Source organism: Rhizobacter sp. Root404 (assembly GCF_001425865.1).
Lineage (GTDB): Bacteria > Pseudomonadota > Gammaproteobacteria > Burkholderiales > Burkholderiaceae_C > LMDS01.
Map to the genome: position 1 here is coordinate 1 of NZ_LMDS01000007.1, position 225,675 is coordinate 225,675.

At 70.1% G+C, this 225,675-nt stretch carries 200 protein-coding genes, 3 tRNA genes, 1 pseudogene and 1 riboswitch; of the genes and pseudogenes, 91 read left to right on the forward strand and 113 right to left on the reverse strand.

Translation table 11 applies throughout. The annotated features are described in order from the left end of the window. From tuf to trpE, 11 genes and pseudogenes are all read right to left on the reverse strand, one after another. The coding region (tuf, locus tag ASC76_RS22310) for an elongation factor Tu (protein ID WP_056472193.1) at positions 1-1,142 on the reverse strand (1,142 nt) is incomplete at its 3' end. Positions 1,143-1,155: 13 nt separating this feature from the next. Beyond that, positions 1,156-1,290 (reverse strand): annotated as a pseudogene (locus tag ASC76_RS22315) (GTP-binding protein); the annotation flags it as partial. 16 nt (positions 1,291-1,306) lie between these two features. After that, positions 1,307-1,381, reverse strand: a tRNA-Thr gene (locus tag ASC76_RS22320). Between the two features lie 66 nt (positions 1,382-1,447). Next, a tRNA-Gly gene (locus ASC76_RS22325) sits at positions 1,448-1,521 on the reverse strand. Positions 1,522-1,562: 41 nt separating this feature from the next. Then, a tRNA-Tyr gene (locus ASC76_RS22330) sits at positions 1,563-1,648 on the reverse strand. A 51-nt stretch (positions 1,649-1,699) separates the two neighbouring features. After that, the gene (locus ASC76_RS22335) at positions 1,700-2,458 is read right to left on the reverse strand and encodes a uracil-DNA glycosylase (protein WP_371262167.1); all 759 of its coding nucleotides are present in this window, start codon (positions 2,456-2,458) and stop codon (positions 1,700-1,702) included. Further along, positions 2,455-3,243 (reverse strand): indole-3-glycerol phosphate synthase TrpC, encoded by a 789-nt coding sequence (gene trpC / locus ASC76_RS22340; protein ID WP_056472198.1) that lies wholly within the window; start codon positions 3,241-3,243, stop codon positions 2,455-2,457. Before trpC ends, ASC76_RS22335 begins: the two co-directional genes overlap by 4 nt. Further along, positions 3,240-4,274 carry an anthranilate phosphoribosyltransferase gene (gene trpD / locus ASC76_RS22345; protein ID WP_056472201.1) on the reverse strand — a complete coding sequence of 345 codons (1,035 nt, stop codon included), beginning with the start codon at positions 4,272-4,274 and terminating at the stop codon, positions 3,240-3,242. Before trpD ends, trpC begins: the two co-directional genes overlap by 4 nt. Continuing rightward, entirely contained in the window at positions 4,271-4,855 is a 585-nt protein-coding gene (locus ASC76_RS22350; protein WP_056472204.1) for an aminodeoxychorismate/anthranilate synthase component II, read from the reverse strand. The genes trpD and ASC76_RS22350 overlap by 4 nt, the downstream gene beginning before the upstream one ends. Positions 4,856-4,866: 11 nt before the next feature. Further along, positions 4,867-5,367, reverse strand: coding sequence for a DinB family protein (locus ASC76_RS22355; protein ID WP_056472206.1), 501 nt, complete (start codon positions 5,365-5,367; stop codon positions 4,867-4,869). 1 nt (position 5,368) lies between these two features. After that, positions 5,369-6,853, reverse strand: coding sequence for an anthranilate synthase component I (trpE, locus tag ASC76_RS22360; RefSeq protein ID WP_056472209.1), 1,485 nt, complete (start codon positions 6,851-6,853; stop codon positions 5,369-5,371). A 312-nt stretch (positions 6,854-7,165) separates the two neighbouring features. On the opposite strand from trpE, the gene ASC76_RS22365 reads away from it, so the two are divergent. Beyond that, on the forward strand, positions 7,166-7,780 hold the full coding sequence (locus ASC76_RS22365) for a chalcone isomerase family protein (protein WP_056472213.1): 615 nt from the start codon (positions 7,166-7,168) through the stop codon (positions 7,778-7,780). Here the strand turns inward: ASC76_RS22365 and gph are convergent. The 4 genes from gph to ASC76_RS22385 are packed head-to-tail and all read right to left on the reverse strand — an operon-like array spanning position 7,771 to position 10,757. Continuing rightward, entirely contained in the window at positions 7,771-8,433 is a 663-nt protein-coding gene (gene gph / locus ASC76_RS22370) for a phosphoglycolate phosphatase (RefSeq protein ID WP_056472216.1), read from the reverse strand. The two genes, ASC76_RS22365 and gph, sit on opposite strands and share 10 nt — an antisense overlap. Next, positions 8,430-8,738: a chaperone modulator CbpM gene (locus ASC76_RS22375; protein ID WP_056472219.1), complete on the reverse strand. Its 309-nt coding sequence runs from the start codon at positions 8,736-8,738 to the stop codon at positions 8,430-8,432. Before ASC76_RS22375 ends, gph begins: the two co-directional genes overlap by 4 nt. Before the next feature lie 19 nt (positions 8,739-8,757). Continuing rightward, positions 8,758-9,738 (reverse strand): DnaJ C-terminal domain-containing protein, encoded by a 981-nt coding sequence (locus ASC76_RS22380; protein WP_056472221.1) that lies wholly within the window; start codon positions 9,736-9,738, stop codon positions 8,758-8,760. A gap of 20 nt (positions 9,739-9,758) precedes the next feature. Then, positions 9,759-10,757, reverse strand: coding sequence for a cation diffusion facilitator family transporter (locus ASC76_RS22385; protein ID WP_056472223.1), 999 nt, complete (start codon positions 10,755-10,757; stop codon positions 9,759-9,761). Between the two features lie 146 nt (positions 10,758-10,903). On the opposite strand from ASC76_RS22385, the gene ASC76_RS22390 reads away from it, so the two are divergent. Genes ASC76_RS22390 through ASC76_RS22400 form a run of 3 tightly spaced genes read left to right on the forward strand, consistent with a single transcriptional unit; the run spans position 10,904 to position 13,427 of the window. Further along, complete coding sequence (locus ASC76_RS22390; protein WP_056472225.1) at positions 10,904-11,950, forward strand: DUF2157 domain-containing protein; 1,047 nt, start codon at positions 10,904-10,906, stop codon at positions 11,948-11,950. Continuing rightward, on the forward strand, positions 11,947-12,942 hold the full coding sequence (locus ASC76_RS25800; protein WP_056472231.1) for a DUF4401 domain-containing protein: 996 nt from the start codon (positions 11,947-11,949) through the stop codon (positions 12,940-12,942). The genes ASC76_RS22390 and ASC76_RS25800 overlap by 4 nt, the downstream gene beginning before the upstream one ends. After that, a complete protein-coding gene (locus tag ASC76_RS22400) occupies positions 12,939-13,427 on the forward strand; it encodes a GDYXXLXY domain-containing protein (protein WP_082549396.1) in 489 nt (162 codons plus the stop codon). Before ASC76_RS25800 ends, ASC76_RS22400 begins: the two co-directional genes overlap by 4 nt. Before the next feature lie 7 nt (positions 13,428-13,434). Here ASC76_RS22400 and rpe read toward each other — a convergent pair whose 3' ends face one another. Continuing rightward, positions 13,435-14,121, reverse strand: a complete 687-nt coding sequence (gene rpe / locus ASC76_RS22405; protein ID WP_056472235.1) for a ribulose-phosphate 3-epimerase — start codon at positions 14,119-14,121, stop codon at positions 13,435-13,437. A gap of 65 nt (positions 14,122-14,186) precedes the next feature. Here rpe and apaG point away from each other — a divergent pair, with 65 nt between their 5' ends. The 4 genes from apaG (at position 14,187) to msrB (ending at position 18,410) form a co-directional block, all read left to right on the forward strand. Continuing rightward, positions 14,187-14,573 (forward strand): Co2+/Mg2+ efflux protein ApaG, encoded by a 387-nt coding sequence (apaG, locus tag ASC76_RS22410; RefSeq protein WP_056472238.1) that lies wholly within the window; start codon positions 14,187-14,189, stop codon positions 14,571-14,573. Next, the gene (locus ASC76_RS22415) at positions 14,573-16,579 is read left to right on the forward strand and encodes a site-specific recombinase (RefSeq protein ID WP_056472242.1); all 2,007 of its coding nucleotides are present in this window, start codon (positions 14,573-14,575) and stop codon (positions 16,577-16,579) included. The genes apaG and ASC76_RS22415 overlap by 1 nt, the downstream gene beginning before the upstream one ends. 109 nt (positions 16,580-16,688) lie before the next feature. Beyond that, a complete protein-coding gene (locus ASC76_RS22420) occupies positions 16,689-17,876 on the forward strand; it encodes a murein transglycosylase A (protein ID WP_082549397.1) in 1,188 nt (395 codons plus the stop codon). 60 nt (positions 17,877-17,936) lie between these two features. After that, positions 17,937-18,410 carry a peptide-methionine (R)-S-oxide reductase MsrB gene (gene msrB, locus ASC76_RS22425; protein WP_056472245.1) on the forward strand — a complete coding sequence of 158 codons (474 nt, stop codon included), beginning with the start codon at positions 17,937-17,939 and terminating at the stop codon, positions 18,408-18,410. Here the strand turns inward: msrB and ASC76_RS22430 are convergent. The 4 genes from ASC76_RS22430 to ASC76_RS22445 form a co-directional block, all read right to left on the reverse strand. After that, a complete protein-coding gene (locus ASC76_RS22430; RefSeq protein ID WP_056472248.1) occupies positions 18,368-19,855 on the reverse strand; it encodes a UdgX family uracil-DNA binding protein in 1,488 nt (495 codons plus the stop codon). The genes msrB and ASC76_RS22430 overlap by 43 nt on opposite strands. Beyond that, positions 19,855-21,114: a putative DNA modification/repair radical SAM protein gene (locus ASC76_RS22435; protein WP_056472251.1), complete on the reverse strand. Its 1,260-nt coding sequence runs from the start codon at positions 21,112-21,114 to the stop codon at positions 19,855-19,857. Before ASC76_RS22435 ends, ASC76_RS22430 begins: the two co-directional genes overlap by 1 nt. A gap of 81 nt (positions 21,115-21,195) precedes the next feature. Then, positions 21,196-21,609 (reverse strand): globin family protein, encoded by a 414-nt coding sequence (locus tag ASC76_RS22440; RefSeq protein WP_056472255.1) that lies wholly within the window; start codon positions 21,607-21,609, stop codon positions 21,196-21,198. Positions 21,610-21,710: 101 nt separating this feature from the next. Further along, positions 21,711-22,631, reverse strand: a complete 921-nt coding sequence (locus ASC76_RS22445) for an alpha/beta fold hydrolase (RefSeq protein WP_056472258.1) — start codon at positions 22,629-22,631, stop codon at positions 21,711-21,713. 107 nt (positions 22,632-22,738) lie between these two features. Between ASC76_RS22445 and ASC76_RS22450 the strand changes: the two genes are divergently transcribed. Together ASC76_RS22450 and ASC76_RS22455 are read left to right on the forward strand one after the other, a co-directional pair. Beyond that, a complete protein-coding gene (locus ASC76_RS22450; protein ID WP_056472260.1) occupies positions 22,739-23,662 on the forward strand; it encodes a LysR family transcriptional regulator in 924 nt (307 codons plus the stop codon). A gap of 59 nt (positions 23,663-23,721) precedes the next feature. Next, a complete protein-coding gene (locus ASC76_RS22455) occupies positions 23,722-24,024 on the forward strand; it encodes a DUF1330 domain-containing protein (protein ID WP_056472263.1) in 303 nt (100 codons plus the stop codon). Here ASC76_RS22455 and ASC76_RS22460 read toward each other — a convergent pair. Continuing rightward, positions 24,021-24,983 carry a GlxA family transcriptional regulator gene (locus ASC76_RS22460; RefSeq protein WP_056472265.1) on the reverse strand — a complete coding sequence of 321 codons (963 nt, stop codon included), beginning with the start codon at positions 24,981-24,983 and terminating at the stop codon, positions 24,021-24,023. The genes ASC76_RS22455 and ASC76_RS22460 overlap by 4 nt on opposite strands. A 126-nt stretch (positions 24,984-25,109) precedes the next feature. Here ASC76_RS22460 and ASC76_RS22465 point away from each other — a divergent pair, with 126 nt between their 5' ends. Beyond that, complete coding sequence (locus tag ASC76_RS22465; RefSeq protein ID WP_056472269.1) at positions 25,110-25,412, forward strand: putative quinol monooxygenase; 303 nt, start codon at positions 25,110-25,112, stop codon at positions 25,410-25,412. A 19-nt stretch (positions 25,413-25,431) separates the two neighbouring features. Here the strand turns inward: ASC76_RS22465 and ASC76_RS22470 are convergent, their stop codons facing one another. Then, positions 25,432-26,712 carry an NRAMP family divalent metal transporter gene (locus ASC76_RS22470; RefSeq protein WP_056472271.1) on the reverse strand — a complete coding sequence of 427 codons (1,281 nt, stop codon included), beginning with the start codon at positions 26,710-26,712 and terminating at the stop codon, positions 25,432-25,434. Positions 26,713-26,769: 57 nt separating this feature from the next. On the opposite strand from ASC76_RS22470, the gene ASC76_RS22475 reads away from it, so the two are divergent. Further along, positions 26,770-28,725, forward strand: coding sequence for a bifunctional 2',3'-cyclic-nucleotide 2'-phosphodiesterase/3'-nucleotidase (locus tag ASC76_RS22475; RefSeq protein ID WP_056472272.1), 1,956 nt, complete (start codon positions 26,770-26,772; stop codon positions 28,723-28,725). Beyond that, complete coding sequence (locus ASC76_RS22480) at positions 28,722-29,162, forward strand: nuclear transport factor 2 family protein (RefSeq protein WP_056472275.1); 441 nt, start codon at positions 28,722-28,724, stop codon at positions 29,160-29,162. Before ASC76_RS22475 ends, ASC76_RS22480 begins: the two co-directional genes overlap by 4 nt. A gap of 12 nt (positions 29,163-29,174) precedes the next feature. Here the strand turns inward: ASC76_RS22480 and alkB are convergent, their stop codons facing one another. Next, positions 29,175-29,828 carry a DNA oxidative demethylase AlkB gene (gene alkB / locus ASC76_RS22485; protein WP_056472279.1) on the reverse strand — a complete coding sequence of 218 codons (654 nt, stop codon included), beginning with the start codon at positions 29,826-29,828 and terminating at the stop codon, positions 29,175-29,177. 143 nt (positions 29,829-29,971) lie between these two features. On the opposite strand from alkB, the gene ASC76_RS22490 reads away from it, so the two are divergent. Further along, on the forward strand, positions 29,972-30,664 hold the full coding sequence (locus ASC76_RS22490) for a PEP-CTERM sorting domain-containing protein (RefSeq protein ID WP_056472282.1): 693 nt from the start codon (positions 29,972-29,974) through the stop codon (positions 30,662-30,664). Positions 30,665-30,679: 15 nt separating this feature from the next. Here the strand turns inward: ASC76_RS22490 and ASC76_RS22495 are convergent, their stop codons facing one another. Further along, positions 30,680-31,855, reverse strand: a complete 1,176-nt coding sequence (locus ASC76_RS22495) for an MFS transporter (RefSeq protein WP_056472283.1) — start codon at positions 31,853-31,855, stop codon at positions 30,680-30,682. A gap of 79 nt (positions 31,856-31,934) precedes the next feature. Between ASC76_RS22495 and ASC76_RS22500 the strand changes: the two genes are divergently transcribed. Then, positions 31,935-32,903 (forward strand): LysR family transcriptional regulator, encoded by a 969-nt coding sequence (locus ASC76_RS22500; RefSeq protein WP_082549398.1) that lies wholly within the window; start codon positions 31,935-31,937, stop codon positions 32,901-32,903. Here the strand turns inward: ASC76_RS22500 and ASC76_RS22505 are convergent. Further along, positions 32,848-33,405, reverse strand: coding sequence for an Lrp/AsnC family transcriptional regulator (locus ASC76_RS22505; RefSeq protein ID WP_082549399.1), 558 nt, complete (start codon positions 33,403-33,405; stop codon positions 32,848-32,850). The genes ASC76_RS22500 and ASC76_RS22505 overlap by 56 nt on opposite strands. 175 nt (positions 33,406-33,580) lie before the next feature. Between ASC76_RS22505 and ASC76_RS22510 the strand changes: the two genes are divergently transcribed. The 6 genes from ASC76_RS22510 to ASC76_RS22535 all read left to right on the forward strand — a co-directional run bounded on the left by ASC76_RS22510 (position 33,581) and on the right by ASC76_RS22535 (position 42,781). Continuing rightward, positions 33,581-37,144 carry an indolepyruvate ferredoxin oxidoreductase family protein gene (locus ASC76_RS22510; RefSeq protein WP_056472287.1) on the forward strand — a complete coding sequence of 1,188 codons (3,564 nt, stop codon included), beginning with the start codon at positions 33,581-33,583 and terminating at the stop codon, positions 37,142-37,144. Next, positions 37,141-37,734, forward strand: a complete 594-nt coding sequence (locus tag ASC76_RS22515) for a YceI family protein (RefSeq protein WP_235580561.1) — start codon at positions 37,141-37,143, stop codon at positions 37,732-37,734. The genes ASC76_RS22510 and ASC76_RS22515 overlap by 4 nt, the downstream gene beginning before the upstream one ends. A 221-nt stretch (positions 37,735-37,955) precedes the next feature. After that, a complete protein-coding gene (locus ASC76_RS22520; RefSeq protein ID WP_056472291.1) occupies positions 37,956-40,109 on the forward strand; it encodes an Ig-like domain-containing protein in 2,154 nt (717 codons plus the stop codon). Positions 40,110-40,248: 139 nt separating this feature from the next. Continuing rightward, a complete protein-coding gene (locus ASC76_RS22525; protein ID WP_056472295.1) occupies positions 40,249-41,706 on the forward strand; it encodes a sensor histidine kinase in 1,458 nt (485 codons plus the stop codon). Then, positions 41,703-41,939: a hypothetical protein gene (locus ASC76_RS22530; RefSeq protein ID WP_056472298.1), complete on the forward strand. Its 237-nt coding sequence runs from the start codon at positions 41,703-41,705 to the stop codon at positions 41,937-41,939. The genes ASC76_RS22525 and ASC76_RS22530 overlap by 4 nt, the downstream gene beginning before the upstream one ends. Next, positions 41,936-42,781, forward strand: coding sequence for a LytTR family DNA-binding domain-containing protein (locus ASC76_RS22535; protein WP_056472302.1), 846 nt, complete (start codon positions 41,936-41,938; stop codon positions 42,779-42,781). The genes ASC76_RS22530 and ASC76_RS22535 overlap by 4 nt, the downstream gene beginning before the upstream one ends. Here the strand turns inward: ASC76_RS22535 and ASC76_RS22540 are convergent. After that, the gene (locus tag ASC76_RS22540) at positions 42,768-43,490 is read right to left on the reverse strand and encodes a lysoplasmalogenase (protein WP_056472305.1); all 723 of its coding nucleotides are present in this window, start codon (positions 43,488-43,490) and stop codon (positions 42,768-42,770) included. The two genes, ASC76_RS22535 and ASC76_RS22540, sit on opposite strands and share 14 nt — an antisense overlap. Before the next feature lie 183 nt (positions 43,491-43,673). Here ASC76_RS22540 and ASC76_RS22545 point away from each other — a divergent pair, with 183 nt between their 5' ends. The 5 genes from ASC76_RS22545 (at position 43,674) to ASC76_RS22565 (ending at position 53,866) form a co-directional block, all read left to right on the forward strand. Next, the gene (locus tag ASC76_RS22545; protein WP_056472308.1) at positions 43,674-45,506 is read left to right on the forward strand and encodes a DUF1800 family protein; all 1,833 of its coding nucleotides are present in this window, start codon (positions 43,674-43,676) and stop codon (positions 45,504-45,506) included. 1 nt (position 45,507) lies between these two features. Continuing rightward, on the forward strand, positions 45,508-46,950 hold the full coding sequence (locus ASC76_RS22550; RefSeq protein WP_056472311.1) for a DUF1501 domain-containing protein: 1,443 nt from the start codon (positions 45,508-45,510) through the stop codon (positions 46,948-46,950). A gap of 202 nt (positions 46,951-47,152) precedes the next feature. Beyond that, positions 47,153-49,705 carry an EAL domain-containing protein gene (locus ASC76_RS22555; protein ID WP_056472314.1) on the forward strand — a complete coding sequence of 851 codons (2,553 nt, stop codon included), beginning with the start codon at positions 47,153-47,155 and terminating at the stop codon, positions 49,703-49,705. Between the two features lie 10 nt (positions 49,706-49,715). Then, entirely contained in the window at positions 49,716-51,767 is a 2,052-nt protein-coding gene (locus ASC76_RS22560) for a diguanylate cyclase (protein ID WP_082549402.1), read from the forward strand. Next, a complete protein-coding gene (locus ASC76_RS22565) occupies positions 51,764-53,866 on the forward strand; it encodes a GGDEF domain-containing protein (RefSeq protein WP_056472319.1) in 2,103 nt (700 codons plus the stop codon). Before ASC76_RS22560 ends, ASC76_RS22565 begins: the two co-directional genes overlap by 4 nt. Before the next feature lie 16 nt (positions 53,867-53,882). Here the strand turns inward: ASC76_RS22565 and ASC76_RS22570 are convergent, their stop codons facing one another. Continuing rightward, the gene (locus ASC76_RS22570) at positions 53,883-55,961 is read right to left on the reverse strand and encodes an ATP-dependent helicase (protein ID WP_235580562.1); all 2,079 of its coding nucleotides are present in this window, start codon (positions 55,959-55,961) and stop codon (positions 53,883-53,885) included. Between the two features lie 44 nt (positions 55,962-56,005). On the opposite strand from ASC76_RS22570, the gene ASC76_RS22575 reads away from it, so the two are divergent. Next, positions 56,006-56,980 carry an AEC family transporter gene (locus ASC76_RS22575; RefSeq protein ID WP_056472321.1) on the forward strand — a complete coding sequence of 325 codons (975 nt, stop codon included), beginning with the start codon at positions 56,006-56,008 and terminating at the stop codon, positions 56,978-56,980. Here ASC76_RS22575 and ASC76_RS22580 read toward each other — a convergent pair. From ASC76_RS22580 to ASC76_RS22655, 16 genes are all read right to left on the reverse strand, one after another. Beyond that, positions 56,937-57,425, reverse strand: a complete 489-nt coding sequence (locus ASC76_RS22580) for a response regulator (RefSeq protein WP_056472323.1) — start codon at positions 57,423-57,425, stop codon at positions 56,937-56,939. The two genes, ASC76_RS22575 and ASC76_RS22580, sit on opposite strands and share 44 nt — an antisense overlap. A gap of 118 nt (positions 57,426-57,543) precedes the next feature. Continuing rightward, positions 57,544-57,702, reverse strand: a complete 159-nt coding sequence (locus ASC76_RS25620; protein WP_157615978.1) for a hypothetical protein — start codon at positions 57,700-57,702, stop codon at positions 57,544-57,546. Between the two features lie 111 nt (positions 57,703-57,813). After that, a complete protein-coding gene (locus ASC76_RS22590; RefSeq protein WP_056472329.1) occupies positions 57,814-58,230 on the reverse strand; it encodes a F0F1 ATP synthase subunit epsilon in 417 nt (138 codons plus the stop codon). 13 nt (positions 58,231-58,243) lie between these two features. Next, positions 58,244-59,656, reverse strand: a complete 1,413-nt coding sequence (atpD, locus tag ASC76_RS22595; RefSeq protein ID WP_056472332.1) for a F0F1 ATP synthase subunit beta — start codon at positions 59,654-59,656, stop codon at positions 58,244-58,246. Positions 59,657-59,685: 29 nt separating this feature from the next. Then, positions 59,686-60,567 (reverse strand): F0F1 ATP synthase subunit gamma, encoded by an 882-nt coding sequence (atpG, locus tag ASC76_RS22600; protein WP_056472334.1) that lies wholly within the window; start codon positions 60,565-60,567, stop codon positions 59,686-59,688. A gap of 17 nt (positions 60,568-60,584) precedes the next feature. Next, positions 60,585-62,138 (reverse strand): F0F1 ATP synthase subunit alpha, encoded by a 1,554-nt coding sequence (atpA, locus tag ASC76_RS22605; RefSeq protein ID WP_056472337.1) that lies wholly within the window; start codon positions 62,136-62,138, stop codon positions 60,585-60,587. A gap of 31 nt (positions 62,139-62,169) precedes the next feature. Beyond that, entirely contained in the window at positions 62,170-62,703 is a 534-nt protein-coding gene (locus ASC76_RS22610; RefSeq protein ID WP_056472340.1) for a F0F1 ATP synthase subunit delta, read from the reverse strand. Positions 62,704-62,706: 3 nt separating this feature from the next. Beyond that, the gene (locus ASC76_RS22615) at positions 62,707-63,177 is read right to left on the reverse strand and encodes a F0F1 ATP synthase subunit B (RefSeq protein ID WP_056472343.1); all 471 of its coding nucleotides are present in this window, start codon (positions 63,175-63,177) and stop codon (positions 62,707-62,709) included. A gap of 63 nt (positions 63,178-63,240) precedes the next feature. Beyond that, positions 63,241-63,504, reverse strand: coding sequence for a F0F1 ATP synthase subunit C (gene atpE / locus ASC76_RS22620; RefSeq protein ID WP_047487532.1), 264 nt, complete (start codon positions 63,502-63,504; stop codon positions 63,241-63,243). 81 nt (positions 63,505-63,585) lie between these two features. Next, the gene (gene atpB / locus ASC76_RS22625; protein WP_056472345.1) at positions 63,586-64,446 is read right to left on the reverse strand and encodes a F0F1 ATP synthase subunit A; all 861 of its coding nucleotides are present in this window, start codon (positions 64,444-64,446) and stop codon (positions 63,586-63,588) included. A 7-nt stretch (positions 64,447-64,453) separates the two neighbouring features. Continuing rightward, positions 64,454-64,963: an ATP synthase subunit I gene (locus ASC76_RS22630; protein ID WP_235580563.1), complete on the reverse strand. Its 510-nt coding sequence runs from the start codon at positions 64,961-64,963 to the stop codon at positions 64,454-64,456. Positions 64,964-65,059: 96 nt separating this feature from the next. Continuing rightward, positions 65,060-66,649 carry a glycerol-3-phosphate dehydrogenase/oxidase gene (locus ASC76_RS22635; RefSeq protein WP_056472348.1) on the reverse strand — a complete coding sequence of 530 codons (1,590 nt, stop codon included), beginning with the start codon at positions 66,647-66,649 and terminating at the stop codon, positions 65,060-65,062. A gap of 16 nt (positions 66,650-66,665) precedes the next feature. Continuing rightward, complete coding sequence (locus ASC76_RS22640) at positions 66,666-67,580, reverse strand: SMP-30/gluconolactonase/LRE family protein (protein WP_371262169.1); 915 nt, start codon at positions 67,578-67,580, stop codon at positions 66,666-66,668. After that, positions 67,580-68,440 carry an aldose 1-epimerase gene (locus ASC76_RS22645; RefSeq protein WP_056472351.1) on the reverse strand — a complete coding sequence of 287 codons (861 nt, stop codon included), beginning with the start codon at positions 68,438-68,440 and terminating at the stop codon, positions 67,580-67,582. Before ASC76_RS22645 ends, ASC76_RS22640 begins: the two co-directional genes overlap by 1 nt. Before the next feature lie 105 nt (positions 68,441-68,545). Then, positions 68,546-69,043 (reverse strand): GNAT family N-acetyltransferase, encoded by a 498-nt coding sequence (locus ASC76_RS22650; RefSeq protein ID WP_056472356.1) that lies wholly within the window; start codon positions 69,041-69,043, stop codon positions 68,546-68,548. A gap of 33 nt (positions 69,044-69,076) precedes the next feature. After that, positions 69,077-69,778 (reverse strand): cytochrome b/b6 domain-containing protein, encoded by a 702-nt coding sequence (locus tag ASC76_RS22655; RefSeq protein ID WP_056472360.1) that lies wholly within the window; start codon positions 69,776-69,778, stop codon positions 69,077-69,079. A 174-nt stretch (positions 69,779-69,952) separates the two neighbouring features. On the opposite strand from ASC76_RS22655, the gene ASC76_RS22660 reads away from it, so the two are divergent. Together ASC76_RS22660 and ASC76_RS22665 are read left to right on the forward strand one after the other, a co-directional pair. Beyond that, positions 69,953-70,417, forward strand: coding sequence for a cytochrome c (locus ASC76_RS22660; RefSeq protein ID WP_056472365.1), 465 nt, complete (start codon positions 69,953-69,955; stop codon positions 70,415-70,417). 212 nt (positions 70,418-70,629) lie between these two features. Further along, positions 70,630-73,293: an SLBB domain-containing protein gene (locus ASC76_RS22665; protein ID WP_157615980.1), complete on the forward strand. Its 2,664-nt coding sequence runs from the start codon at positions 70,630-70,632 to the stop codon at positions 73,291-73,293. Between the two features lie 304 nt (positions 73,294-73,597). Here ASC76_RS22665 and ASC76_RS22670 read toward each other — a convergent pair whose 3' ends face one another. From ASC76_RS22670 to ASC76_RS22690, 5 genes are read right to left on the reverse strand one after another with little or no spacing between them, the layout of a single operon-like run. Further along, a complete protein-coding gene (locus ASC76_RS22670) occupies positions 73,598-74,554 on the reverse strand; it encodes a threonine dehydratase (RefSeq protein ID WP_056472371.1) in 957 nt (318 codons plus the stop codon). Positions 74,555-74,556: 2 nt separating this feature from the next. After that, entirely contained in the window at positions 74,557-75,234 is a 678-nt protein-coding gene (locus ASC76_RS22675) for a VOC family protein (protein WP_056472374.1), read from the reverse strand. A 14-nt stretch (positions 75,235-75,248) separates the two neighbouring features. Next, complete coding sequence (locus tag ASC76_RS22680) at positions 75,249-76,085, reverse strand: PhzF family phenazine biosynthesis protein (protein ID WP_056472377.1); 837 nt, start codon at positions 76,083-76,085, stop codon at positions 75,249-75,251. Further along, complete coding sequence (locus ASC76_RS22685) at positions 76,085-77,266, reverse strand: PLP-dependent aminotransferase family protein (RefSeq protein WP_056472380.1); 1,182 nt, start codon at positions 77,264-77,266, stop codon at positions 76,085-76,087. The genes ASC76_RS22680 and ASC76_RS22685 overlap by 1 nt, the downstream gene beginning before the upstream one ends. Beyond that, entirely contained in the window at positions 77,266-78,183 is a 918-nt protein-coding gene (locus ASC76_RS22690) for a DMT family transporter (RefSeq protein WP_371262170.1), read from the reverse strand. The genes ASC76_RS22685 and ASC76_RS22690 overlap by 1 nt, the downstream gene beginning before the upstream one ends. A gap of 94 nt (positions 78,184-78,277) precedes the next feature. On the opposite strand from ASC76_RS22690, the gene ASC76_RS22695 reads away from it, so the two are divergent. Next, positions 78,278-79,717, forward strand: a complete 1,440-nt coding sequence (locus ASC76_RS22695) for a PLP-dependent aminotransferase family protein (RefSeq protein ID WP_056472384.1) — start codon at positions 78,278-78,280, stop codon at positions 79,715-79,717. Positions 79,718-79,803: 86 nt separating this feature from the next. Next, positions 79,804-80,559: a hypothetical protein gene (locus ASC76_RS22700; protein WP_235580564.1), complete on the forward strand. Its 756-nt coding sequence runs from the start codon at positions 79,804-79,806 to the stop codon at positions 80,557-80,559. 15 nt (positions 80,560-80,574) lie between these two features. Here the strand turns inward: ASC76_RS22700 and ASC76_RS22705 are convergent, their stop codons facing one another. The 9 genes from ASC76_RS22705 to ASC76_RS22745 all read right to left on the reverse strand — a co-directional run bounded on the left by ASC76_RS22705 (position 80,575) and on the right by ASC76_RS22745 (position 92,692). Then, complete coding sequence (locus ASC76_RS22705) at positions 80,575-82,479, reverse strand: ATP-binding cassette domain-containing protein (protein ID WP_056472387.1); 1,905 nt, start codon at positions 82,477-82,479, stop codon at positions 80,575-80,577. 71 nt (positions 82,480-82,550) lie between these two features. Then, positions 82,551-83,501, reverse strand: a complete 951-nt coding sequence (gene gshB / locus ASC76_RS22710; protein ID WP_082549417.1) for a glutathione synthase — start codon at positions 83,499-83,501, stop codon at positions 82,551-82,553. After that, complete coding sequence (locus tag ASC76_RS22715) at positions 83,498-84,691, reverse strand: benzoate/H(+) symporter BenE family transporter (protein WP_056472393.1); 1,194 nt, start codon at positions 84,689-84,691, stop codon at positions 83,498-83,500. The genes gshB and ASC76_RS22715 overlap by 4 nt, the downstream gene beginning before the upstream one ends. Before the next feature lie 63 nt (positions 84,692-84,754). Beyond that, positions 84,755-86,602, reverse strand: a complete 1,848-nt coding sequence (locus ASC76_RS22720) for a potassium transporter Kup (RefSeq protein WP_056472396.1) — start codon at positions 86,600-86,602, stop codon at positions 84,755-84,757. Positions 86,603-86,705: 103 nt separating this feature from the next. Next, the gene (locus ASC76_RS22725; RefSeq protein ID WP_056472399.1) at positions 86,706-88,583 is read right to left on the reverse strand and encodes a potassium transporter Kup; all 1,878 of its coding nucleotides are present in this window, start codon (positions 88,581-88,583) and stop codon (positions 86,706-86,708) included. 28 nt (positions 88,584-88,611) lie between these two features. Then, positions 88,612-89,907 carry a glutamate--cysteine ligase gene (gene gshA / locus ASC76_RS22730; protein WP_056472402.1) on the reverse strand — a complete coding sequence of 432 codons (1,296 nt, stop codon included), beginning with the start codon at positions 89,905-89,907 and terminating at the stop codon, positions 88,612-88,614. Between the two features lie 103 nt (positions 89,908-90,010). After that, positions 90,011-91,537 (reverse strand): ammonium transporter, encoded by a 1,527-nt coding sequence (locus ASC76_RS22735; RefSeq protein ID WP_082549403.1) that lies wholly within the window; start codon positions 91,535-91,537, stop codon positions 90,011-90,013. Between the two features lie 20 nt (positions 91,538-91,557). Further along, entirely contained in the window at positions 91,558-91,896 is a 339-nt protein-coding gene (locus tag ASC76_RS22740; protein ID WP_056472405.1) for a P-II family nitrogen regulator, read from the reverse strand. A gap of 61 nt (positions 91,897-91,957) precedes the next feature. After that, a complete protein-coding gene (locus ASC76_RS22745; RefSeq protein ID WP_056472408.1) occupies positions 91,958-92,692 on the reverse strand; it encodes a TorF family putative porin in 735 nt (244 codons plus the stop codon). Between the two features lie 310 nt (positions 92,693-93,002). On the opposite strand from ASC76_RS22745, the gene ASC76_RS22750 reads away from it, so the two are divergent. Further along, positions 93,003-94,529: a YifB family Mg chelatase-like AAA ATPase gene (locus ASC76_RS22750; RefSeq protein WP_056472411.1), complete on the forward strand. Its 1,527-nt coding sequence runs from the start codon at positions 93,003-93,005 to the stop codon at positions 94,527-94,529. Positions 94,530-94,533: 4 nt separating this feature from the next. Here the strand turns inward: ASC76_RS22750 and ASC76_RS22755 are convergent, their stop codons facing one another. The 4 genes from ASC76_RS22755 to ASC76_RS22770 all read right to left on the reverse strand — a co-directional run bounded on the left by ASC76_RS22755 (position 94,534) and on the right by ASC76_RS22770 (position 102,043). Then, complete coding sequence (locus ASC76_RS22755; protein WP_056472414.1) at positions 94,534-96,039, reverse strand: DUF1501 domain-containing protein; 1,506 nt, start codon at positions 96,037-96,039, stop codon at positions 94,534-94,536. A 17-nt stretch (positions 96,040-96,056) separates the two neighbouring features. Continuing rightward, positions 96,057-97,859: a DUF1800 family protein gene (locus ASC76_RS22760; protein ID WP_235580565.1), complete on the reverse strand. Its 1,803-nt coding sequence runs from the start codon at positions 97,857-97,859 to the stop codon at positions 96,057-96,059. Positions 97,860-98,095: 236 nt separating this feature from the next. Continuing rightward, positions 98,096-100,822, reverse strand: a complete 2,727-nt coding sequence (gene metH / locus ASC76_RS22765; protein ID WP_256364468.1) for a methionine synthase — start codon at positions 100,820-100,822, stop codon at positions 98,096-98,098. A gap of 50 nt (positions 100,823-100,872) precedes the next feature. Further along, positions 100,873-100,961, reverse strand: a riboswitch (S-adenosyl-L-homocysteine riboswitch). Between the two features lie 14 nt (positions 100,962-100,975). Further along, on the reverse strand, positions 100,976-102,043 hold the full coding sequence (locus ASC76_RS22770; protein ID WP_056472417.1) for a homocysteine S-methyltransferase family protein: 1,068 nt from the start codon (positions 102,041-102,043) through the stop codon (positions 100,976-100,978). A 44-nt stretch (positions 102,044-102,087) separates the two neighbouring features. Here ASC76_RS22770 and ASC76_RS22775 point away from each other — a divergent pair, with 44 nt between their 5' ends. Beyond that, a complete protein-coding gene (locus tag ASC76_RS22775) occupies positions 102,088-102,480 on the forward strand; it encodes a rhodanese-like domain-containing protein (RefSeq protein ID WP_056472419.1) in 393 nt (130 codons plus the stop codon). Between the two features lie 20 nt (positions 102,481-102,500). Here the strand turns inward: ASC76_RS22775 and ASC76_RS22780 are convergent, their stop codons facing one another. The 3 genes from ASC76_RS22780 to ASC76_RS22790 all read right to left on the reverse strand — a co-directional run bounded on the left by ASC76_RS22780 (position 102,501) and on the right by ASC76_RS22790 (position 106,292). Next, a complete protein-coding gene (locus ASC76_RS22780; RefSeq protein WP_056472421.1) occupies positions 102,501-104,810 on the reverse strand; it encodes an ATP-binding protein in 2,310 nt (769 codons plus the stop codon). Positions 104,811-104,967: 157 nt separating this feature from the next. After that, positions 104,968-105,261 (reverse strand): DUF3567 domain-containing protein, encoded by a 294-nt coding sequence (locus tag ASC76_RS22785; RefSeq protein ID WP_056472422.1) that lies wholly within the window; start codon positions 105,259-105,261, stop codon positions 104,968-104,970. 125 nt (positions 105,262-105,386) lie between these two features. Beyond that, positions 105,387-106,292, reverse strand: a complete 906-nt coding sequence (locus ASC76_RS22790) for a DUF3108 domain-containing protein (protein WP_157615983.1) — start codon at positions 106,290-106,292, stop codon at positions 105,387-105,389. A 240-nt stretch (positions 106,293-106,532) separates the two neighbouring features. On the opposite strand from ASC76_RS22790, the gene ASC76_RS22795 reads away from it, so the two are divergent. The 8 genes from ASC76_RS22795 to glcF all read left to right on the forward strand — a co-directional run bounded on the left by ASC76_RS22795 (position 106,533) and on the right by glcF (position 114,954). Then, entirely contained in the window at positions 106,533-107,516 is a 984-nt protein-coding gene (locus tag ASC76_RS22795) for a fumarylacetoacetate hydrolase family protein (protein ID WP_056472425.1), read from the forward strand. A gap of 31 nt (positions 107,517-107,547) precedes the next feature. Next, positions 107,548-108,039 (forward strand): TIGR02281 family clan AA aspartic protease, encoded by a 492-nt coding sequence (locus ASC76_RS22800; protein ID WP_056472428.1) that lies wholly within the window; start codon positions 107,548-107,550, stop codon positions 108,037-108,039. Between the two features lie 38 nt (positions 108,040-108,077). Then, entirely contained in the window at positions 108,078-109,058 is a 981-nt protein-coding gene (locus tag ASC76_RS22805) for a TraB/GumN family protein (protein WP_056472430.1), read from the forward strand. Further along, on the forward strand, positions 109,055-109,720 hold the full coding sequence (locus tag ASC76_RS22810; RefSeq protein WP_056472432.1) for a PhaM family polyhydroxyalkanoate granule multifunctional regulatory protein: 666 nt from the start codon (positions 109,055-109,057) through the stop codon (positions 109,718-109,720). Before ASC76_RS22805 ends, ASC76_RS22810 begins: the two co-directional genes overlap by 4 nt. Positions 109,721-109,791: 71 nt before the next feature. Beyond that, positions 109,792-111,048, forward strand: a complete 1,257-nt coding sequence (locus ASC76_RS22815; protein ID WP_056472435.1) for an FIST N-terminal domain-containing protein — start codon at positions 109,792-109,794, stop codon at positions 111,046-111,048. Beyond that, positions 111,045-112,550 carry an FAD-linked oxidase C-terminal domain-containing protein gene (locus tag ASC76_RS22820; protein ID WP_056472438.1) on the forward strand — a complete coding sequence of 502 codons (1,506 nt, stop codon included), beginning with the start codon at positions 111,045-111,047 and terminating at the stop codon, positions 112,548-112,550. Before ASC76_RS22815 ends, ASC76_RS22820 begins: the two co-directional genes overlap by 4 nt. 11 nt (positions 112,551-112,561) lie before the next feature. Further along, complete coding sequence (gene glcE / locus ASC76_RS22825) at positions 112,562-113,680, forward strand: glycolate oxidase subunit GlcE (protein ID WP_082549405.1); 1,119 nt, start codon at positions 112,562-112,564, stop codon at positions 113,678-113,680. A 23-nt stretch (positions 113,681-113,703) separates the two neighbouring features. Beyond that, entirely contained in the window at positions 113,704-114,954 is a 1,251-nt protein-coding gene (gene glcF / locus ASC76_RS22830; RefSeq protein ID WP_056472441.1) for a glycolate oxidase subunit GlcF, read from the forward strand. Positions 114,955-114,964: 10 nt separating this feature from the next. Here glcF and ASC76_RS22835 read toward each other — a convergent pair whose 3' ends face one another. The 3 genes from ASC76_RS22835 to ASC76_RS22845 are packed head-to-tail and all read right to left on the reverse strand — an operon-like array spanning position 114,965 to position 117,835. Next, the gene (locus ASC76_RS22835; protein ID WP_056472445.1) at positions 114,965-115,633 is read right to left on the reverse strand and encodes a hypothetical protein; all 669 of its coding nucleotides are present in this window, start codon (positions 115,631-115,633) and stop codon (positions 114,965-114,967) included. A 10-nt stretch (positions 115,634-115,643) separates the two neighbouring features. Beyond that, positions 115,644-116,390, reverse strand: a complete 747-nt coding sequence (locus tag ASC76_RS22840) for a glucose 1-dehydrogenase (protein WP_056472448.1) — start codon at positions 116,388-116,390, stop codon at positions 115,644-115,646. A 17-nt stretch (positions 116,391-116,407) separates the two neighbouring features. Next, a complete protein-coding gene (locus ASC76_RS22845) occupies positions 116,408-117,835 on the reverse strand; it encodes an aldehyde dehydrogenase family protein (protein ID WP_056472725.1) in 1,428 nt (475 codons plus the stop codon). Positions 117,836-117,919: 84 nt separating this feature from the next. On the opposite strand from ASC76_RS22845, the gene ASC76_RS22850 reads away from it, so the two are divergent. Then, the gene (locus ASC76_RS22850; protein WP_056472451.1) at positions 117,920-118,882 is read left to right on the forward strand and encodes an ABC transporter permease; all 963 of its coding nucleotides are present in this window, start codon (positions 117,920-117,922) and stop codon (positions 118,880-118,882) included. Beyond that, positions 118,879-119,712 (forward strand): ABC transporter permease, encoded by an 834-nt coding sequence (locus tag ASC76_RS22855; RefSeq protein WP_056472452.1) that lies wholly within the window; start codon positions 118,879-118,881, stop codon positions 119,710-119,712. The genes ASC76_RS22850 and ASC76_RS22855 overlap by 4 nt, the downstream gene beginning before the upstream one ends. Positions 119,713-119,730: 18 nt before the next feature. Here the strand turns inward: ASC76_RS22855 and ASC76_RS22860 are convergent, their stop codons facing one another. Both ASC76_RS22860 and ASC76_RS22865 read right to left on the reverse strand, forming a co-directional pair. Beyond that, complete coding sequence (locus tag ASC76_RS22860; protein ID WP_056472455.1) at positions 119,731-121,011, reverse strand: diguanylate cyclase; 1,281 nt, start codon at positions 121,009-121,011, stop codon at positions 119,731-119,733. Between the two features lie 125 nt (positions 121,012-121,136). Beyond that, on the reverse strand, positions 121,137-122,411 hold the full coding sequence (locus tag ASC76_RS22865) for a GGDEF domain-containing protein (RefSeq protein WP_056472458.1): 1,275 nt from the start codon (positions 122,409-122,411) through the stop codon (positions 121,137-121,139). 140 nt (positions 122,412-122,551) lie between these two features. On the opposite strand from ASC76_RS22865, the gene ASC76_RS22870 reads away from it, so the two are divergent. The 7 genes from ASC76_RS22870 to ASC76_RS22900 all read left to right on the forward strand — a co-directional run bounded on the left by ASC76_RS22870 (position 122,552) and on the right by ASC76_RS22900 (position 132,278). Beyond that, entirely contained in the window at positions 122,552-123,562 is a 1,011-nt protein-coding gene (locus tag ASC76_RS22870; RefSeq protein WP_056472460.1) for an ABC transporter ATP-binding protein, read from the forward strand. Next, positions 123,559-124,389, forward strand: coding sequence for an ATP-binding cassette domain-containing protein (locus ASC76_RS22875; RefSeq protein WP_056472462.1), 831 nt, complete (start codon positions 123,559-123,561; stop codon positions 124,387-124,389). The genes ASC76_RS22870 and ASC76_RS22875 overlap by 4 nt, the downstream gene beginning before the upstream one ends. Positions 124,390-124,393: 4 nt before the next feature. Next, a complete protein-coding gene (locus ASC76_RS22880; RefSeq protein ID WP_056472465.1) occupies positions 124,394-125,902 on the forward strand; it encodes an ABC transporter substrate-binding protein in 1,509 nt (502 codons plus the stop codon). Positions 125,903-125,906: 4 nt separating this feature from the next. Further along, positions 125,907-127,307, forward strand: coding sequence for an amidase (locus ASC76_RS22885; RefSeq protein WP_056472468.1), 1,401 nt, complete (start codon positions 125,907-125,909; stop codon positions 127,305-127,307). After that, positions 127,277-128,650, forward strand: coding sequence for a tetratricopeptide repeat protein (locus ASC76_RS22890; protein ID WP_235580566.1), 1,374 nt, complete (start codon positions 127,277-127,279; stop codon positions 128,648-128,650). Before ASC76_RS22885 ends, ASC76_RS22890 begins: the two co-directional genes overlap by 31 nt. Before the next feature lie 24 nt (positions 128,651-128,674). Further along, positions 128,675-129,007, forward strand: a complete 333-nt coding sequence (locus ASC76_RS22895) for a DUF1992 domain-containing protein (RefSeq protein ID WP_056472471.1) — start codon at positions 128,675-128,677, stop codon at positions 129,005-129,007. A 73-nt stretch (positions 129,008-129,080) separates the two neighbouring features. Beyond that, positions 129,081-132,278, forward strand: coding sequence for an adenylate/guanylate cyclase domain-containing protein (locus tag ASC76_RS22900; RefSeq protein WP_162247156.1), 3,198 nt, complete (start codon positions 129,081-129,083; stop codon positions 132,276-132,278). Here the strand turns inward: ASC76_RS22900 and ASC76_RS22905 are convergent. Then, positions 132,265-133,842: a hypothetical protein gene (locus tag ASC76_RS22905; protein ID WP_162247157.1), complete on the reverse strand. Its 1,578-nt coding sequence runs from the start codon at positions 133,840-133,842 to the stop codon at positions 132,265-132,267. The genes ASC76_RS22900 and ASC76_RS22905 overlap by 14 nt on opposite strands. Before the next feature lie 18 nt (positions 133,843-133,860). Here ASC76_RS22905 and ASC76_RS22910 point away from each other — a divergent pair, with 18 nt between their 5' ends. Further along, positions 133,861-134,307: a hypothetical protein gene (locus ASC76_RS22910; protein WP_157615989.1), complete on the forward strand. Its 447-nt coding sequence runs from the start codon at positions 133,861-133,863 to the stop codon at positions 134,305-134,307. A gap of 19 nt (positions 134,308-134,326) precedes the next feature. On the opposite strand, the gene ASC76_RS22915 is transcribed toward ASC76_RS22910, so the two are convergent. The 4 genes from ASC76_RS22915 to ASC76_RS22930 form a co-directional block, all read right to left on the reverse strand. After that, positions 134,327-135,037: a YafY family protein gene (locus ASC76_RS22915; protein WP_056472483.1), complete on the reverse strand. Its 711-nt coding sequence runs from the start codon at positions 135,035-135,037 to the stop codon at positions 134,327-134,329. Further along, complete coding sequence (locus ASC76_RS22920; RefSeq protein WP_056472486.1) at positions 135,030-135,461, reverse strand: EVE domain-containing protein; 432 nt, start codon at positions 135,459-135,461, stop codon at positions 135,030-135,032. The genes ASC76_RS22915 and ASC76_RS22920 overlap by 8 nt, the downstream gene beginning before the upstream one ends. Positions 135,462-135,532: 71 nt before the next feature. Then, on the reverse strand, positions 135,533-137,035 hold the full coding sequence (gene glpK, locus ASC76_RS22925; RefSeq protein WP_056472489.1) for a glycerol kinase GlpK: 1,503 nt from the start codon (positions 137,033-137,035) through the stop codon (positions 135,533-135,535). Beyond that, entirely contained in the window at positions 137,032-137,808 is a 777-nt protein-coding gene (locus tag ASC76_RS22930) for a DeoR/GlpR family DNA-binding transcription regulator (protein ID WP_056472492.1), read from the reverse strand. Before ASC76_RS22930 ends, glpK begins: the two co-directional genes overlap by 4 nt. A gap of 162 nt (positions 137,809-137,970) precedes the next feature. Here ASC76_RS22930 and glpD point away from each other — a divergent pair, with 162 nt between their 5' ends. The 7 genes from glpD to ASC76_RS22965 all read left to right on the forward strand — a co-directional run bounded on the left by glpD (position 137,971) and on the right by ASC76_RS22965 (position 145,515). After that, a complete protein-coding gene (glpD, locus tag ASC76_RS22935) occupies positions 137,971-139,602 on the forward strand; it encodes a glycerol-3-phosphate dehydrogenase (RefSeq protein ID WP_082549409.1) in 1,632 nt (543 codons plus the stop codon). Next, complete coding sequence (locus ASC76_RS22940; protein WP_056472497.1) at positions 139,593-140,657, forward strand: ABC transporter ATP-binding protein; 1,065 nt, start codon at positions 139,593-139,595, stop codon at positions 140,655-140,657. The genes glpD and ASC76_RS22940 overlap by 10 nt, the downstream gene beginning before the upstream one ends. A 2-nt stretch (positions 140,658-140,659) precedes the next feature. Then, positions 140,660-141,691, forward strand: a complete 1,032-nt coding sequence (locus ASC76_RS22945; RefSeq protein ID WP_056472499.1) for an ABC transporter ATP-binding protein — start codon at positions 140,660-140,662, stop codon at positions 141,689-141,691. After that, on the forward strand, positions 141,688-142,569 hold the full coding sequence (locus tag ASC76_RS22950) for a carbohydrate ABC transporter permease (RefSeq protein WP_056472501.1): 882 nt from the start codon (positions 141,688-141,690) through the stop codon (positions 142,567-142,569). Before ASC76_RS22945 ends, ASC76_RS22950 begins: the two co-directional genes overlap by 4 nt. Continuing rightward, positions 142,562-143,374, forward strand: a complete 813-nt coding sequence (locus tag ASC76_RS22955) for a carbohydrate ABC transporter permease (RefSeq protein ID WP_056472505.1) — start codon at positions 142,562-142,564, stop codon at positions 143,372-143,374. The genes ASC76_RS22950 and ASC76_RS22955 overlap by 8 nt, the downstream gene beginning before the upstream one ends. A 12-nt stretch (positions 143,375-143,386) precedes the next feature. Beyond that, entirely contained in the window at positions 143,387-143,695 is a 309-nt protein-coding gene (locus tag ASC76_RS22960; protein WP_056472508.1) for a DUF2160 domain-containing protein, read from the forward strand. A gap of 86 nt (positions 143,696-143,781) precedes the next feature. Beyond that, positions 143,782-145,515: an ABC transporter substrate-binding protein gene (locus tag ASC76_RS22965; protein ID WP_056472511.1), complete on the forward strand. Its 1,734-nt coding sequence runs from the start codon at positions 143,782-143,784 to the stop codon at positions 145,513-145,515. 102 nt (positions 145,516-145,617) lie between these two features. Here ASC76_RS22965 and ASC76_RS22970 read toward each other — a convergent pair whose 3' ends face one another. Then, complete coding sequence (locus tag ASC76_RS22970) at positions 145,618-146,298, reverse strand: TetR/AcrR family transcriptional regulator (protein WP_056472513.1); 681 nt, start codon at positions 146,296-146,298, stop codon at positions 145,618-145,620. A 226-nt stretch (positions 146,299-146,524) separates the two neighbouring features. On the opposite strand from ASC76_RS22970, the gene ASC76_RS22975 reads away from it, so the two are divergent. From ASC76_RS22975 to ASC76_RS23005, 7 genes are all read left to right on the forward strand, one after another. Continuing rightward, the gene (locus tag ASC76_RS22975) at positions 146,525-147,751 is read left to right on the forward strand and encodes an efflux RND transporter periplasmic adaptor subunit (RefSeq protein ID WP_082549410.1); all 1,227 of its coding nucleotides are present in this window, start codon (positions 146,525-146,527) and stop codon (positions 147,749-147,751) included. Positions 147,752-147,765: 14 nt separating this feature from the next. After that, the gene (locus tag ASC76_RS22980) at positions 147,766-151,026 is read left to right on the forward strand and encodes an efflux RND transporter permease subunit (RefSeq protein ID WP_056472516.1); all 3,261 of its coding nucleotides are present in this window, start codon (positions 147,766-147,768) and stop codon (positions 151,024-151,026) included. A gap of 17 nt (positions 151,027-151,043) precedes the next feature. After that, the gene (locus ASC76_RS22985; RefSeq protein WP_056472517.1) at positions 151,044-152,474 is read left to right on the forward strand and encodes an efflux transporter outer membrane subunit; all 1,431 of its coding nucleotides are present in this window, start codon (positions 151,044-151,046) and stop codon (positions 152,472-152,474) included. Between the two features lie 29 nt (positions 152,475-152,503). After that, positions 152,504-153,484, forward strand: a complete 981-nt coding sequence (locus ASC76_RS22990; RefSeq protein WP_056472736.1) for a DMT family transporter — start codon at positions 152,504-152,506, stop codon at positions 153,482-153,484. A gap of 709 nt (positions 153,485-154,193) precedes the next feature. Continuing rightward, positions 154,194-154,688, forward strand: coding sequence for a DUF2938 family protein (locus ASC76_RS22995; RefSeq protein ID WP_056472521.1), 495 nt, complete (start codon positions 154,194-154,196; stop codon positions 154,686-154,688). 73 nt (positions 154,689-154,761) lie between these two features. Further along, positions 154,762-155,841 carry a sensor histidine kinase gene (locus ASC76_RS23000; RefSeq protein ID WP_056472522.1) on the forward strand — a complete coding sequence of 360 codons (1,080 nt, stop codon included), beginning with the start codon at positions 154,762-154,764 and terminating at the stop codon, positions 155,839-155,841. 25 nt (positions 155,842-155,866) lie between these two features. Further along, the gene (locus ASC76_RS23005; protein ID WP_056472739.1) at positions 155,867-156,673 is read left to right on the forward strand and encodes a LytTR family DNA-binding domain-containing protein; all 807 of its coding nucleotides are present in this window, start codon (positions 155,867-155,869) and stop codon (positions 156,671-156,673) included. Between the two features lie 6 nt (positions 156,674-156,679). On the opposite strand, the gene ASC76_RS23010 is transcribed toward ASC76_RS23005, so the two are convergent. Genes ASC76_RS23010 through ASC76_RS23020 form a run of 3 tightly spaced genes read right to left on the reverse strand, consistent with a single transcriptional unit; the run spans position 156,680 to position 158,736 of the window. Then, on the reverse strand, positions 156,680-157,183 hold the full coding sequence (locus ASC76_RS23010) for a TPM domain-containing protein (protein WP_056472525.1): 504 nt from the start codon (positions 157,181-157,183) through the stop codon (positions 156,680-156,682). Further along, a complete protein-coding gene (locus ASC76_RS23015) occupies positions 157,183-158,073 on the reverse strand; it encodes a YgcG family protein (protein ID WP_082549412.1) in 891 nt (296 codons plus the stop codon). Before ASC76_RS23015 ends, ASC76_RS23010 begins: the two co-directional genes overlap by 1 nt. Positions 158,074-158,091: 18 nt before the next feature. Continuing rightward, entirely contained in the window at positions 158,092-158,736 is a 645-nt protein-coding gene (locus ASC76_RS23020) for a LemA family protein (RefSeq protein WP_056472529.1), read from the reverse strand. Positions 158,737-158,847: 111 nt separating this feature from the next. Between ASC76_RS23020 and ASC76_RS23025 the strand changes: the two genes are divergently transcribed. Genes ASC76_RS23025 through ASC76_RS23035 form a run of 3 tightly spaced genes read left to right on the forward strand, consistent with a single transcriptional unit; the run spans position 158,848 to position 160,611 of the window. Next, positions 158,848-159,648 carry a hypothetical protein gene (locus tag ASC76_RS23025; RefSeq protein ID WP_056472531.1) on the forward strand — a complete coding sequence of 267 codons (801 nt, stop codon included), beginning with the start codon at positions 158,848-158,850 and terminating at the stop codon, positions 159,646-159,648. A gap of 55 nt (positions 159,649-159,703) precedes the next feature. Continuing rightward, positions 159,704-160,027: a DUF4326 domain-containing protein gene (locus ASC76_RS23030; RefSeq protein ID WP_056472743.1), complete on the forward strand. Its 324-nt coding sequence runs from the start codon at positions 159,704-159,706 to the stop codon at positions 160,025-160,027. Continuing rightward, complete coding sequence (locus tag ASC76_RS23035; protein ID WP_056472534.1) at positions 160,024-160,611, forward strand: MOSC domain-containing protein; 588 nt, start codon at positions 160,024-160,026, stop codon at positions 160,609-160,611. The genes ASC76_RS23030 and ASC76_RS23035 overlap by 4 nt, the downstream gene beginning before the upstream one ends. Here the strand turns inward: ASC76_RS23035 and cysK are convergent. After that, positions 160,575-161,495: a cysteine synthase A gene (gene cysK / locus ASC76_RS23040; RefSeq protein WP_056472536.1), complete on the reverse strand. Its 921-nt coding sequence runs from the start codon at positions 161,493-161,495 to the stop codon at positions 160,575-160,577. The genes ASC76_RS23035 and cysK overlap by 37 nt on opposite strands. Positions 161,496-161,557: 62 nt before the next feature. On the opposite strand from cysK, the gene hemE reads away from it, so the two are divergent. Further along, complete coding sequence (gene hemE / locus ASC76_RS23045) at positions 161,558-162,628, forward strand: uroporphyrinogen decarboxylase (RefSeq protein ID WP_056472539.1); 1,071 nt, start codon at positions 161,558-161,560, stop codon at positions 162,626-162,628. 340 nt (positions 162,629-162,968) lie between these two features. After that, a complete protein-coding gene (locus ASC76_RS23050) occupies positions 162,969-165,080 on the forward strand; it encodes a primosomal protein N' (protein ID WP_235580567.1) in 2,112 nt (703 codons plus the stop codon). Here the strand turns inward: ASC76_RS23050 and ASC76_RS23055 are convergent. Next, positions 165,069-165,779, reverse strand: a complete 711-nt coding sequence (locus ASC76_RS23055; RefSeq protein WP_056472542.1) for a YecA family protein — start codon at positions 165,777-165,779, stop codon at positions 165,069-165,071. The genes ASC76_RS23050 and ASC76_RS23055 overlap by 12 nt on opposite strands. A 354-nt stretch (positions 165,780-166,133) precedes the next feature. Here ASC76_RS23055 and ASC76_RS23060 point away from each other — a divergent pair, with 354 nt between their 5' ends. Next, positions 166,134-167,654: a CoA-acylating methylmalonate-semialdehyde dehydrogenase gene (locus ASC76_RS23060; RefSeq protein WP_056472545.1), complete on the forward strand. Its 1,521-nt coding sequence runs from the start codon at positions 166,134-166,136 to the stop codon at positions 167,652-167,654. Between the two features lie 10 nt (positions 167,655-167,664). Here the strand turns inward: ASC76_RS23060 and ASC76_RS23065 are convergent, their stop codons facing one another. Continuing rightward, the gene (locus ASC76_RS23065) at positions 167,665-168,045 is read right to left on the reverse strand and encodes a VOC family protein (RefSeq protein WP_056472549.1); all 381 of its coding nucleotides are present in this window, start codon (positions 168,043-168,045) and stop codon (positions 167,665-167,667) included. A gap of 74 nt (positions 168,046-168,119) precedes the next feature. Here ASC76_RS23065 and ASC76_RS23070 point away from each other — a divergent pair, with 74 nt between their 5' ends. Then, a complete protein-coding gene (locus ASC76_RS23070; protein WP_056472551.1) occupies positions 168,120-169,493 on the forward strand; it encodes an amidase family protein in 1,374 nt (457 codons plus the stop codon). 3 nt (positions 169,494-169,496) lie between these two features. Here ASC76_RS23070 and ASC76_RS23075 read toward each other — a convergent pair whose 3' ends face one another. From ASC76_RS23075 to ASC76_RS23085, 3 genes are read right to left on the reverse strand one after another with little or no spacing between them, the layout of a single operon-like run. Beyond that, positions 169,497-171,428: a PhoX family phosphatase gene (locus tag ASC76_RS23075; protein WP_056472552.1), complete on the reverse strand. Its 1,932-nt coding sequence runs from the start codon at positions 171,426-171,428 to the stop codon at positions 169,497-169,499. A 16-nt stretch (positions 171,429-171,444) separates the two neighbouring features. Continuing rightward, entirely contained in the window at positions 171,445-172,248 is an 804-nt protein-coding gene (locus tag ASC76_RS23080) for an ABC transporter permease (protein ID WP_056472555.1), read from the reverse strand. 16 nt (positions 172,249-172,264) lie between these two features. After that, on the reverse strand, positions 172,265-173,080 hold the full coding sequence (locus tag ASC76_RS23085) for an ABC transporter ATP-binding protein (protein WP_056472558.1): 816 nt from the start codon (positions 173,078-173,080) through the stop codon (positions 172,265-172,267). Positions 173,081-173,255: 175 nt separating this feature from the next. On the opposite strand from ASC76_RS23085, the gene ASC76_RS23090 reads away from it, so the two are divergent. The 4 genes from ASC76_RS23090 to ASC76_RS23105 all read left to right on the forward strand — a co-directional run bounded on the left by ASC76_RS23090 (position 173,256) and on the right by ASC76_RS23105 (position 177,726). Beyond that, positions 173,256-174,347: a sensor histidine kinase gene (locus tag ASC76_RS23090; RefSeq protein ID WP_056472560.1), complete on the forward strand. Its 1,092-nt coding sequence runs from the start codon at positions 173,256-173,258 to the stop codon at positions 174,345-174,347. Further along, positions 174,344-175,462, forward strand: a complete 1,119-nt coding sequence (locus ASC76_RS23095) for a sensor histidine kinase (RefSeq protein WP_056472563.1) — start codon at positions 174,344-174,346, stop codon at positions 175,460-175,462. Before ASC76_RS23090 ends, ASC76_RS23095 begins: the two co-directional genes overlap by 4 nt. A gap of 24 nt (positions 175,463-175,486) precedes the next feature. After that, positions 175,487-176,227 carry a LytTR family DNA-binding domain-containing protein gene (locus ASC76_RS23100; protein WP_056472565.1) on the forward strand — a complete coding sequence of 247 codons (741 nt, stop codon included), beginning with the start codon at positions 175,487-175,489 and terminating at the stop codon, positions 176,225-176,227. A 143-nt stretch (positions 176,228-176,370) separates the two neighbouring features. Continuing rightward, a complete protein-coding gene (locus ASC76_RS23105) occupies positions 176,371-177,726 on the forward strand; it encodes a vanadium-dependent haloperoxidase (RefSeq protein ID WP_157615991.1) in 1,356 nt (451 codons plus the stop codon). A gap of 16 nt (positions 177,727-177,742) precedes the next feature. On the opposite strand, the gene ASC76_RS23110 is transcribed toward ASC76_RS23105, so the two are convergent. Then, complete coding sequence (locus ASC76_RS23110) at positions 177,743-178,768, reverse strand: ABC transporter substrate-binding protein (protein ID WP_056472748.1); 1,026 nt, start codon at positions 178,766-178,768, stop codon at positions 177,743-177,745. 115 nt (positions 178,769-178,883) lie between these two features. Here ASC76_RS23110 and ASC76_RS23115 point away from each other — a divergent pair, with 115 nt between their 5' ends. The 3 genes from ASC76_RS23115 to ASC76_RS23125 are packed head-to-tail and all read left to right on the forward strand — an operon-like array spanning position 178,884 to position 182,016. Then, entirely contained in the window at positions 178,884-180,215 is a 1,332-nt protein-coding gene (locus ASC76_RS23115; RefSeq protein WP_056472571.1) for a S1C family serine protease, read from the forward strand. After that, on the forward strand, positions 180,203-181,216 hold the full coding sequence (locus ASC76_RS23120) for an FHA domain-containing protein (protein ID WP_082549414.1): 1,014 nt from the start codon (positions 180,203-180,205) through the stop codon (positions 181,214-181,216). The genes ASC76_RS23115 and ASC76_RS23120 overlap by 13 nt, the downstream gene beginning before the upstream one ends. A 32-nt stretch (positions 181,217-181,248) precedes the next feature. Beyond that, the gene (locus ASC76_RS23125) at positions 181,249-182,016 is read left to right on the forward strand and encodes an SDR family oxidoreductase (RefSeq protein ID WP_056472577.1); all 768 of its coding nucleotides are present in this window, start codon (positions 181,249-181,251) and stop codon (positions 182,014-182,016) included. Positions 182,017-182,020: 4 nt separating this feature from the next. Here ASC76_RS23125 and ASC76_RS23130 read toward each other — a convergent pair whose 3' ends face one another. The 7 genes from ASC76_RS23130 to ASC76_RS23160 form a co-directional block, all read right to left on the reverse strand. After that, positions 182,021-188,095 (reverse strand): CHAT domain-containing protein, encoded by a 6,075-nt coding sequence (locus ASC76_RS23130; protein ID WP_056472580.1) that lies wholly within the window; start codon positions 188,093-188,095, stop codon positions 182,021-182,023. A gap of 6 nt (positions 188,096-188,101) precedes the next feature. Continuing rightward, on the reverse strand, positions 188,102-189,010 hold the full coding sequence (locus ASC76_RS23135) for a caspase family protein (protein ID WP_056472583.1): 909 nt from the start codon (positions 189,008-189,010) through the stop codon (positions 188,102-188,104). Positions 189,011-189,077: 67 nt separating this feature from the next. Next, entirely contained in the window at positions 189,078-189,677 is a 600-nt protein-coding gene (locus ASC76_RS23140) for a hypothetical protein (RefSeq protein ID WP_056472586.1), read from the reverse strand. A gap of 1 nt (position 189,678) precedes the next feature. Next, positions 189,679-191,238, reverse strand: coding sequence for a hypothetical protein (locus tag ASC76_RS23145; RefSeq protein ID WP_056472588.1), 1,560 nt, complete (start codon positions 191,236-191,238; stop codon positions 189,679-189,681). A gap of 75 nt (positions 191,239-191,313) precedes the next feature. Then, complete coding sequence (locus ASC76_RS23150; protein ID WP_056472591.1) at positions 191,314-191,736, reverse strand: hypothetical protein; 423 nt, start codon at positions 191,734-191,736, stop codon at positions 191,314-191,316. Positions 191,737-191,850: 114 nt separating this feature from the next. Continuing rightward, positions 191,851-192,927: a septal ring lytic transglycosylase RlpA family protein gene (locus ASC76_RS23155; protein WP_056472594.1), complete on the reverse strand. Its 1,077-nt coding sequence runs from the start codon at positions 192,925-192,927 to the stop codon at positions 191,851-191,853. Continuing rightward, positions 192,927-193,550, reverse strand: coding sequence for a flavin reductase family protein (locus tag ASC76_RS23160; protein ID WP_056472596.1), 624 nt, complete (start codon positions 193,548-193,550; stop codon positions 192,927-192,929). Before ASC76_RS23160 ends, ASC76_RS23155 begins: the two co-directional genes overlap by 1 nt. Positions 193,551-193,761: 211 nt before the next feature. Here ASC76_RS23160 and ASC76_RS23165 point away from each other — a divergent pair, with 211 nt between their 5' ends. The 3 genes from ASC76_RS23165 (at position 193,762) to ASC76_RS23175 (ending at position 196,723) form a co-directional block, all read left to right on the forward strand. Continuing rightward, positions 193,762-195,672: a radical SAM protein gene (locus ASC76_RS23165; protein WP_056472599.1), complete on the forward strand. Its 1,911-nt coding sequence runs from the start codon at positions 193,762-193,764 to the stop codon at positions 195,670-195,672. 110 nt (positions 195,673-195,782) lie between these two features. After that, positions 195,783-196,199 carry a VOC family protein gene (locus ASC76_RS23170; protein ID WP_056472603.1) on the forward strand — a complete coding sequence of 139 codons (417 nt, stop codon included), beginning with the start codon at positions 195,783-195,785 and terminating at the stop codon, positions 196,197-196,199. Further along, on the forward strand, positions 196,196-196,723 hold the full coding sequence (locus ASC76_RS23175) for an SRPBCC family protein (protein WP_056472606.1): 528 nt from the start codon (positions 196,196-196,198) through the stop codon (positions 196,721-196,723). The genes ASC76_RS23170 and ASC76_RS23175 overlap by 4 nt, the downstream gene beginning before the upstream one ends. Before the next feature lie 7 nt (positions 196,724-196,730). On the opposite strand, the gene ASC76_RS23180 is transcribed toward ASC76_RS23175, so the two are convergent. Further along, positions 196,731-197,855, reverse strand: coding sequence for an MBL fold metallo-hydrolase (locus ASC76_RS23180; RefSeq protein WP_056472608.1), 1,125 nt, complete (start codon positions 197,853-197,855; stop codon positions 196,731-196,733). Positions 197,856-197,934: 79 nt separating this feature from the next. On the opposite strand from ASC76_RS23180, the gene ASC76_RS23185 reads away from it, so the two are divergent. After that, positions 197,935-198,225 carry a hypothetical protein gene (locus tag ASC76_RS23185; RefSeq protein ID WP_056472611.1) on the forward strand — a complete coding sequence of 97 codons (291 nt, stop codon included), beginning with the start codon at positions 197,935-197,937 and terminating at the stop codon, positions 198,223-198,225. 4 nt (positions 198,226-198,229) lie between these two features. On the opposite strand, the gene pcaF is transcribed toward ASC76_RS23185, so the two are convergent. The 4 genes from pcaF to ASC76_RS23205 form a co-directional block, all read right to left on the reverse strand. Next, the gene (pcaF, locus tag ASC76_RS23190; RefSeq protein ID WP_056472614.1) at positions 198,230-199,435 is read right to left on the reverse strand and encodes a 3-oxoadipyl-CoA thiolase; all 1,206 of its coding nucleotides are present in this window, start codon (positions 199,433-199,435) and stop codon (positions 198,230-198,232) included. 22 nt (positions 199,436-199,457) lie between these two features. Next, positions 199,458-200,093, reverse strand: coding sequence for a 3-oxoacid CoA-transferase subunit B (locus ASC76_RS23195; RefSeq protein ID WP_056472618.1), 636 nt, complete (start codon positions 200,091-200,093; stop codon positions 199,458-199,460). Positions 200,094-200,103: 10 nt separating this feature from the next. Beyond that, positions 200,104-200,805: a 3-oxoacid CoA-transferase subunit A gene (locus tag ASC76_RS23200; RefSeq protein ID WP_056472621.1), complete on the reverse strand. Its 702-nt coding sequence runs from the start codon at positions 200,803-200,805 to the stop codon at positions 200,104-200,106. A gap of 61 nt (positions 200,806-200,866) precedes the next feature. Beyond that, complete coding sequence (locus ASC76_RS23205) at positions 200,867-201,550, reverse strand: dihydrofolate reductase family protein (protein WP_056472624.1); 684 nt, start codon at positions 201,548-201,550, stop codon at positions 200,867-200,869. A gap of 115 nt (positions 201,551-201,665) precedes the next feature. Between ASC76_RS23205 and ASC76_RS23210 the strand changes: the two genes are divergently transcribed. Together ASC76_RS23210 and ASC76_RS23215 are read left to right on the forward strand one after the other, a co-directional pair. Then, the gene (locus ASC76_RS23210) at positions 201,666-202,157 is read left to right on the forward strand and encodes a Cache 3/Cache 2 fusion domain-containing protein (protein ID WP_056472626.1); all 492 of its coding nucleotides are present in this window, start codon (positions 201,666-201,668) and stop codon (positions 202,155-202,157) included. Positions 202,158-202,194: 37 nt separating this feature from the next. After that, entirely contained in the window at positions 202,195-203,778 is a 1,584-nt protein-coding gene (locus ASC76_RS23215) for a methyl-accepting chemotaxis protein (RefSeq protein ID WP_056472629.1), read from the forward strand. Here ASC76_RS23215 and ASC76_RS23220 read toward each other — a convergent pair. The 16 genes from ASC76_RS23220 to ASC76_RS23295 form a co-directional block, all read right to left on the reverse strand. Continuing rightward, on the reverse strand, positions 203,759-204,466 hold the full coding sequence (locus ASC76_RS23220; RefSeq protein WP_157615993.1) for a cysteine hydrolase family protein: 708 nt from the start codon (positions 204,464-204,466) through the stop codon (positions 203,759-203,761). The two genes, ASC76_RS23215 and ASC76_RS23220, sit on opposite strands and share 20 nt — an antisense overlap. Continuing rightward, a complete protein-coding gene (locus ASC76_RS23225; RefSeq protein ID WP_056472632.1) occupies positions 204,463-206,061 on the reverse strand; it encodes an ABC transporter ATP-binding protein in 1,599 nt (532 codons plus the stop codon). Before ASC76_RS23225 ends, ASC76_RS23220 begins: the two co-directional genes overlap by 4 nt. Next, entirely contained in the window at positions 206,058-206,750 is a 693-nt protein-coding gene (locus tag ASC76_RS23230) for a cysteine hydrolase family protein (protein WP_056472634.1), read from the reverse strand. The genes ASC76_RS23225 and ASC76_RS23230 overlap by 4 nt, the downstream gene beginning before the upstream one ends. Before the next feature lie 5 nt (positions 206,751-206,755). Further along, positions 206,756-207,673, reverse strand: a complete 918-nt coding sequence (locus ASC76_RS23235) for an ABC transporter permease (RefSeq protein WP_056472638.1) — start codon at positions 207,671-207,673, stop codon at positions 206,756-206,758. Between the two features lie 7 nt (positions 207,674-207,680). After that, positions 207,681-208,772, reverse strand: a complete 1,092-nt coding sequence (locus ASC76_RS23240) for an ABC transporter permease (RefSeq protein WP_056472641.1) — start codon at positions 208,770-208,772, stop codon at positions 207,681-207,683. 394 nt (positions 208,773-209,166) lie between these two features. Beyond that, positions 209,167-210,282, reverse strand: coding sequence for a BMP family ABC transporter substrate-binding protein (locus ASC76_RS23245; RefSeq protein ID WP_056472644.1), 1,116 nt, complete (start codon positions 210,280-210,282; stop codon positions 209,167-209,169). Between the two features lie 149 nt (positions 210,283-210,431). Next, positions 210,432-211,145 (reverse strand): GntR family transcriptional regulator, encoded by a 714-nt coding sequence (locus ASC76_RS23250; protein ID WP_056472647.1) that lies wholly within the window; start codon positions 211,143-211,145, stop codon positions 210,432-210,434. A 20-nt stretch (positions 211,146-211,165) separates the two neighbouring features. Beyond that, on the reverse strand, positions 211,166-211,543 hold the full coding sequence (gene hpxZ, locus ASC76_RS23255; protein WP_056472651.1) for an oxalurate catabolism protein HpxZ: 378 nt from the start codon (positions 211,541-211,543) through the stop codon (positions 211,166-211,168). Beyond that, complete coding sequence (locus ASC76_RS23260; protein ID WP_056472653.1) at positions 211,543-212,955, reverse strand: AtzE family amidohydrolase; 1,413 nt, start codon at positions 212,953-212,955, stop codon at positions 211,543-211,545. The genes hpxZ and ASC76_RS23260 overlap by 1 nt, the downstream gene beginning before the upstream one ends. Next, positions 212,952-213,158 (reverse strand): AtzG-like protein, encoded by a 207-nt coding sequence (locus tag ASC76_RS23265; protein WP_056472658.1) that lies wholly within the window; start codon positions 213,156-213,158, stop codon positions 212,952-212,954. Before ASC76_RS23265 ends, ASC76_RS23260 begins: the two co-directional genes overlap by 4 nt. Before the next feature lie 199 nt (positions 213,159-213,357). Continuing rightward, positions 213,358-215,193 carry an allophanate hydrolase gene (atzF, locus tag ASC76_RS23270; RefSeq protein WP_056472662.1) on the reverse strand — a complete coding sequence of 612 codons (1,836 nt, stop codon included), beginning with the start codon at positions 215,191-215,193 and terminating at the stop codon, positions 213,358-213,360. A gap of 74 nt (positions 215,194-215,267) precedes the next feature. Continuing rightward, positions 215,268-216,299: a beta-propeller fold lactonase family protein gene (locus ASC76_RS23275; RefSeq protein ID WP_200947205.1), complete on the reverse strand. Its 1,032-nt coding sequence runs from the start codon at positions 216,297-216,299 to the stop codon at positions 215,268-215,270. Continuing rightward, positions 216,272-217,555, reverse strand: a complete 1,284-nt coding sequence (locus ASC76_RS23280) for a TRAP transporter large permease (protein WP_056472666.1) — start codon at positions 217,553-217,555, stop codon at positions 216,272-216,274. Before ASC76_RS23280 ends, ASC76_RS23275 begins: the two co-directional genes overlap by 28 nt. After that, a complete protein-coding gene (locus ASC76_RS23285; RefSeq protein WP_056472669.1) occupies positions 217,546-218,034 on the reverse strand; it encodes a TRAP transporter small permease in 489 nt (162 codons plus the stop codon). The genes ASC76_RS23280 and ASC76_RS23285 overlap by 10 nt, the downstream gene beginning before the upstream one ends. A 9-nt stretch (positions 218,035-218,043) precedes the next feature. Beyond that, the gene (locus ASC76_RS23290; protein ID WP_056472672.1) at positions 218,044-219,009 is read right to left on the reverse strand and encodes a TRAP transporter substrate-binding protein; all 966 of its coding nucleotides are present in this window, start codon (positions 219,007-219,009) and stop codon (positions 218,044-218,046) included. 49 nt (positions 219,010-219,058) lie between these two features. After that, positions 219,059-219,880, reverse strand: a complete 822-nt coding sequence (locus tag ASC76_RS23295) for an NAD(P)-dependent oxidoreductase (protein ID WP_056472675.1) — start codon at positions 219,878-219,880, stop codon at positions 219,059-219,061. Positions 219,881-220,036: 156 nt separating this feature from the next. Here ASC76_RS23295 and ASC76_RS23300 point away from each other — a divergent pair, with 156 nt between their 5' ends. The 6 genes from ASC76_RS23300 to ASC76_RS23325 all read left to right on the forward strand — a co-directional run. Beyond that, positions 220,037-220,771 carry a FadR/GntR family transcriptional regulator gene (locus ASC76_RS23300; protein WP_056472679.1) on the forward strand — a complete coding sequence of 245 codons (735 nt, stop codon included), beginning with the start codon at positions 220,037-220,039 and terminating at the stop codon, positions 220,769-220,771. Positions 220,772-220,850: 79 nt separating this feature from the next. After that, the gene (locus tag ASC76_RS23305; RefSeq protein WP_056472681.1) at positions 220,851-221,831 is read left to right on the forward strand and encodes a tripartite tricarboxylate transporter substrate binding protein; all 981 of its coding nucleotides are present in this window, start codon (positions 220,851-220,853) and stop codon (positions 221,829-221,831) included. A 2-nt stretch (positions 221,832-221,833) separates the two neighbouring features. Then, positions 221,834-223,162 (forward strand): glucarate dehydratase, encoded by a 1,329-nt coding sequence (gene gudD, locus ASC76_RS23310; protein WP_056472684.1) that lies wholly within the window; start codon positions 221,834-221,836, stop codon positions 223,160-223,162. Positions 223,163-223,201: 39 nt separating this feature from the next. Continuing rightward, positions 223,202-224,176 (forward strand): tripartite tricarboxylate transporter substrate binding protein, encoded by a 975-nt coding sequence (locus tag ASC76_RS23315; RefSeq protein WP_056472687.1) that lies wholly within the window; start codon positions 223,202-223,204, stop codon positions 224,174-224,176. A gap of 15 nt (positions 224,177-224,191) precedes the next feature. Continuing rightward, positions 224,192-224,980 carry a 2-dehydro-3-deoxyglucarate aldolase gene (gene garL, locus ASC76_RS23320; RefSeq protein WP_056472689.1) on the forward strand — a complete coding sequence of 263 codons (789 nt, stop codon included), beginning with the start codon at positions 224,192-224,194 and terminating at the stop codon, positions 224,978-224,980. Between the two features lie 27 nt (positions 224,981-225,007). After that, positions 225,008-225,675 (forward strand): NAD(P)-binding domain-containing protein (locus ASC76_RS23325; protein ID WP_056472692.1); only part of this gene is annotated, 668 nt, incomplete at its 3' end.

Genomic DNA, 225,675 nt, shown 5'->3' on the forward strand with positions numbered 1-225,675 from the left:
TCACGGATGGCGAAGCGCAGGCCTTCTTCCATCGCGATCGGGTTGATCAGCTTCACGGTGATGCTGACGTTGTCGCCCGGCATGACCATTTCCTTGTCCTTCGGCARCTCCACCGCGCCGGTCACGTCCGTCGTGCGGAAGTAGAACTGCGGGCGGTAGTTGTTGAAGAACGGCGTGTGGCGACCGCCCTCTTCCTTGCTCAGGACGTAGATCTCGGCCGTGAAGTGGGTGTGCGGCTTGACGCTGCCCGGCTTGCACAGCACTTGGCCGCGCTGCACGTCTTCGCGCTTGGTGCCGCGCAGCAGGATGCCGACGTTGTCGCCCGCTTGACCTTGGTCGAGCAGCTTGCGGAACATCTCGACACCGGTGCAGGTGGTCTTCTGGGTCGGGGTGATGCCCACGATCTCGATTTCCTCGCCGACCTTGACGATGCCGCGCTCGACGCGACCGGTCACCACGGTGCCGCGGCCGGAGATCGAGAACACGTCTTCGACCGGCATCAGGAACGCGCCGTCAACGGCACGCTCGGGCGTCGGGATGTAGGTGTCGAGGGCTTCGGCCAGCTTCAGGATCGCGCCTTCGCCGAGCTCGCCCTTGTCGCCTTCCATGGCAAGCTTGGCGCTGCCGTGGATGATCGGGGTGGTGTCGCCGGGGAACTCGTACTTGTCGAGCAGCTCGCGCACTTCCATCTCGACCAGCTCGAGCAGTTCGGCGTCGTCGACCATGTCGCACTTGTTCAGGAACACGATGATGTACGGCACGCCGACCTGGCGGGCCAGCAGGATGTGCTCACGCGTTTGCGGCATCGGGCCGTCGGCGGCCGAGCACACCAGGATCGCGCCGTCCATCTGGGCAGCGCCGGTGATCATGTTCTTGACGTAGTCGGCGTGCCCGGGGCAGTCGACGTGGGCGTAGTGCCGGTTCTTGGTCTCGTATTCGACGTGGGCGGTGTTGATCGTGATGCCGCGCGCCTTCTCTTCGGGGGCCGCGTCGATCTGGTCGTACGCCTTGGCCTCGCCGCCGAACAGCTTGCTCAGCACCGTCGTGATCGCTGCCGTCAGCGTGGTCTTGCCGTGGTCCACGTGACCGATCGTGCCCACGTTGACGTGCGGCTTGGTCCGCTCGAATTTGCCTTTTGCCATTTCAATATCTCCNGGTGTTCGAGCCCTATTCGATTCGCTCCAGCACCGTCGTGATCGCTGCCGTCAGCGTGGTCTTGCCGTGGTCCACGTGACCGATCGTGCCCACGTTGACGTGCGGCTTGGTCCGCTCGAATTTGCCTTTTGCCATTTCAATATCTCCTGTTTGGTGCCCATGGCGCGGATCGAACGCGCGACCTCTCCCTTACCAAGGGAGTGCTCTACCACTGAGCCACATGGGCACTGATCACAATCAAATCAGTACAGGTTTGGCGGCCGCGGCGACCAAACCTGTGCTGACGAGACCTTGGAGCGGGAGACGGGAATCGAACCCGCGTCATCAGCTTGGAAGGCTGGGGTTCTACCATTGAACTACTCCCGCCCGGGAGCCACTCGCTTCACCTCTTCAATACACGCGCATCCTGGTGGAGGGGGCTGGATTCGAACCAGCGTACTCGTAAGAGGGCAGATTTACAGTCTGCTGCCATTAACCACTCGGCCACCCCTCCAAGACGAACCGCGGAGTATAGCAGGGAAAAATGGCGTCACTGGGCGCCCCCTCACCAGCGGATCGCTGATCCGCGACGATTGGAAGCCAGAAAAGCGTTCGCCCGGCTGAAGTGCCGACAGCCGATGAACGGAACGGGCGGTCGATTGGCCGATAGCGGCGAGGGGTGATTGGCCTCCAGCACCAGGTGGGCCGCCGGCCCCGGCCGTTCCACCAGCGCGCGCTTGCGCTGCGCCGAGGCACCCCAGAGCATGAACACTGTCGGCTCGGGCTGCGCGGCGACGCGGGCGAGCAACGCATCGGTCAGCACCTCCCAACCCCGACCCGCGTGACTGGCCGGCGCCCCGTCTTCAACCGTCAAGGCGCTGTTGAGCAGCAGCACGCCCTGACCCGCCCACGGGCTCAGATCATCGACACATCTTGACGCGGCACCAGTGTCCGCACTCACTTCCTTCAGGATGTTGCGCAGACTGGGCGGCAATTTGCGCTGCCCGGGCTCCACCGAAAACGCCAGACCCTGCGCCTGCCCGGCACCGTGGTACGGATCCTGCCCGACGATCACGACGCGCATCGCCTCGGGGGGGCCGTACTCGAGCGCACGCAACACATGCTGCGGGTAGATGACGGCTCCCTCGTGCAGGCGCTGGTCGACGAACGCAGCGAGGGCGCGGCCGGCATGGCTCTGGATGAACGGGTCGGTGACACCGCGCCAGGCGGCCGGCACGCGGTCGAACACCGCCTCGAGCGGCTCGCGCAGACGGTTGTCGGGCGCGGCCTGCGTGTCGAACAGGCCGGTCTGCGACACGCTCAACCGAACAGCCCCGCCAGCGCTCGGCCCGGATCGGGCGCGCGCATGAACGCCTCGCCGACGAGGAACGCGTGGACGCCGGCATCGCGCATGCGCTGCACATCTTCCTGCGCCAGGATGCCGCTCTCGGTTACCAACAGGCGTTCGGCCGGCACGCGAGGCAGCAGGTCCAGCGTGGTCTGCAACGTCACCTCGAAAGTGCGAAGGTTGCGGTTGTTGATCCCCAACAACGGCGTCTTCAGGCGCAGTGCGCGGTCGAGTTCGGCGCCGTCGTGCACCTCGACCAGCACCGTCATGCCGAGTTCGTGGGCCTGGGCTTCCAGATCGGCCATCAGTGCGTCGTCGAGGCAGGAGGCGATCAGCAGGATGCAGTCGGCGCCCATCTCGCGGGCCTCGAAGACCTGGTAGGCGTCGACCATGAAATCCTTGCGCAGGACCGGCAGGCTGCAATTCGCGCGCGCCTCTCGCAGGTAGGCCGCGCTGCCCTGGAAGAAGTTGAAATCGGTCAGCACGCTCAGCGTCGCGGCGCCGTGCGTCTCGTAGCTCTCGGCGATCGCGGCCGGCACGAAGTTGGCGCGCAGCACGCCCTTGCTCGGGCTGGCCTTCTTGACCTCGGCGATCACGCCGGCCCGCCCGGCGGCGATCTTGCCGCGGACCGCGCCGACGAAGTCGCGCTGCCCGCCGAGTTGCTCGGCATCGCGCCGCAGCGAGGGCAGATCGCGCTTGCGCCGCGCCAGCGAGATCTCGTCGCGCTTGACCGCGACGATCTTGTCCAGGATGTCGCTCATGCCGCCGCCAGTTCCTTCGTCCGCGCGACGAACTGGTGCATCTTGGCCAGCGCCTTGCCCGTGGCCAGCGCATCGCGCGCCATCGACACCCCGGCGAGCATCGACGGAGCGACATTCGCGGCGTACAGCGCGACGCCGGCGTTGAGGATCACGATGTCGCGCGCCGGACCGGGCTCGTTGTCGAGCACCGACTGAAGCAGCGCCATCGATTGCGCCGGCGTCTCGACCTTCAGCGCCCGGTTGCTCGCCATCGTCAGGCCGAAATCCTCCGGGTGGATCTCGTACTCGTGGATGCCGCCGTCCTTGTACTCGCCGACCATCGTGGCGGCGCCAAGCGACACCTCGTCCATGCCATCGCGCCCGTAGACGACCACGGCGTGCTCGGCGCCCAGCCGCTGGAGCGCGCGGACCTGGATGCCGACCAGGTCGGGGTGGAACACGCCCATCAGGATGTTCGGTGCGTCGGCCGGGTTGGTCAGCGGCCCGAGGATGTTGAAGATCGTGCGGATGCCGAGCTCCTTGCGCACCGGCGCGACGTTCTTCATCGCCGGGTGGTGATTCGGCGCGAACATGAAGCCGATGCCGGTCTCGGCGATGCACTGCGAGATCGCCGCCGGCGTCAGCGTGAGCGGCACGCCCAACGACTCCAGCACGTCGGCGCTGCCCGACTTGCTGCTGACGCTGCGGTTGCCATGCTTGCTGACCCGGGCGCCCGCGGCCGCGGCGACGAACATGCTGCAGGTCGAGATGTTGAAGGTGTGCGAGCCGTCGCCGCCGGTGCCGACGATGTCGACCAGGTGCGTGCGGTCGGCGACCTCGACCTTGGTCGAGAACTCTCGCATCACCTGCGCCGCGGCGGTGATCTCGCCGATCGTCTCCTTCTTGACCCGCAGGCCGACCAGCAGCGCCGCCATCATCACCGGCGACATCTCGCCGCTCATGATGCGCCGCACCAGCGACAGCATCTCGTCGTGGAAGATCTCGCGGTGGTCGATGGTGCGTGTCAGCGCGTCGAGGTTGTTGATCGTCATGGCCGCAACTCCAGGAAGTTCTTCAGCATCGCATGACCGTGCTCGGTCAGGATCGATTCGGGGTGGAACTGCACGCCTTCGAGCGGCGTGGCCGTGCCGGCCAGTTCGCGGTGGCGCACGCCCATGATCTCGCCGTCCTGCGAGGTGGCGGTCACGTCGAGCACGGCCGGCAACGTGGCGCGCTCGATCACCAGCGAGTGGTAGCGGATCACCGTGAACTCGCGCGGCAGCGCGGTGTAGACGCCGCGCTCGTCGGTCGTGATCACGTCGGTCTTGCCGTGCATTTGGGTCTGCGCGCGGATCACCTTGCCGCCCAGCGCCGCGCCGATCGCCTGGTGGCCCAGACACACGCCGAGGATCGGCAGTCGGCCGGTGAACGCCTCGATCGCGGCGACGCACACGCCTGCCTCGGCCGGCGAGCACGGGCCCGGCGAGAGCACCAGCCTGTCGGGCATCAACGCGCCGATGCCGGCCACGTCGATCTCGTCGTTGCGCAGCACCTTCACGTCCTCGCCGAGCTCGGCGAAATACTGCACCAGGTTGAAGGTGAAGGAGTCATAGTTGTCGATCATCAGCAGCATGGTCGACTCCGTCAGACAGGCAAGCGCCGCTGCGGCTCGGCGCGGTGCAGGTAGGCGGTGAATAGCTCCCGCGGCGGCGCGGCGGCGATGCGTTTCAGCATCTGGCCGACTTCGCCGCGGTGATAGCTGCCATGCGTGAGCACGTGGCCGAGCATCTCCTCGCGCGTCATGCGGCCATGCTGGCCGTCGGTGAACGCGAAATCGACCGCCTGCGCGAGCTGCGGCGGCGTCAGCGCATCGACGAGTTCGAGGTAGCCCTGGTCGGACGCGCGCACGGCCTCGCGCAAGGCGTCGAGTTCCGGCGTCTCCGGCGTGTTGGTCGCGGCGTACCCGTGGGCCTCGCCGCGCAGGTGGGCGGCGAAGATCCGGTCGACGACGTGGATGTGGTTCAGCAGCCGGACGATCGCGTGGCGTTCGGTGGCGTGCGCCTCGGCGTCGAGCTGGCCGACCACGTCGAAGAACGCCTGGCTGATCGTCGCCTTCTGGCGGAACAACGATTGCAGCAAGCTCATGTCAGAAGCCCTCCTCGACCAGCTCGGCGGCACGGATCAGCGCGCGCGCCTTGGCTTCGGTCTCGCGCCATTCCATCTCCGGGACCGAATCGGCGACGACCCCGGCGGCCGCCTGCACGTACAGCACCTGGTCCTTGACGATACCGGTGCGGATCGCGATCGCCACGTCCATGTCGCCGGCGAAGCTCAGGTAGCCGCAGGCGCCGCCGTAGATGCCGCGCTTGACCGGCTCGAGCTCGTCGATGATCTCCATCGCACGGATCTTCGGCGCGCCGGTCAGCGTGCCGGCCGGGAAGGTCGCGCGCAGCACGTCGAGGTTGGTCATGCCGTCCTTCAGCAGGCCTTCGACGTTGCTGACGATATGCATCACGTGCGAGTAGCGCTCGACCGTGAATGCCTCGGTCACCTTGACGGTGCCGGTCTTCGCGATGCGGCCGATGTCGTTGCGCGCCAGGTCGATCAGCATCACGTGCTCGGCGCGCTCCTTCGGGTCGTCCTTCAGCTCGACCTCGAGCGCCTTGTCGAGCTCCGGCGTCGCGCCGCGCGGGCGGGTGCCGGCGAGCGGTCTGATGGTGACCTTGTCGCCCTCGGGCACGCGCTCGTGGCGCACCAGGATCTCTGGCGATGCGCCGACGATCTGGAAGTCGCCCATGTCGTAGAAGTACATGTACGGCGACGGGTTCAGCGATCGCAGCGCCCGGTACAGGCTCAGCGGCGACTCGGTGTAGCGCTTGCGCAGCCGCTGGCCCACCTGCACCTGCATCATGTCGCCGGCCGCGATGTACTCCTTGGCGCGCAACACCGCGGCGATGTAGGCCTCCTTGCCGAACTCGCGCTCCACGCCGTGCGCTGCGCCGCGCTTTACTGCCGGGGCGGTGACGCTGTACCTCAGCTTGTCGCCGAGGTCGGCCAGGCGCCGCTTGGCGTGGTGGAAGGCTTCGGGCTCGGCCGGGTCGGCGTAGACGATCAGGTACAGGCGGCCGGACAGGTTGTCGATCACCGCGAGCTCTTCGCTTTGCAGCAGCAGGATGTCGGGCGTGTCGATGCCGCCGGTCTTCTCGATCTTCGCCAGCTTGGGCTCGATGAAGCGGACCGCGTCGTAGCCGAAGTAGCCGGCCAGCCCGCCGCAGAAGCGCGGCATGCCCGGGCGCAGCGCGACCTTGAAGCGCTGCTGGTACGCGGCGATGAAGTCGAGCGGATTGCCCGCATGCGTCTCGACGACCACGCCGTTCGTCACGACCTCCGTATTGAAACCGGTCGCGCGCAGCAGCGTCTTCGCCGGCAGGCCGATGAACGAGTAACGCCCGAAGCGCTCGCCGCCAACGACCGATTCGAGCAGGAAGCTGTGTTTGCCGCCGCCCGAGCCGTAGGCGAGCTTGAGGTAGAGCGAGAGGGGCGTCTCGAGGTCGGCGAAGGCCTCGGCGATCAGCGGGATGCGGTTGTAGCCCTGGCTGGCCAGGCTCTTGAATTCGAGTTCGGTGATCATGATGTTCAGGGGCCTTCCACGGGCCGGAGAGGTCGGGGCCGGCTCGGCGGCCCGGGGTGGAGTCGGCGCCCGCCTGCGTCGCGACGCAGGCTGCCGACCGCAGCGAGTGACAGGCGCGACGCGCAGCGCGTCAGCGCAAACGGCTCAGCCCCGCCAGGGCCAGGCTCCCCGGTCGATCGACCCTGCAGCAAGCATGCGTGGAGTGAACATCGCCAAAAGTGTAGCAGGGCTAAAGTCGCATGCCGGGCCGACCGATACGCTCTCCATCACCTCCGTTGTCCGCAGGCGCTGCCGTCCGCGGACCCACCGACCATGCGCCGATTCCTTTCGCTGCTCGCCGTTGCCGGCGCCCTCGCCCTGCCGCAGGCCGGCCAGGCCCAGACCACCGACGTCGCCGGGGTCAAGTTCGCGAACACCGCCCAGGTGGCCGGCACCAGGCTGACGCTGAACGGCGCCGGCGTGCGCTTCAAGGTCGTGTTCAAGGTCTACGCCGCCGGCCTGTATCTCGCCGAGAAGGCGGCCACGCCCGAGGCGGTGCTCGCCGCGCCGGGCCCCCAGCGGCTGCAGATCGTGATGCTGCGTGACATCGATGCCAACGAACTCGGCAAGCTCTTCACCAAGGGCATGGAGCAGAACGCGGCGCGCGACGAGTTCTCGAAATCGATCGCCGGCATCCTGCGCATGAGCGACATCTTCTCGAGCCACAAGAAGCTGCTGGCCGGCGAATCGTTCGCGGTCGAGTGGGTGCCCGGCACCGGCACGGTGATCTCGGTCAACGGCAAGCCGGAAGGGGCGCCGATCAAGGAGCCCGAGTTCCACGCCGCGCTCATGAAGATCTGGCTCGGCAAGGCGCCAGCCGATCCGCAGCTGAAGGAAGCGCTGCTCGGCCGCGCGCCGACCGCCAGCGCAGGCACCAGCTACAACTGATCGAGGCGGTCGACGACGCCGTCGGCATCGACCGCGGCGACCGGTTCGCCGTGGTTGTAGCCGTAGCTGACCAGCACCACCGGACAGCCCGCCGCGCGCGCGGCGCGCGCATCGTTGCTCGAGTCGCCGACCATCAGCGTGCGTGACGGCGGCAGGCCGAGCGCCTCGCAGGTCTTGCGCAGCGGCAGCGGATCGGGCTTCTTGCGCTCGAACGCATCACCGCCGAAGACCACGTCGAAGAAACCGTCGAGTCCCTTCTTGCGCAGCAGAGGCCGCGCGAACGCGGTCGGCTTGTTGGTCAGGCAGGCAAGCTTCCAGCCGCGCGCGCGCAGGCGCTCCAGCCCGTCGACCACGCCCGGGTAGACGGCCGAGTGGTCGCCGTTGACCGCGAGGTAGTGGTGCTGGTACAGCGCCCAGGCCCGGTCATAGAGCGCGGGCTCCGCATCCACTTCGGCCAGCGTGCTGCGGATCAGGTGCTCCGAGCCCTTGCCGACCGTGCGGCCGACGAATTCACGCGTGACCCGGCTCAGGCCCAGGTCGTCGAGCACGGTGCCGAGCACGACGACGAAGTCGCCGAGCGTGTCCACCATCGTGCCGTCGAGGTCGACGATCGCCGCGCCGAGACCGGCCTGGTTCGGGATCGCGACCCTCATCCACGCACCGTCGCGCGGCGCAGCTGCGCGTTGAGCGCGTCGATCTGCTCCATCAGGTCGAGCGCGAGCGCGATGCCGGGGGTGTTGACCTCCAGGTCGCGCGACAGCGAGATCGCCAGCCGGGCCCGGCGCAGCGCGGCGCCGGAGAAGCGCCAGTCCTGCGGCGCCCCGCCGGTCGGCTGAAGCACGCCCTCGACGACCCAGACCTGGACCTGTTCTTCCCGTGCGCGGCAAGCGCGGGCGAGTTCCGCGAGCGTCATCGACGGGGCGTCGTCGATCAACGTGGCGGCCAATGAGCGGCTCATGCGTCCATCCTTTCGATCGTCATGGCGTGGCGGCGCGCGGGTCGAACCCGCCGAACGCCGCGCCGAATGCGGTGTAGGCCGCCTGGGCGGCCGGGCCTTGCGCCGGGGGCAGCGCGATCGACAGCACCGCGTACAGGTCGCCCGCGGGGTTGCCGGGAATGCCGCGGCCCTTCAGGCGCAGCTTGCGCCCGGCGGCGGAGCCCGGCGGGATCGTCAGCGTGAGCTCGCCGTCGGGGGTGACCACCGGCACACTGGCGCCGAGCGCGGCCTCCCACGGCGCGAGCGGCAGGTCGACGTACAGATCACGGCCGTCGACGCGGAAGCGCGGATGCGAGCGGAACATGATCTCCAGGAACAGGTCGCCGGCCGGCCCGCTTCCCAGGCCCGGGCCGCCCTGCCCGGCCAGGCGCAGGTGCTGGCCCTCGCGGATGCCCTTCGGGATGTTGACGTCGAGCGTGCGTTCGCGCATCACGCCGTGGCCCTCGTCGTCGAACGCCGGCATGCGCAGCGAGATGCTGCGCTGGGCGCCCCGGAACGCGTCTTCCAGGTCGATCATGACCTTGGCGTGGTGGTCCTGCCCAGGCATCGAGGCGTCGCGACGCGGCCCGCCGCGGGCGCCGCGGGCGGCGCGGCCGAACAGGGCCTCGAAGAAGTCGCTGTGGTCGGCCCCGGCGAACGGGTCGTCAGCGCCATCGCCGCGACCGCTGAATTCGAAGCCGGTGTCCCAGCCCGGCGGCGGATGGAAGCCTTGCGCCCCGGCACCCCCGGCGGCACGCTGGCGCTCCCACTGGCTGCCGGCGGCGTCGTAGGCGGCACGCTTCTCGGGGTCGCGCAGCACCTCGCTGGCCTCGCCGAGCTCCTTGAAGCGGGCCTCCGCATCGGGCTCCTTGCTCACGTCCGGGTGGTACTTGCGGGCCAGCTTGCGGTAGGCGCTCTTGATGTCGTCGACCGACGCATCGCGGGCGACGCCGAGGGTCTTGTAGTAGTCCTTGAACTCCATGGCAGGGTCTCGCTGATCGATCAGTGGTGGTGCGCGGGTGCCACTGCATGTGCGGTCGGCGGCGTCTCGCACAAGGTCATGAAGGGCTCGCGCACGACCTGCAGCGTGACGTGGCCAATCTTGAAGCGCTCGCGCAACTGGGTGGTCGCGTGCTCGAAGAAGGGGTCGTCAGGATGGCCGTCCGGCATCACCAGGTGCGCCGTCAGCGCCACATCGGTCGTGCCGGTGGCCCAGACATGCAGGTCGTGCACCCGCGCGACGCCGGGCAGCGCCTGCAGTGCGGCGCGCACCGCGGCCAGGTCGATGTGGTGCGGCACGCCGTCGAACATCAGCCGCAGCGACTGGCGGAACAACCCCCAGGTGCCGACCACGATCACCAGCGCGATCACCAGGCTCGCGGCCGGGTCGAGCCAGGTCCAGCCGGTCCACAGCGCCAGCGCGCCGACCACGACGACACCGGCCGAGACCAGCGCGTCGCTCGCCATGTGCAGGTAGGCACCGCGGATGTTCATGTCGTCGTGGCGGCCGCGCATGAACAGCAGCGCGGTGCCCAGGTTCACGACGATGCCGATGGCCGCGACGACCATCACCGTGCCGCCCTGCAGTGCCTCGGGCGTGTGCAGCCTGCCGACCGCCTCCCACGCCAGCGAGCCCATCGCGACCAGCAGCAGCAGCGCGTTGAAGAACGCCGCGAGGATCGATGCGCGCTTCCAGCCGTAGGTGTAGCGCGCGTCGGGCCGCAGCTTGCCGGCGAGCGCGCCGCCCCAGGCCATCACGAGGCCGGCCACGTCGCTCAGGTTGTGGCCGGCGTCGGCCAGCAGCGCCAGCGAGTCGACCTTCCAGCCGTAGAACGCCTCGATCGCCACGAACAGCACGTTGACGGTGATGCCGATCGCGAACGCGCGATCGAAGTCGGCCGGCGCGTGGTGGTGGCCGTGCGCGTGGTCGTGCCCGTGTGCATGGCCCGGTTGGTCGTGATCGTGGTGGCCATGGCCTGAATGCGCGTGCGTGTCTGCCATGTCGACAGTGTGACTCAGCCGCGGCCGCCCCGGCGCGACGATGGACGTCGCCGGCCGGCATCGCCCCGCGGTACCGCCGGGCGCAACGCCCGATGCCGCCGCAGCCGGCACTCGAAGCGCGCGATGGCGGCGGGTAATCTCGCGCCATGGACCGACCCGCACTCGACGCCTTCGCCCGCCAGCACAGCCTGACATCCGCCGCGGTCGACGCGGCGCTGGCGCTCACCGGCGCCCGCCCGGATGCGACCGCGTGGCGCGCCTTCGCCGCCGCGCTGCTGCATGCGGCCGGCCTGGGCGCGCTCGGTGCCGGCGTGCTGTTCTTCGTGGCCGCCAACTGGCAGGACTACGGCGTGTTCGGCCGCTTCGCGCTGCTGCAGGGGGCGCTGCTCGCGAGCATCGCCGTCGCGCTGTGGCGGGTGCCGCCGGCCCCGGTCGGTCAGGCCGCGCTGATCCTCGCGACGCTGCTGACCGGCGGGCTGCTCGCGCTGTTCGGCCAGTCCTACCAGAGCGGCGCCGACGTGCACGAGCTGTTCTTCGCCTGGGCGCTGCTGGCGCTGCCGTTCGCACTGGCGGGGCGCTCCGGCGCGCTCTGGGCGGTGTGGTGGGCGGTGCTGAACATCGCGCTGGCGCTGCTGTGCGGCTGGCTCGGGCCGGACCACTTCTTCTGGCGCTTCGTCGACGGCCGCCACCTCGATCAGGCCGTGCTGCTGATGCTGCCGAGCGTGGTGAACCTGCTCGGCGCGGCGGTGTTTCTTGCGCTGCGCGGCACCGGCGCGTCGCCGGCCGCGCCGCTGTGGTTGTTGCGCGGTCTGGCGAGCGCAGCGTTCGCCTACGGCACCGCGGCGGTGATCGCGGTCGTGAGCCGGCACCACCGCCATGGCAGCCCCGACGACGCGGTCGGTGGCGCCGATGCCGCCGTCGTGCTGCTGTTCGCGGCGATCTCCGCCGGCCTGGCGTTCGCCACCTGGCGCCGCCGACGGGACGTGTTCCCGATGGCGCTGATTGCCGCCGCGTGGATCGCGATCTCGACGACCTGGCTCGCGACGACGCTGCGCCTGAACGACATCGGCGCGTTCTTCCTGATTGCGGCGTGGCTGGTCGGCACCTCGACGGCAAGCGGCCTGCTGCTGATGCATTGGGTGCGCACGTGGCGTGCGACGTCCACGACTTCCCCCACCGGAGTGACCGCGTGATCGCCACGACGACCGAACTCCACGACGCGCTCATCACGCGCGGGTTGACCGAGACCACGGCGCCGGTCGCCGAATCGGGCGCCAATCCGGCGACCGCGCGGCCCTGGTACATCGGCCTGCTGCTCGGCGTCAGCGGCTGGCTGGCCGGGCTGTTCCTGCTCGGCTTCGTCGGCCTGCTGTTCCGGCCCGACACACCGGCCGCCGCCGGCCTCGCCGGTGCGGTGCTGCTTGCATCGGCCTGGGGCCTCTACATGGCGGACCGTGAAGGCGCGTTCGTCGCGCAACTGGCGCTGGCGCTGTCGATTGCCGGGCAGTGCCTGCTGCTGTTCGCGTTGAATCACGGCGCGCGCGGCATCGGCGGCATTGCGGCGAGCGCCTTGCTGCTGCAGGCCGTGCTCGCGCTGCTGATGCCGAACCCGCTGCACCGCGCGCTCTCGGCCTTCTTCGCGACGATCGCGTGGGCACTGACGGTGCGGTTCGCGTTGTTCGGCGAACCGGAGTTCTGGCATGGCGACCGCGAACGCGCGGTCTCGCTCGGGTCGTCGCTGATCGGCTGGGCGCTGGCTTGGCTGCCCGTCGGCGCCGGCATCGCGCTGCTGATCCGCCACGAGGCGGGCTGGATCGCCCGCGGCCGGGCCGGCGCGCTGCGGCCGGTGCTGACCGGGCTGATCATCGGCCTCGCGTTCGCGACCCTCGCATCGCAACCGTTCGAGTCGTTCCGCTGGTGGGGCGGCGGCGAAGTCGCGCAGGGGTGGCTGGCGCTGTGGCCGCTGTTGTCGGCCGGCGCGGCGCTTGCGGCCGTGGCCGCGGCGTTCGCGCTGGGGCAGCGGGCGCTGCTCGGCGCGGGCGCGCTCGCGGCACTGCTGCACGTCTCGCACTTCTACTATGCGCTCGGCACCGGCCTGCTGCTGAAGTCGCTGCTGATGCTGGCGATGGGCGCCGCGATGCTGCTCGCGGCACGCGCGCTCGCGCCAACGGGAGAAGCCGCATGAACACGTCTCTGGTGCGGGTGTCGATTGCCCTCGGCGGGCTGCTGGTGCTCGGCGCCGTGAATCTCTCGATCATCGGCAAGGAGCGCATCCGGCGCGACGGCGAGATCGTCTACCTCGAGCTCGCGCCGGTCGACCCGCGCTCGCTGATGCAAGGCGACTACATGGCGCTGCGCTTCGCGCTGACCCGCGACCTCGACCGCCTGGCCGGCCCCACGCCGGCGCGCGAGGGCGAGACGCGCCTGGCGCCGGTGACGCTGGATGCGCGGCGCGTCGCCCATTCCGTCAACGGCGAGGGGGGCGCCGCGCTGAACCTGCGCTACCGCATCCGCGGCGGCCAGGTGTGGCTCGGCACGAATGCGTTCTTCTTCGAGGAGGGCACGGCCGAGCGCTACACAGGGGCGCGCTACGGCGAGTTCCGGGTCGATCGCGCCAGCGGCGAGGCGGTGCTGGTCGGGCTTCGCGACGCCGCATTCGCGCCGCTGTAGCGCCGGCTCAGCGCGCGAGCTGCGCGCGCATCGCGTCGATCACCGCCTTGTAGTCCGGCTGGCCGAAGATCGCACTGCCGGCGACGAAGGTATCGGCACCGGCATCGGCCACTGCGCGGATGTTGTCGGCCTTGATGCCGCCGTCGACCTCGAGCCGGATGTCGCGGCCGCTGGCCTCGATCAGCCGGCGGATCTTCTCGATCTTCTTCAACGCGCCCGGGATGAAGCTCTGCCCGCCGAAGCCCGGGTTCACGCTCATCACCAGGATCACGTCGAGCTGGTCGATCGTCCAGTCCAGCACCTCGAGCGACGCGGCCGGGTTGAACACGAGCCCGGCGCTGCAGCCCTCGGCGCGGATCAGCTGCAGCGTGCGGTCCACGTGCAGGCTGGCCTCGGGGTGGAACAGGATGTGGTCGGCACCGGCCTTCGCGAACGCGACCGCGAGCACATCGACCGGCTGCACCATCAGGTGCACGTCGATCGGCACCTTGGCGCCGTCGGCGCGCACCGCGTGCTTGCGCAGCGCCTCGCAGACCATCGGGCCGAAGCTCAGGTTCGGCACGTAGTGGTTGTCCATCACGTCGAAGTGGATCCAGTCGGCGCCGGCCGCGATCACCTCGCGCAGCTCGTCGCCCAGCTTCGCGAAGTCGGCGGCAAGGATGCTCGGGGAGATGCGGTAGGTGCGTGTCGACATGAGGGTCCGTCCGGTTTCGGCGGGATTCTAGGTGGCCGCATCGCGTTGCTGCCAGAATCGCCCGCATGTCGAACGACCCCTCGAAAGCCGAACTGACCAGCACGGTCAGCGTGCGCCATCTGCCCGAACAGTCGGACGCGTCGACCGGCCGAAACGCCTTCGCCTACACCGTGACGATTCGTAACACGGGCGAGGTCACCGCGCAGTTGATCGCACGGCACTGGATCGTCACCGATGCGAACGGCCAGGTCGACGAGGTGCGCGGCCTCGCGGTCGTCGGCCACCAGCCGCTGCTCAAGCCCGGCGAGACCTTCGAGTACACCAGCTGGACATTGCTCGCGACGCCGCAGGGCACGATGCGCGGCACCTTCTTCTGCATGACCGAGGACGCCCACCCGTTCGACGCGCCGGTCGAAGAGTTCGGCCTGACCCTGGCGTCGGCACTCCACTGATGGCGAAAGGCAAAGGCGGCGTCTCCCACTGGGACCTCACGGCGCTGCTCAACGCGGCCGACCCGAAGGCCGGGCTCCCTGAACGCCACCTGTGGTTGATCCGCCTGCTGGAGTGGCTGCGCCACGCGCCGGTCGATGCGCCGCCTCGCGCCGAGGCCACCACGCCGATGCCGGTGCTGCGTTTGAAGCACCTGCTGGGCGTGCTCGACCGCCACCCCGAGCACCACGAGCGCGTGACCGGGCTGCTGCGCCGGATCTGGGCCGAGGTGGACAACGCTGCGCTGCTGGCCGATTTCGGTTTCGCCCCGCGGATGGACCTGTGGGGCGAGCTCGGCCGGCGCCTGCGCGCCCGCGTGCTGCCGCTGACGCCCGCGACCACCGACCTCGGCGAACTCTTCGCGCTGCTGTTCCCCGACAAGAACGACGCCGCCTGGTTGCTCGCGATCGACAACGGCACGCTCGAACGCCTGCGCACCTACGTCGCGCCGGTGCGCGGCACGCTGGTGTGGCGCCATCCGTTCCTCGACGCCATCGTCTTCCTCGCGAGCGCGGTGCGGGCCGCGGGCTTCTCGCCGGCGCTGCGCCAACGCATGAGCGCCGAGCTGCTGGTGAACCAGCCGTTCCGGCAGCTCGCGCGCGTGGCCGAGCAGTTCAGCGACCACGCGCAGGCCGCCGATGCCAGCAGCGAGGCCGCGCTGCTGCAGGAGGCGCAGTACCTGCGTGCGCTGCTCGACCAATGCCGGCGTTGCGCCGAGAGCGTGCACGAGCACCTCGAAGCACACGGCGTCTCGGTGGATGTCGTGTTCGAGGTCGATCAGCTGCGCGAGCGCACCCACCGCATCGACGCGTTGCTCACCTGCGTGATCAGCCCCGAGCCGGCGCGCGAGATCACGCGGCTGATCGCCAACCTGGTGCAGGTGGCCGACGACGGGCGCAGCATCCGCGGGCTGATGTCCAGCCACTACTCGCTGCTGGCGCGCAAGGTCGCCGAGCGCAGCGCCGAGACCGGGCAGCACTACATCACCCGCGACATGCCCGAGTACCGGCGCATGCTGCGCGCGGCGGCCGGCGGCGGCTCGGTGCTGGCGGCCACCACCTTCATCAAGTTCGCGGTGCTCGCGCTCGCGCTGTCGCCGTTCTGGGGCGGTTTCTGGGCCGGCGTCAACTACGCGGCCAGCTTCGTGCTGATCCAGCTGCTGCACTTCACGGTCGCGACCAAGCAGCCGGCGATGACGGCGCCGGCGATGGCCGAGAAGCTCGCCGACCTGTCGAGCGACGAGAACGTCGAGGGGTTCGTCGACGAAGTCGCGCAGCTGATCCGTTCGCAGGCCGCCGGCATCTTCGGCAACCTCGCGCTGGTGGCGCCGATCGTGCTCGCGGTGCAGCTCGGCTGGCAGGCCGCGTTCGGTGCGCCGCTGGTCGGGCACCGGGATGCGCAGCATGTGCTGGAGTCGCTGACGTTGCTGGGCCCGACCGCGCTGTTCGCCGCGTTCACCGGCGTGTTGCTGTTCGCGAGTTCGCTGATCGCCGGCTGGGTCGAGAACTGGTTCGTCTGGCACCGGCTCGACAGCGCGATCGCGTGGAACCCGCGCATCGTCGCGCGCCTGGGCGCCCGCCGCGCGGCGCGCTGGGGCGCGTACTGGCGCGCCAACATCTCGGGCTTCGCGTCGAACACGTCGCTGGGCATGATGCTCGGCGTGCTGCCTGTCGTCGCGCTGTTCTTCGGCGTGCCGCTCGAAGTGCGGCATGTCACGCTGTCGACCGGCCAGGTCGCTGCGGCGGTCGGCGCCGAAGGGGTCGGCCTGATGGCGACCGCACCGTTCTGGTGGTGCGTCGCCGGCATCGCGGTGACCGGCGTGCTGAACCTGACGGTGAGCTTCCTGATGGCCTTCCGCGTCGCGCTGCGCTCGCGCGGCATCCGGCTGGTCGACCGCAGCCGGATCTACCGCGCGATCCGGGCCCGGCTCTGGCACCGGCCGCTGTCGTTCATCTGGCCCACGCGGTGATCACGTGTCGCGATCGCGCTCGCCCTTGCTGCGCCCGTGGAACATCGTCCACCAGACGATCAGCACGAGCAGCGCGACGGCGCCGAGCGCTTCGAGAAAGAGTACCCACATGTCCCACATCCTTCGCCGCCTGCCGGCGTCATTGATCATCAAGCGCCTGCTGGCGCCGGCGATTCTAGGCACGCTCGTCGCCTGCTCCACGCCGCTGCCGCCGGTCGCACCGGTGCCGCGGCCGGTCGACCCGAACGTCGTGCCGACCAACCCGTTCCCGGTGCCGATGGTCAACGCGACGATCGTGCGCGCGAAGGCGCGCTGGGTGCCGGTGGACTGGGCCGAGCTGCCCGGCTTCGAGGCCGACCGCAGCAGCGAGCTCTGGCCGGCGCTGTTGCGCGGCTGCGAGCGCCCGGCGTTCGACTGGGCCGCGCTGTGCGAGCAGGCGCGGGCCGCGTCCACGCCGGCGTTCAGCGACGACGCGACGCGGACCTGGCTGCGGCAACGCCTGCAGCCGTACCGCGTCGAGTCACTCGACAGCGCACCCGAGGGCCTGATGACAGGCTACTTCGAGCCGCTGGTCGACGCGGTGCGCAAGCCGCGCGGCGCGTTCCGCGTGCCGCTGTACGGCCCGCCGGCCGACCTGGCGACGCGCAAGCCGTACTGGACGCGCCAGCAGATCGATTCGATGCCGGCTGCCCAGGCCAGCCTGCGCGGTCGCGCGATCGCCTGGGTGGCCGACCCGCTCGATGCGCTGATCCTGCAGATCCAGGGCTCGGGGCGGCTCAACATCGTCGAGCCGAACGGGCGCAAGACGCTGGTGCGCGTGGCGTTCGCCGGCCACAACGACCACCCGTACAAGTCGGTCGGCCGCTGGCTGATCGACCAGGGCGAGCTGACCGCCGCGCAGGCCTCGTGGCCCGGCATCAAGGCCTGGGCGCGCGCGAACCCGAAGCGCATCAACGAGATGCTGTGGGCCAATCCGCGCACCGTCTTCTTCCGCGAGGAGCCGCTGCCCGACCCGCAGGCCGGCCCGAGAGGCGCGCAGGGTGCGCCGCTGACGCCGGGCCGCTCGATCGCGGTCGACCCGCTGGCGATCCCGTACGGCACGCCGGTCTGGCTCGACAGCACCGAGCCGCTGTCCACCACGCCGCTGCGCCGCCTGGCGATGGCGCAGGACACCGGCAGCGCGATCACCGGCGCGGTGCGCGCCGACTACTTCTGGGGCTGGGGCGAGACCGCCGAGAACCAGGCCGGGCGCATGAAGCAGCCGCTGCGGATGTGGGTGCTTTGGCCGAAGCCGTGACGGCGTGAAAGATTCGCCGGCAGACTGCGACCTAAGGCCTCATTTCGAAGGAGACACGTCATGACCCGCCGCCCCCTGCTCGCCCTGCTCGGCACGTTCGGCTTCGCCGCGAGCGCCGCTCGCGCGCAATCGTCGGGGCCGAAGATCGAACCGCTGCGCCTGACCGACGCCGAGTGGCAGAAGCGCCTGGCGCCCGCCGCGTACCAGGTGCTGCGCCACGAAGGCACCGAGCGCGCCGGCACCAGCCCGCTCGACCACGAGAAGCGCAAGGGCGTGTTCCATTGCGCCGGCTGCGAGCTGGCGTTGTTCTCGTCCGACACCAAGTTCGACAGCGGCACCGGCTGGCCGAGCTTCTTCGCGCCGCTGCCCGGCGCGGTCGCGACCAAGACCGATTTCAAGCTGATCGCGCCGCGCACCGAGTACCACTGCGCGCGCTGCGAAGGCCACCAGGGCCATGTGTTCGACGACGGCCCGCGGCCGACCGGCAAGCGCTACTGCAACAACGGCGTGGCGCTGAAGTTCGTGCCGGCCTGACGCAGGTCCTCGAGCCAGCGCTCGAACGCCGCGTCGCGCTCGTCCGGCGGCATGCGCAGCAGCGCCGACGGGTGCAGCGTGACCAGCACGCGCAGGCCGTCGGCGCGCGCCAGCCACCGGCCGCGCTCCTTCATCACCGCGACCGGCCGTCCGAGCAGCGCGCGCGCCGCGGTGGCGCCGAGCGCGACGATCGCCTGCGGCGCGACCAGGGCGATCTCGCTCTCCAGCCAGTGCAGGCACGCCGCGACCTCCTGCTGCGCCGGCGTCTTGTGGATGCGCCGCTGGCCGCGCAGCTCGTACTTGAAGTGGCGCACTGCGTTGGTCAGGTAGAGCGCGTCGCGCGGCCAGCCGAGCGCCGCGAGCGCGCGGTCGAGCAGCTGGCCGGCCGGGCCGACGAACGGGCGGCCGCGCAGGTCTTCCCGGTCGCCCGGCTGTTCGCCGACCAGCATCAGCTGCGCCTGCGCCGGCCCTTCGCCGTTGACGACCTGCGTCGCGAGCGCGCCGAGCGGGCACTCGCGGCAGTACGAGGTCGCGTCGAACAGCGCGGGCAGCGAGCCCGGCGCATGGGCCCCGACCGGGCGCTGGTCGACACGCAACGCCGTGGAGGCGGCCGGCCGTCGCCTGCTCGGCTCGCTCGCGGCCTTTTCGACCATGCGGTGGCTGCGTTCGGCAGAAGACGCCGACAGCGGATGGATCAGCGCGGCCTCGGGCAGGTTCTTCCAGTATCGGCGCGGCATTTCCTTCTCCATCATCGCGACCTTCAGGCGCGCCGGGTTGAAGATGTTCGCGTAATAGGTGAGCCACAACTGCTCGGCCGCATCGGCCGGCGGCGCGTCCTCGCGGCGCGCGCCGGGGCCGTACACGAGTCCGGTGCCGTCCCAGCGCACGCAGCGCTCGGGCGTCAGGATCGCCCAGTGCATCTGCGCGAAGCGGCGCGCGAAGAACGGAGCCGTGGCCTCGACAATGTGGTGCGCCGGCTCGAACCACGCGACGTGCTGCAAAGCGGCGCCGCCTTCGCCGGTCGACGGCAGCGGGCGGAAACGCACGAACGCGGTCATCTTGTGCATCTCGCGCCGCACCGTGCGCGCCATCTGCTCGACCGACATGCGGTCGGGATCGAGCGGGTCATCGCGCAGCGCGGGCTCATGCACCAGGCGCCAGAGCAACCGGTACAGCAACCCGAAGCGGTTCGGGTCGGCGTGCAGCGCGGCGCGCTCGCACAGCGGCACGAAGAACGCGGGCACGCGGACGGTCGGTGACGGCGCGGCTGGCGCCGCCGACGGAGGTTCGACGGGTGCGTCGGCGAACAGGTCGCCGTCCGCCCGCGACCGCACCTGCCACTCGACCCGCTCCGGTGCCACGCCGTCGACCAGCAGGCCGCGCGCCGCGTCGCGAAAGCCCGCGACATCGGCCTCGCCCGCGAGCACGACGACCCGCTCAGCCATCAGAACAGCGATTGCTGCTGCGGCTTCGGCCGCAACCGAGCCGCGAGGTCGGCAGCGTCCAGGCCGTGCGCGGCGCCGTGCCCCGGCAGCGTGACGAACGGCAGCACCTGGCGCAACGGAACGTTCAGCCGCGACAGGTCGTCCATCCGCAGCGCACGCGCGCGCCGCGCCTGCAGCAGCCGCTTGACCGAGGTCACGCCGAGCCCGGGCACGCGCAGCAGCATCTCCTTCGGCGCGCGGTTCAGGTCGACCGGAAAACGCTCGCGGTGCGCCAGCGCCCAGGCCAGCTTGGGGTCGATGTCGAGCGCCAGCATGCCGTCGGCGGCACCGACAATCTCGTCGTGCGCGAAGCCGTAGAAGCGCATCAGCCAGTCGGCCTGGTACAGGCGGTGTTCGCGCACCAGCGGCGGCGCGGCCAGCGGCAACTCGCGCGAGGCGTCGGGAATCGGGCTGAAGGCCGAGTAGTAGACGCGCCTGAGGCGGTACGAGCCGTACAGCGTCGCGCTGGTGCTCAGGATGCTGCGGTCGTCGGCCGCGTCGGCACCGACGATCATCTGCGTGCTCTGCCCGGCCGGCGCGAAGCGCGGCGGCTTCGCACGCTTCGGCTGGATGGCCGGTTGCGACGCGGCGGGCTGCGGCCTGGCGGCCTCCTTGGCGTCGTCGATGTGGATGCGCAGGCGCGCCATCGAACGGCGGATCGCCGGGCCGTCCTTTTCGGGCGCCAGCGCGACCAGACCGGTGTCGGTCGGCAGTTCGATGTTGATGCTCAGGCGGTCGGCGTAACGCCCGGCGCGCGCCAGCAACTCCGGGCTGGCCTCGGGAATCGTCTTCAGGTGGATGTAGCCTCGGAAGTCGTGGTCCTCGCGCAGCACCCGCGCGACCTCGACCACCTGCTCCATCGTGTAGTCCGGGCTGCGGATGATGCCGGAGCTCAGGAACAGGCCCTCGATGCAGTTGCGGCGATAGAAGTCCAGCGTCAGCGCGACCACCTCATCGACCGTGAAGCGCGCGCGCGGCACGTTGCTGGTGACCCGGTTGATGCAGTACAGGCAGTCGTACAGGCAGTGGTTGGTCAGCAGGACCTTCAGCAGCGAGATGCAGCGGCCGTCCGGCGCATAGCTGTGGCAGATGCCGGCGCCCTCGGTCGAGCCGATGCCGCGGCCGCCGCGCGAATCGCGCGTGGTCGTGCCGCTGGACGCGCACGAGGCGTCGTACTTGGCGGCGTCGGCCAGGATGGCGAGTTTGCGGTCGAGTTCCAAGGCGGGTCAGGCGAAAAGCTGTACGAATATACAGTTCCCGACCGACCCTTGACGGTGCGCGGGTTCACCGCGCGCACACCTTCAGGCGGGCACCGAGGCCGCGTCCTTCATCGTCGAGGCGAGCACGCCGTACACGTCGATCCAGGCGGTCTCGACTTCCGGCGTCCACGCGGCGCCGAGGCCTTGCTGCAGGGTCTTGAGCAGCGCGTCGCCGACGACCTCGTAGTGCTCCTCCTTCACGCCGTAGCCGGCGTGGCGCTGGCCGAGCTGGCGCAGCGTGGGCAGCAGCACCTCGGGCGTATCCAGCGTCGCGACGGCCACACCGATCATCTGCATCAGCTTGGTGCCCTGCTCGACCATGTCGCCGCGGAACAGCGCCCGCAGCACCGGATCGGCCTCGAACAGGTTGGCGTAGAACAGCTCGGCCGCCTGCGGCGCGATCGGTTCGACGAGGTCGAAGCTCTCCCTCACCAGCGAGATCGTGTGGTCGTTCATCGCAAATCCTCCGAACGGTGCGTGGGGACGGTGTCGCCGCGTTTGCATGCAAGCGCGATGCCGCCCCGGCGCGGTGCGCGGAGGAAGGTGCGTCGGGCGCGTCAGCGGGCGAGGAAGTCGCGCACCAGCGCGGTGGTCGCGCGCGGGTTCTCTTCCATGATCCAGTGGCCTGAATCGGGCACGATGCCTTCGGTCACGTTGTCGGCCCCGGCGCGCATCACGGTGGCCATCATCGGCCCGAACGACTTCTCTCCGCCGACCGCAAGCACCGGCATCTTCAACCGGTCGCGCGCCAGCCAGGCCCGGTTGTCGATCGCGTCCTGGTCGAACGCCGCGAACTGCGCGAAGCCGGCGTGCATCGCGCCCGGCTGCGCGTACAGCGCGGCATAGTGGCGGCGCGCCGCTTCGCCGAAGCGCGCCGGCGTGGCCGAGAACTCGTTCCAGAACCGGTCAAGGTAGATGCGCTCGCGGCCGGCCACCAGACGCTCCATGTCCGGCCCGCCGAAGCGGAAGTGCCACAGCAGCGGGTTCTTGAGAATCTCCTCCCACGGCCCGACGCCAGGCACCGGCGCATCGATCAGCACCAGGCGGCGCACCCGCTGCGGGTTCTGGGCCGCGAACTGGAACGCGACCATGTTGCCGATGTCGTGCGCCACCACGTCGGCCTCGCGCACCCCGTACGCCTCGAGCACGCCCGCGATGTCGACCGCCTGGGTCTTCTTGTCGTAGCCACCGGCGGGACGGGCCGAGCGGCCCATGCCGCGCAGGTCGGGCACGATCACGGTGTGGTCGCGGGCCAGGTCCGCCGCCAGCGGCACCCACATATCGCCGGTCTCGCCGTAGCCGTGCAGCAGCACGACGGCCGGGCCGCTGCCGCCCGAGCGCACATGGAGCGTGGTGCCGTTGGCCGCGACCTCGCGCAGCTTGAATCCGGTCGGGAAGGCGAAGCCGGCATCCGCGGCGGACGCCGGCATGGCCAGCGTGACGAGGCAGGCGGCCCAGAGGGACAACAGGTGGCGCATCGGATTCTCCTGAGTGATGAAACTGCCGCGAAGTCTGCGCCGCACGCTCGCGCTCGACCAGCCCGGACAGGATTCAATCAGCTTCAACCAGCGGTTTAAGATGCCGCATGTCCAACCTGCAGCACCTGATCTCGTTCGTGCAGACGGCCGAGCACGGCAGCTTCTCCGCGGCCGCACGCAGCCTGGGGCTGACGCCCGCCGGCGTCAGCAAGAACGTCGCACGGCTCGAAGCCGGGCTCGGCGTGCGGCTGTTCCACCGCAGCACGCGCCGGCTGTCGCTGACCGAGAGCGGCGAGCGCTTCCTGCGCCAGGTCGATCAACCGCTCGGTGCGCTGCGCGGCGCGATGACCGGCGTGCGCGAGCGCGACGAGGCCCCGGCCGGCACCCTGAAGGTCAGCATGGGCCAGGCCTTCGGGCGCCGCTTCGTCGTGCCGCTGCTCGGCGAGTTCCTGCAGCGCTACCCGGCGATCGTGCCGGACTGGCATTTCGACAACCGCGCCGTCGACCTGATCGGCGAAGGCTTCGACGCGGCGATCGGCGGCGGCTTCGAACTCACCCCCGGCGTCGTCGCGCGCGAGCTGGCGCGGGTGCACATCGTCGCGGTCGCGTCGCCCGGGTACCTCGCCGGCCGACCGACGCCGCGCCAGCCGGAGGACCTGGCCGGGTTCGACGGCATCATGCGCCGCTCGTCGCCCACCGGCCGCGTGCGGCCCTGGACGCTGCGCTCGCGCCGCGGCGTCGACCAGCCGGTGCCGTGCCGCCCGCGCGTCGTGTTCAGCGACCCGGAGGCCATCGCCGAGGCGGCCTTGCTCGGCCTCGGCGTCGCGCTGCTGCCGATGCCGTTCGCGTTCGCGGCCATCGCCGGCGGCACCCTGGTGCGGCTGCTGCCCGGCTGGTACCACGATGCCGGCCCCCTCTCGCTGTACTACCCGACCCGCCGGCTGCTGCCGGCGAAGACGCGCGTGTTCGCCGACTACCTCACCGAGCGCTTCCGCGACGCCGGGTTCGCACGGCTGGTCGACGGCCGCTGAGGCCGGCGGCCGCCGTTTCGAGAAGCGACAATCCGCGTCTCGCCACCAAGGAGCAGGCAATGGCCAAGGGCTACTGGATCGCGCGGGTCGACGTGAGCGACCCCGAAGGCTACAAGGCCTACGTGGCCGCGAACGCGGCGCCGCTGCAGCGCTTCGGCGCGCGCTTCCTGACGCGCGGCGGCCGCTACGAGGCCCCGGAGGGCGCGAGCCGCAGCCGCAACGTGGTGATCGAGTTCCCGTCGTACGACGCGGCGCTCGCGTGCTGGCGCTCGGCCGACTACCAGGCGGCGCTGGCGCTGCGCCAGCCGTTCTCGACCGCCGAGGTCGTCATCGTCGAAGGCTACGACGGCCCGCAGCCCTAGGCGCGCGCCCGCAGTTCGCGCACGCCCTTGCCGAGCCGGCGGCGCAGCAGGCTGCGCAGGGTCACGCCATCCGCATAGCCGATCTGCGCGGCGATCTGGTCGACGCTCTCGCTGCCGGTGCGCAGCAGGTGCAATGCACGCTCGACCCGCAGGTCCTGGAAGTACGACAGCGGCGTCTTGCCGAGCACGGCATGCATCCGTCGCGCCAGCGTGCGTTCGCTGGCACCGACCGCGCGGGCCGCGTCGTTCAGCGAGAAGCCGTGCGCCAGCCGATGGCGCGCCCAGCCCTCGAAGCGTTCGACCAGCGGGTCCGCATGTGCCAGGTGATCGGGGATCACGAACTCGGCCTGCGAGCCGCGCGGCTCGACGAGCAGGTAACGCGCGGCCAGCGCGGCCAGCGCCGGGCTGCGCTGGCGCAACACACCGAGTGCCAGGTCGAGATGCGCCATCGCCGCGCCCGCGGTCGTGAAGCCGGCCGAGTTCACCAGCATGCGGGATTCGTCGAGCGCCACCTTCGGGTAACGCTGGCGGAACATCGGCGCGAGCCACCAGGAGGTGGTCGCGCGCTGGCCGTCGAGCAGGCCGCTCTCGGCGAGCACGAAGGTGCCGGTACACGCCGCACCGAGCACCGCGGCCCCGCCCGACCAGCGCTGCAGCAGCGTCACCGCATCCGCGACGTCGGGCCGTGCGAGCCGCGCGGCGAGCGTGTCGGGCATCTTGGCGCCGAGCGCCGGCACCAGCACGACATCGGGCGGCGGCAGCGCATCGGCCGGCACGACCGGCACCGTGAGCCCCTGCGCGGTGTGCACGCGCCGCCGCACGCCGGCGAACGCGAGCTCGATCGGCGCCGGCGCATCGGGCAGCGTGGCGGCGAGTTCGTTGGCGGTGGCGAAGGTGTCGCCCAGCGCCGCGAGGCCGAGATCGAACACGCCGTCGAGGACGAGCAGGTGCAGTCGCATGGGGTCGATCGTAACGCGAGGTCGATGGCAGGAATGACATCAACGTTGTCTTTCCTGCCACTGGTCTCCAGCGCGCCGCGACACCAGACTGCACTCCTCCCCCAAGTTCACCGAAAGGAATACACCATGGTCAAGCTCGCATTGTTCGTCCGCCTCGAAGCCAAGCCCGGCCAGGAGGCGGCGGTGGCCGACTTCCTCGCCGGCGCGCTGCCGCTCGCGAATGCGGAAGCCGGCACCACGGCCTGGTTCGCGCTGAAGTTCGGCCCGTCGACGTTCGGCGTGTTCGACGCCTTCGCCGACGAAGCCGGCCGGCAGGCGCATCTGGACGGCCCGATCGCCGCGGCGCTGATGGCGAACGCCGCAGCGCTGCTCGCCGAACCGCCGAAGATCGAGAAGATCGACCTGCTCGCCGCCAAGCTGCCGGGTTGAGCCGGCGCCGGGGCGGGGCTCAGCGGGCCAGGTCCCAGAACATCATCGCGACCGCCACCGCCATCACCGCCACCGCCCCCCAGCCGAAGAAGCGGGTCTTGCGCTTGACCGGCAGCACGCCCATCACGGTCGGGTTGCCGGCCAGCAGCATCATCGCGACCATGATCGGCACCGCGACCACGCCGTTGATCACGGCGCTCCAGTAGAGCGCCTGCATCGGATCGATCGGCGTGAAGTCCAGGCCGGTGCCGACGATGGTCGCGATGCCGATGATCGCGTAGAAGCCCTTCGCCTCGCGCCAGTGGCGCTCCAGCCCCTCCGGCCAGCCGAAGGCCTCGGCCACCGCGTAGGCGGCGGACGACGCGAGCACCGGCACCGCGAGCAGCCCGGTCGCGATGATGCCGAGCGCGAACAGCGTGAATGCGAAGTCGCCGGCCAGCGGTCGCAGCGCCTCGGCGGCCTGCGCGGCGCTCTGCACGTCGGTGACGCCGGCGCCGTGGAGCACGAGCGCCGCGGTCAGCATCACGAAGAACGCGATGCCGTTCGAGAAGGTCATGCCGATCACCGTGTCCAGCCGCATGCGGCGCTTGGCGCGGCGCAGCGTCTCGCGGCTCTCGCCGCCGGCCTGCACGCCATGAAGGCGCATCTCCTCGACCTCCTGCGAGGCCTGCCAGAAGAAAAGGTAGGGCGAGATCGTGGTGCCCAGGATCGCGACGATCATCATCCAGAACGCCGAGGTCGGAATGATCTGCGGCAGCACCAGGTCGTGCAGCACCTTGGCCCACGGAATGTTCACCGTGAAGGCCGCCGCGACATAGACGAACAGCGTCAGCGTCAGCCACTTCAGGATCGGCGCGAGCCGGCGGTACGGCACGAACACCTGCAGCAACAGCGTGATCACGCCGAACGCGACCGCGTGGAAGTGCGCCCCGCCGCCGACGATCAGTTGCAGCCCCTCGCCCATCGCGGCGATGTCGGCCGCGATGTTGATCGTGTTCGCGACCAGCAGCAGCGTGACGATCGCGAACAGTAAGAACTTCGGCGTGTGCAGCCGCAGGTTCGCCGCGATGCCCTGACCCGACTGCCGGCCGATGCGCGCGCTGACCAGCTGGATGCCGATCATGAACGGGATCGTCAGGAACACGGTCCACAAGACACCCGTGCCGAACTGCGCGCCCGCCTGGGTGTAGGTGGCGATGCCGGAAGGGTCGTCGTCGGCCGCGCCGGTCACCACGCCGGGGCCGACATGGCGCAGGAAGGAAGGGATGCGGCGGTGCTGGATGGGCTGGGCACGGGACATGCGAGATGATCCCATGCAGTCGCCGGCTCCCTTCATTGCCGTGAGTAAAACTGACCCATGACGACCTCGTTGCACGCCCGCGCGCTCGGTATCGCCTTCACACTCGCCCTCGGCTGCGCCGCCGCGCCGGCGGCCGAGGTGAAGCTGCGCATCCTGGAGACCACCGACCTCCACATGAACCTGCTCAGCTACGACTACTACCAGGACGCGCCGACCGACCAGTACGGCCTGGCGCGCACGATCACGCTGATCAAGGCGGCGCGCGCCGAGGTGCCGAACAGCCTGCTGTTCGACAACGGCGACCTGCTGCAGGGCAACCCGCTCGGCGACGTGGTCGCCAAGGTCGCGCCGCTGCGCGACGGCCAGGTTCACCCGGCCTACAAGGTGATGAACCGGCTCGGCTACGACGCCGCGAACCTCGGCAACCACGACTTCAACTACGGCCTGCCGTTCCTGCGCCGGGCGCTCGCCGGCGCGGCGTTCCCGTACGTCAACGCCAACGTCTACGTCGACGACGCACAGAAGAACGGCCCGGACGCGCGCCACGCGTTCACGCCGTACGTGCTGCTCGCGCGCGAGCTGGTCGACGCGGCCGGCGCGAGGCACACGATCACCGTCGGCGTGATCGGCTTCGTGCCGCCGCAGATCATGCAGTGGGACAAGACGAACCTGGAGGGCCGCGTCGTCGTGCGCGACATCGCCGCGACCGCGCGTCGCTACGTGCCCGAGATGCGGGCGAAGGGCGCGCAGCTCGTGATCGCGATCCCGCACTCGGGTTTCGAGCGCGTCGCCGGCGGCGAGCTGGCCGAGAACGAGGTGGCCCAGCTGTCGCGCATCGCCGGGATCGACGCGATCCTGTTCGGCCACTCGCACGCCGAGTTCCCGGGCCCCGACTTCGCCGGCCGACCGAACGCCGACATCGTGCGCGGCACGATCAACGGCGTGCCCGCGGTGATGCCGGGCCGCTGGGGCGACCACCTGGGCGTGATCGACCTGACGCTCGACGACGCCGGCGGCGCCTGGAAGGTGACCGCGAGCCAGGCCTCGATCCGCCCGATCTACGACAAGGCCGCGAAGCGTTCGCTGGCCGCCGCCGACCCGATGGTCGAGCAGGCGATCGGCGCCGAGCACGCGCGCACGCTCGAGCACATCCGCGGCCAGGTGGCGGTCAGCAGCGCGCCGATCTACAGCTACTTCGCGCAGGTGGCCGACGACCCGTCGGTGCAGGTGGTCGCGAACGCGCAGCGTGCCTACGTGACCCGCGCGATCCAGGGCACCGCCTACGAGAAGCTGCCGGTGCTGTCGGCGGCCGCGCCGTTCAAGACCGGCGGGCGCCAGGGCTGGGGCTACTACACCGACATCCCGGCCGGCCCGCTGGCGTTCCGCAACGCGGCCGATCTGTACATGTACCCGAACACGCTGAAGGCGGTGCTGCTGACCGGCGCGCAGGTGCGCGAGTGGATCGAGATGTCGGCCGGGCAGTTCCGGCGCATCGACCCGGCCGGCCCGCCGCGGCAGACGCTGCTCGACGAAAGCTTCCGCTCGTACAACTTCGACACGCTGGACGGCGTGAGCTACCGCTTCGACCTGACCCGGCCGGCGCGCTACGACGGCAACGGCAAGTTGATCCACCCCGAATCCCATCGCGTGCAGGACCTGCGCTTCCAGGGCGCACCGGTGGCGCCGGAGGTGAAGTTCATCGTCGCGACCAACAACTACCGCGCGTTCGGCGGCGGCAACTTCCCCGGCCTGGACGGCAGCAACGTCGTCGTCGACTCGCCCGACGAGAACCGCCAGGTGCTGATCGACCACCTGGCGCGGACCGGCGCGGCCACGGCGGGCGGGCAGGTCAACCCGAGCGCCGACGGCAACTGGTCGATCGAGCCGGTCCCGGGCGTCGCGCTGACCTTCCGCACCGGCAGCGGGGCACTTAAGTACCTGGCGCGCCACCCGTCGATCCGGCTCGTCAAGGACAACGGCGACGGCTCGGCCACGTTCGAGATCACGCCATGAGGGCGCCTTGCACCGGGCTCCTTCTCGCGGGCCTTCTGGCCGGCTGCGCGGCGCCGCCGGACCGCGGCGCGACGATCGCGCAACTGACACGCCAGGCCGACGCCTGGGACCGCGCGATCGTCGCGAAGGACCGCGCCGGCATCGCCGCCAACATGTGCGACGACTTCCGCCAGATCGGCCCCGGCGGCGAGGTCGAGGACCGCGAATCGTTCATCCGCGACCTGCTGGCGCCCGAACTGCAGATCGACCCGTACACGGTCGAGGACTTCGAGGTCCGTCTGTACGGCGACACGGCGCTGCTCAGCGGCACGACCCGCATGACCGGCCGCTATGCCGACAAGCCGTTCGCGAGCCACTACCGCTACATCGACGTCTACGTGCGCAGCGACGGGCGCTGGAAAGTCTGCAGCGTGCAGACGACGCGGATCGCGAAGTGAGCCACGCGCCGCTCAACCCGCGCGGCGGAAGGTGAGGTTGATCCGCTGCCGCCCCAGCAGCGGATGTTCGCCGTCGGCCAGCGCCAGCACGCCGTGGAAGCGCAGCCGCGAGGGGCCGCCCCAGACGACGACATCGCCGTGGCGCAGCGACAGGCGCTGGGCCCTGTCGGTGCGCTTCAACCCGCCGAACAGGAACACCGCCGGCAGGCCGAGCGACACCGACACGATCGGCGCGCCGTGGTCGCGCTCGTCCCGGTCCTGGTGCAACGACAGCTTGGTGCCGGGCACGTAGCGGTTGATCAGGCAGGCGTCGGGCGTGAAACCGGCGAAGCCCGCGGCCGCGGCCGCCTCGCGGGCAAGTCGCATGAACGAGTCGGGCATCGGCGGCCACGGCACGCCACGATCCGGATCGACCGCGTCGTAGCGGTAGCCGCGCCGGTCGCTGAGCCAGCCGAGCGCGCCGCAATTGGTCATCGCCACCGACATGCGCAGCCCGCCCGGGGTGACGAGGTGGCGCAGCGGCGCGGCAGCGATCACCGCCGTCACGTCCGCCAGCAACCCGCCCGGCACCGCGCGGGCGAAGGCGCGCAACACGACCGCGCCGTCCGCGATCGGCTCGGTCGCCGGCTCGACATCGTCTTGTGCATCGAACAGATCGAAGGTCATGACGCCATTGAAGCATCGACGAAACGCCTCGCGATGTAACCCGACGTTTCCAGCGCGGCGCTAGGGATTGCGACCGGTCGACCCGCGGCGAACACTGCGCCGGCTCGACGCACGCGTCATTCACACACCCCAGGAGTTGCCGCATGAACCACCCGCCCCGATCCGCCGCGTTCGCCCTGACCGGCCTCGCCTTCGCCTTGCTCTGCGCGCTGCCGGCCCGCGCCGTGCCGGTGACGCCGGGCGCGGGACCCGTCGCGCTGCCGGGCACCACGGTCGCCGTCGATCCGTCCCTCGCCGGCACCGTGCTGGCGGATGTGCAATCGCACTGGGTGTCGGCGATCGATCCGTTGTACGGGTTCCCGGGTGCCGAAGGCGAACTGTTCTCGCGGGTCGTGCGCCAGACCGGCAGCGGGACGCTCGATTTCTACTGGCGCATCACCGTCGAGCCGCCGTCGTACCCGAACTTCGTGCCGACGTCGCTCGCGATCACCGGTCTCTCGCTCGCGAACTTCCTGACCGGCGCGAGCTTCGACGCGAACTACCGCACCGACGGGCTCGGCACCACGGCCCCGTCCGGCGCGTTCTCGACCGATGCCGGCAGCTTCACCTACACCTTCAGCAACCTGAGTTTCGGGCCGGGCTCGCAGAGCTATTTCCTGCTGCTGCACTCGGCCGCCACGAGCTACGACGCCTCGGCGCTCGCGACGCTCGGCGTCACCACAGTCGCGACCTTCGCGCCGACCGCGCCAATCCCCGAGCCGCAGACCTGGGCGCTGATGACCGCCGGCCTGGTCGCACTCGGCGTCGTGCGCCGGCGCACCGCGACGCGCGGCTGACGCCACCTGCGCCGGTCAGGCACCGGCCAGCGCCCGCCCCGCGCCGGTGCGCCGCTCGAGCGCCCGGCTCCCCAGTGCGACCGCGAGGCCGGCGAGCGTCAGCAGCGCCGCGACCCAGCCGAGCGCCGCCAGGCCCGGGCCGTGATCGATCACCAGCCCGCCGACCCAGGCGCCGAGCCCGTTGCCGAGGTTGAACGCCGCGATGTTCAGGCTCGACGCCAGGTTCTGGCCTGCGCCGGCGGCGTTGTCGAGCACCCGCATCTGCAGCGGTGCGACCGTCGCGAACGAGGCGATGCCGAGCAAACCGACGAACGCGATCGCCGTCACCGCGTGGCCGATCACGAACTGCATGCTGCCGAGCACCAGCGCCATCGCGACCAGGGTGCCAAGCACCGCCTTCATCGGCCCGCGGTCGGCCAGCTTGCCGCCGAGCAGGTTGCCGATCGCGAGACCGCCGCCGAACAGCAGCAGCACCGGCGAGACCGCGCCCGCCGACAGGCCGGTGAGGCGGGTCAGCAGCGGCTGGATGTAGGTGTAGACCGCGAACAGGCCGGCGAAGCCGAGCACCGTCATCGCCAAGCCGAGCCAGACCTGCGGCCGGGCCAACACGGCGAGTTCGTCGCGCAGCGGCGTCGGCTGCTCGGGCGCGCTGCGAGGCACGAACGCGGCGAGCACCGCGAACGCGATCACGCCGATCGCGGTGACGGCCCAGAAGGTCGAGCGCCAGCCGTGGTGCAGGCCGAGCCATGCGCCCGCCGGCACGCCGAGCAGCGTGGCCGCGGTCAAACCGGTGAACATGATCGCGATCGCCGAGGCGCGCCTGCTCGGCGGCACCAGCCCGGTCGCGACGACCGAGCCGACGCCGAAGAAGGTGCCGTGCGCGAGCGAGGTCAGCACTCGCGCGGCCATCAGCGCCTCGTAGGTCGGCGCCAGGGCGCAGGCCGCGTTGCCGAGCACGAAGATCGCCATCAGCGCGAGCAGCACGGTCTTGCGCGGCAGCCGGCGGGTCGCGAGCGTCAGCACCGGCGCGCCGACCGCGACGCCGAGCGCATAGCCCGAGATCAGCAGGCCGGCGCCGGCGATGGAGGTGTGGAGATCCGTCGAGACCTGCAGCAGCAGGCCCATGATGACGAATTCGGTGACGCCGATCCCGAAGGCGCCGGCGGTGAGGGCAAGGAGTGCGATGGGCATGATGCGCCGTACTTTGGGGCGCCCGCCTTGCGATGACTAGAATGCCCGCAGGACTTGCATCTGTGATTCCAATTCATCAATGCCGCGCCTCGACCTGAATCGCTCCGGCGAGATGGACGCCTTCGTCCAGGTGGTCGAGCGCGGCGGTTTCTCGGCGGCAGCGCGGCACCTGTGCATGACGCCGTCGGCCATCAGCAAGCTGATCGCGCGGCTCGAAGCGCGCCTGGCCACGCGGCTGCTGCACCGCTCGACCCGCAAGCTCACGCTGACGCCCGAGGGCCGCGAGTTCTACGAGCGCAGCACGCGCGTGCTCGCGGACATGGACGAGGCCGAGCGCCACGCTTCGGCCGGCGCCGCGCCGCGCGGGCGGGTCAGCGTAAACGCCAGCGTGTCGTTCGGCCAGCACGTGCTGATCCCGCTGGTGCCGCAGCTGCTGGCGCTGCACCCCGAGATCACGCTGGACATCGTGCTGACCGACCGCGTCGTCGACCTGATGGACGAGCGAACCGACATCGCGATCCGCTGGGGCCGCCTGCCGGCCTCCGACCTGATCGCGCGGCGCATCGGCGAGACCGGGCAGGCGATCGTCGCGTCGCCAGCGTACCTCGCACGCTGCGGCACGCCGAAGACGCCGGCCGACCTCGAATCGCACAACCGGCTCGGCTCGAACTACCGGCGCCAGGTGCCCGACTGGCCGCTGCGCGTCGACGGCCGGCTGACCGCGGTGCCGCTCGTCGGCAACGTGCGCGCCGGCGATGGCGAGACGCTTCGCCGACTGGTGCTGGAAGGCGTCGGCATCGGGCGGCTATCGCTGTATCACATCCGCGCCGATCTCGAGGCGGGCCGGCTGGTGCCGTTGCTCGGGGCCTTCAACCCGGGCGAGGTCGAGCCGATCCACGCGGTCTGCCTCGGCAAGGCCGGCCGGCTGCCGGCGCGGGTGCGTGCGGTGCTCGACTTCCTGGTCGCGAACGCGGGCGTGGAGGAGCCCGCGATCAGGCGCGGACGCGGCTCCGCAGGTGGGTCAGCGGCAGCGCGGCGCCGGCCTTGACCTCGCCGAGCGAGAAGCTGGTGTGCAGGTCCTTCACGTGCGGCAGGTGCAGCAGCGTGTCGCGCGAGAACTTCGAGAACGCGTCGAGGTCGGTCGCCATCACCTGCAATTCGAAGGTGCCCGAACCGGAAATGTAGTGACACGCGATCACCTCCGGGATGCGGCGGATCTTCTCCTCGAGCTCGCGGGTCGATGCGGCGTTGTTGCGGTCGGCGTCGATGCGCACGAACGCGAGCACGCCCAGGCCGATCTTGCGGCGATCGATCTCGGCCCGGTAGCCGGTGATGAAGCCCTGGTCCTCCAGCCACTTCACGCGGCGCCAGGTCGGCGCGGCGGACAGGCCGACCCGCGCCGCGAGCTCGGTGTTCGACAGCCGCGCGTCGTGCTGCAACTCGTGCAGGATCAGCAGGTCGTAGCGGTCGAGGTCGGCACCGTGTGCCTCTGCCGCCGGCGCCTCCAGGGCCGGGGGGGACTTACCCGAAGTCGGCTTTTTCAGCGCCATTTGCTTTCCCTTCGTCCAATCACCGCAAGATTATTGCTTGAACACCCCATTTCAGGACAAAGATAGAAAAGACACGCCGCGGGCGATTCCCTAAACTGTGCCTCGCGCACCCCGTCGCCACGAGCGGCGGCGCGTGCGCCCGAACGAACCCCGTCACTGCTGGAGTATCGAGAAGATGAACGCACCGCTGCCCGAGTCGATCCGCAAGGCCATCGAGACCGTGTCGCTCGACGACAAATACGCCCTCGAGAACGGCCGGGCCTTGATGAGTGGCGTGCAGGCGCTGGTGCGCCTGCCGATGCTGCAGAAGAAGCGTGACGCGTTCGCCGGGCTGAACACCGGCGGCTTCATCAGCGGCTACCGCGGCTCGCCGCTCGGCGGCTACGACCAGGCCCTGTGGCAGGCCAAGAAGCACCTGGCGGCGCAGAACATCCAGTTCGTGCCCGGCGTCAACGAGGAACTCGCGGCCACCGCCGTCTGGGGCTCGCAGCAGCTCGACCTGTACCCGCAGAGCAAGAAGTTCGATGGCGTGTTCGGCATCTGGTACGGCAAGGGCCCCGGTGTGGACCGCTGCTCCGACGTGTTCAAGCACGCCAACATGGCCGGCACGTCGAAGCACGGCGGCGTGATCGCGCTGGCCGGCGACGACCACATCGCGAAGAGTTCGACCGCGGCGCATCAAAGCGACCACATCTTCAAGGCCTGCGGCCTGCCGGTGTTCTTCCCGTCGAGCGTGCAGGACATCCTCGACATGGGGCTGCACGCGTTCGCGATGAGCCGCTTCGCGGGCGTGTGGTCGGGCATGAAGACGATCCAGGAGATCGTCGAATCGACCGCCAGCGTGTTCGTCGACCCGGACCGGGTCGACATCGTGCTCCCCGAGGACTTCCCGATGCCCGAGGGCGGCCTGCACATCCGCTGGCCGGACGCGCCGCTGGAGCAGGAAGCGCGTCTGATGGACCACAAGTGGTACGCGGCGCTGGCCTATGTGCGCGCCAACAAGCTGAACCACAACGTGATCAGCGGCCCGAACGACCGCTTCGGCCTGATCGCCAGCGGCAAGGCCTACAACGACACCCGCCAGGCGCTGCACGACCTGGGCCTGGACGACGCCGAGTGCCGGCGCCTGGGCATCCGGCTGCACAAGGTCAACGTCGTGTGGCCGCTGGAGGCGACGATCACGCGCGACTTCGCGCAGGGCCTGCAGGAGATCCTGGTCGTCGAGGAGAAGCGCCAGGTCATCGAGTACCAGCTGAAGGAAGAGCTCTACGGCTGGCGGCCCGACGTGCGCCCGAACGTGCTCGGCAAGTTCGACGAGGCCGAGGGCGACGACTCCGGCGGCGAGTGGAGCCGCCCGAACCCGAGCCAGAACTGGCTGCTGCGCGCGCAGGCCGACCTGACGCCCGCGATCATCGGCAAGGCGATCGCCAAGCGCCTGAAGAAGCTCGGCGTCGACATCGACACCGCCGCCCGCATGGACGCCCGCATCGCGCTGATCGAGGCCAAGGAGCGCTCGATGGTCGTGCAGGCGATCGACACCAGCGACCGCACGCCGTTCTTCTGCAGCGGCTGCCCGCACAACACCAGCACCCGCGTGCCCGAGGGCTCGCGCGCGGTCGCCGGCATCGGCTGCCACTACATGACGGTATGGATGGACCGCAGCACGACCACGTTCAGCCAGATGGGCGGCGAAGGCGTGTCGTGGGTCGGCCAGTCGGCGTTCACGACCGACAAGCACGTGTTCGCGAACCTCGGCGACGGCACCTACTACCACTCCGGGTTGCTGGCAGTGCGGCAGTCGATCGCCGCCAAGGTCAACATCACCTACAAGATCCTGTTCAACGACGCCGTCGCGATGACCGGCGGCCAGCCGGTCGACGGCACGCTGAAGGTGCCGGAGATGACCCGCGAGCTCGACGCCGAAGGCGCCGTCAAGATCGTCGTCGTCACCGACGAGCCCGAGAAGTACGAGGAGAGCGACATCGCCGCGCGCCTCGCGAAGGGCGTGACCGTGCACCACCGCGACGACCTCGACGCGATCCAGAAGCAGCTGCGCGAGATCGAGGGCTGCACGATCATCATCTACGACCAGACCTGCGCGACCGAAAAGCGCCGCCGCCGCAAGCGCGGCACGATGGTCGATCCGGCCAAGCGCGTCATCATCAACGAGCTGGTCTGCGAGGGCTGCGGCGACTGCTCGGTGCAATCGAACTGCCTGAGCGTCGAGCCGGTCGAGACCGAGTTCGGCCGCAAGCGCCGCATCAACCAGAACACCTGCAACAAGGACTACTCCTGCGTGAAGGGCTTCTGTCCGAGCTTCATCACCGTCGAAGGCGGGCAACTCAAAGGGAAGAAGAAGGACACGTCGCGGCCGAACCCGTTCACGCTGCCGCCGCTGCCCGAGCCCGCGCTGCCGCTGGCCGAGACGCCGTGGGGCATCGTCGTCGCCGGCGTCGGCGGCACCGGCGTGATCACGATCGGCCAGCTGCTCGGCATGGCCGCGCACCTCGAGGGCAAGGGCATCGTCACGCAGGACGCGGCCGGCCTGGCGCAGAAGGGCGGCGCGACCTGGAGCCACATCCAGATCGCGAACCGCGCCGACGCCATTCTGACCACCAAGGTCGGCACGGCCGAGGCCGACCTGGTGATCGGCTGCGACCCGATCGTCACCGCGAACAAGAGCACGCTGGTGGTGATGCGCGAAGGCCGCACGTACGTGGCTATGAACACCCACGGCACGCCGACCGCGGCGTTCGTGACCAACCCGAACTGGCAGTTCCCGGCCGCGAACTGCGACGCCGCGGTGGCGAACGCGGCCGGCGGCAACGTCGGCACGCTGGACGCCGATGCGCTCGCGGTGCAGCTGGTCGGCGACTCGCTGTACACGAATCCGCTGATGCTCGGCTACGCGTGGCAGAAGGGCAAGGTCCCGCTGTCGCACGCCGCGATGATGCGGGCGATCGAACTGAACAACGTCCAGGTCGAGAACAACAAGCTGGCATTCGAGTGGGGCCGGCGCGCGGCGCACGATCTCGCAGCGGTGCAAGCGCTGCTCAAGCCCACCAACGTGATCGAGTTCGTCAAGAGGACCACCAACCTCGACGACATGATCACGAAGCGCGTCGAGTTCCTGACGGCTTACCAGAACGCCGCGTACGCCCAGCAGTACAAGGCCTTCGTCGAGAAGGTCCGCGCCGCGGAAGCACCGCTGAACACGAAGAAGCTGAGCGAGGCCGTCGCCCGCTACCTGTTCAAGCTGATGGCCTACAAGGACGAGTACGAGGTCGCGCGCCTGCAAAGCGACCCGGCCTTCCTCGCGAAGATCGCCGCGCAGTTCGAAGGCGACTACACGCTGAACTACCACCTCGCGCCGCCGCTGACCGCGAAGAAGAACGCGGCCGGCGAATTGCAGAAATCGAAGTTCGGCCCGGCCATGCTGACCGGCTTCAAGTGGCTCGCGAAGTTGAAGGGCCTGCGCGGTACCGCGTTCGATGTGTTCGGGCGCACCGAGGAGCGCAAGACCGAGCGCGCGCTGATCGACGAGTACAAGGCGTCGATCGACGAGTTGCTCGGTTCGCTGAACGCCGGCAACCTCGCCCTCGCCACCGAGATCGCGCGCATTCCCGAAGACATCCGCGGCTATGGCCACGTGAAGGAGCGCCACCTCGCAGCCGCGCGCCCGAAGTGGGCCGCGCTGATGACCGAATGGCGCGCCGGCCGGCAGCAGCGCGCCGCTTGAGCGCGACCGCGGCACTGGGCGCGCTGGTGCTCTGCGGCGCCGCGTCCGTGGCGTTCGCGCAGGCGTCGGCGCCGGCTGCCGCCGCGCCGACCTGGACGCTCGATCCCACGCACACCTTCGTCCATTGGGAGGTCGTGCACATGGGCACCTCGACCATCCGCGGCCGCTTCGACAAGGCGGCCGGCAGCGTGCAGTTCGATCCGAAGGCGCAGCAGCTCGATGTGAGCATCGCGGTCGACACCGCCTCGGTCAGCAGCGGCGTCCCGATCCTGGATGCGTTGCTGAAGGGCCCGTCGATGCTCGACACCGCGGCGAACCCCCAGGCCTTTTTCGTCGCCCGCGGCGCGACCTTCGACGGCGACCGGCCGCGCGAATTGCGCGGCGAGTTCACGCTGCGCGGCGTCAGCCAGGCCCTGACGCTGCGCTCGCTGCGCTGGAACTGCGGCCTGAACCCGCTGTTCCGCCGCACCGTCTGCGGCGGCGACTTCGAAGCGCAGATCGTGCGCAGCAGCTTCGGCATCACGCACAGCCTGCCGTTCGTCGCCGACACCGTGCGGCTGGTCGTGCAGGTCGAGGCGATCTCCCCCTGATCAGCGTGGCCAGCGCCGGGCCGCTCCCAAGCGGCCACGCACCCGCCCCGTGGGTGGTGCGGTACCCGCGCCGGGTGCTCCGTCTGCCACCCCCGGCTTGCGGGGCGGAGTATCCCTAGCCTGCCGCGCAGCGTCGGCGGCTATAACCGCACACCGGCCCGCCGAGGCCAGTGCACGCGCGTTCGCGCGTCGGCGACAACAACCCGCAGGAGACTTTCAGAATGAACTTCCGCCTTTCAAGGACGTCCGCCATGTTCGTCGCGCTGGGCCTGGCCCCCGCCCTGGCGCTGGCCGCCGGCGTCGCCGTCCGCTTCGACGTGTCCGACCCGGCCGCCAGCCCGTTCCCGAGCGACCGCTTCACGCAGCCCGACTTCACGAACAACACGCTCAAGCGCGTGGCGCTGCCCAAGCCCAACTGCGCGGTGCGCGTGTCCGACTGCGCCGACATCGACGTGATCAACACGCTCGACGGCTTCAACACCCAGCCGCGCATCACGATCCCGTTCACCGGCAGCATCGACATCGCCTCGGTCAACAGCAACACCGTCTACCTCGTGAACCTGGGCGACGCGCTCAGCGGTGCGGGCGCAGGCCACAAGGTCGGCATCAACCAGATCCAGTGGGACAGCGCCGCGAAGACGCTGGTGGTCGAATCCGACGAGTTGCTCGAAGAGCATTCGCGCTACCTGCTGGTCGTGACCGACGGCGTGCGCGACGCCGCCGGTGACCCGGTCGAGGCCGGCGACTTCGGCCGTTTCCGCCATGACCTGAACTACGGCCAGACCAAGGACCGCGCGCTCGCCGACTACCGCAAGACGCTGCTCGATGCCGCGAACGCCTCGGGCGCGCCGCGCCAGCAGGCCGTCGCGCTCAGCGTGTTCACGACCCAGAGCATCAGCGCCGACCTGCTGAAGATCCGTGCCCAGATTCAGGCCGCGACGCCGGCGCGCGCGAACTTCATGATCGGCAACGGCGGCGCGGTGCGCGCCGTGTTCCCGGTCGCGGGGCTGCAGGGCATCCAGTGGCAGCAGCAGACCGGCACCGCACCGTCGTTCACCGCGTCCTTCGTGCCGACGCCGGCGCTGCAGGTCTATCCCGGCGCGGTCGCGAGCGTGGCGTTCGCCAAGTTCCGCTCGGCCGACTACACCAACGCCGCGAAAGTGATCCCGGTGACCGGCACGATGACCGGGGTGCCCCAGCCGCAGGGCGTCAACGACCTGGTGATGGAAGTGTTCCTGCCGAGCGGCCCGCGCCCGGTGGGCGGCTGGCCGGTCGCGATCTTCGGCCATGGCTTCACCGACAGCATGTACGGCGCGCCGTGGACCGTCGCGTCGACCTTCGCGCACTACGGCATCGCCACCGTCGCGATCAGCGTCGCCGGCCATGGCGGCGGCGCGCAGGGCGTGCTGAACGTGCTGCCGACCGCCGGCGCACCGGTGGTCGTGCCCTCGGGCGGGCGCGGCGTCGACCAGGACGGCAACGGCAAGATCGACTCGACCGAAGGCGTCGGCGCGGTCGGGGCGCTGTCGATCGTCTCCAGCCGCGACGGCCTGCGCCAGACCGTGGCCGACCTGATGCAGCTGGTGCGGCAGATCCAGGTCGGCGTCGATGTCGACGGCGACGGCGCGGCCGATCTCGATGCAAACCGCATCTACTACGCCGGCCAGTCGTTCGGCGGCATCTACGGCACGATCTTCCTCGGCGTCGAAGGGGCGGTGAAGGCCGGCGTGCCGAACGTGCCGGGCGGTTCGATCACCGAGGTCGCACGACTCGGCGCCTTCCGCGTGCTGACCGGCCTGGCGCTCGCGACGCGCCAGCCGCAATTGCTGAACCTGGCGCCGACCGCACAGCTGCCGGTGCCGTACAACTTCAACGAGAACATCCCGCTGCGCAACCTGGGGCCGTCGATCAACGCGGTGCCGGGCGCCAGTGCGATCCAGGAGGTGCTGGAGCGCAACGAGTGGGTGCAGCAGGCCGGCAACCCGGTCTCCTACGCCGCGGCGATCCGCAAGCAGCCGTACGCCGGCAACGCGCCGAAGCCGGTGATCCTGCAATTCGCCAAGGGCGACGGCACGGTGCCCAACCCGACGACGACCGCGATCGTCCGCGCCGGCGCGCTGGCCGACCGCACGCTGCTGTTCCGCAACGACCTGGCCTATGCGGCGACCGGCGGCGCGATCCCGAAGAACCCGCACACCTTCCTGACGAACATCGGCTCGGCGGCCGGTGCGCCGTTCGCGGTGGCGGCGCAGACGCAGATCGCGCTGTTCTTCCAGTCCTTTGGCGCGCTGACGATCGACCCGGACGGTGCGAGCCCGATCTTCGAGATGCCGATCGTGCCGCCGCTGCCGGAGACGCTGAACTACCTGCCGTAAGCGGCGGGCACGCACCGGCCCGTCGGTGGCCGGTGCAGCCTGTCGCACCGCCGGCGCAGGCCATCGCAGTGCGGTCGCCCGCGGCCGGCGGGCCGCCTACAGTGCGGGCCATTGCACCCTTGCGCCCCGGCCCGCTCCCATGTCCGATTTCGCCACCACCGTCGCCAGCACCTGGAAGACCGTTTCCGCCACTGCGGTCCGGCTGTTCCACCAATACGGCAACTGGCTGGTCGGCATCAGCTGGTGGCGCTTCGGCGCCTTCGCGCTGCTGCTGCTGATCCTGACCAGCATCCTGCAGAAGCTGCCGCCGTTCCGCACCTCGTGGAGCGAGATCGTCGAGGAGATCCCGACGGTCACGGTGCCGCCGATCCCGCCGATCCCGCCGATCAAGGTGCCGAAGATCCGCATCGAATCCCCGACCACGCCGTCCAATCCGGCCAGCGGTGGCCAGGACGACGACGTGCTGATCTCGATCGACGGCAAGGGCGTGCGGATCACGTCGCGCAGCGCACCGGCGGCGGCATCGGCGCCCGCATCGGGCGCGGCGAGCGCGGCCAGCCCGGCCCCGGACCCGGCGTCGGCGGCATCGACCGCCGCCGATGCCGGCAGCTCGATCCAGATCGCGCTGCCCGGCGCGACCCGCGAGACGATCCGCGAGGCGGTGCGGGCCGCCCGCGAGGCGGCGCGCGAGGCCACCCAGGAGGCGCGCCAGCAGGCCGAAGAGGCCCGCCGCGAGGCGCAGGAGGCGATCGAGGAGGCGCAACGCGATGCCGAGGAGGCACGCCGCGAAGCCCAGGAGGCGCGCAAGGTCAAGCGCACCCGGGTCGTCCACCTCGGCGATTCGCTGACCGACCTGGCGTTCTTCTGGATCGTCGCCTCCGCGCTGCTGAAGATCACCTACAAGGGCCGCATGCAGGCCGAGGTCAAGGCCGCCGAGGCGACCGAGACCGCCGAATCCGAGCAGCTCAAGCGCCAGGTCGTCGAGGCGCGGATGGCGGCGATGCAGGCGCAGGTCGAGCCGCATTTCCTGTTCAACACGCTGGCCAGCATCGACCACCTGATCGAGACCGATCCACCGCGCGCGAGCCAGATGCAGAAGAACCTGATCGCGCTGCTGCGGGCCTCGATGCCGACGATGCGCGAGAACCACCCGACCGCCCACAACCTCGGCCGCGAGATGGCGGTGATCCGGCCCTACCTCGAGATCCTGAAGGTGCGGATGGAGGACCGGCTGCAGACCGAGATCGCGGTGCCGGACGGGCTGCTGTCCGCCGACTTCCCGTCGATGATGATCCAGAGCCTGGTCGAGAACGCGATCAAGCACGGCCTCGAGCCGAAGGCCGAGGGCGGCAAACTCACGGTGCGGGCCGAGATCGTCCACGGCAAGCTCGCGGTGACGGTGGCCGACACCGGCCTGGGCTTCGGCCGCGCCGCGACCGCCGGCACCGGCGTGGGCCTGAACAACATCCGCGAGCGGTTGCAACTGCTTTACGGCAGCAAGGCCTCGATGACGGTCGCAGAGAACAGCCCGAGCGGCACCGTCGTGACGCTGACCGTGCCGTACCAGGCCCAGACCCGTGAAGGAGAGTCCGCATGATGCTCACGCTGTTGGTGCTGCTGATCGTCGCGTTCGTGATTCCGCTGGCGGTCCTGCTGCCGCTGGTGATCGCCGCGGTGGTCGTGGTGGCCGTGCTGCTGGTCGTGGCCGGCGTGCTCGTGACGGTGTTCTCGCCGCTGATCCTGCTGGCGCTGTGCATCTGGCTGCTCGTGAAGCTCGTGCGCGGCAGCCCGCGCAGCCGCACGCCGGCGGGCGCTACGATGGCTGGATGAACACCACGCCGAACCCTTCACCGACGCGCGCCCCGCGTGCGCTGATCGCCGACGACGAACGCCTGATGCGCGAGCAGCTGCGCGCGCGCCTGGCCGAGGTCTGGCCCGAACTCGAGATCGTCGCCGAGGCCAAGAACGGGCTGGAGGCGGTGTCGATGACCGAGTCGGAGCACCCCGACCTGGTGTTTCTCGACATCCGCATGCCGGGCATGACCGGCGTCGAGGCGGCGCGGGCCATCGCGCAGTTGCCGGTCGACGAGGAGGGCGAGGGCTGGCCCGGCTGCGAGATCGTCTTCATCACCGCGTACGACCAGTACGCGATCGAGGCGTTCGAGCAGGGCGTGGTCGACTATGTGCTCAAGCCCGCCGAGCGCGAGCGCCTGACGGTCACGGTCGAGCGCATCCGCAAGCGTCTGGCGCAGCGCGCCAGCGGCAACCCCGCCACCGACGATCCGCCGCCGGCGATGCAGCAGCTGCTGCAGAAGCTGGCCGCGAAGATGGACCCGGCGAAGGCGCCGACGCTGCGCTGGATCCAGGCGACGGTCGGCCAGAACATCCAGATGATCCCGGTCGACGAGGTGCTGTTCTTCATCTCCGACGAGAAGTACACCCGCGTGCAGACCGCGACGATCGAAGCGCTGATTCGCAAGCCGATCAAGGAACTGATCGAGGAGCTGGACGCCGACATGTTCTGGCAGATCCACCGCTCGACGCTGGTCAACACCAAATTCATTGCCGGCGTCAGCCGCGACCTGCGCGGGCGTCAGCTGGTCGCGGTGAAGGGGCACCCCGAGAAGCTCGAGGTGAGTCGCAGCTTCACCGGGTTGTTCAAGGGGATGTAGCCGGTCGCAGGGCCGCCGCGATGCACCCCTGTGCGACCCAGTAGGTCGCGAGGATCCACAACGACGCCAGCGGCAGCGCCGACGCGAACTTGTTGATCGCGAGCAGGCTGTCGGAGACCATGAACAGCGCTCCGCCGAGCGCGGCCGAGCGCGCGAACGCCGCGTCGGCCGAGCCCCGGGCGACACTGCTGCGCCACCACGCGCCCGCCTGCGCCGCCATCGTCGCCAGGCACACGACGTAGGCCACGACCGGCGCGCGCAAGGCGGTCGGGATGCCCGGCCACAGCTGCGTGAGGATCAGCGCCGCGACGCCGCCGTATACCGCGAACACCACCGGTCGCGCCGCGAGCCGCAGCGGCACGCAGAACGCCGCGATGTAGGCCAGGTGCGCGAGCAGGAAGGCGACCAGGCCGGGCAGGAAGCCCTCCTTCGGCCACAGCAAGGCCACGTCGCCCGCGAGCGACAGCACCAGCCCGACGAGCACGAGCCGGCGCTGCTTCGGTGCGTCGGCCCCGCGCGGCCAGGCGTACGCGATGACCAGGGCGGTCGTCAGCGGCTTCAGCACGAACAGCCAGGACGGCGGCAGCGTGCCCAGCGCCGCGAGGATCGCGCCGATGCCGCTCGCGAGCGCGAGCCCCGCCAGCGTCGGCAGCGCTCGCGCCGGCGTCATGCGCGGGCCTTCGCCGGCAGCTTCGTTCGTCGTCCTCATCAAGTTCGGGGCTCCTCGCGCCGCGATTGTGCGTCCGTCGCGCGGGCCCCGATCCTGCTGCTTGCGGGGTGACCCCGGTTCCATGGGTGCGGGTGGTCGCAGACGGTGACAACCGCGACCTGCGTGGTCGGTTGTGTAACCGGCGCGCGCCAGGATTCAAGCTCTTCGAAAGCAGTTGAAACGATGAATTCAGCTCAAGACACGATGCTGCGCCGCTTCGGTATCGCACTGACCTGGCGCCGGACCAGCGCACTGCTCGGCACCGCGGTATTGCTCAGTGCGTGCGGCGGCGGCAGCACCGGCGACGCGGGCAGCACCGACAGCACGCTCGCCGCCGGCACGACCGACCAGGAAGCGCTGAAGAAGCGTGCACCGGCGCCGTCTCCCGCGCCGTCCCCCGCGCCGGCACCTGCCCCGGGCCCCGCTCCCGCCCCCGCCCGCGCGATGACGACCGCCGATGCGGTGCGCCTCGCGGCCCAGGCGAGCTTTGGCCCGACCGAGGCGCTGGTCGCGTCGATCAGGAGCCAGGGCGCGCAGGCGTGGCTCACCGCGCAGCTGGCCTCGAGTGCATCCCGCTACAGCGGCGGCAATGGTGGCGAGGTGCACCAGTACACCGGCAGCGGCGACTTCTGCGACGGCAAGGGCAGCAACTGCTGGCGCGACTGGTCATCGACCGAGCCGCTGCTCTGGGACTTCTACCGCAACGCCGTCAACCAGCCCGATCAGCTGCGCCAGCGCGTCGCGTTCGCGTTGCAACAGATCGTGGTGATCAACAACCTCGAGGTCAGCGGCACCTACGGCTTCCGCCTCTACTACAACAACCTGCTCGACAACGCCTTCGGCAACTACCGCCAGGTGCTGACGAAGGTGGCGCTGTCGCCGGTGATGGGCGACTTCCTGAACAACGCGAACAACGACAAGGCCGCGCCGAACGAGAACTTCGCGCGCGAGCTGCTGCAGCTGTTCAGCGTCGGCACCTGCGAACTGAACGCCGACGGCAGCCTCAAGGGCGGCGTTTGCACCGCCACCTACGGCAACGGCACGGTGCGCTCGTATGCCTACGCGATGACCGGCTGGACCTACCCGGCCGGCGGCGCCACGGCGTGGGGCTGCTGGCCCAAGGGCCTGAACTGCCGCTACTACGGCGGCGACATGGTGCCGGTCGCGAGCTTCCACGACACGGCCGAGCGCAAGCTGCTGTCCGGCATCACCGTCGCCGCCGGCACGGCCGCCGCGCCCGCGCTCGAAGCGGTGCTCGACAGCCTGATGGCGCACCCCAACATCGGCCCCTTCATCGGCAAGCAGCTGATCCAGCACCTCGTCGCGAGCAACCCGTCGCCGGCCTACGTGGGCCGCGTCGCCGCAGCGTTCAACGCCGGCAAGTACGGCAGCGTCGGGACCGGCGTGAAGGGCGACCTTGCCGCCACCGTCAGCGCTGTACTGCTCGACGCCGAAGCGCGCAGCGCGACCCCCGCCCGCAACGCCGGTCGCCTGCGCGAGCCGGCGCTGATGTTCGCGGGCGTGCTGCGCGCGCTGAACGGCCAGACCGACGGTCATGCGCTGAGCTGGTGGTGGGGCGCCAGCCTGCGCCAGCATGTGTTCCGCCCGCCGTCGGTGTTCAATTTCTACCCGCCGGATTACCCGGTGCCCGGCACCGCGCTGGTCGGTCCGGAATTCGGCGTCCACAGCGCCAACGCCGCGCTCGAGCGCCTGAACTACCTGACCTACCTGCTCGACTGGGGCGGCTCGCCACCGGAGGCGGACGTGCCGAACGCGGTCGGCAACAAGGTCGATCTCAACGCCTTCACGACCAGCGCGGCCGACGCTGCGGGGCTGGTCGACCGGCTCTCGGTGCTCGCCACCGGCGCGCCGCTGCCGGCCGCGCCGCGCGACAAGGTGATCGCCGCCGTCGCCTGGTGGACCGATCAGAACGACCCGACGAACTGGAAGACGAACCGGGTCAAGGCCGCCGCCTACCTCGTGTTCGGCTCGCCCAACTACCAGGTGATGCGCTGAGATGAAGACCACCTCCACGACCCCGACCACGACCCGCCGCCGCTGGCTGCTCGGCAGCGGCGCCACGCTCGCCAGCGCGCTCGGCGCCGGCACACTCGCCAACCTGATGCACGCGCGCCCGGCCTACGCCGCCGACTACAAGGCGCTGGTCTGCATCTTCCTGTACGGCGGCAACGACGGCATGAACATGATCGTGCCGACCGACACCGCCCGCTACGACCAGTACGCGACGGTCCGCAAGGGCCTGGCGATCCCGAAGGCCAGCCTGGTGCCGCTGGCCGGCGTGAACTACGCGCTGCATCCGGCGATGTCCGCGCTCGCTGGCGCGTGGAGCGCCGGGCGCCTGGCGCCGGTGTTCAACGTCGGCCCGTTGGTGCAGCCGCTGACCAAGGCCCAGTACCGGGCCGCGGCGGCCAACTCCGAGGTGCTGCCGGACAGCCTGTTCTCGCACTCCGATCAGCAGATCCTGTGGGAATCCGGCACCGGCGACGCGCTGGCCCGCACCGGCTGGGGCGGGCGCGCGTCGGAGACGCTGGCCACGGTCAACCCCGTGATCTCGGTCGCCGGCAGCGCGCGCTTCGGCCTGTCGACCTTGCAGACGCCGCTGCTGCTGCCCGGCCCGGGATCGACCTTCGGCGCCTACGGCCTGCAACCCGGCGACACCTGGGCGCCGCAGCTCGCCCGCAAGGCCGCGATCGACGCGCTCTATGCCGCTCCGCAGGACGTGGCGCTGGCCGACGCCTACACCGCCGCGCAACGCGACGCGTTCGCGATGTCGGCCCGCCTCGGCGCACTGGTCAAGACGAAGCCCGGTGACCCGGAGGCGATCGCCGCGATCGACACCGCGTTCGCGCCGATCACCGCGGCCGGCAAGATCACCAGCGGCCTGGGCAACCAGCTCTACCAGCTCGCCAAGCTGATCGCCGGCAACGCCACCGTGCAGGGCAACCGGCAGCTCTTCTTCGCGTCGATGGGCGGCTTCGACACCCACGGCAACCAGCTCGTCACCGGCAGCCCGCTGGAAGGCGACCACGCCCGGCTGCTGAAGGAACTGGGCGACGCGCTGGCCGCCTTCAACGCCGCGCTGACCAACCTGGGCCTGGCCAACGCGGTCACGACCTTCACGCAGAGCGATTTCGGCCGCACGTTCGCGCCGAACAACAGCACCGGCACCGACCACGCCTGGGGCAACCAGCACCTGGTGATGGGGGGCGCGGTCAGGGGCGGGCTGACCTACGGCAGCTACCCGGAACTGGTGCTCGGCGGGCCGAACGACGTCGGCCAGGAGGCGTGGGAGCTGCAGGGCCGCTGGATCCCGACCACCGCGGTCGACCAGTACGCCGCCACGCTGCTCGGCTGGTTCGGCGCCACCGACGCCCAGCTGGACACGGTGCTGCCGAACCTGAAGAACTTCGGGACGGCCCGGCGGCTGGCGTTCCTCTGAGGCCGCCGGCGCGCGACACCCAAATAGTTAACGGATGAATTCACATTTCCCTCAAGCGCCCGGGGGTCCGGCCGAAGACGGTTGACCGCGAGCTGCCATCGCCCCTGACGGCCGGCTCGCGGGCGGCGCTCGACGCGCCGCGACTGCAACCGGGCACCAGGCGATGACTTCTTTCCCCCAGGGCAACGATCCAGCGAGCGCCATGCCGGGCACCGCCGTGCCCTCGATCAGCGCGGTGCACGGCCGCCGCCAGGCCGTCCTGCTCGCGCTGGCGCTGGTGCCGATGTTCGCGCTCTGGTGGTCCCCGGTGCGCCTGCCCGACGTCTGGGGCGGCCTGACCTACATCCAGTGGCACACCCTGCTCGAGCTCAGCTCGATGCTGGTCTGCGGCGCGATCGCCGCGGTCGCGTGGAACGCCCGCGAGCTCGAGGTGCCGCGCAGCGTCAACGTGCTCGGCAGCGCCTGCGGGGGCGCGCTGCTGCTCGACCTGGCCCACACGCTGTCGTTCCCCGGCATGCCCGATCTGGCCGGCGTCAACGACGCAACCCGCGCGGCCGCGCTGTTCATGGCCGGCCGGCTGCTGATCGCGGCGGCGATGCTGTGCGTCGCGGCGCTGCCCTGGCGCGCCGACGACCAGCCGCGCTGGACGCGGCACGCACCGCTGGCGGTCGTGGCCTACGTGCTGATCGTGCTCGGCTGGGTGTTCGGCTGGCGCGAGAGCCTGCCGGCGCTGGTGATCGAAGGCCAGTCGCTGACCTTCCTGAAGCATGCCGGCGAGGGCGTGCTGGTCGCGATGTTCCTCATTGCCGCGGCGCTCTTGGTGCGTCGCACCACGGCCGCCGCGCCGCCGCCGTTCGACGTGCCCTCGCTGCTGTGCGCCGCCGCGCTGATGGCCATCGGCGAAGCGGTGTTCACGATGTTCACGCGGCTGAGCGACCTCGCGCTGGTCGCGGGCCACCTTTACAAGGTCGCGGGCTTCTGGATGGTCTACCGCACCATCGTCGCCGACAGCATCCGCTCGCCCTACCAGCGCCTGCTCGACTCGCGCCACCGCCTGCGCCACAGCGAGGAAGAGCTGCGCACGATCACCGACAACATCCCGGCGATGGTCGCATTCGTCGACAACGAGCAGCGCTACCAGTTCGTCAACCGCAACTACCAGCGCTGGCTCGGCAAGTCGCCCGAGCAGATGCTCGGCCGCACCGCGCTCGAGATCTTCGGCGAGGAGCACTACAGCATCCTGCGCCCGCACATCGAGCGCGCGCTCGCGGGCCAGACCTTCGCGATCGACCACCGGGTGACCGGCACCGAGCTCTCGCGCGGCCGCTGGTTCAACATCATGTACATGCCGAAGGTGCGCGCCGACGGTGGCGTCAGCGGCGTCTACATCCTGACCAGCGACGTGACCGACGTGATGGTCGCCGAGCGCCGCGCGCTGTTCCTGGCCGAGCACGACGAGCTGACGACGCTGCCGAACCGCGCGACCTTCCAGTTCGCGGTCGGCAAGGCGCTCGACCACAGCACGCGCGATTCGAGCCAGTTCGCGGTCATCTTCGTCGACGTCGACCGCTTCAAGGTCATCAACGACACGCTCGGCCATGCCGCCGGCGATCACCTGTTGCAGGAACTCGCGAGCCGCATGAAGCACGTGGTGCGCGGCCGCGACCTCGTCGCCCGCATGGGTGGCGACGAGATGTGCCTGTTGCTGCACGACGTGCGCGACGCGTCCCATGCGGCCGAGATCGCCGAACGCATCCTCGGCGCGCTGCGCGTGCCGGTGGAACTGCGCAGCGGCATCCAGCACCACGTCACCGTGTCGGCCGGTATCGCGGTGTTCCCGCAGGACGGGACCGACGTCGAGACGCTGCTGCGCCACGCCGACATCGCGATGTACCGCGCCAAGGCCGCGGGCCGCGACGGCTTTGCGCTGTTCGGCGCGCACGACGGCGGGCCGGCCGAAGCGCGCCTGAACCTCGAACTCGAACTGCGCACCGCGATCGACCTCGGCCAGCTCGTGCTGCACTACCAGCCCCGCGTCGACGTGATCACCGGCCGCCCGGCCGGCATGGAAGCGCTGGTGCGCTGGCAGCACCCGGAGCGCGGCCTGCTGGCGCCCGGGCACTTCATCGACATCGCCGAAGAGACCGGCCTGATCGTGCCGATGGGCGCGTGGGTGATGCGCCAGGCCGCCGCCGCGCTGCGACGGCTGCACGAGTCCGGCGCGACCGGCCTGACGATGTCGGTCAACGTCAGCGCGCGCCAGTTCAAGAACCCGCGGCTGGTCGACGAGGTCGCCGAGATGCTGGCGATCGCCGGCTGCGCGCCGCACCAGATCGAGCTCGAACTGACCGAGAGCGCGGTGATGGACCAGCCCGACGCGGCCGAGGCGACCATGCGCCGGCTCAAGGCGATCGGCGTGCGACTGGCGATGGACGATTTCGGCACCGGCTACTCGTCGCTGGCGGCGCTCAAGCGCTTCCCGGTCGACTGCGTGAAGATCGATCGCTCGTTCGTCAATGACATCCCCGCCGACAGCGACGACGCCGCGCTGACCCGCGCCATCATCGCGATGGGCCACTCGCTCGGCCTGCATGTCGTCGCCGAGGGCGTCGAGCGGCGCGACCAGCTCGACTTCCTGCGCCGCGAGGGCTGCGACGAATACCAGGGCTACCTGTTCGGCAAGCCGATGCCCGAAGCGGCGCTGGTCGCGCTGCTGGCCCAGACGATGCGCCCCGTCCTGGTGGCGGTGAGCTGAGGCCCCGACGATGAGCCGCGCCGCCACCCTCCGCCGCTGGTGCCTTGGCTTGGGCTGGTGTGCAGCGCTGACGCTGGCAGGTGCCACGCTGGTGCCGGCGCGCGCGCAGTCGTTCGACAGCGTGACCGCCCGGATCCTCGCGCTGGAGGACAGCGGCCGCGGGCGCCCGTTCGACGCCGCGCAGGCGCTCGAAGCGCTGCTGCCGGCGACCGCCCCGCACGGTGCGCAGCGCCTGGAGCTGTTGACCGTCCAGGGCCTCGTGCTGGCCGCCGGGGCGCCCGCCGACAGCATCGAACCCGCGGCCACCCGGCTCGAGGCCTGGGCCCGCGAGCCGGGCGCCCCGAACGCCGCCGCGGCCGGCTCCGCCGCGAAACTGGTACGGGCCCGCTCGGTCGCGCGCGACGGCAACCTGCAGCGCGCCGACGCGATGATGCAGGAGGTGATGGCCACGCTGCCGACGATGCTGCTGCCGCGCGAGCGCTTCCGCTACATCTTCACCCACGGCTACATCAAGGACCACGCCGGCCAGCTCGAAGCGGCCGTGCGGATGCACCACGAAGTGCTCGCGATCGCCGACGCGCAGGGCGATCCGTGGCGGCAGTCCGAGGCGCGCAGCGCGCTCGCGTACAGCTACTACGGCGCCAAGCAGTTCGAGCGGGCGCGCGCGATCGGCGGCGAGGCGGTGGCGATCGCCGAGAAGGCCGACGATCCGGTGTCGCTCGGGCGTGCCCTGACCGTCGTCGGCATCGTGCTCGACAGCCTGGGCGACCAGCTCGGCGAACGCCGCTCGTTCGAGGCCGCAATCGTCGCGGCACGCCGCGCCGGCGCGAAGGCCGACGAAGCGCGCTACCTCGCGAACCTGGCCGACTTCTTCCTGAAGAACGGCGAGTACCGGATCGCCCTGACCCGCGCCGAAGCGGCGCTGCCGCTGGCCCGCGACCTCAAGGACGCCAACATCGAGATGGTCGCGCTGGCCAACATGGGGCTGGCGCACATCGCGTTGCAGCACCTCGAGCTCGGCAAGCGCTACGTGCGCGACGCGATCGCGATCGACGAGGGGCGCGGCTCGCTGACCGGCGTGACCGACACGCTGGAGGAACTCGGCACCTACCTCGAGAAGGCCGGCGACCTCGCGGGCGCCGCCAGCGCCTACCACCAGCACCGCCGGCTGGCGACGACGCTGCTGCGCGACGACCAGCAGAAGTCCATCCTCGCGATGCAGGAGCAGTACGACGCCGACCGGCGCAGCCGTGAACTGGCCTTGCTGAACCGCGAGAACGAGATCAAGGCCGAGCAGTTGCACCGGCGCGACCTGCAGCAGCACCTGTGGTGGCTGCTGGCGGCGGCGTTCGTGATGTCGTTCGCGGTCGTCGGGCTGCTGTACCGCCGCGTGCGCCAGACCAACCGACAGCTCACGACGAGCAACGAGATGCTCAAGGTGCAGGGCGAGCGCGACCCGCTCACCGGTCTGGCCAACCGCCGCCACTTCCAGAGCGTGATGCGGCAGCTCGCCGACGACGGCAAGCTGACCGGCACCGTGTACCTGGTCGACATCGATCACTTCAAGCACGTCAACGACCGCCACGGCCACAGTGCCGGCGACGCGGTGCTGGTCGAAGTCGCGAAGCGCCTGCGCGAGACGCTGCGCGAGGAGGACCTGATCGTGCGCTGGGGCGGCGAGGAGTTCCTCGTCGTCGTGCAGGCACTCGCGCCGGACCAGGTCGACACGCTGGCGCAGCGCATGCTCGGCGCGCTCGACCGCACGCCGGTGGTCTGCGAGAAACAGCGCATCGCCGTGACGGCCTCGATCGGCTACGCGACGTTCCCGATCGGCCCGGCCCTGGTGCGCGTGACCTGGGAGCGCGCCATCAACCTCGTCGACACCGCCATGTACCTCGCCAAGGCCCACGGCCGCAACCGGGCCTACGGCGTCCGCCTGCTCCATGCGCGCGACGAAGCGTCGATCGAGGCGATCACGTGCTCGCTGGAAACTGCCTGGCGCGACGGCCAGGTGGCGCTCACGCTGCTCCAAGGGCGCACCCCACTGGCGGTGGCCGCATGAAGCCGCGCCTGGCCCTCTTCGCGTGCGCGCTGGCGCTGGCAGCGACGGCACTGCCCGCCGCGGCGAATGCGCCCGGCGCGGCGAAGACCACGGTGGCCGCCCCCAAGGATGATCCGGTGGCGCAGCGCATCGACGCGATCGTCACCGCCGGCTACGAGCGCCCCGCCCAGGCGATCGCGACGCTCGAGGCGATGCGCCGCGACCCGGGGCTCTCGGCTGCCGCCGACCAGCGCGCGGTGCTGCTGGGCATGGGACTGGTCGAGGCGCAGACGGGCCATGCAGCGCGCGCGAGCACGATCGCCGAACAGCTTCTCGCCAGCGCTGTCGAGGACCCGCAGGGCCGCTGGATGGCGGCATCGAACCTCGTGCGCGCCGCGTTGGCGGAGAACGCCGGGCAGCTGGACGTCGCCGCGGCGCTGGCGCAGTCGGCGCTGCCGGCACTCCACGCCGGTTGCCCCGGCGGGCCGCCGGCAGCGAGCGCGCCCGCGCCGGAGTGCGACTACCGCGCCGCCTGGCGCGTCCTCGCCATCCTCGAAGGCCGCGCGCTCAGCCAGGGCCTGTCCGTCACCGTCCAAAGCATGGCCCAGAGCGCGCTGGTGCTCGCCGAATGGGCCGCCGATGCGCGCCGCCGCATCGCCAACCTCGGCTCGCTGGCCCTGGCGGCACAGGTGCGGGGCGAACGCGAACGGGCGCAGCAACTGGTTCAGCAGGCCCGGCGACTCGCCAACGACAGCGACGACCAGGCGCTGCAGGCGCGGGTCAGCAATGTCGAGGCCCGCCTGGCGAACATGCAGGGCGACCGCCGCGCCGGCCTGCGGCACCTCGAGGAGGCGCTCGCGCTGGCCGTACTGGCCCAGGCGCCGCGCCTCGAAGCCATGCTGCTGAACAACCTCAGCGACGCTTACGCGCGCCTGGACCGCCCGGCCGATGCGCTGCGCGCGGCCGACCGGGCGCTGGTCATCGTGCGGCGCCACAACGACGTGCGCAACGAACGCGTGCTGCTCAACAACGCCGGCATCGCGAAGATCGGCCTGGGGCGCCTGGCCGAGGGCAAGCGCGACCTGGCCGAACTGCTCGAACTCTGGCAGCGCAGCGGCGAGACCGGCCGCCAGGTCGGCACGCTGCAGGAGTTCGGCGAGGCCCTCGCCGCCGCCGGCGATGCACGGGGCGCACTGGAGCTCTACCACCGCGAACGCGCCCTGAGTGCCGAAGTGATGAGCGCGAACCGCAGCATCGCGCTGAAGGAGATGCAGAGCCGCAACGATGCCGATGCGCGCCAGCGCGACATCGAACTGCTGGCCCGCGACAACGCGCTGAAGACCGAGGCGCTCGCCAGCCGCGACCTGCAGCAGCGCATCTGGTGGCTGCTCGCGGCGGTGATGCTGCTGGCGATCGTGCTGGTCGTGATCCTGTACCGGCGCGTGCGCGACACGCATGCCCGCCTCGCGGCGAGCCACGTGCAACTGCAGGCGCAGAGCGAACGCGACCCGCTGACCAACCTCGCGAACCGGCGCCACTTCCATGCCGTGATGTCCCGGCTGTGCAGCAGCGGCGGCTTCGACGGCGCGCTGCTGCTGGTGGACATCGACCACTTCAAGCGCGTCAACGACGTGAGCGGCCATGCCGCCGGCGACCAGGTGCTCATCGAGGTCGCGCGGCGCCTGAACGAAGCGGTGCGCAGCGACGACCTGGTCGTGCGCTGGGGCGGCGAGGAGTTCCTGATCCTCGCGCCGCGCGCGGCCCCCGAGCAGGCCGAGCAGATGGCAGCGCGGGTGCTGCGCATCATCGGGCAGACGCCGGTGACGGTCGGCGCCCAGGCGCTGCGCGTGACGGCCTCGATCGGCTACGCGCGCTTCCCGCTGCCGCCGTACGGCGCCGAGGTGCCGTGGGAGCAGGCGGTCAATCTGGCCGACATGGCCCTCTACACCGCGAAGAACCAGGGCCGCAACCGCGCGGTCGGCATCGCGTCGTCGACCGCGGCGACACGCGAGGCCTTGCACGACATCGAGTCCGACTTCGACCGCGCCTGGCGCGACGGCCGCGTGACGCTGCTGCAGACACCCGGGCCGGACCTGCGCGAGACCCTGCACGCCGCCTGACGCCGCGCAATGCGCGTCAGCGCAGCGGCGCCTCGGCAGCCGCCTTTTGCGCCCGCGCCGCAGCGGCCGCGCGCAAGGCCTTCAGCTTCTCGCGCGGATCTTCCTTCGCGGTGACCTCGTCGAGCTTCATCTCCTTGACGAAGCGGCTCGGCACGCCGGCGATGAACTCGCGCCCGCGCTTGCGCCGCCGCAGCACGCTCACGCCCAGCGTGGTGCGCGCGCGCGTGATGCCGACGTACATCAGCCGTCGTTCCTCTTCCAGCCGCTCGACGGTCATGTCGTCGTCCTCGCTGCGGAACGGCAGCAGGCCTTCGTTGACGCCGGCCAGCACGACGTGCGGCCATTCCAGTCCCTTGGCGGCATGCAGCGTCGACAGCGTGACGACGTTCTGGTCGTCGCCGCGCTCGGCCAGGCTGATGATCACCGAGATCGTCTGCGCGACCTCGAGCACGCTCTTCTTCTCGCTCTCGATGGCCAAGCCGCCATCGTTCTCCAACTCGCCGCCGCAACGCTTGGCGATCCAGTCGACGAAGTCGAGCACGTTGCTCCAGCGCGCGGCGGCGAGCTTCTCGCTGTCCTCGCCGTCGTGCAGATGCTTCTCGTAATCGAGGTCCTTGAGCCAGCCGGACAGCAGCACCTTCGCGTCCTCGGCACCGGTGGTCTGACGGCCGCGGAACTCGAAGTCGTTCACGTAGCGGCCGAACTCGTGCAGCGAGCCGAGCGCGCGGCCGCTCAGCACCGAACCGAGGCTCTCGGCGAACAGCGCCTCGTACAGGCTGGTCTTCCACTTGCCGGCGAACTCGCCGAGCGTGGCGAGCGTCTGGTGGCCGATGCCGCGCTTGGGCGTCGTCACCGCGCGCAGGAACGCGGGGTCGTCGTCGTTGTTGACGATCAGGCGCAGCCAGGCGCACAGGTCCTTGATCTCGGCGCGGTCGAAGAAGCTCTGCCCGCCCGAGACCTTGTACGGGATGCCGGCCTTGCGCAACGCCTTCTCGAACACGCGCGCCTGGTGGTTGGCGCGGTACAGCACCGCGAAGTCCTTGAACTCGACGGTGCCGGCCGCCTGCAGGGCCTGGAAGCGCGCGACGACCCGCTCGGCCTCGTGCTCCTCGTTGTCGCACTCGATCACGCGTACCGGTTCGCCGTCGCCGAACGCGCTCCACAGCTTCTTCTCGAACAGCTTCGGGTTGTTCCCGATCACCATGTTCGCGGCGCGCAGGATGTGGCCCGTCGAGCGATAGTTCTGTTCGAGCGCGATGACCTTCAGGCTGGGATAGTCCTGCGGCAGGCGCTTCAGGTTGTCGATCGTCGCACCGCGCCAGCCGTAGATGCTCTGGTCGTCGTCGCCCACGGCGGTGAACATGGCCCGCTCGCCGGCCAGCGACTTCAGCATCTCGTACTGGATCGCGTTGGTGTCCTGGTACTCGTCGACCAGCAGGTAGCGCAGCGTGTCCTGCCATTTGGCGCGCACCTCGGCGTCGCGCTGCAGCAGGCGGTGCGGCAGGCCGATCAGGTCGTCGAAGTCGACCGCCTGGTAGGCGGCGAGCCGCTCCTCGTAGCGCTGCATCACGCGCTGCGCGACCTGCTCGTCGGCGTTCGCCGGTTCCACGGTGCCGCTGTGCAGGCCCTCGTTCTTCCACAGGCTGATCGTCCACTGCCAGCGGCGCGCGAGGGCGTTGTCGCTGCTCGCGCCGGCTTCCTTCAGGATGCCGAGCACGTCGTCGCTGTCGAGAATGCTGAACTGCTGCTTCAGCCCGAGCTTCTCGTACTCGCTGCGCAGGATGCGCACACCCAGCGAATGGAACGTGCTGACGACCAGGTGCTTGGCCGCGCGCGGGCCGATCAACGCCTTCGCGCGCTCGCGCATCTCCTGCGCCGCCTTGTTGGTGAACGTGATCGCAGCGATCTGGCCCGGCGCGTAGCCGGCCTGCAGCAGCCGCGCGATCTTGTGCGTGATCACGCGTGTCTTGCCCGAGCCGGCACCCGCGAGCACGAGGCAGGGTCCGCTCAGGTGGTGCACGGCGTCGAGCTGCGCAGGGTTGAGGGGATCGGGGGCGGAGGACACGTCGTTGGCGGGGCGGAAGGGCGCCATCATAGCCACCGCTCCCCGCGCAAATCGCTTGCGATACTCGCCGGAACATGCAAGCGATCCTGACCGTCACGATCCCGTTTTTCGCGCTGGTGTTGCTGGGCTTCGTGGCGGCGCAGCGGCGGCTGCTGCCCGAGGCCGCGATACCCGGCCTCAACGCCTACGTGCTGTACTTCGCGCTGCCCTGCATGCTGTTTCGCTTCGGCGCGAGCATGCCGTTCGCGCGGCTGATCGACCCGGCGCTGATCGCGGTCTACGCGTTGTGTGCGCTGGGGATCGTCGGCCTCACGGTCGCGCTGACGCTGCGCCGCGTGGGCTTGAAGAACGGCGCGTTCGGCGCCCTGGTGGCGGCGTTCCCGAACAGCGGCTTCATGGGTGTGCCGCTGCTCGTCGCGCTGTTCGGCGATGCGGCATCGGGCCCGGTCATCGGCACCCTGCTGGTCGACCTGTTCCTCACCAGCACGCTGTGCCTGGCACTCGCGCAGGCGCACGGACACGGGGCGCGGGGCGATGCGGCGTGGCCGGTGGTTGCCCTGCGCGCCCTGCGCGGCGCGGCGACCAACCCGCAACCCTGGGCCATCGCGCTGGGGGCGCTGGCGGCCGCGACGGCGCTGCAGTTGCCCGCGGCCGCCGCGCAGGTCGTGAAGATGCTCGCCGATTCGGCGTCGCCGGTGGCGCTGTTCACGATCGGCGCCGTGCTCTGGCGGGCCGGTCAGCACGCCCACAGCCGCACGGCGCTGGGCGACTATCTGCCGGCGGCGCTGATCAAGCTGCTGGTGCATCCGCTGCTGGTGGGCGCCGTCGGTCTGGGCCTGCGGGCGACTGGCGTCGATGTGCCGGCGTTCGGCCTGACCATCCTGGTGCTCGCGGCTGCGCTGCCGAGCGCCAGCAACGTGTCGCTGCTGGCCGAGCGCTACGGCGCCGACAACGGCCGCGTGGCGCGGATCATCATGGCCTCGACCGTGCTTGCGTTCGCGAGCTTCACGCTGGTGGCGTGGCTCCTGCATCCGGCGGCAGCCACTTGAGCAGGGCCGCGTAGAGATCGTCGGGTCGAAACGGCTTGATCACGAAATCGTCCATGCCGGCTTCGCGGCAGTCCTGCCGGCTCGCGTCGAACAGGTCCGCGGTCATCGCCAGGATCGGAGTCGCCCACCCGGGCCAGGCACGCAATGCGCGGGTCGCGGCCAGGCCGTCCATCACCGGCATGTGCACGTCCATCAGGATCAGGTCGTAGCGGCCTTCGCGGGCCAGCTTCACCGCTTCGCCGCCGTTGGCGGCCATGTCGACCGTGCAGCCAGCGGCCTCCAGCAGCTCCTGCACGACGATCTGGTTGACCTCGTTGTCCTCGGCCACCAGGATGCGTGCGCCACGGTGCCGGTCCAGCAGGGCGCGCCGAGGGTCCGCGCTGTCTCTGCGGTCGGCGTCTCCGACGTCGTGGCGGATCGGGGGTCTGTCGTTGAACGCGTCCATGCTGCCACCGTGTGCGGCTTGCGGGATGTCCGGGCTGGGTCGCGTTACTTTGTCACTTCTGATACACGAGATCAATAACCACCTCACTCGCCAGGCGGCGAGCGAGGATGGCGAGCCTTTACTTTCCGTTCTCAGCGAAGGCGAGGCGAACGGCCTGGTGGGCCTTGAGCCGCTCTGCCGCTCCCGGCAGCTTGCGCTTCACATCGCGCTTGGCGCGATGGACGTTGTCGCGGAGAACATGAAGTCGTGCTCGATTGCGTTGTGCCTGGATGGCCATGCGATTCTCCGTTGGTGGGGTCGCAGGGTAACGCATGCGGGTCGTTTGCGCGCGCCCACGAAAAAGCCCGCTCGACGCGCGGCGCCGGCGGGCTTCTGATCAAGGCCGGGATTACTTGCCGCGGAACTTGCGGATCGCCGCGATCTGCGCTGCCATCGCCGCGAACTCGCCTTGCGCTTTCGCGAAGTCGATGTCGCTCTTGGCGTTCTTCATCGCGTCCTCGGCCAGGCGCTTGGCTTCGTTCGCCTTGGCTTCGTCGAGGTCGTGGCCGCGGATCGCGGTGTCGGCCAGCACGGTCACCGTGCCGGGCTGCACCTCGAGGATGCCGCCGGCGACGAACACGAATTCTTCCTCGCCATTGTCGGCACGCTCGATGCGCACCGCGCCCGGCTTGATCCGGGTGATCAACGGCGTGTGGCGCGGCAGGATGCCGAGCTCGCCGCCCTCGCCCGGCAGCGCGACGAACTTCGCCTCGCCTTCGAAGATGCTGCCTTCGGCGGAGACGACACTGACTTGCAGGGTGGCCATCGTGATGCTCCGATCAGTTGATCTTCTTGGCCTTCTCGATGGCCTCGTCGATGGTGCCGACCATGTAGAACGCCTGCTCCGGCAGCGAATCGCACTCGCCGGCGACGATCATCTTGAAGCCGCGGATGGTTTCCTTCAGCGGCACGTACTTGCCCGGCGAGCCGGTGAAGACTTCGGCGACGTGGAACGGCTGGCTCAGGAAGCGCTGGATCTTGCGCGCGCGGGCCACGGCCAGCTTGTCTTCCGGCGACAGCTCGTCCATGCCCAGCACGGCGATGATGTCGCGCAGTTCCTTGTAGCGCTGCAGCGTGCCCTGCACCGCGCGGGCGGTGTTGTAGTGGTCTTCGCCGACGACGTTCGGGTCGAGCTGGCGCGAGGTCGAGTCGAGCGGGTCGACCGCCGGGTAGATGCCCAGCGAGGCGATGTCACGCGACAGCACGACGGTCGAGTCGAGGTGGGCGAAGGTCGTCGCGGGCGACGGGTCGGTCAGGTCGTCCGCCGGCACATACACGGCCTGGATCGAGGTGATCGAGCCGACCTTGGTCGACGTGATCCGCTCCTGCAGGCGGCCCATTTCCTCGGCCAGCGTCGGCTGGTAGCCCACCGCGGAAGGCATCCGGCCCAGCAGCGCCGACACTTCGGTACCGGCCAGCGTGTAGCGGTAGATGTTGTCGACGAAGAACAGAACGTCCTTGCCTTCGTCACGGAACGATTCGGCGATCGTCAGGCCGGTCAGCGCGACGCGCAGGCGGTTGCCCGGCGGCTCGTTCATCTGGCCGTAGACCATCGCGACCTTCGACTCGGGCAGGTTCTCGAGGTCGACGACCTTCGAGTCGGCCATCTCGTGATAGAAGTCGTTGCCCTCGCGGGTGCGCTCGCCGACGCCGGCGAACACCGACAGGCCGCTGTGCGCCTTCGCGATGTTGTTGATCAGCTCCATCATGTTGACGGTCTTGCCGACGCCGGCGCCGCCGAACAGGCCGACCTTGCCGCCCTTGGCGAACGGGCAGATCAGGTCGATCACCTTGATGCCGGTCTCGAGCAGGTCTTGCGACGGGCTCAGCTCGTCGTATGCCGGCGGCTTGCGGTGGATCGACATCGTCAGCTCTTGCGAGACCGGGCCGCGCTCGTCGATCGGGCGACCGAGCACGTCCATGATGCGGCCGAGCGTCGCGCGACCGACCGGCACCGAAATCGGCTTGCCGGTGTTCGTCACCATCAGGCCGCGGCGCAGGCCGTCGGACGAGCCGAGCGCAATGGTGCGCACCACGCCGTCGCCGAGTTGCTGCTGGACTTCGAGGGTCAGCTCGCCGCCGTCCATCTTCAGCGCGTCGTAGATGTGCGGCATCGCGTTGCGCGGGAATTCGACGTCCACGACAGCGCCGATGCACTGGACGATCTTGCCTTGGGTTTGCACGTCAGCCATGATTTTTCCTTTGACTCAATTCGGGATGCTCAAACCGCCGCTGCACCAGCGACGATCTCGGACAGTTCTTTGGTGATCGCGGCCTGGCGCGTGCGGTTGTAGATCAGCTTGAGTTCGCCGATCAGGTTGCCCGCGTTGTCGGTCGCGGCCTTCATCGCGACCATGCGCGCCGAGTGCTCCGAGGCCATGTTCTCGGCCAGGGCCTGGAACACGAGCGCCTCGGTGTAGCGCAGCAGCAGTTCGTCGATCACCGTGGCCGCGTCGGGCTCGTAGATGTAGTCCCAGCCGTGCGTCTGGCCGTCGGCGTTCTTGTCGGCGGCCAGGCTCTCGGCCGAGAGCGGCAGCAGTTGCACGACCACCGGCTCCTGCTTGATCGTGTTGATGAACTTGGTGTAGCTCAGGTACACGGCCGACAGCTTGCCCTCGGCATACGCGTCGAGCAGCACCTTGACCGGGCCGATCAGCTTCTCGAGCGTCGGCTTGTCGCCGAGCTGCGTGGCGTGCGAGACGACACGCGCGCCGATGCGGTTCAGGAAGCCGTAGCCCTTGTTGCCGATCGCGACCGCTTCGATCTTCTGGCCGGCCGCTTCGAGTTCCTTGAACTTGTTGGTGACCGCGCGCAGCACGTTGGTGTTCAAGCCTCCGCACAGGCCCTTGTCGGTCGTGACGAGGATCATGCCCGCGGTCTTCGCGGACTCGTTCTTCACCATGAACGGGTGCTTGTACTCGGGCGTGGCGGTCGACAGGTTGGCCGCCAGGCTGCGAATCTTCTCGGCGTACGGGCGCGCCGCGCGCATGCGGTCCTGCGCCTTGCGCATCTTGGCGACCGAGACCATTTCCATGGCCTTGGTGATCTTCTTCGTGTTCTCGAAGCTCTTGATCTTGCCGCGGATTTCTTTGCCTGCTGCCATGACGGCTCCTAGTTAGATCAGGCGAAGGACTTCTTGAACGCAGCGATCGCGCCGGACAGCTCGGCCTCGGCATCCTTGTCGAGCGCCTTGGTGTCCTCGATCTTCTTCAGCATCGCGGCGTGGCTGGTCTTCAGGTGCGTGTGCAGGCCGTGCTCGAACGCGAGGATCTTCTTCACGTCGATGTCGTCCATGAAGCCCTTGTTGACCGCGAACAGCGTCGCGCCCATCAGGCTGATCGGCTGCGGCGAGTACTGGTTCTGCTTCAGCAGTTCGGTCACGCGGGCACCGCGGTCGAGCTGCTTGCGGGTCGCTTCGTCGAGGTCGGAGGCGAACTGCGCGAACGCGGCCAGCTCACGGTACTGCGCCAGGTCGGTACGGATGCCGCCCGACTGGCCCTTGATGATCTTGGTCTGCGCCGACGAGCCGACGCGCGACACCGAGATGCCGGCGTTGATCGCCGGGCGGATCCCGGCGTTGAACAGCGAGGTCTCCAGGAAGATCTGGCCGTCGGTGATCGAGATCACGTTGGTCGGCACGAACGCCGACACGTCGCCGGCTTGCGTTTCGATGATCGGCAGCGCGGTCAGCGAGCCGGTTTTGCCCTTGACGGCGCCGTTGGTGAACGCTTCGACATAGTCGGCATTCACGCGCGCGGCGCGCTCCAGCAGACGCGAGTGGAGATAGAACACGTCGCCCGGATACGCTTCGCGGCCCGGCGGGCGGCGCAGCAGCAGCGAGACCTGGCGGTAGGCGACGGCCTGCTTGGACAGGTCGTCGTACACGATCAGCGCGTCTTCGCCGCGATCGCGGAAGTACTCGCCCATCGTGCAGCCCGAGTAGGCCGACACGTACTGCATCGCGGCCGATTCGGCGGCCGACGCGGCGACCACGATGGTGTATTCCATCGCGCCGTTGGCTTCGAGCGCGCGCACCACGTTCTTGATCGACGAGGCCTTCTGGCCGATCGCGACGTAGATGCAGGTCATGTTCTGACCCTTCTGGTTGATGATCGCGTCGATCGCCACGGCGGTCTTGCCGGTCTGGCGGTCGCCGATGATCAGCTCGCGCTGACCACGGCCGATCGGCACCATCGAGTCGATGGACTTCAGGCCGGTCTGCATCGGCTGGTCGACCGACTTGCGGGCGATCACGCCCGGCGCGATCTTCTCGATCGGCATCTGCATCTTGGCGCCGACCGGGCCCTTGCCGTCGATCGGCTGGCCCAGCGCGTTGACGACGCGGCCCTTCAGCTCGGGGCCGACCGGCACTTCGAGGATGCGGCCCGTGCACTTGACCACGTCGCCTTCGGAGATGTGCTCGTATTCGCCCAGAATCACGGCGCCGACCGAGTCACGCTCGAGGTTCAGCGCCAGGCCGAAGGTCGGCGAGCCATCGGGTGCCGGCGCGAACTCGAGCATTTCGCCCTGCATCACGTCGGACAGGCCGTGGACGCGGCAGATGCCGTCGGTCACGGACACCACGGTGCCCTGGTTGCGAATGTCGGTCGCCGCGCCGAGACCCTCGATGCGGCTCTTGATCAGTTCGGAAATTTCTGCGGGATTCAGGTTCATTGCTCTCTCCGGTGGACGTCGCTCACAAGCCTCAGGCCGTGAGCGCCGCCTTCATTTGTTCGAGGCGTGCCTTCACCGAGGTGTCGAGCACTTCGTCGCCGACGACGACACGGATGCCGCCGATCAGATCGGGTTGCACCTGCACGGTGGCGTTGAGCTTGCGCTTGAAGCGCGTCTCCAGCGAGGCGATCACGTCGGCCAGCTGTGCCGGCTCGATCGGGAAGGCGCTGTAGACGACCGCGTCCGACACGCCCGAGCGTTCGCTCACCAGCGCGTGGAACTGCGCGGCGATCTCGGGCAGCACGCTCAAGCGGCCGTTGTCGATCACGGTGCGCAGCAGGTTCTTCGATGCGTCCGACAGCGGCACGTTCGCCACACCGGTGATCACGTCGAACACCTGTTGCGCGCCCGACTTCGGCGCGTCGGCGAACTGTCGCAGCTGCGGATTCGCGGCGACCTGCGCGAGTGCGTCGAGCTGGGCGCTCGCCTGCTTCAGATCGCCTTTCTCGGCGACCTGGAACAGCGCTTCGGCATACGGCCGGGCAAGGGTTGCAAGCTCAGCCATCGTTCAGAGCTCGGTCTTGAGTTGCGACAGCAGCGCGGCATGGACGGTCGGGTCGACCTCCTTGCGCAGGATCTGCTCGGCACCCTTGACGGCCAGCGCGGCGACCTGATCACGCAGCGTTTCGCGCGCCTTGATCGACTCCTGCTCGGCCTCGGCCTTGGCCGAGGCGATGATCTTCGCGCCCTCTTCGGTCGCGCGGCCCTTGGCCTCTTCGATCATCGACTGCGCCAGCCGCTCGGCATCGGCCAGGCGTTGCGCGGCGTCCTTGCGGGCGCTCGACAGCTGCTCTTCGACACGCTTGTTGGCGTTGGTCAACTCGGCCTTGGCCTTGTCGGCGGCCGACAGGCCGTCAGCGATTTTCTTCGCGCGCTCGTCGAGTGCCTTGACGATCGGCGGCCACACGAATTTCATCGTGAAACCGACGAGGATCAGGAACACGATCATTTGCACGATCAGCGTTGCGTTGATGCTCACGTTCTTGCCTTTATGGGAAGAAAGGGGGATTGCGAAGCGCCGTTCACGCGGCGCCGCAATGGCTTACTTCGGCAGGTTGGCGATCTGCGCCAGGAACGGGTTGGCGGTGGCGAACCACAGCGCGATACCGGTGCCGATGATGAACGCGGCGTCGATCAGGCCGGCCAGCAGGAACATCTTGGTCTGCAGCTCGTTCATCAGTTCGGGTTGGCGGGCAGCCGACTCGAGGTACTTGCTTCCCATGATGCCGATGCCGATACAGGCGCCGACGGCACCCAGACCAATGATCAGGCCAGCGGCGAGGGCAACAAAGCTAATGACTTCCATGATGACTCCAGTTGAGGTTTGTTAGAAAGGAAAAATGAAATCTCGAGAAATGAGATGCCGCGGGAAAAACCGTTTCAAGGCTCAGTGATGGTCGTGCGCCTGGCCGACATACACCAGCGTCAACATCATGAACACGAACGCCTGGAGCGTGATGATCAGGATGTGGAAGATCGCCCAGACCGAGCCGGCGATGATGTGGCCGATGGTCAGCAGGATGCCGGTGGCGCTGAGCGCGAAGGCACCGCCCATCAAGGCGATCAGCATGAATATCAATTCGCCGGCGTACATGTTGCCGAACAGTCGCATGCCGTGCGAGACGGTCTTGGCGACGAACTCGATGATCTGCATCAGGAAGTTCACCGGGTACAGGAACCACTTGTCGCCGAAGGGCGCCGAGAACAGCTCGTGCACCCAGCCTCCCGCGCCCTTGATCTTGACGTTGTAGATCAGGCAGACGATCAGCACGCCGAGCGACAGGCCCATCGTGACCGAGAGGTCGGCGGTCGGCACGACGCGCAGGTGCGACAGGCCGAACACATGCTCGCCGATCCACGGCAGCAGGTCGACCGGCAGCAGGTCCATCGCGTTCAGCAGGAAGATCCACACGAACACCGTGAGCGCCAGCGGCGCGACGAGCTTGCGGCTCTGCGCGTTGTGGACGATTCCCTTGGCCTGGCTGTCGACCATCTCGACCAGCAACTCGACGGCCGCCTGGAAACGGCCCGGCACGCCCGAAGTCGCCTTGCGCGCGGCCAGCCAGAGCAGCCAGCAGCCGAGCACGCCGATCACGATCGTGAAGAACGTGGAATCGAGGTTGACGACCGAAAAATCGACCACGCCATGCTGGTGATCGTTCTGCAGATGCTGCAGATGGTGAATGATGTATTCACCTGCGGTGGGGGCATGCGCCGCGCCTTCTTTCGCCACTGCCTCTGCTGCCATCTTGTTGCTACGCCTTGTTGTCCGCACGCCGGCCACGCCACAGCAGCGCGACCCAGTTGACCTTGATGCACACGACCATCGTGACCAGCAGCGCCGGCCAACTCAGGTTCGGTACAACCCTCACGGCGATCGCCAACATCGCGATCGCCACCCCGATTTTCAGCATCTCCCAGAACATGAAGCCCGCGGCCATGGCCATCGGGTTTCGCGCTCTCTTCGTCATCCCGCGCGCCAGCAAGGCACTCGGCAAGACGACAGCGGCCGCGCCGTACAGCGCCGACCAGGCCGTCACGCCTTGGCGGGTGAATGCCCAGGCGACTGCGGCACACCCCAGCCCCACCACGGCCTGGGCCGCGACGACCCGCCAGGGCGATGACGACGGGTTGGACTTTCTCCAGGCCTCGGCCTCTTCTCGGGACCAGGGCTTGGATGCCGCCGCGGGCGCTTCATCGCCCCAGTCTTCGCCGGAGTCGACGGCCTTGCCATGCGCACCAGCCGTACCGATCGAGTTCATCATGGTCCAACAGGGTGCGCGCGCAGCAAAGCCTCGGAATTATATGGGGAAACCACCGAGGCTCCAGACTGCCCCACCACACCAGGAGGACTTGACGGGTCAGGGCAATTGAAGGTAGCGCGCCGCGAGCGCCCGGAACGACGCGGCGGAGGCGGCCGCATCGGAATCGGCGCCCAGTTCCTGGCTCAGGATCGCGGCCACGGCGTCGGCCAACGCGGCCGCGCGCCGCGCGTCGAGGAACAGCAGCCGACAGCGCCGGGCGAGCACGTCCTCCACGCTGCGCGCCATCTCGACGCGCGCGGCGAAGCGCACCATCGCAACGCTGAGACCGCCGCCTTCGTCGCGCCACAGCCAGTCGTCCGCACCCGGCAGTGCGCGCAATGCCGCGAGATCGGCACCGTACTCGTGCTCGCCCGGCGCCTGCGTCAAGGTCTCGCCCGCACCGGCGGGCGCGCCCGCGAGCCGGAGGTGCGCGGTGATGCCCGCGCCGCGCTGCGGCAACAGGCCGGCGGCCATGCAATGGCTCAGCACGTCTTCCGCCATCGCCCGGTAGGTCGTCCACTTGCCGCCGGTGACCGTGACGAGGCCGGACGGGTCGACGAGGACCGTGTGCTCGCGCGACAGCGCCTTGGTCTGCGTGTGGCCGTCGTCGTCCTGCGGGGGGCGCACGAGCGGCCGCAGCCCGACCCAGACCGACAGCACGTCGGCGCGCGTCGGTTGCTTGCTGAGGTACTTGCCCGCCTCGCGCAGGATGAATTCGACCTCGTCCTTGAACGGCGCCGGTTCGGCGACCACATCGTCGCGCGGCGTGTCGGTCGTGCCAAGGACGGTCTTGCCGAGCCACGGCACCGCGAACAGCACGCGACCATCTTCGGTCTTCGGGACCAGCAGCGCGTGGTCGGTCGGCAGGAACGTGCGGTCGACGACCAGGTGCACGCCCTGGCTGGGCGCGACCATCGGCGGACGCTGCGCGGCGCCGTCGTCGGCGTCCATGTCGCGAACCGCGTCGACCCAGACGCCGGTCGCGTTGATCACGCACTTCGCGCGCAGCGTGAAGCGCTCGTCGGTCTCGGCGTCCTGCGCGACCAGGCCGCGAACCTTGCCGTCCTCGCGCCGCAGTGCTGCGCAACGCACGTGATTGACGACACAGGCGCCGCGCGACACGGCGGTGCGCGCCAGCGCGACCGCGAGCCGCGCGTCGTCGAACTGGCCGTCCCAGTACTTGACGCCACCCGACAGACCGCGCGTGCGCACGGTCGGCACCAGCGCCTTCACCTGCGCGGTGGACAGCAGCTGCGTGCTGCCCAGGCCGCGGCTGCCGGCCAGCGCGTCGTAGGCCTTCAGCCCGACGCCGTAGAAGCCGCGCTCCCACCAGGTGTACCCGGGCATCACGAACGCGAGCGGCTGCGCCAGGTGCGGCGCGTTGGCCAACAGCGTGGAGCGCTCGTGCAGCGCCTCGCGCACCAGCGCGACGTTGCCCTGCGCCAGGTAGCGCACCCCGCCGTGGACCAGCTTGGTGCTGCGCGACGAGGTGCCCTGCGCGAAATCGCTGGCCTCGACCAGCACGACGCGCCAGCCGCGCGCGGCGGCATCGAGCGCGACACCGAGCCCGGTCGCGCCGCCGCCGATCACCGCGACGTCCCAGTCCTCGTCGGCACGCAGCCGGGCGAGTTGCTCGTCTCGGTTCATCCGCGCACCCCGCGTCTCATCGGGCGAAGTTGGCCGGCAGCCCCGGCACGTCCACGTCGAGCGCGAGTACGCACCCGGCATATGGCTGCTCGATCAGTTCGGCCGCGGGACGGTTCTCGCGCGCGGTCGTGATGTAGAGCGTCTTCAGGTCCGGCCCGCCGAAGCACGGCATGGTCGGGCAGCGGACCGGCAATTTCACCTCGCCGATCAGTTCGCCATCGGGCGACAGGCGCACCAGCCGCTGGCCCTCGAACATCGCGGCCCAATAGCAGCCTTCCGAATCCATCGCCGCGCCGTCCGGCCGGCCGCCGTAGGTGGCGAGGTCCTGGCCCGGCTGCTTCGGCGCAAAGCTCGCGAACACCCGCTGCCGGCTCAGGCCGCCGGTCTGCGGATCGAAGTCGGCAGCGAAGATCGTGTGGCTGGTCGTGTCGCTCCAGTGGATAGTGCGCCCGTTGGGGCTCCAGGCGAGTCCATTGCCGACCGTCAGGCCCTCGGCCTTCCTGGTGAGCTGACCGTTCGCGAAGCAGTTGAGCGTGGCGCGCGGCGGCTGGCGCGGCTCGTAGATCGTGCTGACCCAGAAGCGGCCCTGCGCGTCGCACTTGCCGTCGTTGAAACGCTCGACGCTCGGGTCGTACGGCGGTTCGGCGGCGCGGCGGCGCTCGCCGGTCGCCGGGTCGAAGCGCCAGATTCCGTCGCGCATGGCCAGCAGCAGTCGGCCGTCGAGCATCGGCGCGAAACTGGACACCTCGGTATCGAACGCCCAGTGGCGCAACTCGCCGCTGCGCGGGTCGAAGCGCTGCAGCCGGCGGCCGGGAATGTCGGCGTAGTAGAGCACCTGTTCGCGCGGGTGCCAGACCGGTGATTCGCCCAGCACGGCAGCCGATGCAACCGCCACGCGCACCTCGCCGTGCGCCAGATTGCCCATCGCCATCAGACCACCGCGACCTCGAGCTTCATCGACACGTCCAGACTCTCGCCCGGCGCGATGGTGCGCAGGCCGTGTGCCGCCGGGTCGGCCATGTGGATCGCATTGGAGACGTGGCTCACCGGCTCGACGCAGAAGTAGTCGCGGTCCTGCGGCGTGAACACTACCAGGCGGTTCAGCGAAGACGTCAGCTGCAGCGAGAACTTCTCGTCGCGGATGCGGGCCGGGCCCTTCCAGCCGTCGAAGCAGTTGTCGAAATCGAGGTGCGACACGTCGCTGTCGATGCCGGGCTGCGCGACCTTGCGCACCGGCAACTGGTTCGCGTCCGCATCCCAGCGGTCGGTCAGCTCGATGTGCAGGCGGCTGCGCGAGCGCTTGTTGAAGTACGGGTGCCAGCCCAGGCCGACGGGTTGCGCGATCTCGCCGGTGTTGGTGAACACCATCTCGACGCTCATCGACTGCGGCGTCAGCGTGAAGTACTGCGTCGCCTCGAACGGGAACGGCCAGTCGGCATCGCCGGGGTGCATGAGCTTGATCACGACCTCGAGCACGCTGCTGGAGACGATCTCCCACGGCCGCTGCCAACCCATGCCGTGCACCGAGTGCGGGTTGTCGTCGAAATTCGGCTGAGTCGTGTAGTCGTGGCCCTTCCAGCGGAACTTGCGGAACGCGAGGCGGTTCGAGTACGGCACCAGCGGATAGCAAGCCGACGGCCGCGATGCCTGCAGCGCGTCGGGCTCGGTCGAGCGCAGGATCGGCGTGTCCCGGTGCCACAGCCCGGCAATGCAGCCGCCCAGGTCCGGGCGCAGCGCCAGGCGCAACGCGCCGGCATGGAGTTCGAACGATGGCTTGGGTTTTCCCGTCATGGCGCTTCCGGTGGTGGTGGCACGGCAGGAGTCGCGCCGACACGGCGCGCATCCGCCACGCGCCGATCCTACGCCGCCCGGCGCTCCGGACGAACCCGCGGTGGCTCAGTCCAGTTCCACCTTCAGGTAGTGCGCGCCGGGGATCGGGTTGAAGTAGTAGGGCGCGCATTCCTCGAAGCCCAGGCTGGCGTAGAGCTCGCGGGCCGATTCCATCTCGTCGAGCGTGTCGAGCAGCATCGTCGAATACCCCGCACGGCGCGCCTCGTCGAGCAGCGCCTCGGCCAGCGTGCGGCCGAGGCCGAAGCGGCGGAACGCCGGGCGCACATACAGCCGTTTCATCTCGCAGGCGTTCGCATGGTCCACGTCGTCGAGGCCGCGCAGCGCCCCACACGCCGCGAGCGCGCCATCGACGTAGGCCAGCAGCAATTGCCCGGTCGGCGGCGCATACGCACCCGGCAAGCCGGCGAGTTCCTCGTCGAAGTTCTGGAAGCACAGGTCGACCGCGAGGCTGGCCGCGTACTCGCGCAGGATCTCGCGCGCCGGCTCGAGCCACGGCGGCGCGGCGGCGTGGATCAACTCGATGCGGGGCGGTTCGTCGGCCATGCGGGAACGATCATGCCATCGACCCGGCGCCGTTCAGCCGGCCAGGCTGACGACCCAGGCCACACCGCCGGCACACAGCCCGACCAACAGCGCGGCGAGCAACCGGGTTGCGGCGTTGTCGCGCGCCGCCGGCGCGGCCACCGTCAGTTGCTTGTCGCCGTGCAGCATCGGTCGCACCAGGTCGCGGCGCTTGGCCAGCAGGTAATACAGGATCGCGGCGATGTGCAGCACCACCATCGCGATGATCAGCCACTGCCCGTAGCCCTTGTGCCAGCGCGTCAGCGCCAGGCTGGTCTCGCCCGTCACGAAGCGGATCAGCGGGCCGGTGTTCGAGATCTCGTCGTCCGCGAACAGGCCCGTGGCGACCTGCGCCGCCAGCAGCGCGAGCAGGCCGAACACCGAGAACGCGCCGATCGGGTTGTGCCCCACCTCGTGGTGCTCCTCGGGCCGGCCGCCGCCCCGAAGATAGCGCAGCGTGGTGGCCGGCGGATAGGCGAAGGTCGCGAACCGCGACCAGTGCCCCCCCACGATTCCCCACAGCAACCGGAACGCGAGCAGCGTGAACACCACGTAGCCGAGCCGGAAGTGCCAGACCATCGCGTTGCCGCCGATCCAGGCGCTGGCGATCGAGGCGCACACGCAGACCGCGAGGAGCCAGTGGAAGATGCGGGTGGGAAGATCCCAGACGCGCACGGTGGAAAGCGGCAGGCTGGCCAAGGGGTCGACAGCAGTCATGGCGCGAAGATACCTGCAATCGCCGCCGCGGCAACTGCACCTCGGGGATTCCCGAGGTCGGGAATTCGCGCGCACCCCGCTGCGTACACTCGCCAGCGCCGGGTCATGGGGGGACCGCAGTGTCCCGGCGCCCCACCCGACCCACCACCGCCACCGGCGAGGAGAACCGACCGCATGAAACGCTTTGTCCCGACACTGCTGATGACCGGCGCCGCGCTGCTGGGCAGCGCCATCGCCCTGCCCGCCGCCGCCCAGTTCGCCAAGCCCGAAGACGCGATCAAGTACCGCAAGGCCGCCTTCACGGTGATGGGCACGCACTTCGGCCGCGTGGCCGCGATGGCGAACGGCCGCATCCCGTTCGACGCGAAGGCCGCGGCGGACAACGCCGAGATCGCGACCGTGATGTCCAAGCTGCCGTATGCCGGCTTCGTGCCCGGCAGCGACAAGGGCGAAACCAAGGCCGAGTCGAAGATCTGGACCGAGATGGACAAGTTCAACGCCGCTGCCACGAAGATGCAGGAAGAAATGGCCAAGCTGAACGTCGCGGCCAAGGGCGGCAACCTCGACGCGATCAAGGCCGCGGTCGGCGAGACCGGCAAGAGCTGCAAGGCCTGCCACGACAACTACCGCAAGGAGTAGGCCGCTTCGGCGCACCGGGCCTGCGTTGCGTGAGCGGCGCAGGCTTTACTTTTTGGGCCCGCCCGCGGGCCGAGGCCGGCCCCGGCCTTCCGCTAAACTCGCGCGCTGACCCGATCTGCGGTCGAAAAACAACGTGCTGCCGCGACCGTGGATCGACTCCCCGACGCAGCGATCGCGTCGGCCGCGTGCGGCCGGCGCCCGACACCGAATCCGTGGCCGACACCCTCATGACAGTCTTCCGTCCTCGCTTCCCCGCCGCCCCTGGCCGTCGGCTCTTCGCCCACCTGCTGTGCGGCCTCGCGCTCGCAGCGGGTCTCGCGCATGCTGCCGACGATCCGCAGAACGGCAGCGGCAGCTTCGGCACGCCGGGCTATTCGGGCTCGACGCAGCAGGGCGGCGCCCTGCAAGGACAGGGGCAAGGGTTGCCACTGGGAATGCCGAGCATCACAGGAGGCTCGCGCTCTTCCATCGGCTCGGCATTCGATTTCCGCGATCTGTATCGCCAATCGACACGCCCTGAACTGACGGTGCGTCGAACCGACCTGCCGCCGCCGAAGCCGGGCGAATTCCAGAAGTTCGTTGAAGGCGCGACCGGTCGACTGCTGCCTCTGTTTGGCACCAGCTTCTTCGCCGACGCGACCGACCCGTCGACACCCCTGGACAACGTGCCGGTGTCGGCCGACTACACCGTCGGGCCCGGGGACGAAGTCCTGATTCGCGCGTGGGGCTCGATCGACGTCGACTACCGCAGCACCGTCGATCGCAATGGCCTGCTCAACCTGCCGAAAGTCGGCAGCTTCAACGTCACCGGCGTGAAAGCCGCCGACCTCGAGAAGCACCTGCGCACCCAGATCGGACGGCTGTACACCAACTTCGACCTGAGCGCCTCGCTCGGGCAGCTGCGCGGCGTCAAGGTGTTCGTCGTCGGCCCTGCTCAGCAGCCCGGCGTCTTCACGTTGGCGAGCCAGTCGACCTTGCTGTCGGCGGTCGTGATGGCGGGCGGCCCGGCGCCGAACGGCTCGATGCGCAAGGTGCTGCTGCGACGCGACGGCAAGGTGATCTCGGAACTCGACATCTACGAATTCCTGGTGCAAGGGGACAAGTCCAAGGACGTGCAGCTCGTTGCGGGTGACGTGGTCGTGTTCCAGCCGGCCGGCGCCCGGGTCGCGCTCAATGGCGCGCTCGACACGCCCGCGATCTACGAATTGAAGACGCCGCAGGAGCCGGTGCGCGAAGTGCTCCGCTACGCGGGAGGCACGCCGGCGTTGGCGAACCCCAATCGCGCGCAACTCGAGCGGATCGATGTGGCGCAGCGCGCCGCCCGTTTTGTCGAGGAGTTCAAGCTCGACGGCGCTGGCCTGCAGAAGCAGCTGCGCGACGGCGACGTGCTGACCCTGTTGCCCATCTCGCCCCAGTTTGCGAATGCGGTGACCTTGCGCGGTCACGTGGCGCAACCGCTGCGCTACCCCTTCACGCCCGGCATGCGCATCCGCGACTTGATCCCGGACCGCGACGCGCTCATATCCCCCGACTTTTACCGCCGCAAGAACCTGCTGGTGCAGATCGTCGACGAGGACGTCGATCTGCGGCCCAACGACACGCGCTACCGCAACGGGCGCCCCGTGCTGGACGCCAACAATCGCCCCGTGCAGAGCGGCCCCAGGATGAACGAGGCGAATTCCGGCGGTCTGGCCGGGACCGCCGGCGCAGCCGCCGGCGGCGCGAACAACAACGCGTCGAACCGCAACGATGGCACGAGCGGAAACGCCCGGGACGATCAAGCCGCCGGCAACGCCCCATCGATGGACAACTCGGGCATGCAGCGCAGCCGCGCCGAGCGCCAGCGGCGGGCCGACGACCTGGCGATCGTCGCTGCGTCGAAACGCGCGCCGACGCCGCTCTTCGACGAATTGAACTGGGACTACGCAGTGATCGAGCGGCTCGACACCCGCACACTGAGCACCCAGGTCATCCCGTTCAACCTCGGCAAGGCGGTGCTGCAGGGCGACGACGCCAGCAACGTCGAGCTGATGGCCGGCGACGTGGTCACGGTCTACAGTCAGAAGGACATCCGCGTGCCGGTATCGCGCCAGACGCGCCTGGTCTCGCTCGAAGGCGAAGTCTCATCCCCCGGCGTCTACCAGTTGCAGCCGGGGGACACACTGCAAAGCCTCATCGCACGCGCCGGCGGCTTCACCCCGCAAGCCTACCTCTACGGTCTTGAATTCAGCCGCGAGGAGACGCGGCTGCGTCAACGCGAAAACCTGACGGCGGCGATCGCGCGGCTGGAGGCGCTGTCGGCAGTACAGGCGGCGCGCGACGCGGCCAACCGGCGCGACGATGCGCAAGGCGCGGCAACCACCGCGGCAGTCAGCAATGCCGCCACGCAGGCGCAACTCGGCCGGCTGCGGAATGTGCAGCCCAACGGGCGCATCGCCCTGGAGCTGTCAGCCGAAGCCTCGACGCTGGCCGAACTGCCCGCCGTTCCTCTGGAAGCGGGTGATCGCATCACCGTGCCGGCACGCCCGGGCTTCGTGACCGTCGCCGGCGCGGTCGTCAACAGCAATGCGTTCCTGTGGAAGCCAGGCCGGACCGCGGGGGAATACCTGAAGCTGGCCGGCGCCGACGAGGCCGCGGAGCCTGCCAACATGTTCATCCTGCGCGCCGATGGCACCGTGAGCCATGCGAACGACAATCGCGGCTTCTGGGGCCGAAACAAGCTGGAGTCGCAGGTCATGCAACCGGGCGACGCGTTGATCGTTCCGAATCAGCTCGACTTCGAGACCTGGGGCCGCGCGTTCGTGCGCAACATGAAGGACTTCGCGCAAATCTTCACAGGATTCGGGCTGGGGCTCGCCGCGATCCATTCGCTTTGACACAGGGCACTTCATGACGGGGACGACCTGCGACCGGACGCCCTGGCCGCCGGCGTCGACTGCAACGGCGAAGACGTCGGCCCCAGCGTCAGCCTGACCTATCGGCTGGGCTGGCTCGGCCAGGACAAGCGCGCGATCGCGAACGTGACGATCATCACCGCGGTGGCGGCGATACGCGGCGCTACCGCATGGTCACGCGCGCAATCCCCGCAGGACGCAGCCGCACGCGCTGCCCTGGCTCGCGCGTGGCGCTGGCGCTGGCGCAGCTGACGCGTTGGCGGCGTGCGAAGCGCCACTGTCGCCCTCAGCCCCCGCCCAGGACCCGCGCGAACACCGCGCTGTCGACATTGCCGCCTGTGAGCGGCAGCCCGATGCATCGACCGGCCCAGCGCTCGCGCTGCTGCAGCGCGGCGGCGAGCGATGCGGCTCCCGCGCCTTCGGCGACGTTGTGGGTGTCGGCGAACAGCACGCGCATCGCGTCCGCCACCTGCCCGTCGGTGACCGCCACCACGTCGTCGACTTCGCGGCGGATGATCGCCAGCGCCTGCTCGTCGGGCACGCGGCAGGCCATGCCGTCGGCGAGGTCGGTCGTGACCGGCGCCTCGATCGCGCGGCCCGCAAGAAACGACTGCTGGTACGCGGTCGCATGCGCCGAGACCACGCCGATGATCCTGGTCTTCACGCCCGCATGAGCGCGCGCCAAGGCGCAGGCGCAGATGCCCGAGCCCTGGCCGATCGGCACGAACACGACCTCGGGCTCGACCGCGTCGAAGAACTCCAGCCAGTAGCTCGCTACACCGTGCACCAGATCGTCATGGTACGACGGCACCATGTGCAACCCGCGGTCGCGAGCGAGTGCCGCCGCATGCTCGCGCGCGGCCTGGAAATCGTCACCGTGCTCGATCAACTCGACGCCGAGCGCGCGCATCGCGGCGTTTTTCTCGACCGAGTTGCCGCGCGGCACGACGATGGTCGCTTGCAGGCCGTGGCGGCGCGCCGCGAAGCCGACCGACTGGCCGTGGTTGCCGCGCGTCGCACTGACGACGCCGCGCCACTGCGGCTCGCGGCGCCGCAGCGCGTCGAAGTAGACCAGCCCGCCGCGCAGCTTGAATGCACCGACGGCGGTGTGGTTCTCGTGCTTGACCCAGGCCTGCGCGCCGAGGCGCTGGTCGAGCAGGGGCCAGCGCTGCTGCGGCGTCGGCGGCATGGCGTCGCGGACGAGGCGGCGGGCGCGGTCGAGGGGATGGCGGTCGTCGTTCATCGTCAGGCGTTCAGGCGAGGTGAGCGGAGGGTGACGGCGCCGCGCGGCGTGTCCAGTTCGACGCAGAGCGGGGCCGCCTCGGCGGACCCGTCGGGCGTGACCGCGCGCGGCAGCCATGCGGACAGCGTCGGTGGCCAGCCCGACACGCTCAGCGACCGCAGCACCACGCCGCTTGACGGCATCGCGTCGGTCGGGTGCGCGTCGCCCCACGCGATCAGCGCCGGCACCGCACCTTGGCACGGGCGCCGGCCGTCGGCGCGCACGCTGATCCGCCAGCGCAGCAGGCCCTGCGGCGTCATGCGCTCGGCGTCCGTCAACTCGCCGCATTCGATGCCACCGGCACGCAGCGCATCGCGGGTGGCGGTGACGTCTTCGCAGCGCATGACCCAGTGCACGAGCTGGGGTCCGGCGCTGGCCAGCGAGCGCTGCAGCGCCGCATCGTCCAGATCGAACCAGCGCGCATGTCCCGTCGGCGGCGGCGCTTCGACGTCGATCGCGATGATCTCTGCATAGGCGCGCGGAAACGACGCCGAGCCGATGGTGAACACGCGGTTGTGGGTGGCCATGAAGGTGTGCCGTCCGCCGCCCCCGGGCCGCAGGCCCAACGTGGCCTCGCACCACGCCACGCCCTCGGCCAGCGTGCGCGCGGCGATCACCAGGTGGTCGAGCGCGAGCGTCATTGCGTCGCCCGCGCTTACAACGTCAGCTCGCCGTGGATGCAGTCGACGCTGTGCCCGCCGACCCAGACCTGCCCGTCGACACGCTCGATGAACAGGCGGCCGCGGCGCTGCAGGCAGCTGCCCTGCGCGGCCACGTAGCGCTCGGGTGCGGCGCCGCTGGCGATAAGCCACTGCGCCAAGCTCGCGTTCAGGCTGCCCGTGACCGGGTCTTCATAGCCCGGCCCTTCGCCGATCAGCGCGCGCACTTCGAACTGCGCGTCGTGGCCGGGCGCATGGGCGCCGACGACGCCGAGCTTGATGCCCTTCAGCGCCGGCCAGTCCGGCCGCAGCGCCAGCACCGCGTCGGCCGAGGCCAAGCGGATCGCGCTCCAGCCTGGGCCGTTGTCGACCCACTGGTGATCGACCACCTCCTCGCGCCGCAGGCCCAATGCCGCGGCGATGCGCGCCAGCAGTTCGTCCTCCAGCGGGCCGCTGCGCACACACGGCGGCGCCGCGAACGCGAGCCGCGCGCCGCCACGCCGCACGCGGATCAGGCCGGCACTGCACTGCTGCACGACCTCGGCGGCAGCGCGCGCCCTGCCGCCGGCGGCGAGCCAGGCATGGCAGCTCCCCAGGGTCGGGTGGCCGGCGAAAGGCAGCTCGCGCTGCGGCGTGAAGATGCGCACGCGGTAGTCGGCGGCCGGATCGGTCGGCGGCAGCAGGAAGGTGGTTTCGCTCAGGTTGGTCCAACGCGCGAACGCGGCCATCTGTGCATCGGTCAGCGCGTCGGCGTCGTGGACGACCGCGAGCGGGTTGCCGAGCAGCGCGGTGTCGCTGAACACATCCAGCTGCGTGAAGCGAAGCGTGCTCATCAGTCGCCCTTCAACGCCTGCGCCAGCAGCGCCACGCCGCGCTCGATCTCCGCCGGCGACACGGTGACGAACGACAACCGCAACGTGTTCGGCTTCGGGTCGGCGGCGAAGAACGCGGCGCCGGGCACATAGGCCATGCCGAGGTCGACCGCTTTCGGCAGCAGCGCGGTGGCGTCGACGCCGGCGGGCAGTTCGACCCAGAAGAACATTCCGCCGCTCGGCACGTTCCAGCGGCAACCGGGCGGCAGATGCGCCTCGAGCGCCGCACGCATCGCATCGCGCTGCTGCTTGTAGCGCGCGCGGATCGTCGGCACGTGGTCGCGCAGGAAACCGTCACGGATCACCTCGTGCACGACGCGCTGGTTGAAGCCGGGCGTGTGCAGGTCGGCCGCCTGCTTGGCCTGCAGCAGCTTCGGCATCATCGCCGGCGGCGCGATCACGTAGCCGAGCCGCAGGCCGGGCGCCAGCACCTTCGAGAACGAGCCGAGGTAGACCGTCCCCTCGGGCCAGCGCGACGCGAGCGACGGCGGCGGCTCGGCGTCGAACCACAGGTCGCCGTACGGGTTGTCCTCGACGATCGGCAGCCCGATCGCGCGTGCCGCGTCGACCAGCGCGGCGCGGCGCGCCTCGCCCATGCAGCGACCGCTCGGGTTCTGGAAGTTCGGCAGCATGTACAGGAAGCGGGCGCCTTGCGCGACGGCCAGGCCTGCGGGCAGCGGGCCGTCGTCGTCGCAGGGCACCGTCACGACCTCGGGTTCGTAGGGCGCGAACGCCTGCAACGCGCCGAGGTAGGTCGGCGACTCGACGGCCACCGTGCTGCCGGCATCGATCAGCACCTTGCCGACCAGGTCGAGGCCCTGTTGCGAGCCGGTCGTGATCAGCACCTGGGACGCATCGACGCGAAGACCCTGCGCCGCCATCTGCGTGGCGACCCATTCGCGCAGCGGCCCGTAGCCTTCGCTCGCGGCGTACTGCAACGCCTCGCGCGGGCTGTCGCGCAGCACGCGGGCGCTGGCCTCGCGCATCGCGTCGATCGGGAAGCTGTCCGGCGACGGCAGGCCGCCGGCCAGCGAGATGATCCCCGGCCGCTCGGTGACCTTCAGGATCTCGCGGATCACCGACGGGTTCATGCGCTCGGCGCGGCGTGCGAGCCGCCAGGGACTGGAAGAGGGGGTCGTCATCACGGAATCCGGGGTTGGAGCGATGGGGAATGGGCCGGCATCTTCTTGCCGACGAACACGACGGCGATCACCGCCAGCGAGAACATCACGGTCACGGCATCGAGCGTCTCGCCGAGCACCGGCACCGCGAACAGCAGCGCCAGGAACGGCTGCACCAGCTGCACCTGGCTGACGCGCACGGTGCCGCCGAGCGCCAGGCCGCGGTACCACGCGAAGAAGCCGAGCCACATCGAGAACAGCGTGACGTAGGTGAAGCCGCCCCACGCGCTGGCCCGTACCGGCGCCGTCGGCCAGGTCGCGAGCATCGCGGGCAAGGTGAGCGGCAGGCTCAGCACCAGCACCCAGCAGATCACCTGTTCGGCCGGCAGCTCGCCCGCGACACGCGCGCCGGACACATAGCCCACCGCGGTGAAGAACACCGCCAGCAGCAGCAGCCCGTCCGCGGCGCTGACGTGCCCGGCGCCGCGGTACGTGGCGAACGCGAGCACCATCGCACAGCCCAGGCCGGCGCAAATCCAGAACCCGTTCGACGGGCGCTGGCGGAACCACAGGGCCGCGCCGACCGCGGTCGCCAGCGGCATCAGCCCGGTGACGACTGCCGCGTGCATCGCGTCGACCTGGCGCAGTGCCAGGCTCAGGAACAGCGGGAACCCGACCACCGTGCCGAGCGCCGACGTGAACAGCGCCGGCAGGTGGCGGCGCTGCACTCGTGGCGCGCCCGTGATCCAGAGGTAGGCAATGCTCAGCAGGCCGGCGACGGCGGCGCGGCCGGCGGTCACGAACAGCGGCGGCAGTTGAGGGTCGGCCGCCGGGCCGACGGCCAAGCGGGTCATCGGCAGCGTCATCGCGAAGATCACGACACCCAGCAGGCCGAGCCACAGGCCCCGGGTTTCGTCGTGCGCGGTCATCGTGCCCATGCCGGCAGTCTACGTCCACACACCAGCACAGAACCAGTACACTTTGCGATACGTCAAGCGCATCTGTATCGGACCTCCCGTCGGCACAAGCCCCATGAACGACGTCTTCACCCTGTCGCTCCCGCTCACGCGCGCGGCCGACACCACGCTGACCGAGCAGCTGGCCGCCCGCTTCATCGAGCGCATCCGGCAGCGCCTGCTCTCCCCCGGGGCGCGGCTGCCATCGGTGCGCGAATGCGCGCGTCGCCACCAGGTCAGCCCGCACACCGTGGTCGCCGCCTACGACCAGCTGCTGGCGCTCGGGCTGGTCGAGGCCCGCAAGCAACGGGGGTTCTTCGTGCGGGAAACGCCGGTCGCGCGCACCTCGAGCATCACCGCACCGTCCGCCGGGCGGGCGCCGGCGATGCCGCTGCCGGTCAGCGCGACGGCGCTGATCCGTGGCATGTTCCAGCCGCCCGGCGCGCGCCCGATGCCCGGGCTGGGCACCCTGCCGGCCGACTGGCTCGACCTGCCGCTGCTGACTGCGGCGCTGCGCAAGGTCAGCAGCGGCGCGCAGCTCGGCGCGGTGTCGCTGCAGTACGGCGAGCCGGCGGGTGAGTTGCGGCTGCGCACGGCGCTGTCGGCCAAGCTCGCGGATTTCGGCGTCACCGCCTCGCCGCAGCAGATCGTCACGACGATCGGCGCCACCCACGCGCTCGACGTGCTGACGCGCACGCTGCTGCGCGCCGGCGACAGCGTGCTCGTCGACGAGCCCGGGTGGTCGGTCGAATACGCGCGCCTGGCGGCCCTCGGGATGCGCGTGCTGCCGGTGCTTCGCGGCGACGACGGGCCGGACCTGGTCGCGATGCAGCACCTGATCGACGCGCAGAAGCCGGCGCAGCGGCCCCGGCTGTATGTCACCGTCTCGGTGCTGAACAACCCGACCGGCGCCTCGCTGTCGCTGCAGGCCGCACACCGGGTGCTGCAACTCGCGCAGGCCAACGACCTCCACATTGTCGAGGACGACACCTACGCGCACCTGGCGCCGGCGCACCTGCCGCGCCTGGCCGCCCTCGACGCGCTGGAGCGCACGGTCTATGTCTCGGGCTTCTCGAAGATCCTGGTGCCGAACTGGCGCGTCGGCTTCATCGCGGCCCCGCATGCGCTGGTCGACCGGCTGATCGACACCAAGCTGCTGACCACGTTGACCACACCCGGCCTCACCGAACTGGCGCTGGCGCACTGCCTGGAACAGGGCGGCCTGCGCCGCCACACCGAGCGCGTCGCCGACAAGCTCGCCCAGGCGCGCGAACGGGCGATCGCGCTGGTCGAAGCCCACGGTTGCAGCTTCGCGGCGCCACCGCGCGGCCTGTTCGGCTGGGTCGATGTCGGCACCGACACCGAGCGCCTGGCGCAGGTGTTGCTGGACGACTGGTTGATCGCCCCCGGCGCGCTGTTCCACGCCACGCATCGCCCGACAACCCTGATGCGCATCAACTTCGCCACGTCCCAGGACCCGCGCTTCTGGCGCGCGCTGGACGCCGCGCGCGGCTGAACGGCCGGCGCGGTGACCGGTTACATCGCAAGGTCAAGTCGACGCGAAGTTGCGCGTAAGCAGGGGTTACAGGTGAAAATACGGTCGTGATCAAAGGTGAACTCTTCGATTCGACCATTCCGTTCGGCGAACCCGAACTGTTGAAGGCGAGCTCATACCAGCGCTACCTCGAGGAACTCGACGCCGACTCGGTGCCGGGCAGCCCCGCGACGCGCCTGTCCCAGTTGAGTTCGTCGCTGCAAGCCGACCTCTGGCGGCATGAACAGCGTACCGGCAGTTACGAGATCGTGGAAGTGATGGCGGCGTGCCTGCGGCACTCGTCCCGCGTCACGGTCCACCTGCAATGCGGCGCCCGGGTGGTGCCGTTGACGGTCTTCCCGTACGAGCGCCTCGTGCACTGCCCGATCGACCTGGACGAACTCGTGGAGCGCCACCTGCAGCACCTGCACGTGATGCATCTCGAGCCGGCCACCCTCCGGCCGCCCGGCGATCCGGTGCGCGAGTTGATCGGCGAGCCGCGCCTGTACCGATCGTTGGCGCCGCTGCTGTGGGTGCTGGCGCTGCGCGGCCCGCGTCGCGACCTGCTGCCGGAGATCGCCGGGCCCGCGGTCTACCGGGTCTCGCCAGCGCTCGACCTGGACACGGCGCCGATCAGCGGCAGCCTGCGCGCGGCGATCGAGCGCCTGCGCCTGCAGGCAATGCCCCTCAGCGCCATCGCGGCGTGGCCGGCCTTCGACCGCGAGCGCGCGGCGCGCATGCTCAACGCGCTGTACCTGCAGGCCGGGCTGATCGTCAGCCGCTCGCACCCCGACGCGGTGCGCGAGAGCTGGTTCGGCGGCTGACCGTACCGGGCGCGCTCAGCGCGCGCCGAGTTCTTCCCACCGCTCCATCGCGGCCAGCAGCTCGTCGTCGATCGCCGCAACGCGCGTCTGCGCCTTCATCGCGCGGTCGGCCTCCTTGGCGTAGGACTCGGGCTGAGCGAGGAACGTCGCCAACTCTTTCTGCTCGGCCTCCAGCGCCTCGATGCGCTTGGGCAGTTCGTCGAGTTCGCGCTGTTCCTTGTAGCTGAGCTTGCGCGGCTTGACGGCCGGCGCAGCGGGCGCGGGCGCGGGCGCGGCCGGCCTGGCGGCGGGCGGGGTGTCCTTGGTGCGGGCGGCACGGGCGGCCTGCTCGCGGATCGCATTGGCGCGATCGCGCTGGATCTTCCAGTCCTCGTAGCCGCCTTCGTACTCGCGCCAGCGACCCGGCGACTCGTCGCCCTCCCAGACGATCGTGCTGGTCACGACGTTGTCGAGGAAGCGCCGGTCGTGGCTGACGAGGAAGACCGTGCCCTTGTACGACTGCAGCAGCTCCTCCAGCAGTTCGAGCGTGTCGATGTCGAGGTCGTTGGTCGGCTCGTCGAGCACCAGCACGTTGGCCGGCAGCGCGAACAGGCGGGCCAGCAGCACGCGATTGCGCTCGCCGCCACTGAGCGTGCGCACCGGCGAGTTGGCGCGCTCGGGGGAGAACAGGAAGTCGTTCAGGTAGCTCATCACGTGCTTGCGCTGGCCCGCGAATTCGACCCACTCGCTGCCCGGGCTGATCGTGTCGGCCAGCGTCGCGTCCAGGTTCAGCGTGCTGCGCATCTGGTCGAAGTACGCGACCTCGAGCTTGCTGCCCTGGCGGATCTTGCCGCTGTCGGGCTGCAGCTCGCCGAGGATCAGCTTCAGCAGCGTCGTCTTGCCGGCGCCGTTCGGGCCGATCAGGCCGACCTTGTCGCCGCGCAGGATCGTGGCGCTGAAGTCCTTCACGATGACCTTCTCGCCGAAGCGCAGCGACACCTCCTTGAGCTCGGCGACGATCTTGCCGCTCGGCGCGCCGGAGTCGACTTCCAGGCGCACCTGGCCGAGCGAATCGCGGCGCTTCTGGCGCTGGTCGCGCAGCACCTCCAGGCGCTGGATGCGCGCGACGCTGCGCGTGCGGCGGGCCTCGACGCCCTTGCGGATCCAGACCTCTTCGGCGGCGAGCAGCTTGTCGGCCCGCGCATTGGCGAGCGCGTCGGACGCGAGCTGCTCTTCCTTCATGCGCTCGTAGGCCGTGAAGTTGCCGGGGTAGCTGCGGATGATGCCGCGGTCGAGCTCGATGATCCGCGTGGCCACGCCGTCAAGGAACGCGCGATCGTGGGTGATCAGCATCACGGCGCCCTTGAAACCGCGCAGCAGCTCTTCGAGCCAGGCGATCGAATCGAGGTCGAGGTGGTTGGTCGGCTCGTCGAGCAGCAGCACGTCGGGCACCGCGACCAGCGCCTGCGCCAGCGCCACGCGCTTCTTCATGCCGCCCGAGAGCTCGCTGATCTCGCGTGTGCCGTCGAGGTGGAGCTGGTGCAGCGTGGTGTCGACCCGCTGCTCCCAGTTCCATGCATCGAGCGCCTCGATGCGGGTCTGCAGCGCGTCGAGATCGACGCCGTCGGCGTGTTCCTCGTAGGCCTGGCGCGCATCACGCGCCTCGGCCACGCCCTCGCTGACCGCCTCGTAGACGCTGTGCCCGGGCTCGAAAGTCGGCTCCTGCGGCACGTAGCAGATGCGCACGCCCTGCGTCATCTGCAAAAGCCCGTCGTCGAGCTTCTCGAGCCCGGCGATGATCTTCAGCATCGACGACTTGCCGGCGCCGTTGCGACCGATCAGCCCGAGCCGTTCGCCGATCTCGAGCGAGAACGCCGCGTTGTCGAGCAGGGCCACGTGGCCGAAGGCGAGGTGGGCGTTGGAGAGGGAAAGAATGGCCATGGGGTCACGCGTGTGCCGCCGCGCATCACGCGCGCACGACTCTCAGGGAAAACGCGGATTATCCCCGTGACTCAGTTCTTCAGCGCGGACTCCAGCGCATCGACGAACATCTTCGCCACGTCGAACCCGCTCTGCTGCGTGATCTCCTGGAACCCGGTCGGGCTGGTCACGTTGATCTCGGTCAGGCAATCGCCGATCACGTCCAGGCCGACCAGCAGCAGTCCGCGCTTGGCGAGCACCGGGCCGATCGCTTCGGCAATCTCGCGGTCGCGCGCGCTCAGCGGCTGCGCCACACCCTTGCCGCCGACGGCCAGGTTGCCGCGGATCTCGCTGCCCTGCGGGATGCGCGCGAGCGCATGCGGCACCGGCACGCCGTCGATCACGAGGATGCGCTTGTCGCCCTTGACGATCTCGGTCAGGTACTTCTGCACCATCACGGTCTCGGCGCCGCCCTTGTTCAGCGTCTCGGTGATGCTGCCCAGGTTCAGGCCGTCGGGCCCGACGCGGAAGATGCCCATGCCGCCCATGCCGTCGAGCGGCTTCAGGATGATGTCCCGGTGCTCGGCGTGGAAGCGCTTGATGTCAGCCTCGCTGCGCGTCACCAGCGTGGGCCCGATGAACTGCGGGAACTCGAGGATCGCGAGCTTCTCGGGGTGGTCGCGCAGCGCGCGCGGGCTGTTGAACACGCGCGCGCCTTCGCGCTCGGCCTGGCCGAGCAGGTGGGTGGCGTAGAAGTATTCGCTGTCGAACGGCGGGTCCTTGCGCATCACGATCGCGTCGACATCGGCGAGCGCGCTCACCTGCGGCTCGCCTTGCGGCTTGAACCAGTCGTAGGCGTCACCGGTGAGCGTGAACGCCCGCAGCGGCGCGCTGACCCGGCCGCCGCGCTGCCACATCACGTCCTGCGGCTCGCACGCGAGCAGTTCATGGCCGCGCGACGCGGCCTCGCGCATCATCGCGAAGGTCGAGTCCTTGTAGGTCTTGAAGCTGGCGAGCGGGTCGGCGACGAAGAGCAGTTTCATGATCGGAGACGGGAGGCGCGGGGCCGCCACTGTTGCACAAAAAGCGCCAGCGCGCCGGCGACGACGCCCCAGAACGCCGAGCCGATGCCGGCCAGGCTCACGCCGCTGAGCGTGACGAGGAAGGTGATCAGCGCGGCCTCGCGGTACGCGTCGTCGGCGAGCGCCACCGCCAGCCCGCCGCCGATGCTGCCGAGCAGCGCCAATCCCGCGATCGCGACGACGAGTTCGCGCGGGAACGCGGTCAGCACGCCCGTCACCGCGGCACCGAACAGGCCGACGATGCAGTACAGCACGCCGCACGCGACCGCGGCCATGTAGCGCTTGTCCGGATCGGGATGCGCCTCGCGGCCCATGCAGATCGCCGCGGTGATCGCCGACAGGTTCAACGCAAAGGCACCGAACGGCGCGAGCACCAGTGTCGCCAGGCCGGTCAGCGTGATGATCTTCGAGATCGGCATGTCGTATTTCGCGGCCCGGATCGCCGCGACGCCGGGCAGGTTCTGCGAGGCCATCGTCACGACGAACAGCGGCAGCGCCAGGCTCACCATCGCGCGCCACGTGAATTCGGGGCTCGTGAACACCGGCAAGGTCAGTCCCCACTGCACGCCGCCCAGGTGCAGCCGGCCTTCGACCGCGGCATAGCCGATCCCGACCAGCAGCACCACCGGCACCGCGTAGCGCGCCCACAGGCGGCGCCCGACGAGGTAGGCCAGCAGCATCGCCAGCACGAGGCCGAGGGCCGATTTCAGCGCCACGAACGCATCAAGCCCGAAGCGCGTCAGCACGCCGGCGAGCAACGCGCTGGCGATCGGCATCGGGATGCGGCCCAGCAGCTTCTCGAACCAGCCGGTCACGCCGAACAGCGTGATCAGCGCCGCGCAGGCGATGAACGCCCCGGTCGCCTCCGCCATGCCGAAGCCGCCGGCGACACCCGCCGTCGCGAGCACCGCCGCGCCCGGCGTGCTCCACGCCACCATCACCGGCTGGCGCAGCCACAGCGACGGCAGCGCGGTGCACAGCCCCATGCCCAGGCCGAGCGCCCACATCCACGAGCTGATCTGCGCCGGCGTGGCACCGAGCGCGGTCGCGGCCGAGAACACGATCGCGACCGAACTGGTGAAGCCGACGAGCACCGCGACGAAACCGGCTGTCGCCGCCGAGAGGGAGAGATCTTGGAAAAGCGAGCGCATCGGCAGGAGGATAGCGTCGGCCCGGTCGGCCGGATCGTGGCGCCGCGCGGCGCCGCCGCCGGGTCAGATCTCGACCTTGGACCCCAGCTCCACCACCCGGTTGGTCGGCAGGCTCAGGAAGTCGGCCGCGGCGGCGGCGTTGCGGTGCATGCTGGCGAAGAGCTTCTCGCGCCAGTCGGCCATGCCGCCGCCGATCGTCGGCATCACGATGTCGCGCGACAGGAAGTACGAGGTGTCCATCTCGTCGATCACGCAGCCGCGACGCTCCAGCAGCGCCAGCGCCTCCGGCACGTCCGGCTCGTTCTTGAAGCCGAAGTTCAGCGTGACCTGCCAGCAGTCGTGGCCCAGCGCTTCCATCTCGCAGCGCTTGTCGAAGCCGATCCACGGCACCTCGTGCTGCTTGACGGTGACGAACAGGTTGGTCTCGTGCAGCACCTTGTTGTGCTTGAGGTTGTGCAGCAGCGCATTGGGCGTGATGCCCTGGTCGCTGACCAGGAACACCGCAGTGCCCTGCACGCGCGTCGGCGGGCTCACGAACACCGCCTCGAGGAAGCTCTTCAGGTCGATCGCGTCCTCGCGCAGCCGGGCCGACATGAGCTTGCGGCCCTGCTTCCAGGTCATCATCAGCGTGAACATCACGCCGCCGATCGCGACCGGGAACCAGCCGCCGTCGAACACCTTGACCACGTTGGCGCTGAAGTAGACGAAGTCGACGATGAAGAAGAAGAAGGTCGCGCCAAAACACAGCGACCACGGGTACTTCCAGCCGTAGCGGATCACGAAGAAGGTCATCGTGGTCGTGATCAGCATGTCGATCGTCACGGCGATGCCGTAGGCCGCGGCCAGCTTGGTGGTCGAACCGAACACCACGACCGCGATCACGATGCAGACGTACAGGCTCCAGTTGATGAACGGCACGTAGATCTGGCCGGCCTCGCGAACGGAGGTGTGCAGGATGCGCAGCCGCGGCAGGTAGCCGAGCTGCGTGGCCTGCTTGGTGACCGAGAACGCCGCGGTGATCAGCGCCTGGGAGGCGATCACGGTGGCGCAGGTGGCCAGCACGATCAGCGGGAACAGCGCCCACTCGGGCGCCATCTCGAAGAACGGGTTCTTCACGCGGCTGGGGTGCTCGAGCAGCATCGCGCCCTGGCCGAAGTAGTTCAGCACCAGCGCCGGCATCGCCAGGCTGAACCAGGCCAGGCGGATCGGACGCTTGCCGAAGTGGCCCATGTCGGCGTACAGCGCTTCGGCGCCGGTCACGCAAAGCACGACCGAGCCGAGCGCGATGAACGCGACGCCCGGGTTGCCGACCAGGAAGATCAGCGCGTAGTGCGGGCTCAGCGCCCACAGGATCGCCGGGTTCTCGGCGATGTGGATCACGCCGAGCAGCGCCAGCACCAGGAACCACGTCACCATCACCGGGCCGAACATCTTGCCGACGCTGGCCGTGCCGTGGCGCTGCACCATGAACAGCGCCGTCAGCACCATCAGCGTGATCGGGATGATGTACTTGTGCAGCGCCGGCGCCGCCACCTCGAGGCCCTCGACCGCCGAGAGCACCGAGATCGCCGGGGTGATCACGCCGTCGCCGAAGAAGATCGCGGTGCCGAAGATGCCCAGCAGCAACAGCTTGCGGCGCAGCGCCGGCCGGCCGCGCACTGCCGTCGAAGCGAGCGCCAGCATCGCGATCAGGCCACCCTCGCCGTTGTTGTCGGCGCGCAGGATCAGCACCACGTACTTGATCGAGACGACGACGGTCAGCGTCCAGAACACTAGCGACAGCACGCCGTAGATGTTCTCGGCGGTCAGGATCACGTGGCCGTGCGCGAACACCTCCTTCAGCGCATAGAGCGGGCTGGTGCCGATGTCGCCGTAGACGACCCCGATGGCGGCGAGCATGAGCCCGGCCATGCCGGACTTGTGGGACGAGGAAGAGGAGCTCAAGCGGACTGCCGGAAATTCTTGTCGGGTGATTGTGCGCCCACGGCAGCGCCCAAACCGCCACGGGCCGTCGTCAGATCTGTACCTTGGTGCCGAGCTCGACCACCCGGTTCGGGGGCAGGTTCAGGAAGTCCGCGGCCGATGCGGCATTGCGGTGCATGCTGGCGTACAGTTTCTCGCGCCAGGGGGCCATGCCGGCGCCCAGCGACGGAACGATCGTCGCGCGCGAGAGGAAGTACGAGGTCGTCATCGGGTCCAGTTCGAAGCCGTGGCCCTGCAGCAGCTCGAGCGCGGCGGGCACGTCGACATCGTTCTTGAACCCGAAGTTCAGCGTGACTTCCCAGCAGCCCTTGCACAGCTGGCGCGCGCGCGCCCGTTCCGCGAACGGCACCCAGGGCACGTCGTGGGTGTGCACGGTGACGAACAGGTTGAGTTCGTGAAGCACGTTGTTGTGCTTCAGGTTGTGCAGCAGCGCGGTGGGCGTCAGGTCGGCGACCGCGTTCATGAACACCGCGGCACCGGGTGCGCGCATCGGCGGGTCGGACAGCACGCTCTTCAGGAAGGGCTGGAGTTCAATCGCGTCGGCGCGCAGGCTGGCCGACAGCAGCTCGCGGCCGCGCGCCCAGGTGACCATGCCGGTGAAGATCAGCGTACCGATGACCAGCGGGAACCAGCCGCCCTGCACGATCTTCAGCAGGTTGGCCGAGAAGAACACCACGTCGATCGCGAAGAAGAAGCCGGTGGCCAGCAGTGCCGGCAGCAGGCTGAATTTCCAGGCGTAGCGCAGCACGTAGAAGGTCAGCAGCGTGGTGATCAGCATCGTGCCCGTCACCGCGATGCCGTAGGCCGCGCCGAGCGCGGTCGAGGAGCCGAAGCCGAGCACCGCGGCGATCACCGCGACCAGCAGCGCCGCGTTGACGGCCGGCACGTAGATCTGCCCGGCCTCCTTGGCGGAGGTGTGGACGATGCGCATGCGCGGCAGGAAGCCGAGCTGGATCGCCTGCTTGGTCATCGAGAACGCGCCCGAGATCACGGCCTGCGAGGCGATCACCGTCGCGGCGGTCGCCAGCAGCACCATCGGCACCAGCGCCCAGCCCGGGAACATGCGGAAGAACGGGTTCTCGATGGCCGTCGGGTGCGCGAGCAGCAGCGCGCCCTGGCCGAAGTAGTTGAGCGCCAGCGCCGGCAGCACGAAGGCGAACCAGGACAGCCGCACCGGTCCGGCGCCGAAGTGGCCCATGTCGGCGTACAGCGCCTCGGCGCCGGTCAGCGCGAGCACGACTGAGCCGAGTGCGATGAACGCCAGCCAGCGGTGGTGCAGCGCGAACGCCAGCCCTTCGAGCGGATTCAGGGCCGCGAGGATCGCCGGCGCCTCGAGCAGGTGGAAGAGACCCATGCCGGCCAGCACCGCGAACCACACGACCATCACCGGCCCGAACACCTTGCCGATGCCTGCGGTGCCGTGCTTTTGCAGCAGGAACAGCGCGATCAGCACCGCCACCGCGATCTCCTCGACATACGGCGTCAGCGACGGCGTCGCGAGCTTCAGCCCCTCGATCGCCGAGAGCACCGAGATCGCCGGCGTGATCACGCCGTCGCCGTAGAACAGCGCGGCGCCGAACACGCCGATCAGCAGCAGCCCGGCACGCAGGCGCGGCCGGTCGGACACGGACGAGGCGGCGAGCGACAGGAGGGCCATGATGCCGCCTTCGCCGTGGTTGTCGGCGCGCATGATCAGGGTCACGTACTTCAGCGTGACGACCACCATCAGCGACCAGAAGATCAGCGAGACGATGCCGGTCAGGTTGGCCGGCGTCAGCGCCAGGCCGTTGGCGGGGTCGAACACCGTCTGCATCACGTACAGCGGGCTCGTGCCGATGTCGCCGTAGACAACGCCGAGTGCGCCGAGGGTCAGCGCCGCGGTGCGCGACGGGCCGGGTTTGCTTTTCACGGGTTGGGGCCGCGGCGGCGCGACGGACTTACTCGTAGACCTCGGCGTTCGGGTCGGTCGCTTCGAGCTCGTAACTGGCCGCCACCATGGCCAGGCGCGCGATCACGCCGTACATGTAGAAGCGGTTCGGCGCGCTCGCGCCGGGCTTGGCGCCGGGCTTGGGCAACTGGTTGTGCTCGGCGAACGCGAGCGGTGCGAAGTGCGCGCCCGGGGCGTTCAGGTTCTCGTCGATGCCGCGCTCCGCATTGACGCGGTAGAAGCCGCCGACGACGTAGCGGTCGATCATGTAGACCACCGGCTCGGCGACCGCGTCGTTGACGCGCTCGTAGGTCGGCACGCCTTCCTGCAGGATGACCTCGTGGACCTCACGGCCGTCCTTGCCGACGCTCATCTTGTTGCGCGTGCGGCGCGACAGGTCGGCCAGGTCCTTCGGGTCGCGCACAGTCATGATGCCCATGCCGTAGGTGCCGGCGTCGGCCTTGACGATGATGAACGGCTTCTCCTGGATGCCGTACTCCTTGTACTTGCGGCGCACCTTGCCGAGCAGCGCCTCGGCGTTGGTCATCAGGCATTCGTCGCCGGTGCCGTCCTCGAAGTTGACCTCGCCGCACTTGGTGTACATCGGGTTGATCAGCCACGGGTCCATGCCCAGAAGCTTGGCGAACTTCTTCGCGACCTCCTCGTAGGCGTGGAAGTGGTTGGTCTTGCGCCGCATCGCCCAACCGGCATGCAGCGGCGGCAGCAGGTACTGCTCGTGCAGGTTCTCCAGCACCTTCGGCACGCCGGCCGAGAGGTCGTTGTTGAGCAGGATCGTGCACGGGTCGAAGTTTTTCAGACCGAGCCGGCCCCGGGTGCGCAGCAGCGGCTCGAGCGTCAGCGTGCTGCCGTCGGGCAGCGCCAGCTCGGTCGGCTGGGTGATGGTCTCGTCGAGCGTGCCCAGGCGCACGTTCAGGCCGGCCATGTGGAAGATCTGCATGAGCCGCTGCACGTTCGCGAGGTAGAACGTGTTGCGGGTGTGCTTCTCGGGGATCAGCAGCAGGTTCTTGGCTTCGGGGCAGATCTTCTCGATCGCGGCCATCGCGGCCTGCACCGCCAGCGGCAGCATCTCGACCGTCAGGTTGTTGAAGCCCCCGGGGAACAGGTTGGTGTCGACCGGCGCCAGCTTGAAGCCGGCGTTGCGTACGTCGACCGAGGTGTAGAACGGCGGCGTGTGCTCCATCCACTCGAGCCGGAACCAGCGCTCGATCGCGGGCAGCGACTCGAGGATGCGCTGCTCGAGTTCGTTGATCGGGCCGTTCAGGGCGGTGATGAGGTGGGGAACCATGGTGGGATTCTAGGCATCTGGGGGCGCCCATCGCGCCACGCAACCCGCCGCGCCAACGAAAAAGGGCCGCCTCACGGCGGCCCCCGGTCACGCGCGGAACGCGTCAGTTGTGGTACGCGGTCTCGCCGTGGGCGCTGATGTCCAGGCCCTCGCGCTCGTCTTCCTCGTTGACACGCAGGCCGATGACCTTGTCGACGATGAAGTAGGCGACGATCGACACGACACCCGACCAGACGACGGTCAGCAGCACCGCCTTCAGCTGGATCCAGACCTGCGCGCCGATCGCGTTGGAGGTGACCGAGGCCGTGACCCAGTCGCCCACCAGCCCCGGGCCGCCGAGCGACTGCGCATTGAACACGCCGGTCAGCAGCGCGCCGACGATGCCGCCGACACCGTGCACGCCGAACACGTCGAGCGAGTCGTCCGCGCCCAGCATCTTCTTCAGGCCCGTCACACCCCACAGGCAGGCGAAGCCGGCGATGAAGCCGACGACGATCGCGCCCATCAGGCCGACGTTGCCGGCCGCCGGCGTGATCGCCACCAGACCGGCGACCGCACCCGAGGCCGCACCCAGCATCGAGGCCTTGCCCTTCATCAGCATTTCGCCGAGGCACCAGGCCAGCACCGCCGCGGAGGTGGCGCTGAAGGTGTTCATGAAGGCCAGGACGGCGCTGTTGCCGGCTTCGAGCGCCGAGCCGGCGTTGAAGCCGAACCAGCCGACCCACAGCAGCGAGGCACCGACCATCGTCAGCGTCAGCGAGTGCGGCGTGAACGCCTCCTTGCCGTAGCCGACGCGCTTGCCGATCATGTACGCACCGACCAGACCGGCGACGGCCGCGTTGATGTGCACGACCGTGCCGCCTGCGAAGTCGAGCGCGCCCATCTGCCACAGGTAGCCGGCCTTCGCGTTCATCGCGTCGACGACTTCCTTGCCGGTGTACGCGTCCGGGCCCATCCAGAACCAGACCATGTGCGCGATCGGCGCATAGCTGAAGGTGAACCACAGCACCATGAACGCGAGCACCGCGGAGAACTTCGCGCGCTCCGCGAACGCCCCGACGATCAGGCAGCAGGTGATGCCGGCAAAGGTTGCCTGGAAGGCGGTGAACAGCATTTCAGGGATGTAGACGCCCTTGCTGAACGTCGCGCCCATCGCGAACGTACCGGTCGCGGGATCGAACAGGCCCTTCAGGAACAACCGGTCGAAGCCGCCGATGAACGCGTTGCCTTCGGTGAACGCCAGGCTGTAGCCGTACACGCACCACAGCACGACGATCATCGAGAACGTGACCATCACCTGCATCAGCACCGACAGCATGTTCTTGCTGCGCACCAGGCCGCCGTAGAACAGCGCCAGGCCCGGCACCGTCATCATGATGACGAGCAGCGTGGCGACGATCATCCAGGCCACGTCGCCCTTGTTGGCGACCGGGGTCGAGGCGGCGGCGGCCGGGGCCGAAGCCGCTTCCGCGCCGGAAGCAGCCGCCGCAGGCGCTGCGGCCGAGGCGGCCTCGGGAGCGGCGGCGGCGGACGCAGCCGCAGGCGCCGAAGCGGCGTCCTGCGCCAGCGTGACGCCGGACAGGCCCAGGGCGGCGAAGCCCAGGACCATCGAAGCAATGAGTTTTCTCATGGTTGTAGTTGTCCTGTGCTTCAGAGAGCGTCTTTGCCGGTCTCGCCGGTGCGGATGCGGACCACCTGCTCGAGCGCCGACACGAATACCTTGCCGTCGCCGATCTTGCCGGTGCGCGCCGCGCCTTCGATCGCCTCGATGACCCGGTCGACGATCGCGTCGTCGACGGCGGCCTCGATCTTCACCTTCGGCAGGAAATCGACGACGTACTCCGCGCCGCGGTACAGCTCGGTGTGGCCCTTCTGGCGGCCGAAGCCCTTGACTTCGGTCACCGTGATGCCCTGGACGCCGATGGCGCTGAGGGCTTCGCGGACTTCGTCAAGCTTGAACGGCTTGACGATGGCGGTCACCATCTTCATGGTCGAACCTCTTTCTGATCGGAGAGTGAAAGCAACGGCGGCGCAGCGGCCGCCGACCGGATTACAGGGACTTGGTCAGGGTCGCGACGAAGCGGACCTTGTTGATGTCGCCGTAGAAGTCCTTCTTGTTCGCACCGACGACGGCACCGGAGATCGACACGCCCGAGCCGGCGAACTTGCTCAGGTCATAGGTCACGCCGACCTTGTAGTCGTAGTAGTTCGGCACCGAGACGTTGTTGCGCAGGTCGCTCGAGTAGCGCGTGTAGCCGACGTGGGTGTTCAGCGTCAGCGCGTCGACGAGCGGGAAGTTGGCCGACAGGTCGATGTAGCCGGTGTTGCGGCCGCTGTAGGTGCCGCCGCCCCAGCCGAAGTAGTCCTTCGACACGGTGTGCGAGTACTTCAGCGTGGCCGGGCCGTAGCTCAGGGCGCCGTAGATCTCGGTCGTGTTGAAGTCGACCGTCTTGTCCTTCTGCGGGTAGTAGTACTGCAGGATGCCGACGTCGTAGGTGAACTCCTTGGTGATCTCGCCCTTGTAGCCGGCGTAGAAGTCCATTTCGACACCGGCGTTGGTGAAGCCGATGCTCGAGTTCCAGTTGCCGATGTAGAAGCCGTTGGCCGACCAGTCGAAGCCGCCCTGGACGGCCGGCTTGTTGTTGCCCTGGTCCTGGCCGCGGTACTTGTAGTTGCTGGTCAGGCTGATGTTGGCGGTCAGCGGGAACGGCGCCGCCGGGTCTTCGGCATAGGCCGCGCCGGTCAGGGTCGTGGCGATCGCGAGAAAGAGAATCGACTTGGTCATCGTGGAGCTCCGTTGGGGGTTTTCTGAGGGGATGCCCCGGTTTTGCACGATGTGTGCCAGCGGCCTTGCAGCTCGTTACGGCCGGGCGGACCCGATGGCTGACCTCCTCGTGGGGCTTTTCCGCACCAAAGAGATGCATCCGACTCGGCCGCACCAATTCCGTGCCGTGGCTGCAGTCGAATGCATGAAAGTGCACGGGTCGCACGAACTTGACACGTCAAAAGCCCGACCTGCGACATTTCGCAGCGCCGGGGGCACAGCGTGAACGCGCAACCCGATAGCTTGCCCGGGTCGCATTCCGGGCCCGCCCATGTCCCTGTCCGTCATCCACAGCCGCGCGCTGCACGCTCTCGATGCGGCCGAAGTCACCGTCGAAGTGCACCTGGCCAACGGGTTGCCGAGCTTCACGCTCGTCGGGCTCGCGGACACCGAGGTCAAGGAAGCGCGGGAACGCGTGCGGGCGGCGATCCAGAACAGCGGGCTCGATTTCCCGACGAACAAGCGGATCACCGTCAATCTGGCCCCGGCCGACCTGCCCAAGGAATCCGGCCGCTTCGACCTGCCGATCGCGCTCGGCATCCTCGCCGCCAGCGGGCAGATCGACCCGGCGCGACTCGGCGGCTTCGAGTTCGCCGGCGAGCTCTCGCTCGGCGGCGAACTCCGCCCGGTGCGGGGCGCGCTCGCGATGGCGCTTGCGCTGCAGCGTCACCGCGCCGGCCCCCTGCGCGCACTCGTGCTGCCGCAGGCGAGCGCGCGCGAGGCGGCGCTGGTGGACGGCCTGGCGATCCACGGCGCCGCGCACCTGCTCGAGGTCGTCGCCGCGATGCGCCCGGCCGGCGACGCGGCGCCGGCACCGCTGCCGCTCGTCGTCGCCAGCCCGCAGCCCACCGCGGCGGCCGGCCCGGACCTGCGGGACGTGAAGGGGCAGGCCGGTGCCAAACGTGCGCTCGAGGTCGCCGCCGCGGGCTCGCACAGCGTGTTGATGGTCGGATCGCCCGGCACCGGCAAGTCGATGCTGGCGCAGCGCTTCGCCGGCTTGCTGCCGCCGCTTCCGCATGCACAGGCGCTGGAATCGGCAGCCGTGCTGAGCCTGGCAGGGGCGTTCGCACCCGAACGCTGGGGCCGGCGCGTGCTGCGCACCCCGCACCACACCGCGTCGGCCGCGGCGCTGGCCGGGGGCGGCTCGCCGCCGCGGCCGGGCGAGATCTCGCTCGCGCACCACGGGGTGCTGTTCCTCGACGAGTTGCCGGAATTCCGCCGCGGCGCGCTGGAAGCGTTGCGCGAGCCGCTCGAGACCGGGCGCATCGTGATCTCGCGCGCCGCGCGCCAGGCGGAGTTCCCGGCGCGCTTCCAGTTGCTCGCGGCGATGAACCCCTGTCCTTGCGGTCATCTTGGCAGTTCGCTGAACAGCTGCCGCTGCGCGCCCGATGCGATCGCGCGCTATCAGGGCAAGTTGAGCGGCCCGCTGCTCGACCGCATCGACATCCAGGTCGAGGTGCCTGCCGTCGCGCCCGAGGCGTTGGCCGCCGCGCCCGACGGCGAGCCGAGCGCCGCGATCGCCGCGCGCGTGCAGGTGGCGCGCGCGCGTGCCCTGGCACGCCAGGGCTGCGTCAACGCCGATCTCGCCGGCGCAGCCCTCGACGCGCACACCGCGCTCGACGAGGCCACCGCTTCGATCCTCCGCAGTGCCGCGGCGCGCCTCGGCTGGTCGGCGCGCGGCTTTCACCGCGTGCTGCGCGTGGCGCGCAGCGTCGCCGACCTGGCGGCCAGCGAGTCGATCGGCATCGCCCACCTCGCCGAGGCGATCCAGTACCGGCGCGTGCTGGGCGCCGGTTGAACGCTCAGGTCGCCTTCAGGAACCCCAGGTCGCGCGGGAAGTTGCGCAGGTTCGGGAACACCGTGTCGAGCTGCGCGTCGCTGGCGCCGAACCACTTGCCCAACGTGCTGCCGATCGTGTCCACCGACGTGACCGGCAAGTAGGCGTTGTTGGCCGAGTCGTTCAGGTTGAGACCGAACTGCGGGAAGCGTCCGAAGATCTCGCCGCCGTTGACCGCACCGCCGCTGACGAAGTGGTGGCTGCCCCAGCCGTGGTCCGTGCCGTCGCCGTTGCTCGTCAGCGTGCGGCCGAAGTCGGACGCGGTGAACAGCGTGACGTTGTTGCGCATGTCGCCACCGGCGAGCCCGGCGAGCGCGCCGTCGAAGTAGCCGAGCGCGTGCGACAGGCGGGCCAGCAGGTCGGCCTGGTTGGCGTTCTGGCCGTCGTGGGTGTCGAAGCCGCCCATCGAGACGAAGAACACCTGCCGCTTGGCGCCCAGGCCGCTGCGCGCGCCGATGATCCGCGCGACGGTCTGGAGCTGCTGCGCCAGGCTGTTGTTCGCGAGGTTGTTGGTCGACGGTTGCACGTACTGGGTCGGTGCCGTCACGGTCGATGCGTTGTACGCGACCTGGAACGCCGCCTGCGCGTCGACCGAGCGCTTGACGATCGCGCCGTACTCGTTCGCGAACAGGTGCTGGTTGCTCGCGGTGACGATGCTCTTCAGCGTCGCGGCCGCCGTGCTCGAGCCGAACAGGTTGCCGCTGAGCCCGCCGATCTGCGTCGCGCCCCCGCTGCCGACCTGGTACTGGAATACCGTCTCGCCCGCCGAGAAGACGGCGTTGCCGGACACCGAGATGCTGGTGAACACCGTGTTCGCGTTGCTGCTCGCGACCAGGTCGCCGAGGTGGCCGCCCCAGCCGATCTTCACGCCCTCGGGGCCGAGCGCCTGCCAGGTGGATTGCTGGTCGTTGTGCGAGCCCAGCGCCTTGGGCCGCGGCAGCACGTTGGCCACGTACTCGGCGCGGGTCAGCGGCTGCACCAGCGGGCCGGCGTTGGCCAGGATCGCGAGGCGGCCGGCGCCGAACAGCGTCGCGACCTCCGGCATGCTGGGGTGCAGCGCGAAAGTCAGCGGGCTGTTCTCGGCGGTGCCGGCGATGCCGGCGGTGAACTTGGGCACGATCGCGCGCACGCCGCCGAGGCGGTCCGGCGAGGCGAGCGGCGCGGTCGCGACCGGCGCGGTGCCCGGCGCCTTCAGCGCGATCGACTCCGGCGCGACCGAGCGCATCCGCGTGTACTCGTTGAACGACGCCGCGTCGGTGCGCAGCACCATGTGCGACGAGTCGTTGCCGCCGTACAGGAACAGGCAGACGATGGCCTTGTAGTCGGTCGTCTGCGCGACCGCGGTGTTCAGGCTGGCCAGGTTGAGCGCGAACGGCGCCGCGAACGGGCCGACCGCACCCGACACGACCGAGGCGGTGCGCAGGAAGCGGCGCCGGGAGGCGTCGAGGCGCGAAGTCTTGAAGATCGTCATGGCGTGTGTCCTCGTCGTCACTTCTGGATCAGGTAGTCGGGCGAGGCCAGCGACAGGTACACCGCGAGGTAGACGCGGTCGCGCTTGGCAGCGTCGATGTTGGCCTGGTTGGTCGGCGGTTGCGACGAATCCGGCGCGCTCGCGCCGGCCGGCGTCGGGTAGACGGGTGCCGGGATGGTGCGGCTCGTCACGGCCGCGGTGATCTGCGCGCGCAGCGCGTCGGGCAGCGTGCCGGAGAACAGCAGCAGGTTCATGCGCTCGACCAGGTCGGCGGGCGTCGTGGCCAGCGCAAGCTCGGCCGTGTAGTCCTGCTGGATGTCGCGGTTCGCGTCGACCGTGACGAGGCTGCGCATGTAGTTCATGTAGCCCGCGACCGACACGTCGTGCACGATCTGGAACTCCGGGGCGACCAGACCGGCGTCGGCGATCGGCTTGCTCGACGGCACGTAGCCCGGCCGGTAGAAGTTGAACACCGTCGGCGCGAACATCACCGTCTGGTTCAGCCGCGTGGCCGGGTCGTCGGTGTTGCCGAGGCCGCTGTAGCGGCCCGACTTCGACGTCGCCTTGAACGCGCGCATGAAGTTCGCCAGCCGGATCACCGGCTCGCGCACCTTGCCGGCGCTTGGCGCGGTGCTCGCGGTGCGCGCCTCGGCGTCGAGCAGGATCGCCTTCCATACCGCCTTCATGTCGCCGCGCTGGCCGCTGCCGTTGTCGTTGAACGCGGCCGCGACGCGCGCCACGTAGGCCGGGCTCGGGTTGCTGGTGACCAGCCGCTGGATCAGCTGCTTGCCGATGAACGGGCCGACGTTCGGGTGGTTGAACAGCGTGTCGAGCGCGATCTTCAGGTCGCCGACGGTGTTCGCCGTCGTCAGCGTCTGCGCCGGGATCGTGACGCCCAGGAAGTTCTTCGCGCTGATCGAATGGAAGTTGGTGTTGGCAGCGTACTGGTTGTAGTCCTGCATCGGGCGCCAGTCGCGCTCGAGGTCGGCGTCGTTGCCGAAGAAGCGGCGGCTGGTGCGGTCGCTCGTCAGCGAACCGGCGTACCAGCTCCAGCCGGTGAAGACCTGCGACAGGCCCTCGAGGTCGGCCGACACGTAGGCCGCGACCGGTTTCCCGTCGGCGCCGAGCACCGGCGTGCCGTCGGCGTTCAGCTTGTACTGGCCGATCGTGAACAGCTGGGTGATCTCGCGCGCGAAGTTCAGGTCGGGCACGCGGCCGGTGGCCGGGTCTTCCTTCTGGTTCTTCAGGTGCGACAGGTAGACGCCCATCATCGGGTGCAGCGCGACGGCTTCCAGCAGATCGCGGAAGTTGCCGAACGCCTTCTCGCCGAGCATGTCGTAGTACGACGCGACGCCGCGCGGCTGGCTGCGCAGCGTGCTGTCGGTGAACGAGATCACGAAGACCTGCGACAGCGCGAACGCGGCGCGCTGGCGCAGCTGGTCGTCGCCGGCGATCGCCTGGCTCCAGTACGAGTCGAAGAAGTTGGTCTGGCTGATGGTGCCGCCGGTGGCCGCGAGGTCGGCCGCGGCCTGGTTCATCGTCAGGCGGTGCGAGACCGGCGGCTTCGCGAACTGCTCGTCGATCCAGGCGGCGTAGCTCATCGTCTGCAGCCGCGTGATCTCGGCCGGCGTCGGGCCGTAGGTCGCCTGGGTCAGGAAGCGCGCGGAGGCGAGCGGCGCGTTCGTCGGGCCGGCGGCCGCGGGACTGGCAGTCGGGCCGGCATCGGCTTCGCCGGAACCGCCACTGCCGCCACCGCAAGCGGCGAGGCCGAGGAGCAGGGCCGCGGCGATCGCCACGTGGCCCGAACGGGCATGAAACACCTGGATCGTCTGCACACGCACCCCCGAAGTTGGTCTTTTCGGGGAGGATCGAACGCAGGGCATGTGCCCGGCGCGGCGCTGCCGGGGACCGTCAGGTCTGCCTCCAGGTCGTGAACGATTTGGCAGTCAACGTGAAGTCAATCGTCGGATCAACGACATTAGTCGGACATGTTGCGAAGGAATGCTTCTGGCCGTAAGCAGGCGCAACCGGCCCGCGCGCCAGGCACGCGCACGGGTCAGAGCAACGCAGACAGCGAGCGACGCACCAGATCCGTGTCCAGCGCGCTGCGGCGCGCCCAGTCCGCCAGCTGGTCTTCGCCGATCTTGCCGACATTGAAGTACGCCGCCTCGGGGTGGGCCAGGTAGAACCCGCTGACGCTGGCCGCCGGCGTCATCGCCAGGCTTTCGGTCAGGCCCATGCCGATCTCGGCGCAGCCCAGCACGCGGAACATCTCGGCCTTGACGGTGTGGTCCGGGCACGCCGGATAGCCGGGCGCCGGGCGGATGCCGCGGTACTTCTCGGCGATCAGTTCGGGCGTCGTCAGCTGTTCGTCGGGCGCGTAGCCCCAGAACTCGGTCCGCACGCGCTGGTGCAGCCGCTCGGCGAAGGCCTCGGCGAGGCGGTCGGCGATCGCCTTGAACATGATCGAGCTGTAGTCGTCGAGGTCGGCGAGGAACTGCCGGTCCTTCTTCTCGGCGCCGATGCCGGACGTGACTGCGAACAGGCCGATGTGGTCGGCCACACCGGACCCCTTCGGCGCAATGAAGTCGGCAAGGCAGCGGTTGGGGCGCATCACCCCGTCGACCACCGGACGCACGCTCTGCATCCGCAGGCCGCGCCAGGTCATCAGCACCTCGCTGCGGGTGGCGTCGGTGTAGATCTCGATGTCGTCGTCGTTGACCGCGTTGGCCGGGTACAGGCCGATCACGCCATTGGCGGTGAGCCAGCGGCCCTCGATCGCGCGGCGCAGCAGGCGCTGGCCGTCGCTGAGCACGCGGCGCGCCGACTCGCCGACGATCTCGTCGTTCAGGATCGCCGGGTACGGGCCGGCCAGGTCCCAGGTCTGGAAGAACGGGCCCCAGTCGATGCTCTGCGCGATTTCAGCCAGATCGTAGTTCTTGAACACGCGGCGCCCGGTGAACTTCGGCACGGCCGGCACGAAGCTTGACCAGTCGATCGGCGTCTTGTTCGCGCGCGCCTGCGCCAGCGTGACCAGCGGCGTCGCCTTCTTGTTGGCGTGCTGCTCGCGCACCCGCACGTAGTCGGCGTTCAGCTCGTCGATGTAGGCCTTGGCGCGGTCGTCGCTGAGCAAGTCGGAGCAGACGCTGACCGAGCGGCTCGCGTCCGGGACGTAGACGACCGGGCCCTCGTAGTGCGGCGAGATCTTCACCGCCGTGTGCACGCGGCTGGTGGTTGCGCCGCCGATCAGCAGCGGGATCTTCTTGATGCGGAAATAGTCGTCGCGCTGCATCTCGCCGGCGACGTGCTGCATCTCTTCGAGGCTCGGCGTGATCAGGCCCGACAGGCCGATGATGTCCGCGCCCTCGACCTTGGCGCGCGCCAGGATGTCCTGGCACGCGACCATCACGCCCATGTTGACGACCTCGAAGTTGTTGCACTGGAGCACGACGGTGACGATGTTCTTGCCGATGTCGTGCACGTCGCCCTTGACGGTCGCGATCACGATCTTGCCCTTGGCCTTGGCCTCGCCGCCGGCCTCGACGTGCAGGCGCTTCTCTTCCTCGATGTAGGGCAGCAGGTGGGCGACCGCCTGCTTCATCACGCGCGCGCTCTTGACCACCTGCGGCAGGAACATCTTGCCCTGGCCGAACAGGTCGCCGACGATGTTCATGCCGTCCATCAGCGGCCCTTCGATCACGTGCAGCGGCCGGCCGCCCTGCGCGAGCACGCGCTGGTAGACCTCCTCGGTGTCCTGCGTGATGAAGTCGTTGATGCCATGCACCAGCGCGTGGCTCAGGCGCTCATCGACCGGCTTGGCGCGCCATGCGAGGCGCTGGCTGTCGTCCTTGGCGGCGCCCTTCGCGTTCTCGGCCACCTCGACCAGGCGCTCGCCGGCGTCCTCGCGGCGGTTCAGCACCACGTCCTCGACGCGCTCGCGTAGCTCGGGCTCCAGGTCGTCGTAGACGCCCATCATCCCGGCGTTGACGATGCCCATGTCCATGCCGGCCTGGATCGCGTGGTACAGGAACACGGTGTGGATCGCCTCGCGCACCGGGTCGTTGCCGCGGAAGCTGAAAGAGACGTTCGAGACGCCGCCCGAGACCTTCGCACCCGGCAGGTTCTGCTTGATCCAGCGGGTCGCGTTGATGAAGTCGACCGCGTAGTTGTTGTGTTCCTCGATGCCGGTGGCGATCGCGAAGATGTTCGGGTCGAAGATGATGTCCTCGGGAGGGAAGCCCACCTCGTCGACCAGCATCCTGTACGCCCGCTCGCAGATCTCGGTCTTGCGCTCAAACGTGTCCGCCTGGCCCTTCTCGTCGAACGCCATCACGACCGCCGCGGCGCCGTAGCGCTTGACGAGCTTGGCCTGGTGCTTGAACTGCGCCTCGCCTTCCTTCAGAGAGATCGAGTTGACGATGCCCTTGCCCTGGATGCACTTCAGACCGGCCTCGATCACCTCCCACTTCGACGAGTCGACCATGATCGGGACGCGCGCGATCTCGGGCTCGCCGGCGATCAGGTTCAGGAAGCGCACCATCGCGGCCTTGCTGTCGAGCATGGCCTCGTCCATGTTGATGTCGATGACCTGCGCGCCGTTCTCGACCTGCTGGCGCGCCACGCTCAGCGCCTGCTCGAACTCGCCGTTCAGGATCATCCGCGCGAAGGCCTTCGAGCCGGTCACGTTGGTCCGCTCGCCGACGTTGACGAAGAGCGAACCTTCGCCGATCAGCACCGGCTCCAGGCCGGACAGTTTCATCGGGGGGACGGTGATCTTGGACATCGCGGGAGAGCTCGAATGAGGCCCGCGCTACTCACCGCGGACCGAGAAAGGTCGGGTGAGCGCCGTTGAACCAGCGGCTTGCGCCACCGTGCCCGAGCCTGGCAGTCGTCGATCGACTGTCGCAACGCTCCTCGGGCGAGTCAGGATTCTAGGTCAGGCGGTCTCGGCCTCCAGCGCCAGTTCGCCGAACAACGTGCCTTTGTGCCCGCAACGCGGCTGGTACTTCCCGACCTTCTGCGCGATCGACGCGATATGCGCGGGCGTCGTGCCGCAGCAGCCGCCGGCGATGTTCAGGAAGCCGGCTTTCGCGAACTCCTCGAGCAGGCTGCCGGTGATCTCGGGCGTCTCGTCGAAGCCAGTCTCGCTCATCGGATTGGGCAGGCCAGCGTTCGGGTAGCAGCTGACGAAGGTGTCGCCGGCGATCCGCGACAGCTCCTCGATGTAGGGCCGCATCAGCGTCGCGCCGAGCGCGCAGTTCAGGCCGATCGCGAGCGGCCGGGCGTGGCGCACGCTGTGCCAGAACGCGCTGACGGTCTGGCCGGACAGGATGCGGCCCGAGGCGTCGGTGACCGTGCCCGAGATGATCACGGGCAGGCGCTCGCCGGTGTCTTCCATCAGTTCGTCGAGCGCGAAGATCGCGGCCTTCGCGTTCAGCGTGTCGAAGATCGTCTCGACCAGGAACAGGTCGCAGCCGCCTTCGAGCAAGCCACTGGCCTGTTCGTAGTACGCGGCCTTCAGTTCGTCGAAGGTGACGTTGCGCGCCGCCGGGTCGTTCACGTCGGGGCTGATGCTGGCGGTCTTGGGCGTGGGCCCGAGCGCGCCGGCGACGAAGCGCGGCTTCTCAAACGTGCTGAACTTGTCGCAGGCCTGGCGGGCCAGCTTGGCGGCGGCGACGTTCATCTCGCGCGCGAATGCGCCGAGGCCGTAGTCGTCCTGCGCGACGGTGGTCGCGCCGAAGGTGTTGGTCTCGATGATGTCGGCACCGGCCGCGAGGTACTGCTCGTGGATCTCGAGGATCACCTCGGGCTTGCTGAGCTGCAACATGTCGTTGTTGCCCTTCAGGTCCTTCGGGTGATCCGCGAAGCGCGCACCGCGGTAGTCGGCCTCGCCGAGCTTGTAGCGCTGGATCATCGTGCCCATCGCGCCATCGAGCACGACGATGCGTTGCGCGAGGATGGCGGGCAGCTGCGCGCCCCGGGTGAAGTTCGACGTCGTGTTCATTGGGTTATTGTAGAAAGCATGTCAAGTCCACGCCGGCCGTCCGCATGAAGCATCTGGAACCCCGCGCCACATGGGCCTACCTCAAAGCCCACCCGGACGCGCTGTTCGTCGACGTGCGCATGGAGATCGAGCACTTGTACGTCGGGCACCCGCCCGGCATCGTGCACATCCCGTGGTACGAGTACCCGGACATGCACGTCGATCCTCCGCGCTTTGCGGCACTGGTCGAGCGCGAAGCGGCGAACAAGATGCGGCCGATCGTGCTGTTGTGCCGCTCCGGGCGGCGCACGATTCCCGCGGCTCAGGCGCTCGAAGCGGCGGGTTTCGGCGAGGTCGTCAACGTCGTGCACGGTTTCGAGGGCGAGCTCGACGAGCACTTCCAGCGCGGCAATCTCAACGGCTGGCGCTTCGACGGCCTGCCGTGGGAACAAATGTGAGCTAACGGCACTCGCCCGGCTCAGTGCAAGAAGCCCATCCCGCGCTGCTGTCGCACCTCGGGCTTCACGCGGTGCTCGGCTTCGAGCTGCGACAGGAACTCGTCGGGCCCGAAAGCCTCGCCGAGCACATCGATCTGCCGCTTCACCGACGCGAAGTCGCCCGGTGCGAGTGAGCCCAGCTGTGCCAGGCGCCCGGCCTGCTCGCGCGTCAGCAGCGTCGCGTCGCCGCCGAGCGCCTCGACCACGAACATGCGTTCGCGCTGCGGCGCGGTCAGCGGCTTGAACTGGACCTTGAAGGTGAAGCGTCGCAGCGCCGCCTCGTCCAGCTCCTGGAACAGGTTGGTCGTGCAGATGAACACGCCGGCGAAGCGTTCCATGCCCTGGAGCATCTCGTTGACCTCGCTGACCTCGTAGTTGCGCTCGGCCAGTCTGCGGCTGCGCAGGAAGCTGTCGGCCTCGTCCAGCAGCAGCACGGCGTTCTCGGTCTGCGCCTCCTCGAACATCTTCGCCATGTTCTGCTCGGTCTCGCCGACGTACTTGCTCATGATGTCGCTGGCCTGGCGGATCATCAGCGGCCGGTCGAGTGCCTTGGCGATGTGCTCGGCCAGCGCGGTCTTGCCGGTGCCGGGCGGGCCGTAGAAGCACAGCGTGCCGTAGGTCTTGCGGCGCAGCGCCTCCACGATCTTCGGCACCTCGAAACGCGACTCGGTGTTGACGAGGTCGAGGTCGTAGTTCGTGACGACACGCCTTGCGCCGCGCTCGCTGCTGCTGTTGCCCAGCGCCTTATCGGCGTTGACCAGCTGGCGCTCGATCAGCGACTGCAGGTCGTGCCCCGCCTCGGGCGCGCTCGCCAGGCGCGCGAACTTGACGGCGGTGCGGATCTGCGCCGGCGTCAGCCCCTTGCGTTCGGCCAGCTTCGCTGCGAAGCCGACTTCCACGTCGACGCCGGTGAGCGCGCGCGACACCAGCAGTTCGCGCGCGCCGGGGGGCGGGCTCTTCAGCTCGAGGTGGTACTGGAAGCGGCGCCGGAACGCCGGGTCGATCTGCTCGATCCGGTTGGTGACCCAGATCACCGGTACCGGGTTGGTCTCGAGGATCTGATTGACCCAGGCCTTGCCGCTGACGCTGCCGGTCAGCGCCGCACCGTCGCCGGTGTCCATGCGCGCCATCAGCTGCGCGGCGTCGGTCGAGATCGGCGGGAACACGTCCTCGACCTCGTCGAACAGCAACGCGACGTTCTGGCTGCCCTTCAGAAAGACCTGGCTGATCTGCAGCGAGCGGTAGCGGTCGCGGCCGCTGAGCGAGTTGCCGTCGCGGTCGGCGTATTCGACCTCGTAGAGCTCCAGGCCGGCCGCCTGCGCCGCCACCTTCGCGAGTTCGGTCTTGCCGGTGCCGGGCGGGCCATACAGCAGCACGTTGACGCCGGGCTCCTTGCGCGCGACCGCGTTGGCGAGCAGCGCGGTCATCATCTTCTGGTCGACGCCGACGAAATCGAAATCGGTGATCGTCAGCTCACTGCGCTTGGCCGGCCGCGTGAACACCGCCATCAGGTCGGACGGGCCCTCGTACTTGCGCATCAGGACCGGGGGCAGCTGCTCGCTGACCTTCATCAGGTCGGCCAGGTCGGTGATGTTGTGCTCCGAGATCAGGTTCTCGACCATGCCGATGCGCTCCAGCCGCGAACCGGCGCGCAGCGCCTCGGCCACATCGGTCTCGCTGACGCCGGCGACGCTCGCGATCGCCGCGTAGGCCTCCTGCGCGTTCGAGACCTTGAACTCGACCAGCAGCCCGCGCAGGTCGCGCTGGTAGCGCGCCAGCGTGCCGTACAGCAGCAGCGCACGCTCGGCCGGGTTGAGCTGCAACAGGCCGGCCAGCGAGTCGATGTTCTTCTGGACCAGCGTCGATTCTTTCTTCAGGCTGCGGCCCAACCAGTCGGCCGTCGCGCCCAGCACGGCGAGCAGGTCCTTGGGCGCGTCCTTGATGTACTCGTCGATGTAGAAGAACAGCGTGCCCTCCTCGTACGGGCCGCGCCAGCCGCCATGGCGCAGCATGAAGGCGTCGTCGTCCAGCAGGTCGTGGCCGCGCCAGTGCTCGTTGCCCTTGCAGCGGGTCTTGAGAAAGCCGCGCAGGCGCGTCAGCACCGATCCGGGCCAGACGAGGTGCTTGCCGGTCAGCGACAGCAGGCTGTTCCAGTCGCGCCGCAGGTTGAAGCGGCCGGCGGCGTGCATCGTCAGCGTCAGCACGAACTGCGAGCACATCCGGTCGAGCACCGGCGCGTCCTTCAGCCCCGGGGACAGCAGCAAGCGTGCATCAGCGTGGCTCTTGACCATGACACCTCCGTGGGGGCGAGTCGGTGGACCATCTTGGCGCAGAGTGCACAGCCGGGCAAGCCCCGGCAACGCACCCTCACCACCGACCATAACGCAGCGGCGCCGTTCGCGGCGACACCGCCTCGCACGCCCCGCGCGCCGCCGAGGAGACCGACGGTCAGTGCAGGATCACGGGCTGCTGCATCAGCGAGGTGAAGCGCTCGATGTAGTCGTCGATCTCTTCTTCGGTCGGCTGGGTCTGGATCAGCGCCTCGACGCCTTCCTTGAAGCTCTCGGCCATCACGCCCTGCAGGAAGATCTCCTTGCGCGCGAACTTGTCGACGATCTCGTAGCCCCCGTGGCTGAGCGGCTCGGGCGCATCGGCGACGACTGGCGCAGCATCGGGCGCGACCGCAGCGGCCACGTCGAACAGCACCACGGCGTAGCTGTCGGAGTTGTAGAGCATCTGCATTCGGTGATCCTCGGGTTCGGCGAACTGACGACTTCCTGACCACTAACCTGATGATTGCAACGCAAATATCAAGCCAGCGGACGACAGGGTCGGCCCCGCGACACGCATTCCCCTCGACCGGGGGGTCAGCTCGCGGCCCGGACCTCGATCAGCCGCAGTTCGTAACCCTCGTCGTTCGCGCCCGACTTCTGTGTCGCGCGCACCGGCAGGTCGTGCTGCTTCGGGTCGAGCCAGACCTGCACCGCGGTGTCGTAGGGCTCGCGCGGCTCGCGCACGAACTTGATGGCGTTGACCGGCGAGCCCTGCAGGTCGACCGCCTCCGGGCCGACGCAACGGAATACCCACACCCCCGCATCGCCATGCGCGCCGGTGACGTACATCGCGACCTTCCCGCCCGGCTTCGCGAGCTGCGGCTCGGCGGCGACGATCGCGGCGAGCTGCATCATCCAGCTGAGCCGGTCCTGCGCACCGGAACGCAGCGGAAACTCGCTCGCCGAGCCCGAATAGGTGATCTTGTCGGCCTCGCGCTGGAAGTTCGCCGCGGTCGTGCCGCGCTTGAAGCGCTGGTCCGTGAAGCGCACCGGCGCGATGCCCGCGGCGTCGAACGCCCCGCTGCTCGCCTGCGACAGGATCGTGAGCCCGCTGAGCCTGAAATCGAGCTTCAGCTCGTACCGACCGGCCTGCGGCCGCCAGACCAGGTCGCCGGTGCCATGCAGAAGGCCGCGACTGACCTCGTAGCGCAGGGTCGCCGCCGGCGGCATGCGGGTGCGGTAATGCGGAATCTTCTCGTCATCCTGCGACAGGGTGGGCGCACTTGCCGGCGCGGGGACCGTCGTCGCGGCCGCCATAGCGAGTTGCATCGGCGGCTCGGTCGCCGGCTCCTCGATCACGGCGTGCGCGGTCGGCGCCTCGCGCGGCCGCACGGGTGCAGCCGCCGGCAATCTCGCGACCACGGCGCGCAAAGGCGGCCGAGCACGACCGGGCGCCGGCGACGTCATGCCCGGCTCGGTCAACGCGGGCACGGGGACCACGGGCGGCTCGACGAGGCGAACTTGCACAACGGCTGGCGCCCGGAAACTCGGCGGCGCGTTCGACGGCCAGGCCCAGTCCGCGCCACCCAAGACGGCCGCGTGCAACAGCACGGCGGCGGCACTCAGCACGAGGACGCGCGGCGCGTGTCGCCGAAGGGCCGTGCGCGGCGGAAGAAACGGATCGAAGTCATGCGTCGACAATAGCGCTCCTTCGAAAACCCCGCCCCGACCCGGACATCCATGAAGCTTGCGACCTACCAAGACGGTTCGCGCGACGGCCAGCTCGTCGTCGTCTCGCGCGACCTGACCCTCGCCCACTATGCCAGCGGCGTCGCGACGCGGCTGCAGCAGGTGCTGGACGATTGGAACTTTCTGTCCCCTCAGCTCGAAGAGGTGTCGCAGACGCTGAACCACGGCAAGGCGCGGCACGCGTTCCCGTTCGATCCCGCGCAGTGCATGGCGCCGCTGCCGCGCGCCTACCAGTGGGCGGACGGCTCGGCCTTCGTGAACCATGTCGAGCTGGTGCGCAAGGCGCGCGGCGCCGAGCTGCCGGAGAGCTTCTGGACCGACCCGCTGATGTACCAGGGCGGCAGCGACGACTTCATCGGCCCGCGCGGCGACATCGTCGCGGCCAGCGTCGAGCACGGCGTCGATTTCGAGGCCGAGGTCGCGGTGATCACCGGCGATGTCGCGATGGGCACCGGCCCGGATGCGGCCCTGGAGGGCATCCGCCTGCTGATGCTCGCCAACGACGTGAGCCTGCGCCATCTCGTGCCTGCCGAACTCGCGAAAGGCTTCGGCTTCCTGCAGAGCAAGCCGGCGACGGCGTTCAGCCCGGTCGCCGTCACGCCGGACGAACTGCTCCACGCCTGGAACGGCGGTCGCGTGCACCTGAACCTCGAGAGCACCTGGAACGGCAAGCGCGTCGGCCTGTGCAGCGCCGGCGACGAGATGAACTTCCACTTCGGCCAGCTGATCGCGCACTTGTGCAAGACCCGCAACGTGCGCGCCGGCAGCATCATCGGCAGCGGCACGGTCAGCAACAAGGACTGGAGCCGCGGCTACTCGTGCATCGCGGAGAAGCGCGCGATCGAGACGATCGAGGGCGGCGCCCCGAAGACCGAGTACATGCAGTTCGGCGACACGATCCGCATCGAGATGAAGGGGCTCGACGGACTGAGCGTGTTCGGCGCGATCGAGCAGAAGGTCGTGCCGCTCGCCTGACGGCCGGCGCGACGAGACCGACACTTCGCCCGTGGACAAGGACCTCCCGCACAGTCTGAAGCTGGTCACGGTCTGGCTGCTGCTCGGCGCGGCAGTGTTCGTGGCGATCCAGTGGTGGCAGCACCGGGCGCAGCAGACGCGTTTCCAGGTCAGCGGCGGCACGCTCGAGATCCGCCGCGGCGACGACGGGCACTACCACTGGCCGGGCCGCGTGAACGGCCGGCGCGTGGACTTCCTGATCGACACCGGCGCCACCGGTACCGCGATCCCGGCGGCGCTGGCGAGCGCGCTGAAGCTCGAGCCGATCGGCAGCGTGCGCTCGAACACCGCCGGCGGTGTCGTCACCGGCAGCGTCGTGCGGGCCGACATCGAGCTGCAGGGCGGGGTCAAGGTCGAACGGCTGCACATCGTCGCGCTGCCGCGGCTGGGCGAGAGCCCGCTGCTCGGCATGGACGTGCTCGGCAAGCTGCACTGGCAGCAGCGCGACGGCGTGCTGCGCATCGAACTCACGGACCCGCGCTGAGCCGGCCGCACCACCCACGACCTTTCGACACCGACCCTATGACTCGACTGCTACGCACCGCGCTCGCCCTGCTGGTCGCGCCCCTGCTGTGTGCCGGCGCGCTGGCACAAGCGCCCGCGGACTGCCCGCCGGTCGCGCCGGAACCCACCCCCGACCAGCTCGCCGCCGGCACGCGCGATGCGCGCGACCACGGCTTCCTGTGGCGAATCAGCCGGGACGGCCGCAGCTCGTGGCTGTACGGCACGCTGCATGTGGCCAAGCTGGCCTGGGCCTTCCCTGGTCCGGCGCAGCGCGACGCGCTGGCGCGCAGCGACACCCTCGCGCTGGAGCTCGACCTGCTCGACCCGACGTTGCAGGCGCGGATGGCCCAGGCGCTGGCCGCCCAGCCGAAGGTGGCGCTGCCGGCCTCGTTGCAGGCGCGGCTCGACCGGCAGGCGCAGGCCGAGTGCCTGCCGCGCCAGGCGATCGCCGCGCTCGCGCCCGAGATGCAGGTCGCGGTGCTGGCCACGCTCGCCGGCCGGCGCGACGGTTTCGATGCGGCCTACGGCATCGACGCGGTGCTGGCGGGCTATGGCCGCGCCGCCAAGCTGGACATCGTCTCGCTGGAGACGCCCGAGCTGCAGCTGCGCACCTTGCAGATGGGCAGCCCGGCCGAGACGGTCGAGCTCGTCGAAGGCGCGCTGGCCGAGATGGAAAGCGGCCGCGCGCGCGCCGCGCTGCGGCGGATGGCCACGATCTGGGCCGACGGCGACCTGGCCGAACTGCAGCGCTACGAGAGCTGGTGCGACTGCGTCAAGACCGCGGCCGACCGCGCCTCGCTGGTCCGCCTGCTCGACGAGCGCAACCCGAAGCTGGCCGATTCGATCGCGCAGCTGCACGCCGTCGGCCAGCGCGTGTTCGCCGCCGTCGGCAGCCTGCACATGATCGGACCGACCGGATTGCCCACATTGATGGCCCAGCGCGGGTATCGTGTGGAGCGCATCGTGTTCCCCCAGAAGCCTCAGGAGACAAGACCATGACCGACCCATCCGCCTTCACGAAGCTCGTCCCGGGCTTCGATTTCCTCCAGGGCCTCGTCAAGAACGCGGGCGCCGCGCTGCCCGGCATCGGCCAATGGGTCGCGCCGACGATCGACCCGGCGGAACTGGAAAAGCGCATCGAGGAGCTGCGCACGGTGCAGTTCTGGCTCGAGCAGAACGCGCGCATGCTGGGCGCGACGATCCAGGCGCTCGAGGTCCAGAAGATGACGCTGTCCACACTGAAGACGATGAACGTCCAGATGGAAGGCCTGCGCGATTCGCTGCAGATCCGCATGCCGACGGCCGCGCCGGCCCCGGAGCCGGCGCCCAGGCGCGCGCCGGTCGCGTCGCCGCCGGCCGAGCCGGAAGCGATGGCGGCCGAGCCCGATGCCGATGCCGATGCCGCGTCGGCCGCGCCCCCGGCGGCCGGCGTCGTCGATCCGCTGCAGTGGTGGGGTGCACTGACCAAGCAGTTCACCGAGCTGGCGACGACCGCGATGAAGGACACCGCGTCCGACGCCGCGCGCAAGATGGCCGGCGCCACGCTGGGCGCCGCGCTCGACAGCCCGGCGCCCGCGACGAAGACGCCTGCCGCCAGGAAGTCGGGCGCCCGCAAGACCGGCGCCCGCGCCGCCGCCAAGAAGGCCGCCCCGCGCCGTTGACCGCGCGGGCATAGCACTCATTCGCGAAAGCGGCGCGCCGGAGCGTCCGGCGCCCTGACAATCCCACCCCGATGAACCGCTTCCTCCATGGCCACGCGACGCACCCCGACTGGCGCATGGCGCTCGCGCTCGCCGCTGCCCAGATCGACGCGCAGCGCCGCGCGCCCGGCGCCGCCGCCGAGCCGACGCTCGGCTGGGTCTACCTGACCGACGCATACGCGCCGCACGCCGCGGCGTTGCTCGAGGACCTGCGCCAGCGCTGGCCCGGCGTCGAATGGGTCGGCGCCACCGGAATCGGCATCGCGGCCGGCGGCGTCGAGTACTTCGACGAGCCGGCGCTGTCGCTGATGCTCACCGACCTCGGCACCGAGCACTTCCGCGTCTTCTCCGGCGCGCGCCCGCTCGCCGGCTTCGCGGCGCACACCGCGAACGTGCATGCGGATCCCGGCACCGCCGACCTGGCCGGCCTGATCCACGACATGAGCGCGCGCACCGCCACCGGCTACCTGTTCGGCGGCCTCGCCTCCGGCCAGTCGCGCCTGCTGCACATCGCCGGCAGCGTGCTGGCGGGGGGCCTGTCGGGCGTCGCTTTCGACCGCAGCGTGCCGCTGGTCTCGCGGGTCACGCAGGGTTGCCAGCCGGTCGGGCCACAGCGCCGCGTGACCGCGGCCGACCGCAACGTCGTCACCGAGCTCGATGGCGAGCCGGCGCTCGACTGCCTGCTGCGCGATGTCGGCCTCGACGGCGCCGAGCCACGTGCCGCGCTGCCGGCACTGCGCCAGGTGCTCGTCGGCCTCGCCGACGGCGTGCCCGAGACCGCCGCCGACGAGGACCTGTCCACGCGCAGCGCCTTCGACGGGTTCAGGCAGCGCGACGCCTTCGGGGCCGACACCCGCGTGCGGCACCTGATCGGGCTCGACCCCGGTCGGCGCGGCATCGCGATCGCGGACAGCGCCGCAGTCGGCATGCAGCTCGCGTTCTGCACCCGCGGCGTCGAGGCGGCACGGCGCGACCTCATGCGCATCTGCGCCGAGTTGCGCGAGGAGGTCGAACCCGAGGAGCTGCCGTTGCCGGCCGCGCTGGCGTTGAAGGAAGGGGCATTCGGCGAATCGCCCGCCGACACCTCCGGCATCGCCGGCGCGATCTACGTCAGCTGCGCCGGGCGCGGCGGTGCGCACTTCGGTGCGCCTTCCGCAGAACTCGCGATCGTGCGCCACGCGCTCGGCGACGTGCCGCTGGTCGGCTTCTTCGCCGCCGGCGAGATCGCCCGCCGCCACCTGTACGGCTACACCGGTGTGCTCACCGTCTTCCGGAAGGATCCCCCATGAACGCCCCGCTGCCCGAAGCGCTCGCGATCGAGATCGACGACCGCGCCCACCGCCAGGCGGAGGTCGTCGCGGCGCTCGCCGCGGTGCTGCCGAAGCACGCGCTGCTGTGGCACCGCGAGGACACCACGCCCTACGAGTGCGACGGTCTGACCGCGTACCGCGAGCAGCCGCTGGTGGTCGCGCTGCCGGAGACCGAGGCCGAAGTCGCCGCGGTGCTGCGCGAGTGCCATCGCCTGAACGTGCCGGTGGTCGCGCGCGGGGCCGGCACCGGCCTGTCCGGCGGCGCGCTGCCGCACCGGCTGGGCGTGACGCTGAGCTTGGCCAAGTTCAACAAGATCGTGAAGATCGACCCGACCGCGCGGACCGCGCTCGTGCAGTGCGGCGTGCGCAACCTGGCGATCAGCGAGGCCGCGGCGCCTTACGGCCTGTACTACGCGCCCGACCCGAGCAGCCAGATCGCCTGCACGATCGGCGGCAACGTCGCCGAGAACTCGGGCGGCGTGCACTGCCTGAAGTACGGCCTGACGCTGCACAACGTGTTGCGGGTGCGCGGCTTCACCGTGGCCGGCGAGCCGGTCGAGTTCGGCTCCGAGGCGCTCGACTGCGCCGGCCTGGACCTGATGACGGTGCTGATCGGCAGCGAGGGGATGCTGGCCGTCACGCTCGAGGTCACCGTCAAGCTCGTGCCCAAGCCGCAACTGGCGCGCTGCATCATGGCCAGCTTCGACGACATCCGCAAGGCCGGCGACGCGGTCGCCAACGTGATCGCGGCCGGCATCATCCCGGCCGGCCTGGAGATGATGGACAAGCCGATGACCGCCGCGGTCGAGGACTTCGTCCATGCCGGCTACGACCTCGACGCCGTCGCGATTCTGCTGTGCGAGAGCGACGGCACGCCCGAAGAGGTGGCCGAGGAGATCAGCCGCATGGAGGCGGTGCTCGATTCGAGCGGCGCGACGCGGATCGAGGTCAGCGAGAGCGAGGCGCAGCGGCTCAAGTTCTGGAGCGGGCGCAAGAACGCGTTCCCGGCGACCGGGCGCCTGAGCCCCGACTACATGTGCATGGACTCGACGATCCCGCGCAACCGCCTGTCCGACATCCTGCTCGCGATCGAGGGGATGGAGAAGAAGTACGGCCTGCGCTGCCTGAACGTGTTCCACGCCGGCGACGGCAACCTGCACCCGCTGATCATGTTCGACGCGAACGACCCGGACCAGCTGCACCGCTGCGAGCTGTTCGGCGCCGACATCCTCGAATCGAGCGTCGCGATGGGCGGCACCGTGTCAGGCGAGCACGGCGTGGGGATCGAGAAGCTGTCGGCAATGTGCGTGCAGTTCGCACCCGAGGAGCGCGAACAGATGCTGGCGCTGAAGCGTGCGTTCGATCCAAAGGAATTGCTGAATCCGGGCAAGGTGATCCCGTCGCTGGCGCGCTGCGCCGAGTACGGCAAGATGCACGTGCGGCGCGGCTTGCTGCCGTTCGCCGACATTCCGCGTTTCTGACCGCGCCCCGCATGGACCACAACGACCCCGCGCTCCAACGCCTGATCGACCGCGTCACGACCGCCCGCGAGGCCGGTGCACAGCTGTGCATTCGCGGTGGTGGCTCGAAGGACTTCTACGGTGAAGCGCCGCAAGGCGAGGTGCTCGACACCCGCGTGCTCGAAGGCACCTCCAGCTACGAGCCGACCGAACTCGTCGTGACCACCCGCTGCGGAACCGCGCTGGCCGAACTCGAGGCGCTGCTGGCGACCAAGGGGCAGTGCCTGCCGTTCGAGCCGCCGCACTTCGGCGATCCGAACCTGAGCCCGAAGAACCGCGGCGCGACCGTCGGCGGCATGGTCGCGGCCGGGCTGTCCGGCCCGTCGCGCGCGACCGTCGGCGCGGTGCGCGACTACGTGCTCGGCGCGACGCTGCTGAACGGCAGGGGCGAGGTGCTGACCTTCGGCGGCCAGGTGATGAAGAACGTCGCCGGCTACGACGTCTCGCGGCTGCTCGCCGGTTCGCTCGGCACGCTCGGCGTGATCCTCGAGGTCTCGCTGAAGGTGATGCCGATGGCTCCCGCCACGGTCACGCTGCGGCTCGAGATGGACCAGGCGACCGCGCTCGCGAAGCTCAACGACTGGGGCGGCCAGCCGATCCCGCTGAACGCCAGCGCCTGGTGGGACGGCAACCTGATCGTGCGGCTGCGCGGCGCGCTGGCCGCGGTTCAGGCGGCGCGCGTGCGGCTCGGTGGCGATATCGTGGAGCCCGAGCACGCCAGCCCGTTCTGGGCCGGCCTGCGCGACCACACCGACGAGTTCTTCACCGCCGCGCACGCCGCGGTCGACCGCGGCGCGACGCTGTGGCGCCTGTCGGTGCCGCAGACCGCGCCGCCGCTGGCGCTGACCGGCGAACTGATGATCGAGTGGGGCGGCGCGCAACGCTGGCTGTGCAGCGCGCTGCCGGCAACCACGGTGCGCGACGCCGCGGCCCGCGTGGGCGGCCACGCGACGCTGTTCGCCGCGCGCGACAAGGCGGCCGGCGTGTTCGCGCCGCTGCAGTCACCGCTCGACCGCATCCACCGCGACCTGAAGAAATCGTTCGACCCCTCGGGCATCTTCAATCCCGGCCGGCTCTACCCCGGCCTCTGACCCGCGCAGGACCCCACCCCTCGATGCAGACCCACCTCGCTCCCCAGTTCAAAGGCACGCCCGAGGGCGACGCGGCCGAGGCGATCCTGCGCAAGTGCGTGCACTGCGGCTTCTGCACCGCGACCTGCCCGACCTACCAGCTCCTCGGCGACGAGCTCGACGGCCCGCGCGGGCGCATCTACCTGATGAAGCAGGTGCTGGAAGGCGTCACGCCGACCCGCAGCACCCAGCTTCATCTGGACCGCTGCCTGACCTGCCGCAACTGCGAGAGCACCTGCCCGTCCGGCGTGCAGTACGGGCAGCTGGTGGAGATCGTGCGGCCGATGGTCGACGACGTGGTCGAGCGGCCGACGCGCGAACGCGCCGTCCGCTGGGCGCTGAAGGAAGGCCTGACCTCGCCGCTGTTCGCGCCGGCGATGCAGCTCGGCCAGGCGCTGCGCCCGCTGGTGCCGGCTGCGCTGAAGAACAAGGTGCCGGCCAGGCCCGGCGCGCGCGCCCACCACTGGCCGACCCGCACCCACCCGCGCAAGGTGTTGATGCTGATGGGCTGCGTGCAGCCGGCGATGATGCCCAACATCAACAGCGCGACCGCGCGCGTGCTCGATGCCGCCGGCATCCAGACGGTCGTGGCCGACGAGGCCGGCTGCTGCGGCGCGATCCGCACCCACCTGAACGACACCGAGGGCGGGCTGGCCGACATGCGCCGCAACATCGACGCCTGGTGGCCGCTGATCTCGGGCGGGCCGGGCTCGCTGGAGGGCGTCGAGGCGATCGTGATGAACGCGTCGGGCTGCGGCGTGACGGTCAAGGAATACGGCCACGCGCTGGCGCGTGACCCGGCCTATGCCGAGAAGGCCGCGCGCATCAGCGCGCTGACCCGCGACCTGAGCGAACTGCTGCCGGTGCTGGTGCCGGCTTTGAAGAACAAGGTGCGCCTGCGCCAGGGCCCGATGAAGCTCGCGTTCCACCCGCCGTGCACGCTGCAGCACGGCCAGCAGCTGCGCGGCGGCGTCGAGACGCACCTGCGCGCGCTCGGCTTCGACATCGACGTGGCGCCCAGCGAATCGCACCTGTGCTGCGGCTCCGCCGGCACCTACTCGGTGCTCCAGCCCGAGCTCGCCTACCAGCTGCGCGACCGCAAGCTCGCCAACCTCGCGCCCCTGGAGGCCCAGGCGATCGTGTCGGCCAACATCGGCTGCATCCAGCACCTGCAGACCGGCACCGCGACGCCGGTGCGGCACTGGGTCGAGGTGCTGGACGACGCGCTGGCCTGAGAGCGCGCGTTCAGCGGGGCGCCGGCGCGGTCGGCGGCCAGAAGCAGCAGCTGGTCCAGACCAGACTGACGATCTCGCCGAGCGTGTTCTTCGCCCCGTCGCTGCTGGTCCACCAGCGCGGCCCGTCGTAGAGGCTCGGCGGCACGGCGATGACGCCCACGTCGACCGCGTCGCCGAGCGCGAGCCGGTACACCTGACGCGAACGCCGCGCGTGCACCCCGAGCGTGTAGACATCGACCGCCTCGAGCCGCACGCCGTTCAGCGCCGCCCACTCGCGCACCTGCAACGCACTGAGGTAGGTGCGCTCCTGCAGCGTCTGCGGCGCGGGCACGGCGAGCACCGGCACCGCGCTGTCCGCGTCCTCGCGCAAGATCGCCGCGGCGCGCGCGGCGTAATGGCGCCAGCCGCCGACGTCCTGGTCCCGGTCGATCGGGCCACCGGTCGTCAGCACGCGCTGATAGTGTCCGCTGCGTCGCAACGCACGCGCCTGCTGCAGATCGGCCCGCGACAGCCAGCCTTCGACCACCAGCGTGCGGGCGCCGGGCGCGGGCGCATGCGGCGCCAGCCAGTCGTACGCGTGGCGGCCGGTCCAGAACAGGATCGCCGCGAGGGCGGCGACCATCAGCGACGCGACGGGCAGCGTCGGCAGCCAGACGGCGCGGCGGCGGAACAGCGGCACGCGAGCCGATTCAGATGCAGCGACCGCCGTCGACTTCCATCGCGACGCCGGTGATCATCGAGGCCTCGTCGCTGCACAGGAAGCATGCGGCATTGCCCATGTCCTGCGGGGTCGAGAAGCGGCCGAGCGGGATGGTCGCAAGGAACTTGGCACGCATCTGCGGCGTGTCCTCGCCCATGAAGGTCTTCAGCAGCGGCGTCTCGCCCGCGACCGGGTTCAGCGCGACCACGCGGACGCCGAACGGCGCCAGCTCGACGGCCATCGCGCGCGTTGCGGTGATGACCCAGCCCTTGCTCGCGTTGTACCAGCTCAGACGCGGCCGCGGGCTGACGCCGGCGGTGCTCGCGACGTTCAGGATCACGCCCGACTTCCGCGCCTTGAAACGCGGCACGACGACCTTGGCGGCAAGGTAGATCGCCTTGACGTTGATCGCGAGGATGCGGTCGAAGTCGTCTTCGCTCACGTCCTCCATCGCCTGCGGCAGGTGCGAGACGCCGGCGTTGTTGACGAGGATGTCCAGGCGCCCGAAGTGCTGTTGCGCGGCGTCGACCATCGCGCTCACGTCCGCGGCCTTGGCCACGTCGACCTGCAGCGCGCGCGCGTTCGCGCCGAGCGCCGTCGCGACGCGCGCACCGCCGGCCGCGTCGCGGTCGGCGATCAGCACGCGCGCGCCCTCGGCGACGAACTTGGTCGCGATGCCCTCGCCGAAGCCGGAGCCGCCCCCGGTGACGATCGCCACCTTGCCTTCGAGTCTCATGTCGTTCCTTGTGGTTTTCAGCCGTGGTGGATCGCGACCGTCTTCAGCGTCGAGAAGCCGTACAGCGCCTCGAAGCCCTTCTCGCGGCCGTGGCCCGAGTGGCGCACGCCGCCGAACGGCAGCTCGACGCCGCCGCCGGCGCCATAGTTGTTGATGAACACCTGGCCGCACTTCAGCGCGCGCGCCATCCGCATCTGCCGGCCGCCGTCGCGCGTCCAGACGCCCGCGACCAGGCCGAACGCGGTGCCGTTGGCGATGTGCAGCGCCTGCGGCTCGCCGTCGAACGCGATCAGCACCTGCACCGGGCCGAAGATCTCCTGCTGCGCGAGCGCATGGTCGGCCGGCACGTCGTCGAACAGCGTCGGGCGCACGTAGGCGCCGCCGCGCGGGAGGTCGGCCGGCAGTTCGCCCTGCGCGGCGATGCGCAAGCCGCTGTCGCGGCCGATCGCGAGGAAGTGCTCGACGACCTGCTGCTGCCGCTTCGAGATCAGCGGCCCCATGTCGAGATCGGCCACCGCCGGGCCGATGCGCAGCGCGCGGTAGCGCTCGGCCATGCGGTCCCGCACGGCCTCGAACACCGGCCGCTCGACGAGGATGCGCGAGGCCGCCGAGCAGGTCTGCCCGGCGTTCTGCAGCCCGGCGTTGACGAGGAACGGCAGCGCGGCGTCGAGGTCGGCATCGGCGAACACGACCTGCGGGCTCTTGCCGCCGAGTTCCAGCGTCACGGGCACCGCGTTCTGCGCCGCCGCCGACTGGATCAGCCGCCCGGTCGCGACCGAGCCGGTGAAGGAGATGTGGTGAATGCCGGGGTGCGCGGACAGCGCCGCGCCGGCCTCTTCGCCGAGCCCCGGCACGACGTTCAACGCGCCGGCCGGCAGCCCGGCCTCCATCGCGATCCGCGCAAACGCGAGCACCGTGAGGCACGCCTCCTCGGCGGGCTTCAACACGCAGGCATTGCCCATCGCCAGCGCGGCGCCGACGCTGCGACCGACGATCTGCATCGGATAGTTCCACGGCACGATGTGGCCGGTCACGCCATGCGGCTCGCGCAGCGTCAGCGCGGTGTAGCCGTTCTGGAACGGCAGCGTCTCGCCGTGCACCTTGTCGGCCGCGCCGCCGTAGAACTCGAGATAGCGCGCCAGCGCGATCGCGTCCGCCCGGCCCTGCTTCAGCGGCTTGCCGACATCGAGCGCCTCGAGCATCGCGAGCAGTTCGACGTTGTCGAGCACCTTGCGGCCGACCGCGGCCAGCACGCGCCCGCGCTCGGCGGCGGTCAGACGGCCCCAGTCGCCGGCCAGCGCGGCCTGCGCGGCGGTGACGGCGGCGTCGATGTCGGCCGCGCCACCGCGCGCGATCCGCGCGAGCACGCTGCCGTCGGACGGGTTCTCGAGCGCCAGCGTCTGGCCGCCTGCCGGCGCGCGCCACGCGCCGCCGACCAGCACCATGCCGGGGTCGAACGGAATCTCGAATCTCGTCGCTGCCACGTTGTTCTCCTGCGCCACCGCGCGGTGATGGGCCATGATATTGGAATGGGCATCTTCCTCCTCCGGCGCTTCGCGACCTTCGTCGCCACGCTGTTCGCGGCGTCGATCGTCGTCTTCGCCGTCCAGGGCGTGCTGCCGGGCAACGCCGCGCAGGTGATGCTCGGCGAGTCGGCCACGCCCGAGGCGGTCGAGGCGCTGTCGAAGAAGCTCGGCCTCGACCAGCCCGCCGCGGTGCGCTACGGCCGCTGGATCGAGGGCTTCGTGACGGGCGATCTCGGCACCAGCGTCGCCTACGAGACGCCGGTCGCGCAGCTGATCGCCGAGCGGCTCGCGGTCAGCGCGCCGCTGGCGCTGATGGCGATGGCGCTGACGACCGTGATCGCGCTGACGCTCGGCATCTACGCGGCCTCGCGCCACAACCGGCTCGGCGACGTCGGCGTGATGGCCGCGAGCCAGATCGGCATCGCGATCCCGAACTTCTGGTTCGCGATCCTGCTGATCCTGGTGTTCGCGGTGAAGCTGCAGTGGTTCTCGGCCGGCGGGTTCCCGGGCTGGCGTGTCGACGACGGCGGCGGCACGTGGCCGGCCTTCAAGGCGCTGATCCTGCCGGCCGTCGCGCTCGCGGTGGTGCAGGCGGCGATCCTGGCGCGGATCACCCGCAGCGCGGTGCTCGACGTGCTGCGCGAGGACTTCGTGCGCACCGCGCGCGCCAAGGGTCTGAGCCAGCGCCAGGTGCTGTGGCGCCACGTGTTGCGCAACGCGTTCGTGCCGGTGCTGACCGTGATGGGCCTGCAGTTCGCGAACCTGCTGACCGGCACCATCGTGGTCGAGAACGTGTTTTCGCTGCCGGGGCTGGGGCGGCTGATCTTCCAGGCGATCTCGAACCGCGACATCCTGGTCGTGCAGAACGTCGTGATGCTGCTGGCCGCCGCGGTGATCGTGATCAACTTCGTCGTCGACGTGCTGTACGCGGTGATCGACCCGCGGCTGAAGGTGCACTCGGTATGACGTTCCTCCAGAGGGCCCTTCGCCACAAGAGCTTCGCGATCGGCGGTCTGCTGGTCGCGCTGCTGATCGCGACCGCGCTGCTGTCGTTCGTCTGGACGCCGTATTCGCCGACCGACCTCGACATCCCGAACAAGCTGCGGCCGCCGAGCGCCGCGCACTGGCTGGGCACCGACAGCCTGGGCCGCGACATCGTCACGCTGCTGATCGTCGGCAGCCGCAACTCGATCGCGGTCGGGCTGATCGCGGTCGGCATCGGTCTCTCGTTCGGCGTGGCGCTCGGGCTGCTGGCCGCGGCGCGGCGGGGCTGGGTCGAGGAGCTGGTGATGCGCTTCTCCGACTTCACGTTCGCGTTCCCGGCCTTGCTCTCGGCGATCATGCTGACCGCGGTGTACGGCCCCGGGCTCGGCACCGCGATCGTCGCGATCGGCATCTTCAACGTGCCGGTGTTCGCGCGCATCACCCGCGCCGCGGCCAACGGCGTGTGGGCGCGCGAGTTCGTGCTCGCGGCGCGCGCCTGCGGCAAGGGCGCGTGGAGCATCACGTTCCGCCACGTGCTGCCGAACATCGCGGCGATCCTGATCGTGCAGGCGACGATCCAGTTCGCGGTCGCGATCCTGGCCGAGGCCGCGCTCAGCTACCTCGGCCTGGGCACCCAGCCGCCGATGCCGAGCTGGGGCCGGATGCTGAACGAGGGCCAGAACCTGATGTACCAGTCGTGGCTGCTGGCGGTCTGGCCCGGCCTGGCGATCGTGTTCTCGGTGCTCGGGCTGAACCTGATGGGCGACGGCCTGCGCGATCTGTTGGACCCGCGCCTGGCGCGTCAACGCTAGCCCGTCGACGCCAGCCCGTCAGTGGATCGGTCCGGTGGGCAGGAAGTCCATCGGCACCGTCGACATGCGGCGCGCGTCGTTGCCGTCGACCTCGACCCGGTCGCGGCCGCTGTGCTTGGCGTCGTACAGCGCCCGGTCGGCCCGCTCGACCACCGCGTCGAAGGTCTCGCCCGCCGCCCACTGCGCCAGCCCGACCGACACGGTGATCGGCACCTCGCCGGCGCGGGTGCGGATCTCCGACGCGGCGACGTTGTGGCGCACCGACTCGGCGACGCGCCGCCCGCGGCTCGCATCGCACTGGCGCAGCACGATCATGAACTCCTCGCCGCCGACGCGCGCCAGGCAATCGCCGTCGCGCAGACGGGCGCCGAGCAGCGTGCCGACCGCGCGCAGCACCTCGTCGCCGACGCGGTGACCGTGGCGGTCGTTGACCTGCTTGAAGTGATCGACATCGACCATGCACAGCGTCACCTGCTCGCGCCCGGCGTGCACGGCTTCGGCCAGCGGCTCGGCGAAGGCGGTGACGTGACGCCGGTTGAACAGCCCTGTCAGCGGATCGCGGTGCGCGGCATGGGCCGCGGCCCGCAGCGAGCTGTCGAGCGAGGCATTCTCGGTTTCGAGCGCCTGGCGGTAGACCTGCAGCTCCTGCACCAGCGTGGCGTTCTGGCGCTCGGCGGCCAGCGCCTGCAGCAGCGTGCCGTGGATGCTGAAGACGCGCAGCTGCAGCGCCACCGCGCAGACCAGCGTGCCGAGCGCGAGCAGCACCATCACGCCCGGCCCCTCCCAGACCATGAAGCCGACCAGCGGCAGCACGCTGGCCGCGACCAGCACCAGGCTGGCGGGCAGCGCCGCGATGTAGGTGATGGCGAGCAGCGCGGTCGCGACGAAGGCCGCATAGACCACGCAGTACTGCGACAGCAGCGAGATCGAGCCGTGCAGCGCGATCGGCGCCAGGCCCCAGACCGAGGAGGCCAGCAGCACGAGCGCGTCGTAGCGCCAATCGGAGCGCGGATCGGCCGGGTCCAGCCGGGCCAGCAGGCGACGCGCGAGCACGACGCGCACGCCGAACACCGCGGCCAGGGCGAGCCACGCGAACACACGCGGCCCCAGCGGCGCCTCGTACGCGAGCCCGAACAGCAGCAGCGCGAACGAGGCCAGCGACAGCCGGCCGTTGCGCATGGACATGTCCATGTAGCGCTGCAACAGCGTCAAGCGGATCGCCGGCGGCACGTCGACGACGACCGGCGAAAGCTGGCGCAATGCGGCGCGGACCGAACGGAACTCCTGCTGGAACGGCATGGCAGATGACCCGGGCGCGCCGGGTGGCGCCGGATCGGCGCCGTGCCACAGCGGGCGGTGGACGCGGATGCTAACGCGACGGCGGCCGAAGCGGCCGGCATGGACTTCGACCGCGGGCGGCGTGACTAATGCAGTGCTCCGGGCCGGGTGCGCTCGATGGCCGCGACCGACAGGCGCATCGCGTCGACCGTGTCGACCTCGACGCGATCGCGCCCGGCGCGCTTGGCCTGGTACAAGGCGCGGTCGGCGCGCCGCAGCGCCGACTCGAAGGTCTCGTCGGCCGCCCATTGCGCGACACCGACCGAGACCGTGGCCCCGACCGGGCCGGCATCGGTCTCGATCTCGACGCCGCCGACGATCAGCCGCAATGCTTCGGCCACCCGCTGGCCGCGGCCGATGTCACAGCGCCGCAGCACCGCGACGAATTCCTCGCCGCCCAGCCGGGCCAGGCAATCGGCCTCGCGCAGGCGCGAGCCGAGCAGGTCGGCGATGGCCTGGAGCACCTCGTCGCCGACGGCGTGGCCGTGCGCGTCGTTGATGCGCTTGAAGTGGTCGATGTCGACGACGCACAGCGCCACTTCCTCCACGCGCCGACGCACCGTGTCAGCCAGCGGCGCGGCGAAGGCCTCGAGGTGGCGGCGGTTGTACAGACCGGTCAGCGGATCACGGCTGGCGGCGTCGCGGGCATCGCGCAGCGAGCTGCCGAGCTGTGCGTTCTCGTGCTCCAGGCGCCGCCCGTCGCCTTGCAGTTCGCGCACCAGTTGGGCATACGCCTGCTCCGCCGCGAGCGCGCGCAGCAGCGTGCGATGGCCGGCGAGCACGCGGCTCAGCAGCGCGCCGACGCAGATTGCGGTGGTCACCGCCAGCACGCCGGAGATCAGCGTGCGCTGCAACGCCATGAACGTGACCAGCGGCACGAAGCTGGCGGTGATCAGCACCACCGTGGCCGGCAACGCCGAGTGGTAGCTGACCGACAGCACCGCGATCACCGCGAGCGCGCCGTACAGCACGCCGGCCAGGTTGGACGGCGAGATGTGGCCCTGCAGCACGAACGGCGCGAAGCTCCAGCTCGTCGAGGCGGCGAGCAGCAGCAGGTCGTGCGCGAGCGTGGACGGCGGGTTCGGCGAGTCGAGCCCGCGCACCATGCGCTCGGCCAGCGCGACGCGCAGCACCAGCACCACGCTGAGTGCCGCACCGGCGACCAGGCGCGCCGTCAGCGGCACCTCATGGGCCAGGCCGAACAGCAGCAGGCCGAGCGAGATCACGCCGAGACGGCCGTTGCGGATCGAGACCTCGAAATAGCGCCGCAGCAGCAGCTGGCGAACCGGGATCGGCACGTCGACGACGACCGGGGAGCGCGCACGCAGGGCTCGTCGGACAGAGCGGAAGGAATCGTTCACGGAACTCGGCGCGGCCTGCGAAAGCCGCAAGGCTCGCGATTCGCTGGCGCAGTGGCAAGTCACGGCGCCGTTTCAGCGGCACATTCACACACCGGCGTCGCGCCGCGGCCCGGGCCGCGGGGCCGCGGCACAATGCCGGCGTGCCTGCCCCCGCCCCGACCGCCGCGCCGCTGCTCGAAGTGACGAACCTGCGCGTCGGGCTCGACACGGCGCGCGGCCCGGCCGATGCGCTGCGCGGTATCGATCTCGCGTTGGCGCACGGCGAAACGCTCGGGCTGATCGGCGAAAGCGGCTGCGGCAAGTCGATGACGGCGATGGCGATCATGGGTCTGCTGCCGGCCGGCGCGCGGGTCAGCGGCAGCATCCGCCTGCACGGGCAGGAGCTGGTCGGCGCGAGCGACGCCGCGCTGTGCCGACTGCGCGGCAACCGCATCGGCATGGTGTTCCAGGAGCCGATGACGGCATTGAACCCCTTGCACACGATCGGCGACCAGATCGCCGAGCCGCTGCGCCTGCACGACGGACTCGGCCGCACGGCGGCCCGCGCCGAGGCGCTGCGCCTGCTCGAACGGGTGCGGCTGCCGCAGGCCGCGCAGCGGCTCGACGCCTACCCGCACCAGCTCTCCGGCGGGCAGCGCCAGCGCGTCACGATCGCGATGGCGCTGGCCTGCGGGCCCGACCTGCTGATCGCCGACGAGCCGACCACCGCGCTCGACGTGACGATCCAGGGCGAGATCCTCGACCTGATCCGCGAGCTGGTCACCGAATCGAACATGGCCCTGCTGATGATCAGCCACGACCTCGGCGTGATGGCCCGCACCGTCGCGAACCTGCTGGTGATGTACGGCGGCACGGTGGTCGAGGCCGGGCCGACGGCCGAGGTGTTCGCGCACCTCGCGCACCCGTACACGCGCGGGCTGTTCGCGGCCCGCCCGCGGATGGGCGCCGCGCGGGTGGACGGGCGCAAGCCGCGGCTGGCGACGATCCCCGGGCGCGTGCCGGAGCTGGTCGACATGCCCGCCGGCTGCCCGTTCGCCGACCGCTGCGCCTGGGCGATCGACGCCTGCCGGGCTGCGCCGCCGCCGGTCGCCGTCGGGCCGGCGCACACGGCGCGCTGCATCCGCGTCGGCGAGCTGGATGCGCCGACATGACCGAACCGTTGCTGACCGTCGAGAACGTCGTCAAGCGCTACCACCTGCCGCGCGAGCGGCTGCTGCAGCCGGCGCCGGTGGTCGAGGCGTTGCGCGGCGTCAGCTTCGCGGTGCAGCCGGGTCGCAGCCTCGGGATCGTCGGCGAATCGGGCTCCGGCAAGTCGACGCTGGCACGCCTGGTGATGGCGCTCGAAGCGCCGACCGAAGGGCGCGTCACGCTGCTCGGGCGCGACCTGCACGCGCTCCGGGCGACCGCGCTGCGCGCCGCGCGGCGTGATTTCCAGATGGTGTTCCAGGACCCGTACGGCTCGCTCGATCCGCGCCAGCGTGTCGGCCGCATCGTCGCCGAGCCGCTGGTCGGCGTCGACGCGACGGCAAGGCGTGCCCGAGTCGCCGAGGCACTCGACGCGGTCGGTCTGCGCGCCACCGATGCCGACAAGTACCCGCACGAATTCAGCGGCGGCCAGCGCCAGCGCATCGCGATCGCCCGCGCGCTGATCACGCGGCCCAAGCTGATCGTCGCCGACGAGCCGGTCAGCGCGCTCGACGTCTCGGTCCAGGCGCAGGTGCTGAACCTGCTGGCCGACCTGCAGCAGCAGTTCGGCGTCACCTACCTGTTCATCAGCCACGACCTCGCGGTCGTCGACCACGTGTGCGACGACGTGGCGGTGATGCGCAGCGGCTTGATCGTCGAGTACGGGCCGACCGAGCAGGTGCTGCAGCGGCCGGCCCATGCGTACACGCGCGCCTTGCTGGCCGCGATGCCCGAGGCGGTGGACGCGCTGCCGCGTTCCGCTAGAGTCGAATCCCCCGCCCCCGGAGAGTGAGCCGATGAAGACCTCGAACCCCCGCACCACCACTGTCGCACTGCTCGCCCTCGCCGCAGCCGCGTCGCTCGCGGCGCCCGCCGCGCAGGCGCAGGCCCGCAAGGACAGCGCCGTGCTCGCGATGGTCCTCGAGCCCGCACCCGGGCTGGACCCGACCAGCGCGTCGGCCGCCGCGATCGGCGAGGTCGTCCACTACAACATCCTCGAGGGGCTGACCAAGATCAACATGGACGGCAGCATCGTCCCGCTGCTGGCCGAGAGCTGGACGATCGACCCCGACGGCAAGAGCTACACCTTCAAGCTGCGCAAGGGCGTCAAGTTCAGCGACGGCGAGGCCTTCGACGCCAGCGACGTGAAGTTCAGCTTCGAGCGCGCCAAGGCGCCGGGCTCGACCAACAAGGGCAAGAAGGCGGTGTTCGACAACATCAGCCGCATCGACACGCCCGATGCGTACACCGTGATCGTGGTCCTGAACCAGCCCGACGGCAACTTCCTGTTCCGCATGGGCGAGAACACCGCGGTGATCCTCGACCCGAAGAGCGCCGCCACCACGGCGACCAAGCCGGTCGGCACCGGCCCGTTCAAGCTCGACAACTGGGCCAAGGGCGCGTCGATCACGCTGTCGAAGAACGACGGCTTCCGCAACCCGGCGGCGATCAAGCTGAAGAAGGTCACGTTCCGCTTCATCAACGACCCGGCCGCGCAGGTCGCGGCGCTGCTGGCGGGCGACGTTGACGGCATGCCGCGCTTCGGCTCGTTCCAGAGCCTGAAGCAGTTCCAGGGCGACCCGCGCTTCACGGTCACGCCGGGCGGCACCGAGGGCAAGACGATCGTCGCCATCAACAACAAGAAGAAGCCGTTCGACGACGTGCGGGTGCGCCGCGCGATCGCCGCGGCGATCGACCGCAAGGCGGTGATCGACGGCTCGTCCGAGGGCTACGGCAAGCCGATCGGCAGCCACATGGTGCCCAGCGACGCGGGCTACATCGACCTCACCGGCGCGAATCCGTACGACCCCGAGAAGGCCAAGGCGCTGCTGAAGGAGGCGGGCGTGGCCACGCCGCTGAACGTGACGCTGACGCTGCCGCCCCCGCAATACGCCCGCCAGGGCGGCGAGATCGTCGCGGCGCAGCTCGCCAAGGTCGGCATCAATGCGAAGATCGAGAACGTCGAGTGGGCGCAGTGGCTCAGCGGCACCTTCAAGGGCAACTTCGACCTGTCCGTGATCAGCCACGTCGAGCCGCTCGACTTCGACCGCTATGCCGACCCCAGCTACTACTGGGGCTACAACTCCAAGGCTTACAACGACCTGTTCGCCAAGTACAACAGCACCACCGACGCCAAGGGCCGGCTGAAGCTGATCGGCGACATCCAGCGCCAGCTCGCCACCGACTCGGTCAACGTCTACCTGTACCAGCTGCCGCAGTTCGCGGTCGGCAAGAAGCAGCTGAAGGGCCTGTGGAGCAGCTCGCCGGTGTTCGCGAACGACCTGTCGGCTCTGTCCTGGCAGTGAGGCGATGACGGCGCCGCACGAACTCTCGGCCGTCGAACTGCTCGCCGGCTACCGCGCTGGCACGCTGTCGCCCGTGGAGGTCGTGCGCGACGTGGTCGCGCACATGCGGTCCTGGGAGCCGCACCTGCACGCGACCTACGCGTTCGAGCCCGACACGGCGCTCGCGCAGGCCGAGGCCTCGCAGGCCCGCTGGCAGCGCGGCGCGCCGCAGGGCGCGCTCGACGGCGTGCCGGTGACGATCAAGGAGAACATCGCCACGCGCGGCGTGCCGGTGCCGCTGGGCACCGCCGCGACCGAGCTCGTGCCCGCCACGGCCGACGCCCCGCCGGCGGCGCGGCTGCGCGAGGCCGGCGCGGTGATCCTGTGCAAGACGACCATGCCCGACTACGGGATGCTGTCGTCCGGGCTGTCGAGCTTCCACCCGCTGACCCGCAACCCCTGGGACCTGCGCAAGAACCCCGGCGGCAGCAGCGCGGGCGCAGCCGCGGCGGCCGCGGCCGGCTACGGGCCGCTGCACGTGGGCACCGACATCGGCGGCTCGGTGCGGCTGCCGGCCGGCTGGTGCGGCATCTTCACGCTCAAGCCCAGCCTCGGGCGGATCCCGATCTTCCCGCCGTATGCCGGGCGCGTCGCCGGGCCGATGACGCGCAGCGTCACCGACGCCGCCCTGATGATGGCCACGCTGAGCCTGCCCGACGCGCGCGACACGATGAGCCTGCCGTACCAGGCGATCGACTGGCGGCAGCTCGACCGCGACGTCACCGGCCTGCGCATCGGCCTGCTGATGGACGCCGGCTGGGGCCTGGCCGTCGAGCCGGAGGTGCGCGCGGCGATCGAGGCCGCGGCACGCACGTTCGAGGCGGCCGGTGCGATCGTCACGCCGATCCCGGCGTTCATGACGCGCGCGATGATCGACGGCATGGACGACTTCTGGCGCACCCGCTCCTGGATGGACATCTCGGCGCTGCCCGAAGCGCGCCGCGCGAAGGTGCTGCCCTACATCACCGAGTGGGCGCGCGGCGGCGAGGGCCTCAGCGGCGAGCGCGTGTTCCGCGGCTACGGGATGATGGGCGCGATGCGCGAGGCCGCCGTGGCCGCCACGGCACCGTTCGACGTGTTGCTGTCGCCGACCGCGCCGATGCCGGCCTTTCCGGCCGAGCATGCCGGCCCGACCAACGACCCGGCGACGCCGTTCGAGCACATCGCGTTCACGCTGCCGTTCAACATGAGCGAGCAGCCCGCCGCCAGCATCAACTGTGGCTACACCGCGGCCGGGTTGCCGATCGGCCTGCAGATCGTCGGCCACCGCTTCGACGACCTCGGCGTGCTGCAGGTCGCCCGCGCCTGGGAACAGCTGCGCGCGCCGCAACGGCCGTGGCCGGAACCGCCGGCGCGCGCCGGCTGAGCGCGATGTTCGACCTGCGCGGCATCGCCGTCAGCACCCGCTCGGCGGAGGCGCTCGCCGCGACCGAGCGCGCCCTGTGGCGGATGATGTCGTTCTACGGCACGCCGGTCGACGACCTGCTCGCCGCCCACGCCGCCGATCCCGCCTGGCCGCTGCCGCTGGTGATGCACGCCGGCTTCCTGCTGAGCCTGACCGAGCCGTCGCTGGTCCCCGAGGCGCGCGCGCTGCTCGACCTCGCCGAGCCGATGATCGCGCGCGCCAACCACCGCGAGCGCGACCACATCGTCGCGCTGCACACGCTGCTCGCCGGCGACTGGCACGGCGCCTGCCGCGAGTGGGAAGCGCTGCTGCTGCACGAGCCGCGCGATGCGCTCGCACTGCAGTGGGCGCACCTGTTCGACTTCTACCGCGGCGATGCGGTTCAGCTGCGCCAGCGCGTGGCCCGCGTGCTGCCCGAGTGGTCGGAGGCCGACCCGCTGTACCCGTACGCCCTCGGCCAGTACGCGTTCGGCCTCGAGGAATGCCAGCTCTACGCCCAGGCCGAGGCGACCGGTCGGCGCGCGCTCGCCGGCGGCGCCAAGGTGCCGTGGGCGATCCACGCGGTCGCGCACGTGATGGAGATGCAGGGCCGCTACCTCGAAGGCGGGGCCTGGATGACGCAATGGCAGGGCGACTGGGCCGAAGGCAACGGCTTTTCCGGCCACCTGGGTTGGCACCAGGCGCTGTTCGCGCTCGAGGCGCTCGATCATGCCGAGGCGCTGCGCCTGTTCGATGCGCATCTGCACGCCGATCCGGCGCAGATCACCTTGCAGCGGCTCGACGCCTCGTCGCTGCTGTGGCGGCTGCAGCTCGTCGGTGCCGATGTCGGTGCGCGCTGGGCCGGGCTGGTCGAGGGCTGGGACCTGTCCGACCACGCCGCCGGCATCTACCCGTTCAACGACCTGCACGCGCTGCTCGCGTTGATCGGCGCGGGTGACCTGACGGCTGCGCAGGACTGGGCGCGCCGGGTCGCGCTGCAGGCCGAGCGCAGCGGCGGCAGCAACCGGGCCGTGGCGCGCGACGTCGGCGGCCCGCTGATGCGCGGCGTACTCGCGCTCGCGCTCGGGCGCTTCGACGAGGCGATCGAGACGCTCTACCCGGTGCGGGCGCTCGCGAGCCGCTTCGGCGGCAGCCACGCCCAGCGCGACCTGATCGACCAGACGCTGCTCGCCGCCGCCGTGCGCGCGACCGATCGTGCGGTCGGCCGCGCCCTGCTGAACGAACGGCGCCTCGGCAAGCCCGAGACGCCCTTGACCGACCACTGGGCGCGCCGCCTCGGCCTGCGCCACGCCCGCGCCGCGTGATCGGCGCTGCCACGGAGGAACGCGATGGCCACCCTGGACGAACAGATCGCGCACAGCCTGCGCGAGGCGCAACGCAACGGTGAGCTTCAATCGGCCGCGAGCTGGGGCAAGCCGCTGGACCTGGACGACGGCTTCGCGCAGACGCCCGAGGAACTGCGCATGGGCTTCAAGGCCCTCAAGGACGCCGGCTTCGCGCCGCCCGAGGTAGAGACGATGAAGACCATCGCCGCGCTGCGCAGGCAGATCGATGCCGAGTCCGACCCCGCCGCGGCCGACGCGCTGCGCCACCGCCTCAGCGAGCTGCAGCAGCACCTGGCGCTGCGCCTCGAGAAACTGCGGCGCACCGGCAGCCTCTGAGCGCGGCGGCGCATCCCCCACAGATCGCAGGACCGCCCCGCACGCGCCGCGCTGCGGCCTTAGACTGCCAGCCATGGCCATGATCCTCTGTCCTGGCTGCGGTGAAGAGAACCCGGCCAAGTTCCGACTCTGCGGGTATTGCGGTACAGCGCTGTCGGCGGCCGCGGCACCGGTGCTGCCGGCGCACGAAGTGCGCAAGACGGTGACGCTCGTCTTCTCCGACCTGAAGGGCTCGACCGCGCTCGGCGAGCGCCTCGACCCGGAGGCGGTGCGCGAGGTGATCGACCGCTACTTCAACGCGATGGCCGCGGAGATCACCCGCCACGGCGGCAAGATCGAGAAGTACATCGGCGACGCGATCATGGCGGTGTTCGGCCTGCCGCGCGCGCACGAGGACGACGCCCTGCGCGCGGTACGCGCCGCCGCCGGCATGCGCGAGGCGCTCCAGCGCGTCAATGCCGACCTGCTGCGCCGCCACGGCGTCGCGCTGGCGAACCGCACCGGCGTCAACACCGGCGAGGTCGTCGCCGACGACGACCCGAACGCCGCGCAGAAGCTCGCCACCGGCGATGCCGTCAACCTCGCCGCGCGGCTCGAGCAGGCCGCGCCCGAGAACGAGATCTACCTCGGCGAGACGACCTACCGCCTGGTGCGCGACGCCGTCACCGTCGAGGCGGTCGAGCCGCTCGAGCTCAAGGGCAAGGCGGAACGCATCCCGGCGTACCGCCTCGTCTCCGCCCACGGCCTGATGGGCAGCGTGCGCCGCGTCGACACGCCGGTGGTCGGGCGCGACGCCGAACTGGCGGCGCTCGCCGAGGCGTGTTCGCAGGCCCGCATGACGCGATCGAGCCGTCTGGTGACGGTGATCGGCGACGCCGGGCTCGGCAAGTCGCGGCTGGTGCACGAGGCCGTCGGCCGGGCCGGCGAAGGCGCCCGCGTGCTGCGCGGCCGGTGCCTGCCCTATGGCGACGGCATCACCTTCTGGCCGCTGCGCGAGATGGTGTTCGGCGCCGCCGGCATCACGAACGACGACGCGCCGGAGGACGCGCGCGCGAAGATGCAGGCGGTCATCGGCGAGGCCGATGTGGTCGACCGCCTCGCCGCCGCGGCCGGCCTCAGCGCCAAGCCGTATCCGCTGCCGGAGCTGTACTGGGCCACAGGCAAGTTCCTCGAGACGATGGCCGGCAACGACATCGTGCTCGCGATCGTCGATGACATCCACTGGGCCGAGCCGGCGTTCCTCGACCTGCTCGAGCACCTGCTCGATTCCGACGCCAGCGCGCCCGCCCTGCTGCTCGCCACCGCGCGCCACGATCTGCTCGAAGACAAGCCCGATTGGGGCGAACGGGATCGCTCGACCCGGCTCGTGCTCAAGCCGCTCAGCGACGCCGCCTCGGCGGCCGTCGTCGCCAACCTGCTCGGCAGCGCCAACCTGCCGGAGGACGTGGTGCAGCGCATCGTCGCGGCCGCCGAGGGCAACCCGCTGTTCGTCGAGCAGATGCTGTCGATGCTGATCGACAACCGCGCGATCCGCCAGGAAGACGGACGCTGGGTGCGTGGCGAGCGCTATGCCGAAATCGCGGTGCCGCCGACGATCCAGGCGCTGCTGGAGGCACGGCTCGACCGGCTCGGGCGCGAGGAGCGCTTCACGGTCGAGCCGGCCGCGGTGATCGGCATGCAGTTCGCGGTGCCCGCGGTCACGGCGCTGGCGCCCGAGGCAACGCGCCCGCAGATCGGCGAACGCCTGCAGACGCTGGCGCGCAAACGGTTCATCGAGTCGGCGGCGACCGCCGAGGGCGAGGTGCTGTTCCGCTTCCATCATCACCTGGTGCGCGAGACGGTCTACGGCGGGCTGCTCAAGCGTGCCCGGGCGCGGCTGCACACCGACTTCGTGCGCTGGGCCGATCAGGTCAACGCCGAACGGGGGCGCGCGCTCGAATTCGAGGAGATCCTCGGTTACCACCTCGAGCAGGCGCACCGCTACCTCGGCGAACTCGGACCACTGGACGAGCAGGCCATCGCCACCGGCATCGATGCGGCGCGGCGCCTGACCGGCGCCGCCCGGCGCGCGTTCGCGCGTGGCGACATGCATGCCGCGGTCAACCTGTTTCGCCGCTCGACCGCGCTGCTGCCGGCGGACCACGCGCAGCGGCTGGCGTTGCTGCCGGAGCTCGGCGAGACGCTGATGGAGCTGGGCGATTTCGCGGATGCGCGGGCCGTGCTCGACGAGGCGGCGGTCACCGCCGAGCAGGTCGGCAATCAGCGGGTGCGCGCCTCGGCGCGGATCGTCCGGATGCTGGTGCGCCTGTACAGCGCCGAGCCAGGCGACTGGAGCAGCATGGCGCTGCAGGTGGCCGAAGAGACCATTCCGATCCTCGAACGCGAAGGCGCCCACGACGAACTGGCGAACGCCTGGCGCCTGAGCGGCCAGGTGCACGGGATCGCGCTGCGCTACCGGCAGATCGTCGTCGCGATCGAGAAGTCGATCGCGCATGCGCGCCTGGCGGGCGACGCGCGCATGGTCGCGCGTGCCGGGCTGGCGCTGTCCACGACCGCCCTTTACGGCCCCACGCCGGTGGCGCAGGCGATCGAGCAGTGCGAAGGCATCCTGTCCGGCGGGCTGACCAACCGCCAGGTCGAGGCGATCGTGATGTGCACGCTGGCCCAGCTGCACGCGATGCGCGGTGAGTTCGACCGCGCGCGCGCGCTCTACCGCCGCGGTCGGGCGATGCTGCACGACCTCGGCCAGGGCGTGAATGCCGCGTCGACCGGCATGGACGTCGGCCGCGTCGAGTGGCTGGCCGGCGACCTCGTGACGGCGGAGCGCGAGGTCCAGGCCGATCTCGACTTCCTCGCGCAGCGCGGCGAGACCTATTTCCTCTCGTCGATGGCGGCGCAGCTGTCGTGCATCGTGCGCGGGCTCGGCGACGACGCGCGAGCGCTCGAGCTGTCGCTCACCGCCGAACAGGCGGCCGCCGAGGACGACACGGTCTCGCACATCATGTGGCGGGTCGCGCGGGCGCCGCTGATCGCGCGCTCGGGCGACCTGCCGGAAGCCGAGGCGCTGGCGAGCCGCGCGATCGAACTCGCGCGCAGCACCGACGCACCGATCTTCCTGGCCGACGCGCTGGTCGAGCTGGGCTCGGTCCTGCACCTGGCCGACCGGGCGGAAGAAGCGCGCGCCGCGATCGACGAGGCGATCGCGCTGTATGCCGAGAAGGGCGACACCGTCTCGACGGCGCGCGCCCGGGGTGTCATCACCAGCGGCTGACGCCGTTCTCCAGTGCGTGCAGGATGAACTGCCAGTCGCCGACATCGTCCGGCGTCGGCGCGTTCTTCTTCGTGAACTCGGTGCGCGAGAAGACGCACACCGGGCTGGCCGCCGTCGGGACGCCATTCGCCGGGCAGGCCGACAGCGGACCGAGATCCCGGCCGTCGTCGTAGTGCGAGTAGCTGACCACGGCGTTGGAAATCTTGGCCCCGTTCGCGATCGTGCTCGCATCGCGGCGGAGCTCGATCGTCGCGAACGTCCTGAAGAGCTGCTCGTTGTTCGGCACCTGCACGATCGCGGTGTTGGTCGTCGTGGTGTCGCCCGTGGCCCCGCCGAGCGTGACCGTCACGTCCACCTGGGCGGTCGTCAGGCTCTGGCCGGGCGGAACCGCCAGCTTGACCGCCGCCGTGGGCCGCAGGTTGGTCCCGCTGGGGGGCAGCACCGAGCCGCTGCCGGTGAAGAACGTTCCGCCGAAGCTCGGGATGTAGGTGGTGAAGCCGGCCAGGATCGAATCGGTGGCGGTCGTCACCAGGGCGATCGCTTCACTGCCGGTACACGGTGGCGACGGGATCTGCACGCCGTTGCACAGGATCGATGACGGCGTGCTCGAGCTGTTGCCGCTGGCGTAGTCGAAGCTCCAGCCCAGCGCGATCGCCGCGTTCGCGGCCCAATGGTTGGCGGCGGCCAGCGGCGGGGCCGAGAAGATCAGGACGAACGAATTGTTGGCACCCGCCTTCATCTGCGGGAAGCTGCAGGTGACCGACGATCCGCTTCCGCTGCACGCCTGGGTCCCGATCGCCTCCACGTAGGACGCCGTGGCACCGGCATCCTCGTTCAGGGCCGTCAGGTCACCCGTCACGACCGAGGAGGCGTCGAACCGGATCGCGTTGTTCGTGTTGCCGGACGAGTTGGTGATCGACACCTTGTAGGCGGCGTAGGTCGTGAGCCCGTTGCGACTCACCGAGACGCTGGCCGGGCTGCTGGCGCCGGCGCCCACCGGCACCACGGCGACCTCGAAGTTGGCATTGGCGGCGCGCGACGCGGTCGACGCGGTGCCCAGCGCCGCAGCCAGGAAGGCGAGCGCCAGGCATGCGCCTGAGCGTGCAAACGAGAGACGATTCCGGACGTGCCTGCGAGCGACGCGATGCAGCGCGCCCGGGCTGAAGAGACTGGCCGACATGTCTTCCTCCTGTGGGCGGGACCAGTTGCTGTATACCAACAAGCATTCCGCCAAAACCGTGATCTTCGTCACATTCACAAACCCTTGTAACCGGGAATGTCCGGGGTCGTTTGAGGAATTCCCCGCATTGAAAACAGGCCGGTCAGCGCCGTCGCCGATCCCGAGACATATGCACACCCGGGCCGAGACGCACTCGGTTACGGTGCCAGACGAAGAAATGGTTGGCAATTCAATCCGGTCATCAGCATGCTCAACGACCTGAAAAATCATCTCGGCAGTTCGGTCGAATCGGTGCGGCGCCTGTTCCTGCGCCCGGCGCCTGCGGCCGCCGACGAACGTCGCGGGAGCAACCGCGACGCGCGGCTGCGAGCCCGTGAGGAACATCACCGCCGGGTGCGGCTCATGCGCCGCGAGCTCTACCAGCTGATGGAGCAGCACCCGACGTCGCGCGACCTGATGCGCCACCTCGACCTGGTCGAGCGCACCTTGCGACAGGAAGGCTTCAGCGCCGTCCAGGCCCTGCCGGTGCGCGTGATCGCGCGGGCCTTGCAGCAACTCGAGCAGCTGGTCTGGGACTGGACGCCCGCAGGCCTGGCGGAGTTGCGATCGCGGCTGGCCGTGATCGTGCGGACGCGCGCAGTCGATGCGCCGGCCCGTCCGGGCGCCGCACCGTCACCCGCGCCCGCCGCGAAGCCTGGCGAACCCGAACTCGGCGGCGCGCTGGTCGGCCCGGCGGTCGGCGACGCGACCGAGATCGACCACGCCGAATTCGCCGAGATGGAACGCAGCTGGTCCGGCCAGATGCCGGCGGACGTTCGCGACGCACTCGCCGCGGCGCGCCCGGCCTGAACGCCGGCGGCGACGCGATTCAGGCGTCGGTGCTGCTGTCGCGCTCCGCCATTTCGGTCTCGATCTGGCGGAATAGGTCCGGCAGCGTCTTGCCCGGCTCGTCGCGGAAGGCCCTGTCGAGCACCTGCAGCCCGACGATGCGATCGACCCGGAAATTGCGAAAGCCGGCGCGCGCCTCGCACCAGCCGGCCAGCGTCCAGACCGCGCCCCAGTAGAAGCAGCCGAGCGGGCGCACGTCACGTTCGCTGCGCTGCGACTTCAGGTCCTCGTACGCCAGCCGCACCACACGGCGCCCTTCCGCGGCCAGGCGCAGCGTCTCGAGGTGACCGCGGGTCGAAGCGTCGGGCCCGGTGGGCGGGGCGTACACCGCCAGGCTTTCCGCCGCGGCCCGCGCCGCCGGCGGCAATACCGCGAGGATCTTCGACAGCGCCACCTCGGCATGCCGACCGAGCGCGACATCGAGCCGCGACTGCGCGACGCGCACCGAGGCCACCAGGGCCTGCGCTTCTTCGTTCGTGAACATCATCGGCGGCAGGTCGAACCCTGCGTGCATGCGGTAACCGACGCCGGCCTCCCCTTCGATCGGAACGCCCTGCGTCATCAGGTCGGCGACGTCGCGATAGACCGTGCGCTCCGACACCTCGAGCCGTTCGGCCAGGAACGCGGCCGTGCTCAGGCGCCGGCCGCGGATCAGCTGGACGATCTGGAACAGCCGCTCGGCCCTACGCATCGACGGGCACGTTCGCGCGCATCGCCGCCGCGATCACGTCCATGTCGTCGGCCGACACCTTCAGCAGCCCGAAGCGGAACGCGTAGCCCCAGTTCGTCTTGCCGTCGATGAAGGCGAGCGACTCCAACAACGGGCGGATCGGCGCTTCCTGCGCGTCGAACCAATCGACGTCACGGCGGAACGGCTGGAAGCCGCCGCCCATGTCGCCCTGGTACACGCGCTCGTCGCGCACCGTGCCGACCGCGGTGAAGGCCTGGCAGAAGTCCTTGCCGCCGAACACCCGCACCGGAGAGTAGTAGGCGACGCGGTCGCCGGCGTGCAGGCGCTTCAGCGGCGCGCCCTTGCCGTGTCCGACCTGCATGAAGCCGAGACGGCGCCCGATCTCGACATGCTCGGCACTGGCGACAGCGATCCAGTCGGCCATGGTGACTCCTCGTGGTTGAAAGGAGTGGATGCTGCGTTGCGGCTCCTGACAACGTCGTGTCAGGAGGCTGCTCAGGTGGCGACCGTCTGCCGCACCGCGCGCTCCCAGTTCGCCATCAGCTCGGCCGCGCGCTCGCGCGGCAGCGTCGGGTGGAACGTGCGCTCCACCTGCCACTGCGCGGCGAGTTCGTCGAGGTTGCGGTACAGGCCGCAGGACAGGCCCGCGAGATAGGCCGCCCCGAGCGCGGTGGTCTCGATCACCTGCGGCCGCACGACCGGGATGCCGAGCAGATCGGCCTGGAACTGCATCAGCAGGTCGTTGACGCACGCCCCGCCGTCGACGCGCAGTTCGGCGACCGGTGCACCGCCCGCGGCGACCGCGTCGCGGCTCATCGCGGCCAGCAGCGCGGCGCTCTGGAACGCGATGCTCTCGAGCGCCGCGCGCGCGATGTGCGCGACCGTGCTGCCGCGGGTCAGGCCGACGATCGCGCCGCGCGCGTCGGCGTTCCAGTACGGCGCGCCCAGGCCGGTGAAGGCCGGCACGAACATCACGCCGCCGGCGTCGGGCACGCTCTCGGCCAGGCTCTGCACTTCGCCGCTGCCCTGGATCGCGCGCAGCCCGTCGCGCAGCCATTGCACGACGGCCCCGCCGATGAAGACGCTGCCTTCGAGCGCGAACTCGGGCGTCGCCGTCGGCTGCGCGGCGCTCGTGGTGATCAGGCCGTTGGTCGAGGTCTGGAACTGCGCACCGGTGTGCATCAGCATGAAGCAGCCGGTGCCGTAGGTGTTCTTCGCCAGCCCGGCCTTGAAGCAGGCCTGCCCGAACAGCGCGCTCTGCTGGTCGCCGGCCACGCCACCGATCGGAATGCTCGCGCCCAGCCACTTCGCCTGGGTGTGGCCGAACACGTGGCTCGACGGGTGCACCGCCGGCAGCACCTCGCGCGGCACGTCGAGCAGCGCCAGCAGCTCGTCGTCCCAGGCGTTGTCGTGCACGTTCAGCAGCAGCGTGCGCGAGGCGTTGCTCACGTCGGTGGCGTGCACCTCACCGCCGGTGAGCTGCCACATCAGCCAGGAATCGACCGTGCCGAACGCGAGCTCGCCGCGCTGCGCGGCAGCGCGCGCACCGGGCACGTGGTCGAGCATCCATTGAAGCTTGGTGCCCGAGAAGTACGCGTCGACGATGAGGCCCGTCCTGGCGCGGAACGTCGGCTCGAGACCGCGCTCGCGCAGTGCCGCGCAGGTCGGCTCGGCGCGCCGGTCCTGCCAGACGATCGCGTTGTGGATCGGCGCGCCGGTGCGCCGGTCCCACAGCAGCGTGGTCTCGCGTTGGTTGGTGATGCCGATCGACGCGATCTGCGCGGCCTTCAAGCCCGCCTTCGCGAGCGCCTCTTGCGCGGTGGCGAGTTGCGTGGCCCAGATTTCCTTCGGATCGTGCTCGACCCAGCCCGGCTGCGGGTAGATCTGCCGGAACTCGCGTTGCGCCATCGCGACGATGCGGCCGCGCGCGTCGAACACGATGCTGCGCGAACTCGAGGTGCCCTGGTCGAGCGCCAGGATGAAGGTCTTGTCCGTCATGGAGCGTCCTCGGTGCAGGTCACGCAGTTCACGCCGGCCTGCGCCAGCAGCGCCGGAAACGGCGCGGGTGGCGCCGCGTCGGTGAACAGCATATCGACTTGGTCGAAGCGCGCCAGCTCGACCATCGCCGGCCGGTTGAATTTGCTGTGGTCGGCCGCGACCCAGACCTCGCGCGAATGCTCGAGGATCGCGCGCGCCACCTTCACCTCGCGGTAGTCGTAGTCGCGCAGGGTGCCGTCGGCCTCGATGCCCGAGATGCCGATCAGCGCGATGTCGACCTTGAACTGCTTGATGAAATCCACTGTGACCTCGCCGACGATGCCGCGGTCGCGGGAGCGCACGATGCCGCCGGCGACGATGACCTCGCAGTCCGGGTTGCCCGACAGGATCGCCGCAACGTTCAGGTTGTTCGTGATCACGCGCAGTCCCTTGTGATGCAGCAGCTCGCGCGCGATCGCCTCCGTGGTGGTGCCGATGTTGATGATCAGCGAGCAGCCCGCCGGCACCGCCGCGGCCACCGCGCGCGCGATGCACTGCTTGGCGCGCTCGTTCAGCAGCTGGCGCTGCAGGTATTCGATGTTCTCGGTGGTCGAACTCGGCACGCGCACGCCGCCGTGGAAGCGCGCGAGCAGCCCGTCGTCGGACAACAGCTTCACGTCCCGCCGCACGGTCTGCAGCGTCACCGCCAGGCGCTCGGCCAGCGCCTCCACCGACATCGAGCCGCGCGCGCGCACCTCGTCGAGCAACTGGGCCTGGCGGGGATTGGGCGTCATGGCCGCAGCGTAGCCAAGCCATTTTGTTACGTCATCGCGGTTTGCTCGCTTGCGCAAGGTGGTTTGATTTGCTAAAAATGGAACACAGAAAAACATAAACGAACTCAAACGAACCCCAATACCGCCTTTTGGCGGTTCGTTCGAAGACCACCGAGGAGACCCGTGACCATCGACCGCCCCTCCGGCGCGCCCCCAGGCTGGCCCGATCCTGCCCGTTCCAAGCTGCATGACGCGGTCGACGTGCTGGTGGTCGGCGGCGGCATCAACGGGGCCGGCATCGCCCGCGACCTGGCGGGTCGCGGGCAGCATGTGTTGCTGTGCGAGGCGGACGACCTGGCCCAGCACACCTCGTCGTCGTCGACCAAGATGATCCACGGCGGCATCCGCTACCTGGAGTACTACGAGTTCGCGCTGGTGCGCAAGGCGCTGGCCGAGCGCGAGGTGCTGCTGAAGAGCGCGCCGCACATCATCCGGCCGCTTCGGCTGGTGATGCCGCACGACCCGCTGGTCAACCCGCTGCGGCCGGTCTGGATGATCCGGCTCGGCCTGTTCCTGTACGACCACCTCGCCCGGCGCGAGGTGCTGCCGGCCTCGACGACGATCGACCTGCGCCGCGGCCCGATCGGCGAGCCGCTGAAGCCCAAGTTCAGCAAGGGCTTCGTCTATTCCGACGGCTGGGTCGACGACGCGCGTCTGGTCGTGCTCAACGCCGTCGATGCGGCCGCGCGCGGCGCCGAGGTGCTGACCCGCTGGCGTTGCACGGACGCCCAGCGCACCGCGGGCGGCTGGCGCGCGACGCTGCAGTCCAGCGACGGCCGCGAGCGCAGCATCAACGCGCGCGCGCTGGTCAACGCTGCCGGCCCGTGGGCGGCGCAGTTTCTGCGCGAGCATGCCCACGTCAGCGATTCGAAGTCGCTGCGGCTGGTCAAGGGCAGCCACATCGTCGTCAGGAAGCTGTTCGACCACGACCACGCCTACGTGCTGCAGAGCCCGGACCGGCGGATCATCTTCGTGATTCCGTACGAGCGCGACTTCACGTTGATCGGCACCACCGATGTCGAGCACCACGGCCCGGTCGGCACGGCGCGCATCGACGAGACCGAGACCGCCTACCTGTGCGAGCAGGCGAGCGGCTACCTCAAGCAGACCATCACGCCCGCCGACGTGGTCTGGAGCTACGCCGGCGTGCGCCCGCTGCTCGAGGACGAAGCCGCCGATGCGTCGGCCGTGACGCGCGACTACCAGCTCGAACTGGAGACCTCGGCCGCGCCGCTGCTGACCGTGTGGGGCGGCAAGATGACGACCTTCCGCAAGCTGGCCGAGGAGGCGGGCGACCTGCTCGCCGCGCCGCTCGGCACGACCCGCGGCGCCTGGACCCGCGGCGCGCTGCTGCCCGGCGGCGACCTGAGCGCCTGGATCGGTCCCGCCCAGCGACCGGACACCGACATCGCGCGCTTTGCGCACGCGCTCGCCACGCGCCACCCGGAGCTCTCGGTGGCGTTGGCGGACCGGCTTGCGCACGCCTACGGATCGCGCGTCGAGCTGCTGCTGCAGGGCGGCCTGGGCGCCGAAGTCGCACCCGATCTGTTCGAGGCCGAATTGAACTACCTGCATGCGCACGAATGGGCCCGCAGCGCCGACGACGTGCTATGGCGCCGCAGCAAGCTCGGCCTGCACCTGACCCCCGCGCAGCGCGGCGACGTGGCCGACTGGTGCGCCGCGCACTGGCCCGACGCGATCGCACCTGCGGCCCCGACCGCTTCCCGCCCGACCCCGGAGACCGCATGGAACTGAAGCTCGAACGCGTCGAGCAAAAGGTGGGCGCCAGCACCTGGCTGTACCCGCTCGACCTGACCCTCGTGCCGCGCGCGGTCACCGTGCTGCTCGGCGCGACCCAGGCCGGCAAGACCACGCTGATGCGCGTGATGGCCGGGCTCGACGCGCCGTCGAAGGGCCGCGTGCTCGCGGACGGCGTCGACGTGACCGGCCAGCCGGTGCGCCAGCGCAATGTCGCGATGGTCTATCAGCAGTTCATCAACTACCCGTCGCTGACGGTGGCGGACAACATCGCCTCGCCGCTGAAGCTGCGCAAGGAAGCGAACATCGACGCACGCGTCGCGGAGCTCGCCGCCAAGCTGCACATCGAGCCGTTCCTGCAGCGCCTGCCGGCCGAACTGTCCGGCGGCCAGCAGCAGCGTGTCGCGCTCGCCCGCGCGCTGGCCAAGAACGCACCGCTGATGCTGCTCGACGAGCCGCTCGTGAACCTGGACTACAAGTTGCGCGAGGAACTGCGCGACGAGTTGTCGCAGTTGTTCGCGACCGGCCAGTCGACCGTCGTCTACGCCACCACCGAGCCGACCGAGGCGCTGCTGCTCGGCGGCTACACCGCCGTGCTCGACGCCGGCGAGCTGCTGCAGTACGGGCCGACCGCCGAAGTCTTCCACCACCCGAAGTCGATCCGCGTGGCGCGCGCCTTCAGCGACCCGCCGATGAACCTGATCCAGGGAACCGCCAACGCCGACGGCGTCGCGTTGCCCGGCGGCGTGCAGCTCGCGCGTTCGCTGCCGGCCGGCGCGGCGGCGGCGCTGACCGTCGGCGTGCGCGCCGCCGCGTTGCGGGTGCACGGCCGCGACGGCGACATCGCGCTGCCGGGAAAGGTCGAGCTCGCCGAGATCTCGGGCAGCGACACCTTCGTGCACGTGGCCACGCCGGTCGGCGAACTCGTCGCGCAACTGACCGGCGTGCACCAGTTCGAACTCGGCGCGCAGGTCACGCTGTACCTGGCCCCGGCGCAGGCCTATGTGTTCGGCGCCGACGGCCACCTGCTCGTCGCACCCCAGGGGATCTGACGATGGCCCGCATCGACCTCGACCTCGCCCACGCCTACAAGGCGAACCCGCAGCGCGACGAAGACTACGCGCTGCTGCCGCTGAAGATGACCTTCGACGACGGCGGCGCCTACGCGCTGCTCGGCCCGTCGGGCTGCGGCAAGACGACGCTGCTGAACATCATCTCCGGCCTCGTCCGGCCGTCGCAGGGTGGCGTCAAATTCGACGGCGTCGAGGTCACCGGCCGCACGCCGCAGCAGCGCAACATCGCGCAGGTGTTCCAGTTCCCGGTCATCTACGACACGATGACGGTGGCCGAGAACCTCGCGTTCCCGCTGCGCAACCGGGGCGCGAGCGCCGACAAGATCAAGCAGCGGGTCGGCCGCATCGCCGAGATGCTGGAGATGAGCGGCCAGCTGAACATGCGCGCTGCCGGCCTCGCAGCCGACGCGAAGCAGAAGATCTCGCTCGGCCGCGGCCTGGTGCGCGAGGACGTGAGCGCGGTGCTGTTCGACGAGCCGCTGACCGTGATCGACCCGCACCTGAAGTGGCAGCTGCGGCGCAAGCTGAAGCAGATCCACCACGAGCTGAAGCTGACGCTGGTCTACGTGACCCACGACCAGGTCGAGGCGCTGACCTTCGCCGACCAGGTCGTCGTGATGACGCGCGGGCGTGCGGTGCAGGTCGGCAGCGCGTCGGAGCTGTTCGAGCGCCCGCAGCACACCTTCGTCGGCCACTTCATCGGGTCGCCGGGGATGAACTTCCTGCCCGCGACAGTGACGCCGGGCGCGCCGGCCGGCGCCACGCTGCTCGGCGTGCGGCCGGAGTACGTGACGCTCGCCGCGCCGCAGGCCGAGGGTGCGGTGCCTGCGACCATCACGCAGGCGCAGGACATCGGCACCTACTGGCTGCTGACCGCGAAGCTGGCGGACGGCAGCGTCGTGCGGGCCCGCCTCACCGGCGCGCAGGCCGTGCCGACCGTCGGCGACGCGGTGTGGCTGGGCGTCAGGGGCCAGCACACCTGCTACTACAAGGACGAGGTACTGCTCTCATGAAACCCGTCAACCAGAAAGCCTGGTTCTTGATCCTGCCGGTGGTGCTGTGCGTCGCTTTCTCGGCGATCCTGCCGCTGATGACGGTCGTCAACTACTCGGTGCAGGACATCATCTCGCCCGAGCGTCGCGTGTTCGTCGGCACCGAGTGGTTCAAGTCGGTGATGCGCGACGACGAACTGCTCGAGGCGCTGCTGCGCCAGATCGGCTTCTCGCTGTCGGTGCTGCTGGTCGAGATTCCGCTCGGCATCGCGCTCGCGCTGGCGATGCCGGCCAAGGGCTGGAAGTCGTCGGCCGTGCTGGTGCTGGTCGCGATCTCGCTGCTGATCCCGTGGAACGTGGTGGGCACCATCTGGCAGATCTACGGCCGTGCCGACATCGGCCTGATGGGCGCCACGCTCGCCAGGCTCGGCATCGACTACAGCTACACCGGCAACGCGACCCATGCGTGGCTCACGGTGCTGCTGATGGACGTGTGGCACTGGACGCCGCTGGTCGCGCTGCTGTGCTTCGCGGGGCTGCGCGCCATACCCGACGCCTACTACCAGGCCGCGAGCATCGACGGCGCCTCCAAGTTCGCGGTGTTCCGCTTCATCCAGCTGCCCAAGCTGCGCGGCGTGCTGATGATCGCGGTGCTGCTGCGCTTCATGGACAGCTTCATGATCTACACCGAGCCGTTCGTGCTGACCGGCGGCGGCCCGGGCAATGCGACCACGTTCCTGAGCCAGTACCTGACGCAGAAGGCGGTCGGCCAGTTCGACCTCGGCCCGGCCGCCGCGTTCTCGCTGATCTACTTCCTGATCATCCTGCTGCTGTGCTTCGTCCTCTACAACTGGATGCAGCGCGTGGGCACCGCCGACAAGGAGCAGGGCCATGAATGACACGAGGTTCAAGAAGCGCACGCTGTTCCTGTTCGCGTACCTGGTGTTCGCGGTGCTGCCGGTTTACTGGATGATCAACATGTCGTTCAAGACGAACGACGAGATCCTCAGCGTCTTCTCGATCTGGCCGCGCGCGTTCACCTGGGACAACTACAAGGTCATCTTCACCGACGCCTCGTGGTATTCGGGCTACATCAACTCGATCATCTACGTCGCGATCAACACGGTGATCTCGCTGACCGTCGCCCTGCCCGCGGCCTACGCGTTCTCGCGCTACTCGTTCATCGGCGACAAGCACGTGTTCTTCTGGCTGCTGACCAACCGGATGACGCCGCCGGCCGTGTTCCTGCTGCCGTTCTTCCAGCTCTACACCACGCTCGGGATGATGGACACGCACATCGCGGTGGCGCTGGCGCACCTGCTGTTCAACGTGCCGCTGGCGGTGTGGATTCTCGAAGGCTTCATGAGCGGCATCCCGCGCGAGATCGACGAGACCGCCTACATCGACGGCTACTCGTTCCCGCGCTTCTTCCTGACGATCTTCATCCCGCTGATCAAGGCCGGCGTCGGCGTGGCGGCATTCTTCTGCTTCATGTTCAGCTGGGTCGAGCTGCTGATGGCGCGCACGCTGACCAGCGTCAACGCCAAGCCGATCGTCGCGGTGATGACGCGCACGGTCAGCGCCTCGGGCATGGACTGGGGCGTGCTGGCCGCGGCCGGCGTGCTGACGATCGTGCCGGGCGCGATCGTGATCTGGTTTGTTCGCCACTACATCGCAAAAGGCTTTGCGATGGGTCGCGTCTGAGGAGGCACCGAGATGTTCGAGTGGATGGCCTGGACCACACCCGTTGCGGTGTTCTTCTGCAGCATCGTGCTGATGCTGATCGGCATGACGGTGTGGGAGCTCAAGTCGCCGACGGTCGAGCGCAAGGGCTGGCTGCCGATCACGACGACCCGCGGCGACCGCCTGTTCATCGGGCTGCTCACCGCCGCGTGGGTCAACCTCGCGTTCGTCGCGGTCAGCGAAAAGATGATCGTCTGGCTCGGGCTCGAGAGCGAGCCGTCGATCTGGATCAGCTTCGGCATCTCGATGGTGCTGCTCGCGCTGATCATGCGCAAGGGATAGGCCTTGTTTTCAAAGGCACTCGGTCATCACTTCCCGGCCGATGTGTCACCTCAACCAACGGGAAGCGACCTTCAGGAGACCTAGACATGAAACTGCGCTTGAATGCTGTGGCCCTGGCCGCCGCCGCTCTGGCCATCGGCCAGAGCGCGTGGGCCGACGAAGCGGCTGCGAAGAAGTGGATCGACGCCGAGTTCCAACCGTCGACCCTGTCCAAGGACCAGCAGATGGCCGAGATGAAGTGGTTCATCGACGCCGCCAAGAAGCTGCAGGCCAAGGGCGTGAAGGAGATCTCGGTCGTCTCCGAGACGATCACCACCCACGAGTACGAATCGAAGACGCTGGCCAAGGCCTTCGAGGAGATCACCGGCATCAAGGTCAAGCACGACCTGATCCAGGAAGGTGATGTGGTCGAGAAGCTGCAGACCTCGATGCAATCCGGCAAGTCGATCTACGACGGCTGGATCAGCGACTCCGACCTGATCGGCACGCACTACCGCTACGGCAAGATCATGTCGCTGACCGACTACATGGCCGGCACCGGCAAGGAGTGGACGAACCCCGGCCTCGATCTGAAGGACTTCATCGGCACCAGCTTCACGACCGCACCGGACAAGAAGCTCTACCAGCTGCCCGACCAGCAGTTCGCGAACCTGTACTGGTTCCGCGCCGACCTGTTCGCGCGCCCCGACCTGAAGGAGAAGTTCAAGGCCAAGTACGGCTACGACCTGGGCGTGCCGCTGAACTGGAGCGCCTACGAGGACATCGCCGCGTTCTTCAGCGAGGACGTGAAGACGATCGACGGCAAGCCGGTCTACGGCCACATGGACTACGGCAAGAAAGACCCGTCGCTGGGCTGGCGCTTCACCGACGCGTGGCTGTCGATGGCCGGCACCGCCGACGTGGGCATCCCGAACGGCATGCCGGTCGACGAATGGGGCATCCGCGTCGGTGCCGACAAGTGCACGCCGGTCGGCGCGTCGGTCTCGCGCGGTGGCGCCACCAACTCGCCGGCCGCCGTCTACGCGCTGACCAAGTACGTCGACTGGATGAAGAAGTACGCCCCGAAGGAAGCCACCGGCATGACCTTCGGCGAGGCCGGCCCGGTGCCCGCGCAAGGCCAGATCGCGCAACAGATCTTCTGGTACACCGCGTTCACCGCCGACATGATCAAGGCCGGCCTGCCGGTCGTGAATGCCGACGGCACGCCGAAGTGGCGCATGGCGCCCGGCCCGAACGGCCCGTACTGGAAGCAGGGCATGCAGAACGGCTATCAGGACGTCGGCTCGTGGACCTTCTTCAAGGACCACGACGCCAACAAGACTGCCGCCGCCTGGCTCTACGCGCAGTTCGTGACCGCCAAGACCACCTCGCTGAAGAAGACCATCGTCGGCCTGACGCCGATCCGCGAGAGCGACATCCAGAGCAAGGCGATGACCGACATGGCGCCCAAACTCGGCGGGCTGGTCGAGTTCTACCGCAGCCCGGCGCGCGTGGCCTGGACGCCGACCGGCACCAACGTGCCCGACTACCCGAAGCTCGCGCAGCTGTGGTGGAAGAACGTGGCGGTGGCGGTGACCGGCGAGAAGACGCCGCAGGCCGCGATGGACAACCTGGCCGAGGAGATGGACCAGGTGATGGCACGCCTCGAACGCGCCGGCATGGCCCACTGCGCGCCGAAGCTGAACCCGAAGGGCGACCCGGCCAAGTACCTGTCGGACAAGGGCGCGCCGTGGAAGAAGCTGGCGAACGAGAAGCCCAAGGGCGAGACGATCGCCTACGACACGCTGCTGAACGCGTGGAAGGCCGGCAAGGTGCGCTGATCGCTCGGTGATGATCGGGGCCGCGACCCGCGGCCCCGAGAACGGAAACGCCCTCGACGCGATTCGCGCCGAGGGCGTTTTTCTTCGGTTGCCGCTCGCGCGTCAGGCCGAGGCCTTGACCCGCTTGCGCGCCGTCGTCGGCGGCGACGCCGGCCACGAGCGCATCGCCATCTCGACGCTGCCCAGCAAGCTCTCGCGGCTCGCGCCGTCCTTGGCCTGCATGGACATGCCCTGGTAGACGGTCGCGTAGAAGCTCGCGAGTGCGCCAGCATCGGTGTTCGCCGGCAGTTCCCCTTCGTCGATGCCGCGCTGGATCCGCGCCTGCATTGCTGCGACGCCGAGCGCCCTGCGCTTCACCAGCGCCTTCTGGATGTGCTCGGCGGCGACCGAGCAATTGGTCGTGGCCATCACCATCATGCAGCCGAGCGGGTGGCAGTCCTGCGTGAGTTCGGCGGCCGCCTCTTCCAGCAGCCGCTGGACCGCGCGGCGCGCGGTCGGCTCCTCGTCGAGCGCGCGCTGGCCGAAGCCGCCGGGGCCGTTGCCGTAGCGCTCGATCGCCTCCATGAACAGGTGCGCCTTGTCGCCGAACGCGGTGTACAGGCTGGGCGGCGTGATGCCCATCGCGGCGGTCAGGTCACTGATCGACGCCGCCTCGTAGCCGTGTTCCCAGAACACGTGCATCGCCTTGTCGAGCGCGGTGTCGCGATCGAACGACAGCGGTCGGCCGCGCGGTTTGGCGGGGGCTGCCGCGTAGCCCGCCGTTGTCTCTGGAGTCTTTTTCATAACGATCGCTAAGAAATAGCTTGACGCGCCCTTGTGCGATGGCTACATTGTGCCACATGCCGTAGCGTTCACTACGAAATATTCGACCCCGGCCCCAGGCCTCCAGTTCCCCACGACCAGCACCGCCGAAACGCGTTTCGGCGAGTCGGGGCGAAGCCTTGCCGGGTCTCGGACGAACGTGGGACCGCCCATCGGAAAAGCAATCGGAACATCGAGGGAAATCATCATGTCGAACGACAAGCACACCACCCCGCCGACCCGCCGCAGCCTCTGGGTCGCCGGGACCGCGCTGACGGCGCTCACCGCCATCGCCACCGCCGTCTTCAGCCTGCGCACGACGAGCGCCGAGGCCTCGCCGGCAACGGCGGCGCCGGTCATCGCGGTCTCGGTCGCCACCGTCGTGAAGAGCGACGTCGCGACCTGGGACGAGTTCTCAGGCCGGCTCGAGGCGGTCGAGCGGGTCGACATCCGCTCGCGCGTCGCCGGCACCGTGCAGGCGGTGCACTTTCGCGAAGGCGCGCTGGTCCGCAAGGGCGACCTGTTGCTGACGATCGACCCGGCCCCGTACGCCGCGGAGGTCGAGCGCGCCGAGGCGCAGGTCGCGGCCGCGCAGGCCCGGCAGTCGTACACCAAGAGCGAGTACGAGCGAGCGCAGCGCCTGCTCGACGAGCGCGCGATCGCCCAGCGCGAGGCCGACGAGCGCATCAACGCGCAACGCGAGGCCGACGCCAACCTGCGCGCCGCGCAGGCCGCGTTGCAGAGCGCGCGCCTGAGCCTGGGCTACACGCAGGTGCGCGCGCCGGTCGCGGGCCGGGTGGGCCGACTGGAGATCACGGTCGGCAACCTGGTCGCCGCCGGGCCCGGTGCGCCGGTGCTGACGACGCTGGTGTCGGTCAGCCCGATCTACGCCAGCTTCGACGCCGACGAGCAGATCGTCGCCCGCGCATTGAAGGACTTGCCGCCGGGCTCCAGCGCCCGCGCGCAGCTCGAGAAGATCCCGGTGCAGATGGGCACCGCGGGCACTGCCGACACCCCGTACAGCGGCCAGCTGCAGCTCGTCGACAACCAGGTCGACGCGAAGAGCGGCACGGTGCGGGTGCGCGCGGTGTTCGACAACGCCGACGGCCGCCTGATGCCGGGCCAGTTCGCGAAGCTGCGGATGGGCCAGGTCAAGCGCACCGAAGCACTGCTGGTCAACGAGCGCGCGGTCGGCACCGACCAGAACAAGAAGTACGTGATGGTGGTGGGCAACGACAACAAGGCGGCGTACCGCGAAGTCACGCTCGGCTCGCACGTCGACGGCCTGCGCATCGTGACCTCCGGCCTGCAGCCGCAGGAGCGGGTGATCGTCAACGGGCTGCAGCGGGTGCGGCCGGGAGCGCTGGTCGCGCCGCAGGCGGTCGAGATGCAGACCCGGGCCGACGCGCCGCGCGAAGCCGCTCCGCGTTCATAAGAACAAGGCTCGCCATGAACCTCTCCAAATTCTTCATCGACCGGCCGATCTTCGCCGGCGTGCTGTCGCTGCTGATCTTCCTCGGCGGCCTGATCGCCGTGCGCGGGTTGCCGATCTCCGAGTACCCCGATGTCGTGCCGCCCTCGATCGTCGTGCGCGCAACCTACCCGGGCGCGAACCCGAAGGTGATCGCCGAGACCGTCGCCACGCCCATCGAGGAGCAGATCAACGGCGTCGAGGGCATGCTCTACATGAGCAGCCAGGCGACGACCGACGGCCTGATGACGCTGACCGTCACCTTCAAGCTCGGCACCGACCCCGACAAGGCGCAGCAGCTGGTGCAGAACCGCGTCGCCCGCGCCGAGGCGCGTCTGCCCGAGGAAGTACGGCGCCTGGGCATCACCACCGTCAAGAGCAGCGTCGACCTGACGATGGTCGTGCACCTGCTGTCGCCGAACGGCCGCTACGACATGACCTACCTGCGCAACTACGCGGTGCTCAACGTCAAGGACCGCCTCGCGCGCGTGCCCGGAGTCGGCGACGTGCAGCTGTTCGGGTCGGGCGACTACTCGATGCGCGTGTGGCTCGACCCGCAGAAGGTCGCGAACCGCGGCCTGTCGGCGAGCGACGTGGTCACCGCCATCCGGCAGCAGAACATCCAGGCCGCGGCCGGCGTGATCGGCGCGTCGCCGGGGCTGCAGGGGATCGACGTGCAGCTCTCGGTCAACGCACAGGGCCGGCTGAGCAACGAGGAGGAGTTCGGCGAGATCATCGTCAAGACCGGCACCGACGGCGCGGTGACGCGGCTGCGCGACATCGCCCGCATCGAGCTCGGCGCGGCCGACTACTCGCTGCGCTCGTCGCTCGACAACAAGGACGCCGTCGCGGTGCCGATCTTCGCGGCGCCGGGCAGCAACGCCATCGCGATCAGCAACGGCGTGCGCGCGACCATGGAAGACGTCAAGAAGGCAATGCCCGAAGGCGTGACCTACGAGATCGTCTACGACCCGACCCAGTTCGTGCGCGCCTCGATCGAATCGGTGGTGCACACGCTGCTCGAAGCGATCGCGCTGGTCGTGCTGGTGGTGATCCTGTTCCTGCAGACCTGGCGCGCCTCGATCATCCCGCTGCTGGCGGTGCCCGTCGCGGTCGTCGGCACGTTCGCGGTGATGAGCGTGTTCGGCTTCTCGATCAATGCGCTGAGCCTGTTCGGGCTGGTGCTGGCGATCGGCATCGTCGTCGACGACGCGATCGTCGTGGTCGAGAACGTCGAGCGCAACATCGAGGGCGGCCTGACGCCGCGCGAGGCGACCTACCGCGCGATGCGCGAGGTCTCGGGCCCGATCATCGCGATCGCGCTGGTGCTGATCGCGGTGTTCGTGCCGCTCGCGTTCATCAGCGGGCTGACCGGCCAGTTCTACCGCCAGTTCGCGCTGACGATCGCGATCTCCACCGTGATCTCCGCGATCAACTCGCTGACACTGTCGCCCGCCCTGGCCGCGCTGCTGCTGAAGAGCCACGACGCGCCGAAGGACGCGCTGACCCGCGGCATGGACCGCGTGCTGGGCCGCTTCTTCCGCGCCTTCAACCGCGTGTTCCAGCGCGGCTCCAACGCGTACAGTGGCGGCGTGAAGACCGCGATCTCGCGCAAGGCGCTCACGCTGGCGGTCTACGCGGTGCTCGCGGTTGCGACGGTCGGCGTGTTCAAGCTCGTGCCGCACGGCTTCGTGCCGGCGCAGGACAAGCAGTACCTGATCGGCTTCGCGCAGCTGCCCGACGGTGCCACGCTCGACCGCACCGAGGAGGTGATCCGCCGCATGAACGGCATCGTCACCAAGCAGGCCGGTGTCGAGCACGCCATCGCGTTCCCGGGGCTGTCGATCAACGGCTTCACGAACAGCTCGAACTCGGGCATCGTGTTCGTCTCGCTGAAGGACTTCGACCAGCGCAAGACCAAGGACCTGTCCGCCGGTGCGATCGCGCAGAGCCTGAACGGCCAGTTCGGCCAGATCCAGGACGCGTTCATCGCGATCTTCCCGCCGCCGCCGGTGCAGGGCCTGGGCACGACCGGCGGCTTCAAGCTGCAGCTCGAAGACCGCGCCTCGCTCGGCTTCGACGCACTCGACGCCGCGCAGAAGGCCTTCATGGCCAAGGCCTACCAGACGCCCGAGCTGGCCGGCATGTTCTCGAGCTGGCAGGTCAACGTGCCGCAGCTCTACGCCGACATCGACCGCACCAAGGCACGCCAGCTCGGCGTGCCGGTGACCGACATCTTCGACACGATGCAGATCTACCTCGGCAGCCTGTACGCGAACGACTTCAACAAGTTCGGCCGCACGTACTCGGTGCGGGTGCAGGCCGATGCGGCCTACCGCGCGCGGGCCGAGGACATCGGCGCGCTGAAGGTGCGCTCGACGACCGGCGAGATGGTGCCGCTGTCGGCGCTGATGAAGGTCACGCCGACCTTCGGGCCGGAGCGCGCGATGCGCTACAACGGGTTCCTGACCGCCGACATCAACGGCGGCCCCGCGCCGGGCTTCTCGTCGGGCGAGGCGCAGGACGCGATCAAGCGCATCGCCGCCGAGACGCTGCCCGCCGGCATCGCGTACGAATGGACCGACCTGACCTACCAGGAGATCCTCGCCGGCAACTCGGCGTCGTTCGTGTTCGCGGTCGCGATCCTGCTGGTGTTCCTGGTGCTCGCCGCGCAGTACGAGAGCCTGACGCTGCCGCTCGCCATCCTGCTGATCGTGCCGATGGGCCTGCTCGCCGCGATGACCGGCGTGTGGCTGACCGACGGCGACAACAACGTGTTCACGCAGATCGGCCTGATGGTGCTGGTGGGGTTGAGTGCGAAGAACGCGATCCTGATCGTCGAGTTCGCCCGCGAGCTGGAGTTCGCCGGGCGCACGCCGATGCAGGCCGCGATCGAGGCGAGTCGCCTGCGCCTGCGGCCGATCCTGATGACCTCGATGGCGTTCGTGATGGGCGTGCTGCCGCTGGTGCTCGCGAGCGGCGCCGGCGCCGAGATGCGCCAGGCGATGGGCATCGCGGTGTTCGCCGGGATGATCGGCGTCACCGCGTTCGGCATCTTCCTGACGCCGGTGTTCTACGTGCTGGTGCGCCGGCTGACCGGCAACCGGCCGCTGAAGCTGCATGGCGACGTGCCGCATTTGGACGCCGCGCACGCGATCGGTGGCCATGTGGGTGGCGGCGGCGGCGCGAGCCACCCGCTGACACCGCAACCGGCCGCGCCGCTGCGCCTGCCGGAATGAAACTGGAAGGACACGACATGAACAAGACCCTGTTCTCGACCCGCTGGACGCTCGCGCCGCTGCTGGCCGCGCTGATCCTCGCCGGCTGCGCCTCGGCGCCGGTCGTTGAGCCGATCGCGCCGCCCGCCGCACCGACCGCGTTCAAGGAACTCGACGGCCGCTGGGCCGCGATCCCGCCCGCCGAGGCGCAGCCGCGCGGCGAGTGGTGGAAGGCCTTCGCCGATCCGCGGCTCGACGAGCTGGTCGCGCGCGCCGAGCGCAGCAACACCAGCCTGCAACTCGCCGCGGCGCGCCTCGCACAGGCCCGCGCGCTGGTGCGCGCCGCCGACGCCGACCGCCTGCCGCAGATCGGCCTCGGCGCCGGCGTGAACCGCGGCAGCGCGAGCCCGGCCTTCGGCACGACGGCGCCGGCCACCACGATCAACGCCGGCGCCAGCATCTCGTACGAGGCCGACCTGTTCGGCCGCCTCGCGAAGGCGAGCCGGGCAGCGACGCTCGACGCGCAGGCGCGCGAGGCGCTGGTGCAGAGCACGCGGCTGCTGGTGCAGTCCGATGTCGCGCAGGCGTACTTCGGCCTGCGCGCGCTCGACGCCGAACGCGCGCTGGTGCGGCAGACCGTCGTCGCCTACCGCGACACGCTGCGTCTGACCGAGCGGCGCTTCGCCGCCGGCGATGTCGCCGAACTCGACCTCGCCCGCGTGCAGACCGAGGTCGCCGCGACCGAGTCGCAGGCGCTCGCGCTCGACCGGCGCCGCGCCGAACTGGAGCACGCGCTCGCGGTGCTGGTCGGCGATGTGCCGAGCGCACTGAATGTCGCCGAGGCGGACTGGACCGGCGCGTTGCCGCAGGTGCCGCCCGGCGTGCCGAGCACCGTGCTCGCCCGCCGCCCCGACGTGGCCGCGGCGCAGCGCGCGATGCAGGCGGCGCAGACCCGCGTCGGCGTCGCGCAGGCTGCGTGGTTCCCGGACGTGTCGCTGACCGCTTCCGGTGGCTTCGCGTCGACCGACATCGGCGACCTGTTCAAGTGGTCGGCGCGCGCCTGGGGCGTCGGCGCGCTGCTGTCGCTGCCGATCTTCGACGGCGGCCGCCGCGAGGCCGGCGTGCAGAACGCGAGCGCGCAATGGGATGCGGTGGCCGCGGGCTACCGCGAGCAGGTGCTGGTCGCGTTCCGCGAAGTCGAGGACCAGCTGTCGGCGCTGCGGCTGCTGGCCGACCAGGCCGCGGCGCAGGCGCAGGCCGTGGACGCTGCGAGCCGCGCGACGGTGCTGTCGACCTCGCGCTACCGCAACGGCTACGTCAGCCAGCTCGAACTGCTGGACGCGCGCCGCAGCGAGCTCGCGAACCGGCGCCAGGCGCTGCAGGTGCGCGCCGCGCAGTACCAGTCCACGATCGGGCTGATCCGCGCGCTCGGCGGCGGCTGGGACGCGACCGGGGCGCGCAAGGGCTGAGCGACACTGGCGGCATGACCGCCGCACCGTTGTTCTCGGGAATCCTGTTCGCCCTCGCGGCCGGGCTGATGTGGGGCCTGGTGTTCGTCGGCCCGCTGCTGCTGCCCGAGTACCCGGCCACGCTGCAGTCGTTCGGCCGCTACCTCGCGTTCGGCCTGATCGCGCTGCCGCTGGCCTGGTTCGACCGCGGCAGGCTGAAGCAGCTGGTGCGTGCCGACTGGATCGAGGCGTTGAAGCTCGCGCTGGTGGGCAACATCGTCTACTACCTGTTCCTCGCGAGCGCGATCCAGCGAGCCGGCGGGCCGCTGCCGACGATGATCATCGGCACGCTGCCGGTCGTGATCGCCATCACCTCGAAGCTGCGCACCGCGCGCGTGGGCACCCGCGCCGAGGCGCCGCTGGCGTGGGGGCGGCTGCTGCCGTCGCTGCTGCTGATCGGCGCCGGCATCGCGCTGGTCAACCGCGTCGAGCTCGAGCACCTGCGCGCCGACCCGAACGCCGATCTCGCGCGCTATGCGATCGGCGGCCTGCTCGCGATCGGCGCGGTCGCGTGCTGGACCTGGTACCCGATCCGCAATGCCGAATGGCTGCGCGCCCACCCCGACCGCAGCCCGCGCGGCTGGGCCACCGCGCAGGGGTTGATGACGCTGCCGCTGGCACTCGTCGGCTACGCGCTCACCTGGCTGTGCCACCTGGCGAGCGGCGATCCGTTCCCGCTGCCGTTCGGCCCGCGCGCCGCGGATTTCGTGCTGCTGATGTTCGCGATCGGGCTGTTCTCGTCGTGGCTCGGCACGCTGTGCTGGAACGAGGCCAGCCAGCGCCTGCCGCCGACGCTGTCCGGCCAGCTGATCGTGTTCGAGACGCTGGCCGCGCTCAGCTACGCGTTCGTGTTGCGAAAGAGCTGGCCACAGGCGGGCACGCTCGTCGGCGTGGCGCTGCTGATCGCCGGTGTGATCTGGGCGGTGCGCACGCAACCGGCGCAGGCGACAGTGGACGCGCACCCCAACTGAGGCGGCGGCTTGTCGCGCTGCGGTCAGAGGCATCGATTTTGTCGACGGACCGGGGTGCGCAGGACGCGCCAATCGCGTCGGCTCACGCCCCGGCCATGGCGACATGCCGCGATCGGATGGCGAGGGCGCACGAGCGGCCCTGGTCGTGGGGAACACCGGCCTGGGTAGGTGGAATGAGAGACCTCGAGCATGCGGGTGTGTTCACGGCGATCCTGGCCGTCGGTGGTGTCGGCGTGCTGCTGTTCCCATTTCTCAGTTCGCTCGGATGCCTGTGGCGAACGCGCCATCCAGGTTCCTCTCTTGCCGTCCCGGAGCGGCCCCACCGTTGCACCCGACCCTGCGCACCTGGAGCGCTCGACCTGCTCGGGACGTGCCGTGAACCACTCGGTCGATGTGAACGACCGGTCCGGCATGCGCGCGGACGGCTCGTCGCAAACGCCTGTCGCGAAGCGGTCGACCCGCCGAAAGTGACGCCATCGATGACATCCCGTCGTCGAGCCACCCCAGGAGATTCACGATGAACGACGACCAGCAACCCACCCGCTGCACCTGCGCGAACTGCACGGGAGCGTCCTGCCGCTGCGGCTGCCAGACCCGCGCCACGCAGGTCGCGGCCCCGCCCGCCACCCCGGCCGCTTGCGCTTGCGGCTCGTCGTGCCCCTTCGGCGCGGCTTGCACCTGCCCGAAGGCCTGACCGACAGGCGCGGCCATGGACAGCTTTGCGCTTGCCTTCCTCGGCGGCATCGTCGGCGCCGTCCTGATGGACATCGCCGAGGCCGCGATGGCCCGGGTCGGCATCGGGAGCGGCGTCCAGGTCGCCCTGGTCGGCCGCTGGGTTCTGGGTCTCACGCGGGGACGCCTGGCCCACGCCGACATCCGCGCATCGCCCGCGCTGCCGCACGAGGCCGGTGTGGGATGGGCGTTCCACTTCCTCGTCGGCGGCGGCGGCGTGGCGCTCGTCTACCCCGGCGCCCGGCTGGTCATGGGGCTGCCTGCATCCGATGACCCGGTCCTGGGCGGTCTGATGTTCGGTCTGGTCACGTCGCTGTTGCCCTGGCTGGTGCTGCTGCCCGCCTTCGGCTGGGGCTGGTTCGGCCGGCGCGGCCCGCGCGGCGCCCATGCGCTGCTGGCCAGCCCGCTCTCCCACATCCCGTACGGCCTCGGCCTCGGCGTCGTCATGGCAATCGGCACCGGATACCCATAGGCCGCGCTTGGCGGTGGATCACCCTGGCCCTAGAGTCGGATCAGCACCGCCCGTCGCAACACCGTTGCCCGCCATGCCTCCGTCAAGCCTCCCCCTCGCCCGCGCCTGGCCCGACCGGCTCAAGGTCGCGCTGTCCGTGATCGGCGCTGCCGTCGCGTTCTGGGCCCTGGCCTCGACGCTGCTGTACGTCCTCGTGCCCGGGCTCGAAACCTACCCGCGGCTGCTGGTGTTCCATGAATGCGTCGGCCTGACCATGATGGCGTGCGTGTTCGTGCTGCTGCGAACCCGCCGGTTCGACCGTTTCAGGCCCGCGCTGCGCTGGGTGCTGATCGGGTTGATCGCCATTCCGGTCGGCTACTTCGTGGGACACCAGTTCGCGTTTCTCGCGCTGGGCGAACCGATGCGCATGGTGGGCCACCAGCAGATCAGCCTGATCCCGATTCTCTTCACCGTGCTGGCGGGCGGCATCGCCCTGAACTTTTTTGCGACGAGGGAGACCCTCGCGAAGGAAGCGACGGCACGCTCCGAAGCACAGCGGCTCGCGGTCGAAGCCCAGCTGCGGCTGCTGCGCGCCCAGCTCGATCCGCACATGCTTTTCAATTCGCTGGCCAATGTGCGTTCACTGGTGCGCGAGGACGTGGACCGCGCCGAGACAATGATCGACCAGCTCATCGTCTATCTGCGCAGCGCGCTGGTCGCGTCGCAAACCGAATCGGTGGCACTCAGCCGGGAATTCGCGCAATTGCGCGCCTACCTGGACATCATGGCCGTGCGCATGGGGCCGCGCCTGAGCTATCGGCTCGAGCTGCCCACCGCCCTGGAGCGCAGCACGGTGCCCCCGATGCTGCTGCAGCCGCTGGTGGAAAACGCCATCAAACATGGCCTGGAACCCAAGGTGGGCCACGGCAGCATCGAGATCGTGGCGCGCGCGCTGCCCGCGGGCATCGAGATCCGCGTGAGTGACAGCGGCCTGGGGCTGCCGCCCGACGCGCAGGACGACCTTTCGGCGCCCTCCACCCCGTCGGCCCCTGCCGGCTATGGGCTGCAGCATGTGCGGGATCGCCTGCGCGTGCTCTACGGCCCTGCGGCCCGCCTCGACCTCGAACGCCGAGACCCCAGCGGCATCAGCGCCGTCGTATTCATCCCGACCTGATGTGCCGCCTGCCGAGGACACCTGCATGACTCCGAGCCAAATGCCGACTGCCGTGATCGCCGAGGACGAGCCGGTTCTCGCCCGCACACTCGCGCGCCTGCTGGACCAGGCGTGGCCCGAACTGCGCATCGTCGGCGTCGCAGCCGACGGCCTCGGGGCCACCGAGCTCGCCCTGGCGTCGCTGCCCGACGTGATGTTCCTCGACATCAAGATGCCTGGCCGCACCGGCATCGAGGTGGCCGAGGTCGTGGCCGACGAGTGGCCCGACGACCGCGCCGAACCCTTGTTCGTGTTCATCACCGCCTACGACAACTTCGCCGTCCCGGCGTTCGAACGCGCCGCCGTCGACTACCTGCTCAAGCCTGCGACGCCCGACCGTCTGCAGCAGAGCGTGGATCGGCTGAAGGCGCGACTGGCGCAGCGGGCGGCGTCACCCCAGGCGGGCGACATGGCGGCGCTGATGCGGCGCGTGCAAGCCATCGCCGGGCCCGAGAGCGAATCGGGCGAGCGCATCAAGGTCATACGCGCGGGCGTGGGCAACACCGTGCGAATGATTCCGCTGGCCGACGTGGTCTGCTTCGAGGCCACCGAAAAGTATGTGAACGTCGTGACCCCGACCGGCGAGGCGCTGGTGCGCATGAGCCTGCGCGAACTGATGGCCCGCATCGACTCGACCGACTTCATCCAGGTGCATCGCAGCGTGATGGTCAATTCGAGCGCGATCGTCAGCGCCACGCGCGACGAGAACGGACATTACAGCCTGAGCCTGCGCGGGCTGCAGCGGCCGCTGAAGGTCAGCCGCGCCTTCGGGCACCTGTTCCGGCCGATGTAGGCGGTGTCAGCGCAGGTACGGCGCGTCCGGCAACTCGTTCGGATTGGTCTCGCCGGGCGCGAGCGGGTAGTGCTTCGCGAGCAAGGCGTCGACCGCGTCGATCGCCTGGTTCAGCCCGACCTCGAACTCGCCGGCCTTGAACGCGGCACTCATCGTCGCGGTGATGCGCGTCCACTCGGCGGCGTCGACGTGACGCGCGACGCCACGGTCGGCGACGAGCTCGATCGCATGCTCGGCCAGCAGCAGGTAGATCAGCACGCCGTTGTTGTGCTCGGTGTCCCAGACGCGCAGCTTGCCGAACATCATCACGGCGCGCTCGCGGGTCGGCGCGTCGCGCTTGAGGTAGCTGATCGGCAGGCCGGCCTCGATGCAGACGCGAATCTCGCCGCTGTGGCGCCGCTCGCTCGCGGCCACGCGTTGCTCGATGCGCTGCATCGCGCCGTCGCCGAGCAGGCGCTTGGCATCGCGCGCGTCGAGCCGCTGGTGCCTGAAAGTGCGCAGCCAGTCCATCACCAGCTCCCCGAGGCGCCGCCGCCGCCGAAATCGCCACCGCCGCCCGAGCTGAAGCCGCCGCCCCCGCCGCCCGATCCGCCGCCGAAGCCGCCACCACCACCGCCACCCCAGATGATCGGCCCGCTGCCGCCGCGCCGCCCGCCCAGTCCGCCGAGCGCCGCCACGATCAGCGCAATCACTCCGGCGCCGCCGGCGATCAGCACGCTCGCCGTGATCCACCACGCGATGCCGCCCGCCAGCGCACCGGTCGCGACCGATCCGAGCCCGCGGCCCAGCATCGCGCGCAGCACCGCCCCGCCGACGATCACGCCGAAGAACAGGAAGATCGCGAGGTCCTGCAGGTCGAAGCCGTTGTTGCGATTGGCCTGGCCGCCCTGGCGCGTCGGCGCGGGCAGCGCCTCGCCGGCGATCGCCTTGTCGAGCCGGTCGATCGCGGCGTTCAGGCCGCCGGCGTAGTCGTTCTTCTGGAACGCCGGCTTGATCTGCTCGTTGATGATGCGGCCGGCGAGCACGTCGGGGATCGGGCCTTCGAGCGTCTTCGCGACCTCGATGTTGATGCGCCGATCGTTCTTCGCGACGACGATCACCAGCCCGTCGCCGACGTCGCGCCGCCCCACCTTCCAGGTGTCGGCGACGCGCTGCCCGTAGGCGGCGATGTCCTCGGGCGCCGTCGTCGGCACGATCAGGACCACGACCTGCGCACCGCGCTGGGTCTCGATCAGCGCGAGCTTCTGGATCAGCGCGGTGGTCTGCGCCTCGGTCAGCGTGCCGGTCTGGTCGATCACGCGGGCGCTGAGCGGCGGCACCGGCAGTACGTCCTGCGCGTGCGCCGCGGTGGCGAACCACAGCAGCGCGCCCAGCAGCGCGGCGAGCAGGCGTCGCAGCATCTCAGCGGCTCGCGAGGATCACTTCGCGGCCGAGGCCGGCTTGCTGAAGTCGACGCTCGGCGGCACCGAGATCTGCGCTTCGTTCTGGACCGTGAAGTTCGGCTTGGTCTTGTAGCCGAAGATCATCGCGGTCAGGTTGTTCGGGAAGCTGCGCGCGAGCACGTTGTATTCCTCGACCGTCTTGATGTAGCGGTTGCGCGCCACGGTGATGCGGTTCTCGGTGCCTTCGAGGGTCACGCGCAGGTCCTGGAAGGCCTGGTTGGCCTTGAGCTGCGGGTACTGCTCGGCGACGACCATCAGGCGGCTCAGTGCGCCGGTGAGTTCACCTTGGGCCTGCTGGAATTTCTGGAACGCGGCCGGGTCGTTGACCAGCTCGGGCGTGGCCTGGATGCTGGTGGCCTTGGCGCGCGCCTCGATCACCTTGGTCAGCGTGTCCTGCTCGAAGCTCGCCTCGCCCTTGACGGTGGCGACGATGTTCGGGATCAGGTCGGCGCGGCGCTGGTACTGGTTCAGCACCTCGGACCACGCGGCCTTGCTCTGCTCGTCGAGCGACTGGAACGTGTTGTAGCCGCAGCCCGAGAGGGCCAGCATCGCCAGCGCGGCCAGGCCGGCGGCCAGCGCGCGACCGACGGCGAACGGGCGCGATGAGAGAGCAAGGGTCATGTTCTGTTCCTCCTGAATGATGGCGCGGCAATCCTACCCCGCAGCCGCGAGATGCGGCCGTCCGGTTCGCTTTCAATGGTGTAGGCCGCGATGCCGTGGTTACAGTGCCGCATGACCCTGCTGAATCACGCGCTGCGCGCCGGACGCACGTCGCCCCGCGCGGCGGCCGCGGCGTCGCGAGCAGCGCTCGTGGTCGGCGGCGGCGGCGCGCTCGGGTCGGCGGTGCTCGAATCGATGCTCGCGAGCCGCCGCTTCGCGCCGGTGAAGGTGTTGGCGACGCGTGCGTTGACGACGGCGATGCACGGGCTCGAGCCGGTCGTCGTCGAGTCGCTCGACCCGTCTGTCGCCGAGGGCGCGCTGATCGCCGACCTCGCGGTCATCGTGTTCGATCGCGAGCGGCACGCGAACGGCCGCGAGCTGGCCTTCGCGCGACCGCAGCCGCACGACCTGCTGCCGCTCGCGCGCTGGTTGATCGCACACGGCGTGAAGCACCTGATCGTCGTGCTGCCGCACGCGCCGGCCGGGCTGCCGGACGCGCTGAAGATCGGCCTGGCCAACCTCGACGAACAGGCCGTCGCGGCACTCGGCTTCGAGCACCTGGTGTTCGTGCGCTCGGCGCAGAAGCCGGGCGCCGCACGCGCCGCGCAATGGCTGCAACGCCTGGCCGACGGCGTGCTCGCGCAGATGCAGATGATGGTCGCGGCCTCGAACCAGCCGGTGCGGGCGCGCAAGGTCGCGCAGTTCGTGGTCGAGGTGGCGGCGCGCCTGCCGGGCAGCGCGGGTGGCACGCGCGTCGCGCCGCCCGAGCTGGTGTGGCAGGCCGCGCAACTGGCGGACGCGCGCCCGCTGGTCGACGCCTGGCTCGCGCACGGTGAGGCGCCGGCCATCGTGCTGCCCAGACGCGCACTTTGACATCCGGCGCGGCGCGTCTAAGCTGAGCGCCCCGATGTTCCGCTGCTGCCTGCACATGCCCGCCGCTCCCGCCACCGCCCCGCACCGCGTCCAGCTCAAACGAATCAAGGGCTGGAAGATGCCCGAGAACACCGTCAAGATCGACCGGACCACGCGCTGGGGCAATCCGTTCACGCCGGCGGCGTGCGGTTCGGTGGCGGCGGCCGTTGCGAATCACGCGGCCTGGATGAAAGGGGCGCTCGCGGCACCCGACGGTGCCGTGCCGCCGTCGGTCGAGGAGATCCGCGGCGCACTGCGCGGCCGCCACCTCGCCTGCTGGTGCGCGCTCAACGGCCCGTGCCATGCCGACCTGATGCTGAAGATCGCGAACGGCCGATGAGCGCACCGGATGCCGAGGGCTTGCGCGCACTGACGGCTCAGTTCCCGCGCGCGGGTCGCCTGGAAACGATCCTGCTGCGGCCCGCGCGAGGGGCGCCGATGCGGGTGGTCGACACGGTGCAGGCCATCGCCACCCGCGGCCTCGACGGTGACCGCAGCGCGGCCCGTGCCGGCGCCTCGCCACTGGGCGGCAAGCGGCAGGTCACGCTGATCCAGGCCGAGCATCTCGCGGTGATCGCGTCGCTGGCCGGCCTGCCGCACCTCGATGCCGCGCCGCTGCGCCGCAACCTCGTGGTGAGCGGCATCAACCTGCTCGCCGCGCGCGCGCTGTTCAAGGACCAGCCGCTGCATCTGCATCTCGGCACCGACGTCGTGCTCGAGATCACCGGCCCGTGCGATCCCTGCTCGCAGATGGAAGCGCGGCTCGGCCCGGGCGGCTACAACGCGATGCGCGGCCACGGCGGGGTGACGGCGCGCGTGCTGCAAGGCGGGCAGCTGCGCACCGGCGATGCGGTGCGCTGCCAACTCGCTGAAGCGCCGCGACCCGCTCACTCCGTCGGCAGGAATCCCTCGATCGACAGGTAGCGCTCGCCGGTGTCGTAGTTGAAGCCCAGCACTGTCGCGCCGGCGGGCAGGCTGGCAAGCTTCTGGCCGATTGCCGCGAGCGTGGCGCCCGACGAGATGCCGACCAGCATGCCCTCCTCGCGCGCCGCGCGCCGCGCCATCTCGCGCGCGGCCTCGGCCTCGACCTGGATCACGCCGTCGAGCAGGTCGGTGTGCAGGTTCTTCGGGATGAAGCCGGCGCCGATGCCCTGGATCGGGTGCGGGCTCGGCTTGCCGCCGCTGATGACCGGCGAGGCGCTGGGTTCGACGGCGAACACCTGCAGCTTCGGCCACATCGCCTTCAGCACCTTCGCGCAGCCCGTGATGTGACCGCCGGTGCCCACGCCGGTGATCAGCACGTCGATGCCGCTCGGGAAGTCGGCCGCGATCTCCTGCGCGGTGGTGCGCTCGTGGACGTCGATGTTGGCCGGGTTCTCGAACTGCTGCGGCATCCAGCTGTCGGGCGTCTGCGCGAGCAGTTCGGTGGCCCGCGCGATCGAGCCGTTCATGCCCTTCTCGCGCGGCGTCAATTCGAACTTCGCGCCGTAGGCCAGCATCAGGCGGCGGCGCTCGATGCTCATGCTGTCCGGCATCACCAGGATCAGCTTGTAGCCCTTGACCGCCGCAACCATCGCGAGGCCGACGCCGGTGTTGCCCGAGGTCGGCTCGATGATCGTGCCACCCGGCTTGAGCGCGCCCGAGGCCTCGGCGGCCTCGACCATCGCCAGCGCGATCCGGTCCTTGATCGAGCCGCCCGGGTTCGAGCGTTCGCTCTTGATGTACACGCTGTGCGTGTTGCCGAACAGGCGGTTGACGCGGATGTGCGGCGTCTTGCCGATCGTGCTCAGGATGTCGTTGGCCAGCATCGGGTTCCTCCGTGGGTTGCGCCACCAATTATGGACACGCAACGGTTTGCGACAATCCCGCCATGCCTGCACCCCTGCTGAACGACAGCTTTCTGCGCGCCTGCCTGCGCCAGCCCACCACGCACACTCCGGTCTGGCTGATGCGCCAGGCCGGGCGCTACCTGCCGGAATACCGCGCCACGCGCGCCAAGGCCGGCAGCTTCATGGGGCTGGCGACCAACACCGACTACGCGACCGAAGTCACGTTGCAGCCGCTCGAACGTTACGCGCTCGACGCCGCGATCCTGTTCAGCGACATCCTGACCGTGCCGGACGCGATGGGCCTGGGCCTGTCGTTTGCGCTCGGCGAGGGCCCGAAGTTCGCGCACCCGGTGCGCGACGAGGCGGCAGTCGCTAAGCTCGAGGTCCCGGACATGGCCAAGCTGCGCTACGTGTTCGACGCGGTCGCGTCGATCCGCAAGGCGCTGAACGGCCGCGTGCCGCTGATCGGCTTCTCCGGCAGCCCGTGGACGCTGGCCTGCTACATGGTCGAAGGCGCCGGCTCGGACGACTATCGCCTGGTCAAGACCATGCTGTACAGCCGCCCGGACCTGATGCACCGCATGCTCGAGGTCAACGCCGCCGCGGTCGCGCAGTACCTGAACGCACAGATCGAGGCCGGCGCGCAGGCCGTGATGATCTTCGACAGCTGGGGCGGCGTGCTGGCGGACGGCGCATTCCAGCAATTCAGCCTGGCCTACACGCGCCGCGTGCTGCACCAGCTGAAGCGCGAGCACGACGGGCAGCGCATCCCGCACATCGTCTTCACCAAGGGCGGGGGGCTGTGGCTGGAGGACATCGCCGCGATCCAGCCGGACGTGGTCGGCCTGGACTGGACCGTGAACCTCGGGACGGCGCGCGCGCGGATCGGCGACCGGGTGGCGCTGCAGGGCAACATCGATCCGAACGTGCTGTTCGCGACGCCCGACGCGATCCGTGCCGAAGTGACGCGCACGCTGGAAAGCTACGGCCGGCCGGGCGGCCATGTGTTCAACCTGGGCCACGGCATCAGTCAGCACACGCCGCCGGAAAACGTCAGCGTGCTGGTCGACACCGTGCACGAGGTCTCGAGGCGTCAACTCGCCTCCGGCTGAACGCCGACCGGGCGCGTACGACCGGCCCGCGATTTTCTTTTGCCGGTAAGTGAGCGCTCAGGGCTTGACTTATCCCCAAAATCGGGCATGCGTAACAGACGCAGCATTCAGTGCTGCGACGCAACAAGAGCGTTCTGTTTCTTTGCGCTAAGTTGTTGATTTCATTGATTTCGCGGTGTTGCTGCTTCAGCGGGCATTCTTTGGCGATGCCAAGCGCAGCAAGCGTTTGCGGGCATTGCCGACATGGTTACGCACAAAGTTATCCACAGCAGAAGTGGAAAGCTTGGAAAGCGCTTCAAAATCATCGACTTAACGCTACTTTGTGAACGAAAGTTGAGATTTGACCGGTAACCTGCCCTCTCAACCGGTACCCCAGGGCGCGCGCGTGCTGGTGGCGGTCGAGGCGCCGCAGCACACCGGCCTGTCCGGCCCGCTCGACTACCTGAGCGAGCAGATGCTCGCGGCCGGAACCTTGGTGCGCGTGCCATTGGGCCGTCGCGAGGTGCCGGGCATCGTGTGGGGCAACGGCTCGAGCGCCGACCCCGGCGTCAACTTGCGCCCGGTCGGCGCCGCGCTGGCGGCACTGCCGCCGCTCGGTGCTGCATGGCGCGAGCTGGTCGATTTCGCGGCGGCCTACTACCAGCGCAGCACCGGAGAGGTCGCGCTGTCCGTCCTGCCGCCCGAGCTGCGAAAGCTCGACGACGCACAACTCGCCAACCGGATCCGCAAGCTGCACAAGGCGATGGCGGCCGCGCCGGCCGGCGCGCCCCCCACCGGCGCCCCGCCGCTGACGACCGGTCAACAGGACGTGCTCGATCGCATCGCCCAGGCCGGTGCGCGGGCGCTGCCGCCCCCGGTGCTGCTGCACGGCGTGACCGGCAGCGGCAAGACGGAGGTCTACCTCGGCGCGGCCGCGCGCGCGCTGGCCGCTGGCCGCCAGGCGCTCGTGCTGGTGCCGGAGATCAACCTGACGCCCCAACTCGAAGCGCGCTTCGCCGAACGCTTCGCCGGCCGCCGCATCGTCTCGCTGCACAGCGGGTTGACGCCGGCGCAGCGGCTGCGCAGCTGGCTGGCCGCGCACCTCGGTCTGGCCGATCTGGTGTTGGGCACGCGGCTGGCGGTGTTCGCGTCGATGCCGCGGCTCGGGCTGATCGTCGTCGACGAGGAGCACGACCCGTCCTACAAGCAGCAAGAGGGCGCGCGCTACTCGGCCCGCGATCTGGCGGTCTACCGCGGCCGGCTCGAGAAGGCGACGGTCGTGCTCGGCTCGGCGACGCCGTCGCTGGAGAGCTGGCAGCGCGCCGCCGAGGGCAAGTACCTGAAGCTGGCGCTGCCGGCGCGCATCGGCGGCGGCGCGCTGCCCAAGGTGCGGCTGGTCGACATGACGCAGCAGCCCAAGCTGCACGGCGTGAACACCGCGCTGTCCGCACCGCTGGTGGCGGCGCTGCAGGACCGGCTGGCGCGCGGCGAGCAGAGCCTGGTGTTCCTGAACCGCCGCGGCTACGCGCCGGTGCTGCATTGCGGCGAATGCGGCTGGAAGAGCGGCTGCCCGCACTGCAGCGCCTGGCGCGTGTTCCACAAGCTCGACCGCACGCTGCGCTGCCACCACTGCGGTTTCACTGAGCGGGTCCCGCGTGCGTGTCCCGACTGCGGCAACCTTGACATCGCGCCGATCGGCCGCGGCACCGAGCGGCTCGAGGAGCAGCTCGCCGTACTGCTGCGCACGCCCGACGACCGGCCGGCCCGCGTTGCCCGCATCGACGCCGACAGCACGCGCCTGAAGGGCGCGCTCGAAGCGCAACTGGGCGCCGTGCACGCCGGCGACGTGGACGTGCTGGTCGGCACGCAGATGGTGACCAAGGGGCACGACTTCCGGCGCATCACGCTGGTGGCCGCGGTCAACCCGGACAGCTCGCTGTTCAGCAGCGACTTCCGCGCACCCGAGCGCCTGTTCGCGCTGCTGATGCAGGCCGGCGGCCGCGCCGGGCGCGACGCCGCGCACGCCGACCGCAGCGAGCTGTGGGTGCAGACCTGGCACCCCACCCACGCGCTGTACGGCGCGTTGCGGACGCACGATTTCGACGCGTTCGCGGCGAGCCAGCTGAAGGAGCGCGAGATGGCCGGCCTGCCGCCGTTCTCGCACCTCGCGATCCTGCGCGCCGACGCGCGCACGCCCGAGGCGGCGCGCGCGTTCCTGCATGCCGCGGCCGAACTCGCGACCACGCTGCCCGGTGCCGATCAGGTCATGGTGTACCCGCCGGTGCCGCTCGGCGTGGCGCGGGTCGCCGACGTGGAGCGCATGCAGGTGCTGATCGAGTCCGCGTCCCGGGTCGCGCTGCAGCGCTTCCTGGCGCTGTGGCTGCCCGCGCTGCACGGGCTGCGGCGCGAGCGCAAGGGCGCCGACGAGCGCATCCTGCGCTGGGCGGTCGACGTCGATCCGTCAGCGATTTGACGGCCGCATGCGGCGCGCCGCCGGGCCCGAGCCGCCGACCGGGCGCGAGATGTCGGCCAGCAGCAGCGTCGCGCGCACCAGGCCTTCGACGGCCTCGGTGAGGTCTTCCGGCGGCTCGAGCGACTCGATCTCGGCGAGCAGCTCGTCGGCGTCCTCGAGGTCGTCCGGCCCGAGGTGGCGGTAGACCAGCGCGAGCGGCTCGGTCAGCGCCTTCGGGTCGAGGGCCATCAAGTCGGGGAACAGTTCCAGCGCGGTCGCGAAACCGGCGACCCAGGGGTAGACGGCGTCGATCGCGCCGGCGTCGCCCGGGTCGTCTTCATCGTCGTCCGCCCCGGCATGCGTCCCGGTATCGGCATCGTCGTCGGCCAGCTCGAACACCCACGGATCGAACCACTGGCGTCGCTGGATCGCGTCGTCGAGTTCGGCATGCCGGCGCAGCACCAGCGCGTGCAGCCTGGCGGTGTCGAACTTCGCCGGCAGGGCGCGGCCATCGACATCGGTGACATGCGGCATCCAGCGCGCCACGGCGATGCGCCGCGGCTGCAGCAATACGCCGCACAGGTAGCCGTCGACCATGCTGACATCCAGCGCCTCCAGCGGCGCGGGCACGCGATCGAGCAGCGCCTGCAGTTCGTCGAGCTCGCGCTCGGTGAGCGGCTGGGCCGAACGCGGCGTCTGGCGGGGGGGTGGGGCAGCCATGCCCGGATTGTCACCGCTGTGCGCGGCGCGGCGCCGTGTGACGTTTTTCACTGCAATGCGGGGCAAAAAGCAACGTCGCCGCCCGGTCCCTCGAATTGGGGATGGTGGGTGCCGGAACGCGTCCCTAGAGTGCCCTGATTGCTGTCACACGGCGTCTTCTCCGGAAGGCACGAAGCATGGTTCGAAACGCCCGGCCAAGAACACCACACCGAACAGGGCGCTGAACCGATACCGGTCCCAACGACGTCCTTTCCGAAGGACTTCCCAGCCCACCCGCTCACGCGGGTGGGCTTTTTTTCGGGCTGGCATAGACTGTCAGGCTGTTCCGCCATCACCGCTGCGAGGAGATTCACCATGGGCGCACCCGAAGCATTCACGGCCACGACCGAGGTCGGGCACCACATCGGCGGCCGTGCGGTCGCCAGCACCTCGGGGCGCCGCCAGCCGGTCTGGAACCCGGCCACCGGCGCCGTGGCACGCCAGGTCGCGCTGGCCTCGGTCGAGGAAGTGTCGGCCGCGGTCGCCGCCGCCCAGGCCGCATTTCCGGCCTGGGCCGACACGCCGCCGATCCGCCGCGCACGGATCATGAACAAGTTCCTCGAACTGCTGAACCAGCACCGCGACACGCTCGCCGCGATGATCACCGCCGAGCACGGCAAGGTCTTCACCGACGCGCAGGGCGAGGTCACGCGCGGCATCGACATCGTCGAATTCGCCTGCGGCGTGCCGCAGCTGCTGAAGGGCGACTACACCGATCAGGTGAGCACAGGCATCGACAACTGGACGCTGCGCCAGCCGCTCGGCGTGGTCGCCGGCATCACGCCGTTCAACTTCCCGTGCATGGTTCCGATGTGGATGTACCCGGTCGCGATCGCCTGCGGCAACACCTTCATCCTGAAGCCGAGCGAGCGCGATCCTTCGTGCTCGGTGTTCATGGCCGAGCTGCTGACGCAGGCCGGCCTGCCGCCGGGCGTGTTCAACGTCGTGCAGGGCGACAAGGTCGCGGTCGATGCGCTGCTGACCCACCCCGACGTCAAGGCGCTGAGCTTCGTCGGCTCCACCCCGATCGCGCAATACATCTACGAGACCGGCGCGCACCACGGCAAGCGCGTGCAGGCACTGGGCGGCGCGAAGAACCACATGGTCGTGATGCCGGATGCGGACATCGACCAGGCCGTCGACGCGCTGATCGGCGCGGCCTACGGCTCGGCCGGCGAGCGCTGCATGGCGATCAGCGTGGCGGTGCTGGTCGGCGACGCGGCCGACAAGGTCGTGCCGAAGTTGGCCGAACGCGCCAAGGCGCTGAAGATCAAGAACGGCATGGAACTCGACGCCGAGATGGGCCCGATCGTCACGAAGCAGGCGCTGGAGCGGATCGAGGGCTACATCGGCACCGGCGTCGAGGAAGGCGCGACGCTGGTCGTCGACGGCCGCGGCCACAAGGTGACCGGCCACGAGCAGGGCTTCTTCACCGGCGGCACGCTGTTCGACCACGTGACGCCCGAGATGCGGATCTACAAGGAAGAGATCTTCGGCCCGGTGCTCGGCTGCGTGCGCGTGCACGACCTGAAGGAAGCGGTCGACCTGATCAACGCGCACGAGTTCGGCAACGGCGTCGCCTGCTTCACCAGCGACGGCAACGTGGCGCGCGAGTTCTCGCGCCGCATCCAGGTCGGCATGGTCGGCATCAACGTGCCGATCCCGGTGCCGATGGCCTGGCACGGCTTCGGCGGCTGGAAGCGCAGCCTGTTCGGCGACATGCACGCCTACGGCGAGGAAGGCGTGCGCTTCTACACCAAGCAGAAGTCGATCATGCAGCGCTGGCCCGCCAGCATCGGCAAGGGCGCCGAGTTCGTGATGCCGACGGCGAAGTAGCCGCGCCGCGTCAGCCGATGTCTTCGTGCAGGCACAGGATGTTGCCTTCGGTGTCGAGGAACCACGCGGCCTTCTCGGCGCCGAGCACGCAGACGTGTTCGACGGTCTTCAGGCCCGGGAAGTCGTAGTCCTCGAACACCACGCCAGCCGCCTTCAGCGCCGCGATGCTGGCGGCGATGTCCGGGACCCGGAAACTGACGGCGGTGTGATCCGCCTTGGTGCCGCCCTCCTTCGGAAACAGCGCCAGGGTGGCGCTGCCGCAGTCGAACGTGAACTTGCCGTCGGCCTGCGCGCCGATCGGCTTCAGGCCGAGCCGGCCCTCGTAGAACTGGCGGGCCCGGGCGAGGTCCTTGACCGGCAACATCGTGGTCACGGGCGCATGTGTCAACATGGTCGTCTCCTGTCGAGTGCGAGTTCATTTTGCGCCTGCAGGGCCACCATGAACACCATCTTCAAGGGCTTTCGATGCCGCATGCCGCACCTCCCGATCTCGATTCCGCCACCGCCGGCGAACTGGCCGAGGCGGTCCGCACGCGCCGCGTGACCGCGGTGGCGTTGTGCGACGCCGCGATCGCGCGGATCGAGCGCCTCGACGGGCCGATCAATGCCGTCGTCGTGCGCGACTTCGACCGCGCCCGCGAGCAGGCACTAGCCTGCGACGCCCGCATCGCCGAGGGCGACACGACCGGCGCGCTGCTCGGCGTGCCGATGACGGTCAAGGAGTCGTACAACGTCGCCGGCCTGCCGACGACCTGGGGCATCGCCGCGTTCCGCGACTTCGTGCCCACCGAGGACGCGGTGCTGGTCCGGCGCCTGAAGGCTGCCGGCGCGATCATCCTCGGCAAGACCAACGTGCCGCCGTCGCTCGGCGACTGGCAGAGCGCGAACCCGATCCACGGCGTCACCGTCAACCCGCACGATGCGACCCGCACGCCCGGCGGCTCGTCCGGTGGCGGCGCCGCGGCGCTGGCGGCCGGCATGGTGCCACTCGAGCTCGGTTCCGACATCGGCGGCTCGATCCGCGTGCCGGCGCACTTCTGCGGCGTGTTCGGCCACAAGCCGAGCTTCGACCTGCTGCCCTCGCGCGGTCACGCGCCGCCGGGCACCGATGGCGCCGGCATCGACCTCGCGGTGTGCGGCCCGATGGCGCGCCGCGCCGCGGACCTCGACCTCGCGCTGGGGGTGCTCGCCGGCCCGGACGGCGACGAGGCGAACGGCTACCGCCTCGACCTGCCCGCGCCGCGCGTGCCGACGATCGACGGCCTGCGCGTGCTGCTGCTCGACACGCATCCGAGCGCCCGCGCCGATGCGCCGACGCGCGAGGCGCTGCATCTCCTGGCCGGTGACCTGGTGCGCGAAGGCGCACGCATCGAGCGGTCGAGCGCGTTGCTGCCCGAACTCGCGGGCGTGCACCGCGCCTACGTGCAGATGCTGATGACGATCACGACCTACGGCGCGCCGGGCGGACGCGAGGTGATCTCGGCGCACGAGTGGTTCAACCTGGTCCAGCGCCGCGCGAAGGTCCGGCGCGAATGGCGCGCGCTGTTCGCCGAGTTCGACGTGGTGCTCGCGCCGGTGTTCGGCACGGCCGCGTTCCCGCTCACCGACGAGCCGGTCTGGAGCAAGCGGTCGATGCTGCTGGACGGCGAGCCGACTGCCTTCGGCGACCAGCTGGCGTGGTCCGGCATGGCGACGTTCGCCGGCCTGCCCGCCACCGCCGCGCCGATCGCCAACAGCCCCGACCGCCTGCCGATCGGCGTGCAGATCATCGGCGCGTTCCTGCACGACCGCACGACGGTCGCGCTGGCGCGGCAGATCGAGGCGCTGCGCGCCGGCTGACGCTCAGGCGCCGATCACGCCGCCATCGAGGCGGCGGATCACCACCGTGGCCGAACGTGGCCGCCCACCGCTCGGCCACTTGGAGAACTTGTTCGGCTCGGCCGGGTCGCTGCGGTCGCTCGGCGTCTCGCCGGGGTGCTGCACGTTGATGAACATCGTCGTGCCGTCGGGCGTCAGCGTCGCACCGGTGATCTCGCAGTTGACCGGGCCGGTCAGGAAGCGCCGCACCTCGCCGGTGCCGCGGTCGAACGCGAGCATCTGGTTGTTGCCGATGCGCGCGTACTCGCCCTTGTTCAATTGCGTGGCCGACGCATCGGTCTGCACCCACAGCACGCCGCGCGCATCCAGCATCAGGCCGTCGGGGCTGCCGAAGATGTCGCCCTTGATGTTGCCCTTTGCATCGGCGCGTTCGTTAGCCGGGTCGCCGGCGAGCACCAGGTGGTCCCAGCGCATCGTGGTGGCGTCGAAATCGCCGCCGGCCGCCGCGCCCTCCTTCCAGCGGATGATCTGGCCCATCGCGTTGTCGGCGCGCGGGTTCGCGGCATCGACGCCGGGCTGGCCCTTCGCGCCGCGCGCGGTGTTGTTGGTGAGCGTGCAGTAGACCTCGCGCGCCTGCTGGTCGATCGCGAGCCACTCGGGGCGGTCCATCTTGGTGGCGCCGAGCAGGTCGCTCGCCTGGCGGGCCTTGATCAGCACCTCGCCCTGGTCGGCGAAGCCTTTCGCCCCCGTCAACGGACCGGTGCCGTGCACCAGCGGCATCCAGCGGCCGGTGCCGTCGGCATCGAAACGGGCGACGTACAGCGTCCCGTGGTCGAGCAGCTCGCGGTTCGCCTGGGCCTGCGTCAGGCCGTTGCCGGCCGGCGCGATCCGGTCGCGGCTGACGAACTTGTAGATGTACTCGAAGCGCGAATCCTCGCCCGAGTAGACGACGGCCCGGCCGTCGCGCGTGACCGCGACCCACGCACCCTCGTGCACCGCACGGCCGAGTGCGGTGCGCTTGACCGGCGTGCTCTTCGGGTCCATCGGGTCGACCTCGACGATCCAGCCGAAGCGGTTGAACTCGTTCGGGTGCTTCGCGGCGTCGAAGCGTTCGTCATGTTCGTTCCAGCGGTAGAACGCGGTCTTGCGCAGGCCCCAGCGCTGCTGGTGCGCGTCGGGCTTCGCGTCGCCGAGCGCGAAGTAGCCGTTGAAATTCTCTTCGCCCGACAGGTAGGTGCCCCACGGTGTCTTGCCGCTGGCGCAGTTGTTGAACGTGCCGAGCGCGGTACGGCCGGCCGGGTCGGCGGCGGTCTTCATCAGCGCGTGGCCGCCGGCCGGCCCGCCGATCGCGAACGGCGTGGTCGCGGTGATGCGCCGCGCATAGGGCGACGGCCGCACCATCGTCCAGGCGTCGCCGCGGCGCTCGACCTCGATCACCGCGATGCCGTGCGCGGCCTGCGCCTTGCGGACCTTCTCGGCCGACCAGGTCGCCATGCCGTCGGCGTGCAGCAGGCCGTCGTCCGTGTACTCGTGGTTCATCGTCAACAGCCCGCGCGTGCTGCTGCCGGCGAGCGGGAAGAAGTGGATGCCGTCGTGGTGCATGCCCATCTGCACCGCCTGGTCGGCGGCGCTCGCCGACGCGTCCTCGCGCCACGCGGGCATCTGGCCGGGCACGCCGATCGGCTCGCCCCAGGCCGCGATCACGGTGGCGACATAGCCGTCGGGCACCGTGATCCTGTCGGCCGCGCTGGCCGGGATGCCCTTGAAGCCGAGCAACGGAGCGCCGGTGCGCGCACCGGCTGTGGCGCAACCCGTCATCAGCGGCCCGAACGCCGCACCCGCGAACGCCGCGAGACCGCCCTGCAGCCACACGCGCCGCGCCGGATCGGACACGTCGTGGATGCTGGGATTGGAGGCGCGGTTGCTGTCCTCCATCGTGTCGAAATCCTTGGCCATTGCGCGCCCTGCCTTCTCAGAGTTTCTCGGTTTCGCCCGTCTTGGGCTGCCACTTCATCAGCCGTTTCTCCAGCCGGCCCACCAACGCGTCGAGCAGCAACGCGAACACCGTCAGCAACAGGATGCCGGCCATCACGGTGTTGATGTCGAACGAGCCCTCGGCCTGCAGGATCAGGTAGCCGACGCCGCGCGACGAGCCCAGGTATTCCCCGACCACCGCGCCCACGAACGCCAGCCCGACGCTGGTGTGCAGCGAACTGAAGACCCAGCTGGTCGCGCTCGGCAGGTAGACATGGCGCAGCAGCTGGCGCTGCGACGCGCCGAGCATGCGCGCGTTCGCCAGCACGACCGGGCTCACCTCCTTCACGCCCTGGTAGACGTTGAAGAAGACGATGAAGAACACGAGCGTGACGCCCAGCGCCACCTTGCTCGCGATGCCCAGACCGAACCAGACCGCGAAGATCGGCGCCAGGATCACGCGCGGCATGCTGTTCAGCGCCTTGATGTACGGGTCGGTGATCGCCGCGGCCATCGGGCTCAGCGCCAGCCACAGCCCGCAGCCCAGGCCCAGCACGGTGCCGATGCCGAACGCCAGCACGGTCTCGAGCAGCGTGACGCCCAGGTGCTCGTAGATGTTGGCGTTGACGACGAACCAGTCCCAGATCCGGCCGAAGATCTTCAACGGCTCGCCGAAGAAGAACGCGGCCTGCTGGTCGTTCTCGAACACGATCGGCGGGATCAGCCCCGGCTTGGTCAGCAGGTGCCACAGCACGAAGATCAGCAGCAGCAGCCCGAGCTGCCAAAATCGAAGGTACTTCATGGCCGGCGAAGGTATTTCATGCCGCCAATTGCTGCCGGTAGCCCTTGAGCACCTCGTCGCGCAGCACCGTCCAGATGGCCTGGTGCAGCTCGACGAAGCGCGGCGTCGCCCGCACCTCGGCCACGTCGCGCGGGCGCGGCAGATCGATCGCGAACTCGCCGATCGGGTGCGAGCCCGGGCCGGCGCTCAGGCACACGACCCGGTCGCTCATCGCGATCGCCTCGTCCAGGTCGTGGGTGATGAACAGCACCGCCTTCTTCTTCGAGGACCAGAGGTCGAGCACCTCGTTCTCCATCAGCTGGCGGGTCTGCACGTCGAGCGCGGAGAACGGCTCGTCCATCAGGATGATGTCGGGGTCGAGCACCAGCGTCTGCGCCAGGCTGACCCGCTTGCGCATGCCGCCGGAGAGCTGGTGCGGGTAGCGGTCGCCGAAGCCGCCGAGGCCGACGCGCTTCAGCCACTCGTCGGCCTGCGCCCGCGCATCGGCGGCGCCACGGAACTCGAGGCCGGCCATCACGTTCTGCGCCGCAGTGCGCCACGGCATCAGGCTCTCGGCCTGGAACATGTAGCCGGCACGGCGGTTGATGCCATTCAGCGCCTCGCCGAACACGCTGACACTGCCGCTGCTCGGCGCCAGCAGGCCGGCGGCGACGTTCAGCAGCGTGCTCTTGCCGCAGCCGGTGGGGCCGACGACGCTGACGAATTCGCCCGCGCCGACCGTCAGCGACACGTCGCGCACGGCCGTGTAGCGCTGGCCCGGATCGTCCTTGTTCGCGAAGGTGCAGCTGACGTTGCCGAGGCGGAGCGCGGCGGTGGGTTCGGCGTGAGGCATGGCCGCCGACTGTACCAATCGCCCGGCCCGGCGCGATTCGGGAACACCACAGGCGGTTCCGGACGGGCCGAGTGTCGATTCGTCGGTTGGGGATGGCACAGGCGCCGCTTCGGGCCTACGCTCGGTCGTTCGGGCTGCGCCCCGCCGGGGTCGCCCATTTGCCGTCGTGGGAACCATGGACCTGCTGCCCCGCTTCCGCCGCACGCGATCCTGGATCGAGGCCTACGGGCTGGACGTGGCGCTGGCCGTCACGTTGATCGTCGGGGTGATGCTGCAGCAGCGCCTGAGCGGTTGGATCCGCGGCGCGGCGGCGCCCGCGACCATCGGTCTGGACCTCTTGCTCGGCATCCGGGGCTACCTGGCCGGACTGCTGCCGGCGGTCACGCTGGTCTTCGCGGCGCGGCCGCTGCTCGCGGCGCGCGGCCCGGCACGCTGGCTCGTGCTGACCGCGGTGGTGCTCGGGGCCAGCGTTGCCGGCTGCGCGCTGATGCTGCTGTTCCAGCAGATGGCGTGCGGCTGCGAGACCCCGGCGATGACCTCGTTCGCGGGCCTGGCGCGGCTGCACCAGGTGCTGGTGATCACCGCCACCGTCGCCGGCGTGCACGAGTTCGTGCGCGCACGGCAGCGAGCGGCCGACGCACTGCATGCCGAGCAGCTCGAACGGGTCGAACTCGACGGCCGGCTCGCCGCCGGGCAGCTGCAGGTGCTGCTGGCGCAGATCGAGCCGCACTTCCTGTTCAACTCGCTGGCCAACCTGCGCCGCCTGCTGCGAACCGACAGCGCAGCCGGCCTTGCGATGCTGGCGGACCTGAAGCGCTACCTCGAGGTCGCGCTGCCGCGCATGCGTGCGGCGCAGTCGACGCTCGGCCGCGAGGCCGAACTGGTGCGGGCCTTCCTCGCGGTGCACCAGGTGCGGATGGGGGCGCGGCTGCAGGTCGAGGTCGACGTGCCGGCGCCGCTCGAGACGCAGCCGATGCCGCCGATGATGCTGCTGACGCTGGTCGAGAACGCGCTGAAGCACGGCCTGAACCCGCTGCCCGAGGGCGGGGCGATCCGGCTCAGCGCGAGCGCCGCCGCGGGGCGGCTGCAGATCAGCGTCGCCGACACGGGGCGCGGGCTCGTGCCCGGCAGCGGCGGCGGCACCGGGCTGGCCAACATCCGCGGCCGGCTGCGCGCGGCCTACGGGGCGGCGGCGTCGCTGAGCCTGCAGCTCAACCAGCCGCGCGGCGTGATCGCGACCATCGTGCTGCCGGAGCTCGCCGCATGAGCCCGGCTTCGCCGCTGCTGCGCTGGGTCGGCCAGGCCGCTCGCGCGTTCGGCTGGCGCGACGCGGTGCTCGCGGCCGGGTTGTCGGTGTTCGTGCTCGCCTTCGGCAACAGCGGCGGCTACTTCCTGATCTCGTTGACCGAGGGCACGAACCCGCTCTTCGATCCGGCCAAGACCTACGCCAAGACCCTGCTCACCTCGTTCATCGGCCGCACCCTGCCGCTGGTGTTCACGCTGCGCGTCGCGGAGGTGGCGATCGCCGACGGAGTGCGGCCGTGGCGCGCCTACCTGGCCGCGCTGCTGGTGACGCTGGCCTGTTCGCAGGCGGTGCTCCACCTGCCGATCGGGCGGATCAACCGGGCGGCCGAGCATGTCGGCCGGCACGCGTGGTTCCTGATCACCTACGCGTTCCAGTTCGGCACGATCGTCGTGATCTATGCGCTGTGGCGCGCGAGTCAGCGCACCAATGCGCGGGTGCGTGCCAGCGAAGCCGCCCGCGCCCAGGACCTGCAGAGGCTGCAGTCGGCCGAGTTGCTCGCGCTGCAGGCACGGGTCGACCCGCAACTGCTGTTCGACGCGCTCGGCCGCGTCGGCACATTGCAGATCCACGACCCGCCCGCGGCCGACCGCCTGCTGACCGACCTGATCGCTCTTCTGCGCGCCATGCTGCCGCGCTGGGCCGACGCCGGCTCGACGGTCGAGCGCGAGTTCGCGGTCGTCCGCCGCTGGCTGCAGGTGACGCGCGCGCTGCGGCCCGACCTGCCGCGCGTCGCGGTGACGCGGGCCGAGCGCGCCAGCGGGGCGGCGCTCGCGCCGATGCTCGCGTTGCCGATGCTGCGCAGCGTTATCGACGCGCCGGAGGCCGTGCGTTGTACCTGGCGGCTCGACGCCGAAGCCGCAGGCGGCCGTCTGCTGGTGACGCTCGCGGGCAGCGGGTGCGACACCGACCCGGGCGCGGGCGCCCCCCTCGACCTTGGCCCGTTGCACGAGCGCCTCGCGTTGTTGCACGGCGAGGCGGCCCGGCTCTGGGTCACGGCCGCGCCACCGCTGCTGGTCCTCGACCTGCCGCTGGTCGAACGAACGGGGGCTGATTCGGCCCTCGCCGACACCGCCTGACGTCGGCGTCCCAGGGGACAACCCATGCCCACCGCGCTGATCGCCGAAGACGAACCCCTGCTGGCCGCCGAACTGCGCGAGGAGCTCGCCCGCCTGTGGCCCGAGCTGGCGATCTGCGCGGTCGCGCACGATGGCCACGCCGCGCTGCACGCGATCGAGCAGCACCGGCCCGACGTGCTGTTCCTCGACGTGCAGATGCCGGGGCCGACCGGCATCGAGGTCGCACGGGTCACGGGCGTGCGCGCCCACGTCGTCTTCATCACCGCGTTCGATCACTACGCGGTCCAGGCCTTCGAGGAAGGTGCGGTCGACTACCTGCTCAAGCCGCTCGACACCTCGCGCCTGGCCCGGGCGGTGCACCGCGTGCGCGAGCGCCTGCACCGGCCGCCGGCCGACCTCAGCCGCCTGCTGGACCAGATCCGCCAGGGCCCGGGCACCGAGCGGCTGCGCTGGATCACGGTGCTGAACGGGCGCGAGATCCGGTTGATCACGGTCGAGGACATCTGCTACTTCCGCGCCGACAGCAAGTACGTCGCCGTCGTCACGGCGGACGGCGAGGCGCTGATCTCGACGCCGCTGCAGGACCTGGTGGCGCGCCTCGATCCGGCGACGTTCTGGCGCATCCACCGCGGCACGGTCGTCAATGTCGATGCGGTGCACAGCGTGCGGCGCGGCGTTTCCGGACGCCTCGAGCTGCGGCTCAAGCAACGCCCGGAGACGCTGCGCGTCAGCAGCGCCTACGCGCACCTGTTCAAGCACATGTAGCTGCGGCCGCGGCGACGCGGCATTCATGCCGCCGTGCGGCCGATTGGTCGGCGCCGGCGCGGGTTCGTCGGCCGACGCTTTCCATCGCACCGCCCGCGACGTACCTTGCCGTGGCCCACACCACGATCCCAGCGGAGGCCACCATGACGACGACCCTGATCCGGCGAACCCGGACGACCCACCCTGTTCTTCCCTCGGTACTGGCCGCGTTGACGCTGGTCGCCTGCGGCGGCGGCGGCAGCAGCGCCGACAGCGGTCCCACCGCGACCGTCAACGCCGCCGCGCGCACCGGCGAGAAGGCCTACGACCTGGTGCCGCTGGGCCCGAACGTCGTCTCGACCTGGCACGCGATCGCGATCGACACGATCAACGTGCCGTCCTCGCCGACCGGCGCGACGCCCGAGGAGCGCGTCGGCGGCCCCGACATCGCGACCGTGCAGGTCGCGGTCTACGACGCGGTGATCGCGATCGCCGCTACGCATCGCCCGTTCGCGACCACGCCGACCACGCCGGCCGCCGGCGCGTCGGCGGAGGCCGCGGTCGTCGAGGCCGCCTACCGCGCGCTGAAGGGACTGTTCCCGAGTCGCGGCGACAAGTACGAGGCCGCGCACACCAGCGCGCTCGCCGCGATCGCCGACGGCGATGCCAAGGCCCGCGGCCTGTCGATCGGCGCCGAGGCGGCTGCCGGCGCGCTGGCGCTGCGCGCGAACGACGGCCGCAGCGTCGCGCTCGCGCCGTTCGTGCCGGGCACCGCCTCGGGTGACTTCCGCGGCGTCAATCCGGTGAACCGCCAGTGGCCGTTCATCCGGCCCTTCACGTTGCGCAGCGCCGACCAGTTCCGGCCGGAGCCGCCACCGGCGTTGAGCAGCGACGTGTACACCCGCGACTTCGACGAGTCGAAGGCAATGGGCGGCACCGTGAGCAGCCTTCGCACCGCCGAGCAGTTGGACCTGGCGCGCTTCCACACCGAATCACCCGCGGTCGCGCCATACCGCAATCAGCGCCGCTTCGCGACCGTCAACGTCTCGCTGGCCGACAACGCGCGGCTGCTCGCGATCCTGAGCGTCGCCCTCGCCGACGCGACGATCGGCTGCTTCGACGCGAAATACCACTACGGGTTCTGGCGCCCGACCAGCGCGATCACGCTGGCCGACACCGACGGCAACGCCGCCACCACCGCCGACCCGGCCTGGACACCGGTCGTGCCGACGCCGAACCACCCCGAATACCCGGCCGCGCACGGGTGCGTCAGTTCCGCCACCGCCGAGTCGCTGCGCGAGTTCTACGGCACCAAGAAGCTGTCGTTCGACTGGGACAGCACGGTCGCCTCGGCGGTGCAGAAGACGCGCCACTACGACTCGACCGACGCGTTCCTGCGTGACATCGTCGACGCGCGGGTCTACGGCGGCATGCACTACCGCAACTCGGGCGAGGCCGGCGTGCAGCTCGGACGCAAGACGGCGCAGTGGGTGATGCGGTATCACTTCGAGGCGAAGTGATCCGCATCCCGTCCGGCTACGCCTTCGGGTATTTCGCGGCCGCCTTGCGCGCGTACTCGTTGGTGTAGATCGCCGCCAGGTCGATCTTGGCGCCGGCGATCTCCGGGTCGATGCTGGCCAGCGCGCGGCGCGCGGTCTCGGCACCGGCCTCGGGGAACAAGCCATCGGCCGACAACGCGCCCTTCGCGGCGAGGAACGCGTCGACATACACCGCGCGGTCGCCGAGCAGGTAGCTCTCGGGCACGGCCTTGATGATGTCGCCGGCGCCGGCCTGATGGATCCAGCGGTCGGCGCGCACGATGGCGTTCGCGATGGCTTGCGCGGTGGCCGGGTTCTTGTCGAGGAAGCTCTGCGGCGCGTACATGCAACCGGCCGGCATCGGCCCGCCGAACACCCGGTCGGCCTCGGCGACGACGCGGGTGTCGGAGACGATCTTCAGGTCGCCGGAGCGGGCCAGCAGCGTGATCACCGGGTCGAGGTTGCTGATCGCGTCGATCTGCCCGGCGCGCATCGCCGCGACTGCGCCGTTGCCGGCGCCGACGCCGACGATCGCCACGTCGCCCGGCTTCAAACCCGCCTTGCCGAGCACGAAGTTCGCGAGCACGTTGGTCGACGACCCGGGCGCGGTGACGCCGAGCTTCTTGCCCTTCAATTCGGCGACGCTCTTGAAGCCCGGCATGGTCTTCGGGTTGATGCCGAGCACGATCTGCGGCGCGCGGCCCTGCAGCACGAACGCGCGCAGCCGCTGGCCCTTCACCTGCATGTTGATCGTGTGCTCGAACGCGCCGGAGACCACGTCGGCGCTGCCGCCGATCATCGCCTGCAGCGCGCGCGAGCCGCCGGCGAAGTCGGCGATGGTCACGTCCAGCCCCTCCTGCTTGAAATAGCCGAGGCTCTCGGCGATCGTCAGCGGCAGGTAATAGAGCAAGTTCTTGCCGCCCACGGCGATCGTGATCTTGGACTTCTCGAGGTTCTGGGCGCGCACGAGCGACGGCAGCGCAATCATCGCGCTGGCGGCCGCCACGAAACTTCGGCGTTGCATCGGTGGGTTCTCCATGGTTTGAAGGGTCGAATCTAGCCGCGGCGACCGCATCGCAACAGCGGGGAAACGCACCCCGTCCGACGCCGCACGGGCGCGGCCCGTAGAATGAATTTCAATGAAGTCGCTGTCCGTGTGGTCGATCCTCGCGCTGCTCTGCACGTTCGGCTTCGGCACCGGTGCGGCCGCCCAGCAGGCCGCGGCGCCCAGCGCGGCGGCCTCGGCGCCGATCTCGCTGTCGGCACGCAAGGTCTACGAGCAGGCCCGCTCGCAGCTGGTGCAGATCCGCACCGTGCTGAAGGGGCGCGCGAGTCAGACCTCTGTCGGCTCGGGCTTTCTGGTCTCGGGCGAGGGCCACATCGTCACCAACTTCCACGTCGTCGCAGAGGCGGCGCTCAAGCCCGAGCACCACGACCTGGTCTACGTCACCGCCGACGGCCGCGAGGCGCCGCTGGCGATCCTGCAACTCGACGTGCTGCACGACCTGGCGCTGCTGAAGACCGCCGACCCCGGCAAGCCGGCCGCGCCGTTCGACGCACTCGCGTTCCGTCCCGACGCGCAGCCGCTGTCGCAGGGCGAGCGCATCTACTCGCTCGGCAACCCGCTCGACGTGGGTTTCGCGGTCACCGAGGGCACCTACAACGGGCTGGTGCGGCGCAGCTTCTATCCGCAGATCTTCTTCGGCGGTGCGCTCAGCGGCGGCATGAGCGGCGGGCCGGCGCTCGACGAACAGGGGCGCGTGATCGGCATCAACGTGGCGCGGCGCGTCGACGGCGAGCAGGTCAGCTTCCTGGTGCCGGCGAGCTTCGCGGCCGCGCTGCTGGCGCGCGGGCGCGAGGCCGTGCCGATCAAGACCGCCGCGTACGGCCTCGTGACCGACCAGTTGATGCAGCACCAGGCGCTGCTGACCGAGCGCTTCATCGCGCAGGGCTGGAAGCCGATGACCCACCCGCGCTACAAGGTGCCGGTGCCGATCGACCAGTTCATGCGCTGCTGGGGCAGCAGCGAGCCATCGCGCACCGGTGGCCTCGACCTGGAACGCTCCGACTGCGTGATGGACACGCGCATCTTCGTCGGGGACTACACGACCGGCGCGATCGGCGTGCGCCACGAGAGCTACGACGGCAGCAAGCTCGGCACGCTGCGCTTCGCGGCGCGCTACGCCGCGAGCTTTCGCAACGAGAGCTTCACGCGGCTGCGCGCGGAACACCAGACCAAGCCGCAGTGCCACGAGGACTATCTCGACCGGGGCGGGCTGCCGCTGCGTGCGGTCGTCTGCCTGCGTGCGTACAAGAAGTTGCCGGGGCTGTACGACCTGGCCGTGCTCGTGGCCACGCTCGACCAGGCGCAGGCTGGCGTCCAGGGTCGCTTCGATGCACAGGGGCTGAGCTTCGCGAACGCGCAGCGGCTCGCGAAGTACTACCTCGAGGCGTACCAATGGGTGAAGTAGGCCCAGCCACGCTGGCCGTGGTCGACGTGCTCGACCGCGACGGCCACCCGCGCCAGACCTTCACGGTGCACGCCTGGCCGCTGCGCATCGGCCGCGCGCTCGACAACGACATCGTGCTGGGCGACGCGCACGTCGCGCCGCACCACCTGAGCATCGTGCCGGACACCGCCGGCCTGGCGCTGGAGGTCGCCGACACGCGCAACGGCGTCGCGCTCGGTCGCCGGCGTCTGGCCCGTAGCGAGCGCGCCGCGCTCGCGACCGACGGTGCGCCGATCGAGCTGATGCTGGGTCGCACGCCGTTGCGCCTGCGCCTGCCGGGTCAGGTGGTGGCGCCCGAGGTCGCGCTGGCGCCGGAGGGGTCGCTGAATCGGCGCGTCGGCAGCCTGCTGCTGGCCGCCTTGCTCTTGATCGGCGGCACGCTGTTCGCGACCTACCTCGACACCGATCCCGACGGCTTGGCGCGTGCCGCCGGCAGCGCGCTGCTCGCCGGCCTGCTCGGCGCGGCGGTGTGGTGCAGTTCCTGGGCGCTGCTGTCCAAGACCTTCACGCGCCAGGCCCGCTTCGGCTGGCATCTGCGCGTGTTCCTGTATGCCAGCCTCGCCTTGCTGGCCGTCTCCGTGGTGCCGGCGCTGCTCGCGTTCGCGTTCTCGTGGCCGTGGCTGACCGATTTCGATTTCGTCGGCTCGATCGTCGTGATCGCCACCGCGCTGTACTTCCACTTGCTCGCGGTCGAGCAGACGAAGCACCGCATGCTCAAATGGGCCGCGGTGACCTGCGCGGTCGTCGGCGTGGCGGTCGCGTTCTGGTTCAACGTGCAGCGCACCGACCAGTTCGGCGACGAGCTCTACATGAGCCACCTGTTCCCCCCCGCATTGCGGCTGGCTCGCCCGGTGCCGGTCGAGACCTTCGTCGACGGCCTCGCGACACTGCAAACCCAGCTCGACAAGAAGGCCAAGGAACCGGCGCGCGGCGATGACGGCCCGCGTGCCGACGACGAGTAACCGTCCACCCCCCAAGAACACCAGGAGACCCCATGACCACGACTTCCCCATCCGCCCCCCGCACCGTTCTCGTGACCGGCGGCGGGCGCGGCATCGGCGCCGCGACGAGCTGGCTCGCCGCCCAGCGCGGCTGGGCCGTGGCGGTGAACTACACCCACGGCACGGCCGCCGCGCAAGGGATGGTCGCGCGCATCCGTGACGCCGGCGGCACGGCGCTGGCCGTGCAGGCCGACGTCGCCGACGAGGCGCAGGTGCTCGCGATGTTCGCGGCGATCGACGCCGAACTGCCGCCCCTGGGCGCGCTCGTCAACAACGCCGGCGTCGTCGACCTGCAGACCCGCATCGACGCCATCACGATGGAGCGCCTGCAGCGCATGTTCTCGATCAACGTGTTCGGCAGCTTCATCTGCGCGCGCGAGGCGATCAAGCGGATGTCGACCACGCACGGCGGCAGCGGCGGCAGCATCGTCAACCTGTCGTCCGCGGCGGCTCGCCTCGGCGCGCCGGGGCAGTACGTCGACTACGCCGCGGCCAAGGGCGCGATCGACGTGTTCACGATGGGCCTGGCCAAGGAAGTCGCGACCGAAGGCATCCGCGTCAACGCGGTCCGGCCGGGCCTGATCGAGACCGAGATCCACGCTTCCGGCGGCACGCCCGACCGCGCCAAGCAGATGGCGCCGATGGTGCCGATGCAGCGCACCGGCAGCGCCGAGGAGGTCGCCGAGGCGATCGTCTGGCTGATGTCCGACGCGTCGAGCTACACCACCGGCAGCGTGCTCGACGTGACCGGCGGACGCTGAACGATCAGCGCGCGCGCCGCGGGCGCTTGGCGGGCGCCGCCGCCTTCTTGCGAGCGGGCGTCGCCACAGGCGATTTCTTCGCGGGCGCCCTCGGCACGGCTGTTTTCTTGACGCCGGGCTTCTTCGCCGCCGGCGCGGGCGCGGCCGGCCCATGGGCCGTTGCCGCATGCGGCCGATCCCGCCGCGGCGCGCGGCCGGGCTGGACGCGCTGCACCAGGTCGAGCAGCCGGGTCGCGGTGCGCGCCAGCGCCTCGTCGCCGAAGCGCAGCACCGAGAGTGCATCGCACAGCCGCGACATCAGCTCCATCTGCGACACCATCGCCTCGATCTGCGATGGCTTGACGGTGATGTTCAGCATCGCGTCGGCATATGCGCGTGCGACCTCCTCGAACACCGCGCGGCCGGCCTCGCCGGACTGGCTGAACTGGCCGTCGAGCACGCGTTCGATCAGCAGCGCCTCCGGCTGCGTGACCGCGTCCCACAGGTTCGGCGTGGTGTTGAAGCCTTGCTCGGCGGCACGCCGGCACTGCTGCGCCAGTTCGACCGCGGCGCCGAGGTTGTCCGGGCTCGCCCAATCGGTCAATGCGTCCAGCGCCAGCCGGTTCAGCGCGTGGTACGGGCTGAAGCCGTCGCTGCCCGGGCTGCCCTCGCCGCTCTGGTAGGCGGCGATGGCGCGCAGCAGGCAGTCCTCCATCGCATGGCGCACGGCGTCCTTCGCGGCCTCGTCCAGACTCCCTGCGAGCAGCCGGCGCGCATGGTACGTGGCCTTGTGCTTCAGCGCGCTGCCGCGCAGCGCGGCGCGCTCGCGGTGCGGCGCCAGCGCCGGTGCGCGCACGGCGTCGGAAGCGCCGGCCCCCTGCGCAGCCTCGGCCGCCTGCTCGGCGTTGCGCACCACCGCATCGAGGCCGTCGAGGCGCTCCAGCGCCACGTCCATCAAACGCGCCGCTTCATGCGCGCCCGGTTCACCGGCGCGTCCGGGCACGATCTCGGCCTCGGCGCGCTGCTCGCCGAGCTTGATCTCGACGTTGGCAAGCTTCTCGATGTCCTGGATCGGCACCAGGCCGGTCGTGTCGACAGCCTGCACCGCGCGCAGCAGGCACTCGCGCGCCAGCTCGTACTGGCCGAGTTCGAACCAGGTGCGGCCGAGCGCCGACTGCAACTGCGGCAAGTACTGCCAGCTTGGCGGGCAGCGCTCGCGCAGCAGCACGTCGATCGCGGTGGCCTGGCTGCGGCGTTCGGCGTCGGAGAGCTTGTCGCGGCGACGGGACAGGTCGGCGCGGCGGCGCGCCAACTCGTCGAGCAGTTCCTCCGGCGAGACGACGGGATCGCCGCCGGCGCCGGCCGGCGTGTCGGCGGCACGCGGCTCGGCCAGCCAGCTCGGCTCGCCGTAGGCCTGGAACGCGCCCCAGGTGATGTCCTCGGGGTGTTCGCGCCAGACGGCCTCGCGCGCCTTGAACACGGCCTCGCCGAACGGCAGCCGGTCGAGCAGCAGGCGCTCGTAGAAGCTCTGGCCGAAGAAACGCGCCGAGTCGTCGTTGACGGCCCAGCCGGCGACGATCACGCAGCGCACCCCGATCTCGATCAGCTCGCGCGCGACGCTGGCCGCGAGCCGGTTGCCGCGGCCGCCGCCGCTGTCGATCTGGCCGAGGTGGCAGCAGTTCAGGAACACGAGATCGGGGACCGTCTCCATCGCCGCGATCTCGGCGGCGGTGATCAGCAGCCCGCCCGACAGCAGCACGCCGCTGCGGCGGCGACCGTCGACATGCGGCAGGTCGAACACGCCGTGCGCCGAGATGTGCAGGATGCGCCACGGCTGCGCGAACAGCTTGGTCAGCACGCGCGCAGCCAGCTGGTCGGGGCCGATGGCGGTCTCGACCTGGTAGCCCATGCTCGCGAGCACGCCGCCGACGGCCTCGGCCTCGGCCTGCGCGCCGGCCAGCGGCGGCGGGGCCTGCGTCGGCCGGCCTTCGAACAGCGGGAACGCGTCGGTGAAGCCGGCGACCGACGGGTTGCCGATCACTAGCGCGCGGCGCTCGATGCCCTGCCGCACCTGGTTGCGGAAGGTACCGGTGGTCAGCTGGCGAACGACCGCGGTGCGCAGCGCGAGCGGGCGCTTGTCGTCGTCGGCGCGGCCGCTCTCGTCGGCCAGCATCAGCTCCCAGGGCAGGTTGGCAGTGCAGCCGTCGACGACGAGCACGACGCGCGCGAGCTGACGCGCCGCGTCCTTGAAGTCGTGCGGCACCATCAGCTGGAACAGCATGCGACCGAAGTCCTCGTTCCAGGTCGGGTTGTGGATCTGCTCGGCGACCAGCTGCTCGATCAGCCCGGGCTGGCGCTGCAGCGCGATCGACTCCGAGCGCGCGCGCTGGCCCACGTACGTGAAGCGCAGCCGGTCGGCAATCGGCGCCGGCATCCGCGCCAGCAGCGGCGGCGGCGCGCCCCGCGGCGGCTGGACATCCTGCTCGCCCTGGTCCGCGTCGGCAATGATCAGGCGCGGCCAGTAGCTCGAGCTGCGCTCGTCGGACAGGCGCAGCCGCATGCCCTCGCCTTGGGTGAGCTCGCTGCGGCACACGAGCATCGCGCCGTGCTTGGTGGCGAGCGTCGCGAGTTGCGGCGCGAGCTTGCGCAGCGCGTAGACGGCGCTGATCGCCGTGTCGATGTAGAGCTCGACGATGTCGAGCCGGTCGATGTGAATCGCCAGCCCCGTGGTCTCGAAGAACTTGGCGTTGGCCTGCATCACGCCACGCACCAGCGCCTCGACCGATGCGGCGACGGTCAGGTTGGCCGACGAGTTGAAGCCGATCAGCAGCGTGGCGAGCGGCACCTTGCGCGGCGCGTTGCCGAGCACGTCGATCACCTGCAGCAGGTAGCGCAGCGCGCCGGTGCGCACCGCGTCGGTCAGGTCGAGCGGGCTCAGTGCCCGGTCGTACGAGCCGAGGCCGGTGACGACCGCCCCGCTCAGGCTGCCGCGCCGGCGCTCCAGTTCGTTCGGCACGCGCAGCACCACCGTGGCGGTGCCGCGTGCACCGGCGTACATGCCCAGGCTGTAGCGCTCGCTGAGGTCGTTGTCGAGCAGCTCGCGGTCGATCAGCGATTCGGCGCCGGCGATCGGATCGCGCTCGTAATGGCCGACCATGATCGGCTGCGAGATGAAGCGCAGGTCCATCGCCCGCACGCTGACTTCGAGTCGGCGCTTCGGCCGCGGCGGCACGCGGTTGCGACGCGAGCCGCCCATCAGGCCGCGCTGCAGCGCGTCGGGGTCGTCGGCGGTCGGCGGGCCGGCGTCGTAGGTGATCGGCATTGGCTGCTGGATCGCGCGCACCGCCGGCGGGCTGGTGCTCAGCCGTGCGGTCGAGCCGGCGCTGAGCAGGTCGGCCAGCGCCTCGAAGTATTCCTTGGTCGACGGCAGGTCGCCGTGGGCCGCCGGCAGGTAGTAGTAGCGGCCGATGCCGCCGATGCGGCCCGACTCCCAGCTCACGGTGCCGTCACCGCGCGTGGTGCCGACCATCTTGAGGCGCACGCCGCCGCGACCATCGGGCTCCTCGCGCACGCCGCAGGGCGTGTTCGGCGCGACGCCGAAGACGTAGATGCACTTGCTCTCGTACTCGGTCGGCAGCTTCGGCGTGTCCAGGCCATCGGCGGCCCACAGCCAGCTCGCCTGGTCGAGCACGTCCTGCGCCGGCGTGCCGGTATGGTGGTCGCCGAACCAGAGATCGGTGACCTTGTCCTTCAGCGCGACCCAGGTGTCGGCCTGCTGGTAGGCGTAGTGGCCGCCGCCCCCTTCCAGCCCCTGGAACATGTCGACGAAACCGGGCTTGGGCAGCAGCTGCAGCGCGCCGCGGAAGCCGGCGACGATGTCGAGCACCTGCTGCATGTCGTGCCGCATGTCGAGCCGCACCAGCGTGCGCAGCGTGTCGCCCTTGCCGAGCACGTTCTCGACCATCGAGTGCGCGCCCTGGTTCGGCGTGCCCAGCATCACGAAGCGCGCGCCGTCGCGCGCCATCAGCGCGTCGATCACCGAACGGCGCTTGTGGATCGTCGCACGCACCACCAGCCCGCCCATGCTGTGCGCGAGCAGGCGGATCGGCTGCTGCGTCTCCTTCATCAGGCGGTCGAGGAACTCGCCGAAACGTTCGGCCAGCACGTCGAGCGGCTGGCGCCAGTCGTACGGGAACGGCTCGACGCGGTGGCTCGCGGCCAGGTGCTCGCAGACCTTGCCGTAGAACATCGCGAACAGCGATTCGGCCTCGACCGACGGCTCGCCCCAGGCGATCTTCGCGAGGCCGCCGGAAGCGATGTCCAGCGGATCGAACCAGACCCGGTCGCGCCCGGCGGCCTGCAGGTGCGAGCCCATCACGCCCGGCAGCACGACGACGACCGGGCGGTCCGCCGCCGACGCGTCGCGACTCGGCGCGGAATTGGCCAGCGCCTGGGCGAACTCGTTCGGCGTGGGCAGGCCGCGGAAGACGGTGAGCTCCGCCGGCTCGCGCACCATCAGCCAGTCGCGCAGCGCCGCGCGGGTGTCGATGTTGGCGAAGTAGCGAAAATGCGAGACATCCGCGCCGCGGTCGAACAGCACGCGCGCCTCGGCCTTGGGCGCGATGCCGGCGAGCATCGACGTCGTGTTGACCACGAGGTCGTTGTCCTCGTTGTCGAACAGCAGGAAGTCGGTCAGCAGCACGCCGAGCCGGCGCAGCATGTTGCCGCCCTGGATGTCGCCGGCGATCACCGCCATCTGCGTGCCGGCGCGCACCGGCGCGTCGCGCAGCAGGCGGGCCATCGGCGAGTCGGGCAGCATCGCCTCGATGCCGGGCACGAGGTGGGCGTTGGTGCGGTTCTTCGCGATCTCGCAGACCACGCGCTTGAAGGCCGAGTAGATCGGGCTGCCGAAGAAGAACGGCACCAGGCCGATCAGGCTCAGGATGCCGCTCAGGAAGACATCGAGGTTGCCGCTCGCCAGCAGCGTGCCGGCCGCGGGGCTCGCGGCGCGCAGGTAGCGCTGGACGGTGATCTTGCGATCGGCGAGCACGTTGGCCAACACGCGCAACTGTGCCTGCTGCTCCTTGTGCGCCTTCTTCAGTTCGCCGATGACACGACGTGCTTCCTCGGGATCGGCATCGCCGGTGCCCTTGAACGCATAGGCGTAGTGGTCGATCAGCTTGTCGAACTCGCCCAGGCACAGCAGGTCGGCGACCAGCCCGCCGCGCGAGTGCGAGACCAGGCTGACCTGCGCGCCGCGTGGCAGCGCCTTCGCGAGATCGATCGCGTTCTCGATCGGGCTTTGCGACAGCGTGCGGTGCTCGAACGCGAAGATGCCGCCGCTGTAGTGGCCGGCGAGCATGCCCCACAGGTCGCGGTCGCCGCTGCGCAGGTCGCCGAAGCTGCCGAGCGTGCTCGACGCGGTGCCGTGCACGAACACCAGCATCGGCCGCTCGGCCGCCGGGCGCGGCAGCAGCGGGTCGTTCAGATCGACCGCTTCCAGGTCGGTCGGCTTGCCGGTCGCGCCGATCCAGCGGTACAGGCCGGGCGGCTGGTCGAGCCGCTTCTCGATCGCGGCCATCAGCGCCTTGGTGCCGGCCCAGGTTACGCCGAGCTCGAGCGGGTTCGGCACGTCGAGCAGCGCGTCGCGGATGATCGCGTCGGATTCCTGGCCGACCGCGAACGCGAACACCTTGCTGATCATCCCGCCGATCGCTTCGCCGAAGCCGCGCCCCGGCGCGGCGCCGTCGGCGCGCAGCTTCTCGAGCAGGATCGCGCCGTCGGCGGCAATCATCTCCGGATGGGTGAGCTGCAGCGACGCGCGCAGCCGCTCGGCGCCGGTGATCAGCGTGCTGCCATCGGCGAGTTCGAGCACGACGATCTCGCCGGGCGCGGCGTCGTGCGCCTGCGGCGCCGCGTTGACCACGTCGCGCGCCGCCGGGCCGACGTCGAATGCTGCCTGCGGAAGCAGGTAGCCGTCGGGCAGGAAGATGTCGTCGGCGCGACCCGCAGCGCGCGTGCTGCGGTTCAACAGCGGCGGGCGATCGCGATCGGCGACCTGGCCGACGAGACGGATCGGGACGGTGCGGTCGGTGGCCACAGCGCGTCAGACCGTGAACGGCTTCTGCTTCAGGAAGGTCGCCGCCCGCCCGAGCACGAACAGGTTCGGCGACTGGCTGCGCGGCATGCCGCTGCGGATGTGCGCGTGGAACGCGTTGTAGTCGCCGCGGAACGCACCCGCGTCCCAGATCTTCAGCAACTGTTCGGTGAACGCGCCGTTGTGCTCGCCGTCCATCGAGGTCTGGTTGTCCTGGCAGCCGGAGATCAGGATCACGGCGGGGTTGAACTTGCCGACCAGCGCGGTCGCCTCGGCGGCGGCGCCGACCTGCGCGAGCGCGGCGTCGGGGTCGGTGAAGGTCTTGCGCGCCGCTGCGGCGACGTCGGCCTGCAGCTTGTCGTAGAACGCCTGGTGCTCCTGATAGGTGCGGCGCGCGACGCTTTCGGGCATCAGCTTGACGCGCTGGCCGGGCGGCGGCGGCGGCGGCGCCAACTCGCGCGCGACGCTGCCGCTGTGGCAGCTGTCGGACAACAGCAGGATGCGCACGCCGGCCTTGAAGCGGCTGAGTTCGAAATAGAGCTCGTCGTCGATCAGCTGGCCGTCGTAGAGGCACCAGGTCTCGTCCTTCTTGTCCGGCTCGTCGTTGTTGGTGTCGGGCACCTGGCCGCCGTGGCCGGAGTAGGTGAGGAAGAAGAAGTCGCCGGACTTCAGCGCCTTCGCGGCGCTGCGCATCGCCGCGAGCAGGTTCGCGCGCGTCGCCTTCTTGGTCAGCAGCACGGTGGCCTTCATGCCCTTCTTGCGCGCGATCGCGGCCATGTCGTTGGCATCGAACTCGCACGCGGCGAGCGGGCCGTCCCAGCCGCCGTAGGCGGCGGCGCTGACGGCGTTCAGGCCGATGTTCAACGAGAGGCCGCGCGGCTTGGCGGCAGCGGACGAACCGGACGAGGTGGCAACCATGGTGAGCCTCCGAGGCGACGAGTGCGCGGCATGATCGGCGTCGCCCCAGGACACCGGAAGCCCTAGTTCATGGGGCGCCGCGAGGCACCGCGACCAGCACGCGCGTGTCGATCCACGTGATGCGATTCGTCCGTCGCATCACCTCGCGCACCAGGTGCGCCGTGCCGCCGGGTCCATCGCCCTGCAACGCACCATCCCACAGGCACACGAAGCGTAGCCGCTGTACACCGTGCGCGAGCGCGGCAGCGAGTAACCAGAGGTTGCAGCGCTCGAGCGGATCGAGCTGCGTGTTCGCGTCGGCAGGCATGACGCGCGGCGGTTCGGCGAGCCGGGCGCGCACCGCGTGATAGCGCGCGAGCCAGTGATGCGAGCCCGCTGCGCCGGCGACCGAATGCGCGATGAACGCCTCCTCGGGCTCGGGCAGCATCAACTGCAGCGGCACGCGGCGCGCGAGGCAGGCCTCGGCAAACAGCAGATCGCCGCCGTTCGCCCCTTGCGTCAGCGCGAGGTCGGTCGGGCCGGCGTCGAGCGCCTGGAGGGCGGCGGCGATCGCCGCCGCGGCCGCATCGACGCACGACGGCGGCAACCGCTGCGCCACGCGCCCGGGCTCGTCGACGCGGTGCCCCGAGAACAGCAGCACCTGACGTGGCACCGCACCGATCGACATGCTAGGCCGCGGCTCCGAACAGGTGCGGGAGCACCGCGCGTTGCGGCGCAGCGCCGGCGAGCGGCGTCTCGACCCAGTGGAAACGCCCGGGCGGCGCACCGGCCGCAGCCTCCGCCGCAGCGGCACGGTCGGTCGTGCCGTCGATCAACACGACGACACGCAACGGGCGCGGCGCGCGTGCGAGCGTCTCGAGCTCGAACACGCAGCCGGCGTTGCGGGCCTGAAAGCCGCGCAGGTCCATCAGCACCACGTCGCTGCGGTGCACCAGAGCCCGCAACGCGTGCTGCCAGGTCGAGTCGTGGCAATAGCACTCGTTGACGCGGTAACGGCGGTCCGCGTCGGGGGTCGGGTCGAACGCGGCCAGGCGCAGCGGCACCTCGGCCGGCGTGCGGATGAAGCGCGACGCGAGATCGCCGTCGAGGAACACGAACAGGTCGTCGGCGTCCAGCGTGCGGTCGGCCAGGTCGGTGCCAGCGATCAGCACGGTGGGACCGCTGAGGCGCCAGCGCTCGATGACGTGATCGAACAGCGCCTGCACCTGCGCGTCGTGCTGGAACACGCGCAGCACCAGCAGGGTCGGCGGGTGGGCCGGCGCAGCCTGCGCACGTGCGTAGATCGCCATGGCCAGCGGCACCCACGCCAGCGGCAGCAGCATCGCGATACCGGCCACGCCGGCATGGCTCGCCACCGACAGCGCCTGCAGCAGCTGCGAGATCGCCCAGACCGAGCCGAACATCACCATCAGGTCGGACAGCTGCTTGCGCGCGTAGGCCCGCGCCAGCCAGCGTCCGAGCCGCTGCACCGGCCACCAGGCGAGCAGCCACGGCAGCAGCGCGAACAGCGCGATCACCGCCGGCGCGCCGAGCCAGCCCGGCAGGCTCGCGATCCAGGGCGAGCGCCGCTCGACCAGCAGCGCGAGCACATCGACCCCGGCCATGGAGACCCACATGAGCAGCATGAACAGCGGCAGCAGCCACGGGGCGGCCGCGCGCGTGGCGCTGTGGCCGAAGATCAGCGCGACGATCGCCAGGCCCGGACCGATCTCGACCGCGAGCGCCAGCAGCAGTTCGAGCGGGCGCGGCTCGATCGAGCGCCACAGCATCACCGCAAAGCAGAACAGCACCCACAGCGCAAGCGCGCCCAGCAGCCGCGGCCAGGACCAGCGGTGCATCAGCCCGATCGCCGGGATCACCGGCCACAGGTGCATCAGCGCCAGCACCGCCGCGCGCTTCGGTGCGAACGGTTCGCCGGGGAAGGCGAGCAGCAGCCACAGCGTCGCACTGCTCGCGGCGATCAGCACCGACATCACGCCCAGCCACAGCGTGAGCCGCGCTGCGGCGCGGCGGTTGTCCGCGAACGATGCCGCGAAAGGTGGCGACCGCGTCTGCGCCGCTTCCGGGTCGCCGATCGGCGCCGCGTCGTCGACGGCCAAGGTGGCCGGTGCGCTCATCAGCCGGCGCATCGCGCTGCGGTAGCGGCGCGCCAGCGCCCACGCGCTGGCGCACGCCAGCAGCAAGGCGGCGAGCAGGATGAACGCGATCTGGCCAGTGGAGACGAGCATGAGGCGCGGCGGAGGGCGCGCGCATCCTGGACCGGCCCCGGCAGCGCGTCAATCCCGCGCCGGGCCGCGCTGCGATCAGTTCTCCTTCGCGGGCTCCGGCGCGACGTCTCGCGTGTGGGCGAGCCAGTCGGCCAGTTCGCCGGCGAGCGCCTCGCCGGCGTCCCGGCGGATCTCGACCGGCAGCACCGTGCCGCCGTCGAACAGCAACTGCAGGCGCACGCGGTCGCGGTGCTGCGAGCTGTCCTCGACGCCGACGGCGAAGCACTCCAGCGCCGGCTCCATCGTGTCTCGCGAGCGGCGCGCACGCGCCGTGGTCTGCAGCAGCGAGATCGCCACGGCGGCGGCGAGTTCGGTGGTGATCGCGATCTCGAGCGGCGAGCGCGTGTCGCCGCTGCGCGCCTGCCCGGTCACGATGATGGCGGCGCCGTCGGCGGCCGCCTGCACGTCGTGCACCGCGGCGATCGCCAGGCTCAACGGCGTCGGTTCGCTCGCGCTCATGATGGTCTGCTTTCTGATCCCATGAGCGCAATTCTTCGCGTGTCGCGCCGCGGCGGGAATCCGGCGGTGGCGCATTTGCGGGTAGGTCGCGTCCGACGGCGCGCGCCGCTCGCCTCAGCGCCGCTCGACGATGACCGGCACCAGCTGCAGCGCGCCGCGCACGCGCTCGGCCACGGTGCGCGCCTCGTCGCGGCGCGGGTACGGGCCGGCCTGCAGACGGAACACCGACGCGTCGTCGAACACCGCGAGCAACGGCGACAGCCAGTCGAGTTCGGCGGCGACGCGCCGCTGGAAACCCTCGGCCCCGTCGCGGGCGCGGAAGGCGCCGAGCTGCACCCAGAAGCCGCGCGCCGGGACCGTGTAGGCGCGGGCGTCCGGTGCATCGGCCACCGGCGGCAGCGGTCCGGTGCTCGCGACCGGCGTCACCGCCGCGTCGGGAACGGCCACCGCGGGCATCGGCGTGGACGCATCGGCCGCGACGGCCGCGACGCCCGGGGAGGCCGCGACGCCCGGGGAGGGCGCAGCGGCCGGCGGGGGCACGTCGGCGGCCAGCACCGGTGCGCCCTCGCGACCACGCCGCCATGCCCCGGTCCGGATGTCGTCGAGCGTGATCCGCTGCAGCTCCACCGGCGCGACACCGCGCAACAGGTCGAGCTTCAACGCCGCGGTGTAGCTGAGGTCGACGATGCGGGTCGAGTGGAACGGCCCGCGGTCGTTGATCCGCACGACGATCTCGCGCCCGTTGGCGGGGTTGCGGATGCGCGCATAACTCGGGATCGGCAGCGTCGGGTGCGCCGCCGTCATCGCGTACATGTTGTAGATCTCGCCGCTGGCGGTACGCCGGCCGTGGAACTTGCGGCCGTACCAGGACGCCAGGCCGCGTTCGGTGAACGGCGCGTCCTCGGTGATGGGCACGTAGCTCTTGCCGAGCAATTCGTAGGGCTTGTTCGGGCCGCCGCTGCGGATCGGCTCCAGGCGCGGCTCGGCATCGGGCACACGCGCGAGGTCGGGCGGCGGATTCGCCTCCGGGCCGTCGCGGTCGGACGGCAGCACGGACCGCGCCGGGACGCCGCCCGGCGATGGCGCCGGTCGGGTGGCACAGCCCGCCAGCCAGATCGCCAGCAGCACCGCGCACCAGGGGCCCACGGCGCGCCAGCGCGACCGGGCTCGATGCGGCAGGGTCGTCGTCATCACGCCGGTGGGCGCCGCATCCGGAACAGCTGCTCCGGCCCGATCTCGAAGTAGTCGGCCGGTCCACCCGCACGCAGGATCGGCCGCGCCGCGGCGGTGTCGTAGACGCCGTTCTTCAACAGCGCCTTGTCGATGTGCACCGCGACGACCTCGCCGAGCGTCAGCCACGTCGGCACCGGCGTGCCGTCCACGCCCTGCAGCTGCACGATCTGCGTCACCCGGCATTCGAACGACACCGGGCTCTCGGCCACGCGCGGCACCGCGATCAACCGCGACGGTGCCGGCGTGAGGCCGGCGAGCTCGAACTCGTTCACCTCCGGCGGCACCGGCGCGCAGCTCGCGTTCATGCGCTCGGCGAGCGGCCGGGTCGCGAGGTTCCACACGAACTCGCGCGTCGCCTGGACGTTGTGCAGCGTGTCCTTCGCGCCGATGCTGGCGAAGCCGACGATCGGCGGCACGTAGTTGAAGGCGTTGAAGAAGCTGTACGGCGCCAGGTTCAGCGCACCGGCCGCGTTCATCGACGAGATCCAGCCGATCGGTCGCGGCCCGACGATCGCGTTGAAGGGGTCGTGCGGCAGGCCGTGGCCCAGCCGCGGTTCGTAGAAGTGGGTGTCGGAACTCATGCGCGCACTGTAGGCGTTGTGGCGGCTCGTTGCCCGGCGACCCGGTTTGGCGCGACGGCTGGCCTGACAACTATTCCTGCCGAACCCCTGTCGCGGCGGCGCCGGCCAACCCGGGCGTCCCGTGGCGGCTCGAAGCGGTGCGCAGGACCGAACGGCCGACGCTGCACTGCCGCGCGGCGACCTTGCGGGGCCTGCGTGGCAGACTCGGAGCATGTCCATTGCCGCCCTGCGCGTGCTGTCGGTCATCCCGCCGATGACGCAGCTGAACACGCCCTACCCGTCGACCGCCTACCTGACCGGCTTCCTGCGCTCGCGCGGCGTCGACGCGGTGCAGGAAGATCTTGCGCTCGCGCTCGTGCTGCAGCTGTTCTCGGTCGACGGGCTGAAGCAGTTGCGCGCGGCGATCGATGCACTGCCCGCGCGCACGCCGGGCCTCGACGCGTTCGTGGCCCAGTTCGAGCGCCATCTCGCGACGATCACGCCGACGATCGCGTTCCTGCAGGGCCGCGACCCGACGATCGGCCACCGCATCGCCGGCCGCGCCTTCCTGCCCGAGGGAATGCGTTTCGACTCGCTCGATGTCTACATCGCCGAGGACGGCGAGGACCCGCTCGCCTGGGCGTTCGGCGCGCTCGGCATGCAGGACCGCGCACGCCACATCGCGACGCTTTACCTGAACGACATCGCCGACGTGCTGCGCGATGCGGTCGACCCGCGCTTCGAGTTCGTGCGCTATGCCGAATCGCTGGCGCAGAGCCAGCCGACCTTCGAGCCGCTGGCCGCCGCGCTCGCCGCCCCGTTGAACCTGGTCGACCGCACGCTGGTCGATCTGACACGGGACGCGCTGCAGCGCCACGCGCCGCGCGTCGTGCTGGTCTCGGTGCCGTTCCCGGGCTCGGTCTACGCGGCGTTCCGGATCGCGCAGGCGGTCAAGGCGCACGACCCGACGATCGTCACCGTGCTCGGTGGCGGCTTCGTCAACACCGAACTGCGCGAGCTGACCGAGCCGCGCGTGTTCGACCACTTCGACTACGTCACGCTCGACGCCGGCGAGCGGCCGCTGCTCGCGCTGCTCGAGCATCTGCAAGGCAGGCGCTCGTCGCAGCGACTTGTTCGCACCTTCGTGCGCGATGCCCAGACGCAAGCCGTGCGCTACGTCAACCTCGTCGAGCCCGACATCGCCTTTGCGGACGTCGGCACGCCGACCTGGGACGGCTTGCCGCTCGACCGCTACCTGTCGCTGCTCGACATGCTGAACCCGATGCACCGACTCTGGTCCGACGGGCGCTGGAACAAGCTGACCGTCGCGCAGGGCTGCTACTGGAAGAAGTGCAGCTTCTGCGACGTGAGCCTGGACTACATCTCGCGCTACGAGGGCGCATCGGCCGAGACGCTGGTCGACCGGATCGAGGCGATCGTCGCGGAGACCGGCCAGACCGGCTTCCACTTCGTCGACGAGGCCGCGCCGCCCAAGGCGCTGAAGACGCTCGCCGCCGAACTGCAGCGGCGCCAGCTCTCGATCTCGTGGTGGGGCAACATCCGTTTCGAGAAGTCGTTCAGTCCCGGGCTGTGCCAGCAGCTCGCGGACAGCGGCTGCATCGCCATCTCCGGCGGGCTGGAAGTGGCGTCGGACCGCTTGCTGGACCTGATGAAGAAGGGTGTGTCGGTCGAGCAGGTCGCGCGCGTGACCAAGGGCTTCTCCGACGCCGGCATCCTGGTGCACGCGTACCTGATGTACGGCTTCCCGACGCAGACCGTGCAGGACACCGTCGACGCGCTCGAGTACGTGCGCCAGCTGTTCGAGGCGGGCTGCATCCAGTCCGGCTTCTTCCACCGCTTCGCCTGCACGGTGCACTCGCCGGTGGGCCAGAACCCCGCCGACTACGGCGTGACGCTGCAGCCCCTGCCGCCGGTCAGCTTCGCGAAGAACGACATCGGCTTCATCGACCCCACCGGCACCGATCACGACGCGCTCGGCGTCGGGCTGAAGAAGGCGCTTTACAACTACATGCACGGGATCGGCCTCGACGAGGACGTGCGCCAGTGGTTCGACTTCCCGCTGCCCAAGACCAAGGTGCACAGACACAGGATCGCTCGCGCCCTGGCGCTCGCGGCAGCGTGACGTCAGCCACGCCGCCGGCCCGGGGTTGACCGCGCTGGCCGCGAGCGCCTGCATCCGCTATCTTCCTCGGCAGGGTCAGCGGTGGCCCGATACCACGAGGAGCGTTTGACATGCAATTGGGCACCTACCTGTTTTTCGACGGCCGCTGCGAAGAGGCCGCCGCGTTCTACGAGAAGGCGATCGGCGCCGAGACCGAATACATGATGCGCTACAGCGACAGCCCGGATCCGCACCCGCCGGGCATGGTGCCGCCCGGCTTCGAGAACAAGGTGATGCACATGACGCTGAAGATCGGCGACCACTCGGTGATGGCCGCCGACGATTGCACCGGTCACCCCAGGTTCCAGGGCTTCTCGCTGTCGCTCGCGGTCAAGGACGAAGCGGAGGCCGAGCGCGTGTTCGGTGCGCTCGGCGACGGCGGCCAGGTGACGATGCCGCTGACCAAGACCTTCTTCGCGCCGAAGTTCGGCATGCTCACCGACCGCTTCGGCATCGGCTGGATGGTGATGGTCGGGGACGGTTCGTGATCAAGGCCCTTGCGCTCGCCGTCGTCGCGCTGGTCGCCGGCGTGCTGATCTTCGCGACCACCAAGCCGGACACCTTCTCGGTCCAGCGATCGGCCACGATCAAGGCACCGCCGGAGAAGATCTTCGCGGTGCTGAACGACTTCCACCGCTGGACCGAGTGGTCGCCCTGGGAGAAGCTCGACCCGGCGATGAAGCGCACGCTCGGCGGCGCACCCGCCGGCAAGGGCGCGACCTACGCCTGGGAAGGCAACGGCAAGGCCGGCGCGGGACGCATGGAGATCGTCGAGTCGGCACCGGCGAGCAGGGTCGGCATCCAGCTCGATTTCATCAAGCCGTTCGAAGGGCACAACCTGACCGTCTTCATGTTGACGCCGCAGGGCGACGCCACGCAGGTGAACTGGTCGATGACCGGGCCGACGCCGTTCGTCTCGAAGCTCATGCAGGTGTTCGTCGACATGGACAAGATGATCGGCAAGGACTTCGAGGAAGGGCTGGCGAACCTGAAGGCGTTGACGGAGAAGTAGGGACGGGTCAGTCGACCGGCCAGGGCATCGCCTTCGGCAGCGTCATCGGCTCGGGCTCGGTGGCCGCAGACTTCGGAGCCGGCCGTGCGTCGACCTCGCGCCACCACGGCGTGACGGACTCGGCGCGTGACGGCTCGACCGCCTCGCCGAGCCGCGGCATCACCAGCCGCGCGTCGTGCTGCGGCGCCAGCGCGAGCAGCGTTTCGGCGGGCGCGTCCCAGTCGTGCACCGCGAGCGCGAAGGTGCCCCAGTGCACCGGCAGGAACGCGCCGCCGCCGAGCAGCTTGTAGGCTTCGAGCGCGTTCTCGGGGCCGAGGTGGATGTCGCCCCACGAGGGGTGGAACGCGCCGACCTCGAGCATCACCAGGTCGAACGGGCCGAGTCGCTCGCGGATCGTCGTGTACTCGCTGGTGAGACCGGTGTCGCCGCTGAAGAAGACCGAGTGCTTCTCGGTCCGGATCGCGAGCGACGACCACAGCGTCGCGTTGCGGTCCTTCAGCCCGCGGCCCGAGAAATGCTGCGACGGCGCGGCGGTGATCGTCAGCTCGCTGCCCGGCAAGGTATGCGACTCCCACCAGTCCAGCTCGGTGATGCGCTCCGGCGCGACGCCGAACGCCTCCAGGTGCGCGCCGACGCCGAGCGAGGTGACGAAGGGCACGCCCATGCGCGCGAGCTCCTGGATCGTCGGGTAGTCGAGGTGGTCGTAGTGGTCGTGCGAGACCAGCACCAGGTCGACAGGCGGCAAGGCGCGCAGCGCGATCGGCACCGGCTGGAAGCGCTTGGGCCCGGCGATGCGCGACGGCGACGCGCGCGGGCCCCAGACCGGGTCGGTCAGCACGCGGTGGCCGTCGATCTCGATCAGCACGGTCGAGTGGCCAAGCCAGGTCGCGCGCAGGCCGGTATCGGGCGGCTTGCGCCATCCGTCGAGCGGGTTCACGGACGGCAGCGGCGCCTTCGGCAGCCGGCGCGGGCCGCCGCAGAGGAACTCGCTCAGCGTCGGCTTGGGCGCCGCGGTGTCGCGCAGCCCGGGCGCGATCGGGTGCTGGTTGCGGAACGAATGGCCGGTCCACAACGGGGACGCGCGCATGCGTTCGAGGCGGGCGCCGTCGGGCTTCTTGCCGAGTGATTTCATGGGTCGATGAGCGGGTGCCAGGTCAGCCCGCACGATACGCCGCTCGCCGCGCACGCGCCCGGCATGGCAAGATGCAGCCATGGGACAAGGCTTCGGAATCGAATCGCACGGTGCGCACCGCCACGGCGCGCACCGCCCTCCGGCCCGCTACCTGGTCGTGATCGACGCCGGCGGCGAACAGATCGCCCGCCTGTTCGACGAGCATCGGGCGCTGGTGGCCGAGTTCGACGCGGGCACCGAAGAGGTGGCCGTGATGGCCAAGGGCCTCGCGCCGCAGAACGGCGCCGATGCCGCCGAGTGGGACCAGGCCCTGGCCAGCCACAGCGCGCGCGAGCGCGCCTCGGCCGACATCTACCTGCTGGATCTCTAGCCCGTCAGACGCGCTCGACGACGAGCGCGATGCCCTGTCCGACGCCGATGCACATCGTGCACAGCGCGTAGCGGCCGTTGATCTTGTGGAGCTGGTTGATCGCCGTGGTCACCAGCCGCGCGCCGCTGGCGCCGAGCGGGTGCCCGAGCGCGATCGCGCCGCCGTTCGGGTTGACGCGCGCATCGTCGTCTTCGAGCCCGAGATCGCGCAGCACCGCCAGGCCTTGCGCGGCGAACGCCTCGTTCAGTTCGATCACGTCCATCTGCGCGAGCGACAAGCCGGTGAGTTCGAGCACCTTGCGCGTCGCCGGTGCCGGGCCGAAGCCCATGATGCGCGGCGCGACGCCCGCCACCGCCATGCCGACGACCCGCGCCTTCGACGTCAGGCCGTGCTTCGCGGCGGCGGATTCGCTGGCGAGCAGCAGCGCGCAAGAACCGTCGTTGACGCCCGACGCGTTGCCGGCCGTCACGGTGCCGTCAGGGCGGACGACGCCCTTCAGCTTCGCCAGCGCTTCGAGCGAGGTCTCGCGCGGGTGCTCGTCCTTCGTCACGCTGATCGGGTCGCCCTTCTTCTGCGGCACGCTGACCGGCGTGATCTCGGCGTCGAAGAAGCCGCTCTTCTGCGCCGCCACCGCCTTGAGCTGCGAGGCCAGCGCCATGCGGTCCTGCGCCTCGCGCTCGATCCTGAAATCGGTCGCGACGTTCTCGGCCGTCTCGGGCATCGAGTCGACGCCGTGCATCTGCTTCATCAGCTTGTTGACGAAGCGCCAGCCGATCGTCGTGTCGTAGACCGCGTTGGCGCGGCTGAACGCGCTCTCGGCCTTGGGCATCACGAACGGCGCGCGGCTCATGCTCTCGACGCCGCCGGCGATCATCAGCTGCGCCTCGCCGGCCTTGATCGCGCGCGCCGCGGTGCCCACCGCGTCCATGCCCGAGCCGCACAGGCGGTTCATCGTCGTGCCGGCCACGTCCAGCGGCAGCCCGGCGAGCAGCGCGGCCATGCGCGCGACGTTGCGGTTGTCCTCGCCGGCCTGGTTGGCGCAGCCGTAGATCACGTCGGCGACGGCCGCCCAGTCGACCGACGGGTTGCGGGCCATCAGCGCCTTGATCGGGATCGCCGCCAGGTCGTCGGTGCGCACCGAGCTGAGCGCGCCCCCGTAGCGGCCGAAGGGCGTGCGGATCGCGTCGCAGATGAAGGCTTGGGTGGTCATGAGGTGGTCTCCGATATCAAGGTCATGCGATCAGCGGCACGCCGCTGAGCTTCTGCAACTCGTCGTGCGACAGGCCCGAGGTGTTCTCGACCACCTTGAGCCCCTGCGGCGTCACGTCGATCACCGCGAGGTCGGTGTAGACGCGGCTGACGCAGCCGATGCCGGTCAAGGGGTAGCTGCACTGCGCGATCAGCTTGCTCGCGCCCTGCTTGGTCAGGTGCTCCATCATCACGAAGGTCCGCTTGGCGCCGATCGCCAGGTCCATCGCGCCGCCGACCGCGGGGATCGCATCGGCGCCGCCGGTGTGCCAGTTCGCGAGGTCGCCGGTGGCCGAGACCTGGAACGCGCCGAGCACGCAGATGTCGAGGTGGCCGCCGCGCATCATCGCGAAGCTGTCGGCGTGGTGGAAGTACGCGCCGCCGGGCAGCAGCGTGACCGGCTGCTTGCCGGCGTTGATCAGGTCGTAGTCTTCCTCGCCCGGCGCGGGCGCCGGGCCCATGCCGAGCAGGCCGTTCTCGCTGTGCAGGAAGATCTCGCGTTCCTTCGGCAGGTGGTTGGCCACCAGCGTCGGCAGGCCGATGCCGAGGTTGACGTACGAGCCTTCGGGGATGTCGCGGGCGACGCGGGCCGCCATCTGGTCACGGTTCAGCTTGTTCATCGTCGGTCCCTCACGCGGCCTGCTTGAAACCGGCCGCGGCTGTCGCGGTGCGCGCGATCTTCACGACCCGCTGCACGAAGATGCCGGGCGTGACGATGTGCTCCGGGTCGAGTTCGCCGAGCGCGACGAAGTCGTGGACGGAGGCCACCGTGACCCTGGCCGCCATCGCCATGATCGGCCCGAAGTTGCGCGCGGTCTTGCGGTAGGTCAGGTTGCCCCAGCGGTCGCCGCGCTCGGCCTTGATCAGCGCCAGGTCGGCATGGATCGGTGACTCGAACACGTACATGCGGCCGTCGATCTCGCGCGTCTCCTTGCCCTTGGCGAGGTCGGTGCCGTAGCCGGTCGGCGTGAAGAAGCCGCCGATGCCGGCGCCCGCCGCGCGGATGCGCTCGGCCAGGTTGCCCTGCGGCACGAGTTCGAGTTCGAGCTTTCCACTGCGGTACAGGCCGTCGAACACCTGCGAATCGGCCTGACGCGGAAACGAGCAGATGATCTTGCGGACGCGGCCCGCCTTCAGCAGCGCGGCCAGTCCGGTCTCGCCGTTGCCGGCGTTGTTGTTGACGATGACCAGGTCCTTCGCGCCCTGCGCGATCAGCGCGTCGATCAGCTCGTTCGGCTGGCCGGCGCCGCCGAAGCCGCCGATCATCACGGTGGCGCCGTCCGGCGTGCCGGCGACCGCGTCGGCGACGGACGCGACTTGCTTGTCGATCATGGAGCTGCTCCGCGCCGGTCGTCCGGCCTGTGGCGAGAGCGCAAGAATAGCCGTTCCGCCTTCACCCGCCCGACGGCGGCGGCGCGCCGCTGGCGGCCGCGCGCCGGCTCAGCACCACGTGCATCGCGCTCGGCGTGCCGGCGTGCTCGGTGCATTCGTAGCCGAGCGCCGTGAGGTCGATCCCGCCCAGCAGCGACTCGCCGCTGCCGAGCAGCGCCGGGGCCAGCGCGAGGTGGACTTCGTCGACCAGCCCGGCCTGCAGGTACTGGCGGATGGTCGCGACACCGCCGCCGATGCGCACGTCGCGCGTCCCGGCCGCCGCGCGGGCCCGTTCCAGCGCGGCGTGGATGCCGTCGGTGACGAAGTGGAAGCTCGTGCCGCCGGCCATCTCGATCGACGCCCTCGGATGGTGCGTCAGCACGAACGCCGGGACGTGGTACGGCGGGTTGTCGCCCCACCAGCCGCGCCACGAGTCGTCCGGCCACGGCCCGCGCACCGGGCCGAACATGTTGCGCCCGAGGATCCACGCGCCGGTGTTCGCGAAGCCGCGCGCCGCGAAGTCGTCGTCGATGCCGGTCTCGCCGCCTGCTGCGCCGAACACCTTCTGCTGCATGGTGCGGGTCGGGAACGCCCAGCCCATCAGCGCCGGCCCGCCGACGCCCAGCGGGTTCTCGAGACTTTGCCGGGGACCGGCGCTGAAACCGTCGACGGAAACGCCGACGCAGCAGACCTTGACGATGCTCATGCGGAACTCCTGCGCGAAATGCGCGGTTCAAGACTGTCCTTATTGTGTCGAAATAGGTCCACTGCCCTGCCGTCGAGGGGCGCCGCCCCTTCCCACTCCATTGCACAGGACCACCATGAAGCTCCATTCCATCGCAGCGACTGTCGCCCTCACGCTGTTCACCCTGGGCAGCGCCCACGCCGCCGACCCCAAGGCGACCATCGCCGACCTGGACGCGCGCCTGGCCAAGATCGGCGTCGCCAAGGTCGACGGCACCGACAAGGCCGGTGACAAGACCGTGCCAGCGCTCTATTTCGGCGAGCGCAAGATCAACAACAACTACGACGTGGTCGACGCGGTGCGCAAGGCGCACGATGCGACCGCGACCGTCTTCGTCAAGGACGGCGACGAGTTCGTACGCGTCAGCACCAACGTGCTCACGCCCGAGGGCAAGCGCGGCGTCGGCACCCAGCTGGCACGCAACAAGGCCTACGAAGCGGTCATCAAGGGCACCCAGTACTGCGGCCCGATCGACGTGCTCGGCACCGCGTTCGACGCCTGCTACAACCCGATCAAGGATGCGGGCGGCAAGCTGGTCGGCGTGAGCTACATCGGCCACAAGAAGTAATCCCCCTCACGTGTCGCACGCCGACGGAGACCGCCCCATGAAGATGATTCACCGCCTGCGGGCGCACGTCGGCCGCATGCCGATCCGCCGCCAGCTCTATGCTGCCTTCGGGTTCGTGCTGCTGCTCACGGCCGGCGTCGGCGCCGTCGCACTCGACGGCCTCGGCCGCGTCGATGCGCAGGCCCATGCCATGGATACGAAGTGGTTGCGCAGCGTCGGCCTGCTGGGCGAGATGCGCATCGCGCTGGCGGACGCGCGCGAGTTCGAGATCAAGCACAGCCGCACCGCCGACACCAGCTACCACTCGGAATACGAGGAGAAGCTCGGTGCCGCGACCAAGCAGGTGACGACCACGCTCGCGAGCTTCGCCGCCCTGCCCGGCGACGACACGGAACGCGCCGCGATCGCCAAGTTCGGCAAGGGCTGGACCGCCTACAGGCAGTTCAGCGAGCGCGTCGTCTCGCTCGGCCGCGAGAAGAAGCAGCAGGACGCCGCCGACATCAGCGATGGCGGCGCCAGCATGGCGTTCGACGAGGCGATGGGCGCGTTGAACGGCCTGTCGAAGAACGCGTTCGCCGGCGGCGCCACCGCAGCGGCGACCGCCACGACGATCTATGCCCGCGCCCGCCTGCTCGTGATCGGCCTGCTGGCCGGCGCGCTCGCGGTCGGCGTGCTGCTGAGCTGGCTCATCACCCGCCACCTGCTGCGCCAACTGGGCGGCGAACCGGCGGTGGCGTCCGAACTGGCGCGCCGCGTCGCCGATGGCGACCTGACCGCGCAAGTCACGATCCGCGCCGGCGACACCGACAGCCTGATGGCGCGCCTGCAGACCATGCAGCGCAACCTCGCCGGTGCCGTGGCCGAAGTGCGCCGCGGCTCCGAGAACGTCGCGACCGCCAGCTCGCAGATCGCGCAAGGCAACCACGACCTGTCGACCCGCACCGAGCAGCAGGCCAGCGCGCTGCAGGAGACCGCCGCGACGATGGACCAGCTCGCGGCGACGGTGCGCAACAACGCCGAGAACGCGCAGCAGGCCAGCCAGCTGGCGCAGGGCGCGTCGGCCGTCGCGGTCAAGGGCGGTGCGGTCGTCGGCGAAGTCGTCACGACGATGAAGGGCATCAACGACAGCAGCCGCCGGATCGCCGACATCATCGGCGTGATCGACGGCATCTCGTTCCAGACCAACATCCTGGCGCTGAACGCGGCCGTGGAGGCCGCACGTGCCGGCGAGCAGGGCCGCGGCTTCGCGGTCGTCGCCGGTGAAGTGCGCAGCCTGGCGCAGCGCAGCGCCGAGGCCGCCAAGGAGATCAAGGGGCTGATCAACGCGAGCGTCCAGCGCGTCGCCGACGGCACCGCACTGGTCGACCAGGCCGGCCAGACCATGACCGAGATCGTCGGCTCGATCAAGCGGGTCACCGACATCGTCGCCGAGATCAGCGCCGCCAGCAGCGAGCAGAGCAGCGGTGTCGCGCAGGTCGGTCAGGCCGTGTCGCAGATGGACCAGGCGACGCAGCAGAACGCCGCGATGGTCGAGCAGAGCGCCGCGGCGGCGCAGAGCATGACGCAGCAGGCGCAGCAGCTGGTGCGCGCCGTCGCCGTCTTCAAGCTCCAGGCGACTTGACGGCCGACGCCGGCAGCGCGGCGAGCAGCGCCGCGCTGGGCGTGTGCCAGCCGACGATCGCGCCCTGCGCCGCGATCATCGCGAGCGCGGCCGCCTTGAACTCGGGGAAGTAGCTCTCGGTCGCGTCCTCGACGAGCAGGCAGTCGTAGCCGCGGTCGTTGGCCTCGCGCATCGAGGTCTGCACGCAGACCTCGGTCGTCACGCCGGTGAACACCAGGTGCGTGACGCCGAGCGCCTGCAGCATCTCGTGCAGGCCGGTGGCCCAGAACATGCCCTTGCCGGGCTTGTCGATCGCAAGCTCGCCGCGCTGCGGCGCAAGCGCCGGGATGATCGACGTGCCGGGCTCGCCGCGCACCAGCAGCCGGCCCATCGTGCCGGTCTCGCCGATGCGCAGGCTCGGCGCGCCGCGCAGGCGCTTCGCGGGCGGGCAGTCGGACAGGTCGGGCAGGTGCGCCTCGCGCGTGTGCACGACCGGCCAGCCGCGCGCGCGCCAGGCCGCGAGCAGGGCCGCAATCGGCTCGATCGCGGTGTGCAGCAGGCTCACGTCGTTGCCGAGCGAGGCGCCGAAGCCGCCGGGCTCGACGAAGTCGCGCTGCATGTCGATGACGACCAGCGCCGTCCTGCCGCCGGGCGCGAACGGGTACGGGAACGGCGTGGCCGCGATCGGTATCGGTTCGTCGTCGCTCATGCGGCCTCCGGCAGCGCCTGCGGTTCTTCGTGATGGCCGCCGCCCATGTGGGCGCCGATCACGCGCCGATCGGCGCCGGCCGCCGCGGTCTCGAACACGATGCGCCCCTCGCTCATCACCGCGATGCGGTCGCTGAGCTCGAGCAGCTCGTCCAGGTCCTCGCTGATCAGCAGCACCGCGCCGCCCTTCGCGCGCACCTGCAGGATGCGGGCGTGGATCTCCGCGACCGCCGCGAAGTCGAGCCCGAACACCGGGTTCGCGGCGATCAGCACGTTGATCTGGCCGGCCAGCTCGCGCGCCAGCACCGCGCGCTGCACGTTGCCGCCCGAGAGGCTGGCGATCGGCGCGTTCTCCCCGCGGGTCTTGACGCCGTATTCGGTGATCCAGCGGCGCGCACGCTCGCGCCAGGTGCCGAAGCGCAGCCAGCCGCGCTTCAGCGGCGCCTCGTCGAAATCGCGCAGCGCCATGTTCTGCGCGACGCTGAGCTCGCCGACGCAGGCATTGCGCAGCGGCTCCTCGGGCAGCGCACGCAGCTGCAGGATGCGGTTCTCGCTGCGCCGGCCGAGGTAAGGCTCGCCGACCACCCGCACCGTGCCGGCCACGCGCGGTCGCTGGCCGACGAGCGCCTCGACCAGCTCGCGCTGCCCGTTGCCCGAGACGCCCGCGATGCCGAGGATCTCGCCCTGCCGCACCGCCAGCGTCAGCCCTTGCACGGCCAGCGTGCCGCGATCGCCCATCGCGGCCAGGCCCTCGACCTGCAAGGCGACCGGCGCATCGGCCGCGGTCGGCGCCCGCGGCGCGGCGCTCCCTTCCGAGACGAGCGCCGAAGCGCTCGCGGCCGAGTCACCGATCATCGCCTGCGCGAGTTGCTCGGGCGTCGTGCCGGCGACCTTCGCGCCGTGCACGCGCCCGCCGCGGCGCAGCACGGTCACCTCGTCGGCATAGGCCATCACCTCGCGGAACTTGTGCGTGATCATCAGCACGGTGCATTCGCCGCGCCGCGCGACGGCGCGCACGTAGGCCAGCACCTCGTCGGCCTCCTGCGGCGTCAGCACCGAGGTCGGCTCGTCGAGGATCAGCAGGCGCGGCTTGAGATACAGCTGCTTCAGCAGTTCGAGCTTCTGCTTCTCGCCGGCCGCCAGGCCAGCGGGTGTGGCGTCGAGGTCGAGCTTGAACGGCGTCGTCTCGAGGAACGCGTTGAGCGCGGCGCGCTCCTTCTTCCAGTCGATCAGCGCCGGCGTGCGGCCGCCGGCGAGCAGCAGGTTCTCGGCCACGTTCATGCCCGGGGCGAGCGTGAAGTGCTGGTAGACCATGCCGATGCCGAGCTCGCGCGCGACCACCGGCGTGGCGATGTCGTGCTCGCGCCCGTCGAGCAGGATCGCGCCGCCCTCGGGCCGCTGCGAGCCGGCCACGCACTTGACCAGCGTGCTCTTGCCGGCACCGTTCTCGCCGAGCAGCGCGTGCACCGAACCGGCCGCCACGCTCATCGTGACCGCGTCCATCGCGGTGAAGCTGCCGAAGCGCTTGGTCAGCTCGAAGGTGTCGAGGGTCAGCGCGCCGGTGTGCGCGGGCTTGGGGTCGAGCGGAGCCGTCATCGCAGCACCTCCAGTACATGGGCGGACGCCGCGTGCGCGCCGAACACGCCACCCTGCATCTCGATCATCTTCAGCGCGGCCTCGTGGTTGCCGCGGTCGGTGGCGGCGGTGCAGTCGTCCAGCAGCAGGCACTCGAAGCCGCGATCGTTGGCCTCGCGCATCGTCGTGTGCACGCACACGTCGGTGGTGATGCCGGCGAGCAGCAGGTTGCGGATGCCTTGCGTGTTCAGGATCAGCTCGAGGTCCGTAGCACAGAACGAGCCCTTGCCGGGTTTGTCGATCACGATCTCGCCGGGCAGCGGCGCGAGCTCGTCGATGATCTCCCAGCCCGGCTCGCCGCGCACCAGGATGCGGCCGCACGGGCCGGCGTCGCCGATGCCCACGCCGTCGGTGCCGATGCGGCGCGAGCGCCAGCGCTTGTTGGCGGGCAGGTCGGCGAGGTCCGGGCGGTGGCCTTCGCGGGTGTGGATGATCGGGAAGCCGAGCGTGCGCAGGCGCCCCATCAGCGTGTTGATCGGGCCGATCGGCGCGCGGGTCAGCGACAGGTCGTAGCCCATCTTGTCGACGTAGCCGCCGGCGCCGCAGAAGTCGGTCTGCATGTCGATCACGACCAGCGCGGTGTTGGCCGGTCGCAGGTCGCCGTCGAAGGGCCACGGGTACGGACTGGCGGCGACGAAGGTCTCGCTCATTGCGCTCACCGCGTCGACGACAGTTCGCCGGGGCTGCCGGCCGCCACCTTGCCGGGCCGGCAGCTGATCACCAGGATCACCAGCGTCAGCACGTACGGCACCGCGGCGAACAGGTTGTAGCCGGCGCTGATGCCGATCGACTGCAGCGCCGGCCCGATCGCCCCCGCACCACCGAACAGCAGCGCCGCGCCGACGCAGCGCAGCGGGCTCCAGCGCGCGAAGATCACCAGCGCTACCGCGATCAGACCCTGGCCGCTGGAGATGCCTTCGTTCCAGCTGCCCGGGTAGAACAGCGTCAGCGACGCGCCACCCAGGCCGGCGATCGCGCCGCCCGCCGCGGTGGCGGCGATGCGGATGCCGTTGACCGAGTAGCCCAGCGCCTTGGTCGCGCTGGCCGAGTCGCCCGCCAGGCGCACCAGCAGGCCCCAGCGTGTCCGGGCGAAGGCCCAGTACATGGCGAGCGCGAGCAGCAGCCCGAGCGGCAGCAGCGGGTTGACCTGCAGCGCGGACTGGAACAGCGGCGAGCTGCTCCATGCGCCGAGCGCCAGCGCCGGCAACTGCGTCGCCTGCGGCTGGATCAGCGGTTTGCCGAGGTAGAACGCCAGGCCGGTGCCGAGCAGCATCAGCGCGATGCCGGTGGCGACGTCGTTGACGCGCGGCAGCGAGCACAGCAGGCCGTGCAGCAGCGCGAGCAGCGCGCCCGTGCCGGCCGCGACGAGCACGCCAATCCACGGCGAGCCGCTCAGGTACGAGCCGCCGAACGCGGCCATCGCCGACAGCACCAGCACGCCTTCGAGGCCGAGGTTGATGCGCCCGGACTTCTCGGTCAGGCACTCGCCGAGGCTGACGAACAGGAAGGGCACGCCGACCCGCAGCGCCCCGCCCAAGATCGCCGCGACGAAAGGCAGCAGGATGTCGTTCATCGCGTGTTCATGTCGGTTTGATCGTGCTGCTCAACGGCACTTCCTTGGGCTGCATCGAACGCCGGAAGCGCTCGCCGGCGGCCTGCCAGTCGACGCCGCGCAGCGCCTCGCTGGCCAGAATCAGCACGAACGCGATGCCCTGCAGCACCTGCACCGACGCATCGGGCAGGCCGAGCCGCCGCTGCAGCAGGCTGCCGGCCGCCCCGAAGCCGCCGAACAGGATCGCGACCGGGATGATCGCGAACGGCGAGTGCCGCGCGATGAACGAGACCAGGATGCCCGCATAGCCGTAGCCGGCGATCAGCGAGGCGTTCGCATTGGTATGGACGGCCGCGACCTCGATCGCGCCGGCCAGCCCCGCGCTGCCGCCGCCGAGCGCACACGCCAGCAGGATCAGCGCGCTCGCCGGCAACCCGACGAGTTGCGCGGTGCGCGGGTTGCCGCCGACCACGCGGACCGAGAAGCCGCGTGCGGTCAGCGCCAGCCACAGGCCGAGGCTCAGGCACGCAGCCACGCCGATCACGAAGCCCCAGTGCACATCGGACCCGAAGATGCCGCCGATGCGGATCGCTTCGTCGAGCGCGCGGGTCGACGGTTTGTTCAGCGTCGCCGGATCGCGCATCGGTCCCTCGACCAGCTGCTTGAAGATCGCGATCGCGGTGTAGGCCAGCAGCAGGCTCGAGATCGTCTCGTTGACGCCGCGGTACTGGCGCAGTGCGCCGGCCAGTGCGATCCAGGCCGCGCCGACCGCGAAACCGGCCAGGCAGACCAGCACCGTGCCGGCCGCGTTGCCGGGCAGCGGCATCAGGTACGGCAGTGCCGCCGCCGCCAGCCCGCCGAGCACCACCGCGCCCTCGCCGCCGATGATGACGAGTCCCGCGCGCGCCGGCAGCGCGACGCACAGCGCGGTCAGCATCAGCGGCGCCGCGCGCGTCAGCGTGTTCTGCCACGAGAACCAATCGCCGAACGCGCCCTTGAACAGCAGCACCCAGGTCTCGACCGGGCTGACGCCACCGATCCAGACGAACAGACCGAAGATCAGCAGCGCGCCGATCAGGGCGCCGATCGGCAGCAGGGCGTCGACGAGGGTGTTGCGCATGGTGGTTATGTCCTCATCGGGACGCTGGCACGATCGGCGCGAGCAAAGGCCGCCACCGAGGCTCTTCCAACGAAGACCAAAGCCCGTGGGCTTCGCGGCAAGGGCCGCCCGTCGGGTGCGATTTGGGTGGCGACGAGCAGCGCAGGGCCGGGGTCGGCGCGCGCCAGCGCGCTTCGTTGACTGACTCGCCGCGGTTGTTTGAACGCAGTGAGCGCAGCGAACGGAGTGAGTTCTGCGGCGCGACCCCGGACCGAGCAGCGCAGGGCAGTCGACGTGGGGCCACGAAGGGGCCCCTTCGTGGCCCTGCAGCGGCGACCGCCACCGAATGAGCGCCCGGCGGGCTGCCCTTGCCGTGACGCGCCGATGCCACCAGCCCGAGAGGATTCGGTTCCATTCAGACCGAGCCGATCACGCCTTCGACCAGGTAGTTCATCCCTTCGAGCGCCGGGTCGGTCTGCTTCAGCGTCTTCGGCACGACGACCACGCCCTTGTTGCTCTTCAGGCCGCCGGCGAAGATGTCGAAGGTGCCGGCGAGCATCTTGGCCTTGATGTCCTCGGCCTGCTTCTTCGCCACGTCGGTCACCATCGAGCCGTACGGCGACATCTTCACGTAGCCTTCCTTCAGCCCGCCGCGCAGGAAGTTCGGATGCGGCTTGCCGGCCTGGGCGGCGTCGACGACCGTCTTGTACGCGGTGGTCCAGTTCCATTCGGCACCCGTCAGGTACGCGGCCGGGGCGAGCTTGGCCTGGCTGACGTGGTAGCCGCAGACCATCTTGCCGCGCTTGGCGGCGGTCTCGACGATCACCTTCGGGCTGTCCACGTGCATCGTGAACACATCGACGCCCTGGTCGGCCAGGCTGTTGGTCGCCTCGGCCTCCTTGACCGGCATCGACCACTCGCCGGTGAAGATCACCGTGGTCGTGATCGCGGGGTTGACCGAGCGCGCGCCCATCGTGAACGCGTTGATGTTGCGCAGCACCTGCGGGATCGGCTTGGCGGCGACGAAGCCAAGCTTCTTGCTCTTCGTCATGTGCGCGGCGATCACGCCGTTCAGGTACTGGCATTCGTCGATGTAGCCGAAATAGCTGCCGGTGTTCTTCGGGTGCTTGCCTTCGGTCCACATGCCGCCGCAGTGCGAGAAGCGCACCTCGGGGTCCTTCGTGGCCATCGCGACCATGTACGGATCGAAGTAGCCGAACGAGGTCGGGAACAGCAGCGTCGCGCCGTCCTGCTTGATCATGCCGGTCATCGTCTTGGTGACGGCCGCGGTCTCCGGCACGTTCTCTTCCTCGACCACCTTGACGCCGGGCATCTTCTTCAGCTCCGCCGCGGCCGCAGCCTGCGACTGGTTGTAGCCGAAGTCGTCGCGCGGGCCGACGTAGATCACGCCGACGGTCAGCGGCTTCTGGGCGAAGGCGCCGCGCAGCGCAAACGGTGACGCCGCCGCGAACGACAGGGCAGACAGTTGCGCCAGCGAGCGGCGCCGCGAGGCATCGTGAGGATTCGACATGGAAGTTTCTCCGCGAGGTGAAGGGCCGGCCGCACTTTGGTGCACGCCTTGGTATACCAACAGGGATTCAGCAAAAGCCGTGCCCGCTGCCGACCCGTCGCGCGTGTGCCGGGGCCCTCGCGGTGCGCCCCGGCCCGGTCGCCGTCCGCCTATTTCGCGGGCAGGCGCGAGCGGGCCTCGTGCAGCGTGTGCAGCGTGATCTTGCGCACTTCGGCCTTGCTCTGGTCGATGTGTGTCTTCAGCAGCAACTGGGCCTGATCGGCCTTGCGCTGCATGACGGCGCGCAGGATCTTGCCGTGCTCGGTGTACGTGGCTTCGATGCGGTCCAGGCGGGTGAAATCGAGGTGCCGGATGATGCGGATGCGCTCGGTCACGTCCCAATGCACCCGCGCGATCTCGGGGTTGCCGGCGGCGCGCACCAGCGTGGCGTGGAACTGCTCGTCGTTCGCACCGACCTGTCGCGCGTCGGTCAGGCGCTCGGCCACCGGCACCAGCCACACGTCCTTCAGCGCCTCGAGTTCCGGCGGGTCCTCGACGCGGTTGCACAGCTTGACCAGGCTCGCCATTTCGAGCACGACGCGCAAGTCGTACAGGTGTTCGAGCTTGTCGAAATCGATCGGGCGGACGAACCAGCCCAGCTTGGCCTCGACCTCAAGGAACCCCTCGTTGCGCAGCCTGAACAGCGCCTCGCGCACCGGCGTGCGGCTGACGCCGAGCCGGTTGCCGAGCTCGGCCTCCGAGAAGCGGTCGCCGGCGACGAGCTGGAAGTCGTGGATCTCCGCCTTCAGTCGCGCATACACCTGCTCGGCCAGGTTCGGGCGTGGCGCGGCAAGCGGTACGGCAGGCGGAGGCAGCGTGGTCATGACCCGATCTTAGCGACCCGTCATGGATCGATGAGGCTGACATGCGCTGCCACCACGCGCCAGCCCTGCGGCAGGCGCACCCAGGTCTGGCTCTGGCGGCCGATCTTCGCGCTGCCCTCGCGCCGGAACTCGGTCATCGCCGTCGCCGCGTCCAGGCCGTAGGTGGTGATCACGGTGTTGACGAGTTGCCGCGCCAGGCCGGCCGCGGGCCGCGCCACGCGGAAGGCGCGGATCGCCTCGATGCCGACCAGGTTCTCGCCGATGCCGTAGCGCACGGTCCGGGCCGAATCCCAGAACAGCTCGTCGAGCACCTCGACCTTGTTGTGGACCAGCGCGTCTTCGTAGCGGGCGAACGCCGCCGTCACATCGGCGAGCACCTCGGGTCGATTGATGTCCATCACAGTGCGGCCACCGGGGAGGTGGCGATGCCCGACGATTCAAGCTGGTGCGCGACGCGCAGCGCCAGGTCTTCGCGCCACGGCGCGGCGATCACCTGCACCCCGATTGGCAGCGTCGCGTGCACGCCCCACACCGGCACGGCGCAGACGGGCAGGCCGATGCACGAGATCGGCTGCGTCAGCAGCCCGAGGCTCGGACGCGCCGGCAGGCGCCGGCCGTTGATCTCGAGCCACTCGGTGCCGAGCTCGGGCGCGACGCAGGGCGTGGCCGGGGCGAGCAGCACGTCGACCTCCTCGAACAGCTCGGCCGCGCGCAGCGCGAACCAGCGCCGCACCCGCTGCGCCTGCTGCACCCACGCGGCGGGCAGCAACGCGCCGGCGAGGAAGCGGTCGCGCGACAGCGGCTCGAAGTCCGCGGCACGGGTGCGCAGGTCGGCCAGGTGCAGCGCGGCGCCTTCGGCATTGCTGATCAGGAACGCCGCGGCGCGCGCCCGCGCGACCTCGGGAAGCTCCACGCTGCGGGTCGCGTCGAGCGCCTGCGCGACCCGCGCGACGGCGGCGCGCGCGTCGGCGTCGGCGAAGTCCGCGAAGTAGCCGTCCAGCGTCGCGATGCGCAGCCCGCGCGTGCCGAGCGCGAGCGCCTGCACGGTCGGCTCCACTGCGCGCTCGACGCAGCCCGGATCGTGCGCATCGAAGCCTTGCAGCGCGTCGTACGCGAGCGCCAGATCGCGCGTGCTGCGCGCGAACGGGCCGAGGTGGTCGAGGCTCGCGACGAACGGGTAGCTGCCGTGGCGCGGCAGGCGGCCGTAGGTCGGCTTCAGCCCGAAGGTGCCGCACAGCGACGACGGCACGCGGATCGAGCCGTTGGTGTCGGAGCCGAGCGTGAGCGGCACCTGTCCGGCCGCGATCGCGGCGGCCGAGCCGCCCGATGAGCCGCCCGCCGTGCGACCCAGGTCGTGCGGGTTGTGGCACGGGCCCTCGTGGCTGTTCTCGGTCGTGAAACCGTAGGCGTACTCGTCCATGTTGAGCGCGCCGACCAGCACCGCGCCAGCGGCCTGCAGGCGCGCCACCAGCGCACCGTCGTGCGCCGCGGGCGGCCGGCCGCGTTCGATCTTCGAGCCGGCGAGCGTGGTCAGGCCCGCGACGTCGAACAGGTTCTTGACCGCGAACGGCACGCCGAGCAGCGGCAGCGACTGCACCGTCGTGTCGCCGACCGCGAGCCGCGCATCGAGCGCCGCGGCGGCCTGCATCGCACGCTGCGCCGTCACGTCGGTGAAGGCGTTGACGCGCTCGTCGGTCGCGCAGATGCGCATCAGGCTCGCCTGCACCAGCGCGGTCGCCGTCACCGCGCCGCTGCGCACGGCGTCGGCCATCGCGGCGGCGCTGCCGCGCAGCAGGGCCTCGCCGCTCATGCCTGACCGCCGCGCGGGGCGATCGGCACGAAGGCCTCGGCCGGATCGTCGGTGACCTGCAGCGGGTGCGCCCCGACCAGCTCGGCCATGCCGGCCGCGAGCGCGAAGTAGTTCAGCACGCCGGGCCGGTGCTCGGCCGCGATCGGCAGGGCCAATGCGGCAGCCGCCGCGTCCACGTAGTGTTCGATCTGCGCTGGGGTCATCGGGCAGGGCGCCTTTCAATGTCAGGCCGGGTTCGTTCGCCGCCCCGAAACCCTGTCCGGACAGCGTGGCGACGGTTCGCGGTCGCGCTTCATCGTATTGCAAGATCTCGGCCACCCGGAGCCCGTTGGGTCGGCAGGCGCGCCTGGTCGGCCAGGACCCTTGCAGAGCCGCGGCTCGACCGACGCGGACGAAGGCGGATCAGACCGGCATGCCGGCCGCGACGAACGCCCGCCAGCCGCCGAACGCGGTGACGTCGCGCGCCGCGGCGAGCGCGTGCGCCTCGCAGACGAAGCCGTGCACCTGGCGGCCATCGGCGAGTCCGAGCGACCCGAGGCCGAGCGGCGGCGGGATCAGCGCGAGGAAGGAGCCGACCGCGGCCACGGGCATGTCCCAGACCTCGACCGCGATCGCGGCGCCGCCTTCGGCCACGCGCAGCAGGCCGGGCTTGGGCGGCACCGTGCCCGGCAGCGCGAACAGGCGGTAGTGGGGCGCGGTGAACGTGGTGTCGCGCAGCGTCGCGCCACGCTCGGTCAGCTGGCCGTTCAGCGGCAGCCCGCTGAGGTGCGCGCCGACGACCGCGATCGGCAGCGTCGGCGCGCTGGCGGGCCACGCGCCCGGCGCGTCCACCGAGGCCGCCCCCAGTGCCAGCGCGCGGCCGGTCGCGCCGAGCGGTCCGGCAAGCGCCGCCTCCCAGGTCTGGCCGAAGCGCGCAAGTGCGGCATCGGCCGCGCCGGGCGCGATGAACGTGACGCCGAACGGCAGCCCGCCGGTGGTGAATCCCGATGGCAGCGCGAGCGCGCACCAGCCGAGCAGGTTGACGAAGTTCGTGTACGTGCCGAGCAGTGCGTTGGTGCCGAGCGGGTCGGCATCGACGTCGGCATGGGTCGGGTGGGTCGGCGCGGTCGGCACCATCAACAGGTCGAGGTCGGCCCACAGCGCCGCGGTGTCGCGCTGGGCCTCGCGCAGCGTGTACTGGGCGCGGAATGCGTCGGTTGCGCTGAAAGCGTCCGCGACCTCGATCACGCGGCGCACGACCGGGTCGAGGGCCTGCGGATCGCGCTCGAGCAGCGCCTGAACCACGGCGTGGCGCTCGGCCACCCACGGACCGCCGTAGAGCAGCCGCGCGACGGCGAACAGGGGCGCGAAGTCCAGCGGCACCAGGGTGTGGCCGAGCGCGGCGGCCCGCGCCTTCGCCTGCTCGAAGCAGGCGGCGTACCCGAGATCGCCGTGGAACAGCGGCGTGGCCGGCACGCCGATGCGCAGCGCGGGCTTCCACTGCGCCGCGCCGGTGCGGAACGCGCTGTAGGCGTCGGCGGCATCGGGGCCTTCCATCACCGCGAGCACCGCGGCGGCATCGGCGACCTCCAGCGCAAGCACCGAGATGCAGTCGATGCTGCGGCACGCCGGCACGACGCCCGCGTTGCTCACCCGCCCCGGCGTCGGCTTCAGGCCGACCAGGTTGTTGAAGCCGGCGGGCACCCGGCCGGAGCCGGCGGTGTCGGTGCCGAGCGCGAAGGCCACGTCGCCACGCGCCACCGCCACGGCCGAGCCCGAACTCGAGCCGCCGCTGATGCGCTCGGGCGCGAAGGCGCTGCTCGGACGGCCGTACGGCGAGCGCGCGCCGACCAGGCCGGTCGCGAACTGGTCGAGGTTGGTCTTGCCCATACACACGGCGCCGGCCGCGATCAGCCGGGCGACCGCCTGCGCATGCGCCAGCGGGGTCCGTGCATAGGCGGGGCAGGCCGCGGTGGTGGGCAGGCCGGCCACGTCGATGTTGTCCTTGACCGCGAACGGCACGCCGAACAGCGGCATCGCGCGCAGCGCGGCGGCGCGGTCGGCATGGCGCGCGGCGCGGACCTCGAGCGCGGCAACGGCGGCGTCGATGGCGGCGGCGCTGGCGCGCGTGATCCACAGCTCCGGCGGGCTCGCGGCGGCCAGGCGCTGCTGCAGGGCGCCGAGCAGCGCGCGCGGCGCGGCGCCGTCACGGTAGGCGCGGCGCCAGTCGGCCAGGGTGAGGAGCGAAGTCGGGTTCATGCAGCGAAATGGTGCACTCGTTGGTATACCAAAAAGTGCACAGCATGAAGCGTGCCCGCGAATCGGCCCTGCGCTCAGGTCAACGCGACGACTTCGATCCAGTTGGGGTTGCGGCCGGCCGCGCAGGTGCTGCGCAGTGCCAGCGCGCCGCGGCGCGCGTCGATCGTGTAGACCGCGAGCCGGTCGGACTGCTGGCCGGCGGCGATCAGGAACGCCCCATCGGGCGTGATCGCGAAGCCGCGCGGTTGGGCCTCGGTCGGCACGTGACCGAGCGGCGCGAGCTGTCCGTTCTCGGGATCGACCCGGAACGCGGCGAGCGTGCTGGAGCGGCGCTCGCTGACGTAGAGGAAGCGGCCGTCGGGGCCGAGGTGCAGGTCCGCGGCCCAGGGCGCGCCGTCGACACCGGGCGGCAGCGACGCCACCGTCTGCACGGTGCGCAGCGTGCCGGCCGCGGCGTCGAAGGCCAGCACGTCGATCATCGCGTCGAGCTCGTTGAGGAGGTAGACGAAGCGCCCGGCCGGGTCGAACGCGAAGTGACGCGGGCTCGCGCCGGCATGCGGCGTGAACAGCGGCGGATCGTTCGGCGTCAGCCGGCCGGTGGCGGCGTCGAAGCGCAGTTGCATCACGTGGCCGCCGCCCAGGCAGGTCGCGAACACGAACCGGTTCGACGGGTCCGCCCCGATCGCGTGCGCATGCGGCGCGGTCGCGATCGCCTGCTGCGCGGGTTGCGCGACGCCATCGGCCCCGATCGGGCTCACCGCGATCAGGTTGCCCCCGTACGACGCGCTGAACAGCCAGCGACCGCTGCGGTCGGTCGCGATGTTCGCCATGCTGTGCGGCAGCGGCGCGGCGCCGAGCGCGGCGAGCTCGCCGCTGCGCGGGTCGATCGCAAAGCTCAGGACCTCGAGCGGATCGGAGCGGCGCGCGGCGTAGAGGAAGCGCCTGTCCGGGCTCAGCGCCATCGGCATCACCTGCCCGCCGACCGCGACGGCCCGGACCGGCGCGAGCTCTCCGCGCGCGGCGTCCAGCCGGTAGACGCCGATCTCGCCGCTGTCGGCGTTCGAGACGTAGACCGCGATCACTTCAGCAACAGGTTCGGCAGCCACAGCGAGAACGCCGGCACATAGGTGACGAGCATCAACGCGAAGATCAGCGCGCCGTAGAACGGCCAGATCGTGCGCATCACGGTGCCGACCGAGACGCCGCCGATCGCGCAGCCGACGAACTGCGTCGTGCCCACCGGCGGCGTATTCAGCCCGAGCGCGCAGTTGATCAGCATCACCATGCCGAACTGGATCTCGCTCATACCGTACTTCATGCAGATCGGCAGGAAGATCGGCGTGCAGACCAGGATGGTCGCGGCCATGTCCAGGAAGGTGCCGAGGATGAACAGGATGATGTTGACCAGCAGGAAGATCATCCACGGCGACGAGGTCATGCTCGACAGCAGCTTGCCGGTCAGGTCCGGCACCTCGTACAGGCTGATGATGTAGCCGAACGCGGCCGAGATGCCGATCAGCAGCAGCACGACGCCCGTCGTCTTCACGGCCTTGGCGGCGGCCTTCAGGAACTGCTCCCAGCGCAGCGTGCGGTAGATCACCACGCACAGGAACAGCGCGTACAGCACCGCAACCGCGGCCGATTCGGTGGCCGTGAACACCCCCGACAGGATGCCGCCGAGGATCAGCACCACCACGAACAGCCCCGGCAGCGAGGCCGCGAAGCTGCGCGCCACGATCGCCCAGCCCGGGAAGGTGCCGGCCGGGTAGCCGCGGTGCACCGCGACGAAGTACGCGGCCGCGAGGTTGCAGACCGTCAGTAGCAGCGCCGGCATCAGGCCGGCCGCGATCAGCATCGCGATCGAGACCTTGCCGCCCGCAGCCAGCGTGTAGATGATCATGTTGTGGCTGGTCGGCATCAGCGCGCCGACGAGCGCGGCGTGCGTCGTCACGTTCACCGCATAGTCGGCGTCGTAGCCTTCCTTCTTCATCATCGGGATCATCACGGCGCCCATCGCCGAGACATCCGCCACCGGCGAGCCGGAGACGCCGCCAAACAGCGTGCAGGCGACGACGTTGCTCATGCCCAGGCCGCCGCGCACATGGCCGACGATGCTCTTCGCGAAGTCGACGATCTTGTCGGCGATGCCGCCGTACATCATCAACTCGCCGGCGAAGATGAAGAACGGGATCGCGAGGAACGAGAACACGTTCATGCCCGAGGTCATCTGCTGGAAGATGACCGCCATCGGCAGGCCTTCGTACAGGATGGTCGCCAGCGCCGACAGGCCGATCGCGAACGCGACCGGCACGCCGAGGACCAGCAGCCCGAAGAAGCTGATGCAGAGAATCGTCAGTGCCATGCGGGCTTCACCTCTTCACCCCGGCGCAGCGCGACGATGTGTTCGATCGAGAACAGGATGATCAGGACGCCGGCGATCACCATCGGCACGTAGCGCCACGATTCCGAGACGCCCAGCGTCGGGATCTTGTAGCCCTGCACCGACTGGAACATCAGCGCGCAGTTCCACGCGAGCAGTGCACCGAACGCCATCGTCAGCAGGTGCACGAGGATCTCGAGCGGCTGCTTCAGGCGCTCGGGCAGCACCGGCCCGAGGAGTTCCATGCCGATGTGGCCGGCGTCGCGCACGCCGACCGCGCAGCCGAGCATCGTCACGTACAGCACCAGCAGCAGCGCCAGGCTCTCGGCCCAGGTCGGCGTGTTGTTCAGCACGTAGCGGCCGAACACCTGGTACGAGACGCAGGCGATGATCAGCACCAGGCCGAGCACGCCGAGCTGCAGCGCGACGCGCGCAATGCGCGCGCATACGGTCGTGAGCATCGCGCGCTCCTACTTGGTCTCTTGGATGCGCTTGATCATGTCCTTGAGCTTCGGGTCGGTGATGAACTTGTCGTAGACCGGCTTCATCGCGGCCTGGAAGGCCGGCTTGTCGACCTCGTTGATCTGCGCGCCCGCGGCCTTGACGACGGCGAGCGATTTCTCCTCGCGCTCGTCCCAGAGCTTGCGCATGTAGGGCACCGATTCCTTGGCGGCCTGGCGGATGTTCTTCTGGTCCTCCGGCGTCAGCGTGTCCCAGACCTTCTTCGAGAACAGCAGCATCTCGGGCGCCATCGAGTGCTCGGTCTTGGCGTAGAACTTCGCGACCTCGAAGTGTCGCGAGCTCTCGTACGACGGGTAGTTGTTCTCGGCGGCGTCGACCAGACCGGTCTTCAGGCCGGTGTAGACCTCGCCGAACGGCATCGGCGTGGCGTTGGCGCCCATCGCCTCGAGCAGCGCGACCCACAGGTCCGACTGCTGCACGCGGACCTTCAGGCCCTTCATGTCGGCGAGCGACTTGACCGGCTTCTTGACGGTGTACATCGAACGCGAGCCGCTGTCGTAGAACGCCAGGCCGATGAAGCCCTGGGCCTCGCAGCTCTTCAGGATCTCCTCGCCGACGGGTCCGTCGAGCACGTGGCGCATGTGTTCCTTGGAGTGGAACAGGAACGGCATCGTCGGCACGACGGTCGTCGGGCAGATGTTGTTCATCGGCGCGATGTTCACGCGCGTCATCGCGACGGCGCCGATCTTGGCCTGCTCGATCGTGTCCTTCTCGGCACCGAGCGCGCTGTTGTTGAACACCTTCACGCTGTGCTTGCCGCCGCTGAGCTTGTTGAGCACCGTGCCCATGTACTTGACGGCGTCGACGGTGGGGTAGCCGTCGGGGTGGATGTCGGTCGAGCGGAAGTCGGTCGCATGGGCGGTGAAGCCGGCGGCGGCGAGGCCGGCGGCGAGCAGGGTGCGGGTCAAAGTCATGAGGTCTCCTGGGGCGTTGTTGTTGGTGTGTGGGAAGGTCGCGGGCCGGTCAGTCGAACGGCCCCTTGATGCAGAAGCCGCCGCCCTGGTACCTGGCGACCGGGTCGGTCGGGTCGATGCGCGGCTGGCGCGCCTCGCGGTCGGCGCGGAACGGCTCGGAGCTGTCTTGCGGGCGATAGCCGATGTGGCGCGCCGGGGTGTTGTCCCACCAGGTCGTCGCGTTGTCGCTCATGCCGTAGATGACGCTGTGGCCAACGACCGGGGCGGACAGGCTCGCGACGACCAGGCGTTCGAGGTCGTCGAAGCTCATCCAGGTCGCGAGCATGCGGCGATCCACCGGCTCGGGGAACGACGAACCGATGCGCAGGCTGACCGTCTCGATGCCGTAGCGGTCGAAGTAGAACTGCGCCATGTTCTCGCCGAAGGCCTTGCTGATGCCGTAGTAGCCGTCGGGGCGCATCGGCATCGTGGCGTCGATGACCTCGTCCTGGCGGTAGAAACCGGTCACGTGGTTGGAGCTCGCGAACACGATGCGCCGCACTTTGTGCTTGCGCGCCGCTTCGTAGAGGTTGTAGACGCCGACGATGTTGGCCTGCAGGATCGGGCCGAACGGCCCCTCGACCGAGACGCCGCCGAGGTGCACGACCGCGTCGATGCCGTCGAGCAGCGCATGCACCGCGTCGGCCTGCTCGAGCGCGGCGGGCATCAGTTCCTCGCCCGGCGCGGCGGCGCCGAGGTCGGCGATGTCACTGACGCGCAGGACGCCACAATGCGCCTTCAGGCGCGGCCGGAGTTCGCGGCCCAGGCCACCGGCGGCGCCGGTCAGCAGCAGGCGGGCGTACAGCGGGGCGATGGAGGCGGCAGCGGTCATGAGCGGCGATCGATTTGGAAGGGTTGCCACGGATTGTTTTTGTCGGCTGTCCTGCAGAATGTGGAGCAGCATGTCATCGGTTGTCGTACAACTAGATGGTAGCCACCCTCCTTTTCCTGTCAATGCCGCCCCATCGGGGTTTGTACTGAACGATCGATGAATTCGACCCCGCCCCTTCGCCGCGCCCGCACGCTCGCCCATGAGCTGGTCGAGTCGCTGGGCGACCGCATCCGCGACGGTCGGCTCGCGGCGGGCGACAAGCTGCCCACCGAAGCGGCCTTCATGACCGAGTTCGGCGTCAGCCGCACCGTGGTGCGCGAGGCGATCTCGAAACTGCAGGCCTCCGGGCTGGTCGAGACGCGCCACGGCGTCGGCACCTTCGTCGTCGGCATGGGCGACGCATCGGCCTTCCGGATCGCGCCGGAGCAGCTGGCGACCTTGCGCGACGTCGTCGCGATGCTGGAGCTCCGGATCGGCGTCGAGACCGAGGCCGCGGGGCTGGCGGCGCAACGCCGCACGACCCAGAACCTGATCGCGATGCGCGACGCGCTCGACGCGTTCACCCAAGCAGTGGAAGCAGGCCGAGACGCAGTGGGTGCTGACTTCCAGTTCCATCAGGAGATCACGCGTGCGACCCAGAACGCCCACTTCGTGAATCTGATGGGGACGCTCGGCACGATGAGCATCCCGCGCGCCCGGCTCGACCCGTCGCGCCCGCCGGACGAGGAGCGCCTGGCCTACCTGCGCCGCGTCAACGCCGAGCACCTGAGCATCCTTGACGCGATCGAAAACCAGGACGTGGAGGCCGCCCGCGCGGCGATGCGCACCCATCTGGCCAACAGCCGGGAGCGCCGCCGCCGCGCCGCCGCACTGGCGGGCGAAAGCCCCTGATCCCGGGTTGGCCCGCTTGTCGGGCACGCTCCAGTGATCTAGGATAGTTGTACGACGACGTACAACTGGAGACTTCCGAATGCGCTCGACCTTCTTCCGCTGCCTCGGCCTGACGGCCGCCTGCGTGCTCGCCGCCACGGCCTCACCCGCCGCCTGGGCGGCCTACCCCGACAAGCCGGTGACGATCGTGGTGCCGTTCCCGCCGGGCGGCTCGACCGACGTGATCGCGCGCGCACTCGCGGCGCGGCTGCAGGAGAAGCTCGGCCAGACCTTCATCGTCGACAACAAGGCCGGTGCGACCGGCACGATCGGCGCCGGCTTCGTCAAGCGGGCCGCGCCGGACGGCTACACGCTGCTCGTCTCGTCGCTCGGTCCGTACGTGATTGCACCGCACCTGATCAAGGGCGTGCCGTACGACGCGACCCGGGACTTCGACTACCTGACCGTCGCGGTGCAGGCACCGAACGTGCTGGTCGTGCCGGCCGCATCGCCGTACAAGACGCTCGCCGACCTGCTGGCCGATGCCAAGGCCAACCCGGGCAAGCAGACCTTCGCATCGTCGGGCAACGGCTCGTCGGACCACCTCACGGTCGAGCTGTTCTGGCAGCGCACCGGCACCAGCGGCGTGCACGTGCCGTACAAGGGCGGCGCCCCGGCCGTGACCGACCTGCTGGGCGGCGTCGTCAACGCCTCGTTCCAGAACATCAACGCGGTGATCCAGCACGTGAACTCGGGCAAGCTGCGCGCGCTGGCGGTGACCGGCACCAAGCGCTCGGCGCTGCTGCCGCAGGTGCCGACGCTGTCGGAAGCCGGGGTCAAGGGCGCAGACGTGTACTCGTGGCAGGGCGTGGCCGCGCCGCACGGCCTGCCGGCCGACATCAAGGCCAAGCTCAGCGCCGCGATGGTCGCCGCGCTGAACGACCCGCAGGTCAAGCCGAAATTGCTCGAACAGGGCTTCGAGATCGTCGCGAACACGCCCGAGCAGATGACCAAGTTCCAGGCCGACGAGTTCGCGCGCTGGAAGACCGTCATCGAGACCGGCAAGATCACCGCAGATTGAGCATGAGCACCACCCCCCTCGTCACCGACGTCCGCGTCATTCCGGTCGCCGGCCGCGACTCGATGCTGATGAACCTGAGCGGCGCGCACGCGCCGTTCTTCACCCGCAACCTGGTGATCCTGACCGACAGCGCCGGCCGCACCGGCGTCGGCGAGGTGCCGGGCGGCGAGAAGATCCGCCAGACGCTCGAAGAGACGCGCGGGTTGCTCGTCGGCAAGCCGATCGGCACGATGCAGCAGCTGCTCGGCGAGGTGCGCGCCGCGTTCGCCGACCGCGACGCCGGCGGCCGCGGGCTGCAGACCTTCGATCTGCGCACGACGATCCACGTCGTCACCGCGATCGAATCCGCGCTGCTCGACCTGCTCGGCCAGCACCTCGGCCTGCCGGTCGCGGCGCTGCTGGGCGAGGGCCAGCAGCGCGCGCAGGTCGAGATGCTGGGCTACCTGTTCTTCGTCGGCGACAAGGCGAAGACCGGCCTGCCGTATGCCAGCGAGCCGGGCGCCGCGGACGACTGGTCGCGCCTGCGCCACGAGGAGGCGATGACGCCCGAGTCCATCGTGCGGCTGGCCGAAGCCGCGCACGCGCGCTACGGCTTCAACGACTTCAAGCTGAAGGGCGGCGTGATGGCCGGCGAGGCCGAGGTCGAGGCGATCCGCGCGCTGCACGAACGCTTCCCGACCGCGCGCGTCACGCTCGACCCGAACGGCGGCTGGCTGTTGAAGGACGCGGTCCGCCTCACCCGAGACCTGCACGGCGTGATGGCCTATGCCGAGGACCCGTGCGGCGCCGAGGACGGCTTCTCGGGCCGCGAGGTGATGGCCGAGTTCCGCCGCGCGACCGGGCTGCCGACGGCGACCAACATGGTCGCGACCGACTGGCGCCAGCTCACGCACGCGCTGTCGCTCCAGTCGGTCGACATCCCGCTGGCCGACCCGCACTTCTGGACCATGGCCGGCTCGGTGCGCGTGGCGCAGACCTGCCGCGACTGGGGCCTGACCTGGGGCTCGCATTCCAACAACCACTTCGACGTGTCGCTGGCGATGTTCACCCATGTCGCCGCCGCCGCGCCCGGCCGAGTGACCGCGATCGACACCCACTGGATCTGGCAGGACGGCCAGCGCCTGACGACCGCGCCGCTGCAGATCAAGGGCGGGCTGGTCGACGTGCCGACCGCGCCCGGCCTGGGCGTGACGCTGGACATGGCCGAGGTCGCGAAGGCCCACGCGCTGTACCTGCAGCACGGTCTGGGCGCACGCGACGACGCGATCGCGATGCAGCACCTGATCCCGAACTGGCGCTTCGACCCGAAGCGGCCGTGCATGGTGCGCTGAACCCGCGCACTCACAAGACACTTTCCCGGAGACGACTCGATGAACAAGCGCCAGACCCTGATTGCCGCAGCCGCCACATTGCTGGCGACCGCCCTCGCCGGCCCCGCCGCCCACGCGCAGGCGTGGCCCAGCAAGCCGATCCGCATCGTCGTGCCGTACACGCCGGGCGGCTCGTCGGACATCATCGCCCGCGCCATCAGCGGGCCGCTGGCCGAGGCGCTGAAGACCACCGTCGTGGTCGAGAACAAGCCCGGCGCGAACGGCAACACCGGCACCGACCTGGTCGCCAAGTCGCCCGCCGACGGCTACACGATCCTGCTGTGCGACGTCGGCGCGCTGGCGATCACGCCCTCGGTCTACACCAAGCTGCCGTTCGAGCCGAGCAAGGACCTAAAGGGCGTGACGATGCTCGCCTACTCGCCGCACATGCTGGTCGTGCACCCGTCGGTGCCGGCCAACAACCTGCAGGAGCTGGTCGCGCTGTCGAAGACCACCAAGCTGAACTTCGCGGTCACCGCGATCGGCAGCGCGCCCCACGTGGCGGGCGTCGCGGTCGAGAAGGCGACCGGGGCAAAGTGGGAGTACATCCCGTACAAGGGCGGCTCGCAGGCGATCACCGACACCATCGCCGGCCAGACCCAGGTGCTGATGAACGGCATGCTGGCGACGCTGCCGTTCGTGCAGAGCGGCAAGCTCAAGGTGCTGGGCATCTCGAAGGCCACGCGCATGCCGCTGCTCGCGAACGTGCCGACGATCGCCGAACAGGGGGTGAAGGGCTTCGAGTCCGGCACCTGGCAGGGTGCCCTGGTGCCGGCGGCCACCCCGCCGGCCGTGCTGGCACGGCTCTCGGCCGAACTGACGAAGATCATCCGCTCGCCCGAGGTGCGCTCGCGCCTGACCGCGCAGGGCGCCGAGGTCAACACGATGTCGCCGACCGAGTTCTCGAGCTTCTTCGAAGCCGAGCGCAAGCGCTGGGCCGGCGTCGTCGCCCAGGGCGGTATCAAGCTCGACTGATCAGGGAGATCCACGATGACCTTGCCCACGCCCTACAAGCCCTTCCCGAACAGCTTCCGCGCCGACCTGCGCGCGGGCAAGACGCTGATCGGCTGCTGGTGTTCGCTCGCCAACCCGATCACCACCGAGGTGCTCGGCGTCGCCGGCTTCGACTGGCTGCTGCTCGATGGCGAGCACTCGCCGAACGACGTGATCACCTTCATCCCGCAGCTGATGGCGCTGAAGGACAGCCCGAGCGCGCCGGTCGTGCGCCCGACCTGGAACAACCCGGTCGAGTTGAAGCGGTTGCTCGACGGCGGCTTCTACAACTTCCTGATCCCGTTCATCGAGAGCGCCGACGAAGCGCAGCGCGCGGTCGCGGCCACGCGCTACCCGCCGCAAGGCTTCCGCGGCGTGTCGGTCTCGCAGCGCGGCAACCGCTACGGCACCGTGCCGGGCTACTTCGAGGGCGTCAACGAGCAGATCTGCGTGATGGTGCAGATCGAAAGCCGCAAGGGCGTGGCGGCGGCGGCCGAGATCGCCGCGGTCGACGGCGTCGATGGCCTGTTCATCGGCCCGTCCGACCTGGCCGCGGGCTTCGGCCACTTCGGCAACCCGGCGCATCCGGAGGTGCAGGCCGCGATGGCGCAGGTGTTCGCCGCGGGCAAGGCGCACGGCAAGCCGATCGGCATCCTCGCGCCCGTCGAGGCGGATGCGCGGCGCTACATCGCGCAGGGCGCGACCTTCGTCGCGGTCGGCAGCGACCTGGGCGTGTTCCGCTCGGGGACGCAGGCGCTGCGCGACAAGTACCTCGCCGCTACCTGATATTTCACTGACATCGGAGCCATCGACATGAGCAAGTTGGGATTCATCGGCCTGGGCATCATGGGCACGCCGATGGCGCTGCGCCTGAAGGCCGGCGGCCACGAGCTGTTCTTCCACACGCGCAGCGAGCCCAAGCCCGAGGTGCTCTCTGCGGGCGCGGTGCGCTGCGCCAGCGCGAAGGAGGTCGCAGAGCGCGCCGACATCGTCTTCACGATGGTGCCGGACACGCCCGACGTCGCGAAGGTGCTGTTCGCCGACGACGGCGTCGCCGCCGGGCTCAGCAAAGGCAAGACCGTCGTCGACATGAGCTCGATCTCGCCGATCGACACGAAGGCGTTCGCGCAGCGCATCAACGCGCTCGGTTGCGACTACCTCGACGCGCCGGTCTCCGGTGGCGAGGTCGGCGCCAAGGCCGGCACGCTGACGATCATGGTCGGCGGGCCGGAGGCGACGTTCGAGCGCGTCAAGCCGCTGTTCGAGTTGATGGGCAAGAACATCACCCTCGTCGGCGGCAACGGCGACGGCCAGACCTGCAAGGTCGCCAACCAGATCATCGTCGCGCTGAACATCGCGGCGGTCGGCGAGGCGCTGGTGTTCGCCAGCAAGGCCGGCGCGGACCCGGCCAAGGTGCGCCAGGCGCTGATGGGCGGCTTCGCGGCCAGTCGCATCCTCGAGGTGCACGGCGAGCGGATGAT

Coding starts and splice junctions, on each gene's coding strand:
- ASC76_RS22905 (WP_162247157.1), bottom strand. CDS start 133,842: ATGTTCCTCACGGGCTCGCAGCCGCGCGTCGCGGTTGCTCCCGCGACG.
- ASC76_RS22385 (WP_056472223.1), bottom strand. CDS start 10,757: ATGGCAGACACGCACGCGCATTCAGGCCATGGCCACCACGATCACGAC.
- ASC76_RS23250 (WP_056472647.1), bottom strand. CDS start 211,145: ATGACCACGCTGCCTCCGCCTGCCGTACCGCTTGCCGCGCCACGCCCG.
- ASC76_RS22850 (WP_056472451.1), top strand. CDS start 117,920: ATGGGCATCTTCCTCCTCCGGCGCTTCGCGACCTTCGTCGCCACGCTG.
- ASC76_RS22375 (WP_056472219.1), bottom strand. CDS start 8,738: ATGAGCCGCTCATTGGCCGCCACGTTGATCGACGACGCCCCGTCGATG.
- ASC76_RS22500 (WP_082549398.1), top strand. CDS start 31,935: ATGCCGCGCCTCGACCTGAATCGCTCCGGCGAGATGGACGCCTTCGTC.
- msrB (WP_056472245.1), top strand. CDS start 17,937: ATGACCCGCCGCCCCCTGCTCGCCCTGCTCGGCACGTTCGGCTTCGCC.
- ASC76_RS23165 (WP_056472599.1), top strand. CDS start 193,762: ATGTCCATTGCCGCCCTGCGCGTGCTGTCGGTCATCCCGCCGATGACG.
- ASC76_RS22455 (WP_056472263.1), top strand. CDS start 23,722: ATGGCCAAGGGCTACTGGATCGCGCGGGTCGACGTGAGCGACCCCGAA.
- ASC76_RS23070 (WP_056472551.1), top strand. CDS start 168,120: ATGCCGCATGCCGCACCTCCCGATCTCGATTCCGCCACCGCCGGCGAA.
- glcE (WP_082549405.1), top strand. CDS start 112,562: ATGGACCACAACGACCCCGCGCTCCAACGCCTGATCGACCGCGTCACG.
- ASC76_RS23020 (WP_056472529.1), bottom strand. CDS start 158,736: ATGACCCTTGCTCTCTCATCGCGCCCGTTCGCCGTCGGTCGCGCGCTG.
- ASC76_RS22470 (WP_056472271.1), bottom strand. CDS start 26,712: ATGTCCCGTGCCCAGCCCATCCAGCACCGCCGCATCCCTTCCTTCCTG.
- ASC76_RS22900 (WP_162247156.1), top strand. CDS start 129,081: ATGGCCATGATCCTCTGTCCTGGCTGCGGTGAAGAGAACCCGGCCAAG.
- ASC76_RS22845 (WP_056472725.1), bottom strand. CDS start 117,835: ATGGTGCTGGTCGGCGGCGCGTGGCGCGCGCCGGCAGGCGGCCAGACG.
- ASC76_RS22675 (WP_056472374.1), bottom strand. CDS start 75,234: ATGACGCTCGCGCTCGACCACCTGGTGATCGCCGCGCGCACGCTGGCC.
- ASC76_RS22580 (WP_056472323.1), bottom strand. CDS start 57,425: ATGGACGCGTTCAACGACAGACCCCCGATCCGCCACGACGTCGGAGAC.
- ASC76_RS22640 (WP_371262169.1), bottom strand. CDS start 67,580: ATGGCGATGGGCAATCTGGCGCACGGCGAGGTGCGCGTGGCGGTTGCA.
- ASC76_RS23215 (WP_056472629.1), top strand. CDS start 202,195: ATGAAGATGATTCACCGCCTGCGGGCGCACGTCGGCCGCATGCCGATC.
- ASC76_RS23075 (WP_056472552.1), bottom strand. CDS start 171,428: ATGGCCAAGGATTTCGACACGATGGAGGACAGCAACCGCGCCTCCAAT.
- ASC76_RS22945 (WP_056472499.1), top strand. CDS start 140,660: ATGGCCCGCATCGACCTCGACCTCGCCCACGCCTACAAGGCGAACCCG.
- ASC76_RS22910 (WP_157615989.1), top strand. CDS start 133,861: ATGCGCCGCGAGCTCTACCAGCTGATGGAGCAGCACCCGACGTCGCGC.
- ASC76_RS23090 (WP_056472560.1), top strand. CDS start 173,256: ATGGACCTGCTGCCCCGCTTCCGCCGCACGCGATCCTGGATCGAGGCC.
- ASC76_RS22880 (WP_056472465.1), top strand. CDS start 124,394: ATGAAGACCTCGAACCCCCGCACCACCACTGTCGCACTGCTCGCCCTC.
- ASC76_RS22980 (WP_056472516.1), top strand. CDS start 147,766: ATGAACCTCTCCAAATTCTTCATCGACCGGCCGATCTTCGCCGGCGTG.
- ASC76_RS23135 (WP_056472583.1), bottom strand. CDS start 189,010: ATGGTTGCCACCTCGTCCGGTTCGTCCGCTGCCGCCAAGCCGCGCGGC.
- ASC76_RS22535 (WP_056472302.1), top strand. CDS start 41,936: ATGAACACCACGCCGAACCCTTCACCGACGCGCGCCCCGCGTGCGCTG.
- ASC76_RS23065 (WP_056472549.1), bottom strand. CDS start 168,045: ATGTTGACACATGCGCCCGTGACCACGATGTTGCCGGTCAAGGACCTC.
- ASC76_RS22590 (WP_056472329.1), bottom strand. CDS start 58,230: ATGGCCACCCTGCAAGTCAGTGTCGTCTCCGCCGAAGGCAGCATCTTC.
- trpD (WP_056472201.1), bottom strand. CDS start 4,274: ATGACGATCAACAACCTCGACGCGCTGACACGCACCATCGACCACCGC.
- ASC76_RS23185 (WP_056472611.1), top strand. CDS start 197,935: ATGGGACAAGGCTTCGGAATCGAATCGCACGGTGCGCACCGCCACGGC.
- ASC76_RS23145 (WP_056472588.1), bottom strand. CDS start 191,238: ATGCTCGTCTCCACTGGCCAGATCGCGTTCATCCTGCTCGCCGCCTTG.
- ASC76_RS22550 (WP_056472311.1), top strand. CDS start 45,508: ATGAAGACCACCTCCACGACCCCGACCACGACCCGCCGCCGCTGGCTG.
- pcaF (WP_056472614.1), bottom strand. CDS start 199,435: ATGACCACCCAAGCCTTCATCTGCGACGCGATCCGCACGCCCTTCGGC.
- ASC76_RS23195 (WP_056472618.1), bottom strand. CDS start 200,093: ATGAACAAGCTGAACCGTGACCAGATGGCGGCCCGCGTCGCCCGCGAC.
- ASC76_RS22755 (WP_056472414.1), bottom strand. CDS start 96,039: ATGACGATCTTCAAGACTTCGCGCCTCGACGCCTCCCGGCGCCGCTTC.
- ASC76_RS22770 (WP_056472417.1), bottom strand. CDS start 102,043: ATGAACACGACGTCGAACTTCACCCGGGGCGCGCAGCTGCCCGCCATC.
- ASC76_RS22745 (WP_056472408.1), bottom strand. CDS start 92,692: ATGACCAAGTCGATTCTCTTTCTCGCGATCGCCACGACCCTGACCGGC.
- ASC76_RS23150 (WP_056472591.1), bottom strand. CDS start 191,736: ATGAGCGCGAGCGAACCGACGCCGTTGAGCCTGGCGATCGCCGCGGTG.
- ASC76_RS23125 (WP_056472577.1), top strand. CDS start 181,249: ATGACCACGACTTCCCCATCCGCCCCCCGCACCGTTCTCGTGACCGGC.
- ASC76_RS23120 (WP_082549414.1), top strand. CDS start 180,203: ATGGGTGAAGTAGGCCCAGCCACGCTGGCCGTGGTCGACGTGCTCGAC.
- ASC76_RS23210 (WP_056472626.1), top strand. CDS start 201,666: ATGAAGCTCCATTCCATCGCAGCGACTGTCGCCCTCACGCTGTTCACC.
- ASC76_RS22815 (WP_056472435.1), top strand. CDS start 109,792: ATGAACCGCTTCCTCCATGGCCACGCGACGCACCCCGACTGGCGCATG.
- ASC76_RS22505 (WP_082549399.1), bottom strand. CDS start 33,405: ATGGCGCTGAAAAAGCCGACTTCGGGTAAGTCCCCCCCGGCCCTGGAG.
- ASC76_RS23285 (WP_056472669.1), bottom strand. CDS start 218,034: ATGCTCACGACCGTATGCGCGCGCATTGCGCGCGTCGCGCTGCAGCTC.
- ASC76_RS22530 (WP_056472298.1), top strand. CDS start 41,703: ATGATGCTCACGCTGTTGGTGCTGCTGATCGTCGCGTTCGTGATTCCG.
- ASC76_RS23055 (WP_056472542.1), bottom strand. CDS start 165,779: ATGGCTGCCCCACCCCCCCGCCAGACGCCGCGTTCGGCCCAGCCGCTC.
- ASC76_RS23235 (WP_056472638.1), bottom strand. CDS start 207,673: ATGAACGACATCCTGCTGCCTTTCGTCGCGGCGATCTTGGGCGGGGCG.
- ASC76_RS22460 (WP_056472265.1), bottom strand. CDS start 24,983: ATGCGACTGCACCTGCTCGTCCTCGACGGCGTGTTCGATCTCGGCCTC.
- ASC76_RS22780 (WP_056472421.1), bottom strand. CDS start 104,810: ATGGTCAAGAGCCACGCTGATGCACGCTTGCTGCTGTCCCCGGGGCTG.
- ASC76_RS23260 (WP_056472653.1), bottom strand. CDS start 212,955: ATGAGCGGCGAGGCCCTGCTGCGCGGCAGCGCCGCCGCGATGGCCGAC.
- ASC76_RS22695 (WP_056472384.1), top strand. CDS start 78,278: ATGAACGACGTCTTCACCCTGTCGCTCCCGCTCACGCGCGCGGCCGAC.
- ASC76_RS23035 (WP_056472534.1), top strand. CDS start 160,024: ATGAGCGCACCGGATGCCGAGGGCTTGCGCGCACTGACGGCTCAGTTC.
- ASC76_RS22720 (WP_056472396.1), bottom strand. CDS start 86,602: ATGGCCGGGCTCATGCTCGCCGCCATCGGGGTCGTCTACGGCGACATC.
- ASC76_RS23315 (WP_056472687.1), top strand. CDS start 223,202: ATGAACAAGCGCCAGACCCTGATTGCCGCAGCCGCCACATTGCTGGCG.
- ASC76_RS23280 (WP_056472666.1), bottom strand. CDS start 217,555: ATGGCACTGACGATTCTCTGCATCAGCTTCTTCGGGCTGCTGGTCCTC.
- gph (WP_056472216.1), bottom strand. CDS start 8,433: ATGAGGGTCGCGATCCCGAACCAGGCCGGTCTCGGCGCGGCGATCGTC.
- ASC76_RS23155 (WP_056472594.1), bottom strand. CDS start 192,927: ATGACGACGACCCTGCCGCATCGAGCCCGGTCGCGCTGGCGCGCCGTG.
- metH (WP_256364468.1), bottom strand. CDS start 100,822: ATGTCCAAGATCACCGTCCCCCCGATGAAACTGTCCGGCCTGGAGCCG.
- glcF (WP_056472441.1), top strand. CDS start 113,704: ATGCAGACCCACCTCGCTCCCCAGTTCAAAGGCACGCCCGAGGGCGAC.
- ASC76_RS22735 (WP_082549403.1), bottom strand. CDS start 91,537: ATGAGAAAACTCATTGCTTCGATGGTCCTGGGCTTCGCCGCCCTGGGC.
- ASC76_RS22555 (WP_056472314.1), top strand. CDS start 47,153: ATGCCGGGCACCGCCGTGCCCTCGATCAGCGCGGTGCACGGCCGCCGC.
- ASC76_RS22805 (WP_056472430.1), top strand. CDS start 108,078: ATGACTCGACTGCTACGCACCGCGCTCGCCCTGCTGGTCGCGCCCCTG.
- atzF (WP_056472662.1), bottom strand. CDS start 215,193: ATGAACCCGACTTCGCTCCTCACCCTGGCCGACTGGCGCCGCGCCTAC.
- ASC76_RS23240 (WP_056472641.1), bottom strand. CDS start 208,772: ATGCGCAACACCCTCGTCGACGCCCTGCTGCCGATCGGCGCCCTGATC.
- ASC76_RS22860 (WP_056472455.1), bottom strand. CDS start 121,011: ATGCCGTTCCAGCAGGAGTTCCGTTCGGTCCGCGCCGCATTGCGCCAG.
- ASC76_RS22475 (WP_056472272.1), top strand. CDS start 26,770: ATGACGACCTCGTTGCACGCCCGCGCGCTCGGTATCGCCTTCACACTC.
- ASC76_RS22975 (WP_082549410.1), top strand. CDS start 146,525: ATGTCGAACGACAAGCACACCACCCCGCCGACCCGCCGCAGCCTCTGG.
- ASC76_RS22795 (WP_056472425.1), top strand. CDS start 106,533: ATGAAGCTTGCGACCTACCAAGACGGTTCGCGCGACGGCCAGCTCGTC.
- ASC76_RS22995 (WP_056472521.1), top strand. CDS start 154,194: ATGGACAGCTTTGCGCTTGCCTTCCTCGGCGGCATCGTCGGCGCCGTC.
- ASC76_RS22920 (WP_056472486.1), bottom strand. CDS start 135,461: ATGGCCGACTGGATCGCTGTCGCCAGTGCCGAGCATGTCGAGATCGGG.
- hemE (WP_056472539.1), top strand. CDS start 161,558: ATGCCTGCACCCCTGCTGAACGACAGCTTTCTGCGCGCCTGCCTGCGC.
- rpe (WP_056472235.1), bottom strand. CDS start 14,121: ATGTCGACACGCACCTACCGCATCTCCCCGAGCATCCTTGCCGCCGAC.
- ASC76_RS22440 (WP_056472255.1), bottom strand. CDS start 21,609: ATGAACGACCACACGATCTCGCTGGTGAGGGAGAGCTTCGACCTCGTC.
- apaG (WP_056472238.1), top strand. CDS start 14,187: ATGTCGAACGACCCCTCGAAAGCCGAACTGACCAGCACGGTCAGCGTG.
- ASC76_RS23085 (WP_056472558.1), bottom strand. CDS start 173,080: ATGCCTCACGCCGAACCCACCGCCGCGCTCCGCCTCGGCAACGTCAGC.
- ASC76_RS22355 (WP_056472206.1), bottom strand. CDS start 5,367: ATGAGCTTGCTGCAATCGTTGTTCCGCCAGAAGGCGACGATCAGCCAG.
- ASC76_RS23000 (WP_056472522.1), top strand. CDS start 154,762: ATGCCTCCGTCAAGCCTCCCCCTCGCCCGCGCCTGGCCCGACCGGCTC.
- ASC76_RS23300 (WP_056472679.1), top strand. CDS start 220,037: ATGAATTCGACCCCGCCCCTTCGCCGCGCCCGCACGCTCGCCCATGAG.
- ASC76_RS23110 (WP_056472748.1), bottom strand. CDS start 178,768: ATGCAACGCCGAAGTTTCGTGGCGGCCGCCAGCGCGATGATTGCGCTG.
- ASC76_RS22420 (WP_082549397.1), top strand. CDS start 16,689: ATGTCCCACATCCTTCGCCGCCTGCCGGCGTCATTGATCATCAAGCGC.
- ASC76_RS23265 (WP_056472658.1), bottom strand. CDS start 213,158: ATGACCCCAGCGCAGATCGAACACTACGTGGACGCGGCGGCTGCCGCA.
- gshB (WP_082549417.1), bottom strand. CDS start 83,501: ATGAAACTGCTCTTCGTCGCCGACCCGCTCGCCAGCTTCAAGACCTAC.
- ASC76_RS22885 (WP_056472468.1), top strand. CDS start 125,907: ATGACGGCGCCGCACGAACTCTCGGCCGTCGAACTGCTCGCCGGCTAC.
- ASC76_RS22490 (WP_056472282.1), top strand. CDS start 29,972: ATGAACCACCCGCCCCGATCCGCCGCGTTCGCCCTGACCGGCCTCGCC.
- ASC76_RS22430 (WP_056472248.1), bottom strand. CDS start 19,855: ATGGCTGAGCGGGTCGTCGTGCTCGCGGGCGAGGCCGATGTCGCGGGC.
- trpE (WP_056472209.1), bottom strand. CDS start 6,853: ATGATCACCGAACTCGAATTCAAGAGCCTGGCCAGCCAGGGCTACAAC.
- ASC76_RS22965 (WP_056472511.1), top strand. CDS start 143,782: ATGAAACTGCGCTTGAATGCTGTGGCCCTGGCCGCCGCCGCTCTGGCC.
- ASC76_RS22465 (WP_056472269.1), top strand. CDS start 25,110: ATGGTCAAGCTCGCATTGTTCGTCCGCCTCGAAGCCAAGCCCGGCCAG.
- ASC76_RS22775 (WP_056472419.1), top strand. CDS start 102,088: ATGAAGCATCTGGAACCCCGCGCCACATGGGCCTACCTCAAAGCCCAC.
- ASC76_RS23095 (WP_056472563.1), top strand. CDS start 174,344: ATGAGCCCGGCTTCGCCGCTGCTGCGCTGGGTCGGCCAGGCCGCTCGC.
- trpC (WP_056472198.1), bottom strand. CDS start 3,243: ATGAGCGACATCCTGGACAAGATCGTCGCGGTCAAGCGCGACGAGATC.
- alkB (WP_056472279.1), bottom strand. CDS start 29,828: ATGACCTTCGATCTGTTCGATGCACAAGACGATGTCGAGCCGGCGACC.
- ASC76_RS22495 (WP_056472283.1), bottom strand. CDS start 31,855: ATGCCCATCGCACTCCTTGCCCTCACCGCCGGCGCCTTCGGGATCGGC.
- ASC76_RS23030 (WP_056472743.1), top strand. CDS start 159,704: ATGCCCGCCGCTCCCGCCACCGCCCCGCACCGCGTCCAGCTCAAACGA.
- ASC76_RS22950 (WP_056472501.1), top strand. CDS start 141,688: ATGAAACCCGTCAACCAGAAAGCCTGGTTCTTGATCCTGCCGGTGGTG.
- ASC76_RS22690 (WP_371262170.1), bottom strand. CDS start 78,183: ATGGGCACGATGACCGCGCACGACGAAACCCGGGGCCTGTGGCTCGGC.
- ASC76_RS22610 (WP_056472340.1), bottom strand. CDS start 62,703: ATGGCTGAGCTTGCAACCCTTGCCCGGCCGTATGCCGAAGCGCTGTTC.
- ASC76_RS22570 (WP_235580562.1), bottom strand. CDS start 55,961: ATGATGGCGCCCTTCCGCCCCGCCAACGACGTGTCCTCCGCCCCCGAT.
- glpK (WP_056472489.1), bottom strand. CDS start 137,035: ATGACGGACAAGACCTTCATCCTGGCGCTCGACCAGGGCACCTCGAGT.
- ASC76_RS22785 (WP_056472422.1), bottom strand. CDS start 105,261: ATGCAGATGCTCTACAACTCCGACAGCTACGCCGTGGTGCTGTTCGAC.
- ASC76_RS25620 (WP_157615978.1), bottom strand. CDS start 57,702: ATGGCCATCCAGGCACAACGCAATCGAGCACGACTTCATGTTCTCCGC.
- ASC76_RS22630 (WP_235580563.1), bottom strand. CDS start 64,963: ATGATGAACTCGATCGGTACGGCTGGTGCGCATGGCAAGGCCGTCGAC.
- ASC76_RS22390 (WP_056472225.1), top strand. CDS start 10,904: ATGGACCGACCCGCACTCGACGCCTTCGCCCGCCAGCACAGCCTGACA.
- ASC76_RS22740 (WP_056472405.1), bottom strand. CDS start 91,896: ATGAAGATGGTGACCGCCATCGTCAAGCCGTTCAAGCTTGACGAAGTC.
- ASC76_RS22575 (WP_056472321.1), top strand. CDS start 56,006: ATGCAAGCGATCCTGACCGTCACGATCCCGTTTTTCGCGCTGGTGTTG.
- ASC76_RS23060 (WP_056472545.1), top strand. CDS start 166,134: ATGGGCGCACCCGAAGCATTCACGGCCACGACCGAGGTCGGGCACCAC.
- atpE (WP_047487532.1), bottom strand. CDS start 63,504: ATGGAAGTCATTAGCTTTGTTGCCCTCGCCGCTGGCCTGATCATTGGT.
- ASC76_RS22685 (WP_056472380.1), bottom strand. CDS start 77,266: ATGACGACCCCCTCTTCCAGTCCCTGGCGGCTCGCACGCCGCGCCGAG.
- ASC76_RS23170 (WP_056472603.1), top strand. CDS start 195,783: ATGCAATTGGGCACCTACCTGTTTTTCGACGGCCGCTGCGAAGAGGCC.
- ASC76_RS22810 (WP_056472432.1), top strand. CDS start 109,055: ATGACCGACCCATCCGCCTTCACGAAGCTCGTCCCGGGCTTCGATTTC.
- atpG (WP_056472334.1), bottom strand. CDS start 60,567: ATGGCAGCAGGCAAAGAAATCCGCGGCAAGATCAAGAGCTTCGAGAAC.
- ASC76_RS23205 (WP_056472624.1), bottom strand. CDS start 201,550: ATGAGCATCGTCAAGGTCTGCTGCGTCGGCGTTTCCGTCGACGGTTTC.
- ASC76_RS23005 (WP_056472739.1), top strand. CDS start 155,867: ATGACTCCGAGCCAAATGCCGACTGCCGTGATCGCCGAGGACGAGCCG.
- ASC76_RS23105 (WP_157615991.1), top strand. CDS start 176,371: ATGACGACGACCCTGATCCGGCGAACCCGGACGACCCACCCTGTTCTT.
- ASC76_RS23100 (WP_056472565.1), top strand. CDS start 175,487: ATGCCCACCGCGCTGATCGCCGAAGACGAACCCCTGCTGGCCGCCGAA.
- ASC76_RS22750 (WP_056472411.1), top strand. CDS start 93,003: ATGTCCCTGTCCGTCATCCACAGCCGCGCGCTGCACGCTCTCGATGCG.
- ASC76_RS23220 (WP_157615993.1), bottom strand. CDS start 204,466: ATGAGCGACGACGAACCGATACCGATCGCGGCCACGCCGTTCCCGTAC.
- ASC76_RS23200 (WP_056472621.1), bottom strand. CDS start 200,805: ATGATCGACAAGCAAGTCGCGTCCGTCGCCGACGCGGTCGCCGGCACG.
- ASC76_RS22960 (WP_056472508.1), top strand. CDS start 143,387: ATGTTCGAGTGGATGGCCTGGACCACACCCGTTGCGGTGTTCTTCTGC.
- ASC76_RS22415 (WP_056472242.1), top strand. CDS start 14,573: ATGGCGAAAGGCAAAGGCGGCGTCTCCCACTGGGACCTCACGGCGCTG.
- ASC76_RS22350 (WP_056472204.1), bottom strand. CDS start 4,855: ATGCTGCTGATGATCGACAACTATGACTCCTTCACCTTCAACCTGGTG.
- atpA (WP_056472337.1), bottom strand. CDS start 62,138: ATGAACCTGAATCCCGCAGAAATTTCCGAACTGATCAAGAGCCGCATC.
- ASC76_RS22650 (WP_056472356.1), bottom strand. CDS start 69,043: ATGGCCGACGAACCGCCCCGCATCGAGTTGATCCACGCCGCCGCGCCG.
- ASC76_RS23140 (WP_056472586.1), bottom strand. CDS start 189,677: ATGTCGATCGGTGCGGTGCCACGTCAGGTGCTGCTGTTCTCGGGGCAC.
- ASC76_RS23295 (WP_056472675.1), bottom strand. CDS start 219,880: ATGACCGCTGCCGCCTCCATCGCCCCGCTGTACGCCCGCCTGCTGCTG.
- ASC76_RS23230 (WP_056472634.1), bottom strand. CDS start 206,750: ATGAGCGAGACCTTCGTCGCCGCCAGTCCGTACCCGTGGCCCTTCGAC.
- ASC76_RS22480 (WP_056472275.1), top strand. CDS start 28,722: ATGAGGGCGCCTTGCACCGGGCTCCTTCTCGCGGGCCTTCTGGCCGGC.
- ASC76_RS22635 (WP_056472348.1), bottom strand. CDS start 66,649: ATGAACCGAGACGAGCAACTCGCCCGGCTGCGTGCCGACGAGGACTGG.
- ASC76_RS22855 (WP_056472452.1), top strand. CDS start 118,879: ATGACGTTCCTCCAGAGGGCCCTTCGCCACAAGAGCTTCGCGATCGGC.
- ASC76_RS22670 (WP_056472371.1), bottom strand. CDS start 74,554: ATGAACGACGACCGCCATCCCCTCGACCGCGCCCGCCGCCTCGTCCGC.
- ASC76_RS22450 (WP_056472260.1), top strand. CDS start 22,739: ATGTCCAACCTGCAGCACCTGATCTCGTTCGTGCAGACGGCCGAGCAC.
- ASC76_RS22510 (WP_056472287.1), top strand. CDS start 33,581: ATGAACGCACCGCTGCCCGAGTCGATCCGCAAGGCCATCGAGACCGTG.
- gshA (WP_056472402.1), bottom strand. CDS start 89,907: ATGGTTCCCCACCTCATCACCGCCCTGAACGGCCCGATCAACGAACTC.
- ASC76_RS22400 (WP_082549396.1), top strand. CDS start 12,939: ATGAACACGTCTCTGGTGCGGGTGTCGATTGCCCTCGGCGGGCTGCTG.
- ASC76_RS22705 (WP_056472387.1), bottom strand. CDS start 82,479: ATGGCCATTCTTTCCCTCTCCAACGCCCACCTCGCCTTCGGCCACGTG.
- hpxZ (WP_056472651.1), bottom strand. CDS start 211,543: ATGGACATCAATCGACCCGAGGTGCTCGCCGATGTGACGGCGGCGTTC.
- ASC76_RS22380 (WP_056472221.1), bottom strand. CDS start 9,738: ATGGAGTTCAAGGACTACTACAAGACCCTCGGCGTCGCCCGCGATGCG.
- ASC76_RS22445 (WP_056472258.1), bottom strand. CDS start 22,631: ATGCGCCACCTGTTGTCCCTCTGGGCCGCCTGCCTCGTCACGCTGGCC.
- ASC76_RS22820 (WP_056472438.1), top strand. CDS start 111,045: ATGAACGCCCCGCTGCCCGAAGCGCTCGCGATCGAGATCGACGACCGC.
- ASC76_RS22520 (WP_056472291.1), top strand. CDS start 37,956: ATGAACTTCCGCCTTTCAAGGACGTCCGCCATGTTCGTCGCGCTGGGC.
- cysK (WP_056472536.1), bottom strand. CDS start 161,495: ATGCTGGCCAACGACATCCTGAGCACGATCGGCAAGACGCCGCACATC.
- ASC76_RS22715 (WP_056472393.1), bottom strand. CDS start 84,691: ATGCGCTCGCTTTTCCAAGATCTCTCCCTCTCGGCGGCGACAGCCGGT.
- ASC76_RS23080 (WP_056472555.1), bottom strand. CDS start 172,248: ATGAAGTACCTTCGATTTTGGCAGCTCGGGCTGCTGCTGCTGATCTTC.
- ASC76_RS22840 (WP_056472448.1), bottom strand. CDS start 116,390: ATGAGACTCGAAGGCAAGGTGGCGATCGTCACCGGGGGCGGCTCCGGC.
- atpD (WP_056472332.1), bottom strand. CDS start 59,656: ATGGCTGACGTGCAAACCCAAGGCAAGATCGTCCAGTGCATCGGCGCT.
- ASC76_RS22660 (WP_056472365.1), top strand. CDS start 69,953: ATGAAACGCTTTGTCCCGACACTGCTGATGACCGGCGCCGCGCTGCTG.
- ASC76_RS22645 (WP_056472351.1), bottom strand. CDS start 68,440: ATGACGGGAAAACCCAAGCCATCGTTCGAACTCCATGCCGGCGCGTTG.
- ASC76_RS22655 (WP_056472360.1), bottom strand. CDS start 69,778: ATGACTGCTGTCGACCCCTTGGCCAGCCTGCCGCTTTCCACCGTGCGC.
- ASC76_RS23305 (WP_056472681.1), top strand. CDS start 220,851: ATGCGCTCGACCTTCTTCCGCTGCCTCGGCCTGACGGCCGCCTGCGTG.
- ASC76_RS22545 (WP_056472308.1), top strand. CDS start 43,674: ATGAATTCAGCTCAAGACACGATGCTGCGCCGCTTCGGTATCGCACTG.
- ASC76_RS22930 (WP_056472492.1), bottom strand. CDS start 137,808: ATGACGCCCAATCCCCGCCAGGCCCAGTTGCTCGACGAGGTGCGCGCG.
- garL (WP_056472689.1), top strand. CDS start 224,192: ATGACCTTGCCCACGCCCTACAAGCCCTTCCCGAACAGCTTCCGCGCC.
- ASC76_RS22680 (WP_056472377.1), bottom strand. CDS start 76,085: ATGAGCACGCTTCGCTTCACGCAGCTGGATGTGTTCAGCGACACCGCG.
- ASC76_RS22895 (WP_056472471.1), top strand. CDS start 128,675: ATGGCCACCCTGGACGAACAGATCGCGCACAGCCTGCGCGAGGCGCAA.
- ASC76_RS23180 (WP_056472608.1), bottom strand. CDS start 197,855: ATGAAATCACTCGGCAAGAAGCCCGACGGCGCCCGCCTCGAACGCATG.
- ASC76_RS22940 (WP_056472497.1), top strand. CDS start 139,593: ATGGAACTGAAGCTCGAACGCGTCGAGCAAAAGGTGGGCGCCAGCACC.
- ASC76_RS22970 (WP_056472513.1), bottom strand. CDS start 146,298: ATGAAAAAGACTCCAGAGACAACGGCGGGCTACGCGGCAGCCCCCGCC.
- ASC76_RS22540 (WP_056472305.1), bottom strand. CDS start 43,490: ATGAGGACGACGAACGAAGCTGCCGGCGAAGGCCCGCGCATGACGCCG.
- ASC76_RS22565 (WP_056472319.1), top strand. CDS start 51,764: ATGAAGCCGCGCCTGGCCCTCTTCGCGTGCGCGCTGGCGCTGGCAGCG.
- ASC76_RS22365 (WP_056472213.1), top strand. CDS start 7,166: ATGCGCCGATTCCTTTCGCTGCTCGCCGTTGCCGGCGCCCTCGCCCTG.
- ASC76_RS22525 (WP_056472295.1), top strand. CDS start 40,249: ATGTCCGATTTCGCCACCACCGTCGCCAGCACCTGGAAGACCGTTTCC.
- atpB (WP_056472345.1), bottom strand. CDS start 64,446: ATGGCAGCAGAGGCAGTGGCGAAAGAAGGCGCGGCGCATGCCCCCACC.
- ASC76_RS22915 (WP_056472483.1), bottom strand. CDS start 135,037: ATGCGTAGGGCCGAGCGGCTGTTCCAGATCGTCCAGCTGATCCGCGGC.
- ASC76_RS22875 (WP_056472462.1), top strand. CDS start 123,559: ATGACCGAACCGTTGCTGACCGTCGAGAACGTCGTCAAGCGCTACCAC.
- ASC76_RS23225 (WP_056472632.1), bottom strand. CDS start 206,061: ATGACGGCTCCGCTCGACCCCAAGCCCGCGCACACCGGCGCGCTGACC.
- ASC76_RS22560 (WP_082549402.1), top strand. CDS start 49,716: ATGAGCCGCGCCGCCACCCTCCGCCGCTGGTGCCTTGGCTTGGGCTGG.
- ASC76_RS23160 (WP_056472596.1), bottom strand. CDS start 193,550: ATGAGTTCCGACACCCACTTCTACGAACCGCGGCTGGGCCACGGCCTG.
- ASC76_RS22955 (WP_056472505.1), top strand. CDS start 142,562: ATGAATGACACGAGGTTCAAGAAGCGCACGCTGTTCCTGTTCGCGTAC.
- ASC76_RS22985 (WP_056472517.1), top strand. CDS start 151,044: ATGAACAAGACCCTGTTCTCGACCCGCTGGACGCTCGCGCCGCTGCTG.
- gudD (WP_056472684.1), top strand. CDS start 221,834: ATGAGCACCACCCCCCTCGTCACCGACGTCCGCGTCATTCCGGTCGCC.
- ASC76_RS23015 (WP_082549412.1), bottom strand. CDS start 158,073: ATGCTGCGACGCCTGCTCGCCGCGCTGCTGGGCGCGCTGCTGTGGTTC.
- ASC76_RS23245 (WP_056472644.1), bottom strand. CDS start 210,282: ATGTCGAATCCTCACGATGCCTCGCGGCGCCGCTCGCTGGCGCAACTG.
- ASC76_RS23290 (WP_056472672.1), bottom strand. CDS start 219,009: ATGACTTTGACCCGCACCCTGCTCGCCGCCGGCCTCGCCGCCGCCGGC.
- ASC76_RS23025 (WP_056472531.1), top strand. CDS start 158,848: ATGACCCTGCTGAATCACGCGCTGCGCGCCGGACGCACGTCGCCCCGC.
- ASC76_RS23010 (WP_056472525.1), bottom strand. CDS start 157,183: ATGGACTGGCTGCGCACTTTCAGGCACCAGCGGCTCGACGCGCGCGAT.
- ASC76_RS23115 (WP_056472571.1), top strand. CDS start 178,884: ATGAAGTCGCTGTCCGTGTGGTCGATCCTCGCGCTGCTCTGCACGTTC.